This is a genomic window from Burkholderia cepacia (assembly GCF_029962485.1).
In the GTDB taxonomy this organism is placed as follows: domain Bacteria; phylum Pseudomonadota; class Gammaproteobacteria; order Burkholderiales; family Burkholderiaceae; genus Burkholderia.
Window position 1 is genome coordinate 2,621,606 of the sequence record NZ_CP073638.1, and the last position, 230,686, is coordinate 2,852,291.

The following is a 230,686-nucleotide window of genomic DNA, read 5'->3' on the forward strand; positions in this document are numbered from 1 at the left end:
CATCCGCGTGAAACGTCGCTCGAAGCGCTCGCGAAGCTGAAGGGCGTCGTGCGTCCGGACGGCTCGGTGACGGCCGGCAACGCGTCGGGCGTCAACGACGGCGCCGCCGCGCTGCTGCTTGCGAACGAGGAAACGGCGAAGCGCTTCGGCCTGACGCCGCGTGCACGCGTGCTCGGCATCGCGACGGCTGGCGTCGCACCGCGCGTGATGGGTATCGGCCCGGCACCGGCCACGCAGAAGCTGCTCGCGCGGCTCGGGATGACGATCGACCAGTTCGACGTGATCGAGCTGAACGAGGCGTTCGCATCGCAGGGTCTCGCCGTGCTGCGCATGCTCGGCGTCGCCGATGACGATCCTCGCGTGAACCCGAACGGCGGCGCGATCGCGCTCGGCCACCCGCTCGGCGCATCGGGTGCGCGCCTCGTGACGACCGCGATGTACCAGCTGCATCGCACGAACGGCCGCTTCGCGCTGTGCACGATGTGCATCGGCGTCGGCCAGGGCATTGCGATCGCGATCGAACGCGTCTGATCGGCGTGACGTGGTGAAGCGGCCGGACATGTGCCGCTTCACCGCCGTTCAGCTTCGCAACGATGGGCGGCACGAGGAGTCTCGTGCCGCCCATCGTCGTTAACCGGCTTCGGAAAGCTGCCTGAGGCGCGCGTCTAGCGCATCGATTTCGGTGTCAGCGAACACCTCGATGCCGTGCTCGCGCAGCAACGCCGCCGTCACCCCGGCACCCACGTGCCGCCGGTTCGCGAAACTTCCGTCATAGATGAACGTGCTGCCGCACGACGGGCTGCCGTCGGCGAGGATCGCGAAGCGGCAATCGTGCGCTTGCGCGAGTGCCAGCGCGGTGTGCGCGCCGGAGACGAACGGCGCCGTCACGTCGGTGCCGTTCACGTCGACGATGCGTGCGGCCCCCGACAACACCTGCTGCCCCGATTCGCCGCCGGTGATTTCGGCGGGCGGGCGCGGCACGCTGAAGCCGCCGGCCAGTTCCGGGCAGACGGGTACGAGACGCCCTTCGCGTTGCCACCGTTCGAGTGCGTCGTGCGCGGCGGTCTTGGCCGAACCGTTGTAACGGACCGGATGGCCGACCACGCACATGCTGACGAGAATTTTCGGCGTGGCGTGCGGCTGCGGGTCATTCTTCAATGTCGTGCTCCGTGATGGCTGACGGCTGACGGCTGATGGCGGCTGCGGCAGAGCGGGAAATTCTACGCTTCATCCGCGCGCCGGACCGTCAGGCCGCCGGCCCTTCCAGATGAATGTCGTCGGGTTCGAGCGCGTAAAGTTCGGGGTCGGGCCAAGCGCTGACCGTGAAGCCGAGCCGCAGGTAGAAGTCGATCGTGCGCTGCGACGGCGTGGCCGACACGTACAGGCGTTCGGCACCCATCGCGCGCGCCTGTGCCCGGGCCACGCGGTAGAGCTGCTTGCCGAGCCCGCAGCCGCGCCAGTCGTGGCTCACGTGCAGGAACTTCAGCTGCAGCATGTCGCGTTGCGGGCCGAGCGGCCGGCTGTCGATGATCACCGCCGCGACGAGCCGCGCCCCGTCGAACCTGCCGAGGAACCAGCCGCCGCGGTCGTGGCAGTCGAGCAGAATCGGCGTGTAGTGGTCGGCTTCGCCGTCAGGCCAGCCGGCAACGTCGTAGAACTCGGGCACGAGGTGCAAAGCGCCGTCGCGCAGCACATACAGGTGCTCGATGATTTCGCGCCGGTCGATGGTCCACACGAGCGGCACATCGTCGCGCTCGAGCGCGCGGGCGGACAGCGCGTCGCGCTCGGCGGCGGTGGGGCGCGTCATGCGGCCACCCGGTGCGCGGCGATCGCGTACATCAGCGGCAGGCGCGGCATGCCGTCGGGCGGCACCATCCGGTGACCGTCCAGCTCGCGCATGCCGTCGAAGCCCTTCCAGCCATTCGCGTACGGATATTCGTTCAGGCGGTCGATCGCGAGCCCGGCCGACACGAGCGCATTCACCACGTCGCCGATGCCCCACATGAACTCGTAGCTCGGATGCGGGTTCGCGAAATCGACGACGCCCGGGTGGTCGTGCTGCGCGCCGAGCCCCGTGCCGGACGCCGCGACGTAATCGCCGACGCCGGTGGGCTCCTCGGTCGCATCGCGCCTGAAGTAGTCGTAGTGCGGCTGCCAGTGTTCGTCGAAATACAGTGCGAACGGATGGAATTCGACCATCGCGAAGCGGCCGCCCGGCGCGAGCAGCGCGGCGATCCCGCGCGCCCACGCGTTCAGGTCGGACAGCCAGCAGATTGCGCCGTACGACGTGAACACGCGATCGAAGCGCTCGCCGCGCGCGGCTGCTTCCGGCATCCAGTCGAGCACGTCGGCGCGCTCGAACCGCGCGGGCAGGCGCGCGTCGGCCGATAGTTGCCGCGCGAAGCCGATCGCCTCGTCGGAGATATCGACACCGGTGGCATCCGCGCCTTCGCGCACGAGGCTCAGCGTGTCCTGTCCCGCGTTGCATTGCAGGTGCAAGAGCCGCAGGCCCGCGAGATCGCCGAGCAGTTCGCGTTCTTCCGGAAACAGCGTCGAGCCGCCATCGCGGAAAAACGCAGCCTGATCGCCTTTATGGCTGTTATGCGCGACCGTCGCCGTATTCCACGACAGCCGGTTCAGTTCGTGCAATGCCTTTTTCATCGAATTCGAATTCCGGTGGAATGGAGCAGGATAGGTCAAATCGTTTCGCCGCGTGCAACGGATACCGGCACTGGCACGCCGGACGGCGCGTCGTGACAGGCGGACAAATGCGAGCGGCGATTATCGCCGGTTTATTTGATCGAAATCATGGCAATGGCCGGGTTGCATATTTTATGCGCGGCAGGATTAAGGTTTTCCACCGAATTGCCGACAGTAGGGACGAGAGTGTCGTAAAGCGATCAACCGTTTTTCGGCTACTGAGCGTGATTTCAGCGCGGCGCGGACAACAGATCCGCCTTTCGGAGCCTTGCATGCGCAATAACCAGCCCGTTACCCAACAGGAATTCGATTTTCCCGACGACGTCACGCTGATGTCGACGACCGATGCCGACAGCTATATCACCTACGCGAACACGACGTTCTCGCAGGTGAGCGGCTTCTCGAACGAGGAGCTCGTCGGCCAGCCGCACAATGCCGTGCGCCACCCGGACATGCCGCGCGAGGCGTTCGCCGACATGTGGGCGACGCTGAAGCGCGGCGAGCCGTGGACCGCGCTCGTGAAGAACCGCCGCAAGAACGGCGACCACTACTGGGTGCGCGCGAACGCGATTCCGGTGATGCGCAACGGCGAGCCGCAGGGCTATATGTCGGTGCGCACGAAGGCCCCAGGCGACGAGACCGCGGCCGCCGAAGCGCTGTATCGCGCGTTTCGCGAAGGCAAGGCCGGCCAGCGCCGGTTCCACAAGGGGCTCGTGATCCGCACGGGGCTGCTGCGCATCGCGTCGCTGCCGCAGACCATGTCGGTGCGCGCGCGCGTGCATTCAGCGCTGTGCGTGCTGGCGCCGGCCGTCGTCGGCGCGGGCTGGGCATGCGGGCTGACCGGCGGCGGGCTCGCGGCGTTTGCCGGTGCGACGGTCGGCGCGGCGGCTGCGGCCGGCTGGTGGCTCGATGCGCAGATCGTGCAACCGTTGAAGCGGTTGCACGAGCAGGCGCTGAACGTCGCGACCGGTGAAAGCCGGCGCGGCGTGCGGATGAACCGCGTCGACGAGATCGGCATGACGCTGCGCACGATCAATCAGCTCGGGCTGATGTTCCGCTGGCTCGTCGACGATGTCAGCGAGCAGGTGCACAACGTGCAGCGCGCGAGCAACGAGATCGCGCAGGGTAACAGCGACTTGAGCGCGCGCACCGAGCAGGCCGCGTCGAGCGTGCAGGAGACGGCCGCATCGATGGCCGAGATGACGGCGACCGTGTCGAGCAACGCGGAGACGGCGCTGCAGGCGAATCAGCTGTCGGTGTCGGCGAGCGACGCGGCCGAGCGCGGTGGGCAGGCGGTCAGCGAGGTCGTCACGACGATGAGCGACATCACCGACAGCTCGCGCAGGATCGCCGACATCATCGGCGTGATCGACGGCATCGCATTCCAGACCAACATCCTCGCGTTGAATGCGGCAGTCGAAGCCGCGCGTGCGGGTGAACAGGGGCGCGGTTTCGCGGTGGTCGCCGGCGAGGTGCGTGCGCTCGCGCAGCGCAGCGCGAATGCGGCGAAGGAGATCAAGACGCTGATCGGCGCGAGCGTCGAGCGCGTCGAGTCGGGCGCACGGCGCGTGGACGAGGCCGGCAGGACGATGGAAGACATCGTCACGCAGGTGAAGCGCGTGTCCGATCTGATCGCTGAAATCAGCTCGTCGACGGCCGAACAGAGCACGGGCGTCGCGCAGGTCGACCAGGCGGTCGTGCATCTGGACAACATCACGCAGCAGAATGCGGCGCTCGTCGAACAGAGCACGGCGGCATCGGAGAGCCTGAAGCAGCAGGCGACGCGTCTCGTGGATGCGGTGAACGTGTTCAGGTGATCGCTGCAAGCGTGCGCGACGGGCTGGCCTGATGGATGAATCCCGAACGTCGCGCGCAATACGCATTCAGGTTTTTCGATTCAATCAAATCTCGTCAAACGAGAAATATTCTTATTTGTGATTTTCGTTTGTGCATTAAATCGAACCGACTGAATTGTAATCAATGGTCAGACGAATGTTCGTCAAACCGTTGTCCAGTGTGGTGTTTCGTTTCATCCATAAACAAATCATTCGGTAAAGACAAGATGATGCATCTTTAATGCATATTTTCCCGAATACACCATAATGTTTCCGGAAAATTTGCCGAAAGCGCAGGAGCCAGACCATCGCGCATGCGGATCGACCGCCATGCGCGGGTCTCGAATCAATCGACAAGCGGACGCAAGATCCGTTATCCGGAGCTCCTCACCATGCGCAACAACCAGCCCGTCACGCAACGCGAATTCGATTTTCCCGATGACGCGACGCTGATGTCGACGACCGATGCCAATAGCTACATCACGTACGCAAACGCGGCATTCATCCAGGTCAGCGGATTTTCTCCCGAGGAAATAGAAGGTCAGCCGCACAACGTCGTGCGCCACCCGGACATGCCGAAGGAGGCATTCGCCGACATGTGGGCGACGCTCAAGGGCGGCGAGCCGTGGACCGCGCTTGTGAAGAACCGCCGCAAGAACGGCGACCACTACTGGGTGCGCGCGAACGCGATTCCGGTGATGCGCAACGGCCAGCCGAAAGGCTATATGTCGGTGCGCACGAAGGCGACGCGCGACGAGATAGCGGCCGCCGAAGCGCTGTATCGCGAATTCCGCGAAGGCAAGGCCGGCAATCGCCGCTTCCACAAGGGGCTGATCGTCCGCACGGGCGTGATGCGTGTCGCGTCGCTGTTCCAGACGATGTCGGTGCGTGCGCGCGTGCATTCGACGCTGTGCGTGCTGGCGCCGGCCGTCGTCGGCGCGGGCTGGGCATGCGGGCTGACTGGCGGCGCACTGGCCGCGTTTGCCGGCGCGGCGGCCGGCGTGACGGTGGCCGCCGGGTGGTGGCTCGACGCGCAGATCGTGCAGCCGCTTCGACAGTTGCGCGACGAGGCGCTGCGCGTCGCGACCGGCGAGAGCCGCAGCAGCGTGCGCATGAATCGCGTCGACGAGATCGGCATGACGCTGCGCACGATCAACCAGCTCGGGCTGATGTTCCGCTGGCTCGTCGACGATGTCAGCGAACAGGTGCTGAACGTGCAGCGCGCGAGCAACGAGATCGCGCAGGGCAACAACGACCTGAGTGCGCGCACCGAACAGGCATCGACGAGCGTGCAGCAGACGGCCGCGTCGATGGCCGAGATGACGGCGACCGTATCGAGCAACGCGGAGACGGCGCTGCAGGCGAACCAGTTGTCCGTTTCCGCGAGTGAAGCGGCCGGGCGCGGCGGGCAGGCGGTGAACGAAGTCGTCGCGACGATGAACGACATCACCGACAGCTCGCGCAAGATATCGGACATCATCGGCGTGATCGACGGCATCGCGTTCCAGACCAACATCCTCGCGCTGAACGCGGCCGTGGAGGCGGCGCGGGCTGGCGATCAGGGGCGCGGCTTCGCGGTGGTCGCGGGCGAAGTGCGCGCGCTCGCGCAGCGCAGTGCGAACGCGGCAAAGGAGATCAAGACGCTGATCGGCGCGAGTGTCGAGCGGGTGGAGTCAGGCGCGCGGATCGTCGATGGCGCGGGCAAGACGATGGAGGACATCGTCACGCAGGTGAAGCGCGTGTCCGATCTGATCGCGGAAATCAGCTCGTCGACGGCTGAGCAAAGCACGGGCGTGGCGCAGGTCGACCAGGCGGTCGTGCATCTGGACAACATCACGCAGCAGAACGCGGCGCTCGTCGAGCAGAGCACGGCGGCGTCGGAGAGCCTGAAGCAGCAGGCGACGCGGCTGGTGGAGGCTGTGAACGTGTTTCGGTGATCGCGGGAACGTGCTAGGCAGGAGGAAGCCGGCCCGCGTTGTGCGGGCCGGTGTGGGTGCGTCGCGCGACGTCATTGCGTTCTGGGTATGGGATTCAGGTTCGGGCAACAGTGGTTGGGGCATCCCGGACCAAATGTGATCTCGACGCGCCGCCCGTTGTCGTCAAACTCGCTCGCGGGAAACGGCAATTTGTAGATTCGCGCGATCATCGAATTTCGTTCGCCCCGGATCAAAAATTGATCTAAGGCGCCTTTAACGTTCGCTGCACGTCGGTGTGCAAGCTCTTGCGCGCTTCGTTCCGTCGGTTCGGCCAATCCGACAACTGACACCACATCGACAATGGGGAAGCGATTGCGCATGTCGTTCGACCATACGGAAAGTCTCGCCAGCTCGGAGGTGGATAGGTCGCTCGAATTGTTGTCGAATCGAACATCAAAATCCCAACCGGGCATGTTCGACGGACCGTCGCATGCGAGCGCCGTATGTGCGCAGCTCAACGCGAGTGCGACGGCAGTGACGAACCTATTCAATGTCAACGACGTACCCCGCGATGCTGTCGGCGTTGTGGAGCAAGAACGTCTGCCTACGCGGATGTTCGGTGGTCAATTTCGGGCGCTCGCGCAGCACAGCGCGAACACGGCAAAGGAGATCAAGACACTGATCGGTGCGAGCGTATCGGACCCGATCGCGGAGATCAGGCCGTCGACGATCGAGCAGAGCACGGCAGCATCGGAGGTGCCTGAGGCGGCGAGCGACGCGGCCGGTTGAGATGGTGAACATGTTTCGGTGATGGTCTGAACGCCCGAGGTAGGAGGAAGGCTGTCCTCATTGCGCGCCGCCGTGGGGGGGGCGTGTACGTCATTGCGCCCTCGGTATGGGATTCAGGTTCGGGCAACAGTGGTTAGGGCATCCCGGACTGACGTTCACTTCAACGCGTCGCCCGGATTGACCGAACTCGTCCGGCTTGAAAATTTTCCCTGCCAAGGCGCTTTTCTCGCCGCGGATCGAATGCCGACCCAGAACAGCCATCACGTTCTCCGCTCGTTGCGTTGCAAGCCGTTGCGCGTCGCGTTCGGTTTGTTCGGCGAGCCCGATAAGCCATACCGTATCAATGATCGGAAAGCGCTTGTGCATGTCGCTTGACCATGCCGACAATCTCGACAGTTCCGTCGGCGAAATCGCACTCGAATCCGCATCGAAAACAATATCGATGTAATGGGCCGGCATGTTCGACGCACCGTCACAGGCGAACGCTGCGTGTGCGCAGCAAATCGCGAGCGCTGCGGCGGTTAGGAATTTAGTCGCCATCGACAACATACCCCGCAATGCTGTCGGCATTGTGGATTGCCAAGTCAGGATTTGACCGGCCCCAAGGCGCGAGAAAAGGCGTGATTGTGTATTGATCGTCTGTCGAAGACATCGTGTCGTGGAAGTGAGTTGCTTCATGGATGATAGTAGATACATGAGAATCAGCACCGTCGGTCCACGGGCGCATCGTGCAGAATCGCGCGCTGATGGCGATGGTATGTGTGGCCGTGTCTGGTGCGCACACATGCGCGGCTTCGTCAGTCGTTCCGCGCGGATGAGGCGTGCAACCCGTTGCCAAATCTCCAGCGCTGCCGCTTCGAACGACATTGTTTTCGTTGAACGCTCGAACGACGCCAAGCACTTTCGTTAAGCCGGTGAGCAGGTGCATACGCGTTCTCTCGTCGTCACGACCGAACCACTTGAGCACGCGATCTTTTTCGGACTGCGACCACCGGTGTAAAGCGATGGTGCGTACACTCAGCTTCTCGACGGCTTTAGCTTGTGCTTTCGCGAACACGGCACGGAATTCCGAATTGGTCATGTTTTCGCAGATCGGTCGCAAATCAACATCCACGAATGTCTGAGATCCCGCGATGGTGTTTGTTGTCGTCTCGGCGACGGTAGTTCGGTTTCCCATCGTTCAGTCCTCGATCACAAGCGTCAATGTCTGCGCGCGTTCGGTTTGCACGCGCGCGGTACAACCGTGCCGATCACTCATGCCGGATGCAAGCACGCTCCCGGATCGATCCTTGATCCAATAGCGCACGTTGCTTAACGGTTGCTTCGTTCTCACGTCGCGGATCACAAATTGATCGTTGTGAATGTCAGATGCTGGTGCGTATCGTGTGGGTGAAAATGTCGAATATCCAGTGAAGGGGGGCGCCGAGCCATGGCCGCCGCTCCCAATGAAAAACGTGCAGTCGTTTCCCGCGATTAAAAGATTTTGCCCGCACGGACAAAGTACAGCGTCGCCTTCCACGGCTACGGCACGTCCGTTACCGACGACGGATACCGCGCTTCCTGCTATCGGAAACATTCCCTCGCAATTTCCACATGTCGCTTTGTCACCGTCCAAGGCAATGTGCTTGTTGTTCACGAATATGCTTGCAGTGCCAGCGATGACGATTCCGCCTGTCGTCGTTGCGTCACCGTGCCTGATTGCCCGTCGGCTCATGGCCATTTCCTCAATCCAAGTTGGCAAAGACCCAATCGGCTCACTTCGGGCCATGAATCGCGTATTGATCGATCGTGACATCTTCAACTGCGATGATCGGCGGCGCGTGTGGTTGCTGCACCATCGCGCAAAGCCGGATCAACAAGTGAAGAAAGTAAGGGCAGGCGGCATGTTCTCCTTCCATGGACTCGGATGCCTTGTAAATGGACGAGCTATAGACAGTGGCCGGTAAGATTTTCCTTGTCTATAGAACGAGTACGATTTTTATTTTGGAGTCCAATGGAAGTTGATGATGTGAATCGATCATCGAGGCTACGGCGGAGGGGATCGAACAGAACGCGACCGAAAGGGTACCCGCCCGTAAGTCATGCCGGCGACTGTTAACGTGTGTCACGGCGTCACCGAATGTAGCGGCGCCTGCGTGCGCTGAGTCAACGCGCACCGGGCCGTCGGGTGACGTGTTCACGCACGGGCACCCCGGATCGAGGCGGAGCGCTCGACCTGGCGGCTTGCAGCGAAGTGGGAAGTGAGAAACGAGACTTGACCGAAATTCGCGCGCGAGATGGCGAATCGGCGGATACGGCGATCGAAATCGGCTACACAGAGCGGAACGCTCTCGTGCGTATCAAGATGACGCGGGCACGACGGAGAGGGACGTCGGCCCGCGTCGGACCGCCCGGTTCCGGCCGGGCGGTCAGGGCCTGTCGCCGAAGCGGCAGGCCCTGAACCGTCAGACGGCGAGGCAGAGGTACTTGATCACGACGTAGTCGTCGATGCCGTAGTGCGAGCCTTCGCGGCCGAGGCCCGATTGCTTCACGCCACCGAACGGCGCGACTTCGTTCGAGATCAGGCCCGTGTTCACGCCGACCATCCCGTACTCGAGCGCTTCGGCCACCTTCCACACGCGGCCGATGTCGCGGCTGTAGAAGTAGGCGGCGAGGCCGAATTCGGTGTCGTTCGCGAGTCGGATCACTTCGTCGTCGCTGCCGAACTTGAACAGCGGTGCGAGCGGCCCGAACGTCTCTTCCTTCGCGACCTTCATCGCCGGCGTGACGCCCGTCAGCACGGTCGGCTCGAAGAAGCCATGGCCGAGCGCGTGGCGCTTGCCGCCCGTCACGACGGTCGCACCCTTCGCGAGCGCGTCCTCGATGTGCGCCTCGACCTTCAGCACGGCCGCTTCGTTGATCAGCGGGCCCTGCGTGACGCCCGGCTCGGTGCCGCGGCCGACCTTCAGCTGGCCGACGGCTGCCGCGAGTTTCTGCGCGAACTGGTCATACACGGCTTCATGCACGTAGAAGCGGTTCGTGCACACGCACGTCTGGCCGCTGTTGCGGTACTTCGACGCGATCGCGCCCTGCACGGCCGCGTCGAGATCGGCATCGTCGAACACGATGAACGGCGCGTTGCCGCCAAGCTCCAGCGATACCTTCTTGACCGTTGCCGCGCATTGCGACATCAGCAGGCGGCCGACCGGCGTCGAGCCGGTGAACGACAGCTTGCGCACGATCGGGTTCGACGTCATTTCGCCGCCGATCGCCTTCGGGTCGCCCGTGACGACGCTGAACACGCCGGCCGGCACGCCCGCGCGCTCGGCCAGCACGGCCATCGCGAGTGCGGAGAACGGCGTGGCCTCGGCCGGCTTCACGACGATCGGGCAACCTGCCGCGAGTGCCGGGCCGACCTTGCGCGTGATCATCGCCGCCGGGAAATTCCACGGCGTGATCGCCGCGCACACGCCGATCGCTTCCTTCGTCACGACGATGCGCTTGTCGCTCGCCGGCGTCGGGATCGTGTCGCCGTACACACGCTTGCCTTCTTCCGCGAACCATTCGAGGAACGATGCGGCATAGCCGATCTCGCCCTTCGCTTCGGCCAGCGACTTGCCTTGCTCGGTCGTCAGGATCAGCGCGAGGTCGTCGGCGTTTTCCATCATCAGGTCGTGCCACTTGCGCAGGACGACCGCGCGTTCCTTCGCGGTCTTCTTGCGCCACGCCGGCCATGCGGCGTTCGCGGCTTCGATCGCGTGACGCGTCTCGGCCGTGCCCATCGCCGGCACGGTGCCGAGCAGGCCGCCCGTCGCCGGGTTGCGGACTTCGAACGTCTCGCCGTTCGTCGCGCCTTGCCATTCGCCGTTGACGTACGCCTGCTGGCGGAACAGCGACGGATCTTTCAGTGCCAGGGTTTCCTGAACAGTGCTCATATGAATCGCCTGCTTTGAAAAGGACGGGTAAAACGGCCGCCGCCGTCGTAAAGACGGCGGCGGCGCATTCAATTGGAGTCGACGGGAACTCAGGCCGGCACGCCGACCGTTTCCTTCAGCACTTCCTCGAGGATCACGAGCGCTTCGTTGAACACGGCCTCGGGAATCGTCAGCGGGAACAGGAAGCGCACGACGTTCGAGTACACGCCGCACACGAGCAGCAGCAGGCCGCGCTCGAGTGCACGCGTCTGCACGCGCTTCGTGAACTCGGCATCCGGCTCGCCCGAACCCGGCTTCAGGAACTCGACCGCGATCATCGCGCCCGGGCCGCGCACGTCGGCGATCTGCGGCACGTCGGCCTGCAGCGAGTTCAGCTTCGCCTTCAGTACGTCGCCGAGTTGCGTTGCGCGGTCGCACAGCTTCTCTTCGTCGATGATCTCGAGCACGGCGTGGGCCGATGCGACGGCCAGCGGGTTGCCCGCGTACGTGCCGCCGAGGCCGCCCGGCGCTGCCGCGTCCATCACGTCCGCACGGCCGACGACGCCCGACAGCGGCATGCCGCCCGCGAGGCTCTTCGCCATCGTGATCAGGTCGGCCAGCACGTCGTAGTGCTGCATCGCGAACAGCTTGCCGGTACGCGCGAAGCCCGTCTGGACTTCGTCGGCGATCAGCAGGATGCCGTGTTCGTTACAGATCTTGCGCAGTGCGCGCACGAATTCGGCCGGCGCCGCGTAGAAGCCGCCTTCGCCCTGGACCGGTTCGAAGATGATCGCGGCGACGCGCTTCGGATCGATGTCGGCCTTGAACAGCATCTCGATCGCCTTGATCGAGTCGGCCGTCGTCACGCCATGCAGCGCGTTCGGGTACGGAGCGTGGAACACGTCGCCCGGGAACGGGCCGAAGTTCAGCTTGTACGGGGCGACCTTGCCGGTCAGCGCCATGCCCATCATCGTGCGGCCGTGGAAGCCGCCCGAGAACGCGATGACGCCCGGACGGCCGGTCGCTGCACGCGCGATCTTGATCGCGTTCTCGACGGCTTCGGCGCCGGTCGTGAAGAACGCGGTCTTTTTCGGGAAGTCGCCCGGCGCGCGGTCGTTGATCTTCTCGGCCAGCTCGACGTACGACGCGTACGGGACGATCTGGTAAGCGGTGTGCGTGAAGTTGTTCAGTTGGTCCGAGATCGCCTTGACGATCTTCGGGTGGCGGTGGCCTGTGTTCAGCACCGCGATGCCGGCGGCGAAATCGATGAAGCGGCGGCCTTCGACATCCCACAGTTCCGCGTTCTCGGCGCGGGCTGCGTAGAAATCGCACATCACGCCGACGCCGCGCGGGGTGGCGGCGTTCTTGCGGGCCTGCAGGTCGGCATTCTTCACGGTCATCTCCTTGATGTTCTTTCCGGTGAGTAGAAAATCGGGCGCTTCGACAGCCCATGGAGGCGACTATAATCACATTTGGCTCTGGCAATCAGAGCCATTTCAATAAATATTCAGGAGCCAATCATGCGCGCGAGCGTGTTGTCGGACTGGCTGGCGCAGCGCCTCGTGCGCGGCGGCGAACAGCCGATCTACCGGCAGCTTCACCGGCTGCTGCAACAGGCGATCCTGTCGCGCGAACTGCCGGCCGGCACACGTGTGCCGTCGTCGCGGCTGCTGGCTGCCGAGCTCGGGATCGCGCGCAACACGGTCACGCAGGTTTACGAACAGCTTGCGCTCGAAGGTTATGTGAACTCGGCGACCGGCCGCGGCACCTTCGTCGCCGACAGTGCGCCGGACGAGATCGTCGGCGCGACGCCCGACGCGGCCGCGGGCCCGGCCATCGTGACGACGTCCGCGCGGCGGCTGTCCGCGCGCGGCACGCGGCTCGTCGAAGGGGCCGGCGTGTCGAAGCGCCAGGGCGGCGCGTTCATGCCGGGCGTGCCCGATGTGTCGCGATTTCCGGCGCGCGTGTGGACCCGGCTGCACAACAAGTATTGGCGGCGACTGCGCCCCGACTTGCTGACCTATGCGCCGGGCGGCGGGCTCGCGCTGCTGCGCGAGGCGCTGGCCGACTACCTGCGCACGTCGCGCTCGGTGCGCTGCACGCCCGAGCAGATCGTGATCACGACCGGCATCCACCAGTCGATCGACCTCGCGGTGCGGCTGCTGACCGATCCGGGCGATGCGATCTGGACCGAGGACCCGTGCTACTGGGGCGTGCGCAGCGTGCTGAACGTGTCGGGGCTGACGACGCGGCCGATTCCGGTCGACGAAGAAGGCATCGCGCCGTCGGCCGCCGATCTCGCCGAACCGCCGAAGCTGATGCTCGTCACGCCGTCGCACCAGTATCCGCTCGGGATGGTGATGAGCCTCGCACGGCGGCGGATGCTGCTCGAATACGCGCGCCAGCACGGCTGCTGGATCATCGAGGACGACTACGACAGCGAATTCCGCTACGGCAGCCGGCCGCTCGCGTCGCTGCAAGGTCTCGATACGGCCGGGCAGGTGATCTACGTCGGCAGTTTCGGCAAGACGCTGTTCCCCGGGCTGCGGGTCGGCTATCTCGTCGCGCCCGAGCCGCTCGCGGAAAGCTTCGCGACCGCGAGCGCCGAGCTGTATCGCGAAGGGCAGTTGCTGCAGCAGGCCGTGCTCGCGGAATTCATCGCGGAAGGGCACTTCGTGTCGCACATCCGCAAGATGCGCACGCTGTACGGGCAGCGCCGCGAGGTGCTGCTCGACGCGGTCGCTCGACGTTACGGCGACACGCTGCAGGCGCTCGGCAGCGACGCGGGGCTGCATCTGGTCACGCAACTGCCGGAAGGTGCCGACGATCGCGCGGTCGCGCAGGCCGCGCTCGAACGCAATATCGTCGTGCGGCCGCTGTCCGGTTACTACGCGGATCGCGAGCGCGCGGCGTCGGGGCTGCTGCTCGGTTATGCGTGCGTGCCGGAGGACGAGATCGCGACGGCGTTCGCGACGCTCGCCGAGGCGATCGACGAGCGGGCATTCGGCGGGGCGGTGGCGGTGGCTTGAACGGTGCTTCCGGTTGCGGCATTGCGTTGCGATGCCCGTCGCCACAGTCGGGCCTGGCAGGCTTCACGCGCTGCGCGCCGACGAGCGCACGCACGTTCTGCCTTGCCGGTCGCAAACCTCAATACCCGATCCACACCGCGAACGTCAGCACGACGCACGACAACGCGAGCAGCGTCAGGAACAGCGGCAGCACGAAGCGGATCCACGCGCCGAAGTCGACGCGAGCCGTTGCGAGATACGCGAGCAGCATGCCGGACGTCGGCGTGACGAGATTCGTCAGCCCGCCGCCGAGCACGAAAGCGAGCACCGACGTCTGGCCGCTCACGCCGGACAGCTGCGCGATCGGCCCGATGATCGGCATGCTCACCGCGGCCTTGCCCGACACCGACGGAATGAACACGTCGAGCACCATCTGCACGCCCATCAGCCCGTTCGCGACCCACACCGGCGACTGCCCGTCGGCGAGCCGCGTGAAGAAGTTGATCAGCGTGTCGAGCACGAGGCTGTTCTGCAGCAGCAGCTCGACGGAAGCGGCGAGCCCCATCAGCAGCGCGGCGAGCATCATGTTCTTCATCCCGTCGACGAACGCGTCGGCCGCGCTGCGCGAATCGAGCCCGCCGATGATGGCCGTCGCGATGCTCACGGCCGTGTAGAACGCCGCGAGTTCGATGTTGCCCCACTTGAGTTCGCGCGTGCCGTAGATCAGCATCGCGACGGCCGCGGCGAACACGAGCAGCGTCGCCTTGTGACGCAGCGACAGCTTCGCGGCCGTGTGCGCGGCCTGGCCCGCGGCGGTCTGCCCGGCCCGGTAGCCGGTGTTGCGCACGTAGCGCAGCAGGTACAGGATCCCGATCGTCAGGAATACGACGAATACGGCCGCGCGCAGCGCGACGCCGCTGAACAGCGGCACGCCGACGAGCGGCTGGGCGACGGCCAGCGCAAGCGGGTTCGTGACCGACGCGATGTAGCCGATTTTCGCGGCGAGCGCGACGAGTGCGACCGCGAACAGGTCGGACAGGCCGAGGCGCCGGGCGATCACGACCACCATCGGAATGATCACGAGATACTCGGAGATGAAGCCGAGCAGCGTGCTGCCGAGCCCGATCAGGATCATCAGCATCGGCGTCAGCAGGTACGCGTTGTTGCCGGTGAGCTGAAGCAGCCGGTCGATGCCCGCATCGACGACACCCGTGCGGCGCATCACGCCGAACATCCCGCCGACGAACATCACCATCACGATCAGCGGCGCGTTTTTCAGCAACCCTTGCGGTACCGCGACGAACGCGGAGACGAGGCTTGCCGGCAGCGCCTGCGCGGACGTGCTGTGGCTGACGGCCGGCGCGACGAGCGTCGTGAGTGCGGTCGCCTTCGGCACCACGTGATAGGTGCCGGGCACGACGAGCCTGCCGTTGCGTGCGAACTGGCCCGAGTCGACGAGCCACGTGAGCGCGATCGCGGCGGCGAGCACCCACAGCATCATCACGACGGGGTGCAGCATCTTGCCGTGCGGATGCGGTGCTTGAGCGGCGGGCGCCGCCGGGGCGTCGGCCGCCGGGGCGTCGGCCGCCGGAGCGTCGGCCGCGCGTGCGGCGGTATCGGCGCCGGGTGCGCCGGCCGGGTTCGGGGAAGAGGCGGACATCGGATCCTCGTCGAAGAAGGAGCGGGCCGTCAGGCCGGTTGCAGCGCGGCGCGCGCCGGGACGTAGCCGAGTTCGGCGGAAATCGCGTGGCTGCACGCCTGCAGGCGTTCGAGATAGTCGGGGATGTCGGCGTGGCTCACGCGCACCTCGGGGCCTGTCACGCTGACCGACGCAACCGTCGCGCCCGTCAGGTCGCGCACCGGCACCGCGATGCCGACCGCGCCGGGCGTCACCTCGCCGCTGCTGACCGCGTAGCCCTTGCGCGCGACCGCGTCGAGTTCGCCGGCGAGTTTCGCCGGATCGTCGGCCAGCCCGTTGCGGCGCAGTTGCGCGAGATATTCGTCGCGCACGGCATCCGGCGCGAACGCGAGCAGCACCTTGCCCGATGCGCCGAAATTGATCGGCCGGCGGTTGCCGACCGAGCCGACGGTGCGCACCGCGTGCGTGGTTTCGCAACGCGCGACGCACACCGATTCGAGCCCTTCGCGCACGCGCAGCACGATCGTTTCGTTGATCGCCTGGTTGAGCGCGAGCATGTGCCGGTGCGCGGCGCGCACGAGCGCGTTCTGCTGCGACGCGGCCACGCCGATCACGAATGCCTGCGGGCCGAGCGCATAGGTGGACGTGCGTGCGTCCTGCACGACGAAGCGGTGCAGTTCGAGCGTGCACAGCATCCGGTACGTGCGCGACTTGTTGATGCCGAGTTGCGACGCCAGCTCGGTCACGCCGAGGTTCGGGTGCTCGGCCACGTAGGTCAGCAGCTTCAGCGCGCTGTCGACGGCGTCGACGATGTAGGTCGTCATGTGGGTTCTCCCTGCGCTGCGATGCGCGCGCGGACGTAATCGGCGAGCGCGTCGAGATACGCGTCTACCGAGCGCTTCAGCGTCGCGAAGCCCGCGTGTTTCGCGAATACGGCCTCGTCCATGTACAGCGCACGGTTGAATTCGATCTGGATGCTGTGGCGCTGCCGCGCCGGATCGGCGAGCGCGGTCAGCAGGTCGCCGCCCTGGTACGGGTCGTTGACCTGCACGCGATAGCCGGCGTCGGCGAACCATTGCGCGGTCCATGCGGTGAAGGCCGGGTCGGCGGTCGTGCCGCGTCGGTCGCTGACGACGACGTCCGGCCGCAGCGCACCCGCATCGACGTTCATCGCGTTGCCGCGCGACTTCATCGAATGGCAGTCGATGTGCCACAGCGCACGATGCGCGGCATGCAGCGGCTCGGCGATGCCGGCCAGCGCGCGGCGGTACGGCAGGTAGTACGCGTCGATCCGGTGGCGTACTTCCGCGAGCGACAGCTTGCGGTCGTACAGCGGCACGCCGGGCAACGCGTCGCGCCGGATCAGCCCCATGCCGCGCTGCGTGTACGGCTGCGGCGCAAGCGGCGCGGGCCACGGCTCGGCGAGCAGTGTTTCGTCGATGTCGGTTTCCGCGCGGTTCGGATCGATGTAGGCGCGCGGGAACGTCGCGGCGAGCAGCGTGCCGCCGCGCGCGGGGGCGCCGGCCCACAGTTCATCGATGTAGGCGTCCCACGTCGTGCGGATCGCGTCGTCCGGCGCGACGGTCGCGAAGTCCGGCGGATACGTGATGCCGCTGTGCGGCGAATCGACGACGATCGGCAGCGCGGGTGCCGTCGGCTGCGCGATGAAATACGCGGGCGATGCGCCGGCGGTCGCGTTGTTGCAATTAAACGTCACCATGGGGATCAGGTTCTTTACCTAGTTTCTCGAAGCGTCTCGTTCGTTTGTTTTAATCATTAAAACAGCGTATCAATATTTCACAACGGCAGAAAATTGCGGTCAAGGGCTTTTTTCAATGCCGGCATTACGTGTTGAGATGAGCCTGTAAAGCCCGTGGATATTGGTCTTGTTTCATTCTTCGAAACACCTGTCGATCGAAGGCGTTTAAGCTCATCCGGGTGATTTTTGTCATCGCTTGACGCTTCAAATCGCCGAATTCAACAATTAATAAGACGATGTTTTATTCAATAAAACACGTCATGGGCGAAATAAATCGCTCCCCATATTCAATCGACAAAAAGGGGTCGGAGATGAAGCGGAAAGGGATGGCGGTCGCGCTGGCGGGTATCGCAATGGCGGCAGGCGCGACGCATGCGCAGGCGCAATCGAGCGTGACGCTGTACGGTGTGGTCGATTCGGGGATCACGTACACGAACAACCAGAACGGTCACGCCGCGTGGCAGGCGACCGGCGGCAACGAGCAGGGCACGCGCTTCGGGCTGCTCGGCAAGGAGGATCTCGGCGGCGGCACGCGCGCGGTGTTCCGGCTCGAGAACGGCTTCAACATCGAGAGCGGCGCCGCGAGCCAGGGCGGCCGGCTGTTCGGGCGCCGCGCGTATGTGGGGCTGGAAAACGACCGCTGGGGCACGCTGACGATGGGTCGCCAGTACAACGCGGCGCAGGAAGTGCTGGAGCCGCTGCAGATCGGTGCCACCACCGCGCTCACGCAGTACGCGCTGCATCCGTTCGACACCGACGACCTGAACAACACGTTCCGCACCAACAACTCGGTGCAGTACCAGACGCCCACGTGGTACGGGCTGCGCGCGGTTGGCCTGTACGGCTTCTCGAATTCGACGTCGTTCGCGGAAAACCGCGTGTGGAGCCTCGGCGCGAGCTACGAGAACGGGCCGCTGCAGCTCGGCGCCGCCTACGTGCGCGTCGATCATCCGGCGCTCGACACGACTGGCGCGGCGGCGTCCGACAACTATTACACGTTCATCAAGGGCGTGACGCGTCAGCAGATCTGGGGCGCGGGCGGCGCGTATGCGTGGGGGGCCGCGACGTTCGGGCTGCTGTACACGAGCTCGCTGTTCAACCTGCAGACGGGCGGCGCAATGCGCTTCAACAACTACGAGGGCAGCGTGCGCTACCTGATGACGCCCGCGCTGCAGTTCGCGCTCGGCGAAACCTATACGCAGGTGCTTGCGTCGCAGGGGCCGAAGCCTAGCTCGCATTACCTGCAGACGAGCGTCGGCGCGCAGTATTTCCTGTCGAAGCGCACCGACGTCTACGTGAATGCGTTCTACCAGCGCGCGTCGTCGAACGCGGTGGCCGCGATCGAAGGGATCTCGAACCCGTCGAGCACGCGTACGCAGATCGTCGCGGTGACGGGCATCCGCCACAAGTTCTGACGCGGCGGCAGGCCGCGGGCCGGGCGCGCCGCTTAGAGCCGGATCAGCGCCGCGCCCGCGACCACCAGCGCGCACGCGGCGAGCCGCTGCGCGCCGGGTCGCTCGCGCATCACGAACCAGCCGATCGCGACCGCGAAGATCGAGCTCGTTTCGCGCAGCGCCGACACGGTCGCGACCGGCAGGTGCCGGTACGCGAGGATCACGATCCCGTAGGCGGCGAGCGAGATCGTGCCGGCGATCGCACCTTGCGTGAGCGCGGTGCGCGAGCCGAGCACCGCGCGCGGGCCGCCGCGCAGCATACAGACGAGCACGAGCTGCGGCACGCTCCACAGCAGGTACACCCACGCGATGTAGCCGAGTGCGCTGCCGGACATGCGCGAGCCGATCCCGTCGCAGATCGAATAGGCGGCGATGAACACGCCCGTGAGCAGCGCGTACGGCACGCCTTCGCCGGAGAACCGGAAGCCGCGCCGCAAGGCGAGCGACATGATGCCGAACGACACGAGCGCGATGCCAGCGAAGCCGAACGGCGTCGGCTGTTCGTGGAGGAAGGCGAGCGCGAGCACCGACACAAGTAGCGGCGAGATTCCGCGCGCGATCGGATAGATCTGCCCGAACTCGCCGCTGCGGTACGCACGCGCCAGCGTGAAGCAGTACGCGACCTCGAGCGCGGCCGACGCGGCGATGTACGGCCACGCGGCGGGCGCCGGCGCGGGCAGCAGCGCGGCGCCGGCGACGCCGAACACGAGATACGGCAGCGACATCGTGCCGAGCTGCACGAGCCGGTCTTCGCTGACGTGGAGGAAGGCATTCCAGACGGCGTGCAGCAGCGCGGAGCACAGCACGAGGCCGATGAACAGGTGATCCATGAGCGAGGGTGTGGGCGGGAGCGGGAAGAGGGCAGCGCCGCCAATTATGTGGGTATCCGGCGCGCTCGCGCGGAATTGTCGATAATAGAACGTTGTTATTCACCGGATGCCGACGATGACCGAAGCCACCCAAGCCCAGCCTGCCGTTCCGCGCCTCACGAGCCTGTCGCACGGGGGCGGCTGCGGCTGCAAGATCGCGCCGGGCGTGCTGTCCGAGCTGCTGAAGCGCGCGACGCCGCCCGCGCTGTTCCCGGACCTGCTGGTCGGCACCGAGACGTCCGACGACGCGGCCGTCTACCGGCTCAACGACGAGCAGGCGATCGTTGCCACCACCGATTTCTTCATGCCGATCGTCGACGATCCGTTCGACTTCGGCCGCATCGCGGCGACCAACGCGCTGTCCGACGTGTATGCGATGGGCGGCAAGCCGATCCTCGCGCTCGCGCTGGTCGGCATGCCGATCAACGTGCTGCCGCACGAGACGATCGCGGCCGTGCTGCGCGGCGGCGAATCGGTGTGCGCGGACGCCGGCATTCCGGTCGCGGGCGGCCATTCGATCGATTCGGTCGAGCCGATCTACGGGCTCGCGGCGATCGGCGTCGTGCATCCGTCGCGCGTGAAGCGCAATGCGGCCGCGCGCGCCGGCGACGTGCTCGTGCTCGGCAAGCCGCTCGGCGTCGGCGTGCTGTCGGCCGCGCTGAAGAAGAACCAGCTCGACGCCGACGGTTACGCGCAGATGGTCGCGACGACCACCAAGCTGAACCGGCCGGGCGCCGAGCTGGCCGCGCTGCCGGGCGTGCATGCGTTGACCGACGTCACGGGCTTCGGGCTGCTCGGCCATACGCTCGAACTGGCGCGCGGTGCGCAGCTGACCGCGCGCGTGCACTATGCGTCGCTGCCGTGGCTCGCAGGCGTCGAGGCATTCGTCACCGACGGCGTGTTCACCGGTGCGTCGGGCCGCAACTGGGCCGCATACGGCACCGACGTGCGGCTCGCCGACGGCTTGCCGCCCGTCGCGCAGGCGCTGCTGACCGATCCGCAGACGTCGGGCGGCCTGCTGGTTGCGTGCGCACCCGAGGCCGTCGATGACGTGCTCGCGTGCTTCCGTGCCGACGGTTTCGGCCGCGCGGTCGTGATCGGCGAGATGGTGGACGGGCCCGCACGCGTCGAGGTCGCCTGACGCCCACTTCATTCACCGGATCGTTTTGACGTCGCTAGAATCGGTGCCTTCCCTCGAAGGCATCGACGACCGATGAATGACTTCCTGTTCGGGCTGATGATCGCGCTGTCGGTCGGGCCCGTCGCGCTGATGATCGCGAACTACGGCATGCGCGCCGGCACGGCGACCGGCGTGCGCGCGGCAATCGGCGTTGCCGCGGCGGACGGCTGCTATGCAGTCGTCGCGTTCACGATCGGCGCGATGCTCGCGAGCACGCTCGCGGCGCATCTGGCGCTGTTCCGTATCGTCGGTGCGCTCGTGTTGCTCGCGATGGGCGCGCGGATGCTGTGGCAGGCGCTGCGGGACCGCCGGCGCACGCTCGACGGCGACCTGCCACCGCCGGGCACTCGCCCGTTCTTTTCGATGTTCCTCGTCACGCTCGCGAACCCGCTGACCATCCTGCTGTTCTATGGCTATGCAACGGCTGCCGCCGGTGCGCACCGCCATTGGCTGATCGGTGCCGCGTGCGTGTTTGCGGGTAGCCTCACGGGGCAGCTCGTGTTCGCGTTTGGCGGCAGCGCGATCGGTCGTTTCGTGAAGTCGCCCGGGTGGCTCGCGGCGAGCCATGTGGTTGCCGCACTCGTCGTGCTCGGTTACGGCGTCGCGGGGCTGGTGCGCGTATAGCACGGCGCGAGGTGGCCGACGTCGCACGTGGCGACCAACCCGATAGTATTCCTGATGTTTGCAATGCAGTGGCGAACGCGCGAATTCCGTCACGCAACGCGCGTCCATTCGCACGAAACACCGCTAGCCGTTTCGTAGTCGGGTTCCGCATCGCGTACGCCCGTTCTATACTCCCTCGCGCAGTCTCCGACAGCCGTTCTCACCCAACATCATCGAAACAAGGAACGCCGATGCTGACTCGCTCCATTCTTTCCGCCGCTGCATTTTCGCTCGCCGCCTGTGCGACCGCGCCGTCGATCGCGCAGGACAACCAGGGCAACAACGCGGGCAACAATGCATTCGCCGAGACCGGTGCACAGGGCCGCCCGGTCAAGGTCATGATCATCACGATGTTCGGTCCGGAGGGCCAGGCGTGGCTCGACCGGCTCGGCCCGTGGCGTGACATCGCCGTGCCCGGCCTGTCGCCCGACTACCCGAACGTTCATTGCAACAAGCAGGACGTGTGCGTCGTGACGACCGGCATGGGTTATGCGAACGCGTCGGCGACGATCATGGCGCTCACGTTCTCGCAACGCTTCGATCTGCGCCGCACGTATTTCCTGATCTCCGGCATCGCGGGCGTCGACCCCGCGCAAGGCACGATCGGTTCCGCCGCATGGTCGAAATACCTCGTCGATTTCAGCCTGCAGTGGGAGCTCGATGCACGCGAGATTCCGGCCGGCTGGAACACCGGCTTTCTCGGCATCAACACGAAGAGCCCGAACGACAAGCCGCCGCTCGACTATCGCACCGAAGTGTTCCAGCTCAACCCGCAGCTGACCGACGCGGCGGTCGCACTGTCGCGCAACGTCGTGCTCGCCGACAGCGCGCAGGCGCAGGCCGCGCGCGCGAAGTTCACGTATGCGCCGGCGAACCGGCCGCCGACGGTGATCCAGTGCGACACGTCATCGGGCAACACGTGGTTCTCGGGCACGCTGATCGGCGAGCGCGCGCGTCAGTGGACGAAGATCCTGACCGACGGCAAGGGTACTTACTGCATGACCGCGCAGGAAGACAACGCGACGTATGAAGCGCTCAAGCGCGCGGCGAGCGTGAAGCGGGTCGACCTATCGCGCGTCGCGGTGCTGCGGACGGGTTCCGATTTCGACCGCCCGTATGCGGGGCAGACGAGTGCCGACAACCTGCTGAACTACGCGGACCAGGGTGGCTTCGCCCCGGCGACCGAAAACCTGTACCGCGCGGGCAATCCGCTCGTTCAGGACATCGTGACGCACTGGGGCGAATGGCGCGACGGCGTGCCGCGCCGGTGAGGGCCGGGCGACGGCTCAGCCGGTGGTCAATGCGAGTGCGGGGTCGAACGGAAAGGCGTCCAGACCGGCGTGGTGTCGTCCCAGTGATCGAGCGGCGAAGGAAGTTGGTCGTTCATGATGTTCTCCTGCAACTAACTGACTCAGCGAGTCGTCGATAGGTGTGTCACGACGCCGCGCACGGGGCAACCCGCTGCGCGGCGTTGCGCGTTTACCGGCCTCCGCCGGCGAGCTGGTTGCTTTCCGGCATCGAGCGATACGGGCCTTGCGCGAGTTCGAGCCCTTGCGGATACGAAGTCGCCTTGCGCAGGTACGCGAGCGTGCCGTCCTTGCGCGCTTGCTCGACTTCCGCGTTCACTTCGGCGCGCGTGCGCGGGCCGTAGTGCTGCGAGTACCACGACGTGTTGCCGTAGTCGCCGGCATGCGGCGTGGCCGAATCGGCGAAGGCCGGTGCGGACACGGCGAGCGTGAGGGCGAGGGCGGAGAGAACGTTGCGGCGGTTCATGGCGTAACTCCTATATTTCGGAGCTGGCGGCTGAGCGCTTACTCCGGTCCCATCAAGCGGGATCTGTTCGATGCGCAACGAGGTGCGCGACAGGGTTTACTCTAGGTATCTGTTCCGTCGCGATAAATGCGGCAGACGCGAATTGATTTGTCGTCGCAAAGGAACAATCGACATCCGCACGAACGGCAGGGTTATGCGGAATTCGCCGGCAGCCCCGTGCAGTGGGGCTCACGCGGATGCGACGGCCACGCGCGACGGTGCACGCGGGCGATTGCTGCTCGCGACACAAAGGTTTGCTGCGGAATCGGAAAGGATCGGCTGCGCCGCGCGGAATGGCGGCTTGAGGGCGGGTGAGGCGGCGGCGAGGCGGCGGGACGACGCGTGGGCCTCGCGGCCCGCGCGCGCAGTTCAGACGATTACGCGACCCACTCGTTGATGACCGGCGTGTCGAGCGCCGGCGCGCGTTCGGCTTCCTCGAACGTGCGCTTGCTGCACGTCGCGTCGAGGCTGCCCTTGCCGCTCAGCAGCGGGCAACGGTCGAACACTTCGGCCACCCAGTCGACGAACACGCGCACCTTCGGCGACAGGTGGCGGCTGTGCGGATACACGACCGAGATCGGCATCGGCAGCGGCTTGACGCCGGGCAGCACTTCCTTGAGCCGGCCTTCGCGCAGGTGCGGCAGCACCATGAACAGCGGCGGCTGGATCAGCCCGAAGCCTTCGATCCCGCAGGTCACGTACGCATCCGCATCGTTCACCGACACGATGCTGTCCATTTTCATCTCGACTTCCTGGCCGTCGGTCAGGAACGTCCAGTCGATCGTGCGGCCGGTGCGGCTCGAGAAGTAGTTGACGGCCTTGTGCTGGCTCAGGTCGTCGATCGTCTGCGGTTCGCCGTGGCGCTCGAGGTAGTCGGGCGATGCGACCGTCACGCATTCGAACAGGCCGACGCGGCGCGCGACGAGCGACGAATCCTGCAGCGCGCCGACGCGGATCACGCAGTCGACGCCTTCCTGCAGCAGGTCGACCGGCCGGTCGGACAGGCCGAGCTGCAGGTCGATGTCCGGATAGCGCGTATGAAATTCGCACAGCGACGGAATCACGAGCAGCCGCCCGATCGAACCGGGCATGTCGATACGCAACTTTCCGTGCGGCTTCCGGTTGTTGGCCTGGAAGCTTGCTTCGGTTTCCTCGACGTCCGCGAGGATCCGCACGCATCGTTCGTAGTACGCGGCGCCGTCCGGCGTGAGCGACAGCCGGCGCGTGGTCCGGTGCATCAATCGCACGCCGAGGAAGGCTTCGAGATTCTGGATGATCGTCGTGACGGACGCCCGCGGCAAGCTGAGCGTTTCTGCTGCCTTGGTGAAGCTGCTTGTATCGACGACGCGAGTAAACACCTGCATGGCCTGAAGCCGGTCCATCACAACCTCCGCAATCTAATTTGCCCCCGGAACAAGAAGGCTGCGCCACCTCGTGGGTAAGCGCAGCCTCGGATTGTTCGGGGGCGTTGAATTGTGTTGCCGGATTATAGGCATTTATCCCAATGTCTGCCGGACCCAGAATTCGTTCCATCTCGAAATGGATGCTGCATCGTCATGGACGCTTCTGAATTCAGCAAATTCCTGAAAGCCGCACTGCTCGCGCAAGCCTTGGCAGGCGCGGCGCTGACGGTCGCCGAAGTGGAAATTCCCGGCTACGCGCAGGACATCGTGCTGCGCCTCTACCGCCGCCCGGACAAGACCGGGTTGCCAGTAGTGCTTTATTTCCACGGCGGCGGCTTTGTCCGCGGTTCGCTCGAAGACGCGGATTTCGCCGCGCGTTTTTTAGCAGAACGCTTACCAGCTCTCGTAGTGTCGGTCGATTATTCGCTCGCGCCGGCTTTTCCTTTTCCGGCCGCGCCGGAGGATGCGTATCGCGCGGCCGTGTGGGCCGCGACGCGTGCCCGCGCATTCGGCGGCAACCCGAAGAAGATCGGGGTCGCGGGCCATGACGCGGGCGGTCAGCTCGCGAACTGCCTGGCATTCATCGCACGTGATCGCGGTGAAGTGTCGATCGCCGCGCAGGCGCTGTTCGGGCCGATGCTCGACCCGAGCATGACGCGCATCGGCGACGCCGAACGTCTCGCATCCGACATCACCGCGCGCGAATGCGCGGCCTGTTATCGCGCGTATCTGCCGCAGGCCGCGCAGCGCATGCACCCGTACGCGGCGCCGCTCGAATCGGTGCGCCTGGCAGGCCTGCCGCCGACGCTCGTCGTCACCGCGCAGAACGACGTGCTGCACGTCGAAGCGGAGAAATATGCGAGCTGCCTGATCTCGTCGGGCGTGCTCACGCAGGTGATCCGCTATCCGGACATCACGCACGCCGCGCTCGCGACGCACGAAGCCGCCTTCGAGGAAGCCGTGCGCTTCTTCCAGTGCCGCTTCCAGGCGCGCCAGCCGAACCGTTCCGAATAACCAAAACCAATCCACGTTTACTGGAGATCCACATGGCCATCCTACGCACCTCCCGCTCGCGAATCGCCACGGCGGCGATCGTGACGCTCGCCGTCGTCGGCCTCGGCACGTTCGGCGCGATGCGCGTCAACGCAAACGCGCCCGAGAAATCGGCCGCGCCGCTGCCTGAAGTCGACGTCGCGACCGTCGTGCCGCAGACCGTGACCGACTGGCAAAGTTATTCGGGCCGCCTCGAAGCGGTCGAGAAAGTCGACGTGCGCCCGCAGGTATCGGGCACGATCGTCGCGGTGAATTTCAAGGACGGCGCGCTCGTGAAGAAGGGCGACGTGCTGTTCGTGATCGATCCGCGCCCGTACCAGGCCGAAACCGACCGCGCGGCCGCCCAGCTTGCCGCCGCGCAGGCGCGCAACGGCTATGCTCAGACGGACTGGCAGCGCGCGCAGCGCCTGATCGGCGACAACGCGATCGCGAAGCGCGACTACGACGAGAAGCAGAACGCGGCGCGCGAGGCGGCGGCGAACCTGAAGGCCGCCGACGCCGCGCTGGAAACGGCGCGCATCAACCTCGGCTATACGCGGATCACCGCGCCCGTGTCGGGCCGCGTGTCGCGCGCGGAAATCACGCTCGGCAACGTCGTGTCGGCCGGCGCGTCGGCCGCGCCGCTCACCACGCTGGTGTCGGTGTCGCCGATCTACGCATCGTTCGACGCGGACGAACAGACCTACCTGCAATACATCAACGGCGCGCGCAGCGGCCGCAAGGTGCCGGTCGAACTCGGCCTCGCGAACGAAACCGGCTACTCGCGCAGCGGCGAGATCGATTCGGTCGACAACCGGCTCGACACGTCGTCGGGCACGATCCGCGTGCGCGCACGCTTCGACAATGCGGACGGTGCGCTCGTCCCGGGCCTGTACGCACGCGTGAAGGTGGGCGGCAGCGCGCCGCACGAGGCATTGCTGGTCGACGATGCGGCGATCAACACCGATCAGGACAAGAAGTTCGTGTTCGTCGTCGACCAGCAAGGCCGCGTGTCGTACCGCGAAGTGCAGCAGGGGATGCAGCACGGCAACCGGCGCGTGATCGTGAGCGGCCTCGCGGCAGGCGACCGCGTGGTCGTGAACGGTACGCAGCGCGTGCGCCCCGGCGAACAGGTGAAGCCGCACATGGTCCCGATGACGGGCGGCGATGCGCCGTCCGCGCCGCTCGCGAACAACGCGAAGCCGGCCGCACCGGCGAAGGCGGATTCGTAAGCGGCCCGCCGCTTCGCATCCGCGTTCAACCAGACAGAGCCACACATGAACATTTCCAAATTCTTTATCGACCGGCCGATCTTCGCAGGAGTCCTATCGGTGATCATCCTGCTCGGCGGGGTGATCGCGATGTTCCTGCTGCCGATTTCGGAATATCCGGAAGTCGTGCCGCCTTCCGTGATCGTGAAGGCGCAGTACCCGGGCGCGAACCCGAAAGTGATCGCCGAGACGGTCGCGTCGCCGCTTGAAGAGCAGATCAACGGCGTCGAGGACATGCTCTACATGCAGTCGCAGGCGAACAGCGACGGCAACATGACGATCACCGTCACGTTCAAGCTCGGCACCGATCCGGACAAGGCCACGCAGCTCGTGCAGAACCGCGTGAACCAGGCGCTGCCGCGCTTGCCGGAAGACGTGCAGCGGCTCGGCATCACGACGGTGAAGAGCTCGCCGACGCTGACGATGGTGGTCCACCTGATCTCGCCGGACAACCGCTATGACATGACCTACCTGCGCAACTACGCGCTGATCAACGTGAAGGATCGCCTGTCGCGGATCCAGGGCGTCGGCCAGGTGCAGCTGTGGGGTTCGGGCGACTACGCGATGCGCGTGTGGCTCGATCCGCAGAAGGTTGCGCAGCGCGGGCTGTCGGCCGAGGACGTCGTGCAGTCGATCCGTGAGCAGAACGTACAGGTCGCGGCCGGCGTGATCGGCGCATCGCCGTCGCTGCCCGGCACGCCGCTGCAGCTGTCGGTGAACGCGCGCGGCCGTCTGCAGACGGAAGACGAATTCGGCGACATCGTCGTGAAGACGACGCCGGACGGCGGCGTCACGCGCCTGCGCGACATCGCGCGGATCGAGCTCGATGCATCCGAATACGGGCTGCGCTCGCTGCTCGACAACAAGCCGGCCGTCGCGATGGCGATCAACCAGTCGCCGGGCGCGAACTCGCTGCAGATCTCGGACGAAGTGCGCAAGACGATGGCCGAGCTGAAGCAGGACATGCCGGCGGGCGTCGACTACAAGATCGTCTATGACCCGACGCAGTTCGTGCGCTCGTCGATCAAGGCCGTCGTGCACACGCTGCTCGAAGCGATCGCGCTGGTCGTGATCGTCGTGATCGTGTTCCTGCAGACCTGGCGCGCGTCGCTGATTCCGCTGATCGCGGTGCCGGTATCGATCATCGGCACCTTCTCGCTGCTGCTCGCGTTCGGGTATTCGATCAATGCGTTGTCATTGTTCGGGATGGTGCTCGCGATCGGGATCGTGGTCGACGATGCGATCGTCGTCGTCGAGAACGTCGAGCGGAACATCGAGAGCGGGATGAACGCGCGGCAGGCGACCTACAAGGCGATGCAGGAAGTGAGCGGGCCGATCATCGCGATCGCGCTGACGCTCGTCGCCGTGTTCGTGCCGCTGGCATTCATGTCGGGCCTGACCGGCCAGTTCTACAAGCAGTTCGCGATGACCATCGCGATCTCGACGGTGATCTCGGCGTTCAACTCGCTGACGCTGTCGCCGGCGCTGTCCGCGATCCTGCTGAAGGGGCATGGCGAGAAGGAAGACTGGCTCACGCGCGTGATGAACCGCGTGCTCGGCGGGTTCTTCCGCGGCTTCAACAAGGTGTTCCATCGCGGCGCGGAGAACTACGGCCGCGGCGTGCGCGGCGTGCTGTCGCGCAAGACGGCGATGCTCGCCGTGTACCTCGTGCTGGTGGGCGCGACCGTGCTCGTGTCGAAGGTCGTGCCGGGCGGCTTCGTGCCCGCGCAGGACAAGGAATACCTGATCGCGTTCGCGCAGTTGCCGAACGGTGCATCGCTTGACCGTACCGAAAAGGTGATCCGCGACATGGGTTCGATCGCGCTGAAGCAGCCGGGCGTCGAGAGCGCGGTGGCGTTCCCGGGGCTGTCGGTGAACGGCTTCACCAACAGCTCGAGCGCGGGCATCGTGTTCGTCACGCTGAAGCCGTTCTCGGAACGGCATGGCAAGGCGCTGTCGGCGGGCGCGATTGCGGGTGCACTGAACCAGCAGTACGGCGCGATGAAGGACTCGTTCGTCGCGGTGTTCCCGCCGCCGCCGGTGCTGGGCCTCGGTACGCTCGGCGGGTTCAAGATGCAGATCGAGGATCGCGGCGCGGTCGGCTATGCGCGGCTCGCGGATGCGACCAACGACTTCATCAAGCGTGCGCAGCAGGCGCCTGAACTCGGCCCGCTGTTCACGAGCTACCAGATCAACGTGCCGCAGCTCAACGTCGATCTCGATCGCGTGAAGGCGAAGCAACTCGGCGTGCCGGTGACCGACGTATTCAACACGATGCAGGTGTATCTCGGCTCGCTGTACGTGAACGACTTCAACCGCTTCGGGCGTGTGTACCAGGTGCGCGTGCAGGCCGATGCGCCGTTCCGCCAGCGCGCGGACGACATCCTGCAGTTGAAGACGCGCAACGACAAGGGCGAGATGGTGCCGCTGTCGTCGCTCGTCACGGTGACGCCGACGTTCGGCCCGGAAATGGTCGTGCGCTACAACGGCTACACGGCGGCCGACATCAACGGCGGCCCGGCGCCGGGCTTCTCGTCGGGTCAGGCGCAGGCCGCGATCGAGCGCATTGCGCATGAAACGCTGCCGCGCGGCGTGCGGTTCGAATGGACCGACCTCACGTACCAGCAGATTCTTGCAGGCGATTCGGCGATGTACGTGTTCCCGATCAGCGTGCTGCTCGTGTTCCTCGTGCTTGCCGCGCTGTATGAAAGCCTGACGCTGCCGCTCGCGGTGATCCTGATCGTGCCGATGAGCATTCTGTCGGCGCTGACGGGCGTGTGGCTCACGCAGGGCGACAACAACATCTTCACGCAGATCGGCTTGATGGTGCTGGTGGGGCTGTCGGCGAAGAACGCGATCCTGATCGTCGAGTTCGCACGCGAGCTCGAACACGACGGCAGGACACCGTTCGAGGCCGCGATCGAGGCGAGCCGGCTGCGGCTGCGCCCGATCCTGATGACGTCGATCGCCTTCATCATGGGTGTCGTGCCGCTCGTCACGTCGACGGGGGCCGGTTCGGAAATGCGCCATGCGATGGGTGTCGCGGTGTTCTTCGGGATGCTCGGCGTGACGCTGTTCGGGCTGATGCTGACGCCGGTGTTCTACGTCGTGCTGCGCACGCTGGCGGGCGGCAAGATCCACGTCGCCGGCAAGGATTCGGCGGGTTATGGCGTGCCGGCTCCCGATGCTTGAGGACAAGAAAATGAATGACTTGCACAACACGAACGGCCTGATGCGCTTCGCGAAGGTGGCGGCCGCGAGCACCCTGCTCGCGACACTGCTCGCCGCGTGCGCGGTGGGCCCCGACTACAAGCGTCCGGATGCCGCGGCGCCCGCCGCGTTCAAGGAAGCACCGACGCTTGCCGCCGGCGAGCAGGCCGGCACGTGGAAGACGGCCGAGCCGGCGGACGGCGAACATCGCGGCGAATGGTGGAAGGTGTTCGGCGACCCGGTGCTCGATTCGCTCGAGACCCAGGCGCTCGCCGCGAACCAGAACCTGAAGGCCGCGGCCGCGCGTGTCGAGGAAGCGCGTGCGGCGACGCGTTCGGCGCGTTCGCAATGGTTCCCGCAGGTTGGCGCCGGGTTCGGGCCAACGCGCGAAGGGCTGTCGTCGGCGTCGCAGTTCCAGCCGCAGGGCACGGGCCCGACCAACGCGACGCTGTGGCGCGCGCAGGGCACGGTGTCGTACGAGGCCGACCTGTTCGGCCGCGTCGGCCGCAACGTCGAGGCGTCGCGTGCGGACCAGGCGCAGAGCGAAGCGCTGTTCCGTTCGGTGCAGCTCGCGCTGCAGGCGGACGTCGCGCAGAACTACTTCGAACTGCGCCAACTCGATTCCGACCAGGACCTGTACCGCCGCACGGTGGAGCTGCGCGACCAGGCATTGAAGCTTGTGCAGCGCCGCTTCAACGAGGGCGATATCAGCGAACTCGACGTGTCGCGCGCGAAGAACGAGCTGGCCAGCGCGCAGGCCGATGCGGTCGGCGTCGCGCGCCGGCGTGCGGCGTCCGAGCACGCGCTCGCGATCCTGCTCGGCAAGGCGCCGGCGGATTTCGGGTTCAAGGAAACGCCGATCGTGCCGGTCGCGGTGAAGATTCCACCGGGCCTACCGTCCGCGCTGCTCGAACGCCGTCCGGACGTGTCGGCGGCCGAGCGTGCGATGGCGGCCGCGAACGCGCGGATCGGCCTCGCGAAGTCGGCGTACTTCCCGAAGCTCGATATCACGGGGGCGTTCGGTTATGAAGCGTCGACGCTCGGCAGCCTGTTCATGTGGTCGAGCCGCACGTTCCTGCTCGGGCCGTTCGCGGGCACCGCGCTGACGCTGCCGCTGTTCGACGGCGGGCGCCGTGCGGCCGGCGTGCAGCAGGCGCGTGCGCAGTACGACGAGCAGGTCGCGAACTACCGGCAGCAGGTGCTCGTCGCGTTCCGCGAAGTCGAGGACAATCTCTCGGACCTGCGCCTGCTCGACGACCAGATCCGCGCACAGGACGCGGCCGTCAACGCGTCGCGCCGTGCGGCGACGCTGTCGCGCACGCAGTACCAGGAAGGCGAAGTCGCCTATCTCGACGTGATCGACAGCGAGCGCTCGGTGCTGCAGTCGCAACTGCAGGCGAACCAGCTCACTGGCGCGCAGGCCGTGTCGACCGTCAACCTGATCCGCGCGCTCGGCGGCGGGTGGGGCGCGGCGCCGGCAGCGGTCGGCGATGCGGCGTCCGTCAAGGCGGAGGTCGCCGCGCGTTGAAGCAGCGGCCCGCCAAGGGCCGTTCAAGCAGGTAGCTGATCGAAGAGAAGAACCCCGGTCCGTGGCAACGCGGATCGGGTTTTTTTATTGGCCGCTCGGGCTCGTCATGGCTGCTCCTCGGGCTTCACGTCCGTGCGTTCGGCGATCACCACTGCATAACGGCCGACCGCATCGGCGATGCGCTGCGCCAGTTCGGGATCGCGCACCGCACGCGCGAGCGTGACGCCGCCCGACAGCAGCGCGAGAAATGCGATCGCGCGGTCGTCGTCGGGCGTGTCGCCCATCCCGGCCGACACGTCGTCGACGATCTGCCGCAGCGCCTGCTCATAGGCGTCGCGCGTGTCGTCGTCGGCGCGCATCACTTCGGGCGACAGGCTCGGCAGCGCACAGCTTTCGCCGAGTGCGCAGGTGCGCCGCGGCCCGAGGTAGAACGACACGAACGGGCGCCGCCAGCGCGCGCCATGCTCGGCCTTGAACGTCGCGACGCCTTGCCGAAGCTGGTCGAGGCCATCAAGGACGACCTGGCGGAACGCTTCGCCCTTCGTCTTGAAATGCCCGTAGAACGCGCCGTTGGTGACGCCCGCCGCCTTCGTCAGCGGACCGATGCCGGAGCCGCCATAGCCCTCCTGGCGGAACAGGCGGCTCGCGGCTTCGAGAATGCGCGCGCGGGTTTCGTGCTTGTGCTCGACGGAATAACGCATGACAGGCTCGCTTCAGAGCGATCGCTCTTTATTGCTTGCATAGAGAGCAATCAGTGTCTAATGTATAGAGAGTGACTGATATTTATATCACGTCACGAATCCGATGACCTGACCTGGAGAAAGTGCGATGCCGATTACGCTGACAGTATCCGAAGGGGTTTTCAAGGCGGACGACGAGGGGCCGGTGTTTGCCGAGTTGACCGATGCGCTGCTGGACGTCGAAGGATTGACCGGGAACGGGTTCCTGGCGCCGAACGTGGTGGGTACGCTCAACGTGCTGCCGCGCAACCGGACCTTCGTGCAGGGCCGGGCGGAGCCCGCGGCGTTCGTCGAGCTGAAGTTGCCTGCGGTGGCGCTCGCGGCGCCCGACAAGCAGCGGCAATTCGTCGAACGGGCGACCGAGATCGTGCTGCATCGAGCGGGTGGGCGGCTGACGCCGGCGCAAGTGTGGGTGAACGTCGTGCATGCCGTCGATGGCGGATGGGGCATTGCCGGGCGACGGTACGACAACGCGTCGCTCGTCGATTCGATCCAGAGTGCGGCGGCTGGTTCGCGTTAACCGCAACTAACGGTCAAGCCGTCGGGCGTTGACCGGCGGTGCGGCGATACCTCGCCGCACCGGCTACACATCGTCGCCGGCAACCCGCAGCGCGCGCACCAGTTCGCTCGCCGCCTTGCCGAGCCCCGTGTGCTTCTGGCGACGCAGATAGACGGGCAACGGCAGCCCGTTGCGGATGTTCGCGAACACGAGCGGCGCGAGTTCGCCGTCGGCGACGTAGCGGCCGATCATCGATTCCGGCAAGTTCGCCCAGCCATGCCCGGCCTTCACGAGCGCGATCGCGGTCGCCATGTCGGTCACTTTCCACGTGCGGTTGCCGATCAACGGCCGCACGTCGGTCAGCGGCCGTTCGGGATCGGCGATCACGATTTGCCGGAAACCGGACAGCCGCTCGATCGCCTCGGGTTGCGCGCATTCGGCGATGGCCGGATGGCTCGGCGCGGCGACGGCGACGAGTGTTTCGGTCCACAGCGCATGAATCTGTTCCTGCGGATGCAGGTCGAGCCCGCCGTATGCGACGCACAGATCGACGGCCGAACGATGCAGCGCGTCGACGATCGCGTCCTGCGGCGCCGTGACGATGCTGATCGCGAGCGCCGGATATTTCGCGGCCACGGCCGTCAGCGCACGGGCGACCGGCGCACCGTCGAGTTCGGCCGCGAGCCCGAGCCGCAACGGATCTTCGACGCCTTCCGACAAATGCTGCGCATGCGCACGCAGTGCATGCAGCCGTTCGGCGATCGCGCGTGCGTCGGGCAGCAGCGCGGCCATCGCGGCGGTCGGTGTCGGTTCTCGCGTGCCGCGATCGAACAGCACGAGGTCGAGTTCGGCCTCGAGGTTAGCGATCGCCATGCTGATCGCCGACGGCGTGCGGCCGAGCGCTCGGGCCGCGGCTGAGAACGAGCCTTTGTCGATGACGGTCAGCAGCATGTCGATGTGGTCGCTGGTCAGCATGCACGGGCCTCCTGTCAGAAAAATTGAAAGGACCTGACTTTTGCGGACGGGGGCCCGCTGATAGTCTCGCCACCTTGTTCGAGATGAAGGTGGATGGTCATGCAAGGGTGGAAGAGACGCATAGTGTATGTCGTGATGTTCGAGTTGCTCGGCATCCTGGTCGCATCGTCGGTGCTCGGCATGCTGAGCGGTGCGAGCGCCTCGGCAAGCGGCCTGCTGGGCGTGATGATCTCGACGACGGGCGTCACCGTCAATTTCCTGTACAACCTCGGGTTCGAGGCGTGGGAGCGGCGCAGCGCGGCAACCACGCGCACGGTCGGTCGCCGCGTGCTGCATGCGATCGGGTTCCAGGTCGCGCTCGTGACGTTCCTGATTCCGCTGATCGCGTGGTGGCTCGACGTGTCGCTGCTGCAGGCGTTCCTGTACGACGCGGTGCTGATCGTGTTCTTCCCGATCTTCACGTTCGCCTACAACTGGGCGTTCGACGCCGTGTTCGGTTTGCCGGATTCGGTCACGCGCAAGGCGCAGCCGGAGCCGGCCGTGTGGTAGGCCGCACGAGCCGGGCAGCGTGACAACGAACGGCGGACGCGCAAGCGTCCGCCGTTTTTCGTTGGTGCGTCACATGTCATCGATGTCGGGCGCATGACGAAATAAATTGTAGAGGACTTCTAATGTCGTAATCGTCTGGTTATTTGTCGCGTCTTAACAAAACTGTCCGATTTCCCTTTCTAGAATCCAACAGATCGATGACACGCGCGGCGGGCAGGAGGGGGCCGTCGACGCGCCGCGCGCCTGTTCGGAACCGCATTGCGGCCCCGAGGCCGCGCATCGCCCGCACGCGGCGGATGCCGCCTGCATGACCATCCCCGTCCGGCCAGAAAAACGAGGAGGGATTGCCGATGTCGCGTATCGATCGCCGTACGTTCCTGACCCGCTCGGCGCAGGCGGCCGGCGCTGCCGCGCTCGCGGCGGCGTTGCCCGAAAGCATTCGCCGCGCGCTTGCCGTCGAGCCGGCCCGCGTGACCGGCACGATCCGGGATGTGGAGCACATCGTCGTGCTGATGCAGGAAAACCGCGCATTCGACCATTACTTCGGCACGTTCCCGGGCGTGCGCGGTTTCAACGATCCGCGCGCGGTCGCGCGTCCCGACGGCAAGGCCGTCTGGTATCAGAACTACAAGGGGCGCGACTACGTGCCGTGGCATCTCGACACGTCGAAGACGTGGGCGCAGTGGATGATGCCCGAGAACCATGAGTGGGATGCGTTCCACAAGCTGTGGAACGAAGGGCGCAACGACCAGTGGATGGCCGTGCAGTGGCCCGACGCGATGGGCTACTTCAAGCGCACCGACCTGCCGTACTACTACCCGCTCGCGAGCGCGTTCACGATCTGCGACGCGTACCACCAGTCGATGATGGGGCCGACCAATCCGAACCGGCTCTACCTGATGACGGGACGCTCGTCGCCGAACGCCGACGGCAGCCAGGTCGCGATGTCGAACTGGATGGGCGACCGTTCGGGTACGGTGTCGTGGAAGACCTTCCCCGAGCGGCTGCAGCAGGCCGGTATCGACTGGCGCGTGTATCAGGAAGGCGGCGTCGGCTCGTTCAACGTCGCATGGAATTTCCTGTCGAGCCGCTACTGGATCGACAACACCAACAACTACGATTGCAACGCGCTCGCGTGGTTTTCGCAGTACAAGTCGGCTGCGTCGAACTCGCCGTTGAACCAGCGCGGGCTGACCGCGCGCGGCATCGCGTCGCTGCGCGACGACGTGCTCGCGAACCGGCTGCCGCAGGTGTCGTGGATCGTGCCGCCGTTCTCGTCGTCCGAGCATCCGTGGTGGGGACCGTCGTTCGGCGAGGAATTCGTGTCGCGAATTCTCGATGCGCTCACGTCGAACCCCGACGTGTGGGCGAAGACGGTATTCCTGATCTGCTACGACGAAGGCGACGGCCGTTTCGATCACGTGAGCGCACCGGTGCCGCCGTGGAAGGCCGGCAAGGGGCTGTCGACGGTCAGTGTCGAAGGCGAGATCGAGCAGGCTTCCGGGCTGCCGATCGGGCTCGGCACGCGCGTGCCGCTGCTCGCGATTTCGCCGTGGTCGAAGGGCGGCTGGACCTGCTCGGAAGTGTTCGATCACACGTCGGTGATCCGTTTCATCGAGAAGCGCTTCGGCGACGATCATCCGGACGTCTACGAATCGAACATCACGCCGTGGCGTCGCGCGGTATGCGGCGACCTCACTTCGGCCTTCGACTTCGCGGGTGATGCGGACCGCACGGTGCCGCCTGCGGTGCTCGACCTGACCGCGACGAAGGCCCAGCTCGACAACGCGTACTGGGTGCAGTACTACCTCGCGAAGCCGAGCTATCCGTCGAGCTATCCGGCCGAGAACGCGCCGCTGCCGGTGCAGGAACCAGGGCAACGCAAGCTGCGCGCGGTGCCGTACGAACTGTTCGTCGAAGCGGCGCTCGATACGCGCGCCGGCGTGCTGAACGTGAGCTTCGCGAACAACGGCAAGGCCGTGCCCGGCAACGCGGCCGGCACGTCGGCCGCGGTGTTCCACGTGCATGACGCGATCGCGCAGAACGGCCCGCGCTACTACACGATCCAGAGCGGCCGTGTGCTGAGCGACCAGTGGTGGCCGGTGCGCGACACGCAGGGGCGCTACGACCTCGCCGCATACGGGCCGAACGGCTTCTTCCGCCGCTTCAAGGGCGGTGCGACGACGAGTGCGCCGCTGTTCGACGTGACGGTCGCGTATCGCCCGGACGGCAATCTCGCCGTGCGTATGCGCAATGGCGGCCGCACGCCGCTCGTCGCGACGCTCACGGACAACGGCTACGGTGCCGCGCCGCGTTCGGGCACGGTCGCGGCGGGTGCCGCCGTCGACACGGTGTTGAACCTGTCGGCAAGCGGCGGCTGGTACGACTTCAGCGTGACGATCGATGCGGATGCGGGCTATCTGCGCACGCTGGCCGGCCATGTCGAAACCGGTGCGGCGAGCGTGACCGATCCGCTCTTCGCGCGTGTGACAGGAACCGCATGATGAACAGAACCATCATCGTCCGGGGCGCGATCGCGTTGGCGGCAGGCGCCGTCGCGTCGGCCGCCGTGTGGTGGAGCGGCCGCCCGGGCGGCGCGCCGCAAGCCGCTTCTTCCATCGTTGTCAGCCAGGAATCCGCCATGACGAATCAAGCGGCCGCGTCGCCGGTCAATTTCCGCGCGCAGCTCGACGGCTATGCGCACGAACGCGATGCGCTGAACGCGTCCGACCGTCAGGCGCGCGCCCGTTCGTTGCTCGCGCAACTGCGTGCCGATGCCGATGCGGGCAAGCTCGATCCGCGCGAGGCGTCGGGCCTCGCCGATCTGCTGTTGCAGGATGCGGAACCGGATGCCGCCGTGCGCCAGGCCGCGAGCGACGCGTTGCGCGATCACCTGCGCGATCTCGCGATGGGCGAGCGGCCGGCTTCGCCCGCACGCGAGCGGCAGGATGCCGACTATGTCGCGCAGAGCCGCAAGATCATCGACGAGGTGGTGCGCACGGTGCCGGACCGCGAGCAGCAGCGCGTGGCGCTCGATACGCGGCTGGCGGAACTGCGCAGGCAGATCTACGGGACGGACGCGCCGGTGACGCACGGCGGTTGAGGAGGACGCGATGCGGAGCGTATCCGCATCGTCGTTGAACAGCGAGGAGAACGGGCGGCGCAGAAGCCGCCCGAAAGAACTTACGCGGCGACGAACTCGTGCACGTAACGGTTGAACACGGCGGGGCTCGCGGCGTTCATTCCGTGCGACGCGCCGGCGACGGTTTGTCGTTGCGCATTGCCGATCCACTGCGTCAGCGTATCGACGTTGTTGCGGAACATCTTCGGGCTGCGCTGGCCGTCGATCAGCAGCGTGCGGCACGCGATGTCGCCGGCCGTGTGCTGCGAGTACGCGGGCAGCGGGTCGCGCAACTGCTTCGGCAGCGTGCTTGCGTTGTCGATCGCCATCGTGCGGAAACGCGACGTGCTTTTCTTCCACGCGCCCGGCAGGCTCACGGAATCGACGAACATCTCGAGGCCCGATTCGACGTCGCCTTGCCCGATCAGGTTCACGGCCTTCGTGCGCAGCGCGATCGCGGCGGCCGGCAGCGCGGCTTCGCGCACGCCCGGCTGTTGCAGCGGGCCGCCCGGATCGGCGAGCGTCAGCGATTCGACGAGGTGCGGATGCTGGCGCGCGACGTTGAACGCGACGCTGCCGCCGCGCGAGTGGCCGACCAGGTGCACGGGGCCGAGATCGAGCGCGTCGATGAATTCGGCGAGCTCGTCGACGTGGTTCTGCCAGCTGAACTCGTCCTGGATGCCCGCTTCGACGGCCGGCCAGTAATGGCTGAGGCTCGGCGCGATGCAGCGGTAGTGGGCCGACAGCGATGCGAGCTGCGGATCCCAGTAGCGGTAGTCGCACAGCGAGCCGTGCACGAACACCATCGGCGCACCGCTGCCCCGCTCGACATACGGCAGGCTGATGCCTGACGAAAGCGTCGCAAATTGCAGGTCGGGGTTCGCGAGCACGGACGGCTCGATTCGCATGTTCATGATTGAAGGACTCAAAGGTGCGTCAACACGACGCAACTATGCATCACGGCGACCTGCAAGGAAAACGCATAATTTTCATCGTGACGATCAATTTTATTGATGGCTGCGCCGGAAACCCTTGTCGCAGCGTGGTCATGTATCGAAGCCTTCAATCATCTGACGATTCATTTCGCAGATGAAAGGGCGTGCGGCGGCCTGCGCGCACGCGCCTTCGCAGTGAAAAAGGGGGAGGCCCGCGCGTCAGCGCACCGTCAGCGCGGGCGCGGTCTGAAGCGCGACGGGGAGGTCGTTGTCGGCGGCGAACTGCATCGCGAAGTCGAATGCGTCCGCGCACACGGTGCGCAATTCGTCCGACACGAACAGGCATTTGACGTTGCCGTCGACCACCGGCATCGCGAGCCGCGACAGCGCGCATGGATAACCGGGCCGCCGCTCGCCGACGAACAGCGTGATGACGCCCGCGAGGCGCTCGGGCCAGTCGCTCGGGCCAGTCGCTCGGGCGGAAGGTCTTCTGCGCGTGCGTGACGCCGCGGATCAGGTGGCCGGTGACGCGGCCGTGTTCGGTGACTTCGATGCGATCCATGCTGTTCTGCGTATCCTCGTTCGCGTCATTCGCCGCCGTCGGCCGCCGCGTCGCCGCGCGCGGGAATCCGCAGGTTGCGCAGCTTGTGATAGAGCGTTTTCTTCGGCATGCCGAGCGCGACGCTGGCATCGGCGACGTTGCCGTTGTGACGCTGCAGCATGTCCTCGATCAGCATCCGCTCGAAATACGCGAGCTGTTCCGCGAGCGTGTCGCCCACGGCCGGCGCGTCGCCGGACGACAGCAGGCTGTCGCCGGTCAGCCCGAGCACGAATCGGTCGGCCACGTTCTGCAGCTCGCGCACGTTGCCGGGCCATGCATGCGTCATCAGTTCGGACACCTGCGCAGCCGTGACGACCGGCGCCGGCTGCCCGAAGCGCCGCGCGGCCGCGAGCACGAAATGCTCGAACAGCAGCGGCACGTCCTCGCGCCGCTCGCGCAGCGGCGGCAGCTCGATCTGCGCGACGTTGAGGCGATACAAGAGATCCGCGCGAAAGCGGCCGTCGGCCGCAAGCTCGGCGAGATCGGCCTTCGATGCGGCCACCACGCGACAGTCGACCGGAATCAGCTCGTTCGCACCGAGCCGCTCGACCACACGCTCCTGAAGCACGCGCAGCATCTTGATCTGCAGCGGAATCGGCATCGTCTCGATTTCGTCGAGGAACAGTGTGCCGCCGTCCGCCCATTCGATCTTGCCGATGCGCTTCTTGATCGCGCCGGTGAACGCGCCGGCTTCATGGCCGAACAGTTCGCTCTCGAAGATCTGCTCGGGCAGGCCGCCGCAATTCAGCGCAACGAAATGCGCGTCGCGCCGGCCGCCGAAGTCGTGCAGGCTGCGCGCGATCAGTTCCTTGCCGGTGCCCGTTTCGCCGGTGATGAGCACCGACACCGACGTATCGGCGAGGCGCAGGATCTTCTTGCGCACGTCGGCCATCGCGGGCGACTTGCCGAGCACGAACGCCTCGATGCCCTGCCAGTTGTTCAGCGCCGCGCGCAGCCCCTGCACCTCGAGCGTCAGGCGGCGCTTCTCGACTGCGCGCGCCACGCGGCCGGCGATCACGTCAGACGAAAACGGCTTCTCGATGAAGTCGTATGCGCCGACCTGCATCGCGCCGACGGCCGTCGAGATGTCCGCGTGGCCGCTGATCAGCACGACCGGGATCTGCGCGTCGATGGCCATGACGCGGTCGAGCAGCTGCAGCCCGTCGATGCCGGGCATCCGCACGTCCGACACGATCACCAGCGGCGCGCCGGGTGCGACGTGGGCGAGCGCGTCGGTGGCCGACGCGAATGCGTCGACCGGGAACCCGGCGAGCTCGACGGCCTGCTCGACGCCGATCCGGACGTTTTCATCGTCCTCGACGACCAGCACGCGAATCTCATCTTCCATGCTCTATCCTCTGTTGCGGCGTCGCCGCCGCGAATTCGATACTGAACTGCGCGCCGCCTTCGTCGCGGTTCGTCGCGGCGATCTTCGCGCCGAACGCCTCGACGATGCGCGACGTGATCGCGAGGCCGAGCCCGAGGCCCTGGCCGCGCGGCTTGGTCGTGACGAACGGCTCGAACAGGTGCGGCAGCACATCGGGCGCGATGCCCGCGCCGCTGTCGGCCACCGTGAAGCGCACGTGGCCGGCGTCGTCCGGCCCGGTGGCTTCGATGACGATGCGGCGCACCGGCGCGTCGTGCACGGCGTCGAGCGCGTTGCCGAGCAGGTTCACGATCACCTGCTGCAACTGGCTCGATTCGGCCGACACCGTCGTGCCGGGCGCGATGTTCACGTCGAGCCGCACGCCTTCGTCGCGGATCCGCGCGTCGTAGATCAGCCGCGCATGCGCGACGGCCTCGTTCAGCGACACCGCGACGCGCTCGACGTCGGGCTTGCGCGCGAAGGTCTTCAGCTCGCCGGTGAGCACGGCCATGCTGTCGACCAGCTTGCCGATCCGTTCGAGGTTCGCGAGCGCCGGCGCCGGCTGGCCGCGCTCGAAGAAGGTGCGCGCGTTGTCGCACAGCGTGCGGATCGCGACCAGCGGCTGGTTCAGCTCGTGCGTGAGGCCGGCGGCCATCTGCCCGAGCACCGCGAGCTTGCCCGCGTGCACGACTTCCTGCTGCGACGCGCGCAGCCGCTGCTCGGTGCGCTCGCGCTCGACGATCTCGCGCTGCATCCGCTCGTTGGTCGCCGTCAGCGCGGCCGTGCGTTGCACGACGGTCAATTCGAGCCGGTCGTTCGCGCGGCGCAGCGCGTCCTGCGCGTTCAGCCGCGCGACGATGGCCCGGCGGCGCTGGATCGCGTAGCCGGCCAGCAGCGCGGCGATCAGGAACGCGCCGGTGACGAACACGAACGCCGTTTGCTGCTGGCGCCGCGCGCCTGCGATGTCGAGCAGCACCATCAGCGAATCGCCGGCCTGCGGCGCGGGGCGCGACATCACGAGATAGCGCGTGGTGCGGCCGGTGTGGCGCGGATCGGGGAACGTGCCGAACCACGCGGCCGAGCTGCGGTCGCCGATGCGGCGGTACGGCAGCGCATCGACGGTGCGGCCCGCATATTGGCGCGACGCCTGGATGTCGCGCTGCTGCTGTGCGGTGATCGCGCGCAGCGAGGTGAATTTCCATGCGGGCTCGGTTGAGATCACGACCACGCCGTTGCTGTCGACGACCATCGCCGCGACGCCCGGCGCGCGCCATGCCGATTCGAGCGAATCCACGCTGATCTTCACGGCGGCCACGCCGATCGGCACGCCGTCGTCGCGCACCGCGCTCGCGAAGTAGACGCCCGGCACGCCCGTGTTGGTGCCGATGCCGAAGAAGCGGCCGCTGCCGCGCGCGAGCGCATCCTTGAAGTACGGCCGGTACGACACGTTGGTGCCGACGAAGCTGATCGTCTCGTTCCAGTTGCTGGCGGCGATCACTTCGCCCTGCAGGTCGATCACGTCGACCGCACCGCTGCCCGCGTCGCGGTTGACGGCTTCGAGGTAGGTGTTCACCGAGTGCACGAGTGCGGGCGCATCGTGCGGTGCGGCCTTCAGCATCGCGCGCACGCCGTCCTGCCGTGCGACCAGGCCCGGCAGGATCTCGAAGCGGCCGAGTTCGCTCTTCAGGCTCGACGCATAGAGGTCGAGCCGGTGCGCGCCGGTTTCCTCGAGCGCGTCGATCGCGCGTTCCCACGCGAAATCGACGGCTGCGCCGGCCACGCCGACATACAGCGCGGCGGCCGATGCCCAGCCCCACCACGGGATTCCCTTGAAGCCTTTTTGCACGTTCGCCCTCATCGAAGCCCGCTACCGGTCGTCCGCCGCCGGCCGCCCGCTACCGCCTGCCGTAACGACGCGCGCCGCGCGCCGGCAAGGCCGGCGGCGGCGCGTGCGAAGCAGCCTGCGCGACGGTGCGCGCAGCCACGCATCATCCGAAGTGCGCGACCAGGATCAGCGTCACCGTGACGACGATTGCGCCGCCGATCCGCGTTGCGATCTGCGCGAACGGCATCAGCTGCATCCGGTTCGCGGCGGTCAGGATCGCGACGTCGCCGGTGCCGCCTTGCCCGCTGTGGCAGGCGTTCACGATTGCGGTGTCGATAGGGTACATCTTCAGCAGGCGGCCGACCACGAAACCGGTGCCCATCAGCGTCGCGACGGTCGACACGATCGTGACCACGTTGACGATCGTGAAGGCGGCGGTCAGCTTGTCCCACGGCGTCATCGCGACGCCGATCGCGAACAGCAGCGGATACGTGACGGCGGTCGAGAAGAACTTGTAGACGACGAACGCGCCTTCCTGCAGCGGCGGCGACACTGCGCGCGCGAGCTTCACGAGCACCGCGAGGAACAGCATCGCGACCGGCGCGGGCAGGCCGAACAGCTTGAACGCCATCAGGCCGACGAGGTACAGCGTGATCGCCGTGATGCCGGCGCCGGCGATGTGCGTGACGTCGACGTGGCCGCGGATCTCTTCGCTTGCCGGCGTCATGTCGCCGCTTTCGCCGACCTGCAGGCGGCCGTTGCCCGTCAGGTGCGGCAGGCGCTTGCCGAGCATGTCGAGCGCGCCCGACAGGATGATCGCGGTCAGGCTGCCGAGCATCACCGGCGGCAGCACCATCGCGAACATTTCACCCTGCGGCAGGTGCATCAGTTCCGAATAGCCGATCGACAGCGGAATCGCGCCTTCGCCGACGCCGCCGGCCATGATCGGCACGACGATGTACAGCAGCGTGTGGCGCGCGCCGAGGCCGAGCGCGGTGCCGACGGCCGTGCCGACGATCGCCGCGGCGACCGAGCCGGCCGCGAGCGGGATGAAGATCTTCACGAAGCCCTGGATCAGTACGCGGCGATCCATGCTCAGGATGCTGCCGACGATGATCGACGCGATGAACAGGTACAGGAAGTTGGTCGACTTCGTGAATTCGACCGTCAGGTTCAGTACCGGCTTCGGCAGCAGGTGGTAGTACGTGAGCGCCGACGGCACGAAGGTCGCGAAGATCGCGGCCGCGCCGATGTTGCGCAACAGCGGCAGGCGCTTGCCCAGTTCCGCGCAGGTGAAGCCGAAGAATGCGAGCACGGCGATCGCCATCGAGATCTCGCCGGGCACCTTGCCGGTGACCGAGAAGCCGACGATCAGCGCGAGCAGGATGAAGTAGACGGGCAGCGGAATGATGCCGATGCGGATTTCCATCAGTTTCCACCAGCCTTCCGGCCAGAAACGCTCGCGCGGGGTGGCGACGGCGTCGGAAACCGGCTCCGGATGGGACGGGGTATGGATAGAGGTCTGCAAGACGTGTCTCCTGATGTTGGAATGCCTGCATTGCTTCGCGGCATCGTGTGCCGTCTATTACGCAACCCCCGTGCCAGAAATCCGGCCTGCCGGAATATTTTCAATGCATTGATTTATAAGGGATTTGTTTCGTCAGGGGAAAGGGTTGGCCGACCGGCTGGCCGAGATTTCGGAATTCGCCCGGCGCCCAGGCCGAGATTTCGGCCAGCTGGCCGGCCAGGAGGCCGGTCCAGCCCCCGATCCAGCCCGGCCGCTCGCCATATCGCCGCGCGCGATTTTCTTCGCACAATCGCTTCGTAGACCGCCCTCGCGCCGCTCTCTATCATCGGCTGATCCTTTTCCGATGCGACGACGACTGTCCGGAGAACGCCCGCGCGTTCGCCGCGGCGTCGCTCATCCGTCGATACCTTCTTTGGACAGGAGAATGGTTTCATGCTGCATCCCGTTTTTACCGCCCGCTTTTCCGCCGGCCGTGCGGCCCGCGTGCTGATGGCCGCGTTGCTCGGCGTCGTGCTGCTCAACGGTGCGCGCGCCGACACCGCGCCGCTGAAGGTCGGCATCTCGACCAGTCCGCAGATCGAAGCGCTGAAGATCGCCGCGAAGGAGGCGAAAGAGCAGGGTCTCGACGTGAAGATCGTCGAGTTCACCGACTGGAATACGCCGAACGCGGCGCTCGCGAACAAGGACATCGACGTCAACTACTTCCAGCACATCCCGTTTCTCGAGAACGCGAAGAAGCAGGGCGGCTACAACTTCATCTCGATCGCCCCCGGCACGATCATGAAGATCGGCCTCTATTCGAAGAAGGTGAAAAGCTTCGCCGAGCTGAAGGACGGCGCGCGCGTCGCGATCGCGAACGACCCGGTGAACGGCGGGCGCGGGCTGTTGCTGCTGCAGCGCGCGGGGCTCATCACGCTCAAGCCGGGCACCGACTACCGTGCGACCACGCACGACATCGTGGCCAACCCGAAGCACCTGAAGATCATCCCGCTCGAAGCGTCGCAGCTCGCACGCTCGCTCGACGACGTCGATCTCGCGCAGGGCTACCCGAGCTTCATCAAGCTCGCCGGCACGACCGACCCGAACAGCGCGCTGCTGTTCGACGGCACCGAGAACAAGAGCTTCGCGATCCAGTGGGTCGTGCGCCCCGAAAGCGCGAACGATCCGCGCATCCGCAAGTTCATCGCGATCTACCAGCACTCGCCGGCCGTGCGCAAGGCGCTCGACAACGCGTTCGGCTCGCTGTACGCGATCGCGTGGTGACGGAGGCAGGCATGACGACGGCGAACCGCAAGAAGATCCTGCTCAACGCGTTCAACATGAACTGCGTCGGGCACATCAACCACGGGCTGTGGACGCACCCGCGCGACCGCTCCGCGCACTACACCGATCTCGACTACTGGGCCGATCTCGCGAAGACGCTCGAACGCGGCAAGTTCGACGGGATCTTTCTCGCGGACATCGTCGGCGTGTACGACGTATTCGGCGGCGGCCCCGACGCCGCGCTGCGCGAATCGGTGCAGGTGCCCGTCAACGATCCGCTGCTGCTCGTGCCCGCGATGGCGCAGGTCACGCGGCATCTCGGCTTCGGCGTGACCGCGAACCTGACCTACGAGCCGCCTTACCTGTTCGCGCGCCGCATGTCGACGCTCGATCACCTGACGAAAGGGCGCGTGGGCTGGAACATCGTCACCGGCTACCTCGACAGCGCCGCACGCGGGATGGGCCTCGCGCAGCAGATCGGCCACGACGACCGCTACGAGCGCGCGGACGACTACATGGACGTCGTCTACAAGCTGTGGGAACAGAGCTGGGACGACGACGCGGTGATCCGCGACGCGCAGGCGCGCGTGTTCGCGCAACCGGGCAAGGTGCGGCGCGTGAAGCACGACGGGCCGTTCTATTCGCTAGATGCGATCCATCTGAGCGAGCCGTCGCTGCAGCGCACGCCGGTGCTGTACCAGGCCGGTTCGTCCGCGCGCGGCGTCGAGTTCGCGGGCCGTCACGCCGAATGCGTGTTCGTGAACGGGCAAAGCAAGGCGGCCGCACGTGCGGCGGCGCTCGACATCCGTGCGGCTGCCGCACGGCAGGGGCGCGACCCGGCATCGATCAGGATCTTCGCGGGCGTGAGCGTGGTGACGGCGGAGACCGAACGTCTCGCACGAGAGAAGTTCGACGAATACCGGCGCTATGCGAGCCCGGAAGCCGGCCTCGCGCATTTCGCGAGCTCGACCGGCATCGACTTCGCGCAGTACGGCCTCGACGAGCCGATTTCGTATGTGAAGACCGATTCGATCCAGTCGGCCGTCGACGCGATCTCGCGCAAGAGCACCACCGGCACGTGGACCGTGCGCCGCATGCTCGAACAGATGTCGCTCGGTGGGCGTTATGCGCCGATCGTCGGCTCGCCGTCGCAGGTCGCGGACGAACTGCAGTCATGGATCGACGAGACGGGTATCGACGGCTTCAACCTGACGCGCACCGTGATGCCCGAGTCGTTCGAGGATTTCGTCGACTGGGTCGTGCCCGAGCTGCAGAACCGCGGCGTCTACAAGGAAGACTACGATCCCGCGCCGACGCTGCGCGAGAAGCTGTTCGGCGCCGGCCCGCGCCTGCCTGCGTGGCACACCGGCGCGCAGCACCGGCCGGCAGCCGTATCCGAACCCGCGCATCCCGCGCATGCCTGAACGTGACGGAGCGAAGCGATGACGCAATTGTTCGATACACTGGGTTTCATCGAGCCGTCGGCCGTGCTTGCCGGCGCGGGGGCAACGACACGTGAGGAAGCGGCCGTGCATTCCGGCGGCGCGGCCGTGTCGCTGGAGCAGGTCGGCAAGGTATTCGCGACGCCGCGCGGCCAGGCCGCCGCGCTGCGCGACGTGACGCTCGACGTGCGGCGCGGCGAGGTGTTCGGGATCATCGGCCGCAGCGGCGCGGGGAAATCGACGCTGCTGCGGCTCGTGAACGGCCTCGAACGGCCGAGCTCGGGCCGCGTGCGCGTACAGGGCGTCGACGTCGGCGCGCTCGACGAGGACGGGCTCGTCGCGCTGCGCCGCCGCACCGGCATGGTGTTCCAGCATTTCAACCTGCTGTCCGCGAAGACGGTGTTCGAGAACGTCGCGCTGCCGCTGAAGATCGCCGGCGTGCCGAAGGCCGAGCGCGTGCGCAAGGTCGAGGCGCTGCTCGACCTCGTCGGGCTCGCCGCGAAGCGCGACGCGTACCCGGCGAGCCTGTCGGGCGGGCAGAAGCAGCGCGTGGGCATTGCGCGCGCACTCGTTCACGATCCCGAGGTGCTGCTGTGCGACGAGGCGACGTCCGCGCTCGATCCCGAGACGACGCAATCGATTCTCGCGCTGCTCGCCGACATCAACCGTCGTCTCGGGCTGACGATCGTGCTGATCACGCACGAGATGGAAGTGATCCGGGCGGTGTGCGACACGGTCGCGGTGATCGAACAGGGTGAAGTCGTCGAAACGGGCCCCGTGTGGCGCGTGTTCGGCGATCCGCGCCACGGCGCGACGCGCGCGCTGCTCAGCACGCTGCAGCACGACCTGCCGGCCGAACTGGCTGCGCGCGTGCAGCCGTTGCCCGAGCAGGCCGCGCTGCCCGACGGCGCGCAGGTCGTGCTCGACGTTCGTTATACGGGTGAGAGTGGCGGCGAGCCGGACGTCGGCGCGCTCGCGGCGGCGCTCGGCGGTTCCGTGCGATTCCTGCACGGCGGGATCGAGCGTATTCAAGGCCATGCGCAGGGGCGGCTCGTGATCGCGGCCGCGCCCGGCGTGGACGACGGGGGCGCCCGGCATGCGCGCGATGCAGTCGCCGCGCTGCTCGAACGCGCGCGCCGCCACGCGAATCACGCCGAGGTGCTCGGCTATGTTTGAACTCTGGTGGCCCGAACTGCTCGACGCGATCCGCGACACGCTGTCGATGGTCGCCGCGTCGGCCGTGATTGCGGCGCTGATCGGCATTCCGCTCGCGGTGATCCTCGTCACGACCGCGCCCGGCGGCATCTACGCGCGCCGCGGCGTGAACGCGGTGCTCGGCGCGCTCGTCAACGTGTTCCGCTCGACGCCGTTCATCATCCTGCTCGTCGCGCTGCTGCCGTTCACGCGCGTGCTGATCGGCACGACGATCGGCGTGTGGGCGGCCGTCGTGCCGCTGTCGATCGCCGCGATCCCGTTCTTCGCGCGGATCGCCGAAGTGAGCCTGCGCGAAGTCGATCGCGGGCTGATCGAGGCCGCGCTCGCGATGGGCGCGAAGCGCCGCCATATCGTGTGGCACGTGCTGCTGCCGGAGGCGCTGCCCGGCATGCTCGGCGGCTTCACGATCACCGTCGTCGCGCTGATCGGTTCGACGGCAATGGCGGGCGCCGTCGGCGCGGGCGGGCTCGGCGATCTCGCGATCCGCTACGGCTATCAACGTTTCGACACCACCGTCATGGCGACCGTGATCGTGATCCTGATCGCGCTCGTCTCGGCCGTGCAAATCACGGGCGACCGCCTGGTCCGACGCGTGACCCGGCGTACCTGAGCGACGCCACAAGCGTCCGCTCGCTTCATTCATGATCCTGAGAGAACAAAACCCATGACCTTTCCCATCGGCGCACCGCGCGAATGGAACGGAGCATTCGAGGAAGCGCTGTTTCTCGACGTGGCGCGACGCCATCGTCCGGACTTCCCGGCCAAGCTCGCGACACCGCCGCGCGAGCCGCGCAATGACGACGAACTGGCCGCCGTCGCCGACTACTACACGAAGATGGCGTCGCACGACCTGTTCATCGTGCAGGTCGTCGCGAAGGCGATCGACACGCTGTTCCGCGACGATCCGCATTTCCAGCTGATCCTGTCGCGCCAGCTCGGCGACGACGGCGCGCACGCGGTGATCGGCCGCGAACGCGTGACCGAACTGACGGGGCGCGATCCGCTGCCGGAAATCGACCGGCTCGTCGCCGCGCACTGGGCGCGCATCGGCGACATCGCGGTGCGCGACGTCGCGGGTTTTCTCGCCTTCGAATGGCATTACGAGCTGCACATCCTCGCGAAGCTGTGGATCCAGCGCAAGACGGGCCGCATCGGCGACGGCGCGATGCGCGAGCACGGCGAGAACCGGATCCGGCCGGACGAGGAGTGGCATCGCGTGCAGATCGTCCAGTGGTGGTTCGATACGCTGAAGGCGTTGCCGGCCGCCGAACGCGACGCGCTGATCGATCGCGTGATCGCCGCGGACGAGGAAACGCAGGCGCGGCTCGACGGTTATCTGCATGACGAGTATGCGCACACCGCGCACGTGTTCGGCGCGGACATCGACGAATACCGCGCGATTTACGACGACTGGCGGCGCGAGATCCTGTCGCGGCTGACCGGGCGCCCGCTCGGCGCGCTCGTGCCGCTGTCGGGTGAAACCGTTGCACAGGAAGCCATTGCATGAACGATCCACGCGGCCCGGCGACCTTCGCGCCGGAATCCGATGCACCGGCCGTCGATCGCGAGGCGCTGGCGCACGCGATCGACGCGCTGCGCGCGACCGCCGCCGCGCGCGACCGCACGGGCGGCCACGCGGCGCAGGAGAAACAGTGGCTCGCCGACGCGGGCTTGCTGACGCTCGCGGTGCCGCGCGCGTTCGGCGGGCAGGACGCGGGGTGGCCCGCGATCTACGACGCGATCCGGCAGGTCGCGCGTGTCGACAGCGCGCTCGCGCATCTCGTCGGGTTCCAGTGCCTGCAGGTCGTGAGCGTCGACGTATGGGGCAGCGCCGCGCAGCGCGAACGTTATCTGCGCGACACCGTCGAGCACGGCTGGTGGTGGGGCAACGCGGTCAATCCGCTCGACCCGCGGCTCGTGGCCACGGCGACGCCCGACGGCGGCTACCGGCTCGACGGCGTGAAGGGTTTCTGTTCGGGCACGCGCGGGTCGCAGCGGATGACGGTGTCCGCGCACGATCCGGCAACCGGCCGCACCGTGTTCGGCGTCGTGCCGACCGATCGCGCGGGGATCACGGTCAACGAAGACTGGGATCCGATCGGCCAGCGCCAGACCGACAGCGGCAGCGTGCGCTTCGACGGCGTGACGCTCGCGCCGGACGAGGTGCTGCACCGCTCCGAGACACCGCCGACACCGCGCGCGACGCTGCGCACGCTCGTGTCGCAACTCGTGCTGACGAACCTGTTCGTCGGGCTCGCGGAAGGTGCGCTGGCCGAGGCGCGCGATTACGTGCAGCAGCGTGGCCGCCCGTGGATTCATGCGGACGTCGCGCAGGCAGAAGACGATCCGTACACGTTGCAGCGCTTCGGCGACATGCACGTGCGCGCGATTGCCGCGGCGGCGCTGGCCGATCGGGCGGCCGATGCGTTGCAGCGCGCATGGGCGCGGCATGATGCGCTGACGGCCGACGAGCGTGCCGAAGTCGCGCTCGCGGTATCGGAAGCGAAGATCGTCGCGCAGCGCGCGGCGCTCGACAACGGCGAGGCGCTGTTCGATGCCTGCGGCGCGCGCGCGACGGCCGCGTCGCTCGGCCTCGACCGCTTCTGGCGGAATGCGCGCACGCATACGCTGCACGATCCGCTCGACTACCGGCTGCGCGATGTCGGGCGGTTCGCGCTGACCGGCGAACTGCCGCCGGCGTCGCTCTATACGTAAGTGAGCGCGCGCTCAGTCTGCGTCATTGATCGCCGGGAGGCGGGCCTTCCAGCGGTGCGGAGGCGTGTGCGGGCGCGGCGGCCAACGGCGTGCCGGTGTCGGTGCCGGCGCGCTTGTACGACGCCAGTTCGTTCGAATAGCGCGCCGTCCGCACGCCGTTCGTGTCGTAGTACTCCTCGACCGACTTGACCCAGCGGCCCACCGCCGGCACGTACCAGAACGCCTTGTAGGTCTTGCCGGTCTGTTCCGCCGTGCCGTTGTTGCGGCTCTGCATCACGATCGTCGACCCGCCCGCGTTGTGGGACATGCCGGACGTGATCGACTGTCCCGGCGCGGCTTGCGCCTTCCATGTGCCTTCGGCCTCGATCTTGATCGCGTCGAACTTGCCGCCCGTCACGGTGACGGTATCGGGGCCGACGACCTTGTAATGCGTGTCGTACGCTTCCGACGCATGCTGCGGATTCGGGTGTGCTTCGCTGTACTTGATCGTCCAGGTCTTGCCGACCGTCAGCGGAAACGCCAGCGGGCGGTTCACGACGGTTTCGGTGCCGTTGACGCTGCGCGAACGGCTCCAGTCCGAGTCGACGATCAGCTCGCGCGGCGCCTGCGTCGTGCCGCTTTGCTGCGTTTCGACATAGATGTGGTCGGACGTGGTGCGCTGCACGGAAATCTGGTCGCGCGTCTGGCGCCAGCCGTTCGGGCCGATTTCGACGGTGTTGATGTAGGTCCAGGTATCGCCCGGCTTCAGCGCCGGGGCCGCGATCGATTGGGCGAGCGCGATGCCGGGCAGCACCGCGCAGAGTGACAACACAGCAAGGTTTTTCTTTTTCATGGTCGGGTGTGGGCAAGCCAGCGGTCTCGCCGCCGAGCTTAGCAAGCACACCTTTCATTCGGCATGACATGTGCGGCGCCGCGGCCGCCTTTCGTTCGCGTCGAACCGGCGCCCGACGGGATCCTGAATCGCGCACCGTACAACCGGCGTGCTGGACGCCTGAAATGATATGTTATATCGTTGCGATACAATATATCATTCGCTCCTCAACGTCCTCTACCGGAATCGCCCGATGCGTACCGCACTTCATCCGTCCACGCGGCTTCCCGTGACCGTCCTGTCCGGCTTCCTCGGCGCGGGCAAGACGACGCTGCTCAACCACATCCTCAACAATCGCGAGGGCCGGCGCGTCGCGGTCATCGTCAACGACATGTCCGAGGTCAACATCGATGCGGCGCTCGTCCGTGACGGCGGCGCCGGCTTGTCGCGCACCGACGAGAAGCTGGTCGAGATGAGCAACGGCTGCATCTGCTGCACGCTGCGCGAGGACTTGCTGATCGAGGTCGATCGGCTCGCGCGCGAAGGGCGCTTCGACCAGCTCGTGATCGAGTCGACCGGCATCTCCGAGCCGCTGCCGGTGGCCGAGACGTTCACGTTCGAAGGCGAGGACGGCCGCAGCCTCGGCGAAGTCGCGCGCCTCGACACGATGGTGACGGTGGTCGACGCATTCAATTTCCTGCGCGACTACGCGTCGCGCGACAGCTTGCAGTCACGCGGCGAATCGATGGGCGAGGAAGACGCGCGCACGGTCGTCGATCTGCTGATTGACCAGATCGAGTTCTGCGACGTGATCGTGATCAACAAGATCGACCTGATCGATGGCACCGCGCGCGAGCGGCTGGTGGCGCTGCTGCGCGGGCTGAACCCGCGTGCGCGGATCGAGATCGCCGAGTTCGGCAAGGTGCCGCTCGAGCGCGTGCTCGACACGGGCCTGTTCGATTTCGACGCGGCGTCGCGCGCGCCGGGCTGGCTGCAGGAGATGCGCGGCACGCACACGCCGGAAACCGACGAGTACGGGATCCGCAGCTTCGTCTACCGCGCGCGGCGGCCGTTCCATCCGCAGCGCTTCTTCGATCTCGTCGAAAGCGAGTGGCCGGGCGTCGTCCGCTCGAAGGGGTTTTTCTGGCTGGCCACGCATCCGACCGTCGCCGGGTCGTGGTCGCAGGCCGGCGCGGTCGCGCGGCACGGGCCGGCCGGTCACTGGTGGGCGGCCGTGCCGCCCGAGCGCTGGCCGCAGGACGCCGAAGCCGTTGCACAGATCCGCGCGCGCTGGGACGAGCGTGTCGGCGATGCGCGCCAGGAACTCGTGCTGATCGGCATGGACATGGACGAGCCCGCGCTGCGCGCGCGCTTCGACGCGTGTCTGCTGACCGACGCCGAGATGGCCACCGGCCCCGAACACTGGACCACGTGGGACAACCCGTTTCGCGACTGGTCCTGACCTGAACGCGCGCTTCCTGCATCGATCCGGATGGAGAAGGCGCTCCACCGGATTCCGAGCATGAATGCACCCCTTCCCGATGTTTCCCTGACCGATGCCGCGCCGGGCCGACACCCGCTCGAATGGGTCGGCATGCAGGGTATCGACCTGCCCGTCGTGGTGGCCGAACCCGGCTGCCGGCGCGACGTGCATGCGCGCGCCGACGTGCTGGTCGATCTGCCAGCGCCGCATGTGAAGGGCATTCACATGTCGCGTCTGTACTGGCTGCTCGACTGGCTCGCCGACGGCGAAGCGCTGTCGCCGGCCGGCCTGCGGCGCGCGCTGCGCGCGATGGTCGACAGCCATCGCGATTGCGACACGCGCAGCGCGCGCGTGCGGCTGCGCTTCGACCTGCTGGCCCGCCGCCCGGCGCTCGTCACCGAAGGGCTGGCCGGGTGGAAGGCGTATCCGGTTCGGATCGACGCGACGCTCGCCGGCGAAGCGTTCGAGCTGCGCGCACAGGTCACGGTCGCCTATTCGTCGACGTGCCCGTGCTCGGCCGCGCTGTCGCGGCACTGGGTCGAACAGGCGTTCCTGACGGCGTTCGGCCGCGAGGATCGCGTGGAGCCGGCGGCGGTTGCCGCATGGCTGAAACAGCATGGATCGGCCGCCACGCCGCACAGCCAGCGCAGCGAAGCCGTCGTGAGCGTGGCGCTGCCCGCCGATGGCGCGACGCTCGGGTTGATCGACCTGATCGATCGCGTCGAGCACGCGCTCGGCACGCCGGTGCAGACCGCGGTCAAGCGCGCGGACGAACAGGCGTTCGCGGTGCTGAACGGCGGGAACCTGATGTTCGTCGAAGATGCCGCGCGCCGCGTGCAGGCCGCGCTGGAAGATCATCACGCGAGCCCGCGCATCCGCGTGCGCCATCTGGAAAGCCTGCACCAGCACGATGCGGTTGCCTGGGCCGCGCCCGTTCGCGAAGGCGCCGACGCATGCTGATCCGCAAGCTGTTCCGGTTCGAGAACGCGCACGTCGTGCGCGGCTGCAGCACGCGGCGCTGCTCGCATTCGATCCACGGCCATTCGTACCGCGTCGAGCTGCTGCTCGAGGCACATGCGCTGGATCTTGGGCAGATGGTCTACGACTTCGGGCTGCTCAAGGGCGACGTGCGCGACCTGATCGATGCGTTCGACCATGCGGTGACGCTGTGGTCGGACGACGATCCGCGCTACGTCGAGAGCATGCGCCGCCATTCCGAACGCTGGGTGTTGCTGCCCGTGTCACCGAGCGCCGAACAGTTCTCGCGCGTGTTCTTTCGTCTTGTCGACGCGGCGTTGTCCGGCACACGCATGTCGAACGGCGAAGCCGACGTGCGGCTGCATTCGGTCATCGTGCACGAGACCGAGACCGGCTACGCGCAGTGCTTTCGCGACGATGCCTTCAACCCGCGCATGGGCCGCATCGACCTCGATGCGATCGTGTTCGCGCCGGCCATCGCCGCGCAGTGGCGCGATCCGGGCCTGTTCGAGCGGCTCAAGCGCGGCCCTCTCCTTTCCCGGAAGGAATCCTCATGATCCGAAAGAACCCGCGCGGCGACCTGCCGCAGATTCATCCGAACGCGTTCGTCGACCCGACCGCCATCCTGTGCGGGCTCGTGATCGTCGAGGAGAACGTGTTCATCGGTCCGTACGCGGTGATCCGCGCCGACGAAACGGATGCCGACGGCCAGATCGCGCCGATCGTGATCGGCGCGCATTCGAACATCCAGGACGGCGTCGTGATCCATTCGAAGTCGGGTGCGAGCGTGACGATCGGCCGGCATACGTCGATCGCGCATCGCGCGATCGTCCACGGGCCGTGCAAGGTCGGCGATGGCGTGTTCGTCGGCTTCAACAGCGTGCTGTTCAACTGCACGATCGACGACGGCTGCGTCGTGCGCTACAACGCGGTCGTCGACGGCTGCCACCTGCCGCCGGGCTTCTACGTGCGTTCGACCGAACGCATCGGGCCGGAGACCGACCTCGCCGCGTTGCCGCAGGTAACGGCCGACGCGAGCGATTTCTCCGAGGACGTCGCGCGCACGAACAATGCGCTGGTGCTCGGCTACAAACACATCCAGAACGAGTTCTGAGTCATGGGCGAGTGGATCGGGCGTGAAGCAACCGATGCGCCGAAGCGACGCCACGTCGACCTGCTCGTGCAGGGCGGCACGGTGATGACGCCCAACGGCGCAGAACGGATCGACGTCGCGTGCGCGGCGGGCCGCGTGGTCGCGCTGGGCGCGTTGCACGGTACCTGGAGCGCCGACGTCGTGCTCGATGCGCGTGGATTGCATGTGCTGCCGGGCGTGATCGACAGCCAGGTGCATTTCCGCGAACCGGGGCTGACACACAAGGAGACCATCGAGGCCGGCACACGCGGCGCGGTGCTCGGCGGTGTCACGACGATCTTCGAGATGCCCAACACGCATCCGCTGACGCTGAGCGGGCAGGATCTGCAGGCGAAGCTCGATCTCGCGCGTGGCCGCGCGTGGTGCGACTACGCGTTCTATATCGGCGGCTCGGCCGTGAACGCCGAACGGCTGCCGGCGCTCGAGTGCCTGCCCGGCTGCGCGGGCGTGAAGGTCTTCATGGGGAGTTCGTTCGGCGATCTGCTGGCCGACGACGAAACCGTGTTGCGCCGGATCCTGCGCAGCGGGCGGCGACGCATGGCCGTGCACGCGGAGGACGAGGCGCGGCTGCGCGAACGCAAGGCGATCGTGGAAGCGAGCGGCGACGTGCGCGACCATCCGCGCTGGCGCGACGAGGAAAGCGCGCTGGCCGCGACACGGCGCATCGTCGGGCTGGCTGCCGAGACAGGCCGTCGATTGCACGTGCTGCATGTCTCCACGGCGGACGAAATGGCATTTCTTCAACAGCACCGGCGGCGCGTGACGGTCGAGGTCACGCCGCATCACCTGAGCCTGCATGCGCCCGATTGCTACGAGCGGCTCGGCACGTTCGCGCAGATGAATCCGCCCGTGCGCGACCGGCATCATCGGGAGGCGCTGTGGCAGGCTGTCCGCGACGGCGTGGTCGATGTGATCGGCAGCGATCATGCGCCGCATACGCGCGACGAAAAGCGCCGCCCGTATCCGCAGTCGCCGAGCGGGATGACCGGCGTGCAGACGCTGTTGCCGCTGATGCTCGATCATGTGCATGCGGGCCGCCTGAGCCTCGAACGGCTGGTCGACCTCACCTGCGCCGGTCCGGCGCGCATTTTCGGCATCGAAGGGAAGGGGCGCATCGCGGCCGGGTACGACGCCGATTTCAGCATCGTCGACCTGCGTGCGCAGCGGGTCATTCGCGACGAGTGGATCGCCAGCGTGAGCGGCTGGACGCCTTACGACGGATGCGCGGTCACGGGGTGGCCCGTGCATACGGTCGTGCGCGGGCAGGTCGTCGTGCGCGACGGTGCGCTGAACGGGCAGCCGGCCGGGGAGGCCGTGACGTTTCTGGAGGTGACGACGTAGCGCCGCTCGTTCACTGCGCCCGATTCCGGAGGCGTACGTAGACGGTACCGGAAGGTGCCTGCACGACCGATGTGTCGTCGGCGATCGCGCCGTCGGTCTTGCTGACGGCCGCCTGGCCCGGTGCAGGCGTGAAGACCCACGCGCCGGGGTACTTTTCACGGAGTCCGCGCCGGGCGGACGAGACCTCGGTTCCGGCGGGGTAGGTGATGTTGCCGACGCTCGCCGCGCGCGCCAGGGTGGTGGAGTCGAAGGAGAGCACGCGATGTTGCCGGTCGAGATTCAGTGACGGGTGCCGCAAAGACAGTCTGTCCAACTCGAACATGGAGCCTTCCGAAACGTCGACGCGCCAATAGTCGTTGTCGTGCAGGCCGTCGCCGTAAGTGGTCGTGCTCCTCATCAAGGTCGACCCGGCCGGGATGACCGAGTCGCCTGCCCGATTGCCTTCGGCCAGACGGCACCGCCAGAGCGTTTTGATCCGCGCATCATTGCGCAGGACGATCCTCATCGGCTCGCCGCCGGTATCGCACGTCCAGCCGTCGAGTGACCGGGGGCCGGAGATGGCAAGCGCCAACGCCGTGAGCATGGTGGGGCGCTGGTTGTTCCACGGCGCCTCATCGTCAAATTCCGCCCCGACCGTCAGCGCCACGGCAGGTATTCCGTAGACGCTGACTGTGTGCGGAAATTCGGCTGCCGTAAGCGACGCCATGTTGCCCGCGGTATAGAGCGACAGTTTGGTAGCGGGTGGCATGTCGATACCCAGCAGGTGCACGGGCTTTTCGAGTACCGGATGCTTCGCGGTCTCCGCCTTTCTGGATTCCAGCTCGATCTGCAGACAGCCAATGGCCAGCGCAACAAAGAGGCTGCCCGCCCAGCACAGCACGCCGAGCAAAACGGACCAGCGGATCCAATGCGCGCGAAACGCTCGTCGTGCGCGTGGAAACACGGCCAGCGCGACGGCCCAGACCAGCACCGATACAGTCGCCAGAAACGAAATACCGAGGACGATGAAGAAGGCGCCGGAGAAAATCGGAGCGGGAATCATTGGAACGGCGAGAGCCTGGGCGGAATCATGATTGGAATTGCCCCGGCAATCCGGGGTGTGCCGGCATCGTCAACTGAAGGTTGCCGCGGACCGACCGGTCCCTTGGCAAACGACATCGCAAGATTCGACGCGAATGGCGCTCATTGTAGTGTCAATCGCCAATCGTCTGATGAGAGCGGGGCGTGCGTCATCTGCACCCTGTTGCTGCCGCGCATTGCGCCCGACGAGCAACTGGCCGTGACGTTCCTCGACGCCTAAATCGGCAGGCGAACTGTCTGCTTGATGCGCTTCAGCGGAATCTCGGTCTCGACGTTGCGGACGCCTTCGATCTGCGTGAGTGTCTCCATCTGGAAGCGTTGGTAATCGTCGAGATCCCGCGCGATCACGCGCAGCAGATAGTCGTAGCTGCCGGCCATCAGATGACATTCGAGCACTTCGGGCGCCTGCTCCATCTCGCGCGCGAAGCGTTCGACCGTCGTCTTGTCCTGGCGCTCCAGCGTGACGCGCACGAACGCGGTGAATCGCAGGTCGACGGCGGCGGGATTCAGCAGCGCGACATACGCGTCGATCACGCCCTGTTCCTCGAGCAGATGCACGCGGCGCAGGCAGGGCGTGGCCGACAGTCCGGCCTGTTGCGCGAGTTCGGCATTCGTCTGATTCGAATTTCGTTGTAACGCACGCAGAATCCGCCGGTCGATCGCGTCCAGTTTGGTTGACATTTTTGACTACCGAAATCGTGAAGACTAGAGAATAGCTCCAAGTCGACTGTCTGAAATAGCCAAATACGCATCCAATCTCCACTGAAGGACGCCGATAATCTGACGACCGGCCGGGCGATTCCCGCCCGTCGGCCATCCCGTTCAGGAGCTATCCCATGTCGCATCTATCCTGGCTACCGTTCATCGCAACGTCGCTTCTGATCATCGTCACGCCGGGCCAGGACATGGTGCTCGTGATGTCGCGCACGCTGTCCGGCGGCACGCGCGCGGGCCTCGTGACGGCCGCGGGCGTCAGCGTCGGGCTGCTCGTGCATACGATGCTCGCGACGCTCGGGCTGGGCGCACTTCTTCAGGCATCCGAATGGCTGTTTACGGCGCTGAAGGTGATCGGGGCGCTGTACTTGTTGTACCTCGGCATCACGTTGCTGCGCTCGTCGGGTGAGCTGACGCTCGCGAGCGGCAGCGACGGCGCGCAGCCGTCGCGGCTTCGCACGTTTGCGCAAGGCGCACTGTCCAACGTGTCGAATCCGAAGGTCGCGCTGTTCTATCTGGCGTTTCTGCCGCAATTCGTGCCGGCGGGCGCCGCGCATCCGATGCTGTCGCTGTTCGTGCTCGGCGCGACGTTTGCCGGCCTGACGTTTCTCGTCAAGGGGCCCGTCGCGTTGTTCGCCGGCCTGCTGTCGGCGTCGATCCGCCGCAACCCGCGCATCCTGACGCGCATGCATCGCGTCAGCGGCGTGGTCCTGCTGGGGCTTGGCGTGAAGCTGGCGCTCGAGCGCCGCTGATCGACGTCACCTCTACGCGTGCCGCCGGTGCGATGGCGCCGACCGCACGCGTTACTGCGCCGGCAATGCGTCCGCCAGTGCGCGCATCGCATCGACCGTCTCCGGATTCGCCGGAAAGAATGCCTCGATCGCGAGTTCCGACAGCGTCACGTCGACCGGCGTGCCGAACACCGTCGTCGTGCTGAAGAACGTCAGCTCGCCGGCCGCCGTGCGCAGCCGCAGCGGCACGGCGATATCCGCGAAGTCGGCGCGCGCCGGCGGGTCTTCGGGTTGCCCGGCCGGCGCCGGATATGCGGCCAGTTCGTCGCGCAGCGCATGCAGCGTGCGGTCGCCGCTTGCATCGATCTGCCGCTGCAGCCGGTGCAGGATGTGTGCGCGCCACTCATGCCAGTTGACGATCCGCGACGCGATTCCATCCGGATGCAGGCTTAGCCGCAGCACGTTGACGGGCGGTTGCAGCAGCGCCGGATCGGCCTGTGCGACCAGCGCGCCGAGCATCCGGTTCGCGGCGAGCAGCGTCCAGTGGCGATCGACCGCGAGCGCCGGGTACGGCTCGTGGCCGCGCAGCACGGCTTCCACGGCATGGCGCGCGGCATCGAGCTGAGGATCCGAAAACGGCCGTTCGCGAAACAGCGGCGCGAAGCCGGCCGCGACGAGCAGCGCGTTGCGTTCGCGCAGCGGCACGTCGAGGCGCTCCGCAAGATGCAGCACCATCTCGCGGCTGGGCTGCGCGCGGCCCGATTCGACGAAACTCAGGTGGCGCGCGGAGACTTCCGCGTCGAGTGCGAGCGCCATCTGGCTCAGGCGTCGGCGCTGGCGCCACGTGCGCAGCAGCGGGCCGATGCCGGATGCGCGGCTGGCGGACGGGGAGGGCGAATGGAGGGCGGCAGTCGAGTTCATGACGCTGATGATAGGCAATCCCGCGCAGCTTGGGCATTACCTGCCAGGTAAGCATCGCGCCGTTCCCCGGGCTTGTCGCGGCGCTGCGTTACCATAGCCCCCGTGCCAACTGAGAGACGACGCCGGACCCGCGATTGAAAGCGCATGGGCCGACGCCGTGCATATTTGCGACAAGGCATTCCAGGGGAATCCAACAATGAAAAAACTTGCCGTCCGGCTCGCCTGCGTGGCGACGCTCGCACTCGCCGCGACCAGCGGTCACGCGCAGACCGAAGCTGCGCAGGTGGAAATGAGGGCCGCTGCCGCGGCTGCCAACGAAGCGGTCGTGAAAGGGCCGACCGAGATCGACGTGAAACACGAAGCCGTGCTGAAGCTGAAGGCCGGCGAGTCGTTCGTGCCGGCTGCCGAAGCCGGCCGCTACCTGCGCTCGATGGGCAACTCGATCGACGAATCGAAGCTGGTCGGCCTCGTGCTGCCCGACGATCCCGACGCCGACTGGATTTCCGTCGTGTCGTTCGAGCCGAGCGGCTATATCCGCGACGACGACGCGAAGGACTGGAAGCCCGACGAACTGCTGAAGAGCCTGCAGTCCGGCACCGAGGAAGACAACCCCGGGCGCAAGGAGCGCGGCCTGCCGGAAACCGAGGTGGTCGGCTGGGCGAAGGCGCCCGCGTACGACGCGGCCACGCACCGGCTCGTATGGTCCGCGATCATCCGCGACAAGGGCGCGGCGCCGAACGCCGAGAATGACGGCGTGAACTACCGGACGCTCGTGCTGGGCCGCGACGGCTACCTGTCGCTGACGATGGCGTCGACGCTCGCCGACCTGCCGAAATACAAGGCATCGGCCGACGACCTGCTGTCGAACATCAGTTTCAACGACGGCAAGCGCTATGCCGATTTCAACAAGTCGACCGACCACGTCGCCGAGTACGGCCTCGCGGCGCTGATCGTCGGCGTCGGCGCGAAGAAGCTCGGCCTGCTCGCGCTGATCGGCGCGTTCGCGGTGAAGTTCTTCAAGATCGGCGCGGTCGCGCTGCTGGCCGGCGGTGCGGCGCTGAAGCGCTTCTTCGGGCGCAAGCCGAAGGCGGCTGCGGTGCCGGTCGTCGCCGACGCATCCGACGCGGAGCGCAAGGAATGACGAAGCTGTTGCTGCTGATCTTCGGCGGCCTCAAGCTCGGCAAGGTGCTCGTGTCGGCGGGCACCATGCTCGCGTCGATCGCGGTTTACGCGGTGTTCTACGGCTGGCGGTTCGCGGCCGGGTTCGTCGCGCTGCTGCTGGTGCACGAAGCGGGTCACTACCTCGCCGCGCAGCGGCGCGGGCTCGACGTCGGGCTGCCGACCTTCATCCCGTTCGTCGGCGCATGGATCCAGCTGAAGGAGATGCCGCACGACGCGGAAACCGAGGCGTATGTCGGTCTCGCCGGGCCGTTCGTCGGCACGCTCGGCGCGCTGGCCTGCTATGCGGCCGCGCGCCACTACGACAGCAACCTGCTGCTCGCGCTGTCGTACACGGGCTTCTTCCTGAACCTGTTCAACATGATTCCGCTGTCGCCGTTCGATGGCGGGCGGATCACCGCGGTGCTGTCGCCGCGAATCTGGTTCGCGGGCGTGCCCGTGCTGATCGCGCTGTTCGTGTATCGCCCGAGCCCGTTGCTGATTGTGATGGCGATCCTCGCGCTGCCGCAGCTGCGGCGCGCGTGGCGCTACGATCCCGATGCGCCCGAAAACCGCGTGTATTACGCGACGTCGATCGAGACGAAGACGACTTACGCGCTCTGCTACGTCGGCCTGCTCGCGTTCCTCGCGCTGATGACGTCCGGCGTGCACGACATGCTGCAGGTTGCGCATTCCACGTCCTGATGCAAAAGACGGCGGCCGTTTTCGCGGCCGCCGTCGTTTTTCTTTTCCTTCCTTTTCGTCGAACCTCAGGCGTCGCGATGGCGCAATTCGACGCGCTTGATGTCCTTCACGATCACGAGATAGCTGAACACGGTGACGAGCGCGTTCAGCCCGACGAACACGAGTGCGCCGTTGAACGAGCCGCTCGCGCCGACGAGGTAGCCGATCGCGATCGGCGCGACGATGCCGGCCGTGTTGCCGAACATGTTGAACAGGCTGCCCGACAGGCCGATCGCTTCCTTCGGCGCGGTATCCGCGACAACGGCCCAGCCGAGCGAGCCGATGCCCTTGCCGAAGAACGACACGGCCATCAGCACGATCACGAGCGCTTCGCTGTCGACGTAGTTGCAGCCGATGATGACCATCGACAGCGCCATCCCGCCGACGATCGGAATCTTGCGCGCGAGCGTCAGCGACACGCCGCGCCGGATCAGCGCGTCCGACAGCATCCCGCCGAGCACGCCGCCGAGGAACCCGCAGATCGCGGGCAACGACGTCATGAAACCGGCCTTCAGCAGCGACATCCCGCGCGCCTGCACGAGGTAGATCGGAAACCACGTGAGGAAGAAGTAGGTGAGCACGTTCACGCAGTACTGGCCGAGGTACACGCCGATCAGCATCCGGTTCGACAGCAGCTGGCGCACGTAGTACCAGCCGGCGACGCGGCTGCTTTCCGAGCGCAGGCCGTCGGTGCCGCGCACGGTCGTGCGCACGAGGCCGCCGCCCTGTTCGATATGGTCGAGTTCCGCGCGGTTCACGGCCGGATGGTCGGCCGGATCCTTCATGACGCGCAGCCACAGGAACGCGAGCGCGATGCCGGCCAGGCCGAGCCACAGGTACACCTGGTGCCAGCCGTACGCATGCGTGAGCCACGCCATCAGCGGCGAGAACACGACGGCTGCGAAGTACTGCGCGGCGTTGAAGATCGCCGACGCGGTGCCGCGCTCGGCCGTCGGGAACCAGCTCGCGACGACTTTCGCATTGGCGGGGAACGCGGGCGCCTCGGCGATGCCGACCGCGAAGCGCATCGCGAACAGCGCGGCGACCGCGAACGCGGCGCTGCCGCCGAGGCCGATCGTGCTCTGCAGCAGCGTGAATGCCGACCACAGGAAGATGCTCGCCGCATACACGCGCCGTGCGCCGAAGCGGTCGAGCAGCCAGCCGCTCGGCAGTTGCGCGAGCACGTACGCCCAGCTGAACGCCGAGAAGATGTAGCCCATCGTCACCGGATCGATGCCGAACGCCTTGCGGATCGGCGTGCCGGTGATCGACAGCGTCGCGCGGTCCGCATAGTTGAGCGTCGTGACGACGAACAGCATCGCCAGGATCCAGTAGCGCACGACGGTCCGGCGCGCGGTGCGCGCGAGATCGAGCGGAAGATCGCGAGGGGTGGTCTGATTAGGCACTTTAATGTACGTCGTCGTATGACATGGGCCGAAGTTTATGAGTAATATCCGCACGCAGAAACCTCGGGTTTTCCCTCTGGAGGATGACGCGAGACGGTCAGAATTTCGCGGTTAGACTGGCGGAATAAGGATCTTTGGCCTGTCGGCAGTTGCCCGGCCGGCGGTCCAAAACATGAAATGATGTCGGCAGACATCGTATCTGTTGGGCTACAATGAGCAATCCATTCCCGAACCACGGAGCACACCCCATGCAACTGACAGGAGAGATGCTGATCGGCGCCGACGCGGTGGCCGGCTCGGCCGGAACCTTGCGCGCGTTCGACCCGACGAAGGGCGCGCCGATCGACGCGCCGGTGTTCGGTGTCGCGACGCAGGCCGACGTCGACCGCGCGTGCGAACTCGCGCGCGACGCGTTCGATGCGTACCGCGCGCAGCCGCTCGCGGCCCGCGCGGCGTTTCTCGACGCGATCGCCGATGAAATCGTCGCACTCGGCGACGCGCTGATCGAGCGCGCACACGCCGAAACGGGCCTGCCCGTCGCGCGGCTGCAGGGCGAGCGCGGCCGCACCGTCGGCCAGCTCCGGCTGTTCGCGCGCGTCGTGCGCGACGGGCGCTTCCTCGCCGCGTCGATCGATCCCGCCCAGCCCGCGCGCACGCCGCTGCCGCGTTCGGACCTCCGTCTGCAGAAAGTCGCGCTCGGGCCCGTCGTCGTGTTCGGCGCGAGCAACTTCCCGTTGGCGTTCTCGGTGGCCGGCGGCGATACGGCGTCGGCGCTCGCGGCCGGCTGCCCGGTGATCGTGAAGGCGCACGAGGCGCACCTCGGCACGTCCGAGCTGGTCGGCCGCGCGATCCGCGCCGCCGTCGCGAAAACCGGCATGCCGGCCGGCGTGTTCTCGCTGCTGGTCGGCCCCGGCCGCGTGATCGGCGCGGCGCTCGTCAGCCATCCGGCGGTCCAGGCCGTCGGCTTTACCGGTTCGCGGCAAGGCGGCATGGCGCTCGTGCAGCTCGCGAACGCGCGCCCGCAGCCGATTCCCGTCTACGCGGAAATGAGCAGCATCAATCCGGTCGTGCTGTTCCCGGCCGCGCTCGCCGCGCGTGGCGACGCGATCGCGACGGGCTTCGTCGATTCGCTGACGCTCGGCGTCGGCCAGTTCTGTACGAATCCGGGCCTGGTGCTGGCGATCGACGGCCCCGATCTCGACCGCTTCGAAACCGTCGCCGCGCAGGCGCTCGCGAAGAAGCCGGCCGGCGTGATGCTCACGCGCGGCATTGCCGATGCGTACCGCAATGGCCGCGGCAAGCTGGCCGAACTGCCGGGCGTGCGCGAAATCGGCACGGGCGAGCCGGCGCGGACCGAATGCCAGGCGGGCGGCGCGCTGTACGAAGTCGGCGCGCAAGCTTTCCTGGCCGAGCCGGCGTTCAGCCACGAGATGTTCGGGCCGGCGTCGCTGATCGTGCGCTGCCGCGATCTCGACGAAGTCGCGCGCGTGCTGGAAGCGCTCGAAGGCCAGCTGACGGCAACGCTCCAGATGGACGCCGACGACAAGCCGCACGCGCGCCGGCTGCTGCCGATCCTCGAACGCAAGGCCGGGCGCCTGCTCGTCAACGGCTACCCGACTGGCGTCGAGGTGTGCGATGCGATGGTGCACGGCGGGCCGTTCCCCGCGACGTCGAACCCGGCCGTCACGTCGGTCGGCGCGACGGCGATCGAGCGTTTCCTGCGGCCCGTGTGCTATCAGGACTTCCCTGACGACCTGCTGCCGCAAGGGTTGCAGGAAGGCAATCCGCTCGCGATTCCGAGGCTGCGGGACGGGAAGGCGGAGTGACGGACGGGGACGACTGAGCGCGCGATTTCCGGCGGCCGGTGCGTCGGGGGCGGTGCCAGCACGCAGACACCAAAAGGCGGAAGTGGCCGGTGGGCCGCTTCCGCCTTTTTTGCATGACGGGTTTCGGTGCTGCGGGGTTGGTTCGGTCAGTGAGCGGGGTGGGCGGCGAGTTGCAGGCGTTCGGCCGCAGCCAGCAGACGGCGGTCGCGTGTCCACAGCTTGCTGCCGCTGGTCAGTCGAACCGACGCGAGCAGGTGGGCATCGACGTAACCGATGCCGAGCCCGTAAAGCGGTGCGACGTCGATCATGCGTTGAACTTCGTCATCGGTTGCTGCCGCGGCGGCGGGGAGGTCGCGTAGCGCATCCAGCACGGTTTCGCGATCACGCAAGCTGCCGAGCGCAAGTTCGCCGACGACGAACGGATGGATCAATACCCGTTCGGCTTCCAGCAGCGTGGTGAGCGTTGCATCGCCAGCTCTCAGGTGATCGATCCAGACCGAAGTGTCGACAAGAATCATGCTGGCTCCGATGGGCGGCGCGGAACGGATTCGAGATCGGGTTCGGTGCCGCCGAGGCGAGCCAGCCGTCGTGCGCTTTCACGGGCAATCAGCGCGCGCAGCGCTTCTCTGACCAGCGCCGATTTTTCGGTGACGCCGGTCAATTGCTGCGCTTTCGCAAGCAGGGCGTCGTCCAGCGATAAGGTGGTGCGCATGATCGGCTCCGAAAAGATCGAGGCATCAATTATGTCACCGATTGATGTCGATTGTGATGCGGTGCGCCAATAAGATGGCGAGCAGGCGTGGTGTCGGATCGGGGGGCGGCGTGGCGGTACCGAGTGCAAAACGGTCGCAAATGGCGCCTTCCCCGTCTCCCGAATTTCTCCTACAGTAGCGATGCCTCGGGCCGCCCGGCCCGCAGGCGAGCCTGAGAGACCGACAAAAGACAACGAGGAGCCCCTCCAATGAACATCAACAAGCGTGGCGATCACCTGTTCGCGGCCGGATTGTGGAAAGCGATCGGCGACGTCGCGAAATCCGTGCGCACCCAGGTCGGCCAGTACAGCGAAGGACGCGTGCTCGCGAACGCGCTGCAGGAATTCCAGCGCGACCTTGGCGGCAGCGAATTCGACGTGACGATCAACCAGGGGCGGCTCGTCACCGGCGCCGACGCACATTCGCTCGTGTTCGGGCAGGCCGTCCGCCGTTTCCGGCAGGACATGGAGGCGCTGGTGTTCGCGCTCCAGTACCGGCGCGGCATCGACGAACGCGACCCGAATCTGCGCACCGAAGCGCTGATGCAGGCGAACAGCCAGCTCGCGACCGCGAAGCAGTCGGCGACGATCACGGTCGGCCGGTTCTTCGATGCGGTCGTCGACCGCGACGTGCTCGGGCAGATCCTCGACGGCGAATCGAATGCGCGTGCCCGCACGGGTGCGCAGGGCCAGATCGAGGCGACGCGCGTGAAGCTGGGGAACGTGCGCTACCGGATCGTCGGGATCATCGCGCAGATGTGACGGCGACGGCATGCATCGCGGCGGATGCGTGCGTCATGGCGCAAAGGAAAGGCAAGGGAAGGCGAAAACGATCGCGGCCGGCGCGTACCGGCCGCGATGCAGGACTGCCGGCGGCGGCGCCGATGAAAGCGCGCGCCGCCGGCGATACCCGCTTACTGCGGGCCCATCTTCTTGATCAGCACGTCGAGCTCGGCCGCTTCGGCTTCGGTGAGGTCGATGAGCGGCGCACGCACCGGGCCCGCGTCGTGGCCGACGAGCTTCGCGCCCGCCTTCACGATGCTGACCGCATAACCCGCGCGGCGGTTGCGGATCTTCAGGTACGGCAGGAAGAAGTCGTCGATCAGGCGGCCGACCGTCGCGTGGTCGTCCTTCGCGATCGCTTCGTAGAAGTCCATCGCCGTCTTCGGGATGAAGTTGAACACGGCCGACGAGTACACCGGCACGCCGAGCGCCTTGTACGCGGCCGCATAGACTTCCGCCGTCGGCAGGCCGCCGAGGTACGCGAAGCGGTCGCCGAGGCGGCGGCGGATCGTGACCATGCTCTCGATTTCGCCGACACCGTCCTTGAAGCCGATCAGGTTCGGGCAACGGTCGGCGAGGCGCTCGAGCATGTCGGCGTTCAGCTTCGAATTCGCGCGGTTGTACACCACGACGCCGATCTTCAGCGCGCGGCATACCTGCTCGACGTGATCGGCGATCCCTTCCTGGCTCGCTTCGGTCAGGTAGTGCGGCATCAGCAGCACGCCGCTCGCGCCGAGGCGCTCGGCTTCCTGCGCATACTCGATTGCGACGCGCGTCGCGCCGCCCGCGCCTGCTAGGATCGGCACCTTGCCCTTGCAGGTTTCCGTCGCGACGCGGATCACGTCCGAATACTCGCGCTGCGTGAGCGAGAAGAATTCGCCAGTGCCGCCCGCCGCGAACAGCGCGCTCGCGCCGTACGGCGCGAGCCATTCCAGGCGCTCGGCGTAGGTGCTCGGGCGGAAGCTGCCGTCGGCGTCGAAATCCGTCAGCGGAAACGACAGCAGGCCGTGGGAGATGATCTGTTTGAGTTCTTGCGGTGAAGTCATGGTTGGGGTCGTCCGTCTAGCGCGAGTGCTGGGTTCGTCGGGAACGGCATACGAGCCGAATTGGCGATGTCGTTGTATGTCATCGTACAACGAGGGAAGGGGTGGCGCAAGCGGTTTGCTGGTCGTTCAAGGGTAGGGTCTTTCCGGATAAGGGTTTACGCAGCATCGCCGGTTGAGGTTGAATGTCGTATGATGACTAACGATATGGCCGATAGCCCCCAGGAATTGCAATGACTGCTTCCCCTCTCTACATCCGCGTGCACCCGGACGACAACGTCGCGATCGTCGTCAACGACGGCGGCCTGCCCGAAGGTGCGACGTTCGCCGACGGGCTGACGCTGTGCGAAGGCGTGCCGCAGGGGCACAAGGTCGCGCTCGTCGATCTCGCGGCCGGCGACCCGGTCGTCCGCTACAACGTGGTGATCGGCTACGCGCTGACCGACCTGCGGCGCGGCAGCTGGGTCAACGAGCGCACGATGCGCATGCCGGAGCCGCCGGGGCTCGACGACCTGCCGCTCGCGACGCGCGCCGCGCCACCGCTCGAGCCGCTCGAAGGCTATACGTTCGAAGGCTTCCGCAATGCCGACGGCTCGGTCGGCACGCGCAACATCCTCGCGATCACGACGACCGTGCAGTGCGTGTCGGGCGTCGTCGAGCATGCGGTGAAGCGGATCAAGGACGAACTGCTGCCGCGCTACCCGAACGTCGACGACGTGGTCGGACTCGAGCACACGTATGGCTGCGGCGTCGCGATCGACGCGCCCGATGCCGACATCCCGATCCGCACGCTGCGCAACATCAGCCTGAATCCGAACTTTGGCGGCGAAGTGATGACCGTGAGCCTCGGCTGCGAGAAGCTGCAGCCCGAGCGCCTGCTGCCGCCGGGCGCGATTCCGGTGACCGCCGACGGCGCGGCCGGCAACGGCGGCGTCGTATGCCTGCAGGACGCCGCGCACGTCGGTTTCAACTCGATGATCGACTCGATCATGAAGATGGCCGAATCGCATCTCGAGCGGCTGAACCGCCGCCGCCGCGAGACGTGCCCGGCGTCGGATCTCGTCGTCGGCGTGCAGTGCGGCGGCAGCGACGCGTTCTCGGGGCTGACTGCCAATCCGGCCGTCGGCTTCGCGGCCGACCTGCTGGTGCGGGCAGGCGCGACGATCATGTTCTCGGAAGTGACCGAAGTGCGCGACGGCGTCGCGCAGCTCACGTCGCGTGCGGCGAACGAGGACGTTGCACGCGAGATCATCCGCGAGATGGACTGGTACGACCGCTACCTGGAGCGCGGCCGCGTCGACCGCAGCGCGAACACGACGCCCGGCAACAAGAAGGGCGGCCTGTCGAACATCGTCGAGAAGGCGATGGGGTCGATCGTGAAGTCGGGCAGCGCGCCGATCGCCGGCGTCGTGCGTCCCGGCGATCGTGCGCGGCAGAAGGGGCTGCTGTACGCGGCGACGCCCGCGAGCGATTTCATCTGCGGCACGCTGCAGCTCGCGGCCGGGATGAACCTGCACATCTTCACGACCGGCCGCGGTACGCCGTACGGCCTCGCGCAGGTGCCGGTGATCAAGGTCGCGACGCGCAGCGATCTCGCGCGCCGCTGGCACGACCTGATGGATCTCGACGCGGGGCAGATCGCGACCGGCGCGGCGACGATCGAGGACACGGGCTGGGAACTGTTCCGGCTGATGCTCGACGTCGCGAGCGGCAAGCGCCGCACGTGGGCCGAACAATGGAAGCTCGCGAACGCGCTGACGCTGTTCAATCCGGCGCCGGTGACCTGACCCGCGCGGGCGTGGCTGGCAAGACGATGCGGGCGCCTTCGGGCGCCCGTTTTCATTGCGGCGGCGCAGGCCGGTGCGATTTCCTTACCTCGTACGTAATCGACCGCCCACGCGAGACCGGCGACGATGACTGCACGCGAATACGAAACACGCAACGTTCGCGATCTCGTCCTCTCATCGACACAAGGAGCCTCGCCATGAACACCGCCCAGTCCGCTTCGTCCGTTCACGCCGACCTGATCGACCGCTACTTCGACGCATGGAACGAATCCGACGTCGCGCGCCGCCGCGCGCTGATCGATGCGACCTACGCGAGCGACGCGGCGTATCGCGATCCGCTGATGGCCGGCGATGGCCACGCGGGCATCGACACGATGATCGCGGCCGTGCAGGAACGCTTCCCTGCATACCGTTTTCACCGTACGACCGACGTCGACGCATTCGGCCAGCACCTGCGGTTCTCGTGGGCGCTCGTGTCGCCCGACGGCGCGGCGATCGTGAAGGGTTCGGACTTCGGCACCGTCGACGCATCGGGCCGCCTCGCGACGGTCACGGGTTTCATCGACGAAATGCCGGCCGCGGCGTCGTGACGCGAGCGGTGCATGCACAACTGCCGCCGGGATCGGGTAACGTTATGCGGTTTGTTCCTGACCCCGGAGACTAGCCGACATGCTGAAGAATCTCGACCCGCTGCTGCACGCCGACATCCTGCACACGCTGCGCGCGATGGGCCACGGCGACGACATTGCGATCTGCGACGCGAATTTCCCGGCGGAATCCGTCGCGGAGCACACGGTGGTCGGCCGCGCGCTGCGGATCGACGGCGCCGATTCGGCGCGCGTCGCGCGCGCGGTGCTGTCCGTGCTGCCGCTCGATACGTTCGTCGACACGCCGGCATGGCGGATGGAAGTCGTCGGCGACGCGGCCGTGGTGCCGCCCGTGCAGCGCGAGGTGCAGGCCGAGATCGATCGCGCGGAAGGGCGTGCGGTGCCGCTCGCGGGCATCGACCGATTCGCGTTCTACGAGCGCGCGCAGCAGGCCTACGCGGTGATCGTCACCGGCGAGCTGCGCGGCTACGGCTGCTTCATCTTCAAGAAAGGCGTGTTGTTGAGCGACGCGGGCTAAACGCGGCTTTTGCCGCTTTTTCGTGCCGCTGCCGGCGGGCCGTGCCGCCGCCGCCGTGTAAAGATTTGCTACAACCTTTTTCTTGGACACGGCCGAAAGACCCTCTATGCTGGCCCATTTGCCGCGGGCCCCGCAGGGCCGTGCGGCGCCGAGCCGGATGGGCGCGCCCCGTGCGGCCGGCCGAATTGCATACGAGGAGAGAGGCATGACGCGTTCCGTCGATTCCGGCGTCATTTTTTTCGCGCGCCTGGCGCTGGCGGCGTTGTTCCTGTGGGGCGGCGTGATGAAGCTGCTCGGCTACAGCGATTTCGTTGGCTACCTGCACGGGCTGAACGTGCCGTATCCGCAGGTGATCGGGCCGATCGTCGTCACGATCGAGGCGCTCGGCGGGCTGCTGCTGATCGTCGGCTACAAGGTGAAGCCGCTGGCGCTGCTGATGGCGTTCTACACGGTCGCGACCGCCATGGTTGGACACAATTTCTGGGACGCGACCGACGCTGCGGTCCAGCACGACATGGTGATCCATTTCTGGAAGAACATCGCGATCGCCGGCGGGTTCCTGCTGCTGTACGTGACCGGCGCCGGCGGCGCGAGTATCGATGGCCTGCGCCGGCCGAGTTCGTCGTACGGCGGCCTGCGCTGATCGCACGCGCACCGTTACGCTGAAGCAAAAAGAAAAGGGCAGAATCCCGCGGGATTCGGCCCTTTGTTCATGGAACGGGCGCCGGCGCCGGCGTTCCGCTTAGTGTGCGTCCTTCACGTCCTTCGCATCCTTCGAGAACTGCACGGCGATCGCGCCGAGCACGCAGATCGCCGCGACGTACACGACCGGCGCGAGCGGATTCGACTTCATCATCAGCGACACGATCACCGGCGTGAGACCGCCGAAGATCGCGTAGGCGACGTTGTACGAGAACGAGATGCCCGAGAAGCGCACGACGGCCGGGAAGCTCTTGACCATTACGAACGGCACCGCGCCGATCGTGCCGACCATGAAGCCCGCGATCCCGTAGTAGAGCGGCAGCGTCGATGCGTCGGCCGCGACCTGCACGAACAGCAGGTAGTAGCACGCGGCGAGCCCGAGGCCGCCGATGGCGAGCACGCGCTTCGCGCCGATCCAGCCCGCGAGCGAACCCGCGGTGATGCAGCCGACCGTCAGGCACAGCGTCGCGACGCTGTTCGCGAACAGCGTCGTCGCGGGCGTCAGGTGGAACTGCTTCTGCAGCAGCGCGGGCGTCATCAGGATCACGACGACGATCGCGGCCGACAGCATCCACGTGAGCAGCATCGACACGATCACCGCGCGGCCGTGGTCGCGCAGCACGGCCTTCAGCGGAATCTCGGCCGCGAGCGCCTTCTTCGCCTTCATCTCGGCGAACACCGGCGTTTCGTGCAGCCAGCGGCGCAGGTACACGGAGAACAGCCCGAACACACCGCCCAGCAGGAACGGGATGCGCCACGCGAACGCGCCGACTTCGGCGGCCGAGTAGCGGCTGTTGATGCCGGCGGCGACGAGCGAGCCGAGCAGGATGCCGGCCGTGAGGCCCGCCGTCAGCGTGCCGCACGCATAGCCGATGTGGCGCGACGGCACGTGCTCGGACACGAACACCCACGCGCCCGGCACTTCGCCGCCGACGGCCGCGCCCTGCAGTACGCGGAACAGCAGCAGCAACACCGGTGCGAGGATGCCGATCGAGTCGTAGGTCGGCAGCAGGCCCATCAGCAGCGTCGGCACCGACATCATCAGCACGCTCAGCGTGAACATCCGCTTGCGGCCGAACAGGTCGCCGAAGTGCGCCATGATCACGCCGCCGAGCGGGCGCGCGAGATAGCCGGCCGCGAAGATGCCGAACGTCTGCAACTGGCGCAGCCAGTCGGGAATGTCGTGCGGGAAGAACAGTTGCCCAATCGCCGGCGCGAAGAACACGAAGATGATGAAGTCGTAGAACTCGAGGGCGCCGCCGAGTGCGGCAAGGCCAAGGGTCTTGTAGTCGCTGCGCGTGAGCGCGCGTTCGGCGGCGCGAGGCACGCCGCTCAATTCGGAAGCTTGCATGGTCAGGACGATCGGTTTTCGAATGTTGTTGTCGGTGCTGCGTCTCCAGGGCCCGCTATCGGCATGGACTGACAAGGCGCGGCTTGCATCGTCGAAGCGTGCCGCGTGCCGGGTGAGGCACGAAACACGCGCCGCCGCACCGGGATGGGGCGCGGCGGAGACGAAGCGTCAAAGCGGGTTGGGGGATTCTACAGGAGCGCGAAATGCCTGCGCGCGAGTGCGTGCCGAGGCGGGCTTCGAACCACGCAGCCGAAGCGTGTGCGGCGGGGCGGCCGGTGAGCCGCCCGCGCGCCGTGCGAGAGGGAGGTTGCGGATCAGCCGGCTCAGTTGCCGGCGATCGTATCGACCGGCTTGAACGCGCCGTGTTCAACCTTATAGATTGTCACCGGCGCATCCCTGAGGTCGCCCTTCGGGTCGTACGCGATGCTCGGGGCCGACACGCCCTTGACCGACACCTTGCCGAGATACGGCGTGTACACCTTCGGATCGGTCGAGTTCGCGTCCTTCATCGCGGTGAGCAGCGCGATCGTGCCGTCATACGAGTACGGCGAGTAGGTGATCACGTCTTCGTTGAAGCGCGCCTTGTAGCGTGCCGCGTAGCCGGAGAAGCCCGGCATCTTTTCCTTTGGCAGCCCGCCCATGTAGACGATCGCGCCTTCGGCCGCTTCGCCGCCCACCTTCAGGAACGTCGGCGAGCGCGACATCTCGCCCGTCACGAATGCCGACTTCATCCCGAGCTGGCGCATCTTGCGGATCATCGGCGACGATTGCGCGTCGCCGCCGCCGTAGAAGATCGCGTCCGGGTTCATCCCCTTGAGGTTGGTCAGGATCGCGGAGAAATCGAGCGCCTTGTCGTTCGTGAAGTCGCGCTTGATGATCGTGCCGCCCGCGGCCTCGACGGCCTTCGCGAATTCGTCGGCGATGCCCTGGCCGTAGGCCGTGCGGTCGTCGATGATCGCGATGCGCTTGAAACGCAGCGTCTTCACCGCGTACGTGCCGACGATGCGGCCGGCCTGCGCGTCGCTCGTCAGCAGCCGGTAGGTCGTCTTGTAGCCGCGCGCCGTGTATTGCGGCGACGTCGCCATCGAGATCTGCGGCAGCCCGGCGCGATCGTACAGGTCGGATGCCGGAATGCTGGTGCCCGAGTTGAAGTGGCCGATGATCCCGCGGACGTTGTCGTCGATCAGCCGCTGCGCGACGGTCGTGCCGGTGCGCGGGTCGGCCTGGTCGTCCTGCGAGTCGAGCTGGAACGTGACGGGCTTGCCGCCGATCGTCGGATGCGTCGCGTTGAAATCGGCGATCGCGAGCTGCACGCCCTTCTGCATGTCCGTGCCGTAATTCGACTGCGGGCCGGTCAGCGGTGCGGCGAAACCGATCTTGACGACGTCGGCGGCGATGGCGTGCGCGCCCGACAGTGCGCCGGCAACGGCCAGCGCGACGTGCGATACCTTCAGCTTCACTTTCACTTCCCCTTGATGGCGTGGTTGGGCCGCCGCCGGCATGCGGGCCGGCGCCGGTAAACCGGGCGAGACGTATCGGTCGGCAGACCGATGCGATGGCGGTGCAGGTTCGCAGCGTGCCGCCCGTGCTGTGCCGGAATCGGCGTGCGCGACGGCGGGTGCGGCGGGCCGTGCGTGCCGATTGCTGCAGCGGCGGGATGTCGTCTCGTGACCGTGAAGCAAAGTCTAGGTAGCGAAAATGCGGGCGTCTTGCGCGTTCGGTGCGCAGCCGGCGACGATATCGGCATATCGTCGATAACCCTGATATATGCCGAAATCGTCACGCCGAATGCGCAATCGCGCCAAGACGCGAGGCGTCCGCATTTTTAGGATGGCGGATTCGGCGGCGTGTTGCCTGAACGTCGGCGCGGCACGCCGGCAGCAAGCGAAGGCGTAACCGTGGCCGATCGCTCACGCGTGTCGCAGTGGTTGCGCGCGCAACCTGTATCGCGAACCGATGCTTGCCGATCATGATGTGCGATGCGACTGTCCGTCTGCCTGACCGTCCCGCATCCGGCGCGCCGCGATCGAAGGGGCGCTTCTATAATCGACGTCATCTGCCACTCGCTTCGCGGTTGCCGGGATGACGACCTTGCTTGCCGTACCGCCCATGAGCCTGTCCGAACCGTTGCGCTACCAGCCCGACAACGCCGATCTCGGCGCGATGCTCGCGCACTTCCGCATGCTCGAACCGGTGTTCGATGCGCTGCCGGACGTCGCGTTCTTCGTGAAGGATGCGAGCGGCCGCTACGCGATCGTCAACCGCACGCTGGCGATGCGCTGCGGCTACAAGGACAAGCGCGACCTGCTCGGCAAGACCGCCGACGAAGTATTTCCGCGCCGCTTCGGCCGCAGCTATTTCGAGCAGGACATGGCGACGATCAACGCTGGCCAGCAACTGACGGATCAGCTCGAGCTGCACCTGTATCCCGGCCGCCAGCCGGGCTGGTGCCTGACCTGCAAGGAGCCGCTGCGCGACGCCGCGGGCAGGGTGGTCGGCCTCGCGGGCATCTCGCGCGACCTGAAGGCGCACGAGGGATCGCACCCGGCGTACAGCCGGCTCGCCGACGTGGTCCAGCACATCCAGGATCACTACGTGCAGCCGCTGAACCTCAAGCATCTCGCGCAGATGGCCGGGATGTCGGTCGCGCAGCTCGAACGCTACTTCCACAAGGTGTTCCACCTGACGCCGCGCCAGGTGCTGCTGAAGACGCGGCTCGATGCGGCCACCGCGCTGCTCGTTACGCACGACAAGGTCACTGACGTCGCGGCGCTATGCGGCTATACGGATCACAGCGCGTTCACGCGCCAGTTCAAGGCAACGGTCGGCGTGACGCCGACGGAATACCGGTTGATGTTGCAGGAGCGGGCAGGGTGACGCGATTCGCCGGCCGGGCCGGCGCATCGCAGGGATCGGGGTACTGCGAGGTACTGCGGGGTACTGCAGGAAACGGGGATGCCGTGAAAACGGCGGCTCAGCGGTAGCCGAGCCCTTTCAGGACGGCCGTGCCGTCTTCGGTCAGCCGGAAGCTCGGGGCCGTATCGGGGTCGAGCTTGACCATCTCGACGAGACCGGCTTCCTGCAGCGCAGGCAGTTCGGGTTTGGCGTTTGCGCCGATCGGTGCATGCAGCAGCACGAGCAGCGTCGCGATTTCATGATGACTGAGCAGGCGGCGCAGCATCGTCTTCTTTGCAGGGGGCGCGGCCGGGCGGCCCGCGGGTGCTTCTACGGCGCTCATCGCTTTCCTCCTTTTCGAGATAACCATCGGGTACTGGTTGCGGATGGTGCCGTCGAAGACTTAAGCGATTCTTAAAACCGTGGCGGGCGGCAGGATGCTGCGCTGCGGTACGGGTTACGGGATGTAACGCCATGCGCGGCGCGGCTCCCGGCCCGATCGCGGTCAGCCGCGCGGGCTGGTCCGCGGCCGTCCAATTCACCACGATGGTGCGCGCGGGATGCGGCCCTTTGAATCAACCGCGGATCCCGTCCACGGTTCGGCCCGCGATGCCCGATTCGCTTCCTTCCCTTATTTCTTGCGCTGTGCCTGCGCGGCGAGCCGCACGGCCGCGTTCGTCGCGCCGTAGCCGTCGTATCCGCCGCGCCGCTCGACGATTTCGAGCGAGAAGCGGTTGTCGACCAGTTCCGTGTACGCGTGCAGGAATTCGCCGCCGTGCTCGTCGCGGTCATACAGCAGGTGGTGCGCACTCAGCGTGTCGATCAGCTCGTCCGGCAGCGCGTAACGCGCGGCAAGATCGTCGTAGTAATTGGGCGGAATGCGCAGGAACGGTACGCCGTCGGCCGCGAACGCGGCAACCGTCTTCACGATGTCGTCCGTGCGGAACGCGACGTGGTTCAGCCCCGTGCCGTGGTACCGGTCGAGCGATTCGGCGACGGCCGTATGACGGTCGACCGACGCGTTCAGCGCGATCCGCACCGAGCCGTCGGCGCTGCGCACCGCGCGGCTGCGCATCAGCCCGTACGGGTCGGGCACGAGCCAGCTGCGCTCGGCCTCGAAGCCGAATGCCGTCTTGAAGAACAGGATCCACGTGTCGAGCGCGTCGGCCGGCAGCGCGAGGCACACATGGTCGATGCCCGTCAGCGGACCGACTTCGCTCGGGCCGTCGATGTCGGTCAGCACGAAGTCCGATTCGTACAGCGTCGGCGCGTTCGGCGCTTCGTCGACGAAATACTCGAGGCTGCCGTCCGGCGCCTTTACGCTCGGCAGCACGCGTTCGCTCGGCCCGACGCGGCCGGAGAACGGCGCATAACCGAAGCCGGCCGCGCGCTCGAACGCCACTTCCGCGTCGTCGACGCGGAATGCCGATGCACACAGCGACAGCCCGTGCTGCTGGAAGAACGCGTCGGCGAACGAGTCGCGCTCTGCGTTCAGCACGATCGACGCGGCACCGTGCTGGAACAGCGTCACGTCCTTCGAGCGATGCCGGCCGGCGAGCCGGAAGCGCATCCGGCCGAGCCATTCGCCGACGGTTGCCGCCGCCTGCGCGTCCACCGCGAATTCGATGAACTGGAACCCGACGTGCGCGGGCGGCGCCGGCGGCGCGAACAGCGGCTGGCCGGCGGCCGGCGCGCGGCCGTCCTGCGCGAGCCGCTCGCGCGTCAGTTCTTCCAGATAGAGCAGCGAGCGATGGCCGTCGGCGGCGGTGGCCGTGGTCGGCGCGGCGCGGAAGCCGTCGTTGAAGATCTCCAGCGACAGCGGCCCCGTGTAGCCCGACTCGATCACCCGCGCGGTGAAGCGCGCGAGGTCGAAATCGCCCTGGCCCGGAAACGAGCGGTAGTGGCGGCTCCATTCGAGCACGTCCATCGCGAGCTTCGGCGCGTCGGCGATCTGCACGAACGCGATCCGGTCGCCGGGGATGTCGGCGATCGCGTCCGGCGAATCGTCGAGCGACAGCGTATGGAAGCTGTCGAGCGCAAGGCCGAGGTGCGGACTGTTCACGGCATTCACGAGTTTCCACGCATGGCCGTACCGCTTCACGACGCGGCCCCAGGCGAGCGCTTCGTACGCGGCGACCACGCCGGCCTGCCGCGCCGCTTCGGCGAGTGCGCCGAGCTGGTCGACGAGCAGCCCGTCGTCCGCGATCGTGTCGGCCGACACATTGCTGCAGACGAGGATGCGGTCGGTGCCGAGCGCGTGCATCACGTCGAACTTGCGCTTGATCCGGTCGAGGTTGCGCGCGAGCTGGGCCGCGCTGACGCCCTCGAAGTCGCGAAACGGCTGGAACAGCACGATGTCGAGGCCGAGGTCGGCGGCCATGCGTCGGACGTCCGCCGGCGATCCGTCGAAGTAGACGAGGTCGTTTTCGAAGATTTCGACGCCGTCGAAGCCCGCGGCCTGGATGGCGGCGAGTTTCTCGGCGAGCGTGCCGGACAGTGACACGGTTGCGATCGAGCGCTGCATGGCGATTCCTGCGGGTGAGCGGGGCATGGCGTCGGCCGAACCGGCCCTGAATGAACCAGTCGTTGAGTCCAGGGCGAACGCCATACCCCGAATTTACTGGGGTAGTGGCGTGTATTGTACAAACTAACTAGGTGGTACAAATTAGCGAAAACCCGAAAAGACAGCGCGCTTTCACGGGCGCACACTAGCGCCAAATTCCGATGTTTTCGGGGCGATGCCGGTCACGGTCCGCCCCTGTTTTAGGAGCAGAATCACCATGAGCAAGCACAAGGTGCTGGTGCTGAACGGCCCGAACCTGAACCTCCTGGGGACGCGCGAGCCCCATATCTACGGCGCGGAAACGCTCGCCGACGTCGAGCAGCGCTGCCGTACGGCGGCCGAAGCGCTCGGGCTGGAAATCGAGTTCCGCCAGTCGAACGCCGAGCATCAGCTGATCGACTGGCTGCATGCCGCGCGCCTCGATACGGACGGCATCGTGATCAACCCGGCTGCCTATACGCATACGTCGGTCGCGCTGGCCGACGCGCTTTCCGCGATCGCGAAGCCCGTGATCGAAGTCCATATCTCGAACGTGCATCGCCGCGAGGCGTTCCGCCACCATTCCTATGTGTCGGCGGTTGCCGAAGCCGTGATCTGCGGCTGCGGCACCGAAGGCTACGTGTTCGCGCTGCAGCGTCTGGCGACGCTGTTTGCGCAGGGAGCCGCACGATGAGCCGCCCGTCGTTTCTGATCGGCCTGATCGGCCAGGGCATCGGCGGTTCGCTGTCGCCCGCGATGCACGAGGAAGAAGGTTTCCGCCAGGGGTTCGGCTACGTGTACCGGCGCATCGATCTCGACGCGCTCGGCCTGACCGTCGACGCACTGCCGCAACTGCTCGATGCCGCCCAGCGGATGGGCTACAACGGGCTGAACATCACGCACCCGTGCAAGCAGCGCGTGATCGAACACCTCGACGCGCTGTCGGACGACGCGCGTGCGCTCGGCGCGGTGAACACCGTGCTGTTCAAGGACGGCAAGCGGATCGGGCACAACACCGACTGGTCGGGTTTTGCGAAATCGTTTCGCCGTGGGTTGCCCGACGCCAGGCTCGACAGCATCGTCCAGCTCGGCGCGGGCGGCGCCGGTGCGGCCGTGGCGCACGCGGCGCTGCAGATGGGCGCGGCCGAACTGACGATTTTCGATGTCGACGGCGCGCGTGCCGCCGCGCTCGCGGCCGAACTGCAGCAGCGCTTCCCCGCCGCGCGGGTCGTGCCGGGCGGCGATCTCGCGGCCGCGATGCGCGCCGCGACGGGCCTGATCCACGCCACGCCGACCGGCATGGCCAAGCATCCGGGTCTGCCGCTGCCGGCCGAGCTGCTCCACGCGGGCATGTGGGTGGCCGACATCGTGTATTTCCCGCTCGAAACCGAACTGATCCACGCCGCGCGCGCGGCCGGCTGCGCCACGCTGCCGGGCGGCGGGATGGCCGTCTACCAGGCCGTCGACGCGTTCGAGATCTTCACCGGACGCACGCCCGACGCCGAGCGGATGTTCGATCACTTTCAGTCGCTCGTCGCGCGCTGACCCCTTACAGAAAGAGACCAGGAGACGACCATGCAGCACACCACCCACACGAGCGCCGCGCCGGCGCAGGCCGGCACGGTCCGGCGCACCTCGGCGCGCTACAAGATTCTCGCGCTGCTCGCGATCGGCACGATGATCAACTATCTCGACCGCACCGTGCTGGGGGTGGCTGCGCCGCAGCTCACCAAGGAGCTCGGCATCAACGCGGCCGTGATGGGCATCATGTTCTCCGCGTTTTCGTGGACGTACGTGGCGGCGCAGGTGCCCGGCGGCCTGTTTCTCGACCGCTTCGGCAGCAAGGTTACCTATTACTGGTCGATGACGCTGTGGTCGCTGTGCACGTTCCTGCAGGGTTTCGTGCCGGGCATCGCGACGCTGCTTGCGTGCCGCCTCGGGCTCGGCGTCGCTGAAGCGCCGTGCTTCCCGACCAATAGCCGCGTCGTCGCGACGTGGTTCCCGCAGAACGAACGCGCGATGGCGACGGGCACCTATACCGTCGGCGAATACATCGGTCTTGCGTTCTTCAGCCCGGTGCTGTTCGCGCTGATGGGTGCGTTCGGCTGGCGCTCGCTGTTCTGGGTCGTCGGTGCGGTCGGCATCGTGTTCGGCCTGGTCTGGTGGAAGTTCTATCACGAGCCGCGCAACCATCCGGGCGCGAACTCGGAGGAGCTTGCGTATATCGAGGCGGGCGGCGGTCTCGTGCACGGCGCGCGCAAGGACGGCGAAAAAGGCGGCAAGGGCGAGCAGAAGTCGTTCAGCTGGGCGATGGCCGGCAAACTGCTGAAGAAGCGCCAGCTCGCGGGCATCTGCCTCGGCCAGTTCGCCGGCAATTCGACGCTCGTGTTCTTCCTGACCTGGTTCCCGACCTACCTCGCCACCGAGCGCCACATGGGCTGGCTGAAGATTGGCTTCTTCGCGGTGATGCCGTTCATCGCCGCGTCGGTCGGCGTGATGTTCGGCGGGATCTTCTCCGACTGGCTGCTGCGCCGCGGCAAGTCCGCGAACCTCGCGCGCAAGCTGCCGATCATCGCGGGCCTGCTGCTCGCGTCGACGATCATTCTTGCGAACTACGTGAAGAGCAACGAAGCCGTGATCGCGATCATGTCGGTCGCCTTCTTTGCGCAGGGGATGGCCGCGCTCGGCTGGACGCTCGTGTCGGACATCGCGCCGGACGGCCTGCTCGGCGTGACGGGCGGCATCTTCAACTTCGCGGCGAACCTCGCGGGCATCGTCACGCCGCTGGTCGTCGGTTTCATCGTCGCGTCGACCGGCTCGTTCGTCGGTGCGCTGGTGTTCATCGGCGTGATCGCGCTGATCGGTGCGCTGTCGTACATCTTCGTCGTCGGCGATATCAAGCGGATCGAGCTGTAAGCACCGCCTCCACGCACATCCAGTGCGTTAGCCCGGCGGCCAATCGGCCGCCGGGCTTTTTTGTGTGCACGCGCCGGCCAGCATTGCGGTCGGCGCACGGCGCTTACGCGCGCTGCACGGCGATGCCGAGCGATTCGACGGCTTGCGCGATCGCCGCGACCGCGCGCCGGATATCGCCCGAATCGATCGCGCCGATGCAGCCGACGCGGAACGTCTCGAGCTGCGTGAGCTTGCCCGGATACAGGATGAAGCCCGCGTCGCGCACCGCGTCGTAGAAGCGGCGGAAATCGTAGGCCGGATGGTCGGGCGCATGGAACGTGACGATCACCGGCGCCTGCACGCTCGCGTCGAGGAACGGCACGAAGCCGAGCGCGCGCATCGATTCGACCAGTGTCCGGCAGTTGTCCACGTAGCGCGCACCACGCGCCGGCTGCCCGCCTTCGGCGAGGTACTGGTCGAGCGCGGCGCGCAGCGCGGCGATCACGTGCGTCGGCGGCGTGAAGCGCCACTGGCCCGTCTTGCGCAGGTACGCGTACTGGTCGTGGAGGTCGAGCGCGAGCGACGGCGAGTTGCCTTCGCTCGCGTCGAGCGCGTCGCGCCGCACGATCGCGAACCCCATCCCCGGCACGCCTTCGAGGCATTTGCCGCTCGCCGAGACCAGCGCATCGATGCCGCTGTCCGCGAGCGCGATCGGCAATGCGCCGAACGAGCTCATCGCGTCGACGATCAGCCGCTTGCCGTGGCGCCGGCACGCGGCTGCGATCGCATCGAGCGGATTCAGGATCCCGGCGCTCGTTTCCAGATGCACGAGTGCGACGTGCGTGATGCGCGGCTCGCGCGCGAATGCGGCCTCGACCGCCGCCGCGTCGACGGCCGCGTCCTCGCCGAACGGCAACGCGATCGCGTCGATGCCGAGCCGGCCGAGGATCTTCAGGATGCGGGCGCAATACGCGCCGTTGTCGGGCACCAGCACGACGCCGTCGCGCGGCACCAGCGTGCCGAGCGCGGCTTCGACCGAGAACGTGCCGCTGCCCTGCATCGGTACGCACACGTACTCGTCGCCACCTTTCGCGATCGCGACGAGGTCGGCGCAAACACTGGCCGTCAGTTGATTGAAAGCGGCATCCCACGAGCCCCAGTCATGTTGCATTGCGTGGCGGGTTGTGGCGGACGTGGTGAGCGGGCCGGGCGTGAGCAGAATCGGGTCGGACATGGTTTTTCTCCAGCAGAGGTCGAACGAAACGCCGGGCGGCATTTCTGAATGACTTGCATGATATTGGCAAAATGTGTCATTTTTTGGAAATTGTGGCATTCGTCACGGGTTTGTCATCGAACGCTGTGATCCTTCGGTTGCCGCGCGAAACCAACCGCAGCGCGGCGGCGAGGCGGGCCGTCGATCGGCCTGCCCGGAGATAACAGGAGAGCCGGATCGTGCCCCGGCCGTTTGGTGTTCCGCCTACGGAGAAGTGAGATGACACTGCAGAATTCCTCGCGCGCCGCTGCCGGCGCGTTCCGCAAGCTTGCGCTGGCCGCCAGCGTCGCCGGCCTGATGGGCGCCGCGTTGCCCGCGCATGCGGCGAGCGCGGTCGTGCTGTATACGGCGGACGGTCTCGAGAACCTCTATCGCGATGTGCTGCCGGCCTTCGAGAAGAAGGAAGGCGTCAAGGTCAACATCGTGACGGCAGGTAGCGGCGAGGTCGTGAACCGCGCGAACATCGAGAAGAATTCGCCGAAGGCCGACGTGATCGTCACGCTGCCGCCGTTCATCCAGCAAGCCGGCCAGATGGGCCTGCTGCAGCCGTACCAGAGCGTGAACTACAAGAACGTGCCGGCCATCGCGAAGGCGGAAGACGGCACGTGGGCGACCTTCGTGAACAACTACTTCTCGTTCGCGATCAACCCGGACGTCGTGAAGAACCAGCCGAAGACGTTCGCCGACCTGCTGTCGCCGGCCTACGCCGGCAAGGTCGCGTACTCGAACCCGGCCACGGCCGGCGACGGGATGGCCGTGCTGATCCTGACGACGTCGCTGATGGGCGAGGACAAGGCGTTCGACTACCTCGCGAAGCTGTCGCAGAGCGTGAAGTTCCACACCAAGGGCACGGGCTACCTGAACGTGCTGCTCTCGCGTAACGAAATCAGCGTCGCGAACGGCGACCTGCAGATGGACCTCGACGACGCCGAACACGGCGCGCTGTCCGTCAAGCCGATCTTCCTGGCGGCGAAGGATGGCGACCAGCCGACCACGTTCCAGCTCCCGTACGGCATCGGCCTGATCAAGAGCGGCCCGAACCAGGACGCCGGCAAGAAGCTGATCGACTACCTGATGTCGACGGACGTGCAGTCGAAGGTGCCGGACATGTACGGCATCCCGGGCCGCACGGACGTGCCGCTGGCCGGCAAGAACGGCGAAGCGGTCAAGAAGGCGATCGCGGGCGTGAAGCTGATCCCGGTCGACTGGACCCAGGTGATGGCGAAGAAGCCGGTGTGGATCGAGCGCTGGAAGAAGGACGTGATCGGCAGCTCGGGCAAGCAGCTCGACGTCGTCAAGCCGAAGTGATCGGCGCACGCCGCCTGTATTAGTGAGCAAGAGGATGAACCCGGTGGAAACCACCCTGACCCATCCCGGCGCATTCGGCGCCGCCGAACCGCACGCGACGCTGCGGTCCGGCGCGCCGGGCGGCGTGCAGATCGAACACCTGAGCGTGCGCTACGGCGCACGCACGGTGCTGGAAGATCTGTCGCTGTCGATCGGTGCCGGTGAATTTCTGACCGTGCTCGGCAAGAGCGGCTGCGGCAAGACCACGCTGCTGCGCTTCATCGCCGGGTTCGTGAAGGCCGACGGCCTGACCGGCACGCTGACCGTTGCCGGACGTGACCTGACCTATGCGCCGCCGCACAAGCGCAACCTCGGTCTGCTGTTCCAGAATTACGCGCTGTTCCCGCACCTGTCGGTGTTCGAGAACGTCGCATTCGGGCTGCGCGCACGCGGCATGGCGTCGTCGGAAGTGACGCGCCGCGTCGCCGACGCGCTGAAGCTCGTGCAGCTCGGCGATGCGGGCCATCATCTGCCCGCGCAGCTGTCGGGCGGGATGCAGCAGCGCGTCGCGCTGGCGCGCGCGCTCGTGATCGAGCCGGACGTGCTGCTCCTCGACGAGCCGCTGTCGGCGCTCGACGCCAACCTGCGCGCCTCGGTGCGCAGCGAACTGAAGGCGCTGCACGAGCGCCTGCCGAACCTGACCGTCGTCTGCGTGACGCACGACCGCGACGACGCCCTCGTGCTGTCCGACCGCGCGCTGCTGATGCGCGACGGCCACATCGCGCAGCTCGGCACGCCGCAGCAGCTGTACGACGCGCCGCAGGACGGCTACGTCGCACGCTATCTCGGCCCGGCGAACCTGCTGCCGCCGCATGTGATCTTCCCGCTCGGCGATCCGCGCCACGACGTGCGCGGCAAGGTCGCGTGCGTGCGCCCCGAGCGCCTGACCGTGATGCCGCCGGCGGCCGGCGGCCTGCACGGCACGGTGGCGTCCGTCGAATGGCAGGGCGCGGACCTGTCGATCGCGGTCGTGATCGACGCGGCGCCCGACGAACCCGTGCGCGTCACGATGCAACGCGGCCGCGGCGCGGCCCCCGAGCGCGGTGCGCGCGTGTCCCTGCAATGCGAGGCAGACGATGTCGTCCTTATCGAGCCCTGAAGCCGGCCTGCCGCCGCACGTGCTCGCGTCGGCCGCCGCGCACGCTGCCGCCGCGCGGCGGCGCAAGCGCATGGGCGACCTGCACCTGGCCGCGCTCGCGATCGTCGTGCTCGGCCCGCTCGTCGTCTATCCGCTGGTGCGGCTCGTGCTGCTGAGCGTGTCGGGCGATCACGGGCTGAGTTTCGCCGCGTACCGTACCTTCTTCGGCAACCCCGATACGCGCAGCGTGCTGATGACGACGCTCGGCGTACTGTTCGCGAGCGCCGGCACCGCGTCGGTGCTCGGCGTGCTGCTGGCCGCGCTGCTGTTCTTCAGGCCGTTCCCGGGCGCCTCGCTCGTCACGCGCTTCCTGGAGCTGTACGTCGCGTTCCCGTCGTTCCTCGTCGCGTTCACGCTGATCTTCCTGTACGGCTCGCAAGGGTCGATCAGCATCGCGCTGCAGCACCTGTTCCATCTCGAGAACCCGCCGCTCGATTTCCTGTTCGGCATCGGCGGCGTGATTCTCGCGCAGACCGTGTTCTATACGCCGTTCGTCGTGCGGCCGACGCTCGCGTCGTTCGCGACGCTCGACCTGCGTCTGATCGAAGCCGCGCGCAGCCTCGGCGCGCCCGGCTGGATGCTCGCGCGTCGCGTCGTGCTGCCGATCGCGTGGCCGGGTATCGCCGCCGGCACCGTGCTGTGCTTTCTGCTGACGCTGAACGAGTTCGGGATTCTGCTCGTGCTCGGCAGCGCGCGGCTCGTCACGCTGCCGGTCGCGATCTACAGCAGCGCGACCGTCGATCTCGATTTGCCGACCGCGTCGGCCGGCGCGGTCGTGATGCTGGCGTTGTCGCTGGCACTGTATGCGGTTTATCGCCGGGTGAACCGGCGTGCGACGGGAGGGAACGATGTCCGCTGAATTTCGAATCGGGCAAGCCGTGCCGCGCCACCAGATCGGCTGGAGCGACGCGCTGCTCAAGCATGCGTCGCGTGCCGCGCTCGCGCTGGCCGCATTCGCATGCTTCTGGTTGTTCGTGCTGCCGGTCGTCGTCGTCGCGCTGTCGAGCGTGTCGACCCAGTGGTCGGGCACGATCTTGCCGGCCGGCTACAGCCTGCGCTGGTTCGAACGGCTCGGGTCGCCGGAGTACGACGCGCTGCTGACGAGCCTCGAAATCGGCTTCGGCGTATCGGCGATCGGCACGATCCTCGGGCTGTGGCTCGCGCTGGCGCTCGAAGGGCGCGACCGGCGTGGCCTCGGCGCAGTGGTCGACGCGCTCGTGATGGTGCCGAACGGTGTGCCGAGCGTCGTGCTCGGGCTCGCGGTGCTGATCGCGTATCACCAGAAGCCGCTCGACCTGTCGAGCTCGGCGGCGATCGTCGTGCTCGTGCAGCTCGCGCTGATCCTGCCGTTCTGCTATCGCTGCGCGGCCGCCGCGTTGCGTCCGGAACTGACCGTGCTGCGCGAAGCCGCGGCGAGCCTCGGTGCGCCGCCCGCGATGGTGCTGCGCCGCGTGCTGCTGCCGCAGCTCGTGCCGGCGCTGCGCGCGAGCCTCGCACTCGGCTTCGCGTTGTCGCTCGGCGAGCTCGGCGCGACGCTGACGGTGTATCCGCCGGGCTTCGCGACGGTGCCGATCGTCGTGATCGGCCAGGTGGAGCGCGGTTACTACCTTCCGGCATCGGCGCTGTCGCTGCTGATGCTCGGCGCGTCGCTCGCGGCGCTGCTGCTGATCGCTGCGCGCGTGCCGCGCGGCAAGCGGGCGGCATCATGAACGCCGCGTTCGCATTGCGCCAACCCGGTGACGCGTCGGCGGCCGGCACCTCGACGGGGCTTGCGGGTCGCTCGGTCGACGTCAACGGCCGGCGCTACCGGCTGCCGGTCGAGCCGACCGTCGTCGTCTGCGTCGACGGCTGCGAGTACGACTATCTCGAACGGGCAGTGGAAGCGGGCGTCGCGCCGTTCATCGGCCGGATGATCGCGGAAGGCACGGCGTGGCGCGGCGATTGCGTCGTGCCGACCTTCACCAACCCGAACAACCTGTCGATCGTCTGTGGCGTGCCGCCGTCGGTCCACGGGATCTGCGGCAACTATTTCTGGGATCCGGCCGCCGACGGCGGGCGCGGCGCCGAAGTGATGATGAACGACCCGGCCTACCTGCGGGCCGGCACGCTGCTTGCGGCGGCGTCCGACGCCGGCGCGCGGGTGGCCGTCGTGACCGCGAAGGACAAGCTGCGCCGGCTGCTCGGCTGGCAACTGAACGGCATCTGCTTTTCGGCCGAGAAGGCCGCGCAGGCGAATCTCGCGGAAAACGGGATCGTCGACGTGCTCGACTGGGTCGGCCTGCCGTCGCCGGACGTCTACAGCGCGGCGCTGTCCGAGTTCGTGTTCGCGGCCGGCGTGCGGCTCGCGCAGACGCGCCAGGTCGACCTGATGTACCTGTCGACCACCGACTACGTACAGCACAAGTGCGAGCCGGGCAGTGCGGGCGCGAACGCGTTCTACGCGATGATGGACGGCTACCTTGCGCAGCTCGACGCGCTCGGCTGGGCGATCGGCCTCACGGCCGACCACGGGATGAACGCGAAGCACGATCCTGCGACGGGCCGTCCGAACGTGATCTATCTGCAGGACGCATTCGACGGCTGGTACGGCGCGCAGGCTGCGCGCGTGATCCTGCCGATCACCGACCCGTACGTCGTGCACCACGGCGCGCTCGGCTCGTTTGCGACGATCTACCTGGCGCCAGGTGTCGACCGGGCCGAAGCGATGTGGCGCGTCGGCGGCCTCGACGGTGTCGAGCTCGTGCTGGACAACGCGGAAGCCGCCGCACGTTTCGAACTCCCGGCCGACCGGATCGGCGATCTCGTCGTGATCGGCCGTCGCGACATGACGCTCGGCACGCGCGAGCGCGAACACGACCTGTCGGGCCTTACGGTGCCGCTGCGTTCGCACGGCGGCGTGTCGGAGCAGGAAGTGCCGCTGCTGTTCAACCGGCGTATCGAGCGGGACGATCCTGCGCGTCGCCCGCGCAACTTCGACGTGTTCGATTTCGTGCTGAACCGGGTCACGACATGATGGCGCATCCCCGGCAAGATCATCCGGCGTTTCGCGCGGAGGCATTGCGCTGGTGCGGTACACGCGCGACGCGCGAACGTACGCTCGACGTCACGGACCCGTACACGGGCACGCGCGTCGGGACGGTGCCACTTGCGAGCGTCGACGACGTGCGCGCGGCGTTCGACTACGCGATGGCCTACCGGCCGAAGCTCACGCGCTACGAGCGGTCGCAGATCCTCGAACGCGCGGCCGCGCTGCTGCGCGAACGCACCGAGGAAGCGTCCGACCTGATCACGCTCGAATCCGGGTTGTCGAAGCAGGACTCCCGTTACGAGATCGGTCGTGTCGCCGACGTGCTGAAGTTCGCGGCGATCGAGGCATTGCGTGACGACGCGCAGAGTTTCTCGTGCGACCTGACGCCTCACGGCAAGGCGCGGCGCGTGTTTTCGCAGCGGCAGCCGCTCGACGGCGTGATCGTCGCGATCACGCCGTTCAATCATCCGATGAACCAGGTGGCGCACAAGATCGCGCCGGCGATCGCGACCAACAACCGCGTGATCGTGAAGCCGTCGGAGAAGGTGCCGCTGTCGGCGTTCTATCTGGCCGACCTGCTGGTCGAAGCCGGGCTGCCCGAGCCGATGCTGCAGGTGCTGACCGGCGATCCGGCCGAGATCGCGGACGAACTCGTCACGCATCCCCATGCGTCGCTGATCACGTTCACGGGCGGTGTGGCGATCGGCAAGGCGATTGCCGCACGGGCCGGCTACCGCCGCATCGTGCTGGAGCTGGGCGGCAACGATCCGCTGATCGTCCTCGACGACGCCGATCTCGAACGCGCGGCGTCGCTGGCGGTGCTCGGCTCGTACCGGAATTCGGGCCAGCGCTGTACGGCCGTCAAGCGGATGCTGGTGCAGCGTTCGATCGCACCCGCATTCACCGAATTGCTCGTCGAGAAGACCCGTGCATGGAAGTACGGCGATCCGTTCGACTCCGCAAATGAAATGGGCACGGTGATCGACGAGGCGGCGGCGCGGCTGTTCGAGGCGCGTGTCGAAGAGGCGGTTGCGCAGGGCGCGCGCCTGCTGACCGGCAACGTGCGGCGCGGCGCACTCTATTCGCCGACCGTGCTCGACAACGTCGATCCGTCGATGACGATCGTGCGCGAGGAGACCTTCGGGCCGGTATCGCCGGTGATCGCGTTCGATACGATCGACGATGCGATCCGGATCAGCAACGGAACGGCGTTCGGGCTGTCGTCGGGGGTGTGTACCGACAGCACGGCGGCGGTCGTGCGGTTCGTGAACGAACTGAACGTCGGCACGGTGAATGTATGGGAAGTGCCCGGATACCGGATCGAACTGTCGCCGTTCGGCGGGATCAAGGATTCGGGGCTCGGTTACAAGGAAGGCGTTCAGGAGGCGATGAAGAGCTTCACGAACCTGAAGACGTTTTCGCTGCCTTGGGAGTAAGCAGATGGCATTGACAGTGGACGAGATCCACGGGCTGTATCGCGAGCATGGCCATGTGGCCTATAGCGGTGAACCGGTTACGCAGCTCGAGCATGCGTTGCAGAGCGCCTTGCTGGCGGAAGAGGCGGGCGCGGATGAAGCGTTGGTCGCGGCGGCGTTCCTGCACGACCTCGGCCATCTGCTGAATCGCCAGGGCGAGACGCCGAGCGCGCGCGGGATCGACGATCTGCATCAGTATTACGTGCTGCCGTTCCTGCGGCCGCTGTTTTCCGACGCGGTGCTGGAGCCGATCCGGCTGCACGTCGACGCGAAGCGCTGCCTGTGCCGCACGGACGCCGGCTACTTGGAAAGCCTGTCGCCGGACTCGGTGCGCAGCCTCGCGTTGCAGGGCGGCATCTTCAGTGAAGAGGAGACGGCGGCGTTCCTGCAGCGCCCGTTCGCGGAGGACGCCCTGCGTCTGCGCCGCTGGGACGACACGGCGAAGGGAGGAAGGAAAAGTAACGCCGGATCTCGATCACTATATGGAGATCGTCGCGCGCCAGGTGCGCACGGCCTGACGGTTAAACGGCTTCTATATAAGGCCCCGCACGCGGCAGCGTGCGGGGCCTTATATTTTTTGAGAAACCCCTTGCGCGATTGCCGATGGATGCATAGAATCACGCCTCTTTCGCGCTAACGGAAACACGGCGCGGGAGGAAGGGAAGCGGTGCTGTTGAGGCAGGTGGTACGGGCCTCGGCGGTACAGGAAGTTGAGCCCCGCAGTCGCAACGATGTAGTAAAAAAGTTGTTGACGAACTGCGAAACACGGTTCATAATCTCGCTTCTCTGCTGCTGAAAACGCAGCACTGCCGGGAAACACGAAGTTCCTCGCAGATTGCTCTTTAAAAATTAACAGCCGATAAGTGTGGGCGCTTGATGGAAGCGAGCTGATCTTCGGATCAGATAGCGAAAGTATCAAGAGTCTCACACTAAAGTAAGTCAGGTTTATGAAGTGATTCATATTCCTGTCAGCTTTGAGTGAGCGACCGGTTCTTAACTGAACCGAAAACAGTAACAGGTTTAAACTGAAGAGTTTGATCCTGGCTCAGATTGAACGCTGGCGGCATGCCTTACACATGCAAGTCGAACGGCAGCACGGGTGCTTGCACCTGGTGGCGAGTGGCGAACGGGTGAGTAATACATCGGAACATGTCCTGTAGTGGGGGATAGCCCGGCGAAAGCCGGATTAATACCGCATACGATCTACGGATGAAAGCGGGGGACCTTCGGGCCTCGCGCTATAGGGTTGGCCGATGGCTGATTAGCTAGTTGGTGGGGTAAAGGCCTACCAAGGCGACGATCAGTAGCTGGTCTGAGAGGACGACCAGCCACACTGGGACTGAGACACGGCCCAGACTCCTACGGGAGGCAGCAGTGGGGAATTTTGGACAATGGGCGAAAGCCTGATCCAGCAATGCCGCGTGTGTGAAGAAGGCCTTCGGGTTGTAAAGCACTTTTGTCCGGAAAGAAATCCTTGGCCCTAATACGGTCGGGGGATGACGGTACCGGAAGAATAAGCACCGGCTAACTACGTGCCAGCAGCCGCGGTAATACGTAGGGTGCGAGCGTTAATCGGAATTACTGGGCGTAAAGCGTGCGCAGGCGGTTTGCTAAGACCGATGTGAAATCCCCGGGCTCAACCTGGGAACTGCATTGGTGACTGGCAGGCTAGAGTATGGCAGAGAGGGGGGTAGAATTCCACGTGTAGCAGTGAAATGCGTAGAGATGTGGAGGAATACCGATGGCGAAGGCAGCCCCCTGGGCCAATACTGACGCTCATGCACGAAAGCGTGGGGAGCAAACAGGATTAGATACCCTGGTAGTCCACGCCCTAAACGATGTCAACTAGTTGTTGGGGATTCATTTCCTTAGTAACGTAGCTAACGCGTGAAGTTGACCGCCTGGGGAGTACGGTCGCAAGATTAAAACTCAAAGGAATTGACGGGGACCCGCACAAGCGGTGGATGATGTGGATTAATTCGATGCAACGCGAAAAACCTTACCTACCCTTGACATGGTCGGAATCCCGCTGAGAGGTGGGAGTGCTCGAAAGAGAACCGGCGCACAGGTGCTGCATGGCTGTCGTCAGCTCGTGTCGTGAGATGTTGGGTTAAGTCCCGCAACGAGCGCAACCCTTGTCCTTAGTTGCTACGCAAGAGCACTCTAAGGAGACTGCCGGTGACAAACCGGAGGAAGGTGGGGATGACGTCAAGTCCTCATGGCCCTTATGGGTAGGGCTTCACACGTCATACAATGGTCGGAACAGAGGGTTGCCAACCCGCGAGGGGGAGCTAATCCCAGAAAACCGATCGTAGTCCGGATTGCACTCTGCAACTCGAGTGCATGAAGCTGGAATCGCTAGTAATCGCGGATCAGCATGCCGCGGTGAATACGTTCCCGGGTCTTGTACACACCGCCCGTCACACCATGGGAGTGGGTTTTACCAGAAGTGGCTAGTCTAACCGCAAGGAGGACGGTCACCACGGTAGGATTCATGACTGGGGTGAAGTCGTAACAAGGTAGCCGTATCGGAAGGTGCGGCTGGATCACCTCCTTTCCAGAGCTATCTCGCAAAGTTGAGCGCTCACGCTTATCGGCTGTAAATTAAAGACAGACTCAGGGGTCTGTAGCTCAGTCGGTTAGAGCACCGTCTTGATAAGGCGGGGGTCGTTGGTTCGAATCCAACCAGACCCACCATTGTCTGGCGGTAACACACCTGAGGTCATCTGTACTCAATGGGGGCATAGCTCAGCTGGGAGAGCACCTGCTTTGCAAGCAGGGGGTCGTCGGTTCGATCCCGTCTGCCTCCACCAATCACCAACGCTAAGGGCTTGGTTCATGCGATGAACCGAGAATTTTGCATTGGCGATTGAGCCAGTCAGAGTGATACGTAGTACGTATCGGCTGTCGTTCTTTAACAATCTGGAAGAAGTAAGTAATTTGGATAGCGGAAGCGTCTTGAGATGGACGTGAAAGCTATCCGGGTTGTGATTGTATCGATGTATCTCAAGATGATTCGAACTCTATGTTTGACTCAATTGGAATACGGCACAACGCGAGAACTCAACCTGTAACGAGACAGACTCGTTATAGGGTCAAGCGAACAAGTGCATGTGGTGGATGCCTTGGCGATCACAGGCGATGAAGGACGCGGTAGCCTGCGAAAAGCTACGGGGAGCTGGCAAACAAGCTTTGATCCGTAGATGTCCGAATGGGGAAACCCACTCCTTTTGGAGTATCCATGGCTGAATACATAGGCCATGTGAAGCGAACGCGGTGAACTGAAACATCTAAGTAACCGCAGGAAAAGAAATCAACCGAGATTCCCAAAGTAGTGGCGAGCGAAATGGGATGAGCCTTGTACTCTTTATTTGTATTGTTAGCGAACGCTCTGGAAAGTGCGGCCATAGCGGGTGATAGCCCCGTAGCGAAAACAGTATGAAAGAACTAAGTGTACGACAAGTAGGGCGGGACACGTGAAATCCTGTCTGAAGATGGGGGGACCATCCTCCAAGGCTAAATACTCGTGATCGACCGATAGTGAACCAGTACCGTGAGGGAAAGGCGAAAAGAACCCCGGGAGGGGAGTGAAATAGATCCTGAAACCGCATGCATACAAACAGTCGGAGCCTCGTAAGGGGTGACGGCGTACCTTTTGTATAATGGGTCAGCGACTTACGTTCAGTAGCAAGCTTAACCGTATAGGGCAGGCGTAGCGAAAGCGAGTCCGAATAGGGCGTTCAGTTGCTGGGCGTAGACCCGAAACCAAGTGATCTATCCATGGCCAGGATGAAGGTGCGGTAACACGTACTGGAGGTCCGAACCCACTAACGTTGAAAAGTTAGGGGATGAGCTGTGGATAGGGGTGAAAGGCTAAACAAACTTGGAAATAGCTGGTTCTCTCCGAAAACTATTTAGGTAGTGCCTCGTGTCTCACCTTCGGGGGTAGAGCACTGTCATGGTTGGGGGGTCTATTGCAGATTACCCCGCCATAGCAAACTCCGAATACCGAAGAGTGCAATCACGGGAGACAGACATCGGGTGCTAACGTCCGGTGTCAAGAGGGAAACAACCCAGACCGCCAGCTAAGGTCCCCAAATATAGCTAAGTGGGAAACGAAGTGGGAAGGCTAAAACAGTCAGGAGGTTGGCTTAGAAGCAGCCACCCTTTAAAGAAAGCGTAATAGCTCACTGATCGAGTCGTCCTGCGCGGAAGATGTAACGGGGCTAAGCTATATACCGAAGCTGCGGATGCGTGCTTTGCACGCATGGTAGGAGAGCGTTCCGTAAGCCTGCGAAGGTGCGTTGAAAAGCGTGCTGGAGGTATCGGAAGTGCGAATGCTGACATGAGTAGCGATAAAGGGGGTGAAAGGCCCCCTCGCCGTAAGCCCAAGGTTTCCTACGCAACGTTCATCGGCGTAGGGTGAGTCGGCCCCTAAGGCGAGGCAGAAATGCGTAGCTGATGGGAAGCAGGTCAATATTCCTGCACCATTGTTAGATGCGATGGGGGGACGGATCGCGGAAGGTTGTCCGGGTGTTGGAAGTCCCGGTCGCTGCATTGGAGAAGGCGCTTAGGCAAATCCGGGCGCAGGATTCAAGGGTGTGGCGCGAGCTCCTTAGGGAGCGAAGCAATTGGAAGTGGTTCCAAGAAAAGCCTCTAAGCTTCAGTCTAACGATGACCGTACCGCAAACCGACACAGGTGGGCGAGATGAGTATTCTAAGGCGCTTGAGAGAACTCGGGAGAAGGAACTCGGCAAATTGGTACCGTAACTTCGGGATAAGGTACGCCCTTGTAGCTTGATGCCCCTGCGGGCAGAGGGTGAAGGGGTTGCAATAAACTGGTGGCTGCGACTGTTTAATAAAAACACAGCACTCTGCAAACACGAAAGTGGACGTATAGGGTGTGACGCCTGCCCGGTGCCGGAAGATTAAATGATGGGGTGCAAGCTCTTGATTGAAGTCCCGGTAAACGGCGGCCGTAACTATAACGGTCCTAAGGTAGCGAAATTCCTTGTCGGGTAAGTTCCGACCTGCACGAATGGCGTAACGATGGCCACACTGTCTCCTCCCGAGACTCAGCGAAGTTGAAGTGTTTGTGATGATGCAATCTACCCGCGGCTAGACGGAAAGACCCCATGAACCTTTACTGTAGCTTTGCATTGGACTTTGAACCGATCTGTGTAGGATAGGTGGGAGGCTATGAAACCGGAACGCTAGTTTCGGTGGAGCCGTCCTTGAAATACCACCCTGGTTTGTTTGAGGTTCTAACCTTGGCCCGTGATCCGGGTCGGGGACAGTGCATGGTAGGCAGTTTGACTGGGGCGGTCTCCTCCCAAAGCGTAACGGAGGAGTACGAAGGTACGCTAGGTACGGTCGGAAATCGTGCTGATAGTGCAATGGCATAAGCGTGCTTAACTGCGAGACCGACAAGTCGAGCAGGTGCGAAAGCAGGTCATAGTGATCCGGTGGTTCTGTATGGAAGGGCCATCGCTCAACGGATAAAAGGTACTCTGGGGATAACAGGCTGATACCGCCCAAGAGTTCATATCGACGGCGGTGTTTGGCACCTCGATGTCGGCTCATCTCATCCTGGGGCTGTAGCCGGTCCCAAGGGTATGGCTGTTCGCCATTTAAAGAGGTACGTGAGCTGGGTTTAAAACGTCGTGAGACAGTTTGGTCCCTATCTGCCGTGGGCGTTGGATATTTGAAGGGGGCTGCTCCTAGTACGAGAGGACCGGAGTGGACGAACCTCTGGTGTACCGGTTGTCACGCCAGTGGCATCGCCGGGTAGCTATGTTCGGAAGAGATAACCGCTGAAAGCATCTAAGCGGGAAACTCGCCTTAAGATGAGATATCCCTGGGGACTAGATCCCCTTGAAGGGTCGTTCGAGACCAGGACGTTGATAGGTCAGGTGTGTAAGCGCAGTAATGCGTTCAGCTAACTGATACTAATTGCCCGTAAGGCTTGATCCTATAACAAGTCTGCCTTGTAGATCGGCGCCGTGCGCAAGCACTGGCTGCAGGATCCAGAGCGACAAGTTGGATTCTCGTGTGTGATACACACAACTCAAAATTACTGCTTCTTCCAAGATTGGTTGTGCTGCGAAGCCAGCACAACAACCCTCTTTGCCTGATGACCATAGCGAGTCGGTCCCACCCCTTCCCATCCCGAACAGGACCGTGAAACGACTCTACGCCGATGATAGTGCGGATTCCCGTGTGAAAGTAGGTAATCGTCAGGCTCCCTAAGCCAGAAACCCCCGCCCGAAAGGCGGGGGTTTTTGCATTGGTGCGGCGGAAATGCGCGCGAGCTGGCCAGGCGCAATGCGGCCGGAACTGAGGCGGCAGACGGCAGACGGCAGACGGCAGACGGCAGACGGCAGACGGCAGACGGCAGACGGCAGACGGCAGACGGCAGACGGCAGACGGCAGACGGCAGACGGCAGACGGCAGACGGCAGACGGCAGACGGCAGACGGCAGACGGTCGCGGATCAGGCATCTGCCATCCTCGAGCAATCCGCCGCCAAGCACCTCCGATTTCCCCGGTACGTTCTTCTACGGATCACGCCAATCCACCTGCAGTCAGTCTCCGGTCGATGTCGACACATCGAGAGACGAAGTCTTGATGGCCGAAAATGAGCGACGTTCGTCGACGATGATCGACAAATACCATCTTCTGGCGAACATTCCCTGCTTCATCCACCGGTCTTTCGACGCACCCTGCAGACCTGACCGTGTGCGCCCTTCGGCGAACGCAGCACGAAATTGTCATAAAAATCTATGCGCATAAAGTCCGCTCGCGCGACATGCGCTGCGGAGCGGAGAGCGACCCCTTCAGGGTAATATCGCCATTCGTCCCGATTCGCGGCGCTTGTCCACACCTGCTGGCGATCGGTGTCTTTCGCATTCCCTCTCCTGCATCGTTCATGACTGACAGCCCTGCCCAAGGTGGTCGGACGACCGACTTCTTGCCGTATCTCGTCGCCGCAACGTTCTTCATGGAGTATCTCGACACGACCGTGATCGCGACCGCGCTGCCGCAAATGGCGCATTCGTTCGGTGTCGGTCCGAACGCGCTGAGCCTCGGGATGACGGCCTACATGCTTGCGCTGGCGGTGTTCATTCCGATCAGCGGCTGGATCGCGGATCGCTATGGGTCGCGCACGGTATTCGCGAGCGCGATCGTCGTCTTCACCGGCGCGTCGGTGCTGTGCGGGCTGTCCGAGGGTGTCGTGACGTTCACGGCTGCACGGCTGCTGCAGGGTGTCGGCGGGGCAATGATGGTGCCGGTCGGACGGATGATCGTCGTGCGTAGCACCGAGAAGGCCAAGCTGATGCGAGCGATCGCGACGATCACGTGGCCGGGCATCGTCGCGCCTGTCGTCGGGCCGCCGATCGGTGGCTTCATCACGACCTATGCGTCATGGCGCTGGATCTTCCTGCTGAACGTCCCGTTCGGTATTGCCGCGCTCGTCTGTACCTGGCTGATCGTCCGGAACACGCGGGCCGACGAGCAACGGCCGCTCGACTGGGTTGGATTCGTGCTGGCCGGTGGCGCATTGACTTGTCTGTTGATCGGCACCGAAGCGGCCGGCCAGCAGGATGTCGACTTCACGCGCGCGGGTGTCCTGGTGGGCGCGAGCGTGCTGTTCGGCGTGGCCGCGTGGTTGCATGCGCGACGCTGCGCGCATCCGCTGCTCGACTTCACCACGCTGAAGGTGCCGACCTTCTCGGTGACGGTGATCACCGGTTCGATCACGCGGATGGCGATCAACGCCGTGCCGTACCTGCTGCCGCTGTTGTTCCAGATCGGCTTCGGGCTGTCGCCGTTCCAGTCCGGCCTGTTGTTGCTCGCGAGTGCGCTCGGCAATCTGGGGATGAAGGCGGGAACATCGTGGATTCTCGACCGATATGGCTTCCGGCGCGTTGCACTCGTCGACGTGACCATTGTCGGCATCTTCACGATTGCGTGCGGCTGGCTGACCGCGTCGACGCCGCTGACGATCACGTTGCTCGTCGTATTCGTCTACGGACTCACGCGGTCGATGCAGTTCACGACACTCGCGACACTCGCCTATGCGGATATCCCGGCTCATCAGACGAGTGCGGCCAGCACGCTGTGGAGTGCTGCACAGCAGATGACGATCGGGATGGGAATCGCGTTCGGTGCGTTGTCGCTGCGGCTCGCGGCGTTGGCGCGCGGCGATGCGGCCGGCATGCATTACGTGCTCGACGATTTCCGCTGGGCCTTCGTCGCGGCAGGCGTGCTCGCGCTGCTGACGCTGCCGGGCTATGCACGGCTGGCCTCCAATGCGGGCGACCGGCTGCGGGCTGGTGTGGCGCGAGGGTAGGTCGAGCGGAGAACCGAATTCGCACTGCGACAGGTGAGTGCGCCTGTTTTTCGTCGCTCACCTGAATCGTCGATCCGTTGTGGTTACGTTGGCCCGACGGTCAGCGCAATCGGCCATTTGTCACTACTGCGGGTGCCTGATCAGCCGCGCGGTGCTTTAGCGCAAACCGGAAATCATCCGCGTGACGAACGTCGAGACGGCGCCACGCTCGTCCTCGCTGCCGTCACTGCGCGTCATGGAAAATGATGCCGACCGTGTGGCGGTGGCCGCTGCGGATCCGGCTCACGCCGTGGCGCAGGTTGACGCGATAGACGCCTCGCGTCCCCTGCACGGGTCTGCCGTGCACGGCGAAGATCACCGCGTCGCCTTGCATCAGCGGCACCACTTCCGCCCGTGATTGCATGCGTGGCCGCTGTTCCGTCAACACGAATTCCCCGCCCCTGAAATCGCGGCCCGGCGCCGACAGCAGGATCGCAACCTGCAGCGGAAACACGTGCTCGCCATAGAGATCCTGATGGAGGCAGTTGTAGTCGTCGGGACCGTATTGCAGGATCAGCGGCGTCGGTCGCGTTTGCCCTGCCGCATGGCAGCGATCGAGGAATGTCGTGTGGTCTTTCGGATAGCGTACGTCGATTCCGAGCGCCTGGTTCCAGCGATTCGCGATGGGTGCGAGATGCGGGTAGATCGCCGTGCGCAGTTCGGCAATGACCGCGGGCAGCGGGTACGCGAAATACTTGTATTCGCCGCGGCCGAATCCGTGTCGCGCCATCACGACGCGTGAACGATAAAGCGCATCCCGCGGATAGAGCGACGCCAGCGCATCGCATTCGTTCGTCGAAATCAGGCCCGGCACGCGCGCGCATCCATGGCGATCGAGTTCGGCGCCGACAGTCGGCCAGTCGATGGCGTCGATGCGTTGTGTGATGTCCGGCGATTCGACGGCAGGTTGCAGATCGGCGATGTTCACGGGCATCCCTCGGTTCGTCAGCGATGTGGCGCCGATCCGTGCGTAATGCTCGGAAGCATTGCGAGCACGATTGGCGCCACGAAGAAAGTTGATGAACCCAGTCTAGCGACGTTCGTGTGCGGGTGCGCTCCAGATCTTGCGCTTCAATTCGGAAGCGAGAGGGGGCACGGGGCGCGCACGGACGCATCGAAGGCTGCGACGTATCAGTGCGGAGAGGCGGAGAAGCGGAGAAGCAGAGAGGCGGAGAGGCGGAGAGGCGGAGAGGCGGAGAGGCGGAGAGGCGGAGAGGCGGAGAGGCGGAGAGGCGGAGAGGCGGAGAGGCGGAGAGGCGGAGAGGCGGAGAAGCGGAGAGGCGGAGAGGCGGAGAGGCGCAGAGGCGGAGAAGCGAGCAGCGAATCTTCCACGACAGGCGGCCGGCGCATACCGGCCACCCGTCGCGACGCGCATCAAGCCATCGACCGGAACAACCAGTAGAGCCCGCCGGCAAGCACGATCGACGCCGGCAGCGTCAGCACCCACGCGAGCACGAGGCTGCGCACCGTGCCCCATTGCAGCCCCGACCCGTTCGCCGCCATCGTGCCCGCGACACCCGACGACAGCACGTGTGTCGTCGACACCGGCAGCCCGTACACGTCGGCGGCGCCGATCGTCAGCATCGCGACGAGTTCGGCCGATGCGCCCTGTCCATATGTCAGATGCTGCTTGCCGATCTTCTCGCCGACGGTCACGACGATCCGCTTCCAGCCGACCATCGTGCCGAGGCCCAGCGCGATCGCGACGGCAACCTTCACCCACGTCGGAATGAATTTGGTCGCGTGGTCGAGCTGCTTGCGATAGTTGTCGATCGCGAGCTTGTCGTCGGCGGCGAACGCGGGCTGGCCCGACTTCTCGATCAGGCGGATTGCTTCGGACACCAGATACATCGTGTTGCGCACGTTGTCGACGTCACGCTGCGGCACGGCTGCCATCGAGCCCGACGCGCCGACCGCGGTCGCGAGCGACGTCGACAGCTGCTGCACGGCAGGCAGCACGGCGGGCGTCAGTTCACGACGCTGCACGTAGTGTTCGACGTCGGCGCGCGGGTTCGCGGACGGCGCGACGCCGTTCGTATACTTCCCGAATGTCGCGGCGGCCTGGGTCGCGACCGCCACGAACGTTTGCGATTCGGCCGGCGTGACGGCCTTGTTCAGTGCATACGCAGTCGGTACCGTGCCGATCAGGATCAGCATGATGAGCCCCATCCCTTTCTGCCCGTCGTTTGACCCGTGCGCGAACGACACGCCCGTGCAGGTCAGGATCAGCAGGCAGCGAATCCAGAACGGCGGCGGCTGATCCTTCGGCGGCTCCTTGTACAGCTCCGGGATCCGCACGAGCGTCTTCAGCACGAGCAGCAGCAGCGCTGCGCACAGAAAGCCGACGATCGGCGAGAACAGCAGCGACTTGCCGACACCGAGCGCCTGGCCCCAGTCGACGCCGCTCGTACCCGACGGCCCGTGCATCAGCTGGTTCATCAGCCCGACGCCGATGATCGACCCGATCAGCGTATGCGAACTCGACGACGGCAACCCGAAATACCAGGTCGCGAGGTTCCACACGATTGCGGCGATCAGCAGTGCGAACACCATCGCGAAGCCCGCGCCGCTGCCGACCTGCAGGATCAGCTCGACCGGCAACAACTGCAGGATGCCGAACGCGACGGCGCCGCTCGAGACCATTACGCCCAGGAAGTTCCACATGCCGGACCAGATCACCGCGACGTTGGGCGTCAGCGAGTGCGTGTAGATCACGGTGGCGACCGCGTTCGCGGTGTCATGGAAGCCGTTGACGAATTCGAAGCCGAGCGCGATCAGCAGCGCGGCGCCGAGCAGAAGGTACGGGAACAGCTTCCCTTCGCGGACCGGCGACAGATCGTCGATCAGGTGCGTGGCGATATAGATCGCACCGAGCGCGAGCACCAGCAGGAAGACGGCATAGCCGACCTGTCTGGTGCGTTCGACGGAGCCCGAGTTGTTCGGTGCGGACGAAGCAGGTTGATTCATGACGGCATCTCGTAAGGGAACCGCGTCCGATCCTATCTGCGGCCAGCAGTCAGTTTGATGACAGTCGGGACCACGAACGGTGTGTCTTACAGCGATGTAAGGTGTACTTGCGGCGAGACGCGTCGACTCGTATCGCGATTCACATCGTGACCGCGACGCGGAAGGGGCTCACGCGAGAGTGTCGCGCCGATCGTCGTCCCCGATCAACGTCCAGCCATGTGGCGACGCAACGAACGTCGTGCAGGACAGCGGCGGGACGTCGATGCGGGTTGCTGCCTTCGAATCCATCCGCAGCACGTGTGCGATGGCCGCGCGGACGATTGGCGCATGCGTGATTGCGACGATGTCGCGGTCGTGCTGCAGCGCGTTCAACCATGTGCCGACGCGGCGCATGGTTGCTTCGAACGATTCACCGCCGTGCGGCGACGCCGACGGATCTCCGATCCACGCACCCAGTTCGTCCGGCAAGTCGCGAGCGAGGTCGTGCAAGCGCTGGCCTCGCCAGTTGCCGTAATCGATGTCGCGCAGTGCGTCGTCAACGTCGACATGAAGGCCGAGCGCATCGGCGGTCTGCCGCGCGCAGCAAGCAGGGCTGCACAGCACGAGCGCGCCGGCGGTACCTGCCCACCGGGCGCGTAGCGAAGCAGCTGCGGCGAGCCCGTGTGTATCGAGCGGATCGTCGTCGGGAAACGTGCCGGTACGCATCGCCCGGGTCGATGCGTGTGCGATCAGGCGTAGCGAGGCATGCAGGGTCATGTCGGTTTTCGGGGGCTCCGGAGCGGGACGCGATCGCCATTGCGCGATCACTTCAATACACGAACGTTCGCGCGTACAATTCGCCCGATACGAAACGCGGAAGCCGGTGCAATTCCGGCGCGGTCGCGCCACTGTAACCGGGGAATCCATGATCCCGGAAGCCAGACCTGCCTTCGTACCCATCCAACATTTGTCGGGGCGCGATTCCCCTGAGGTGCATCCATGAACGAAGCAGTGCTGAAGCCGGCAGTCGTGCCGGCACCCATCCCCGTCCGTGAACTGTTGCCGTGGGCCGTATTCGTTGGCCTGATCCTGTTGCTCGCCCTCTATTTCGTCGGCGCGGAACAAGGCGCGACGTCGCTCGTGCCGGGCATGTACGTCCACGAATTCGTCCACGACGGCCGCCATCTGCTCGGCTTTCCCTGCCACTGACGCGGAGGTCATGATGGTCGGAAAGCTGCTCATGCGCGGGATGCTCGCAGGCATCGCCGCAGGCCTCCTCACGTTCGGTTTCGCCCGAGTCGTCGGTGAACCGCAAGTCGATCAGGCGATCTCCTTCGAAGAAAAAACCGACGCCGCCAAAGGCGACGCACCGGAGCCCGAACTGGTCAGCCGCCACACGCAGGCCGGCCTCGGGCTGCTGACGGGCGTCGTGACCTACGGCGCGGCATTCGGCGGGCTGTTCTCGCTGGTCTTCGCGTTTGCCTACGGGCGGGGCAGCCGCCTCCCGGCCCGTCCGCTGGCCGCGTGGCTCGCGCTGGCGGCGTTCGTCGCGCTCGTCATCGTGCCGAACCTCAAGTACCCGGCCAATCCGCCGTCGGTCGGCGATCCCGACACGATCGGCTATCGCACGGGCCTGTTTTTCCTGATGATCGCGATCTCGGTCGCGACGATGGTGTTCTCGGTCAGCGTGCGCCGCCATTTGCTGGCGAAGCTCGGCCAGTGGAACGCGTCGATCGTCGCCGGGCTCGTGTTTGTCGCGATCATCGCGGCCGTGCAGATCGGGCTGCCGTCGGTCAGCGAGTTGCCTGCCGATTTCCCGGCGGCCCTGCTGTGGAAGTTCCGCGTCGCGGCAATCGGCATGCAGGTGATCATGTGGACGACGATCGGCCTGCTGTTCGGCGCGTGGGTCGAGCGCAGCGAACGCGTCGGCGTGCGCGCCGCGTAACGCACAGCGCAACGGAGCGGAGCGTGCCTAGCGCAGGATGCGCGGCGCGCTCCACGTCGATTCGCGCGCGAGCGCGACGAACGCGGCCAGATAGTCGATCGATGCCTCCGCTTCGCGGATGCCGAGGAAGATCTGCTTCGAGATGCCCTTCTTGCCGAGCTTGACCGGCACGACCGGCATCCGGTCCGCGTACTCGTCGGCCAGCCATCTCGGCAGCGCGGCCACGCCGCGTTCGCTCGCCACCATCTGCAGCATGATGTCGGTGGTCTCGATCGATTTGTGCCGCCTCGGCACGATGCCGGCCGGCGTCAGGAACTGGTTGTAGATGTCGAGCCGGTCGGTCTCGACCGGGTACGTGATCAGGATCTCGTCGGTCAGTTGCTCGGGCGTCACGTAGTCGGCGTTCGCGAACCGGTGCGAGTCGGCGACCACCAGCACCTGCTCGTAGTCGAACACGGGATCGAAGCGCAGGCCCGGCTTGTTCAGCGGATCGGGCGTCACGAGTACGTCGATGTCATGGCCGAACAGCGCGCCGATACCGCCGAACTGGAAGCGCTGCTTCACGTCCACGTCGACGTCGGGCCAGCGTGACAGGTACGGCGACACGACCTTCAGCAGCCACTGGTAGCACGGGTGGCACTCCATCCCGATACGCAGCGTGCCGCGCTCGCCCTTCGCGTACTGCTTCATCCGCTCCTCGGCAAGCTCGAACTGCGGCAGCAGCCGGTTCGCCAGTTTCAGCAGATATTGCCCGCCCTGCGTGAGCCGCAGGCCGCGGCCTTCGCGGTCCCAGATCGGCGTGCCGAGCTGCTGCTCGATTTTCCGGACGGTATGGCTGAGCGCCGATTGCGTGAGGTGCAGCGCGTTGGCGGCCGCGGTCAGCGAGCCCTGACGCTCGACTTCACGAATGACGACGAGATGGAATCGTTCCAGCATGGATTTCGCTCGCGCAACAGACACATGAACAACGTTAATGGATGAATGAAATAATGCCATTTTATTTCATGGTTTGAAATCCCTATGATGGCTGCCGGATCTTCAATTTTTCTCTGGACGGCAGCTTCATGGTTACGACACACAACCTCGGTTTTCCGCGCATCGGCGCGAAGCGCGAACTCAAGTTCGGTCTCGAACGCTACTGGAAGGAAGAGTCGTCGCGTGACGCGCTGAAGGCGCTCGGCGCCGAGCTGCGCCGGCGCCACTGGCACGACCAGCGCGACCTGGACCTGGCGCCGATCGGCGATTTCGCGTTCTACGACCAGGTGCTCGACATGAGCTTCACGCTCGGCAACCTGCCGAAGCGCGTGCAGGATTTCCATGGCGACGCGCTCGACAACTATTTCCGCGTCGCGCGCGGCCGTTCGGCGCAGTCGGCGGAAGAACACGCGGCATGCTGCGGCGGTGTCGCGGCCGGTGAAATGACGAAGTGGTTCGACACGAACTACCACTACATCGTGCCGGAGTTTCACGCGGACACGAACTTCTCGCTCGATCCGTCGCGCCTGCTGCAGCAACTCGCCGAGGCGAATGCGCAGGGCGTGAACGCGAAGCCGGTGATCCTCGGCCCCGTCACGTACCTGTGGCTCGGCAAGGCGAAGGACGATTCCGATCGCCTCGCGCTGCTGCCCAAGCTGCTGCCCGTGTACGGCGCGCTGCTCGACACGCTGACCGCGCAGGGTGTCGAATGGGTGCAGATCGACGAACCGATCCTCGTGACGGAGCTCGATGCCGAATGGCGTCAGGCATTCCGCACCGCGTATGCGGCGCTGGAAACGCGTCGCATCAAGCTGCTGCTCGCCACGTACTTCGGCCAGCTTCAGGACAACCTGACGCTCGCGGCTTCGCTGCCGGTCGACGGCCTGCATGTCGATGCGATCAACGCACGCGACGAAATCGACGCACTGGTGCGTGAACTGCCGGCCGAGCGCGTGCTGTCGGTGGGCGCGATCAACGGCCGCAACATCTGGAAGACGGATCTGAACGCGACGCTCGACTGGCTCGAACCGCTCGCGAAGCAACTGGGTGATCGCTTGTGGCTCGCGCCGTCGTGCTCGCTGCTGCACGTGCCGGTCGATCTCGCGAGCGAGGAGAAGCTCGATGCGGAAATCCGCTCGTGGCTCGCGTTCGCGCTACAGAAGCTCGACGAGCTGAAGGTGCTCGCGACCGCGCTGAACGAAGGCCGCGACAAGGTGGCCGAGGCGCTCGCTGCGAACGCTGCCGCGATCGACTCGCGCCGTCGCTCGCCGCGCGTGAACAACCCGGCGGTGAAGGCCGCGATCGCGCGCATCGACGCGCAGCTCGGCAATCGCGTGAGCGCCTACGCGGAGCGTGCGTCGAAGCAGTCGGCGCGACTGAAGCTGCCGGCTTTCCCGACGACAACGATCGGCTCGTTCCCGCAGACCGCCGAAATCCGCCAGGCGCGCAGCCAGTTCAAGGCCGGCGCGCTGGACGAGGGCGGCTACCGCGCGGCGATGCAGGCCGAAATCGAGCGCAGCGTGCGCGAACAGGAATCGCTCGAACTCGACGTGCTCGTGCACGGCGAAGCCGAGCGCAACGACATGGTCGAATACTTCGGCGAGCAGCTCGACGGCTACGCATTCAGCCAGTTCGGCTGGGTGCAGTCGTACGGTTCGCGCTGCGTGAAGCCGCCGATCCTGTTCGGCGACATCAGCCGCCCGAAGGCGATGACGGTCGAATGGATCACCTACGCGCAGTCGCTGACGAACAAGCCGATGAAGGGCATGCTGACCGGCCCCGTGACGATCCTGAACTGGTCGTTCGTGCGCGACGACCAGCCGCGCTCGGTGTCGTGCTACCAGCTCGCGCTGGCGATCCGCGAGGAGGTGCTCGATCTCGAGAAGGCCGGTGTGCGCGTGATCCAGATCGACGAGGCCGCGCTGCGCGAAGGGCTGCCGCTGCGCCGCGCGCAATGGGGCGAGTACCTGAAGTGGGCGGTCGAATCGTTCCGCATCACCGCGAACGGCGTGCAAGACGACACGCAGATCCATACGCACATGTGCTATTCGGAGTTCAACGACATCATCGCGTCGATCGCCGACATGGACGCGGACGTGATCACGATCGAGACGTCGCGCTCGGACATGGAGCTGCTCGACGCGTTCGACAGCTTCAGGTATCCGAACGAGATCGGGCCGGGCGTGTACGACATCCATTCGCCGAACATCCCGACGCAGGATCACATCGTCGGCCTGATGAGGAAGGCGGCGGAACGGATTCCGGCCGAGCGCTTGTGGGTGAATCCGGACTGTGGCCTGAAGACGCGCCAGTGGGCGGAGGTGATCCCGGCGTTGACGAACATGGTTGCTGCAGCGAAGACGCTGCGCAACCAGGTGCATTGACGCGGGCAACGCGGGCCGGTCGTATTGCGCGCACCGCGGCTCGCGCAACGCGATGCCTGCCTTGGCGCTCGGACTTCCGTACGGGCAAATGAAAAAGGGCAGCGCGGTGCGCTGCCCTTGCTTGCGATGACCGGGCAGGCGGGTGAAGCTGCCTGCGCCGGTGCACGGGTGTTACACGGTGCGTGCGCCGCGCGGCAGCGCGTCGTCCTGCTTGCGGGGCGCACCGGCATCGTCGATGCTGACGCGGCGCGAGATCAGCCACACACACAGCGACGACACCACGGCGGCACTCGTGTACTGGATCGCGAGCGGCCACCATTGCGGCGCAGTGTTCTGCGCGATGATGGTCGCCACCAGCGGCGTGAGGCCACCGGCGAGCGCACCGCACACCTGGTACGCGATCGAGATCGCCGTATAGCGGATGCGTGCGACGAAGATGCCGCTGACGAAGCCCGCGACGACCGAGTAGTAGCCCGATTCCGCGAGCGTCGCGAGGCCGACGCCGACCGTGATCGACAGCGGCGTGCCCATGTGCACGAGCGGCAGCATCAGGAACGGGACGATCGCGGCCCATGCGCCGGTAATCAGCAGCACGCGCGTGGTGCCGAAGCGCTGCGCGAGGAACGCGGCCGCGAGCTGCACGACGAACTGCAGCACCGCGACGATCGTCATGCAATGCAGCACCATCGACCGGTCGAGCGACAGGAATTGCGTCGCATAACTGATCATGAAGATGTTGCTGAAATACACGCCGGCGATGCCGTACACGTTCGCACCGATCGCGAGCAGCAGCAGCGGCCAATACTTGAGCGCTTCACGCAACGGTTTTTGCGCGATGTTGCCGCTCTTCTTGACTTCCTCGAACTCGGGCGACTCGGACACGCTCGCGCGGATCACGAAGCCGACGATCAGCAGTACGGAACTGGCGAGGAACGGCACGCGCCAGCCCCAGCTCATCATGTCGTCCTTCGACAGCGTGCTGATCGCGCCGAACGCGAGCATCGACAGGATCAGGCCGCTTGCGCTGCCAAGCTGCGCGAACGACGCGAAGAACGTGCGCTTGCCTTCGGGCGCATGCTCGCCGGCGAGCAGCACCGCGCCGCCCCATTCACCGCCGACCGCGATACCTTGCAGCACGCGCATCAGCACCAGCAGGATCGGTGCGATCACGCCGGCTTGCGCATGGGTTGGCAGCAGGCCGATCGCGACGGTCGACACGGCCATCAGCATCAGCGTCGCGAGCAGCGAGCGCTTGCGGCCGAAGCGGTCACCGAGATAGCCGAACATCACGCCGCCGAGCGGCCGCGCGAAGAAGCCGACCGCGAACGAGCCGAACGACGCGAGCAGGCTGATGAAGCGGTTTTCGCCGGGAAAGAACAGCGGCCCGAACACGATGGCGGCGGCGGTCGCGTAGCTATAGAAGTCGTACCACTCGATCGTGGTGCCGACGAACGAAGCGAGCGCCGCCCGCTTCGGTTGCTTGACGGAAGTCCCCATCTTTATGTGTGCTCCTCTGGAATCCTTTGATTTGGAATAGTGGTGGTGCCGGGATCAGTCGCGGTACGCGACGCCCGGCAGCACGCACAGCAGCTCGTACGCGAGGTTCGCGCCGAGCAGCGCGGTGGTGCCGAACGGGTCGTACGGCGGCGCGACTTCGACGAGATCGCAGCCGACGATGTTCAACCCCTTCGCGCCGCGGATGATCTCGAGCGCCTGCGGCACCGTGAGGCCCGCGATTTCCGGCGTGCCGGTGCCCGGTGCGTAGGCCGGGTCGATGCCGTCGATGTCGAAGCTGATGTAGACGGGCGTATCGCCGACGCGTGCGCGCACTTCTTCCATCAGAGGCGCAAGCGACTTGTTCCAGCATTCCTCGGCCTGGACGACGCGGAAGCCCTGCTCGCGGCACCAGTCGAAATCCTCGGCCGCGTAGCCGGTGCCGCGCAGGCCGATCTGCGTGACCTTGTCGCCGTGCAGCAGGCCTTCCTCGACCGCGCGGCGGAACGGCGTGCCGTGCGCGATCTTTTCACCCATCATCGTGTCGTTCACGTCGGCGTGTGCATCGACGTGGATCAATGCAACCTTGCCGTGCTTGCGGTGGATCGCGCGCAGGATCGGCAGCGCGATCGTATGGTCGCCGCCGAGCGTGATCGGCTTGCAATCGTGTTCGAGGATCGCGTCGTACGCGGCTTCGATGCGCGCGATCGAATCGTGCAGGTTGTACGGGTTGATCGCGACATCGCCGATATCGGCGATCTGCAGCGAATCGAAGGGCGCTGCGCGCGTGGCCATGTTGTACGGACGCAGCAGCACGGATTCGGTGCGGATCTGGCGCGGGCCGAAGCGTGCGCCGGTGCGGTTGGACGTGCCGAGATCGAACGGCACGCCGACGAAACAGGCGTCGAGGCCTTCGGCGCTCGCCACGTGCGGCAGGCGCATCATGGTGGCGATGCCGCCGCAGCGCGGCATTTCATTGCCGCCGAGCGGCTGGAAATGGGTGTGGTCGTTCATGGGCTGTCTCTTCCGATGTGGGGTTGCCGTATCATGCGACGCGGCTTGGCGCACAGTTTTACGCGCTCCGCCGGGAAAGAAGAATGCGAAGATATCGACGTAAACATCGATTTTCATCGATGTATGGAAGGGGATGAACGTGCTGGGGAATCTGTCGACCCTCGATCTGCGGCTGATCCGCGTGTTTCTCGCGGTCACGGACGCGGGCGGTGTATCGGCCGCGCAGGCCGTGCTGAACGTCGGGCAGTCGACAATCAGCGCGCAACTGTCGTCGCTCGAGACGCGGCTCGGCTACCGGCTCTGCGAGCGCGGCCGCAGCGGCTTCCGGCTTACGCCGAAGGGCGAACGGTTCCACGCGATGAGCCGCAAGCTGCTCGCGGCGCTCGACGAATTCGGGATGGCCGCGCGGCACATGGACCGCCAGCTGGTCGGCACGCTGAACATCGGCCTGATCGGCCATACGCCGGTGAGCCAGAACGCGCGGATCGCCGAGGCGATCGCCGCGTTCCGCACGCGCGACGAAGCCGTACGTTTCTCGATTTCAGTGCGCGCGCCCGGCGATCTCGAGGAGAAACTGCTGAGCGACGAGATCCAGATCGCGGTTGGCTACTTCTGGCACCGCGTGCCGTCGCTGCACTACACGCCGCTGTTCATCGAGCGTCAGGTCGCGTATTGCGGCCGCGGCCATCCGCTGTTCGACGGCGCCGGCATGCTGACGCCGGCCGACGTCGCGGGTTTCGAATGGGCGTGGCGCTCGTATCCGCTACCGGAGGCGCAACTGTCGACGACGCCCGACCGCGTGACCGCGACCGCCGACAACATGGAGGCCGTCGCGCTGCTGATCTTGTCCGGCCACCATCTCGGCTACCTGCCGCAGCACTTCGCGGCGCCGTACGTCGCGCAGGGATTGCTCGCGCCGCTCAATCCCGATGAACTGCGCTACGACGTGACGTTCCACATGGTCGTCGCGCGCAACGGACGCGGGAATCCGCTCGTGGAAGCGTTTCTCGAGGATCTGGAGCGCGCGCACCAGTCACCCGACGTCGCATGAGGGCGGCGTTGCCGCCAATGTGAACAAGCGTTACACCGGAGCAGGTCGTCGCCCCGGTGCGTATCACGGCACCGGCAAGCCCGCGTCGTGCTTCACCTCGCGCAGCGACAGCGCCGATTCGATCGACGTCACACCCGGCAGCATCCGCAGCGAGTCGCGCAGGAACGTGCCGTAGTCGTCGAGGTCGCGCGCGACCACCTGCAGCAGGTAGTCGGCGGTGCCCGCGACGTTGTGGCACGCGAGGATCCGCTCGATGCCGAGCACTTCCCGTTCGAACCGGTCGGCGACCTTGCGGTCGTGCGTGGCGAACCGCACGAGCACGAACGCGACGACGCCGAAGCCGAGCGCCTGCCGTGACAGCTGCGCGCGGTAGCGCTCGATGTAGCCGTCGCTTTCGAGCCGTTTGAGGCGCCGCGCACAGGGCGTCTCGGACAAGCCGACAGATTCGGCGAGACGCGCGATCGGCAGGCGGCCGTCGCGCTGCACCGCAGCGAGGATCGCGCGGTCGGTTTTGTCGAGCTCGGTCATGTTGGCGGAATCCTTGTGTCGATTCCGTGATTGTGGCGGATTCCCCTATGGATCGCCAATTCCGAGCCAAAGATGGCCAATAATCCCTCGTCTTTCAGCGGCAACATATCGTCATTGAAGGACGGGGGCAGACCATGATTTCCACGCATTTGCTGTTGATTTATCTCGCCGCGCTGGCGGCCATCTATGCGGTGCCGGGGCCTGATATGGCGCTCGTGCTGCAGACCAGCATCGGCCGTGGCGTGCGGCCGGGCATGGCGGCGGCGGCCGGCCTGTCGCTCGCACGCACCGCGCACGTGACGCTGTCGGCGTGTGGCGTCGCGGCGCTGATCCGCAGCGCGCCGTGGCTGTACGAGGTGATCCGCTACGGCGGCGCGCTGTATCTCGCCTATGTCGCGATCCAGGTGTTCCGCTCGCCGGTGTTCGCGCTCGGCGACGGCGACACGGCGGCGACGGCCGGCGAACTGCGTCAGTCGTTCGTGAAGGGGCTGCTGACGAACCTGCTGAACCCGAAGGCACTGCTGTTCTGCTCGGTGCTGCTGCCGCAGTTCGTGCGTCCCGAGGCCGGGCCGGTCGTCTGGCAGATGTTCGAGCTGGGCGCGCTGCTGGTCGCGGCCGGCGTGTGCTTCGACCTCGCGTGCGTGTTCGGTGCGTCGCGCATCGCGGCGTGGATGCGTGCGCATCCGCTCGCGCAGACCGTGCAGCGCTGGACGTTTTCGGCGGCGCTGATCGGTTTCGCGCTGCGCCTGTCGATGGACTGAACGGGGTTCTTGCACCGTTGGCGCGTCGGTCGACAGCCGCGCGGCAACGATGCGCCGATCGCCGCAGGCCGTGCGCCATGCCGGCCGTCACGCGCATGCCTTGCTGCAGAAGGGCGTGCGCGCAAATCGTCTGACTGTTCTAAACTTCCTTCACCTTCGCGCGATCGCGAACCGACTGACCGAACGGAACCGACTTCCGCCGGCTATGTCCGATTTCCTGGCTGTTCCGTGCAACGCGGTACCAAGGAGGGTCTGAACATGGCAAGGCATCTTCACGCCGACCGTGAACCCCGAATCGTCGCCGAGTCCAAGTGCCTCGGCCCGTGCGATCCGGCAGAACGCATCCACGTCACGATCATGTTGCGGCGGCAGGAAGAAGGGCAACTTGATACGTTGGTCCACCAGCTCGCCACCGGCGACACACAGGCGAAACCGCTGTCACGCGAAGCATTCGCGCAGCGTTTTTCCGCCAATCCCGACGACATCCGCAAGACCGAGGACTTCGCGCGTCATCACCAGCTCACGGTCGATCGCGTCGATCCGGTCGAGAGTGTCGTCGTGCTGTCGGGCACGATCAAGCAGTTCGAAGCCGCATTCGGCGTCACGCTCGAGCGTTTCGAGCATCGGTCGATCGGCCAGTATCGCGGCCGCTCGGGCCCGATCGCGCTACCCGACGATCTCGGCGATGCCGTCACGGCCGTGCTCGGCCTCGACAGCCGCCCGCAGGCGCGGCCGCATTTCCGGCTGCGTCCGCCGTTCCGGCCCGCGCGTGGCGGCGCGGCGGGCGTCACATTCACGCCGGTCCAGCTGGCGTCGCTGTACGGCTTTCCGGCCGGCGACGGCGCCGGCCAATGCATCGCGATCGTCGAACTCGGCGGCGGCTATCGCGCGGCCGATATCCAGCAGTACTTCCGCGGGCTCGGGATCACGACGCCGCCGACGCTCGTCGACGTGAACGTCGGGACCGGCCGCAACACGCCGACTGGCGACCCTAACGGCCCGGACGGCGAAGTCGCGCTCGACATCGAGATCGCCGGTGCGATCGCGCCGGCCGCGAAGATCGCCGTCTACTTCGCATCGAACAGCGACGCGGGCTTCATCCAGGCCGTCAACGCGGCCGTCAGCGACACGACCAACAAGCCGTCGGTGATCTCGATCAGTTGGGGCGGTGCGGAAGCGACCTGGCAGGCGCAGTCGGCGCAGGCGTTCAACCGCGTGCTGCAGGCGGCCGCCGCGCAGGGCGTTACCGTGTGCGCGGCGTCCGGCGACAGCGGTTCGGGCGACGGGCTGCAGGACGGCGCCGATCACGTCGACTTCCCCGCATCGAGCCCGTACGTGCTCGGCTGCGGCGGCACGCAGCTCGACGCGCTGCCGGGGCAGGGCATCCGCAGCGAGGTCACGTGGAACGACGAGGCTGCTGGCGGTGGCGCGGGCGGCGGCGGTGTCAGCACGCTGTTCGACGTGCCGGCGTGGCAGCAGGGGCTCGCCGTCACGCTTGCCGACGGCAGCCGCACGCCGCTCGCGAAACGCGGCGTGCCCGACGTGGCCGGCGATGCGTCGCCGCAGACGGGTTACGAGGTATCGGTCGCCGGCACGGCTACCGTGATGGGCGGCACGAGCGCGGTCGCACCGCTGTGGGCCGCGCTGATCGCACGGATCAATGCGGCGGCCGGCGCATCGGCCGGCTGGATCAATCCGGTGCTGTACAAGAATCCGGGCGCACTGCGCGACATCACGAAAGGATCGAACGGCACCTATGCGGCCGCTTCGGGCTGGGATGCGTGCACCGGCCTCGGCAGCCCGAACGGCACGCAACTCGCCGCGATCCTCGCGCGCAAGCCGTCGAGCTGACGCGCGGGCACACGCCTTTCCGTTCGACGCGGGTGTCCTGCCCGCGTCTTTTTTCACCTCCAGGAGCAGCACGATGGGCATCGATTCCGCATCTTCCGGCGGCGTGTATCCGCTGCATCACGGCGACCACAATTCACACGGCGTGCCGCCGACCATCAACCCGGTCGCGCTGAGCCACGGCCGCGACCAGCCGTTCTTCGACCCGGTCGCGTACGGCAACGGCCCCGACGACTCGGTGACCGATACGACCGAGGCGGCCGCGATCACGCATCACACGATCCTGATCGACGACAAGCGCATCGCGTACACGGCGACGGCCGGCCACCTCGTGACGGTCGACCCGAGCAGTTCGCAGCCGGCCGCGAAGATCTTCTATGTCGCTTTCACGGCCGACGGCGCGACCGAGGAAACGCGCCCGGTGACGTTCTTCTATAACGGCGGGCCCGGCTCGTCGTCGGTATTCGTGCTGTTGGGCTCGTTCGCGCCGAAGCGCATCAAGACGTCGATGCCGGGTTTCACGCCGCCCGCGCCGTACCAGATGGAAGACAACCCGGACAGCATGATCGACCACAGCGATCTCGTGTTCATCAACCCCGTGGGCACCGGTTATTCGGCGGCCGTCGCGCCGAACAAGAACCGCAACTTCTGGGGCGTCGACCAGGATGCGGATTCGCTGAAGCAGTTCATCAAGCGCTACCTGACGAAGAACAACCGCTGGAACTCGCCGAAATACCTGTTCGGCGAATCGTACGGCACCGCGCGCAGCTGCGTGCTCGCGTACAAGCTGCACGAGGACGGTGTCGACCTGAACGGGGTCACGCTGCAATCGTCGATCCTCGATTACCGGCAGGCCGGCAACCCGGTCGGTGCGTTGCCGACCGCCGCGGCCGACGCGTGGTATCACAAGAAGCTCGGCATCACGCCGGCGCCGACCGATCTCGGCGCATTCGTCGAGGAAGTCGCGCAGTTCTCGCGCACCGATTACCTGAACGCGCTGCGCACGGTGCCGCATGCGGACCCGGCCGCCGTGCAGAAACTGTCGCAATACACGGGCATCGACACGGCGACGCTGCAATCGTGGAGTCTCAACATCGCGGGTTACGACACGCGCGGCAATTCGCTGTTCCTGACGACGCTGCTGCATGCGCAAGGGCTCGCGCTCGGCTCGTACGACGGCCGCGTGACCGGGATCTCGTCGGGCATCGCCGGCAAGATCGACCCGAACTCGGGCGGCAACGATCCGACGATGACGGCCGTGACGGGCGTCTATACGGCGATGTGGAACAGCTACCTGAACGAGCAGCTGAAGTTCACGTCGAACTCCGCGTTCACCGACCTGAACGACCAGGCGTTCCAGAACTGGGATTTCAGCCACATCGACCCGACTGGCGCGCAGCAGGGCATCGATGCGCAGGGGAACGTGATTCTCTACACGGCCGGCGATCTCGCGGCGGTGATGGCGTTGAACGTCGATCTGAAGGTGTTGTCGGCGAACGGTTTCTACGATTTCGTCACGCCGTTCTACCAGACCGTGATCGACCTGCAGCAGATGCCGCTCGAGGATCAGCAGGTGCGGCAGAACCTGTCCGCGCGCTTCTATCCGTCGGGGCACATGGTGTATCTCGACGGCGGCTCGCGCACCGCGCTCAAGCGCGATCTCGCGACGATGTACGACGCGACGGTCAGCAATACGGGTGCGCGGATGCGGATTCGCGCGCTGCAGGCGAAGAAGACGGGCGGGCACGCATAGCGGTGCCGGTCGATGATGTGCCGCGCGCAGCCTTTGCGGCTCGCGCGGCAGCGTCCGGGCCCGGGTGGCCGGCTTACGCGGCCGGCCAGTCGAACATCGTGTACGGCAGCGCGCGCTTGTGGCGCGAACCTTCGTGGAAGCGCAGCACGGTATCGTACACGTGGTCGCTGACCGCCTTGCCTTCGAGGAAATCGTCGATCTCGTCGTAGCTCACGCCGTATGCGTGCTCGTCGGGGCGCAGCGGGCGCAGTTCCTCGAGGTCGGCCGTCGGCACCTTCATCACGATCAGCTCCTCGCCGCCGAGCGCACGCGCGACCGCGCGTACGCGGCGCTTGTTCAGGCCCGCGAGCGGCAGGATGTCCGCGCCGCCGTCGCCGAACTTCGTGAAGAAACCCATCAGCGATTCGGCGGCGTGATCGGTGCCGATCACGATGCCGCGCTGCGCGCCGGCCACCGCGTACTGCGCGATCATGCGCTCGCGCGCCTTGATGTTGCCGTGCACGAAATCCTGCTGCGCGGGTGTTTCGAATACGTGGCCGGCTGCGGCCAGCGAGCCGAGCATCGCATCGGCGGCCGGCTTCACGTCGACCGTCAGCACCTCGTCCGCGCGGACGAACGCGAGCGCGCGCTGCGCATCGGCTTCGTCGTTCTGCACGCCGTTCGGCAAGCGCATGGCGATGAAGCGCGCATCGTAGCCGTCGGCGCGCAGGCGCTCGACCGACAGTTGCGCGAGCCGGCCGGCCGTCGACGAATCGACGCCGCCGCTGATGCCGAGCACGTAGGTCCGCAGGCCGGTTGAACGAAGGTACTGCGCGAGGAACTCGACGCGGCGGGCGATCTCGGCCTCGGCGTCGAAGTGCGGGGCGACGTTCAGTTCGGCAATGATCGCGCGTTGGCGGCTGGCGTAATCGGCGGATGTCATGAAGGAAGTTCCGGAACGAAATGCAAGGCGCCCATCATAAGCGCAATCGCGGCGCGCCGCCGCGCCGGGCGTGCGTTCCGGCGATTTCGCGTTGCTTCGGCGAGACGCGCTGCATCGCCGTGGTGCACGGTGCGCCGGGCGGGTGCAGGATGCCTCGCGACGGGCATCCGTGCGCAGGGTGTCGATGCGAACGAAGACCCGATGACCGCCGTCAGCGCCGCGCGAGCACGACGCCCACCAGCGCGAGCGCGAAGCCGGCGAGCTGGATCGCCGCGAGCGTTTCGCCGAACAGCCAGTAGCCCTGCAGCGCGGCCAGCGGCGGCGCGAGGAACAGCAGCGACGTCGCGCGCGCTGCATTGCCGCGGCGCAGCATCCACATCAGCATCGTGACCGCGCCGCCGGACAGGAACACGACGCCCCACACGAGCGACACCCACAGTGCCGGCGCGCCGATCCAGCGTGTTTCATGAAGCAGCGCGACGAAGACGGCCGCGACGATCGCCGCGCCGAAGTTCTGCACGGCAACCGCCGTGCGCAGGTCGCTCTGCGCGAGCTTGCCTTTCTGGTACAGCGAGCCGGCCGTGATCGATCCGACCGCCAGCACCGACACGGCGACGACGAGCCAGGCGGGCGCCGCGCCCGGCGGCGGCGCGACGCCGCCCGTGACCTTCGGCGCCAGCACGAGCGCGACGCCGGCGAGCCCGAGCGCCATCCCGAACCAGCCGCGCCTGGGCAGGCGCTCGTTGAACAGCGGGACGGCCAGCACGGCGGTGGCGAGCGGCTGCAGCGCGCCGAGCAGCGCCATGACACCGGCATTCAAGCCTTGCGCGACGGCCCAGTAGCTCGCGCCGAGATAAACGCCTTGCAGCAGTGCGCCCGCGATCAGGTGGCGCGGCCATTCGCGGCGGGCCGGCCACGGTGCGCGCACGACGAGCGCCACGACGCCGAACAGCGCGGCCGTGCCCGCGAAACGCGCGAGCAGGAACAGGTTGGGATCGGCGTAGGGCTTGATTGCCCGCGCAACGATGAAGCCGGTGGACCACAGCGCGACGAACGCGGCGGCGACGATCGAGGTAAGCATGCGTGACGGGCCGCGAGGCGGCCGGACAGAAACGGGAAGTCGGCCAGTATCGGGGGAAGCGGCGCCGGCGTCTTGTCGAATCCTGCACTCATGCGGGACGATGCGCGGCAGTGCCGGTCGTCACGGTGCTTGGGGGGGGCGGCGCGGAAGGGAGGGGTGCCGCGCCGCACGAGGCAGCGCGGGCGGGCGCGAAGCCGTGACGGTCCGCCGAATCAGTCGATCGAGAACGTGTCGAGCGGCTGGTTCGCGCGCGCGTCGGTCGCGAAGCGCGCGGCGAGCTGTTCGTAGAGCCGGCGCGCCTCGTCGAGCGTCAGGTCGATCCAGTACGGATCGCCGGCCGCATCGTTGAGGCGTTCGGGCGGAAACTGGATTTCGATCACACTGCCTTTGCGATACATGGCGCGAGCCCCTTTGCTTGATCTGTCGTTCGGCGAAACGCAAAGTGTAGCAACCGGCATCGCGCCGATTCGCGCGCGTGAGGCAATACAGAATTTCGTTTTCGGGAAACGCGGCCGGCTCCGTTTCGCGCCGTCGTCAAATGCCGGTCAAACGGCCGTAATACAATGGCCGGCTTACCCATTACAGTCGCCTCGGGCGCACACGCGATGCTGGCGGAACAACGTCATCAATACATCCTGTCGGAGCTCGGTCGGTCGGGCGCGCTGTCGGTCGCGGAACTCGTCCGTTCGCTCGACGTGTCGCGCGAAACGGTCAGGCGGGACCTGAACGCGCTGGCCGCGCGCGGCCTGCTCGTGATGACGCACGGCGGCGCGCTGGCCGCGGATCGCCGTGAGCCGAGTTTGTCCGAGCGCGAAGCCGCGAACGCCGAAGCGAAACGCACGATCGGGCGGCGCGCGGCCGAATTCGTGCCCGACGATGCATCGGTGCTGATCGATTCGGGCAGCACGCCGCATGCGGTCGCGCTGGCGCTCGCCGACCGGCACCGGCTGTCGATCTACACGAACGACTGGCGTACCGCGTTCGTGCTCGCGCGGCGCAACGGCAACCGCGTGACGTTGCTCGGCGGCGAGCTGTCCGACGACGAGGACGCAACCTTCGGGCTCGACACGATCCACCAGCTCGCGCAATACCACGTCGATTTCGCGTTCGTCGGCGCCGGCGGCATCACGCCCGACGGCGAATGCACCGACTACTCGCGGCTCGCGGCCGAAGTGCGCAGCCGGATGATCGCGGCGGCCGGCACGGCGATCATCGTTGCCGACCATTCGAAATTCGGCCGCGTGACGCCGGTGCGGATCAACGGCACGGCCGCCGCCCGCTATCTCGTGACCGAGCGCGCGCCCGACAAGGCCGTGCGCCGTGCGCTGACCGCGCGCGGGATCGAACTGCTCGTGTGCGACTGACGCGCGTCCGACATACAAGGTTCACCGAACCGTCATCCCGCGGGAAGAACCGCCGTCAACACTGACCCATTCACCTCGACCGGCCGCCAGGCCAGGGAGCAACGAATGACCGTCAGCGTGCGCAGCTATCTTTCCCCCACCTTGGTCCTGCTGGCCTTCGACTGGCCCGATGCGGCGTCGCGGTCCGATTTCCTCGGCTTCGCGATCCGGCGCACGCCGGGCTTCTGGTCGATCGACGGCAAGACGCGTGCGCCGGACAGCTGGCTGCCGAACCGCCTGACGTTCGACGGCCCGGCCGCCGACACGCAGGGCGACGCACCGACCGACCAGGCGCCGATCCAGAAATTCATGTGGTGGGATGCGCGCATCGATCCTCAGGACCGCGATGCGTCGTTCCGCTACGACGTCTATCCGGTCGTCGGCACGCCGGCGAACCTGCAGGTGCTCGACGCGCAAGCTGGCGTGTGCGATGTCGTGCTGCCCGCGCACATCGAGGACGGCATCGGCACGTGGTTCAACCGCGCGGTGGTCAGCTCGCAGGCGTTCGCGAAGCAGGTTGCGGCGCTGGGCCTCGCGCCGAACGAGGCGCCGAGCGACGCGCAGGCGCTGAAGCTGCGCACGTGGCTCGCGAACGACATGGAGCAGGTGTTCGCGGAGATGCTCGACCCGGCGTCGCGTGCGGCGTCGGCCGTTTATCACCTGACCGACACGCTGTGGGCGCTGCCCGCATTCGAAGCATTCGGGCGCAAGCACGGCGAAGCGTCGCTCGCGATCGTCTACGACGCGCACACGACGGCGCGCAAGGGCAAGCCGCCGCTGCCGTCGCCGAACCAGCCGGCCGTCGACGCGCTGCAGGGTCTCGCGACGCTCGCGCCGCGCGACAAGACGCACATCATGCACGACAAGTTCGTCGTGACCGATGTGCCGTCGAGCCCGACGCCCGCGCGCGTGCTGACCGGTTCCGCGAACTTCACGACCGAGGGGCTGACCGAGCAGGCCAATGTGCTGCACGCGTTCGACTCGCCCGTGCTGGCCGCGCTGTACAACGACCGCGCGCATGCGCTGGCCGGGAATCCGTCGATCGCGGAGACGGCGAAGCTGACGTCGGGCTGGTCGGCGCCGATGACGATCGGCAGCGCGCAGGTACGCGTCGCGTTTTCTCCGGAGCCGGCGGGGCAGCGCACGGAGATCGACACGATCGTCGCCGCGATCGCGGCGGCGAAGCATTCGGTGTCGTTCTGCCTGTTCATGCCGACCGACGCGGCGCTGCGCGACGCCTGTTTCGCGGCCGGCGACCGCGGGCTGATGATGTTCGGGCTGGTGAACAAGATCAACGTCGGCAGCGCGACGAAGGCCGATACCGCGCAGCAGGCTGGCCAGACGCTCGATGCGGCGACGCTCGCGAATCTCGAGCTGTACCACCGCAGCCGCGACAACCACGACGTGATCGATGCCGCGTATTTCTCGCCGGCCACCGTGCCGCAAGGCTTCACGCCGGAACTGCGGCTCTTTCCCGGCGAGCCGGCGCCGGCCTTTCCACCCGTCGTGATCCATCACAAGTTCATCGTGATCGATGCCGAAGGCGCGAATCCGGTCGTCTATACGGGCTCGGCGAACATGAGCCGCAACTCCGAGCAGTACAACGACGAGAACCTGCTCGAGATCCGCGACAAGCGGATCGCGGCGATCTATCTCGCGGAATTCCTGCGGCTCTACGAGCACTATCGCGCACGGGCTCTGGCGATCAATGCGAAGCAGCACGGCACGGACGCGGGGACGGGCGCGCATGCGCGGCTCGCGCTCGCGCCCGATTCGAGCTGGGCGAAGAAGTATTACGTGGCGGGAAGCCCGGAAGAGAAGGCGCGGATCGCGCTGGCGTCGACCGCGCCGACGGACTGACGCGCTGAAGTGTGAAGGGCGCGGATGGTGCGCGCCCCGGCTGGCGGTTGCCGCCGCTTACGCGGCGACGTAGCGCAGCACGGCGTCGGCGATCGTGTCGCGATGCCGCGCGCGCAGGCGCGGCGCCGACGGGTCGCGGCCGAACGCGGCGCCGAACGTGTAGCGGTTCGACACGCGGTGGAAGCAGAACGAACTGATCAGCAGGTGCAGGTCGAACGCGTCGATGTCCTGGCGGAACGCGCCACTGGCCGCGCCACGCTCGACCAGTTCCTCGAGCGTCTTGATGATGCTGACATTGCGGTTCTTGAACGACTTCAGCTGTTCGAGATACTTCGCGCCGTGGATGTTTTCGATCGACACGAGGCGGACGAAGTCGCGATGCTTGTCGTGATAGTCGAACGTGAATTCGACGAGGCGGCGCATGCCTTCGCGCGGCTCCATGTCGCCGACGTGCAGTTCCTGCTCGAGCGCGCGGATGTCGCCGTACACCTTCTCCAGCACGGCCTCGTACAGGCCTTCCTTGCTTTCGAAGTAGTAGTAAAGCATGCGCTTCGTCGTGTTCGTGCGCTCGGCGATCGCGTCGACGCGTGCACCGGCGAGGCCCATCGCAGAGAATTCCTGCGTGGCGACATCGAGGATGTTGCGCTTGGTTTGCTCGGGATCGTATTTACGCCGCGCTTCGGACGCAAGCGCGCGGGTGTCGGACGTGGCGGCCTTGCTTCCTGCTTTCATGTGACTTTATTGTGGGTTCGCGGCGGCTTGGAAAAAGCATTCTAGCATGTGGGAAACCCCCGCCCGGCCGACCTTCCGCTCTAATCGGCCAGGCCATCCGGCCCGGCCGTTTCAGCCCCCGCGGCCGCTCAGCGGCGGCAGGATGCGAGCGCGTCGCGGGCCTGGTACGCGGTGTACGTGAGCTGCGCGGCAGCGAGGCCGGCCAGCCCGAACGTGCGCGTGAGCCCGAACGCGTTGAAGCCTTCCGGCACCGGCCGGCCTTCGGCCAGCGCGGCGGCGAGCGCTTCGCCGGCCACCGTGGTCGGCGCCATCCCGTGACCGCCGAACGCGATCGCGTGCCATACACCGTCCGCGTCGCGGCCGATCTGCGGCATCTTGTGCCGCGCGTAGCTCATCAGCCCGCCCCACGCGTAGTCGACCTTCACGCCTTCCAGTTGCGGATACACGCGCAGCAGGTCGCGCCGCAGCAGGCGCGCGATCGCGTCGGGGCCGCGGTCGAGCACCGAGATCCGGCCGCCCCACAGGATGCGCGTGTCCTTCAGCGGGCGGTAGTAGTCGAACGCGAAACGGGTGTCGTAGATCGCATACGGCGCATCGATCGCGTCGGGCAGCCGCGTGCCGAGCGGTTCGGTCGCGATCACGTAGGTCGCGATCGGCAGCACCGCGCGCTCGATGCGCGGCGACACGCCGCGTGCGTAACCGCCGCCGGCGAATACGACGTCCTTGGCGCGCACCGTGCCCTGCGCCGTGCGCACGACGTACCCGGCGCCTTCGCGCGCGATGCCGAGTGCCGCCGAGCGTTCATACACGCGTGCGCCGCCGCGCGATGCGGCCGCCGCGACGCCGAGCACGTACTTGAGCGGATGGAAGTGGAACGCGTTCGGCTCGAACAGGCCGCCGTAATAACGCTGCGTCTTCAGTCGCTCGCGCAGTGCGCCGGTCGGGACGGGTTCCCAGTCGACGCCGAGTTCCTTCTTCATCAGCGTACGCACGCTGTCGAGCCGCGACGGATCGTCGAACCAGTTCGCGAGCATCACGCCCTGGTCGACGATGTCGCAGTCGATCCCGTAGCGCGCAATGCGCGCGCGGATCAGGTCGACCGCGTCGACGGTGAGCCGGTACAGCCGGCGCCCTTCTTCAGGGCCGAGCGTGCGCAGCAGGTCGGCGTTGTCGAGGCTGTAGCCGCCGAACACGAAGCCGCCGTTGCGGCCCGACGCGCCGAAGCCGACCCGTTCGCTGTCGAGCACGACGACGTCGTGCACGCCGCGCTCGACGAGGCCGAGCGCCGTGCACAGGCCGGCGAGGCCGCCGCCGACGATGCAGACCTGCGTGTCGATCGTGCCGGTCAGTTGCGGGTAGGGCTGGCGGGTAACGGTGGCTTCGTAGAAGTTCTGCATGCGATTTCGATGATTCGTAACGGCGGAAAAACGGACGGCGCGCGTCGATCTTGCCTGAACGCGCGCGCCGCGTCGAATGGGGGTTGTCTGGGCGCCGGCTGCCGCGCGAGGGCGGCGGCTGGTGCGATGCGGGTCGATCCGGGTGGTCAGGCGCCCGGCGCCGGGTTGGCCGGACGCGCGACGTAGCCCGCGTAGCCGGCGTCGGCCTGCGGCGCGGTTTCAGGCGTCGCGTTGCGTTCGATCCACGGTGCGATCTCCATGTCCTCGTAGCGTACAAGGCGGCACTTGCGCACCAGCGCATAGCCGAGCCAGATCGCGAGGAAGAACGGCAGGCCGATATAGGTCGCGGCGACGCCGACCCAGTCGATCTTGTCGGAGAGGAACGCCTGGTAATCCTGGCCGAGCGCGACGACCGCGCACAGCGCGAACGCGAACAGCGGGCCGAACGGGAACCATTTCGCCCGGTACGGCAGCTGGTCGAGCCGGTAGCCCTGCTTCAGGAAACCCTTGCGGAAGCGGTAGTGGCTGACCGCGATACCGAGCCACGTGATGAAGCCGGCCATGCCCGACGTGTTCAGCAGCCACAGGTACACGGTCTTGTTGCCGTATAGCGACGTGAGGAAGCACAGTGCGCCGACGGCCGTCGTCGCATACAGCGCGTTGCGCGGCACGCCGCCCCGCGACAGCTTCGCGAAGATCTTAGGCGCACGGCCTTCGACCGCGAGGTTGTAGAGCATCCGCGTCGACGCGTACATGCCCGAGTTGCCGGCCGACAGCACGGCCGTGAGGATCACCGCGTTCATCACGCCGGCCGCGAATGCGAGGCCCGCGTGGCGGAACACGAGCGTGAACGGGCTCACGCCGATGTCGGTCACGTCGCTCTTCAGCAGGCTCGGGTCGGTGTAGGGAATCAGCACGCCGATCACGAAGATCGCGAGCACGTAGAACAGCAGGATCCGCCAGAAGATCTGGCTCACGGCGCGCGGGATCGTCGTGCGCGGGTTTTCCGATTCGCCGGCCGCGACGCCGATCATTTCGGTGCCCTGGAACGAGAAGCCCGCGATCATCGCGACGCCGAGCATCGTCGCCCAGCCGCCCGCGAACGGCGCATCGCCAATCGTGAAGTTGCTCCAGCCGGCGCTCGGGCCGCCGCGCATGATCCCGAAGATCATCAGCAGGCCGACGCCGACGAACGCGAGCACCGTCAGCACCTTGATCAGCGCGAACCAGTATTCGGCTTCACCAAAGCCGCGCACCGACAGCGCGTTGAGCGCGAAGATCAACGTGAGGAACAGCGCGCTCCACCAGACGCCAGGTACATGCGGGAACCAGTAATTCATCACGAGTTGCCCGGCGACGAGCTCCACCGCCAGGGTTACGGCCCAGCTGTACCAGTAGTTCCAGCCGAGCGCGAAACCGAAGCCTTCGTCGACGAACTTCGCGCCGTAGGTCGCGAACGAACCCGACACCGGCATGAACGCGGCCATCTCGCCGAGGCTCGTCATCAGGAAGTACACCATCAGGCCGATCACCATGTACGCGAGCATCGCGCCGCCGGGGCCGGCCTGCGAGATCGACGCGCCGGACGCGACGAACAGGCCCGTGCCGATCGAGCCGCCGATCGCGATCATCCGCAGATGGCGGGCTTGCAGCGCACGGTGAAGGGACGGCTTCGCGGGCGGCGAGCCGGACGGACGGGGCGAATCGGGGCGGGCATCTGAATGCATGGCGGGCGCTGGGCGCTGTCTCCGGGATTGTTTTTTCGGCGACGAAGCGCGACGCGTTGCCGGCCGCGGGGCGGGCAGCGGTGATGCGGTGCGGAAGCGGGCTCGACGAGCCGGGCCGCGAGGCGTGTCGCGTTCGTCTGGCGTCCGGCTGCCGTAGTGGCGGCCGGCGGCGCGCCGGGTGCGCTGCACCTCGACGTCGCCCCGATTGTGTGTGCCCGATGCACGGCCGGCAAACGATATTTCCGAACAGGGTGATGCAGGTTTGTCATCAACTTGAGTCGCGCCACGGTGTGTCTGACAGCATGGCTACGGGCTTTGGATACGTCCCGTATCAGGACGGGAACGTACGGGCTGGACCGCCGAGTTGTTGCGTTTTGAGAATGAAGTCGTGAGTTAATATCAATAGCGGCCCGACTTGTGGCCACCGACAATGTGTTTCATGGATCGTGCCTTGCGAGGCGGGTGTGCGCCGTCCGGCCGGGCTTCCGGCGGTGGCGCAGCGCGATGCGCCGTACGGCGCATCGGGCCCGCCGCGCGGCGCATCCGCTTGCACAGGGCGCGCGAACGCGCTCCAATCGAATCACGCGGGCGGCGCTGCCGCCGCACCGATCAATCTGTCCCTGAAGAGGAAGTGATGCAATTCAACGACATTCTTGCCGCGCTCGATATCGATCTCGCCCAGTGGAAAGGCAATGCGCTGACCGCGCGTTCGCCGCTCGACGGCGCGACGCTCGCGACGCTGGCTGTCGACACGCCGGCCGACGCGGAACGCAAGATCGACGCCGCGCACGACGCATTCCTCAAGTGGCGCACGGTGCCGGCGCCGGTGCGCGGCGAACTCGTGCGCGTGTTCGGCAACGTCCTGCGCGAGCACAAGGCCGAGCTTGGCCGCCTCGTCACGCTCGAGGCCGGCAAGATCACGTCGGAAGGCCTCGGCGAAGTGCAGGAAATGATCGACATCTGCGATTTCGCGGTTGGTCTGTCGCGCCAGCTTTACGGCCTGACGATCGCATCCGAGCGCCCGGGCCACCGGATGATGGAAACGTGGCACCCGATCGGCGTGTGCGGCGTGATTTCGGCGTTCAACTTCCCGGTTGCGGTGTGGGCGTGGAACGCGGCGCTGGCGTTCGTGTGCGGCGATTCGGTCGTGTGGAAGCCGTCCGAGAAGACGCCGCTCACGGCGATCGCGTGCCACGTGCTGCTCCAGAAGGCGATCCGCGAGTTCGACAAGACGCATCCGGGCGTCGCGCCGGAGGAGCTGAGCCAGCTGGTGCTCGGTATGCGCGATGTCGGCGAGGTGCTGACGGCGTCGAAGAAGGTGCCGGTCGTCAGCGCGACGGGCAGCGTGCGGATGGGCCAGGAAGTCGCGAAGGTGCTGAGCCAGCGTCTCGCGCGTGGCATCCTCGAACTCGGCGGCAACAACGGGATGATCGTCGCGCCGAGCGCGGATCTCGACCTCGTGGTGCGCGCGGTCACGTTCGCGGCGGTCGGCACGGCCGGCCAGCGCTGCACGACGCTGCGCCGCCTGATCGTGCATCGCAGCCTGGTCGAGCAACTGCTGCCGCGTATCGAGAAGGCTTACGTGTCGGTGAAGGTCGGCAACCCGCTTGAAGACGGCACGCTGGTCGGCCCGCTGGTCGATCGCGCGTCGTTCGACGCGATGCAGAAGGCGCTGGGCGATGCACGCGAGCAGGGCGGCGAGGTGAAGGGCGGCGAGCGCGTCGACATCGGTCATGCGGATGCGTACTACGTGCGTCCGGCCATCGTGCGGATGCCGAAGCAATCGGCCGTGGTCGAGCGCGAGACGTTCGCGCCGATCCTGTACGTGATGGTCTACGACAACTTCGACGACGCGATCGAACTGCACAACGCGGTGCCGCAAGGCCTGTCGTCGGCGATCTTCACGAACGACATGCGCGAGGCCGAGCAGTTCATGTCGGCAGCGGGCAGCGATTGCGGGATCGTCAACGTGAACATCGGCACGAGCGGCGCGGAGATCGGCGGCGCGTTCGGCGGCGAGAAGGAAACGGGCGGCGGCCGCGAGTCGGGTTCGGATGCGTGGAAGGCGTATATGCGCCGCGCGACGAATACGATCAACTACAGCCGGCAGCTGCCGCTGGCGCAGGGCGTGAAGTTCGACGTGTGATGTCGCGAGGGATTGAAGTGTTACGGGCGCTGATGCATCAGGTGACTGATGTAACGTAGTTGTCGTTTCAAGCGAAAAAGCCGGCCATGGGCCGGCTTTTTTGTTTTCTGGTGCGGTAATTGATTGGGCGAGGGTCGGGATGTTTTCGCGTGAGTGGATTCGTTGATGGCGTGTCGGGGCTAATTAATCGTACAAGTACGGGAATATGGAATTATTTTTTAGTGTTTCGTATGTGTATGAAAATAAGGCAATTTCTTGTCTTCTTTCAATTATTTCTATATCTTCGTGGTATTGAATTGGATCGGTGGGTGGTGTAATTTCAGGATTCGACTTTTTAACGTTTTGGAAAATTGATTGGGTATACATATGAAATGGTGGATGGAATCAAGAAGCCATAGATGCGCTGGCGGGCGCGAAGAGGAAACACGCCGCCGGCCGCTATTGATTGCGAAAGAAGGAGGCAAAGGGCCTCGAAATATTCTTTCCTTCTTGATTGAGTTCTATCGTCGAAGTCCCGCACTAATGGTTTTGCATCTCGCGGGCGCGCTGATCGCGTGGTTTGCACCTGACGACGCGCTGAATCGTTGGCCTGTGCTGAAACCAGTGGTGACCGCTGTCGGAGAAGTATTTCCATTGTTACCTAAGACGATCGAGAAATCTCTGTTCCCGGATGTCACTGCGCTCTATTTCGCGCTGATGTTGGCCGCGATACCTCTCAGAATTTTTGAAGCTTTCCGCCTTTGTTATGCGGAGAGGGATGAGATAGCTGCTGGGTACTTCGACTACTCACGGAAAAGAAAGATTATCGCATTTCTGGTTTCGCTACTTTTTGTATCCGGAAGTGTGTTTCTGCTGATTTTCTATGGTCAATATTTCGATTGGAATTTCATGTCTATCGGAAAATAGAAATTCTGGCTTGGAATTATTGGGCCATTATTTGCTGGCGGATATTTGGTTATTTGTTTTGTTGTAGGGGTTGTTGCGATTATTTCTTTGTTGTGCTGCATGTTTTATAATAAATTGAGGTGAAATATGGCTTGGTATGAGATCGATGAGTGGGATGCGCTGGGTGCGTCTGGAGAAGGGATGATATTGACCTTGCAAAATATTGCCGCCCAATCTTGCGCTGTTCGATGACGGACGGCTACGACTGCTATCAAAATGCGCTGGCCGAGCGGGTCAACGGCATCCTCAAGGGTGAGTTCTTGCCGAAGCGTCCTGCTGACCTCGAGCAGGCCGCCAAGATGGCCGAACAGTCCGTACGCATCTACAACCATGAGCGGCCACACGCCGCCTTGGGATACAAAACGCCCGATGCGGTGCATCGGGCGTTCTAGCGCCTGGATACTGTCAACCTATTCCAGGGCTCGACACTGATGCGGTGATTGACGGCAGGTTTAAGGATGTTTCCGCGTGCGTGGATTCGTCCATAGTGTATCGAGGATAAGTATTCGTACAAGTACGGAATTATTATTAATGTTTCGTATGTGTATGAAAATAAGTGGATTTCTTGTTTTATTTCAATTCTTTCTATATCTTGTTGGCGCGGGGTGGCGCGGTTTTGTGGTGTGACGAAGATTATTTTACATGAAATTTATGTTATTAGTTAGGCATGCATATCAAATTTAATTGAAAATTGTTTTGCAGAAATTTATCCGGATTTGGGGGGGTATGGTGCTGTGATCCGGTGTTGAGCGAGAGGGATGTTGTGATGAGGTTATTTGTTTTGTCGTTGATTTCGTTTCGATGTGGGAGTTGGGTATAAGTGAGAGGCGAGGGTGGAATGAGGATGATTGCGTTTATAGAATTTTATTGGGTATCCATATGGAAGGACGTCGGGGGCCAAGGTGGTGTGCTCGTTCTAAAGGACGAGAGGAGAGCGCGGACAACGGATCGGTGAGGGACGCTGAGCCTGCGAACATCTTTAGCCTGATGATCAGGCTCTATCGCATGAGTCCAGCGCTCCTGGCGTTGCATTTGTGTGGTGTGGTGATCGCTTGGTTTGCGCCGGATGATGCGTTGACGCGCTGGCCGCTCATAAAGATAGCCGTGGCTAGTGTTGGAGGGGTATTTCCTTTGCTACCAGCGGCAGTGGAGGCGTCCAAGTTCCCTGATGTAACAGCGCTGTATTTTTTGCTGATGTTGATTGCGGTGCCGATGAGGCTCTTTGTAGCGATTCGTTTTTGTTATTTGTATCGATCTAGGATCGAGAGTGGATATTCGAAAATTTCTCGTGTGAGAAAAATTTACTCGATTGTTGCTGTTTTGGTGTTTATGTATTTGGGATTTGATTCAATTTTGGTTGATGGATATTTCTTTGAATGGAATTTTGTGGCGATAAGCCGATCGCGCATGTGGCTGGGGTTAATCGGGCCATTTTTTGCGGGTGGGGCGGAGGTTGTCGCTATCGCAGCTGGCGCGGTCGTGATTTTCATTTCATTGCGCCGCGCCTTTACTTGTAAAGAGGAATAGGTCATGGCTAGTTATGAGCTTGACAAATGGGATGTGCTTGGTTCGGCGGGGGAAGGAATCAAAATAGCGCTACAGAAAACTGCTGCGCAGATGGAACTCATTGCGAACAATGCAGTGCGTCTTTCTACAGATGCGGCTATCCGTGCTCAATATGCACAGGCAATGTGGCGGAATCTGGATGAATTGAGTAACGCGGCGATCAGAGCGCTGGATAGTATCGATCGGAGCCGGCTCGATGCTCAGCTTGTTGCGCGCGTTGATGCTATGCGCACGGAGCTTGGGAAAATGGAGTCATTTTCCAAGATTGCGCATGAAGCTGATTCTATCGGCAAATTGGCGTCGGGGTTAGGGCAGCGACTGGGTAGTATTATTTCGGTTGCTCAATTGGTATGGGTCATCAAGGACCCGAACGCGTCGTCCTATGACGTTGGAGGTGCTGCCATTGGGGTAATGGCAGGAATCTTGGGGGGAGCTATAGCAGGAGCAGCCGCAACAGCGGTGTTGCCGGGGGCAACAGTAGTCGCTGGCGTTGCATCTGTTGTGGGTGGGTTCTTTTTTGCTAAAAAAGCAGAATCCGCATGGAAGGAGTATATCGCCCCCAATCTCTTCGATTTGACTGCCGCCGACAGTCCACGTTTCCGTGAGGACGTATCGCGTACCATTGATTTGTTGATGGGAGTGTCGTCGTCCGGCATTACCGTGACTAGCCATCGCACCGATGGGGACTGGAGTATCACGACGTACAGCAATGGCGCCGAGATAAAAATGTCTACCCTGTCGTTGGAAGATTATCGTCCGGGATTCGAGCCAGGATACGTTGCGGTCGGGGGGAGTGGATAGGGTACTCAATCCAGATTACTACGCCCAATGGAAAGGACGGTCATACCATCCAGTACATCGGGCAATCCGGTATGGTCACGAAAATCGACACGAACGGCGATGGCGTATTCGACCGTGTCAAAACAGAAACCCGCATCGGCGACGGCGCCAGCGTAATCCGCGAAGACACGAACGGCGATGGCGTTGCCGATCACAATTTCGTCGTGAACGGAGGCCAGCGCTACGATCTGTCCAACGTCCGCGATGCCGCCTTTGCCGACAGCCTGATGTCGCGTTATCGCACGACAGGGCTGCTGAGCGGAACGAGTTTCCTTGACCTGAGCCAGATCATTTCCCGAACGCTTACCTACGGTGGCCGGAACGATTACGGATTCACGATGCCGCCCGGCTGGTACAACCCGATCGGTGCATTCTACGAAGCCAAAAGCGCTGCATTCGACAAAGCCGCTTCCATCGCCGACAAGACGCCCGTCCTGCTCGACGCGAACCGGTGGGGAGTGGGCGTGGATGCGCTGCAGTCGCGCGACGCGAACCGCGATGGCAAGTTGTCCGGCGCGGAACTGAACGGACTGCAAGTCTGGATCGATGCGAACGAGGACGGTATTGGCGATGCCGGCGAATTCAGGTCGCTGGCGCAAGCCGGGATCACCGAGATTCGGTCGGTCGACTATGACGTCATCACACGCGGTAACAGCCGCTACGCATCGGCACCGGCTGCTGCGCCGTGGAAACCCTTGGAAGTATCGCAGCCCGGCCGAATGTATCTGGCCCCGGCCGTTCCGCTTTCGAACTATCGATGGCTGCGCGACAACGAGAAAGTCTATTGGATCAATAACAATGACTTTATTTTTTTCGGCCCCAATCAGATCAAGGTCAGTCCTTCTAATCGAAGCTACCTCCTCGGTACCGACGGGGACGACACCTTCGATGCGAATTACTACGGGGCTTACGGCCACTGGATCGACAGCAAACTGCTCGTCAATTTTCTCGCAGGCGACGGCAACGACATGATGGGTGGCAGCAGCCGCAACGACAATCTGTGGGGCGGCACCGGTAACGACACACTGTTCGGCTATGACGGTGACGACAGGCTGTACGGCGAGGAAGGCGACGATGAACTCAATGGTGGCGCAGGCAACGACGTGCTCGACGGCGGTATCGGCAACGACAAGCTCTTCGGCCAGGTCGGTAACGACATCATAAACGGTGGCGACGGCGACGACATCATGATGGGTTTCACCGCATCGAACGACAGCAAACAAACACTGGCGTGGGGCGAAACGGATGACGACATCATGTACGGCGGCGCAGGCAACGACCGGATGTGGGGCGGCGTCGGTAACGACTACATGGATGGTGGCGACGGCGCGGACTTCGTGAGTGGCGGGGACGGAAACGATACGGTCTTCGGTGGCGCCGGGAACGACGAATTGCACGGCGATGCAGGCAACGACCGGCTTGTTGGTGACGCCGGTAACGATCGCATCTTCGGCGAAGCCGGCGACGATGTGCTCTGGGGCGGTGATGGCGATGATGTGCTGGTCGGCTTCACTGCCAGTAACGATGTCAAGCAAACGTTGTCGTGGGGTGAATCCGACGACGATACGCTGTATGGCGGCAACGGCAACGATGCGCTGTACGGAGGTCTTGGCAACGACTACCTCGATGGCGGCAACGACAACGATTTCCTCGACGGGGGCGATGGCGACGACCGTCTCTTTGGCGGTGCGGGCGACGACGAACTGAATGGCGGCAACGGGAACGACGCGCTTTCCGGTGAAACCGGTAACGACAAGATTTTCGGGGGTGCGGGTAACGACACCATCTGGGGTGGTGACGGCAACGACATTCTTGTCGGCTTTACGGCCAGCAATGACGCGAAGCAGTCGCTGGCTGCGTGGGAAACCGATGACGATACGATCTACGGCGGAGCCGGAAACGATCTGATCCTGGGCGGTCTCGGCAACGATCTGCTCTACGGCGACGTCGGTGACGATGAAATTCAGGGCGGAGACGGCCATGACCGGCTTTATGGCGGCGATGGCAACGATCGACTGTTCGGTCAAGTCGGGAACGACATTCTGTATGGTGGTGCAGGCGACGACTTGCTGGTGGGCTTCACCGGTGACAACGAAGCGAAGAGGACGCTGGGCCCCGGCGAGACTGACGATGATTTTCTCTATGGTGGAGAAGGCAACGATACGCTGCTCGGCGGTTTGGGCGACGACTATCTCGACGGCGGTGCCGGTGCGGATCACATGGAAGGTGGCCAGGGTAACGACACCTATATCGTGAACAGCGTCAACGACGTGATTCTCGAATACGCAAACGAGGGTTACGACACGGTAATCAGCAGCGCAAATTACATTCTCAACGCCAATCTTGAAGAGTTGCGGCTCGTCGAAGGATTCAACATCAATGGCACGGGAAACGCGCTCGACAACCGGATCATCGGCAACAGCGCGGACAACATCCTCGATGGCGTTACCGGTGCCGACACGATGATTGGCGGAAAGGGCAACGATACCTACTACGTCGACAATGTCGGCGACCGCGTTGTCGAGCTCGCAGGTGAGGGCATCGACACGGTGCAGAGCAAGATCAGCTATACGTTGGGCGAACACGTCGAGAACCTGAACCTGCTGGATTTCGGCAAGCCGGAAAAAGGGCTCGTCGATGGCGTGGCTGTTTACGTGTACGGGTATCCGAAAGCCAACGAGCTCGATTACATGCAGGGCGATGCGGTTCCAAAGTTCCAGGGGACGTGCGCGCTGACGTCGATCGCGAATCTGCTCACCCAGACCGGAACACCGACTACCGAGGCAGACGTCGTCAGGCGTGCGATCGACAACCAATGGGCTGTTACCAGCCCGGCTGCAACGGACTACCAGCGAGGCGGATCGAATTACGTTCAGCAACAGGCACTACTCACGAGTTTCGGCATTACGAACAATCTGCTTGCTGGATATGACGCGCAAGCGGTTGCGAATCTTATCCGCAGCGGCCGCGGCGTGATCCTCGCTCTGAACTCGGGCCGGTTGTGGGGAGACAGCGCTTATCTCGACGGCGGCGGCGTGAATCACGTGGTGACCGTGACGGGGGCTGTCTATGGAGAGGCCAATGGCGATCTCATAGGCTTCTATATCGCCGATTCGGGTCGCCGGCGCGTCAGTGACATGACGCGCTACATCAGTCTTCAGGAATTCCGGTCGGCTGCCAATGTACCGAACGCGTACGCGATCTACACGGCTGAAGCACTGAAGCTGTGGAACGAAGACATCGACGGCACGGGTAATGCACTCGACAACACGATCGTCGGCAACCGAGGCAATAATGTTCTCGATGGCGGTGCCGGCAATGACATCCTGGTTGGCGGCCTGGGCAACGACACGTATCGATTCGGTCGCGGGTCCGGGCGCGACACGATCAGGGACGACGACGAGACGCTCGGCAACAGCGATGTGATCAGTATCGGAGCTGGCGTATCTGCCGATCAATTGTGGTTCCGTCATGTCGGCAACGATCTCGAAATCAGCATCCTCGGCACCAGCGACACCGCCACGGTCCGGGACTGGTACCTGGGTTCCCGGTATCAGATCGAGCAGATTCGCGTAGAGGACGGCCGCACACTGGTCAATACCGATGTCGAGAAGCTGGTACAGGCCATGGCCGTCTGGTCTCCGCCGGCTGCCGGGGCCGTGACGCTTTCCCCGGAACGCCAGGCCGCGCTTGCGCCGACGCTGGCGACGAGCTGGCGCTAATCCCGTTCCTGGAGCTCACTCCGTCCGGTCGCGTATCACGTCGGACCGGACGGCCTGCTGCCCGGCCGTATCGCATTTCCTTCCTTGCGTCGTTTTCCCTTCATGGACACCTTCATTCTCCGGCCTCCTGCGTCGTCTTCGACGCGGGATGTCGACACCGGTCTCGCCATCGTTCTGACGATGGCGAGCCTGCACGGTATCGCCGCCGACGAAGCTGCGTTGCGGCATGAATTCGGCTTCGACCGCTTTGATACTCAAATGATCCTGCGGGGTGCGCGTTCGCTCGGCATGACGGCCCGGGTCGTGCAACAGAAACCCGAACGGCTGGATCGAGCGCCGTTGCCTGCGGTCGCGCAGGCAAAAAGCGACGGTCGCTATTTCGTGGTCGGACAGTATCAGGCCGGGGAAGGTACGCGCGCGCCTCGGGTGCTTGTCCAGTTTCCGGGTGAGGCGCCGACCGTGCTGACGCGAGAGCGTTTGCTGGAGTCCTGGACCGGCGAGCTCATCTATTTCACAAGCAAGAGCAGCATCGCCGGTACGCTGGCGCGCTTCGATTTCAGCTGGTTCATTCCGGCAATCGTCACGTACCGGAAGCTGCTCGGCGAAGTTCTTGCGATTTCCCTGGTCTTGCAATTGATAGCTCTCGCTACGCCGCTGTTCTTCCAGGTGGTGATGGACAAGGTACTGGTCAACCACGCGATGAAGACGTTGAACGTGATCGCCGTGGGGCTGGTTTGCGCGACGCTGTTCGAAGCCGCGCTTTCGGGGATACGAGCGTGGGTCTTCGCGCATACCAGCAGCAAGATCGACGTCGAACTCGGCGCGCGGCTCTTCCGTCATCTGCTGGCGTTGCCGCTGGCCTGGTTTCAGGCGCGCCGCGTCGGCGACTCTGTCGCCCGCATTCGCGAGCTGGAGAACATTCGCGCGTTCCTCACCGGCAATGCCGTCACGCTGGTAATGGATCTCGCGTTCTCGTTTGTCTTCCTCGGCGTGATGCTCTGGTACAGCGCATGGCTTACGTTGATTGTCGTTGTTTCAATTCCGCTGTACGTGCTTTTGTCAGTCGCGTTTACGCCGATCATTCGGCGACGTCTGAACGATAAGTTCAACAAGGGGGCCGAGAACCAATCGTTCCTTGTGGAGACCATCAGCGGGATCGACACGGTCAAGGCAATGGCACTCGAACCACGCTGGACGGATCGATGGGACCGTCAACTGGCTGCATATGTGCATGCTGGCCTGTCGGCGACTAACGTTGCCACAATTGCAGGCGGTGGCGTGACGTTGGTCAGCAAGCTGGTGACGGCGGCGATCATGTGGTTGGGTGCGACGCTGGTGATCGACGGCAAATTGACCGTAGGCGAACTCATCGCGTTCAACATGCTGGCCGGGCAGGTGTCCAGCCCGATACTGCGCCTCGCGCAGCTATGGAACGACTTTCAACAGGTGGGGATTTCGGTGGGGCGTCTCGGGGACATCCTGAACACCGCACCCGAAACAGCCGCCAGAAAGACGCGCGTACCGCGTCTCGACGGTGCCATTGAATTCGACCAGGTATCGTTTCGCTACCGGCCGGATGCGAGCGATGTCATCCGGCAGGTCTCCATCGGGATCGCAGCGGGGGAAGTCATTGGCATCGTGGGCCGCTCCGGGTCGGGCAAAAGCACGCTGACCAAGCTGGCGCAACGGCTATACGTGCCGGATCGCGGGCGAGTGCTGATAGACGGGCAGGATATTGCCGTGATCGATACGGCAAGTCTCCGGCAGCAGATTGGCGTTGTTCTGCAGGAAAATACGCTGTTCAACCGTTCAATACGGGACAACATCGCGTTGGCCCGACCGACTGCGTCGATCGACTCGGTGATCGATGCAGCAAAGCTTGCCGGTGCGCACGAATTCATCTGCGAGCTTCCGGAAGGCTACGACACGCTCGTCGGCGAGCATGGCACCGGGCTCTCGGGCGGACAGCGGCAGCGCATCGCCATTGCTCGGGCATTGATGACCGATCCACGCATCCTGATATTCGACGAGGCGACCAGCGCGCTCGACTACGAATCCGAGGCCGTCATACAGGCCAACATGCGCGACATCTGCGCACGGCGCACGGTGCTGATCATTGCACATCGGCTCTCGGCAGTGCGCGACGCCAATCGGATTCTCGTGATGGATCGCGGACAGGTAGTGGAAAGCGGTACGCACGACACGCTGCTGCGCAAGCAGGATGGCATCTACGCACGCTTGTACTCACTGCAACAGGGCGGTCGCGGCGCAGCGGAGGCACGAACATGAGCGTGCGACAGCAGGCTGGGGCCTGGCGCGAATTGTTCAGGCGTTATCGCGATGTCTGGCGTCACTGCTGGACGCGCCGCCGCCGGATGACGCTGCCGGCATTCAATGCTAACGAGGCCGAATTCCTGCCGGCTGCGCTGTCTGTCCAGGCGGCACCTGTCTCGCCGACGGGAAGGTGGACCGCACGCATGCTCATCCTGCTCGTGACGACAACAATCGTCTGGTCGTATTTCGGGAAAATCGACATTGTCGTCGACGGTGGAGGCAAGATCATTCCATCCTCCCGAACCAAGACACTGGCGGCGGTCGAGGTCGCCAGCGTACGGGCGCTGCATGTGCGCGACGGACAGGTCGTGAAGGCCGGTGATGCGCTGATCGATCTCGACACGCGCGTGATCGATGCCGAACGTCAACGGGCGGACGGAGACCGGCTGAATGCGGTACTGCAAGCCGAGCGTGCACGGGCGTTGATCGATGCGATCGACACGGGGCGACAACCTCGACTGGCTGATGTGGAGGGCGTGTCGCCCGAGCGCCGGCGCGAGGTCGAGCGGCACCTGCTGGATCAATGGCGCGATTTTGTTGCACGACGAGATCGTCTCGACAGCGAAATTCACCGGTACAGTCAGGCCGCTCCGCTTGCGGCGCGTCGTGCGGACGATTACGCCAAGTTGATGAAGACACGTGATGTTGCGGAGCACGCGTGGATCGAGGCTGAGCAGCAACGCATCGATGCGGCGGGGCAGCTTGCGGATGCTCGTCACCAACGCGCGGCTCTGGTGGCCGAGACGCGCAGGAACACACAGGATGCACTGAACGATGCGCAGCGTATCTCGGACGCGTCCGCGGGAGACGTGCGGCGGGCGGAGGCGCACGGGGAGCTGCTGCGCCTGGTCGCCCCGATCGACGGTACCGTCCAGCAGCTTGCCGTCCATACCATCGGGACAGCGGTACCAGCCGCACAGCCGCTGATGCAGATTGTGCCGCGAGAGGGCGCGGTGGAAATGGAAGCGTTCGTTGACAACCGGGATATCGGCTTCGTCAAGGAAGGGCAGGCGGCAAGTGTGAAGATCGATGCATTCGAATACACGAAGTACGGCACTTTGTCGGCGACCGTGAGTCATGTCTCGCGCGATGCAATCGAAGACGACAAGAAGGGGCTCGTTTACTCGGTAAGAGTCGTGCTTGATCGCCCGGTGCTCGTGGTTGACGGCCGGGATATCGCGCTGTCGCCAGGTATGTCAGGCAGTGCCGAGATCAGAACCGGGACACGGCGGGTGATCGAGTATGTGCTTTCACCCTTGCTGCAGCATGCGCGGGAGAGTTTGCGTGAGCGCTAGGAACTTGAATGAGGCCGGGTTGCGTCGGTGGATCTGCAGCCTGATGTTCATCTCGATTGCATGCAACGCTGAAACGCGTGGTATTCCGGATGGCTTGGTCGATCCGCTGCTGTCTCGTCCGTCCGTACTGGATGTCGGGCCGCGATTGCCGGGTGACGACATGCCGGTTGCGTGCCCTTCGTCGTTCGATCTGACGAAGCCGCTGACGGTCGGTGATGCGATTGACATCGCACTTTGCCTGAATCCGCGAATTCGGGGCACATGGGCATCGATCAGGATCCAGGCGGCCGTGCTGGGCGAAGCCAGAGCCGCATGGCTTCCGACCGTCAACGGGTCGATCAGCCAACTGACGACCTATAACCGATATCCGGACGCACCATCGATGAATACACGAGGCGCCGGCAGGACGTCGAATGCAAGCCTGAACTGGCGGCTGCTCGATTTTGGCGGGCGGACTGCGAACCGTGCCGCGGCGCAACAGCTGCTGACAGCCGCATTGGCTGGCCACGATGCAGCGATGCAAAGGGTGGTTGTCGATGTCATAGGAAGCTATTTCGATGTCCAGAATGCACAAGCGGCGTTTGCGGCGCGTACCAAATCCGCTGTATTGGCAGAATCGACATTGAGAGCATCGCGTCAGCGGCTGGCCCGGGGTGTTGCGTCCCGAGCGGATGCACTGCAGGCTGAGACAGCATTGGCCAAGGCGACGCTGGCTGCACGACGAGCCGGTGGAGACGTGGCTCGCGCACGTGCGGAACTGGTCTTTGCGACAGGACTGCCTGTGGGCACGCGGATCGAGGTCGAGGAGGCGGTCGTGCCGGTTGCAATGGATGCGGAGCGCCAGCTAAGCGACTGGCTTCGCGCAGCGGAAGGTTCTCACCCGGAGATCCTGGCAGCGCGAGCCAAATGGAAGGCTGCGGAAGCGAAAGTGACGACCGCAAGGTCCGACGGCATGCCGACTCTGGATCTGAGTGGAACATTGTCGCGGAACGGCTACCCGAATCAGGGATTGCAGTCCGTGCGGGCGACGCAGACAAGCATCGGCCTGACTCTGACGATTCCGTTCTTTGAGGGCTTTTCTCGCACGTACCGGATACGCGGAGCGCAGGCCCACGCCGAGCAGGCGCAGGCACAGCTTCTCGATACGCAGCAGCAGATTCTGCGGGATGTCCTGAAGGCCCATGCCGATGCGGAGACGACCGCTAGCAACCTGGACGCGTCCGCACGCTTGCTGGCTGCCGCGAAAGCAGCACTGACATCGGCACGCAATCGTTATGCTTTGGGCGCAGGGGATATTCTGGAACTGCTGTCGGCACAAGCGGCGCTTTCCGATGCCCGCCAGGAACGAGTGCGAACGCTGGCCGAGTGGGAAGCGGCGCGGCTTCGCCTGTTTGCCAGCGCAGGCCTCATGGGGCGATGGGCGCTACGGTAGCGCGGGAGGCGACCGTAGCGATGGCCACAGTGCGCGACCGGTCGCCGCGCTCACTGCTCCGCCGCCGGCATGTTCTGCACGACCAGCATCTGCGGGCTCGACAGCGTGATCCCTGCCGCGCGCAACTGCTTCAGGATCTCGAACAGCAGATCGCTCTTCGTCGAACTCGCGATCCGCGGGCTCGACACGTAGCCCGTCACGCTCAGCGTGATCCCGTCCGGCGTGAGCTGGCTGAACGTCACCGACGGCGCCGGCTTCTCGAGGATCGCCTGATGCTCGCGATACGCGTCGAGCAGCAGGTCGCGCACCTGCTCGGGATCGGTGTTCAGCGGGAATGTCAGCACCAGCGTCGCGACGCCCTGCGTGCTGTTGCCCATCGTCACGTTGCGCACGTTCTGCGAGATCAGCTGCGAGTTCGGCACGATCACGGTCGAGCGGTCGCTGAGCTGGATCTCGGTCGCGCGGACGTTGATGCGGCGGATGTCGCCTTCGACACCCGCGATGCTGACCATGTCGCCAACCTTCACCGGACGCTCGGTTAGCAGGATCAGCCCCGACACGAAGTTCTTCACGATCTCCTGCAGGCCGAAGCCGATACCCACCGACAACGCGCTGACGATCCACGCGAGGTTGTTCCAGCGGACGCCGAGCAGCCCGAGCGTCATCAGCACGAGCAGCACGTAGCCGACGTTGGTGAACAGCGTGATCAGCGATACGCGCATCCCCGTATCCATGCCGAGCGCAGGCATGAACTCGCTGTCGAGCCAGCGTCGCAGCGAGCGCAACAGGTAGAAGCCGATCGCGAACCCGATCACGGCGTTCAGGATCCGGTCGGGCATGATGTTCAGGCTCTGCAGCCGCTGGCTGCCGATCATCGCGAGAGCGCTGTCGAGCAGGTCGCCCGGCGTCGTGCCGAAACCACCCGTCAGCAGCGCGATGGCCGCGATCAGCATCAGCAGGCTCGTGCCGAAACCGGACAGGACCGTGCGCGCCTGGTCGAGGTGGCGGTCTTCGAGCGCGAACAGGTGCTTGATCTGCTGGCCCGTCGACAGGCTCGACGAGAACAGGCTTTCGCTCGCGTCGCGCGTCAACTGGATCAGGATGTAGGTCGCGCACAGCACGATCTCGAACCACACGAGCTCGTACGTAATGAAGCGCGCGACCGTGATGTAACCGATCAGGAGTGCGATCAGCGATGCGACGATCGCCAGCGTGACGCCGGCATGGATCAACCCCGCGAGCGTCGAGCGCTGCTCGGGCGCTTCGCCTGCCGCCGCGAGCGCGCTGCGCGCCCGGTTCGCGCGCAACAGCGACGCGCCGACCGTCAGCGCGACGACGAGCGACACGATGCCGCGACCGAACAGCGTGACCGACAGGCTGGTGTCGACGATCCGGTTGATCGATTCAAGCGTGCCGGACACCAGCAGCAGCCCGGCCAGGACGGCGGGGAACGGCTTCATCGCCAGCGCGACGGGGTCGGCGAGCGCGGGCAGGCGCCACGAAGGATGCCTGGTGCAGAGCAGTGCGCGGCCGAGCCCGGCGATCAGTGCGCACGTTGCGGCGAGCTTCGCGAACTGGTCCCACAGATCGGTCAGCGATGGCGTGAGCTCGTAGTGGCGCGCGACGGCGAGGTAGAGGATCTGAATCGCAATGGCGGTGGCGAGGAAGGTCGACAGCACAGTCGACAGCGCCAGCGCGCTGCGGCGCAGGCGGGTGTGCGGCAGCCGGTTCAGCGCGATCCAAGCGAGCCCGCGTTCGATCAGCCGGCGGCCGCCAAGCCACGCCGCGAACGCGGCGATCAGCAGCACCGTCGTGATCGCGCGCTGCCCGGGCACCCACGACGAACGCAACATGTCGAACAGCTCGTCGTTGAAATCCTCGAGTCGCTGGCGGTCGTCCGGCGACAGGTGGAACAGCGGCAGCCAGAACTGCGCGCTGAAGATGCTGCCCGAACGGAACGCGAGCTGGTTCTTCAGCAAGCCGCGATGGAGCTTCGCGAACTGCTCGGTCAGGTTCGTGAGGCTGGTTTTCTGGTCGGCGGCCTGCTTCAGCGCCGCATCGATCTGCGTCTTGCGCGCGTCGAGCGTGGCCCGTTGTTTCGCGACGGCCGCCGTTTCCGGCGCGGCGCCCTCGGCAGGCGGTGGGCCGAGCACGTCGAGTTGCGCCTGGATCTGCGCGCGTTGCGGCGTGAGGTCGCTTTGCAGTTTCGCGACGTCGCTGCTCAGTTCCTGCGCCGAGTCGTCGAGCGCATCGAGTTCCTTGCTGTTGGTCGACGTCGAGGTCTGCTGCTTGATACGGTCGAGCTCGACCTGCATCTGCTTGAGCTGCGCGACGGCGTCGTTCAGCGAGATGGCCGGCACGGGCGCGCCGACGCCGCTTGCGCCCGGGGCGGAAGCGGGCGTCGGAAACGCCGACGCGGTTGCGATCGCCGCGAACTGCAGCAACACGATCAGCGCGACCCGGCGGGCGTACGTGGATAGTCGTTGTATGAACATGGAATGCTTACGATTTGCCGACAATGCCGGGTGCCGAAAGGCAGCCGGAAGCCGGTGGTTGGCCCGGTAGCATGTTACCGGGGTGCGGGCCATCGATTTCCGAATATGCATTGCCGACGTTTCGGCGTCCGGCACGTGCGGCCGACCGCGGGAAATCCGGCTCGCCCCTGTTTTATTAAGGGTGTGCCGATCGAATCGCATCCGATTACGCGCGATGTCGCCGTTCAGCCGCGGCGGGCGGCGGGACAGATGGTTACGAAATTTACATGAAGTCGGCCCGAGGGCGGCTCGTGCTAATTGGGGCGCGAGTCATTGCTGGATGCGCCGCCGACGCGGGCCTTTCATTTTGCCGTCGTTCAATCGTCGGTACAATGCCGCGAGTCGTTGGCAGGCCGTCCGGGACATGAGAAGAGGGGGGCGCCTGCCGCGTGCCGAAAAACGAACAACGAGAAGAATCCTGAGAGCATGGCTGATCAAAAACTCCCTCCGGGCGCGGAGCACGAACAGGCCACCCCGTGGCTGACCGATGTTCATCCGGAAGACGTCGTCGCGTCCGGTGAAGGTTTCAACGCGTGGCTTATCGACGTGACGCATGGCTACGTGAACGTCGATCGACTGGCGACGGTGGCCAGCATGATCCCGATCCTGAACAACCTCATGGCGTTGGCCGACGCGCTCACCGACATCGTTTCGATCATCCGCAAACGCGGCGGCGAACTGCTCGATTATCTCGGACTCGCAATCAACCTGATCGGCGTGATTCCGTTTCCGCCGGTACTGGCGCCCATGCGCCTCACGGCGAGGCCGCTGCTGGCGCTGATTCGCAACGAACTCCTGATTCACAAGCGCGACATCGGGGCAGCGATCGTGTCGATCGTCGTCACGCACATACAGGCTTCGTGCTCGACCGAAATCGAGAACTTCCTGACGAAGCTGCAGAGCGTGGTCGACGAGCTGATCGACAACTGTGCGGCGAAGGCGCGGGAAATCTTCACGGGCCTGGCCGACGGTATCGACGCAGCGGTGGCCGGCAAGCTGTTCGATCCGGCGGAGAACAAGCGGAGGGCTGCCGAATACCGGCAGCAGATGAAGAAGAGCGGATGGTTCAGCACGGATCTGGTGACGGGGGCCTGGGGGTATTTGTCCGAGTCCGGGGTGGCACTCGGCAAGAGCAATGTCAATTCCGCGGGCAGCACGATGGCGGGGCTCGTTCCCGAGAAGTACGTTGCGCCGATTCGCCAGTTGGCCGCGTCGTTGCGGACGTTGGCCCCGGTGGTGGTCGGCAAGATCAACGAGCTGAAGGGGAGCGATGAAGGCAAGCTGATGTGGCTGCTGCTGAAGCTGATCAATGCGCTGCGGCACAAGCGCGAAGCGATGCGGGCCGGATCGGTCAAATCGCAGGGCACGACGGAAGTCGAGGCCCGGCGGCAGCAGGTACCGCTCGCAGCGACAAAGAAGGAGGCGAAAGCGAAGGGTTCCGGCGTTGACCACTGCGAAGAGTGCGGGGTCGGCGCGTCGGGCGGTTCGATCAGCTACTCGTTCGGCGACGAGACGTTCTCTCATGCCGATTTCGAATTGCCGGGTGCGATGCCCGTCGTCTGGATGCGCGTCTATCGGTCCCGGCTGGCCGGATACGATGCCGGCGAACTGGGCGCACGCTGGCTCTCGCCGTACATGACACGCATCGATGTTCGGGACGGTAAATGGATCTACAGCGATTCGACCGGCCGCAACATCGAATATCCGGCACTCGCGGCAGGCGCCGTTCACGACGACCGTGTGGAAGGCGTGACGTTGAGCCGGCTCGACGATACGTGGACGACTGTCGCGTACGGTCACGATTTGCTGCACGTCTACGAGAAGCGCGGCGATTCGTTCCGCCTCGCGTTGCAGAAGGATCGCGCGGGAAATACGATCGCGCTCGATTACGATGATGCGAATCGTCTGGCGCGACTGGTGAGTTCGGCCGGTCATACGCTCGCGTTTCGTCACGACAGCCGCGGACGTATCGCCACGATCGAGCAGATCGTCGATGCGAACACGCGCACCACGCTTGCCCAATACCAGTACGACGAGAATGGCGACCTGGTGCGTGCAGCGGATCGTTACGGCAACGTGCGCCAGTATGCGTACGACCGTCATTTGATCACTCGCTACACGGACCGCACCGGCCGCGGCATGAATCTCGAGTGGGAAGGGGCGGACCGCGACGACAACACGAATGCACAGTGTGTGCGTGAATATGCCGACGACGGCAGCCACGACATTCGCCTGATGTGGCATCCGAACATTCGCTTGACCTATGTGACCGACGCGCTGGGCAACGTCACGCGGTACTACTACAACATCCGCGGGTACATGTACCGGATCGCGTATCCGGATGGAACCGAGGAGTGGATGCGGCGTGACCAGGACAACAACCTGGTAATGCATGTTCATCGTGACGGTGGCATCGAGGAGATGGACTACGATGCACGCGGGAACATGACGAAGCATTATCGCGTCGACGGGGCAATGGTCGAGATGGGTTACGACGACCGAGATCATCTCGTTCGTTTCAAGGATCCCGAAGGATACGTGTGGGAACGCTCGTACGATGATGCGGGTAATCTGGTCGCGCAGAAGGACCCGCTCGGGCACGAGACCAAGTATGCATACGACGCCGCCGGGATGCCCGTCAAGATGGTCGACGCGAAGGGCGGTGCGAAGGTACTCGTCTACGATAACGCCGGGCAATTGCTTCAGTACACCGATTGTTCCGGCAAGGTGACGAAGTGGCGCTACGATCGCGACGGGCGACTCGCGCAATCGACCGATGCGGCGGGCAATGCCACGGCCTACCAGTATGGCAAGAATGGGGCGGTCAGCGAGATCTCGTCTGCAGCAGGCACTTATCGATACACGCATGACGCCGAAGGCCGTCTGCTGTCCCATACCGATCCGCTGGAGCGTGTGACGCGTTTTTCATACGACGTCGCGGGGCGCGTGGCAAGCCGCGTCGACGCGCTCGGATACACGCTCGCTTACCGTTACGACCGCCTCGGTCGCTTGACTGCGTTGACCGATGCGAATCGCGCAACCTATCAATTTCACTATGATCCCGCAGGGCGATTGCTGGAAGAGATCGGTTTCGACGGCAAGCGGACGACATACGGATACAACGAAGGCACGCTGCAGCCGGTGAAGATCGACGAGGGCGGACAGGTGACCGAACTCGAATTCGATCAGGCGGGCCGCATCGTATGCCGGACATCGGGCGCGAGCAAAGAGCGATTCGCGTACGACGCCAGTGGGCGACTCATCGAGGCGCGTAACAGTCACAGCCAGATGCAGATGTTCTTCGATCCGGTCGGCAATCAGGTGCGCGAACATCATGCTTATCGGCTGTTCGGTGAGTCGCGCAGCTACCTGTGGCATCACGAGTTCGATGAAATCGGCACGCGGATCAAGACCGTCCGCCCCGATGGTCATGCACTGGACTGGTTGATCTACGGTTCCGGTCACGTGCACGGGCTCATGCTTGACGGCGAGGAGCGAATTCAGTTCGAGCGCGACGATCTGCACCGCGAAACCGGGCGGATGCTGTCAAGCAAGGTGGCGCAGCAGACGCAATACGATCCGGCGGGCCGAATCACCCGACAGGCCGTTCGGCGATCGAATGCGCCGGCCGCGATGGCCGAGCGCCGGTATCGGTACGATGCCGTGGGGCAACTCGAGCATATCGAGGACAGCCGCAAGGGGCTGGTCAACTATCGTTATGACCCTGTTGGTCGCCTCATCGCGGCGATCGGGCCGCTCGGTACGGAGACATTCGCCTTCGACCCGGCAAGCAACATCATCGATCACGGCAGTCCCCGGCACGCGCGTACTTCGGGACCGGTGAAAGCAAGTCCCGTGGTGCCGGACAGCGTGGACAGTACGCTGCCGGCGGAAGTGCCGCGAGTGCTCGGGAATCTGTTGAAGGAATATGCGGGTACCCACTTCGAATACGACGCGCGCGGGAATCTGATCGGGAAACGTTCGCCGACAGGCCGGCAGGAATACGAGTGGGACGGATTCAACCGGTTGAGAGTGGCGCGTGTCGCGGAGACTGCGCGGCACCATGAGGCCCGGTATTTTTACGATCCTTTCGGCCGCCGGATCGGTAAGGACGTGGATGGCGTGCGGACGGTGTTCGGCTGGGATGGCGATCAGCTTGCTTACGAAAGCAGCGAAGCCGGTGCGACGCAGTACGTGTACGAGCCGGAGTCGTTCGTGCCGCTTGCGCAATATGTGACGGCGCAACCGGTTGCCGGGATTCAGACGCCGGTGTGGCATGAGGGCGAGCCTTATGTGCCGGAGAAGGATCCGCTGCAACGTGTGCCCGAAAGACAGTCGGACGCGCATTTGTTCTACTACCACTGTGACCAGATCGGTACGCCGTTGCTGATGACGGACGAAGTGGGAGAGGTGGTATGGGAGGCGTCGTATCGAGCTTGGGGAGAGGCGCGGGAGGTGATTGCGCGGGCGTCGAAGGCAGCGGGCGTGGAGCCGAGGAACCCGATACGGTTTCAGGGGCAGCAGGAGGATGCGGAGACGGGGCTGAGGTATAACCGCAACCGATACTATGATCAGGAGACGGGGCGGTTCATATCAAAGGATCCAATTGGACTACTGGGGGGGGGCAATCCTTACCAGTATGCGCCGAATCCGACAGCATGGATTGATCCCCTCGGTTTGGCCAGAGACCTATCAGGCTGCGATCGTTCAGGGCGCCCGCTCGCGAGTAGCCAATACTCCGTGCTTTATGAGATGCAACTCGACGCAGAGCATGTCAAGGGTTCGGACACGCTGCATTTCAGGGAGGCAAACAAAAATCTGAACACTGCTCTTCAGGGAGATTCATCGTTCAAAAACATGATGGATAATCATTTCCCCGGAATCTCTGATCACGTAACCGCAGGTCCACGTGGCGGATACAGTGCGGATGCTCCGAAGGGGTATAGTTGGCACCATCATCCGTGCCGAAAAGGTGTGTTGCAGTTGGTCCCTATGTCACAACACCGAGCGCCTGGACCGGTTCAAGCAGTGTTGCATCCAGGTGGGAAGGGAGGGAAGGAGAACTGGGGAGGAGGGAGAACGCGATGAAAGACAAGTTGACGGTATTGCGTGAAGTTTTAGTCGGTATTGATCAGGTGCCATGGAATTATGCATTGTTTATGCCGCATGGTGTTGATTGGAATGAAAATACTAAATGTGCGGTTCTAAATCCGAATGATTTTGAAAATGAGCCTGATCCTGATCGCCCACGATTTGCGGTAGATAATGATTTGCACTATGCTCTCGGCATTCAAATTGTTGAGAGTATTGTCGATAACGCCAGGGATCAACGAGATAATGCGAGCGTGTCGGATTTGGTTGATGCCTTTGTCTATTACTACGACAACGATGCATATATCGATTGGAAGTAATTGGTTGATAATTAATGTTGATTTATGATGTTTATTGGGACTGAGGTCGGCAAAATTGGACGTGTGAAATGGTTTGCACGATGGGTCTTCTGATTTCAGGTTGGACGGGGTTCCGGTAATAGTTGGTTTTGCCGAAAATACGGAAGATGACCTGGGCGAGCCCGTGCAGAACTAAGATTTATTAGGCGAGTATCCAAAGTTTTTTTAGTATAGGGCCGCGTGAGCGGCCCTTGTTCTTTTGGGGCTTGAGCTGGTTAGGTGATTTGGTTTCGGTGGGCGAGGCGAATACGGCGCTCGCGGGAGCCTGATCGGGAAGCATCCACTGTTGGGTCGCCAGGAATACGAGTGTGATGGCGATCAGCATGCCTACGATAGCAGTGAACCCGGCGCTACGCAGTACGTGTACGAGCCGGAATCGTTCGTGCCGCTTGCGCAATATGTGACGGCGCAACCGGTTGCCGGGATTCAGACACCGGTGTGGCATGAGGGCGAGCCGTATGTGCCGGAGAAGGATCCGTTGCAACGTGTGCCCGAAAGACAGTCGGACGCGCATTTGTTCTACTACCACTGTGACCAGATCGGTACGCCGTTGCTGATGACGGACGAGGTGGGAGAGGTGGTATGGGAGGCGTCGTACCGGGCCTGGGGAGAGGCGCGGGAGGTGATTGCGCGGGTGTCGAAGGCGGCGGGTGTGGAGCCGAGGAGCTCGATACGGTTTCAGGGGTAGCAGGAGGATGCCGAGACGGGGCTGAGGTACAACCGGCATCGGTACTATGATCCGGGCAGTGGTAGATTCATCGGCAAGGACCCGATTGGGCTCGCTGGTGGGCTCGACGTCTATCAATATGCAGCTAACCCTATCGAATGGATCGATCTACTCGGATTGAGCAAGTACATTCCCGCGCCAGCGAGTTTGCCCGGCTTCCCGGATGCCGTGCGCGTAAAACCGAAGACGCCGGTGCAAGGTGGCGGCGGACTACGAAAGCGCTGGAAGCGAGCAAACGGATGCATTTGCGAGTGGGACTCTCAGCTTGCCGAAGTTGAAATGTACAACAAGCGAGGAAAGCACATGGGCGCATTTGATCCCGAGACGGGCGAAGCTATATCTGGCAAGGGAGCTGACCCAGCAAGGACGATTGAGCCATGAGTGAAGAAAACATATATCGCTATATTTCTGTTTTTGAAAAGGATGGCGATGCGCATGTGAGGGATATTTCTTTTTCAAGCGCACCCACTCTTCATTTGCTTCAGAATATATTTCTGGATGGTGCCGATGATTCAATGTACGATGAGTATTCTATAGATGCTAATAAGGCAATACAACTCGCGCCATTCGTGAAAGAGGAGTTTGATCTGAAGAGGTTTGAATATTTTCTTTCTTGCGATAGTTGGGCGTAGAAGTCGATCCAGCAAGGGCCGGTGAAGTGGTCTTTGCTGTATAACTGCAACCGATACTATGATCAGGAGACGGGGCGGTTCATCAGCGAGGATCCAATTGGCCTTGCAGGTGGCGTCAATCCCTTCCAATATGCACCGAATCCTATTCAGTGGGCCGACCCCCGAGAACTATGTAGTTCTACATTGAATCGCAATCTGGGTGGGGTGACCGGTGATCACATGCAGGCGCATCATTTGATTCCGGATGAAATATGGGGGAAGCATCAGACATTTTTCGATGACATTGGAATGAAGGGGAGGCGTGGCGCCAAAGAGAACGGTTTGCTCATACCTGGCAGTGAGGAAAAAGTAAAGTCGGCAAAGCGAAAATTTTATCGCTGTGGTCCGCGCGCAATATATTCAACCGGAGCCAACTTGCAGGTTGATCGTATTGAATCTGCATTCAAGTGTGGTGCTATTGATGCGGCACAGGCGCGCGATAAAATTTCTCAGTTACAAAATGCGAGCCGGATTCTTTTGATGTCGCCGGGTGCGAACCCGATTCGCCTAACCTGAGGTCGATATGTCAAGCTATTACGCTTTGCTCGAAAAGAAAGAGCGCGGTTGTCCGGTCGGTGCGATGCACGGAGTCGTTTACGACAAGTTCGTTGAAAATGTGCGTGACGTAAATTACGGAGAGAAGCCATGGTACAACTATCGAGATTTGCCGGGGGATATGTTCTCGGATGAGATGTTTTTGATATCCCTTGATAAGCTCATTTCTTACGATATCAGATCAAGCGGGGCTGATTCGAAGTTTCATATTGTTAGTCAGGACTTTTTTCAGATATTGATTGATTTCTCCGTCCCCATTCAGGATAGTCAGAATATAGCTATCGTAGATTCGAAGGGGAGGGGTGTTTCAGAAAAAGAATATAAAATAATATCATTTGGATCTGACATCTATAAAGAGGGGGCGCTGGAGGAATCTTCGATCGTTGGGTTAAACGAATTCGGGGATCATTTTGTGGTTGAGGCTGTTGGTTTTAAAAGTGGGTTTAAATCAGATTTTTTTAAGATAAAAAATTTGGATTTGACGCAAAGTGCAATCTTCTGTTCCGAGGAGTTTGCCAGGGAGGCGGTAAAGCGAAAGGTTGCTGCAGGTGTTGAATTCAGAAGAATCGATGAGGTCGATTGGGCGTCAGCGGCTCCGAATAATTTTATGGGGTTCTTGACGGGCGATAGCGAACCTTTGCTTTTCATTCACTAATTCTTGTCCCAAGGATTTGCGGGCGTGATTCCGTGCGCTTGTTCCTTGCCAGCGGTTGACTGAGGTGCGCAAGATCATTGCGCGATGCATGTCCTCGAGTTGGAAGCAGGAGCATTTCGCTTCGCGAGGTCGACATCTGTAACCAATTTGCTTCAGTGGATAGTACTGTGCTCCAGTGGTCCCTCATACGTGCCTGCACATCAGATCAGGCCCTTTGATCAAATAAGTTTCTGGATGGTCTGTGCTGTTGCGACGGAATTAAGGGGCATCTTATGATCAAGAAAATACTTTTCTCTTCCGACTCTGCGAGTCTCGACCAAGCCCATGCGGGCGGGGGGTGCTTATTACCAAGTAGCTATCCTTGGCCGAAGGATGCAAAGGGCGAAAATCTGCTTCATCTCTTATCGATTCCCGCGAGCTGGATAAATGAATCTGTCGAAGGCTGGGTGTCAATATTTACACCATTTTCCATGGATGACCCGTTTCTGCATTGGGAGGAGTTGACGTCGGACGGCGACAACTATTCCATTGTAATTTCCCATGATAACAATGGGGTGGCGAGAAATGAGTATTCCGGAATGATCTCTCAGGCAAAGCAAGTTTGCCTGAGTGTTGTTAATGAGGGTGATTCGGATAAGAATTTTGAGTCGAAAATTTACGGAATTCCCGCGTGGTTGCAAGACAAAGAGGATGTTGCGAATCGTGAGTGTCTGTTTGCGGTGAATGGGGATGATTTTGATATCGTTTTTGATGAGGAGCCGGGAATTTTTTCTGATGGTGTGGTTTATGTGTTTTTGAATAATGATTTTGGTGAGGGAGGTAGGCCGAGCGCTCAGGGGTTTATTACTTTTCAGTTCACGTAACCTGGGCGATGTTGGGTGTGGTTCGGTTGCTCTCGGCAGCATCCGAGAAATTGCTGGCTAAAAGGTCCCAGTGGAGTCGCCTGTGCATCTGCCGATCAGAGTAAGTTGATTGCTGCCGCGCACCCGGTGAAGCTGAGATGATGCGTGTCGGTGGCGCAACTGGAATGGTGGTGCTAAGCAAAGAATGGCTTGGAATAAATTTTGTTTTGAATTCGCGATGCTGCGATGGAACAGGTTGATCTGGCTCAGTTATCATCGAGCATGATTTTTTCCATGGGCTACGTGAACTTTATTTTGATTTCGGCCGAATGAGGCTAGAACCGCAAAAAGGTTGCGAGTGCTGCCGCCGACACCAAAGAATGGCGATGATTGGATTTGCCGGGCGAGGAGCTATCTGCCGTGAAGTATTACGTTCTATCTCAAAGAGCGGCTCCAGGCTGCCCGGTCGGTATGCTGAATGGCGCGCTATACGACAAGTACTATCAGGACCCAACGAGTGTAGAAGTTGGATACTTCCCGTGGTACGCGAATCCGTCACGCGGGAAGGCGCACATAAAATTTCCTGACGGAGTCGTCTTCATCACCAAAGACGACAGGTACGATTTTGATGTCCGTGGAGACTTGGGTTTTTATTACCTGCTGAGCGAAAGATTTTGCACCGTCGTCTCTGAGTTGAACGTCGCAATGATCGACATCGCTCCCGTCGAGATCTTGTCTTTGGCAGGAACGCCCGCTTCGCGCGCAGGCTATTGCGTTGCGATCTTCCCTAGCTTTCAACCCGAAGAGGTGGATGGCGGCGAGTCGAAGTTTGTAAACGGGAAATTTGGCGGAATCGCAAGAATAACGAAGCTGGTTGTATCCGACGATTTCGCATGCCATGTCTTCAAGCTAAGCGGCATGGAGGGGAGCAGCAACTCGCTGATCTGCTCCGAGCACTTTCGCGACGAAGCCATCAGGCGTGGCATCAAGGGGGTCGAATTTCTAGATGTGGAGAGCGTCGACTGGCCAGCGGTGAAGCCTGTTTGACGTCGCGCTCAGTTCGACAGCGATAGTGGACCAGCTTGATCCCATCCGCTCCTGTGGTCCTTCACCCGCCCCCGCGCATCAACCGATTGATGTGCTCAGGCCCTCGCCTCGCTAAAATGCGCGAAGCCGCTCGCCAGCCCCCTCCGCTGGCGCCAAGGACAATCAAGAATCCGGAGACTCGCCACCATGGCATCCACCCAGCCCGACCCACTCGCTGCAGCAGGCGCCGCTCGCCCTGCGGCAATCGACCCCGGTTCCATCTCGGCCCGCCTCGACCGCCTGCCGCCGACCCGCAGCGTCTGGAAACTCGTCGTCCTGCTGAGCCTCGGTTTCTTCTTCGAACTCTACGACCTGCTCTACAGCGGTTACGTCGCGCCCGGCCTCGTGAAAAGCGGCATCCTGTCGGCGACGACGCATGGCCTGTTCGGCACCACGGGCGTTGCGAGCTTTATCGCCGCGCTGTTCTCCGGGCTCTTCATCGGCACAATCGCGTGCGGCTTTCTCGCCGACCGCTTCGGCCGCCGCGCGATCTTCACGTGGTCGCTGCTGTGGTACACGGCCGCCAACGTCGTGATGGCGTTCCAGGACACCGCGGCCGGGCTGAACTTCTGGCGCTTCGTCGTCGGTCTCGGCCTTGGCGTCGAGATGGTGACGATCGGCACGTACATCTCCGAGCTCGTACCGAAGCAGATCCGCGGCCGCGCGTTCGCGTGCGAGCAGGCGGTCGGGTTCGTTGCGGTGCCGGTGGTCGCGTTCCTCGCCTACCTGCTCGTGCCGCATGCGCCGCTCGGTCTCGACGGTTGGCGCTGGGTTGTACTGATCGGCGCGCACGGTGCGCTGTTCGTGTGGTGGATCCGCCGCGAACTGCCGGAGAGCCCGCGCTGGCTCGCGCAGCAGGGGCGCGTCGATGAAGCCGACCGCATCATGCGCGCGCTCGAGGTGAAAGTCGAAGCCGAGTACGGCCGGCCGTTGCCGCCGCCCGCACCGGCCGAGCCCGTGCCGCCGCGCGGCCGCTTCCGCGACATGTGGGTGCCGCCGTATCGCAGCCGCACGATCATGATGACGATCTTCAACGTGTTCCAGACGGTCGGTTTCTACGGTTTCGCGAACTGGGTCCCGACGCTGCTGATCAAGCAGGGCATCACGATCACATCGAGCCTGATGTACTCGAGCGTGATCGCGCTCGCGGCGCCGATCGGCCCGCTGATCGGCCTCGTGATCGCCGATCGATTCGAGCGAAAGTCGGTGATCGTCGCGATGGCGGCGGCGATCGTCGTCTGCGGGCTGCTGTTCAGCCAGACGACGGTGGGCGCATTCCTGATCGTGCTCGGTATCGGCCTCACGCTCGCGAGCAACATCATGTCGTACAGCTTCCACGCGTATCAGGCCGAGCTGTTCCCGACGTCGATCCGCGCACGGGCCGTCGGGTTCGTCTATTCGTGGAGCCGCTTCTCCGCGATCTTCTCGTCGTTCGTGATCGCGGCGGTGCTGCGCGGCTTCGGCACGTTCGGCGTGTTCGCGTTCATCGCAGGCGCGATGGTGATCGTGATGGCCGCGATCGGGTTCATGGGCCCGCGCACGAAGGGCATCGCGCTCGAAGCCATTTCGAAGTAGCCGGCAGTCGCGCACGCGTGTCGCATCGTTCGTGCGGCATGCGTGCGATGCGGTTTCAATGGAGACATCGCATCGCCATAATGATTTGGCATACGAATCAATAACACCGGGAAATCGGTTCGTATCGAACGCACGGGCTACCCGTGCCCATGCAACGAACCGTCCAATTCACAAGCGTGACACGCAACGAAGCCGCAAACGGCAACGAGTTGAAACAAAGCGTGACGAAGCGCAAATCTGGCGAAAACCATGCCTTTTGCCTCTGCCGATTCCTGCGCCGACGCGTAAAATGAAGGGCCTGACGACTCATTAGCCGCCATCGGACCGCACGCGTTGCATCAGCGAACGGCTCCGCCGCGAAGAGGCGTCGGCGCCGGGCGCACGCGATGCGCCGGACGTGTCGATGGCTCGCGCGGAAGATGCGCCGCCCGCAATAGCACCATGCGGCGGCCGGATCGGCCGATGGCTTCGAACGTATGATGCTTTCCAGCCCGAAGCGGCCATTGGCGAAGCCGCACCGTCTTGCCCGCGCCGCTGCCGTGTACGTGTGGCTCGCGGCCGCGTTGCCGATTTCCGTTCTTGCCGGGCGGCCTGCCTTTGCCGCGTCGGACGTACCGCCGCCAGTTGATACGTCATCCTCATCAGTGGCGTCGCCCGCGTCGGCGGCTTCTCATGTGCATCCGGCTCCGTCCGCGCATGCGTCGTCAGGCGCATCGGCCGCACAGTCCGCGTCCGCCGCGAATCATGCAAATCATGCGGCGCCCGCCAGCGCAGCATCGGGCGCATCGGCTGCGTCCGCCGTGGAACCTGCGTCGGCCGCATCCGCCAGCGCAGCCAGCGAGGCCGAAGCGCCTGCGCCGACCCCGCCACGCCGGCATCCGCCGCTATCGGCCGACGAAGCGAAGAACGCGACGGCGCGTGCGGTCGACATGCGCAAGCGCTTCACGCAGGAAGTCACCCGTCGCCTGAACGTGCCCGCGGGCGAACAGCGCGCCTACGGCGAGCGGCTCCAGAAGGCGCTTGCCGATGCGGATCTCGGCGACCTCGCTGGCGAGTACGTCGCGATGGTCGATCGCGCGCCGAACGTACAGGCGCTCTTCATCTACTTTCGCGCAACGCCGGCCAACGCATGGCTGATGATCGGCGCGTCACCAGTCGGCACCGGGCTGCCCGGCAAGTACGACCATTTTCTGACGCCGCTCGGCGTGTTCCATCACTCGCCCGACAACATGGATTTCCGCGCGGAAGGCACGACGAACGAGAATGGCATTCGCGGCTACGGCCGCCGCGACATGCGCATCTACGACTTCGGCTGGGTGGACGGCGAACGCGGCTGGGGCAAGGGCGGCGTGTCGCCGATGCGCTTCCAGATGCACGCGACCGACCCCGACCGGCTCGAATCGCTGCTCGGCATCCGGCACTCGAAGGGCTGCGTGCGCATTCCCGCGTCGCTGAACGTGTTCTTCGACCGCCACGGCCTGCTCGACGACGACTATCAGGCGCGCGTCGAGGCCGGCAAGTCGCTGTGGGTGCTGCGGCGCGACCGCGACATCACGCCGATCGCGGGCCGCTACCTGGTCGTGATCGACAGCGCACGCAAGACCCGCCCGGCCTGGACGCCGATGCCGGGACGCAAGGCGTGGTCGAAAGTGCCGAAGAGCGGCGACACGGCGGACTGACCGCCGCTCCGTCGAGGGTAGGAGGCGCAAGAATGAGAATAAATCCGTTTTATTGATACATAAGAAAAGCAAACTTTTATTATCCGAGCCGGGTTCGTATAGTCGAGTCCAGTTTCGCGGAACCCTGCCGCGCCTGGACCACCACCGATCACACGACCCGCATGAAAACTCTCTACAAGCTCGCTCCGCTCGCGATGCTCGGCGCCTTCGCGACCCATGCCTGTGCGCAAAGCAGCATCACGCTGTACGGTCTCATCTCGGCCGGCGTCGGGTTCGCGACCAACCAGGGCGGCAAGAACGCCTGGCAGGCGCTGTCCGGCACGAACCAGAACCCGCGCTGGGGCCTGAAGGGCAAGGAGGATCTCGGGCAGGGGCTGTCCGCGATCTTCCAGCTCGAGAACGGCTTCAACGTGATGACGGGCACGGCCGCGCAGAACGGCCGTGAATTCGGGCGCATGGCCTACGTGGGCCTTGCCGACCGCACCTACGGCTCGCTGACGTTCGGCCGCCAGTACGATGCGATCCACGACTACATCGGGCCCGTGATCATCGCGAGCAACGGCGTGAACATCGGCGACAACGACAACGGCTACAACGACATCCGCGTGCAGAACTCGGTGAAGTACGTGAGCCCCGTCTACTACGGCCTGAAATTCACCGCGCTGTACGGCTTCAGCAATGCGACGGGCTTCGCGAACAACAGCGCGTACAGCTTCGGGCTCGGCTACGAGCAGGGCCCGCTGCGCTGGAGCGCGGTCTACGCGCAGTACAACCATCCGTACAGCGCGACGAACCAGGACGGCGCGATCGCGAACGACTATGCGTCGCCGCTGCTGATCTTCAGCAAGAGCGCGATGACGCCGGCCGCGTATGCAAGCCGGCAGCGGATCGCGGGCACGGGCGGCTTCTACACGATCGGTCGCGCGCAGTTCGCCGCGATGTTCACCGACGTGCGCTACGATTACCTCGACAATTCGCACCTGCACCTGCAGAACCTCGGCGTGAACGTCGTCTACACGATGACGCCGCAGCTCTTCCTCGGCGCCGCGTATGCGTTCACGAACGGCAAGTACGACGTGATCGACAAGCGTCCGAAATGGCACCAGGTGAACCTGCAGGCCGATTACTTCCTGTCGAAACGCACCGACGTCGCGCTGACGGTGATCGCGCAGCAGGCGGCCGGCGACGCGGACCATGCGCAGATCTTCGCGTACGCACGCTCGACCAGCACGCGCCAGATGATGGCGACGCTCGGCGTCCGGCATGTTTTCTGACGGCCCGACCATGACCCATCCGATCGCATCCCGCCGCACCTTCCTGAAGCTGTCCGCCGCGCTGGCCGGCACCACGCTGCTGCCCGAAGCGGGCGCGTTCGCGGCCGGCGGCGACGCCGCCGCGCGCCGCACGGTGATCATCGATACCGACCCAGGGCAGGACGACGCCATCGCGATCCTGCTCGCGCTGGGCGCGCAGGACCGGCTCGACGTGCGCGCGCTGACGGCCGTCGCGGGCAACGTGCCGCTCGACCTGACCGAACGCAATGCGCGCATCATCCGCGACTGGGCCGGCCGCACGAAGACGCTGCCGGTCTATGCAGGCTGCCCGCGCCCGCTCGTGCGCGATCTCGTGACGGCCGCGAACGTGCATGGCAAGACGGGGCTCGAAGGCGTCGAGCTGCACGAGCCGCGCGCGCCGCTCGCGGCAGGCCACGCGGTGTCGTACCTTGTCGATACGCTGAGCCGCGCGGCGCCGAATAGCGTGACGCTGTGCGCGCTCGGTCCATTGACGAACATCGCGACCGCGCTGGTGGAAGCGCCGCAAATTCGCGGCGCGCTCCGTGAAATCGTGCTGATGGGCGGTGCGTTCTTCGAGCGCGGCAACATCACGCCGGCCGCCGAGTTCAACATCTATGTCGATCCGCAGGCAGCCGAAGTCGTGTTCGGCAGCGGCGTGCCGATCGTCGTGCTGCCGCGCGACGTCGCGGTGAAGGCGCCGATCACGCCGGCGCGCGTCGCGCCGTTGCGCGCGCTCGGCAACCGCTGCGGTGCGATCGTCGCGGACATCATGGATGCCGAGCTCGCCTACAACAAGAAGCGGCGCGGCGTCGAAGACGCGCCGATGTACGACCCGACGGCCGTCGGTTATCTCGTCGATCCGACGTTGTTCAGCGGGCGCAAGGTGAACGTGGTGGTCGAGACGACCGGGCAGTGGACGCTCGGCGAGACGATCGTCGACTGGAACGGGCGCAGCGGCCGTGCGGCGAACGCGACGTGGATCAACGAGGTCGACGCGGACCGCTTCTACGCGATGCTCGTCGAGCGGATCGCGAAGCTGCCCTGAGCACGGGCAGTCACGCGGAGAACGGCGAACGGCATCAGATGTGCTTCGCAATCCACTCGCGGCACGCGCGCACGTGCGGGCCGCGATCGTCTGCGGCGAGCGAGATCAGCGAGATCGCGCGCGTGACGCGCGGTTTGTCGACGCGCAGCGCGACGAGTTCGGGATCGTGCAGATGCATCGTGTAGAGGCTCGGCAGCACCGCGGTCGCGAGGCCGTTGCGCGCGAGCGCGTAGAGCGGCTCGGTGTATTCCATCCGGTACGTGACGTTCAGGCGCAGCTTCTCGGCGCCGCCGGTGCGATGCAGCGATTCGCTGACGCTGCCGCGCACGAACACGGCGAGCTCGCGATCGACGAGCTTCGCCCACGTGACGCTCTTCGCGCGGGCGAGCGGGTCGTCGTGCCGCACGACGATCACGATCTCGTCCTCGAACAGCTGCTGGTAGCGCAGCGTGCCGTCGTCGCTGTCCGGCTCGCGCACGCCGATGCCGAGATCCGCGACGCTGTCGCGCACGGCTTCGACGAGCGCGCTGTTCGGCAGGTCGGTGAGCGTGAAGCGCAGCGTCGGGTGCGTGCCGCGCAGTGCGTTGAGCGCGGGCAGCAGGCGGCCCGCGACCGACGGGATGAACGCGATGCGCACGGTCTGGATGCGTTCGCCAATGAGCCGCGTCATGTCGTCGAAGGTGCCGCGCGCCTGGTTGAGCAGGCGTTCGGCGAGCGGCAGCACGGCTTCGCCCGCGGTGGTGAGCGTGAGCCGGTGCGCGGAACGCGCGAACAGGCGCCCGCCGAGCAGGAACTCGATCTGGCGGATCGACGCGGTGAGCGCGGGCTGCGTGAGCGACAGCGCCTGCGCGGCCTGCGTGAAGCTGCGTGCGTGGGCGAGTACGACGAAGTGCTGGACCTGCCGCAGCGTGAGCGCGGGCAGCAGCGACGAGCGATCGGACGACATCGGGCAATAACGGTCGGGATGTGGTACGCGGCAGTATAAGACCGCGCTGCAGGAATCGACACACGACAATATTCGGAATCACAGGAGAACCACCATGTCAGCGACTGACACGATCCCGGCGCGAGCGCCGGCCAACTGGCTCGAACGCCGCTTCGCGCTTGCCGCGCGCGGCACGAGCGTGCGCACTGAGACGATCGCGGGCGTCACGTCTTTCCTCGCGGCCGCGTACCTGCTCGTCGTGATCCCGTCGCTGCTCGCGACGGGCGGCATGGAGCGCGGCGCGGCGACGACCGCGACGATCATCGTGTTCGTGCTGTTCACGACGCTGATGGGGCTCTACGCGAACCTGCCGTTCCTCGTCGGCCCCGGCATCGGCGGCTCGGTGATCATCGGCGTGACACTCGCGACGACGGAGCATGTGGGCTGGCAGACCGGCCTCGGCATCGCATGCGTGTCGGGCGTTCTGTTCTTCTTGCTGACGATCCTCGGTGCACGCGGCGTCGTGATGAAGCTGATTCCGGTGCAGATCAAGCTCGGGCTCGGTGCGTCGATCGGCCTGTTCGTCACGATGCTCGGGCTGCGTAATGCGGGAATGGTCGTCGCGAACGCGAAGACCAACGCGTTCGCGCTCGGCGATTTCTCGCGGCCGGGCGCGCTCGTCGCGCTGATCGGCCTCGCGGTCGCGATCCTGCTGCAGGCACGCAAGGTGCCCGGCGCGATCCTGATTGCGATCCTCGTCGCGGCCGCGGCCGGCGTGCCGCTCGGCGTCACGCATTTGCCCGCGTCGTTCGTGTCGCTGCCGCACAGCATCGCGCCGATCGCGTTCAAGCTCGACATCGGCAGCGCGCTGAGCCTCGCGGCCGCGCCGTACCTGTTTGCGTTCTTCGCGGCGGAATTCTTCTCGACGCTCGGCACCGCGCTCGCGGTCGGCGCGAAGGCGAACCTGCTCGACGAACAGGGCAACCTGCCGAACATCAACCGGCCGTTCCTCGTCGATTCGCTCGCTGCGACGATCGGGCCCGTGTTCGGCATCCCCGCGCTGACCGCGCTGATCGAATCGGCGGCAGGCGTCGAGGCCGGCGGCCGCAGCGGGCTGTCGTCGCTGGCCGCGGCCGTGCTGTTCGCCGCGATGCTGCTGTTCGTGCCGGTCGCGCTCGCGATCCCGAAGGAGGCGACCGCACCGGCGCTGATCCTGATCGGGCTGTCGATGTTCGCGACGATCCGCCATACGCATTTCGACGACTTCACCGATGCGCTGCCTGTGATGTCGATGGTGCTGCTCACACTGATGTCGAACAGCTTCGGCACCGGCATCGCTGGCGGGCTGCTGTGCTACGTGCTCGTCAAGCTGCTGGCCGGCCGCTGGCGCGACGTGTCGTGGGGGCTCGTCGTGCTCGCGATTCCGCTCGGCTATTACTTCTGGACCGTCGTGAAGCCGCACTGAGAGACGGCTTTCGCGACGCAATGGCACCACCGAAAAAGAGACTGAAATGAAGGGAACACCAGGTAACGTCCCGGCCGCGCGCACGGGCATCGAGATCACGCCGGCCCATCGGGCCTTCTTCCACGCGCTGCCGAAGGTCGAGCTGCATTGCCACCTGCTAGGCGCAGTGCGGCACGACACGTTTATCGCACTCGCGGAGCGCAGCGGCGCGCCGATCGAGCGCGCGGAGATCGACGCGTTCTACGCGCGCGGCGAGAAACCGGTCGGCGTGCTGCACGTGCTGCGCGCGCTTGACAAATACCTGCTCACGCAGCCCGACGACCTGCGGCGGATCGCATACGAGTATCTGGAAGATGCGGCCGCACACAACGTTCGGCATGCAGAATTCTTCTGGAATCCGACCGGTACGGTTCATGTATCGGGCATCGCGTATGCCGATGCGCAGGCCGCGATCGTGACGGCGATTCGCGATGCCGCGCGCGATTTCGGGATCGGTGCGCGCCTGGTTCCGAGCATCGACCGTGAGCAGGATCCGGACGAAGCGGTTGCGATCGTCGAATGGATGAAGGCGAATCGTGCGGACGAAGTGGCGGGGCTCGGCATCGACTATCGCGAGAACGACCGGCCGCCGGAACTGTTCTGGAAGGCGTACCGCAATGCGCGTGCGGCAGGCTTTCGCACGACCGCGCACGCGGGCGAGTTCGGGATGCCGTGGCGCAACGTCGAGACGGCCGTCGACCTGCTGCAGGTCGATCGCGTCGATCACGGCTATACGATCGTCGACAACCCCGAGCTGTGCGCACGCTATGCGGAGCGCGGGATCGTCTTTACCGTCGTGCCGACGAATTCCTACTACCTGCGCACGCTGCCGCCGGAGCAATGGGCGGAGCTGCATCCGATGCGCAAGATGCCGGGCCTCGGGCTGAAGATCCATCCGAACACTGACGATCCGACGCTGCACAAGGTCAATCCGAGCGAAGCGTGGGAGCTGATGTTCAGCCATTTCGGCTTCACCGTGGCCGACCTGAAGCAGTTCATGCTGAACGGGATCGACGGTGCGTGGGTCGACGATTCAACGAAGGCTGCGTGGCGTGCGGCATGGGCGCCGGAGTTCGATGCGCTGGCTGCCACGCTCGCGACAGGCTGAGCGCGACCGTGTTGGCCGCCGGCCGGTGCTTCAACCGGCCGGCGGTTCGTTCGGGTTCAGGTGGTAGCGCAGGTCGCCCGCGAAATCGAACAGCGTGTAGTCGCGGAACGAAAAACGCCAGACGCCGTCGACACGCTCGAATGCATCGTGATAGCGGCCTGCCGCGACCGGTTGAAGCGGGAATCCCGCGACGGCCTGCAGCACCGTGTAGTACGAGCGCACCGTCGCGCGATGCGCGGGCTCGTCGATCTCGATGATCGGATTCGTGACGACATGCTTCGTGCGCGGTGTGCCGCACGGGTAGCGCTTCACGCTCGCGCTGAACAGCGCGAGCAATTCATCCGCGCCGATCGTCGGCGCACCTTCCTTCGTCTTGATGCGGGCGTGCCGGAACAGCTCGGCGACGCCCGGCAGGTCGCCGCCATCGAGCAATTCCGCGTAGCGGTACAGCAGGTTCGCGATTGCGACAGCGCTTGCGGTCATGCGGCCTCCGGTATCGATGGACGATGACGGCGATGGTGCGCGGTGCGTGGCCGGGCCGCTTCGTCCAGGTGGACTAAGGCGGCGCATCGTCCAGGCACGATGCCGCGCACGCGTTGCGTCATCGCGGCGCACCGCGTTGCGCGACATGCCGCCTTGCAGGCTGGCATACATCGGTCGCGTTCGCTATATTGGCGTCCGGCGGCGCCCGGTCGTGCCGCTGCCGCCGTGCGCGCCCGCGCCGGCATTCCGATAACAATTCGAATCCTGAGAGGCCCGCCGTGCGCATTCCTGTTTTCTGTCTGATGTTGTTCGTCTCGTTGTCCGCGCGAGCCGGCAGTGCCTGCAATGCGCTGCTCGGCGATTACGCGCCGGCCGCCGGCAAGCCCGCGACCCTGCGCGTCGAGAAAGTGGGCGGCGAGATCGTGCTGCGCGGGCGCGACGCCGGCCGATGGAGTGTCGAAACGGCACCGACGCACGAGGCCGAGCTGGAAACCGACGGCCCTGACAAGGCGCCGCCGGGCGCCTGTGTGCTCGACGTGCCGGGCGGGGAGTTGATCAAGATGCCGATCGGCGCGCCGTATCAGGTCACGTCGATCACGGGCAGCAACTTCACGACGAAACATTCGACCACGGGCGTCCTGCTGCGCATGGTGCAGGGCTTCCAGGTCGACGGCATCGAGCTGTATCCGGTCGTGCGCAGCGGCGATTCGCCGCCGGCCGCGGTGAAGGCGGTGCGGGGCCGCGAGGTCGCCGGCGCGGGGCCATGCCCCGGCTACCATGCGCCCGACATGAGCCAGGCCGACTTCGACGGACTGTCGGACCGCGTGCGTACCTACTTTGCCGGTCTCGACCCGGTGCAGCAGCGCGCGTTCGTGTGCGGGCAGACGCTCGACGAAATCGTCGGCGACGGGCTGTCGTCGAGCGACGCGAAGACGGTCGATGCGATGTGGCGCTGGCTCGACGTGATGCTGCACGCACACCAGGTGCCGCGCGACGAGCATGGCAGCGACGATCGCTGGCGTGTGGCCGGCCAGTTGCTGCGGCACAACCGTTCGGACGACGGTGCCAAGGCGTCACCGGACCGAGCACGCCGGCAGGCGCTCGTGCTGGATCTGCTGGTGCCGAACCTGCCGCCGCCCGACACGTTGCGCGACGGCCGCGAGGAGCAGGCGAGCGACCTCGTCACCGAGCTCGTGAAGTTGCCGGAAGCGGACGCGCTTGCCGCGCTCGGCAAGCTGCACGCGAGCGGCGCACTGAGCTGGCAGATCCACGACAACAATCCGTACCATCTCGCCGACGCTGCGTTGTCCGACGCGTTGAACCCGCCGGTGTCGGCGGCGGTGTTCGCGTTGCTCGTGAAGGATACGAACCCGGTGGTGCTGCAGAGCGACACGCTGCTTCACGGCGAGGTGATCGAGCATCATGTCGAGGGCGTGCGGCGGCTGTTGGGTGTCGGCGTAAAGCCGACCGCGAAGGTGCTGGCCGATGCGGGCGACGATCCGGAGATCCTGCGGCTGCTGAAGGCGGCTGCGGCGCGCTGACGGCGCTCGCCCCGGCTTACCGCGACGCACGACGACACGACCACGAGGGCGACCCTTCCGATGGGCATCGATCCTGGCGCTATCTCCAGGACGGTGACGGCGGCGACGCGCGAACGATCGAGCTCGCGGAATCCAACAATCACTTTCCGCTGCGGTGGCGCTGAGCGGCACCCCGCGCGTTACACGCGAATCGGAGGCGATGCGTTGTTCGACGGCAATGCGGCGCGCACGCCGCTTATGCCGTGGTTCGTGCGCCGCGTCGCGATCGCGCGGAACTGGAGCAGCGGCGAACCGGTTGCGGCATTGCGCGACGACGGCGTGCCCGTCCGGCTGTACGCGGACGGACGCGCATCGACGTCGCGTCGATGACACGTGCGGCCGGCGTGATCCGCCGGCCGCACGCTCAGCGGAACATTCTCAGCCAGTCGAACAGGCCGGGGTGGGGACGCCGCTTCGGCGCCGGCGCCGGTGCCGGTGCGCTGCGCGGACGGAAGTCGGGCGAGAACTGCGCACGCGGATCGATCGCGCGCGTACGCAGCGCCGCATCGTAGAACGACCCGACGATCGGCAACGCGCTGTGCGCGCCCGCGCCCCAGTAGTCGCTGCGCAGCGTCACGCTGCCGTCGTCGAAGCCGACCCACGCGCCGGCCACCAGTTGCGGATGCATCAGGATGAACCAGCCGTCCGTGTTGTCCTGCGTCGTGCCGGTCTTGCCCGCGACGTCGGTGCGGATCCCGTAGCGCCAGCGGATGTCGGCGCCGGTCCCGTAATCGACGACGCCGCGCATCACGTCGACCAGCGTCTGGGCGGCGGCCACCGGCAACGCGCGTTCGGGCGGGGCGCTGTTGAATGCGGCGAGCACCTTGCCGTCGCGATCCTCGATGCGCGTGATCATCTGCGGCGCGACATACACGCCACGATTCGCGATCGTCCCGTACGCGGACACCATTTCCTTCAGCGTGACGGGGCTCGTGCCGAGCGCGAGCGACGGTACCGCGTCGAGCGGGCTTTCGCGCACGCCCATCGCGCGCGCGAGCTGCGCGACCCTGGCCGCGCCTTCGCGCTGCATCACCTGCGCGGTGATGCGGTTACGCGACAGCGCGAGCGCGTCGCGCAACGTCATCGGCGCACCGGTGGGCGCCTCGGCATCGGTCGGGCGCCACACGGCGTGCGTGCCGATCGGGATCGCGACGGGGCGATCGACGAACGTATCGCCCGGCTGCATGCCGTCCGCGAACGCGGCGCCATAGACGAACGGCTTGAACGTCGAACCTGGCTGACGCCGCGCCTGTGCGACGTGATCGAACGGCTCGCTGCCGAAGTCGGGGCTGCCGACCCATGCGCGGATCGCGCCGTTGCGCGGATCGATCGCGACGAAGCCGGCCTGCACCTGCGTCTTGCGCTCGCACAGCGCGCGCATGAACTCGCGGTTCGCACCGAGCTGCTTCAGCGCCGGCACATCGGCGAGCCCCGCGTCGCGGGCCTGGCGATAGTCGGGCGTCTGGCGGATGAAGCCGCGGAACAGGTCGTTGCGCAGCCCGCAGCCGGACGGGCCGCGCCATGCGCTGTCGGCGACCGCCTGCAGGCGGTCGGTTTGCTGCGTCAGCGCCTGGGTCGCCATGTCCTGCAGTTGCGCATCGAGCGTCGTGCGCACGACGAGGCCGTCGGAGTAGAGGTCGTAGTTGTTGCGGTCGGCCCAGGCGATCAGCCACTTGCGCAACTGCACCGCGAAGTGCGGAGCCGGGCCCTGCTGCGCGGTCTGCGGTTCGAAGTCGACGCGCAGCGGCTGGCGTTGCAGTTTCGCGAGCTGCTTCGGCGTGAGCATGCCCATCTGCGCCATCCGGTCGAGCACGATGTTGCGCCGCTGGACCGCGCGCTCCGGATTGAGCACCGGGTTGTAGTAGCTGTTGCCCTTCAGCATCCCGACGAGCGTTGCGCTTTCGACGATGTCGAGCTGGTCGGCCGACTTGCCGAAGTAGGTACGCGCGGCCATTTCGACGCCGTACGCGTTGTACAGGAACGGGACGGTGTTCAGGTAGGTCTCGAGAATCTCGTTCTTGCTGTACACCGACTCGATCTTGAAGGCGGTGATCAGCTCCTTCACCTTGCGCGTGAGCGTCAGCGAACGGCCGACTTCGTCCGGATACAGGTTGCGTGCGAGCTGCTGCGTGATCGTCGAGCCGCCCTGGCGGTTGCCCGAGAACGTGTGCAGGCCGGCCGCGAGCGTGCGGCGCCAGTCGATGCCGTGATGCGAGTAGAAGCGGTGGTCCTCGGTCGCGATCAGCGCGTCGACCATGTGCGGCGAGATCTGCTTGAGCGGCACCCATTCGCGATTGACGGGCCGGAATTCGGCGATCAGCTGGCCGTCGGCGGACAGCACGCGTGCGGGGCGGTCGATACGCGCCTTGCGGATGTCGCCGATGCTCGGCGTGAACGGGACGAACGCGATCAGCACCAGCAGGCCCAGCGCCGGGATCGCGGCAAGCGTCAGCGCGACGCCGCGGCGCGTCGGATGGCGCAGGCGGTGCAGCACGCCGGCGCACAGCGCGCGGATGCGCGCGCCGCAGGCGGCGGCGAACGGTGCGACGCGGGCGCGGCAACGGAGCCACGCGTCTCGGAGAAACGGCACGAAGCGGTTCAAGGCGGCAGGAGCGCGGATGGAAGAGGCGCGATCCTAGCAAACGACACAGGTGCGGCGCCGGCTAAAACGGCCGTTTGCTTGCAGGATTTACAGACGATTACGTTTGTTGCCTGCCGACAACCTTTTGCGACGCGCGCGGCCACGATTCCACTGACGAAACCACGTCCGCGAGCCGCTGCGCGGCCGCCTCCATCTGCGCGCGGCCGAACCCGCCGAAGCCGAGCACCAGACCCGGGCGGGCCGTGCCGGGCGCGAACATCGGCGACACCGCGCGCACCGCGACGCCGGCCTGCGCCGCGCGCGCGACCACGTCGAGATCGTCGATGCCTGCCGCGAGCCACAGCACGACGTGCATCCCCTGGTCGCCCGGCTGTACCCACGCGCGTTCGCGCGGCAGCCGTGCGCCGAGCGTGTCGATCAGCAGCGCGCGCTGTTCCGCATACACGCCGCGCACGCGGCGGATGTGGCGGTCGAGATGGCCTTCCGCGATGAATGCGGCCAGCACGTGCTGATCGGCGGTTGGCGCATGGCGATCCATCAGCACGCGCGCGCCGCAGAACGCGCGCACGAGATCGTCGGGTGCGATCACGTAGCCAAGCCGCAGCGACGGAAACAGGATCTTGCTGAACGTGCCGAGGTAGATCACGCGATCGGGGTCGAGCCCCTGCAGCGACGGGAACGGATAACCTTCGTAGCGCAGCTCGCTGTCGTAGTCGTCCTCGACCACCCACGCGCGATGCGTACGCGCCCACGCGAGCAGCGCGTTGCGCCGGGCCATGCTCAGCGGCATGCCGAGCGGGTACTGGTGCGACGGCGTGACGAACGCGGCGCGCGCGTCCGGCGCGAGCCGCATGCCGGCGTCGACGTCGAGGCCGTCGGCGTCGACCGGCACGCGCACCATTGCATCGCGTCGCCCGGTGCTTTCGAGCAGTGCGGTGATGCCGCGATAGGCGGGATTCTCGACCCATGCGCGGTCGTTGTCGCCGAGCAGTATCTGACTCGAGAGATGCAGCCCCTGCTGCGTGCCGCTCGTGATCACGACCTGACCGGCATCGCAGCGCACCGAGCGTGACCGGCGCACATAGTCGGCGATCGCTTCGCGCAGCGGCAGTGCGCCTTGCGGATCGGCATAGCCGGACGGCGCGCCGGCGCCGCGGGCGCGCAGGCGGTTGCCGAGCCGGCGCCAGATGTCGTCGGGCGCGGTGAGGCCGACCGGCACGGAGATCGCGAACGGCATGGCCGGTAACGGGCTGAATTCGCGGGCGATCCGCGCGAAGGTGGCGGCGGGCTCGGGCAGGCCGGCGTGTGCCGGGCGCTGGCGCGGTGTTGGCGCGGCCGGTTCGTTGCCGGGCGGCGGTTCGGCGAGCGCGTTCGCGACCCGCGTGCCCGCGCCGCCGCGCGATTCGAGAAAGCCTTCGGCGATGAGCTGCGCATACGCGTCGACGACGGTACCGCGTGCAACCTGCAGCGAGGTTGCGAGCAGCCGGGTGGACGGCAGCGTGTCGCCCGGCCGGACGTCGCCGCGGCGCACGGCGTCGCGCAGCGCCTGCGCGAGCTGGCGGCTCAGGTCGCCGGCCGCGCGATCGAGCGCGCCGAGCGACGGGATTTCGACGATCCGGGCCGTTCTTGCCATGATTCTGGTCTGCTGAGAATGTTTCAAACCGGTTCTACAGCATAAACCAGTTTGGGATCACAATCGCCGCATGACGGGCTCGCGCCCGCGCCATTTCCAACCCCGTACGACCGTGGAGCCGACATGTACGTCCCCGCCGATTTCAACGAGCCCAATCCCGACGCGCTGCGCGAGCTGATCGTGCAGCATCCGTTCGGCAGCCTGATCACGCACGGCAAGAGCGGGCTCGACGCGAACCACATTCCGTTCGAATTGCTGCCCGACGACGGCGGGCTCGGCGAACTGCATGCGCACGTCGCGCGCGCGAATCCGGTCTGGCAGGACGTCGCGAACGGTGACGAGGTGCTCGTGATCTTCCGCGCCGGCGACGCGTACATCTCGCCGACCTGGTATCCGAGCAAACACGTCGCGCATCGGCAGGTGCCGACGTGGAACTACGTGGTCGTGCATGCGCACGGCCGCATCACGGTGCGTGACGACGAGAAGTTCGTGCGCGGCGTGGTTGCGCGGCTGACGCGCACGCACGAGGCGTCGCAGCCGGTGCCGTGGAAGATGGGCGACGCGCCGAAGGACTACATCGACACGATGCTGCAGTCGATCGTCGGGCTGCAGATCGAGATCACGCGGCTCGTCGGCAAGCGCAAGCTCGGGCAGAACAAGGCCGAGGCCGATATCCGGGGCGCGGGCGAAGCGTTGGTCGCGGACGGCAACCTCGCGATCGGCGAAGCGATGCTCGCGGCGGCCGACGCGAAGCGCGAGTGAGCGAGTGAGGGCACGATGTGCGAGCAGGCGCGTGCCGCGCCCGCACGTCGCACGGATCACTGCGTGCGCGTCGCGTCCTTCGCCGGTGTGCCCGCCTGCGCGAGCGCGCCGCGAATCGCGGCCTCGGTCTTGTCGTACTCGCCTTCGCCATAGCGCGTATAGACGACCTTGCCGTTCGCATCGATCAGGTACAGCGCGGGCCAGTACTGGTTCCCGTACGCGCGCCACGTGTCGTAACGGTTGTCCTGCGCGACCGGATACTGAATGCCGAAGCGCTTGATCGCATCGGCGACGTTGCCCGCGTCACGCTCGAACGGATATTCGGGCGTATGCACGCCGACCACGACGAGCCCCTGGTCGCGATACTTGCGGTCCCATTCCTTCACGTACGGAATCGTATGAATGCAGTTGATGCACGAGTACGTCCAGAAATCGACGAGCACGACCTTGCCGTGCAACTGGCCGAGCGTCAGCGGCGCGCTGTTGTGCCAGCGGTCGATGCCGGTGAAATCGGGCGCCGGCGTGCCGGCCAGCGACGTCGGCATGCCCGCGTCGTCGCGGGTGCCGGCGAAGGCGGCGAGCCCGGCCGTGGCGGCGAGGGCGATGACGATGGCGGCGGTCTTGAGTCGGGGCAGCATGGCGTTCTCCTGATCGGTGGGGCCGCTGCTCGGGGGCGCGGCCGGACGGGTTTCGACAGGCCCCATTAGGCGGCGCCGACGTATCTGCGATGTGTCCGGCCAGCCGCGCGTGTGCAATGTTGTGTGTCGTCACGGCGGCGCGATACATTGGGATACAAACGCGTGCCTGCCTTGCGGTATAACAGCGGACATCGCCTGCCCGAACCACGACACCGACAACGATTCATGGACAAGATCGACCACGTGCTGATCGTCGACGACGATCGCGCGATTCGCGAACTGATCGCGGACTACCTGGAAAAGAACGGCATGCGCGTGTCGCTGGCCGCGAACGGCCGCGAGATGCGCAACGTGCTGGACGACGGCGCGCTCGACCTGATCGTGCTCGACCTGATGATGCCGGGCGAGGACGGCCTCACGCTGTGCCGCGACCTGCGCGCCGGCAAGTTCCGCACGGTGCCCGTGCTGATGTTGACCGCCCGCGGCGAGGAAACCGACCGCATCATCGGCCTCGAGATGGGGGCCGACGACTACCTGGCCAAGCCGTTCGCGGTGCGCGAGCTGCTCGCGCGGATCCGCTCGGTGCTGCGCCGTGCGCGCATGCTGCCGCCCGGCATGCAGGTGACGGAATCGGCCGAGATGCTCGCGTTCGGCGAATGGCGGCTCGACACGACCGGGCGCCACCTGCTCGACGCCGAAGGCACGCTGGTCGCGCTGAGCGGTGCCGAATACCGGCTGCTGCGCGTGTTCCTCGACAACCCGCAACGCGTGCTGACGCGCGACCAGTTGCTCAACCTCACGCAGGGGCGGCAGTCCGATCCGTTCGACCGATCGATCGACCTGCTCGTGAGCCGGCTGCGCCAGCGCCTGCGCGACGGTGCGCGTGAGCCGCGCTACATCAAGACGCTGCGCAACGAGGGCTACGTGTTCTCGTCGGCCGTGACCGCCGTCGACGGTACGTCATGAGCGCGCGCCTGCCGTGGCACTGGCCGCGCTCGCTGTTCGCGCGGCTCGCGCTGATCCTGTGCGTGGGCCTCGCGCTCGCGCAGACGCTGTCGTTCTGGCTCACCGTGACCGAGCGCGACCAGGCGACCACCAACCTGATGATGGGCTACATCGAGCGCGAGGTCGCGAGCTCGGTCGCGCTGCTCGATCACCTGCCGCCGGCCGAGCGCGCCGCGTGGCTGCCGCGTCTCGCGCGGCGCAGCTATGCGTTCATCCTCGGGCCCGGCGAGACCGGCACGCCGCCGGAAGCACGGCTGTCGGCGCGCGTCGAGCGCTCGATCTCGGACGGCATCGGCGGCGACTACCCGCTGACCGCGAACGCGATCCCCGGCGACCGCGAACATCTGCAGGTGCATCTGCGGCTGACCGACGGGTCGCCGCTGACGATCGACATCCATCCGATGTCGACGGTGCCGCTGTCGGGCTGGCTGCCGGTCGTGCTCGCGCTGCAGCTCGCAGTGCTGGCCGCGTGCTGCTGGCTCGCGGTGCGGCTCGCGACGCGGCCGCTCAAGCAGCTCGCGCAGGCCGCCGACGCGCTCGGCCCCGACCTGAAGGGCGAGCGGCTGAACGAAGGCGGGCCGTCGGAAGTCGCGCGCGCCGCACGGGCGTTCAACGCGATGCAGGACCGCATCGCGCAGTACATGGCCGAACGCATGCAGATCCTCGCGTCGATCTCGCACGACCTGCAGACGCCGATCACGCGGATGCGGCTGCGCGTCGACGTGATGGACGACGACACGCAGGGTGCGAAGCTGCGCCAGGACCTGATCGAGATGGAACATCTGGTGAAGGAGGGCGTCGCGTACGCGCGGACGCTGCACGGCACCGAGGAAGCCGCGCGCCGCATCGATCTCGACGCGCTGCTCGACAGCATCGTGTGCGACTACACGGATGCGGGGCAGGATGTCGCGCTGCACAGCCGCGCACCGCTCGCGCTCGTCACGCGGCCGAAGGCGCTGCGCCGCATCGTCGGCAACCTCGTCGACAACGCGCTGAAGTTCGCGGGCGCGGCCGAGATCGACGTGCAGGCCGTGCCGGACGGCGGCGCGGTGATTGCCGTGCTCGACCGCGGGCCCGGCATTCCGGCCGATCAGCTCGACGCGGTGTTCGAGCCGTTCCGGCGTGTGGAGACGTCGCGCAACCGCGACACGGGCGGCACCGGGCTCGGCCTGGCGATCGCGCGGCAACTCGCGCTCGCGATGGGCGGCACGCTGACGCTGACCAACCGGCCCGATGGCGGCGGGCTCGAAGCGAGGCTCACGCTGAGGAATGCGGGGTGAGGCGACGCGGCGCGTGAGCGTCGCGATATCGGGTGCGTGCCGAAGCCAACGCCAAGACTGACGGCGACGCCGGCGCGCGTGACGTCACACGCGCTGCAGATGCGCGTCGACGAGCGGGGCGAGCGCTTGCGCATGCACGGCCGCGAGATCGTGCCGGCCACCCGGCACGACATGCAGCTGCGCATCGGGCAGCTGTTCGAGCAGGCGTCGGCCGGCCGCGACGGGGCTGATCGGATCGTCGTCGCCCCACAGCAGCAGCGTCGGCTGTGCAACGCGGCCGATTTCTTGCGCGAGGTCCGCGCGGAACGTCAGGAACCAGTCGGGCAACTGCGGGTTTGCCTCGGCGAAACCGGCCCGCCAGTCCTGCGCACCGAGCCCTGCCATGTCGAGCCCGCCGGACGTGACCGTCAGCACGAGGTGCGTGACGAGCCCCGGCTTGTCGAGCGCCGCGCGCATCGCGATCACGCCGCCCATCGATTGGGCGATCACGGCGGTCGGCCGGTCGATCTGCTCGAGGACATCGCGCACGAGGCTGTCGAAATCGTCGACGGCCGGATTGCGCGGCGTGTCGCCGAAGCCCGGATAGGCGACGATCCGCCGCTCGGCCGGATGCGTCAGCAGGCCGGCCAGCGGCTGCCAGAAAGCAGTGCTGCCCGATGCACCGGGCAGGAAGAGCAGTTGCGACGGAACGGGCATGGCGCTCGATTTTCCTTCGAAAGAAGCGAAGCGGGGTGATCGGGCGGCGCGCGTGTCAGCAGCGGCCGGTGCGCAGCGCGACGGTCCAGTCGTCGCGCCCGCGCGAGGCCGCGGTGACGGCGGCCGTGTGCCAGTCGTATTCGACCGCATGGAATTCGACGTTCCAGCCGGCCGCCGTGCGCGACACCATCGCGTAGCGCGCATGCGGCGAGCCTGTCTCGACGCGGTGCGGATGCGGCAGGTCGTCCTCGTATGCCTGCAGCCCGACGCTGCCCGGATTGACGATCAGCCGGCCGTCGTCGAGCTTCGCGGTGCGCGGCACGTGCGTGTGGCCGCACAGGATCAGCGAGGCTGTTTCGCTGCCCGCGCGCTGCGCGATTTCATCAGGCGTGGCCGCGCGGCAGCCGTCGGGCGTGACCGTTTCGAGGAAGTAGACGAGATCGCTGGCCGGCGTGCCGTGCACCATCAGTACGTCGTCGTCGAGCGTCATGCGTTCGGGCAGCGCGGCGATCCAGTCGCGCTGGTCGTCGCGCAGCGTGTCGTGTGCCCAGCGATCGGACAGCCGCATCGCTTCGCGATCGTAGGTCAGCAACTGCCGCTCGTGATTGCCCTTGACGGTCGGCAAATCGAGCGCGATCAGGCGGTCGGCCGTTTCGGCCGGATGAAGCGCGCCCGATACGATGTCGCCGAGATTGACGATCACGTCGGCGCCGCGGCGGCGGACGTCGTCGAGCACCGCGTCGAGCGCGGCGAGGTTGCCGTGGATGTCGGAAAGCGCGGCGATTTTCATGGCGGAGCGTCGATGAGGGGAACGGCGATTGTCGCCAATTCGGCACGGGTCGTCCAATCGCTTCACGGCATCGGCGCACGATGCCGCATGCTGCGCGTCAGTCGGTCGCGAGGCGCGCGTACATCGCGAAATCGCCCGGCGTGCCGCGCACCATCTTGTAGGCGCGCAACAGTCCTTCGTAGCGGTAGCCGCACTTCTGCAGCACGCGCGCGGAGCCCGCGTTGCTGGTCAGCACGACGGCCTGCATGCGCATGAAGCCGCCATGCGTGAACGCCCACGCGGTGACGGCTTCGCACACGGCGCTTGCGACGCCGCGCCCCCAGTACGGCGGCGCGAGGTCGTACGCAATCTCCGCCGAGCGGTTCACGGTGGACACCGTGTGCAGTCCGATCGTCCCCGCGAGCATGCCCGATGCGGTATCGACGATCGCGAGACGCCGGATCGAATCCGGATCGGCCGATTCGATGTTGTCGAACAGCGGCAGCAGATCGTCGGGTGTGCGCAGGTTCCAGCTCGTGTGGTGGAAGACGTCGGGGTTCGACAGGTACGCGTACCACGCGTCGAGGTCAGCGCGGTCGAGTTGCCTGAGCGACAGGCCGGGAAAGCCGGAGCGGGGCGGTGCGGCAATTTTCATCGGAACGGGCTCCTACGCCGCATGGCGCCGGTACAGCGCCAGCGAACCGGCGAGCGCGAGCAGCATCGCGCCGCAGGTGCGTTCGAGCCACAGCGCGCCGGAGCGTTTCAGCAGCCGCACCGCGCGCGCGCCGAGCAGCGCGTAACCAAACATCACCGCGCCGTCGAGCAGCGCGAACGTGACCGCGAGCGCGACGTACTGCGGCGCGAGCGGCGCGGACGGATCGAGGAACTGCGGCAGGAACGCGGAGAAGAACAGATAGCCCTTCGGGTTCGTGACCGCGGTCAGGAAGCTCTTCGCGAAGATCGACCCATTGCGTTCGGCTGCCGTGCCGTTTTGCGCGGTGGCGACATCGAGCGCCCCCTTCGACATCAGCAGCCGGATGCCGACATACGCGAGGTAGGCGGCGCCGAGCCACTTCACCACCGAGAACCAGAACGCCGACGCCATCAGCAGCGCGCCGAGGCCGAGCGCGACCGCGACGATCAGCACGAAGTCGGACAGCATCGCGCCCGCGAAACCGTAGGCCGCGCGGCGCACGCCGTAGCGCGAGCCGTTGGTCAGCGCGAGCAGCACGGTCGGGCCGGGTGTCGCGATGCCGACGAACGCGACGGCGGCGAAGATCAGCAAGGTCGTTTCATGCATGACGGAACTCCCGAGGGAAGGGGCGCGCTCGATTATCGGGTGCGCCAGCCCATGCTGTACAGGCGCGGCAGCCGTCAACGACGGCCGCGCCCCGACTATCTCGATTTTGGCAAAAAACTGTTGCCATTATTCCGCTTTGGAACGGAACCGGTTCCATCTACCATGGCGGCCGCAGCGGGCATGCCCGCCGCGTCGTCGCGCGCGGACGCTGCCGGCCTCGGACTGCCGGCGGTTCTCGGCGCCCGCGCGCGCTACTCGCAACAGCACGCCAGAACAACGGGTTCACCGCCCGGAGACATAAAACCATGAACAAGCAACTGATCGCAGCCCCGCTGCTGCTCTCGCTCGCGGGTATCGCCGCCGCGCAAAGCTCCGTCACGCTGTACGGCATCGTCGACGCGGGCGTGACCTACCGTAGCAACGAGCGGGTCGGCTCGGCGGGCGCCTACACCGGGCATTCGAACGTCGCGCTCACGACCGGCAACCTGTCGGGCAGCCGCTGGGGCATCAAGGGTTCCGAGGATCTCGGCGGCGGGATGCGCGCGCTGTTCGTTCTCGAGAACGGCTTCGACATCACGAACGGCACGTCGGGCCAGGGCGGCCGCCAGTTCGGCCGCCAGGCGTTCGTCGGCGTCGGCAGCGACCGCTACGGCACGGTCACGCTCGGCCGCCAGTACACGTCGCTCGACGACTTCGTGAGCCCGGTCGGCCCGTCGTCGTTCATCGGCGGTTTCGGCGCACACCCGGGCGACATCGACGATCTCGACCAGACCGCCCGTGTCGACAGCTCGATCAAGTACACGAGCGCGAATTACTCGGGCTTCACGTTCGGCGCGCTGTATGGCTTCGGCAGCCAGCCGGGCAGCATGAAGCAGCGCAACACGTGGAGCGTCGGCGCGGCGTACGCGGCGGGCCCGTTGCGCGTCGGCGTCGGCTACGAGCGTTCGGACAACAGCAAGACGGGCGCGACCGACCCGACGGCCGGCAAGTGGCAGAGCACCGATGACGGCCTCTTCAACTCGTCGATCAACGAAGGCTATGCGAGCGCGCAATCGCAGCAGGTGATCGCGACGGGTGCGACGTACGACTTCGGCCCGGCCGTCGTTGGCGTGAACTACAGCAACGTGCAGTACCGCAGCGGCGGCCAGTCGCTGTTCACCGGTCACGCGACGTTCAACGTCGCGGGCGTGTTCACGCGCTGGAACGTGCAGCCGCAGACGCAACTGTTCGCGGGCTACAGCTACACGCGCGGCAGCGATGTCGATGGCGTCGACGATCGCGCGCAGTATCACAACGTCACGCTCGGCGCCGTGTACGACCTGTCGAAGCGCACCAGCGTGTACCTGCTCGGTGCGTACCAGCATGCCTCGGGCATGACGCTCGACGCGCTCGGCCGTCCGGTGGCCGCGACCGCGTCGGTGTCCGACAAGGCGAACGGCCACTCGTCCGACTCGCGGTCGCAGGCGATCGTGAGCCTCGGGCTTCGCCAGAAGTTCTGACGCAGCAGTCGTTGCGCGCGCAACGGGGCCTGCGGTCGACGCGGGCCTCGATGCATGCTCCTATACTGTCGCCTCCCTTTCAGAGGAGACGACATGACCCGAACGCTTTCCGCGCGCTGCCTGTGCGGTGCCGTGACCGTCACGCTGCGTGGCGAACCGGCGGCGCGCGCGAACTGCCATTGCACGACGTGCCGCGACTTTTACGGCACGCCGATGCTGTCCGCAACCGCCTGGCCACCGGAGCAGGTGAGCATCGACGGCAGCCACGCGACGTTCCCGCATCCGGAGAAGTCGATGTCGCGCACGTGGTGCGCGTCGTGCGGCGAGATCGTGTTCGGGACGAACCGGCTCGACATGCGCGTCGTGCCGAACAGCCTGGCCGCGCGTGCGCACGGCGGGCAACTGCCCGGCGACCTGCGGCCGACGATGCACCTGTTCTACCGGCAACGCGTGATCGACGTCGTCGATGCGCTGCCGAAATACCTCGACGGCTGGGACGGCCCGACACTCGACCCGGCGTCCTGATCGATCGCTGCGCGTGCCGGCATCGCCGGTGCGCGGTTTCCCTGCCGCATTCCTCTTCCCCTCCCGCTTTCCCCGGTGCGCCAGATCGCGAAAAATCGATCGGGCCGAATATTATTTTTTCTCTTTCATTTCAATTTCGATTTGTAATCATTGAAACGATTTCCGGGGAATGAAAAAGCAATGCGGACATGTCAGAAAAAATGACGTATTCGCATTGATCGACCCGGAAGAAAATGCCGGGGAAAAGCACCGAAATCGTGCGGCCGGCAAGCCGTTGCGGCGTGGTTTCGCGGGTTTTACCTTCGTTGACGAAAAAGCGCCCGACGGCAAAAGGCGCGGAGTGAATAATTCGGGATAACGGCGAATGCGCTTTTGCCGAAATCACCAATATTTCATGCGCCGCGATTTACAGTGTCGACCATTGATCGTCTGGGAGCATTATTCATGTCAATGAAACAAATTCGCGCGGCGTTGCTGGGAATGTGCGTGGCGATGCTGGCGCCGGCGAGTCACGCGCAGGTGCAGTATTCGACGGACTGGCTCGCGAACACGTACGGCACGCTGGTTTCGCACGTCGGCAACGGCGCGCGCTCGATGTGGGTCGCGCCCGAAGGCGTGATCTACACGGCGTCGCGCTGGGACGAGAACGCGGGCGGCGTCGCGATCTACCAGAACGGTCAGCCGCTCGGCACGATCGGTATCCACGACGAATTCCAGGGCGGGGCGATCACCGGCAATTCGACGTCGCTGTTCGTCGCGCTCGGCTACAACCGCACGTTCGGCAGCGGCTCGGTGGGCCGCTACAACCGAAGTTCGAACCAGCGCGACCTGCGCATCCCGGTCAGCACGTGGACGGGCATCCAGTACGCGGACGTGATCACGGGCCTCGCGACGGGCGGCAATCTGCTGTACGTGAGCGACTTCTACGGCAATCGCGTGCGCGTCTATACGACCGACGGCGTATGGCAGCGCGACATCGGCGTATCGGGACCGGGCGCGCTGGCGCTCGATGCGGCCGGCAACCTGTGGGTCGCGCGCAAGAGTGCGGGCGTCGTCGCGCAGTTCAGCGCGACCGGTACCGCGATGAGCACGATCCAGATGGCGGCCGGCGCGCGGCCGGCGTCGCTCTTCTTCGATGCTTCGCTGGGCCGGTTGATGGTGGGCGACGAAGGGCCCGACATGAACATCAAGGTCTACACCGGGCTGCTCGGCTTGCCCGTGCAGGTCGGCACGTTCGGCGTGCAGGGCGGCTATCTCGACACGACGACGGGCATCAAGGGGCAGGTCGGCGACAAGCGCTTCACGCGCGTCGCCGCGCTCGGCAAGGATTCGGCCGGCAACCTGTACGTGCTGAACAATGCCTGGGGCGGCGGCTGGGATCTCGGCCGCAACGGCAGCACCGACCTCCATTCGTACAGCCCGACGGGCGCGCTGCAGTGGAAGCTGCAGGCGCTGAACTTCGAGGGGATCGCCGCGCCCGATCCGGTGACGGACGGCACGTTGTTCTACAGCGGCAACAACGTGTATACGGGCTCGGCGGGCGGTACGTTCGTCGCGAACACGGTCGACCCGTTCACCTATCCGAAGGACCCGCGCCTCGACATGAACGACTACCAGCGCGGCCAGCACTTCGGCCAGGTCGTGAACGTCGGCGGCAACCGGATCCTCGTCGCGTCGGGCCAGAACCCCGGCAACTTCAACTTCTATTACTTCAACACCGCGAGCGGCTATATCGCGATTCCGGCCGGTTCGCTGCCGGGCAAGCCGTTCAACACGACGCTGCAGGTGACGGCCGGTTTCGACATCGACGGCAACGGCGACGTGTGGGCCGGGTTGAACGGATCGAACGTGATTGCGCGCTACCCGATGACGGGCTTCGACGCGACCGGCAAGCCGTCGTGGGGCAAGGCGACTACGACGCCCGTGCCGACCAGCGTCGCGCCGGTCACGCGCATCATCTACCAGGCCGACAGCGACACGATGATCCTCGCGCAGGGTCTGGCGGGCAACTGGGACTGGACCGCGATGAACGGGCACATCGAGGTCTATCACGGCTGGAAGAACGGCAACACGAGTGCGCCGAACCCGGTGATCAACCTGACGAGCGCGAACCCGAAGTCGATCGCGGCGGCCGGCCACTACCTGTTCGTCGGCTATGTGCACACGGTGCCGAACATCGATGTGTTCGACCTGAACACCGGTGCGCTCGTCACGACGCTGACGAATTCGAACACGTCGGCGATGGATGTCGGCAACGACGTCGACTCGATGTACGGCGTGCGCGCGTACCTGCGCTCGACCGGCGAGTACGTGATCACGAAGGACAACTACAACGGGTCGAGCATCGTCGTGTATCGCTGGCATCCGTGACCGAGTCGGCCGCGCCGGCCGCGCTGGCCGACTCGACCGGTGCGGCCGATCGTCAGGGCGCGCCGAGCACGCGGCCGTTCACGCTGCGCCCGTACATCGAGTCGGGCGAATCGTGGAACTTCGCGCGTGTGTCCTGCACGGAGCCCGTGAAGCGCGGGTCCTGCGGGCGTTCGTGGCTGTCCATGAAGGTGGCGACGTCCCACGCTTCCTGATCGGTCAACGTGCCGCCGAGCCCGAGCGGCATGTTCGCCTTGATGAAGCCGGCTGCGTTGCGGATGTCGCCCATCCCCGCGCCCCAGTTGAACGAGCGCGCGCCCCACAGTGCCGGGAACGCCGGCTTGCCACCGCTCGACTGACCCTGACCGTCCGCGCCGTGACACAGCGCGCAGTGCTGCGTGTAGACGGCTGCGCCGCGTGCGTAGTCGGCTTTCTGCGCGGGCGGCGGCAATTTCGGGAATCCCTGGCCCGGCAGCTTCGTGCCGACCGGCGCGCCCTTCGCAAGCCAGTACGAATACGTCTCGAGCGCGACGAGGATCGGGTCGCCGGCCGGCGGCGCCTTGCCGTTCATGCTGTAGCGGAAGCACCCCTGCAGGCGTTCGGAGAACGTGTTCACGTGGCCGTTCTTGCTGCGGTACGCCGGATACAGCAGGTATGCGGCCCACATCGGGCTCGAATCGGGCCGGCGCCCGGCGTCGAGGTGACAGCTCGCACAGGTCAGCTTGTTGCCGACGTACTTGCCCGCGAACTCGGGCGTGTGCAGGAAGATCTGTTCGCCGAGCTTCACGGTCTTGCCGAAGTCGTCGGCAGGGATCGCCGATTCGGGCGGCGGCGTGAACGGCCTGGGCGCCGGCGCGGCGGCGGGGGCGGTCGCGGGTGAGGACGCGGCGGCCGGTGCGTCCTGCGGGGTCGCCGCGAACGCGAGCGCGGGCAACGAGGCCATGCCGAGCAACGCCGCGCGGGCGTGGCGGATCAGCGTCGTGCGGTCGATCATCGCTTGTCTCCTTGTGCGGCGCCGCCGCGCGCATAGTAGGCGGCCACCGCGTCGATGTCGGCGTCGGACAGCTTGCCGGCGATCATCGGCATCAATCCCATTGGCCCGGGCGGACGCGTGCCGTGTTTCCAGCCGTTCAACTGGCCGGCGACATAAGCGGCCGGCTGGCCCGAGAGCGGCGGAAACGCGGTGCCGACGCCAAGGCCGCCGGGGCCGTGACATTGGGCGCACGCGGGCAGGCCCTGCGACCAGCGCCCGCGCGTGGCGAGCCACGCGCCGGTGTTCGCCGGATCGATCGAGGCGTCGTCGGGCGTGAAGGCGCCGGCCGGCGCGGGCAGGCTCGCGAAGTACGCGGAGACGGCGTCGCGCTCGTGCGGCGACAGCAGCTTCGAGAGCGGCTGCATGATCGGGTTCTGACGGCTGCCGTCCGCGAACGCTGCAAGCTGCGCGGACAGATACGCGGCGTTCGTGCCCGCGAGGCGCGGGAAGCCGGCCGCCGCGTTGCCTTCGCCCTGGCTGCCGTGGCAGCCGATGCAGGCGGCCACGCCCGTCGCCGTGCCCTGCGTCGCGATCGTCTTGCCGGACGTTGCGTCCTCCGCATGCGCGTGGCCGGCCAGCAGCGCGGCCGCGGCGAGCAGCAGCGGCGCGAACCGGCGTCGCGAAGGCGCTCGCGGTGTATCGACCGTATCGTTCACGTGTCCCCCTCCTTGTTGTCTGTGGTGTGCGCCCCGTGCGGCGGCGCGACCGGCGGTCAGCCGGCGGCGGGCCCGTCCTGCTGCGGCGCGAGGTGCTGCGTCGGCCGCGTCGCATCGTATCGGCCGAAACCGTAGCGCTCGAAGATCCGGAACGCTTCCGGCGACCGGATGAACGCGAGCCACGCGCGCGCGGCTTCCGGATGCGGCGCGTCCTTCACCATCGCGCCGGCATAGATCGCCGTCGTATTCTGCGCGGCCGGAATGTCGATGTGCATCAGCGGATGCCCGACCTGTTCCTGGAACGCCGCTTCGGATTGCCACAGCACGCCCGCGTCCGCGCGCCCCTGCATCAGGAACAGCGCGGTTTCCCGATGATGGATGTGCGTGAGTTCGGTCGTGCCGGCGCGCACCTTGTCGTCGTAGACGGCGTGTGCGAGCGTATCGCCGCCGGCCTTCACGAGCGACGCGCGGATCTGCCGCGCGACGCCTTCGAATGCCGGGTTCGGCATCGCGAGCTTCACGTCGGCGCGCGCGAGATCGTTCAGCGACGCGATGCGCTTCGGATTGCCGGCGCGCACCATGATCGTCAGCTGGTTCGTCACGTACGGCACGGCCGGGCCCGCGAGCGTGCCGTCCGCGATCAGGCCGTTGATCTTGCCGAGCCCCGCGAAATACGCGTCGGGCTTGACCGTCCACGTCATGTTGCCGACGGTGATCGTGCCGCCCGCCTGGATCTGCTTCACGAGCAGCCCGGGCGGGATCGTTTCCCAGTAGATGCGGCCGCGGTACTCGGGATGGTCCTCCTCGAACTTCGCGACGAGCGGCGCCATCGCGAAGAAGTAGTTGCCGCCGACGTACAGCACGAGCTTCGGTGCGGTGAGGTCGCCGTGGAAATCGGCGAGCACGTCGACCTGTGGCACGGTGAATTCGAGGCCGCGATGGATCGCATCGTTGTTGCGGCCGTCCTGCCAGGGCGGAAAGACGGTCGCGTCGGTGGCGGCGGGTGCGGCGAGCGCAAGCACCGACACACCGCACAGCCAGGCGGCCAGCGCGGCCCGCAGCGTGCGCCGGCGGCGGCGCGAAGGCGATTGCAACGGCGGTTTCGTCTGGATCGATGTCATCGCGGCGCTCATTTCGCGTACGTGAAACCGGCCTGCTGCAGCTCGGGCAGCGTGCCGACCGCGCCCGGCGTGACGATTGCCGACGGGATCACGTGGTTGGTCAGGTCGGCCGCGAGCGCATCGAGCGGCAGCTTGTCGGGGTTCGTGTTCGCGCCGTCGAGCCGTTCCGCGAGTTCCCAGATCGCGTTGTGGCACGACAGGAACACGACGCCGCGCTGATGTAGCGCGGCGAGGCTGTTGTCATGCGACGAGAATGCGCCGTCGGGCGCTTCATGGTCCTGCACGCCTTTCGATTGCGCGGGCTTTGCGTCGAGCAGCGTGTTGGCCGGGAACGCGGCGCCGGCGAATTTCGCGAGGCCGTATTTGTCCCACGCGGCCTGGTCGAACAGCGCGAGATGCGCGCTGCCGTGCGTGGCCGACACGACGAGGAAATCCGGATGACGGTATGGCCAGATCTGCGCGTTCAGTGAATTGCGCATCAGGTTCAGCCACGGGCCGCCGAGTTCGGTGTTGTCCCACACCTGCTTCGGGCCGCCGCGATAGCCGATCACTTCGGCGAGCGCCGCGTGATCCCACTGGTCGGGGTGCTCGAGGATCATCGGTACCGTCTTGAAGTCGCGCCGTCTCGGTGCGGCCGCGAGGCGGCGCGTGAGGTCGGCGAGGCGCGCGGCGCCGCCAGGCAGCAGCGTGGCGGTGTCAGGCGCCGCGGCGTGAGCCTGGCGCGTGGCGGCGAGCAGCGCGGTGCCAGCCGCGAGGCCGAGTGTCTTGAGCGCGCCTCGGCGCGCGTGCCGGTCGGACATGGGGTATCTCCCGGAATCGTTTTTGTGGGGGCGCGTTGCCGTGCGGCGGCGCGGCGTCGCGATCGCGTAGCCAGTCTAGAGGCGCGCGATCGATCCCGGAAATCGCGATATCGGATGGGAGATATTCGAAGGTCTGATGATTGACCCGGAGGCAGGCGCCGCCGCGTGGCGCGGCGGTATGGAGGGGCAGGGGGATGCGCGGCCGACGGACGCCGTTCTGCGTCGGCCGCGCGGGTGCGTCAGAACGACACCGTCGTCGTCAGCGTAACGAGCCGCGGCTCGCCGACCGCGACGATCAGGTTGTTGTTGCTCGACGGGTAGTAGGTCTTGTCGAGCAGGTTCTTCACGTTGAGCTGAAAGCGCGTCGGGAACTTGCCGATCGTCGTTTCGTACGCCGCGAACGCGTCAACGGTCACGTAGCCGGGCAGCGTGAAGCTGTTCGCGGTGTCGCCGGAGCGTGCACCGACCAGGCGCGCACCGCCGCCGAAGCGCCAGCGGCCGGGCAGGTTTGCGATGGCCGTGTCGTACACGGCGAACAGGCTGCCCGTATGGCGCGCGACGTTGACGAGCGGCGTGTTGCTGTCGCGATCGGTCGCATTCGTATATGCATAGCTGCCGATCACGCTCAGGTGGCGGGTGATTTGCCCGGCCACGTCGAGCTCGATCCCGCGCGAGCGCGCGGTGCCGATGGTCGACGTGATGTCGCCGACCGTGACCGCGACGTTGCGCTTGTCGATCTGGTAGACCGCGAGCGTGCCGGTGATCGCGGGCTTCAGGCTGAACTTCAGCCCGGCCTCGAGCACGCGGCCGTATTCCGGCGCGAGCGGCGCGGCGACGTTCGTTGCGACGTTCGGCTTGAACGAGCGGCTCACGTTCGCGTAGGCGGTCAGCGCCGGCGTCAGCGCATACGCGAGCCCGAACTGCGGCAGCCAGACGCTGCCGCGCGAACGGTCGGCGAACACGAACGGCCGCCCCATTCCCGATTCCTGCTGCCAGTTTTCCCAGCGCAGCCCGCCCACCGCGGTGAGGCGGTCGGTGATCTTCACCGAGTCCTGCACGATCGTCGAATAGGCACGCACGACCGAGCGCGAATCGCTTTGTTTCGCGTTGGGCGTGCCGCCCGCCGCGAGCAGGCCGTACACGGGATCGTAGAGATTGAAGCCGGTCGTCGCCTTGCCGCGGATCGTGTCGCCGCGAAAGCTGCGCTGCCGCTCGTATTCGCCGCCGATGTAGATCGCGTGGTTCATCCCCGCGAGCGTCACGTTGCCGAGCAGGCCGAGCGTCGCGATCTGGTCGGAATCGTTGCGTCCGAGGTTCGCATCGGACGAGCGCGTCATCGCGCCGGTCTTGCTGTTGAACGCGGTGGCGCGCGTGATGGTCTGGTCGTAGCGGTCGCGGCCCCAGCCGTAGGTCGCGCGCACGCGCCATGCATCGGAGAAGCGGTGCTCGATGCGCGTACGCAGCGTTTCCTGGATGCCGCTGCTTTGCGACCACGCTTCCTCGTAGCGTCGATAGCGTAATGCGTCGTCGAGCTGGCCGTTCACGAGCACGGTGCCGCGATCGAACGGCATCGTGTAGTCGACGTACTGGTAGCTGACGTCGATCGACGTGTTCGCGTCGTGCCACGACAGCGCGGGCGCGATCAGCGCGTTGCGTTCGCGGCCGAAGCTGCGCCAGTAGCGGCTCGTGTCGTATTCGCCGGTCAGCCGGAACGCGAGCGTGCCGCCCGCGACCTGGCCCGGCTTGCCGAGCGGGCCCGTGAGATCGAACTGCGCACTGCTGCCGCTGTGGCTCGTGCGCGATGCGGAAATCGAGCCGCCGAACGTGTCTTCCGGCTTGCGCGTGACGAGGTTGATCACGCCGCCCGGATCCTGCATCCCGTACAGCAGCGAGGCGGGGCCCTTCAGCACCTCGACGCGGTCGATCGTCGCGAGATAGCTGTGCAGCACCGGCGTGCGCACGCCGTCGACGAGCACCGAGCCGTCGTTGTTCGACCCGAAGCCGCGCTTGATGAACGCGTCACGCGTGCCGCCGAGCGTGTTCGTCTGCGTGACGCCGCTGATGTTGCCGAGCACGTCGTCGAGCGAGCGCGCCTGCTGATCCTGCATCACGCTGCTGCTGACCACCGCGACCGATTGCGGAATCTCCTTCAGCGAACGGTCGTCGCCGCCCGCGATGCTGGTGGTGCGCGGCTGGTAGCCGACCGTCGGGTCGACGGCCGACGATGCGTTGACGCTGATCGCCGGGAGTTCTTGCCCGGCGGGCGTCGCGGGAGTCGATGCGGGCGTGACGGGTTCGGCGCTGGCCGCATGCGCGCCGCTCGCGGCGCACAGGGTGATCAGGACAGGCAGGCTTGCGCGCCACGGACGCAGGGTCCGGGCGCGGCGGGGCGTTCGACGGGATGGCATGAATCGAGGCAGGATGGAGTACTAAGGATCGTGTCGCGGGCCGCGGCGTTTTGTTACGGCCAGGTTGCGCATAATATATGTAATGAGAATCATTTGCAATTGTAAAGAGATATCCGACAGCGTACGGGCCTCGGTTGCCGGGCCGCCGGCCGTCTGCTACCGTAACGGCCAAAATCAGACGCAGTGAAATTCAATGAGAGAACCGGGGGCCGCACCATGTCATCTTCCTGTCACGTCGCGTTCCGCGCGGCGCCAAGCACCGCGCATGACCATGCGGGTGACGAAGTGATCGCAGCCGTATTCCGCCATTCGAACGATTAAAGCAACGGAAGCGAATTCATCCGGCGATGCGCCGGGCTTCAATCACTTCAACCACCACGCTGGACGGGAGACCAACCCATGAAAAAGATTTCCGCGCCGTTCGCGGCGGCCGCGCTTGCGGCATGCACGCTGCTGGCGGGCGTTCACCAGGCTGCTTGCGCGGCTTCGGACGCCGAACCCGCGATCGCCGCGCATTACGGCGCCGTGATCGAGGCCTATACGCAGGACATGGCCGCCGCGAAGGCGAAATACGATGGCAAGCGCCTCGCGTTCGTCGGCGCCGTGATCCGGATGGGCGGCGACCCGGGCGGCACCTACTTCGGCGCTCTGACGGCCGACGGCGAGCAGTTCGACACGCATTTCGACGTGGCCGACCAGGATGCGCTGAAGCCGAAATTCCCCGGCGGCGAGATCAAGCCATTCGTCACGTCGGCGGCGTTCCGCTTCAGCTGCGTGAACGAGGGCTATATCGACGCGCCGGTGCTGCCGGGGTTGAAGCTCTCGCATTGCCGGCTCGCCGATTGAGGATGCGCCGGTGCGGTGTCCGGCGTTCAGAACTTCTGCTGGATGCCGGCCATCACGCCGAGCTGGTTCATCCCCGTGCCGACCGTCCCGCCCGCGGCGACCGCGTTCGCGGCCAGCTTGCTGTTGAACATGTAGCCCGCCGACGTATAGACGGTCGTCCGCTTGGACAGGAAATAGTTCGCGCGTCCGACGAGCAGCGTGGCATTCGTGCCGCCTTCGCTGTTCTCGCGGCGTTGCAGGTAGCGGACGCCCTGGAGATCGAGCGCGAGGTAGGGCGTCGCGTAGTACGTGCCCCCGGCGAACACGATATCGGCCTGCAGGTGTTCGGCCGCCGCGAGGTTGCGGCGGATCCATCCGGCGCCCAGTTTCGCGGGGCCGATCTTCACGTAGCCGGCGACGATGTCGCGCGTGTCGGTGTACGCCGGATTGTTCAGCGGCGCGAGTGCGCCACCACCGCCGCGCATCACGTCGTGCGACGCAGCAAGCCCGAAATTGCTCGCGTCGTACGCGAGCATCGCCGTGTATTGGCGGCAAGCGACGATGTCGCCGGGCACCTGTCCGGCGCAGCCCGTCGCTGACGGCCCCGCCGGCCCGGCCGCGTCGCGGCCGAAGCTGTAGGTGGCGCCGAGCGTCACGCCGTGGAACGTACCCTTGTAGCCGATCGCGTTGTCGCTGCGCGCGTTCGGCAGATAGGAGTCGAAATCCGCCATGGAGTGAATCGACGGGCCGATCACGTCGGCATTGGTCAGCACGATCATCGACATGTTCATCTGGCGGCCGAGGGTCAGCGCGCCGAACGGACTGTTCACGCCGACGTTCGCCTGTCGCCCGAACAGGCGCCCGCCGTAGTTCAGCGCGCCGGTGCCGGGCTGGAAGCCGTTCTCGAGCACGAAGAAGGCCTGGTAGCCGCCGCCGAGATCCTCGGTGCCTCTCAGCCCCCACCGTGACGGCACCTCGCCGGTCAGCGTCGGCACGCCCGTGAACGATCCGCCGTGCGCGGCGTTGTTGTAGTAGGACACGCCGGTATCGATGATCCCGTACAGCGTGACGCTGCTTTGTGCGCAGGCCGGTCCGGCCAGCGCCATCGCCGTCGCGAGTGCGACGCCCAGTTTCGTTTTCATGGCTGTCTCCAAACAGTATGTAGATGTACTTATTGATTTTTCAATGACCCGGGCGTATCCGGGATGCCGACGGGTATCGGCAAGACTTCGGGCGTTGCGTGTTACGACATCGCCGGGTCGCGTTGCCGGCGTGGCAACGCGGCACGCGTGCCCGCCACGGCGACGGCGATCGCCGCGCCGGCCATCGGCACGAGGAACGCGAGGTAGAGGTGGGAAACGGACCAGCCGTCGTCCAGCAGCGCACCGACCGTCATCGGCGACAGGATTGCGCCGAGGCGGCCGATGCCGACCGCGAGGCCGATGCCGGTCGTGCGGATTTCGGCGGGGTACGGCGTCGGCGACAGCGCATACATGCCGGCCACGCACGCATTGATCACGGCGCCGAGGAACACCCCGACCGTCATCCCGATGCCGAGCGAGCCCGTGTTCGCGCCGAACACGACCATCAGTACGCCGCCGAGCAGCAGTGTTGCGCCGAGCAGGTTGCGCAGGCCGAACCGCGTCGACAGCAGGCTGAAGAGCGACGCGCCCGCAATGCCGCCGAGGTTGAGCAGCACGCCGCCGGTGACGCCCTGCGATGCCGACAGCCCGGCCTGGACCAGCAGCTTCGGCGTCCAGCTCACGACGAAGTAGAAGCTGCCCATCACGAGGAAGAACGCGATCCACAACGCGATCGTGCGGCGCGCAAGCGGTGCGCGCAGCACGGCTGTCCAGCTGGACGAGGGGCTCGCCGTGTCGAGGGACGAGGTCGGCAGCGTGTCGATCGGCGCGCGCTTCATTCTCGCGAGGATGCGGTTGATTTTCTGCAGCGCGTTGTCCGGACGCCTCGCCAGCAGGAAGTCGAGCGATTCCGGCAGGAGCGCGAGCACCATCGGGATCGACAGCAAGGTCAGGATGCCGCCGAACGCAAATACGCTGCGCCATCCCCACGTCGACAGCAGGTAGCCGGCGATCACGCCGCCGGCGGTGGCGCCGATCGCGTAGCCGGTCGACTGCATGCCGATCGCGGCGCTGCGCCATTTGTTCGACGCGTACTCGCCGCTGATGACAGTCAGGCTCGCCAGCATGCCGCCGATGCCGAGCCCCGTGTACGCACGCGCGATGGCGAGTTGCAGCGTGCTGTGCGTGGCCGCGCAGGCGAGCATCCCGGTCGAGATCACGGCGAGGCAGAGCAGGATGATGCGGCGGCGGCCGACGCGGTCGGCCAGCGGCGCGATCAGCACCGAGCCGATACCCATGCCGGCCAGCCCGGCACTCAGCAGCAGGCCGATTTCCTTGCCGCTCAGTTTCCATTCGGCCGCCAGATGCGGCGCGGCAAACGCGATGGCCAGCACGTCGAAGCCATCGAGCATGTTCAGCACGACGCAGGCCGTGACCGCCATCGTCTGGAACACGCTCATCGGGGATTCGTCGATCGTATTGCGGATACTTGCGCTCACGTCAAAGATCCTTGAAAAATAGTATGACTAATCAAATTGGATGGAATCGAAGCCGCGGTAAAGAATGGGACGAAAGCGAATACGAATGCGTGGGCTGGCGGGCATCCTGGGGCCCGCCAGCCCGCGCGGTGCTTACGCGGGTTCGGGTTGCAGCAGCAGCCGCTCGATCACGCGCCGCGCGCGATTGGGGCCCGCGTCGACGTGAATGTCGATCTGGCGGCGGTCCGGAAAGCGCAGATGATTCCGGTATTGCGCTTCGATCACGGTCTTGTCCTCGTCGAACGTCGCGGCGGATTGCTCGATGACCGTTTGCGCGACGCGCTCCACGTCATGTTGCGGATTGGTCGCGACGGTCCAGAAGTAGTGCGTCGTCGTTTCCGTCTCGGGCGTGATGCCGTGGAAGCCGCGCATGTGAAAGCCGCCGCGCGCCGAATCGTGCAGGTCGCCGGTGCCGGCGTCCATTGCGCCGGTCCAGATCCGGATGTGCGACACGTGAAACTCGATTTCCTGCCAGCGATCGACGCGGCCCGCGAACGGCCAGGCGGCGGTGTAGGTCGGCGGCGGATCGGAATCCGGCATCAGGCGAACCAGTTTCACCGTGTCGCCGTCGCTGCCGACGCGGGTTTCCGCGCCCATGTGCAGCTGCGCGTTGCCGCCGATCGTTTTCAGATGGACATAGCCGAGGTGGCTGAGGTCCATCAGGTTGTCGTGGATCAGTTGATACGGCGCGTCGTAATGGTAGTTGCCGCCGCCGAACCGGTACTGCGGATCCGCGTGGAACGCGTAGCGTGGCGGCGCGCAAGTCGGTCGAGCGTGCGCATCGGCGCCGATCCAGATCCACACGATCGCGTCCTGCTCGTACACCGGATACGACGACACGCACGCTTTCGCCGGAATCCGCTCCTGGCCGGGAATCTCCACGCATGCGCCGCCGCGGTCGAACAGCAGGCCGTGATAGCCGCAGCGCAGGCCGCGCGCTTCGAGCGAGCCGCACGACAGCGGCAGCGACTTGTGGCAGCAGCGATCCTCCAGCGCGCCGACTTCTCCGGACGGCAACCGGAACAGCACGACCGGACGGCCGAGCAGCGTGCGGGCGACGGGTTTGTCCGTCAGTTCGGACGACAGCGCGGCGACCCACCAGCGGTCCATCGGGAAATTAGTCGTATTGATTGGTGGTCGGGTATGTTGCTCCATTGATCGTCTCCAGTATTGTGGTTGGCCGCCGCGGGTCGGGCGGTCCGTCTGCAGATCTACAGATCGAGTACCAGCAGGTCGCTTCGCGATCGCGAACAGCACGGCATGAACTGGTCGCCGGCCGCCTGTTCCGCCTCGGTGAGATACGAATCGCGATGATCGGGCTCGCCTTCGAGCACGCGTGTCACGCAGGTGCCGCATACGCCTTGCTCGCACGACGTCAGCACGTCGACGCCGTTCGCCGCCAGCGCCGCGATGACCGTGCATTCGGCCGGCACGTCGATGACCTTGCCGCTGCTCGCGATCCGGACCTGGAACGCACGGTCCGCGCCGGACGACGCGACTGCGCCGCCGAAGAACTCGTAGTGCAGCCGCGCTTCTGCCCAGTTGCGCTCGCGTGCGGCGTTCAGCACGGCGTCCATGAAGCCGCGCGGGCCGCATACGTACAGGTGCGTGCCTTCCGGCGCGGCGGCGAGCACGGCGGCCAGGTCGAAGCGTTGCTCGGGAGCACCGTCGTCGACATGGAAGCGGGTGCGATCGTGAAACCCGGCCGTGTTGATGCGCTCGACGAACGCCATGCGCTCGGTCGAGCGCGCGCAGTAGTGCAGGTCGAACGGTATGCCCGACGAGAACAACCGTTCCGCCATGCTGAGGATCGGCGTGACGCCGATCCCGCCCGCGAGCAACAGGTGGTGCGGGGCGTCGGGGGCGAGCGGAAATTGATTGCGCGGCACGCCGATCCGCACGGTATCGCCTTGCCGGACTTCGTCGTGAATGGTGCGCGACCCGCCGCGGCCGTCGGCATCGCGCAGCACGGCGATCTGATAACGATCGCCGTGCTCCGGGTGGTTGCACAGCGAATACTGGCGCACGAAGCCACCGGGGAGATGCACGTCGATATGGGCGCCGGCGTCGAAGCGCGGCAACGGCGAGCCGTCATCGCTGACGAATTCGAAGCCGCAGATGTCGCGCGCTTCCTGCCATTTGCGGGCCACCCGCACGGTAAGGGTTGCGGCGCTCATGACGCCTCCCTGACAGGCGCAACCGGGATCACGGGCCGCTGCGGACGCGACGCGTTCTCGTCGGCGAGCAGTCGCTCGATCACCTTGCGCGACAGCACGCCGCCGGCGTCGATGTTGAGCTTGAGGAGCTTGCGATCGGGCCACTTTTCCAGGTTGAGCTGCTGGCGTTCGAGCATCTCGAGATCCTCGGCGAAGATCTTGCCCTGGCCTTCGCGGATCTCGGCGGTCAGCGCGTGATCGTCGGACCGGAAGTTGCGCGCCATGCCCCAGAAGTACCAGATCGAGGTATCCGTCTCGGGAGTGATGAAATCGACCACGATCGACGATGCCTTCAGGTCGGCCGGCGCGTCGTAGCCGCCGTGGCCCGCATGCGCGACGCCGACCTCGATCATCACGTGGCTCGGCGGCGTGAAGCGGCAGATCTGCCAGCGATCGACCGGCACGTCGTCGGCCAGGCCGTTGCCGCGCAACCCCATCTGCCAGAACGGCGGCGGCATCACGTTCTCCATGAAGCGGCTCGTGACGACTTCGTCGCCATGGCTGGTCGTCTTCGGCGGTGCTTCGTCGATTTCCTTCTGGCCGATGCTCGTCGCATGCACGTAGGTTTCGTGCGTGAGGTCCATCAGGTTGTCGATCATCAGCCGGTAGTCGCAACGGATGTGATACAGGCCACCGCCGTGCGCCCAGGCCGGATCCTCGGCCCACGTCAGCGCGGGCAGCTTGGCCGGATCGGCTTCGGACGCCTCGCCCGGCCAGACCCAGACGAATCCGTACCGCTCGACCACCGGAAAGCTGCGAATCGACGGGAAGCCGCCGACGCGCTGGCCCGGCATGCCGGCCGCCTTGCCGTTGCAGCCCATTTCCAGCCCGTGATAGCCGCACACCAGTACGCCGTCGCGCACGAATCCCAGCGACAGCGGCGCGCCACGGTGCGGGCAGAAATCCTCGAGCGCGGCGACCTGGCCGTCCGCCGCGCGGTAGAACACCATCGATTCGTTGCAGATCTTGCGGCCCAGCGGCTTGCCGTCGATTTCATCGGGCGTGCACGCCACGTACCAAGCATTCTTGAGAAACACGTTCGTCGTCTCCTTCAGGTCGATGCCGCCGGTACGCGGCATCTCTACATTCCGTGTACTGAATGAGATTCAGTGTACTCATTGAGGTTGGCTGGAGCAAGGCGGGCGGTATACTGGTTTTCCCGGGAAATGGCGCGAGGCAGCGCCATGCCGTTGGCGCGCGCAACCGGCGCGCGTCGCCTATGTCATCGACTCATTCATGGAAAAAACGAATCCCGCCGACGCGCCGGCTTTCCCGCTCGATCTGTACGACGAACCCGGGCACCTGATCCGGCGCGCACACCAGATCGCGGTTGCGATGTTCTACGAGAAGCTGGGCCGGGACGTGACGCCGGTGCAGTACGCGGTCCTGCGGATGCTTTACGAGTGTCCGGGGCTCGATCAGGTGACGCTCGCGCAGCGGGTGGCGCTCGACACGTCGACGACCGCGGATCTCGCGGTCCGGCTCGAAGCGAAGGGATTGATCGTGCGCGAAGTGCTGCCGCGACGTCAGCGCCGCTTGTTGCTGACGCCGGCTGGCGTCGAACTGCTCACGCACCTGATTCCGTCGGTGAAGGAGTTGCGAGCCGGCCTGTTCGACGGGATGGGAGAGGACGATTCGCAGGAACTGGTGCGCCTGTTGCGCAAGTTCGTCCATTTGAACAACGAGCAGAGCCGCGCGCCGCTGCGCGTCGGCGACGAGTCGTAGCAGCCCCGAACCCCGCGACGGCGGGGATGCGGCGACGGGGCGTGCTGCCTGCCGCGCGTCACGCGCGCGTGCTTTCGCCTTCCAGCCGCCGCACGGCTTCCGCCACTTCGTTCCTGAAGCGCACGAGCGCCGCCTGTTCCGGCGCCGGCGGCTGCACGGCGGCCCACAGCATGTCGACCAGTTGCGCGGCCGTCGTTTCCGTATCGAGCTTGCGGTGCCCGAGGATCGCATCCCACAGCACGTGCTCGATCGGCCCGAACACCATCGAGCGCAGCAGGCTCAGCGGCAGGTCCGCGCGCACCTGCCCGGCCGCCTGGCCACGCGCGAGCACGTCCATCAGCGGCGCGGTGTAGCGGCGCTGCAGCGCGGTGAGCTCGTCGCTCAGCGCATGCTGCTTCGCGCGGCCTTCCGACAGCACCAGCGCGCACAGCCCCGTGCCGTTCACCAGCATCAGCCGCAGATGGGTGCGCACGATGAACGCGAACTGCTGCTGCACCGACGCATCCTGCGGCATGCCATGCTCGAACGCGGCGATGATTTCGTCGTACCAGTCGGCGATCACGCGTGCGCACAGCTCGCGCTTGCCGCGGAAGTAGCTGAACACCGTCGCCTCCGACACGCCCACGCGCTGCGCGATCTCGGCGGCCGTCGCATGCTCGTAACCTTTTTCAGCGAACACTTCACGACCGGCGCGCAGAATGTCCTGCACGCGCTGCTGGGATTTGCGCCCGGCGGGCGCGCGCGGCGCGTCGGCGCGGTCGGCTTTGACGGTGTCGGTCATGGTGTCGGCGGTAGCGGCTGTCATGTACGCATGATATCTGAGTGTCACTCAAAAAACTATTGACGCCGCCCCCAGCGAGGCGCGAAACTGTGCAAAATTTCCGCTGTATTGGTCAATGAATCGGTGCATTCATTCGATTTGAGCGAAACTCAGAAAATCGGTGAGTGCGACACACTTTCTGGAGACGGAGGAGACATGATCAACCTGCCCGGCGTGCAATTCATGCTCGGTGAAGACATCGAGATGCTGCGCGACGCCGTCGCGACGTTTGCGGCGAAGGAAATCACGCCGCGCGCGGCGGAGGTCGACCGCACCGACCAGTTTCCGATGGATCTGTGGAAGAAGTTCGGCGATCTCGGCGTGCTCGGCATGACGGTGGCCGAGGAGTACGGCGGCGCGAACATGGGCTACACCGCGCACATGGTCGCGATGGAAGAGATCTCGCGTGCATCGGCGTCGATCGGCCTGTCGTACGGCGCGCACTCGAACCTGTGCGTGAACCAGATCCACCGCAACGGCACCGAAGCGCAGAAACAGAAATACCTGCCGAAGCTCGTGTCGGGTGAACACATCGGCGCGCTCGCGATGAGCGAGCCGAACGCCGGTTCCGACGTCGTCAGCATGAAGCTGCGCGCCGACAAGCGTGGCGACCGCTACGTGCTGAACGGCACGAAGATGTGGATCACCAACGGCCCCGATTGCGACACGCTCGTCGTCTACGCGAAGACGGACATCGAAGCCAACTCGCGCGGCATCACCGCGTTCATCGTCGAGAAGGGGATGAAGGGCTTCTCGGTCGCGCAGAAGCTCGACAAGCTCGGCATGCGCGGCTCGCACACGGGCGAGCTGGTGTTCCAGGACGTCGAAGTGCCGGAAGAGAACATCCTCGGCCAGTTGAACGGCGGCGTGAAGGTCCTGATGAGCGGCCTCGACTATGAGCGCGCGGTGCTGTCGGGCGGCCCGACCGGCATCATGGCCGCGTGCCTCGACGCCGTGGTGCCGTATATCCACGACCGCAAGCAGTTCGGCCAGTCGATCGGCGAGTTCCAGCTGATCCAGGGCAAGGTCGCCGACATGTACACCACGTTCCAGGCATGCCGCGCCTACCTGTACGCGGTCGGCCGCCATCTCGACTCGGCGGGCAGCGATCACATCCGCCAGGTGCGCAAGGATTGCGCGGGCGTGATCCTCTACACGGCCGAGAAGGCGACGTGGATGGCCGGCGAGGCGATCCAGATCCTCGGCGGCAACGGCTACATCAACGAATACCCGGTCGGGCGCCTGTGGCGCGATGCGAAGCTGTACGAGATCGGCGCCGGCACGAGTGAAATCCGCCGGATGCTGATCGGCCGCGAGCTGTTCGCGGAAACGATGTAACGCCCCACGTCACGCGAACGGAGCCCCGTCGATGCCGATCATCGAATCGAAACTGAACCCGCGTTCGGAAGATTTCCGCACGAATGCCGCCGCGCTCGAGGCGGTCGTCGCCGACCTGCGCGCGAAGGTCGAACAGCTTGCGCAGGGTGGCGGCCAGGCCGCGCGCGACAAGCACCTGTCGCGCGGCAAGCTGCTGCCGCGCGACCGCATCGCGCAACTGCTCGATCCGGGCGCGCCGTTCCTCGAGTTCTCGCAGCTCGCGGCGAACGGCATGTACAACGACGACGCGCCGGGCGCGGGCGTCATCACCGGGATCGGCCGCATCGCCGGCCGCGAATGCGTGATCGTGTGCAACGACGCGACGGTCAAGGGCGGCACCTACTACCCGGTCACCGTGAAGAAGCACGTGCGCGCGCAGGAGATTGCCGCGGAAAACCGGCTGCCGTGCGTGTACCTCGTCGATTCGGGCGGTGCGAACCTGCCGAACCAGGACGACGTGTTTCCCGATCGCGACCACTTCGGCCGCATCTTCTTCAACCAGGCGACGATGTCGGCGGCGGGGATCGCGCAGATCGCCGTCGTGATGGGCTCGTGCACGGCGGGCGGCGCGTACGTGCCGGCGATGAGCGACGAGTCGATCATCGTGAAAGAGCAGGGCACGATTTTCCTGGGTGGGCCGCCGCTCGTGAAGGCCGCGACCGGCGAGGAAGTCAGCGCCGAGGATCTCGGCGGCGGCGACGTGCACACGCGCCTGTCGGGCGTGGCCGACCATCTCGCGCAGAACGACGCGCATGCGTTGTCGATCGCGCGCAACATCGTCGATCATCTCGCGCCGAAGATCGCGTCGCCGGTGGCGCTGCGCGAGCCGAAGCCGCCGCGCTACGACGCGAAAAGCCTGTACGGCGTGATTCCGGTCGATACGCGCAAGCCGTTCGACGTGCGCGAGGTGATCGCGCGCATCGTCGACGATTCCGAATTCGACGAATTCAAGGCGCGCTACGGCACGACGCTCGTCACGGGCTTCGCGCACATCTGGGGCCATCCGGTCGGGATCGTCGCGAACAACGGCATCCTGTTTTCCGAATCGGCCGTGAAGGGCGCGCATTTCATCGAGCTGTGCTGCCAGCGCAAGATTCCGCTCGTGTTCCTGCAGAACATCACGGGCTTCATGGTCGGGCGCAAGTACGAGAACGAAGGCATCGCACGGCATGGCGCGAAGATGGTGACGGCCGTGTCGAATGCGAAGGTGCCGAAGTTCACGGTGATCATCGGCGGCTCGTTCGGCGCCGGCAACTACGGGATGTGCGGTCGCGCGTTCGGCCCGCGTTTCCTGTGGATGTGGCCGAACGCGCGCATCTCGGTGATGGGCGGCGAGCAGGCCGCGTCGGTGCTCGCGACGGTGCGTCGCGACGGCATCGAGGCGAAGGGTGGTTCGTGGTCGACCGATGAGGAGGAAGCGTTCAAGCAGCCGATCCGCGACCAGTACGAGCGCCAGGGCCATCCGTATTACGCGAGCGCTCGGCTGTGGGACGACGGCGTGATCGATCCCGCGCAGACGCGCGACGTGCTCGGCCTCGGCCTGGCCGCATCGATGAACGCACCGATCGACGACACGCGCTTCGGCGTGTTCCGCATGTAACGCCCGGGAGGACTGACCGATGCGATACGAAACGATCAAGGTAAGCGAAGCCGGCCGCGTGGCGACCGTCACGCTCGCACGCCCCGACGTGCGCAACGCGTTCAACGAGACGACGATCGCCGAGCTGACCACGGCGTTCGAATGGCTCGATGCGCACGAAGGCGTGCGCGCGATCGTGCTCGCCGCGGAAGGCGCCGCGTTCTGCGCGGGCGCGGACCTGAACTGGATGAAGAAGATGGCCGGTTACTCGGACGACGAGAACCGTGCCGATGCGCGCAAGCTCGCACGGATGCTCGAGGCGATCCATCGCTGCGGCAAGCCGGTGATCGCCCGCGTGCATGGCGATGCCTACGCGGGCGGGGTGGGCCTGGTGGCCGCGGCCGATATCGCGATTGCCGCCGACGGCGTGAAGTTCTGCCTGTCGGAAGCGCGGCTCGGGCTGATCCCCGCGACGATCGCACCGTACGTCGTGCGTGCGATGGGCGAGCGCGCGGCGCGCCGTTACTTCACGACGGCCGAGGTGTTCGACAGCGCGCGTGCAGCATCGCTCGGCTTCATCCACGAAGCAGTGCCGGCCGATGCGCTCGACGAAACGGTCGCGAAGCTGGCCGCGACGCTTGTCGCGAACGGCCCCGACGCGGTGAAGGCGTGCAAGCGGCTCGTCGCCGACGTGGCCGGCCGCCCGCTCGACGCGACGCTGATCGAGCAGACCGCCGACTGGATCGCGCGGACCCGCGCCGGCGCGGAAGCGCGCGAAGGGATCGCGTCCTTCCTCGAAAAGCGCACGCCGTCGTGGCGTGAATGATCGTGTGACCCTCACTCTCCGGACGACATCGAAGCCATGTTCGACAAGATTCTGATCGCCAACCGCGGCGAAATCGCGTGCCGAGTCGCCGCGACGTGCAAACGTCTCGGGATCGCGAGCGTCGCCGTCTATTCCGACGCGGACGCGAACGCGAAACACGTGGCCGCATGCGACGAAGCCGTGCACATCGGCGGTTCGGCCGCCGCGGACAGCTACCTGCGCATCGAGCGCATCATCGAAGCCGCGCGCGCGACCGGCGCGCAGGCAATCCACCCGGGCTACGGCTTCCTGTCGGAGAACGAGGATTTCGCGCATGCGTGCGAAGCGGCTGGCATCGTCTTCATCGGGCCGCCGGTCGACGCGATCGCGGCGATGGGGTCGAAGGCCGCCGCGAAGGCGCTGATGCATGCGGCTGCCGTGCCGCTCGTGCCGGGCTACCACGGCGACGACCAGGATGCCGGCAACCTGCATCGCGAAGCCGACGAAATCGGCTATCCGGTGCTGCTGAAGGCGAGTGCGGGCGGTGGCGGCAAGGGGATGCGCGTGGTCGAGCGCTCCGACGATTTCCCGGCGGCGCTCGCGTCGTGCCAGCGCGAAGCCGCGAGCAGCTTCGGCAACGACCGTGTGCTGATCGAGAAATACCTGACGCGCCCGCGCCACGTCGAAGTGCAGGTATTCGGCGACACGCTTGGCAATACCGTGTACCTGTTCGACCGCGACTGCTCGGTGCAGCGCCGTCACCAGAAGGTGCTCGAGGAAGCGCCCGCGCCGGGTCTGCCCGACGACCTGCGCCGCGCGATGGGCGAGGCGGCCGTCGCGGCGGCGCGCGCGGTCAGCTATGTCGGCGCGGGCACGGTCGAATTCATCATGACGGGCGACGCGTTCTACTTCATGGAAATGAACACGCGCCTGCAGGTCGAGCATCCGGTCACCGAAATGGTCACCGGGCTCGATCTCGTCGAATGGCAACTGCGCGTCGCGTCCGGCGAGCCGCTGCCGCTGAAGCAGGACGAGCTGCGCGTGCAGGGCCATGCGCTCGAGGCGCGTCTCTATGCGGAGAACCCGGCGCGCGGCTTCCTGCCGTCGACGGGCACGCTGAAACACTTGCGGCTGCCGGCTGGCGTCGAGTTCTCGATCGGCGCAGCGGTGCGCGTCGACAGCGGCGTGCGCGAGGGCGATGCGATCACGCCGTTTTACGATCCGATGATCGCGAAGCTGATCGTTCACGGCGCGGACCGCGCGGAAGCGCTGAGCCTGATGCTGCGGGCGCTGCGTGCATGTGAAGTGGTCGGCCTGCACACGAACGCGGCATTCCTGCAGCGCATCGTTGCGTGCGAACCGTTCGCGTCGGCCGATCTCGACACGGGCCTGATCGAGCGCAACCACGATGCGCTGTTCGCGCCGCAACAGCCGCCGCGCGCGATGCTCGCGCTCGCCTGCGCGGCGCTGCTCGCGCGTGAGCGCGGCGCGGCCGCGCAGGGTTCGTCGCCGTGGGGCACGTTGCCGGACTGGCGGCTGAACGGCGGCTATCGCCGCACGCTCGAATGGCATGCAGCCGAGCGCGAAGCGGACGTGACGGTCACGTACGAGGACGATGGCGCCGGCGCACGTATCGCGACCGGCGACGAAGCCGCGCAAGCGTTCGCATGGACGCGCGGCGCGACGCCGCTCGATTTCGACGTGACGCTCGGCGGCGTGCGCAGCAGCGGCCGCGTGTATGCGGACGGCGACACGTTCCATGTGTTCACGCAGGGCACGTCGGAAACGTTCGAATGGCGCAACCTGCTCGCGCATGCGGGCGATACGGAGCAGGGCGGCGGGCGCCTGACCGCGCCGATGCCCGGCAAGGTGATCGCGGTGCTGGTCGAACCGGGCCAGAAGGTCGAAGCGGGCACGCCGCTGATCGTGATGGAAGCGATGAAGATGGAGCACACGATTGGCGCGCCGAGCGCGGGCGTCGTCGCTGAAGTGCTGTACGGCGTCGGCGACCAGGTCGCGGATGGCGCGCAGTTGCTGATGATGGCGGAAGGCTGAGCAGCGCCTTCTCGCTGTGAACGGGCCGGCTGCCTTGGCTGCCGGCCCGAAGAAACCGCGTCGCGCTTCCCCGCGCGACCACTGTCGAATCGAACCGGCTTCGATCGCATCGATATCGACATGCCGAAGTAGTGCGAATCTTTCGATCGCATTACGCTCCAGCCACATCCACTCACGTCACCGCTCGCGCGCACATCGCGCTACGCTTTCACGCGACACCGTCGTGTAACAAGTCCAACTTAGCATCTCGCCGTCGATATGACCGGTGCGCACCCGTGCCCGCGTCACGTCATCACCCCCACGGAGAACCGTTATGCGAAAGTCGGCCCTGCGGCCTTTCGCGGTCGTTTGCCTGATCGCGCTGACAGCACTCCTCGGCGCCTGCAACGACGACCTGACTGCACCCGCCGCGCCCGTCGCGCAGCAGAAGGCCGCATGCGGCGGCGGCGTGGTCGCCACCGCGCAGATGCACTGCCCGCCGGGTTTCACTGCACCGGCATCCTCGCCCGCTTCCTGATATCGGCCGTTTCCACCAGAAATCCAATCAAGAGCAACCAGCATGGCCACCCATTCGCGACGCGATTTTCTGAAGTTCTCCGCCGGCCTCGCCGGCGCGACCGCCGCCACCGCACTGCTTCCCGAGTCGATCCGCAAGGCGCTGGCGATCGAGCCGAATTCCGTGACGGGCACGATCCAGGATGTGCAGCACATCGTCGTGTTCATGCAGGAGAACCGCTCGTTCGACCACTACCTCGGTCACCTGAGCGGTGTGCGCGGCTATAACGACCGCTTCCCGGTCACGCTGCCGAACGGCAAGCCGGTATGGTTCCAGCCGCGGCAGGAGGACAAGACGAGCGTGATCGCGCCGTTCCGCTACGACACGACCAACCCGGGCGTCAACGCGCAATGTATCGGCGGCCTGCCGCATACGTGGGCGACGACGCACGGCGCGATCGACAACGGCCGCGCGGACCAGTGGGCCGTGCAGAAGTCGAACATGACGATGGGCTATCACGTTCGCGACGACATCCCGTTCCATTACGCGCTCGCGGATGCGTTCACGGTGTGCGACAACTACTTCTGCTCGATTCCGGGCAACACGCACCCGAACCGCATGTACCTGATGACGGGCATGGTCGATCCGCTCGGCACGGGCGGCGGCCCGCTGCTCGACAACACCGACTACATCGACAACCAGTTCGACAAGATCCAGTTGCCGCCCTTCAGCTGGACGACGTATCCGGAACGGCTCGAAAAGGCCGGCATCTCGTGGCAGGTCTACCAGCAGGGCACCGGGTTCGACAACTTCACCGGCAACTACGGCACGAACATGCTGGCGTGCTTCAACAACTTCGTGAATGCGCCGGCCGGTTCGTCGCTGCAGACGCGCGGGATGAGCACGCGCCCGATCACGCAGTTGAAGGCCGACGTGCAGGCGAACGCGCTGCCGCAGGTCTCGTGGCTGCTGCCGCCCGCCGCGTATTCGGAGCATCCGAAGTTCACGCCGCTGTACGGCGCGTACTACCTGTCGACGATCCTCGATGCGCTGACGTCGAATCCGGAGGTGTGGAGCAAGACCGTCCTGCTGATCATGTACGACGAGAACGACGGCTTCTTCGACCACGTCGTGCCGCCGTCGGCCCCGACGCTGCCGGGCTCGGGCATGAGCACCGTGGATGTGTCGCTCGAGCGGCACAACGTCGTGACGTCGACGCAGACCGGCACGTATACGGCCGACAACCTGCCGTACGGCCTCGGCCCGCGCGTGCCGATGTTCGTCGTGTCGCCGTGGTCGAAGGGCGGTTTCGTCTGCTCGCAGGTGTTCGATCACACGTCGGTGTTGCAATTCATCGAGAAGCGCTTCGGCGTGGTGGAAACCAACATCTCTCCGTGGCGCCGGGCGATCTGCGGCGACCTGACGTCGGCGCTCGACTTTTCGAAATCGGATGTCTCGCTGCCGTCGCTGCCGAGCACGCAGGCGTACGTCGCGCAGGCGGACCTGCAATGCTCGCGCGCGTCGTCGCAGACCGCACCGGCCAGCACCGCGCAGCAGGTCGTGACGGCGCAGGAATCCGGCACGCGGCCGGCTCGCGCGCTGCCGTACGAACTGCACGTGACGGGCCAGCTCCAGGCGCAAGGTTATGCGGTGACGTTTGCCAATTCGGGTACGCAGGGCGCGCACTTCTGGGTCTATACGGGCGATCCGACGGCGATGCCGCGCCGTTATACGGTCGAGGCCGGCAAGCAGTTGACCGATACGTGGGCGCTCGATGCGAACGGCAACTACCTGGTGAGCGTGTGGGGGCCGAACGGCTATTTCCGGCGCTTTGCGGGTTCGGCCGCCGCGGATGCCGCCGCGAAGCCGGAAATCACGCCGTGTTACGACGTGGCGAACGGCGACGTCTACGTGACGATCGCCAATGCGGGCAGCGGCACGCTCACGGTCACGGCGACCGATGTCGCGTACGGCACGGCGGCGCGCACGCTGACGATTCCGCCGGGCAAGAGCGTCGAGGCACACTGGGATCTGTCGTGCAGCAGCCAGTGGTACGACCTGCAGTTCGCGGTGGCGGGCAATGCCGGCTGGACGCGCCGCATCGCGGGGCACGTCGAAACCGGCAAGGCCAGCGTCACCGACCCGGCGGCCGTGGCGCCGACGATCACGCCGATCTGACGGCAGCCGGTACGGCGACGCGCCGGCCGGTTGAATCCGGCCGGCGCGTCGTCTTCGAGGTCTCGATGCTGAAGCGGTGGCGTCAGCGCAGCAGGCCGTCGTCGTGCGCCATCATCAGCGCGCGCATCGCGGACCACATGCCGAAGTAATGCACGATGTAGCTGTCCGCACGGCGGAACAGCCAGGGCGTGTTGAAGCTGACGAGATCGGTCACGCCTTCGCCGTGCAACTGCCCGTCGTGCGCCATCGCGCGAATGAAATGCAGCTGGTCGCCGTCGCTCGCATAGACGCTCGAGCGGTCGTGCAGCGCGGCGATCGTCGTCATCAGGTCGCGCAGCATCGCGTCGTTGCGTTCGGTGCGGCGGAATGCCATCACGCCGGAGTTGAACGCCCACTGGCCGATATCCTGCGCGAGCAGCCAGTCGCGCCCTTCGAGCAGCGGCTCGAGCGGTTGGTGCTGGTTCGCGATCAGCACGTCGGCATCGAGCCACACGACCCAGTCATGATGCTGCAGGTACGCATGCAGCAGCCACGGCTTGAACCAGTTGCCCGTCGCGTTCAACCCGATCTCGGCGGGAATGTCGCGATGCACGTAGAGCGTGTAGCCGTGCGCATCGCAGTAGCGCCGGAAATTGCGCTCGGCGACGCGTGCGTAGCTGCCGATATTCGGCGTGTACAGCATCATCAGCGCGATCGGGCGGCCGGGGTTGTACGTGCAGCGCTCGGCGGCTTCGTCCGGTGCGGCGACGTCGTGATCGAACGAGAACATCGGCTGGCCGGCGGCGCGGCGCCGATTGATGTACGCGACGAGCATGTCGCGGAAACGCGGCGTCGCGCCCTTGCGTTCGGGATCGTGAGGCGTGTCGTCGATGCTGATCGCGAACGTCGGTTCGCGGCTCCACATCGGATCGAGGTGGGGGCCGCACGGCATGACGGCGTACAGCCCGTCGATCAATGTCATGTAGGGATGCGTGTCGAGCCCGGCGAACAGCGCGGCCTCCGACGTCGGCCTCGGCTCGCTGCCGAGCTTGCAGCGCTGCACGAGCTGCATCACGATCGCGCGCACGTCCGCGGTGTTGCGCCAGATCTGCACGTCGACCTGCGGCAGCGGCGACGCGAACGCGTCGACCAGCAGCATGTCGCGCCCGGCCATCAGGCGCTCGAGCGCGACGGGCTCGATGATTGCCGCATCTTCGCCGAGCAGCAGCACGAGTTGGTCGGGCTGCGCGTGGCGCAGCACCTGGAGCAACGATTCGTAGCGGTACAGTGGCCGCAACGGCATGGTTTGCGGCATCGCGGACGCGTCGACGATCTCGTGGCGATAGCCGTGCAACTGCGCGTACCAGCGGTGATTCTCGAGGCTGGCGGATGCGGGCTGGCTGAAATGGCTGAGGACGATCATCGCGCGCTCCGCAGGCGGGAAAGCGGCCTGCGCCGCAAGCGTTCGCCGAAGCGGCGCAGCAATCCCGGCAGCTCGCGAATGACCTGCGCGGTATTGTTCAGCTGCGGACCCCACCCGGACACGCTTTCCTGCGAGTGCCACCGCCGTTCGTCGTGGATCTTCCGGAAGACTTGCGCGGCATCGTGGTCCATTCTGTCAGCCTTTCTTGTAATCGTGGTGTGGCGTGGTCGTGCGTTGTCCGTTCGAGCCCCCCGGAAAAGCCGGCCGACTGGCGGCGCAGCGGGTGGCACGAGTATCGCATAACGATCCGGCGGATTTGCACGGCCGGGGCGGGCGCTGACCATCCCTGACAGTGTGCGGCCGGTACTCCGCTAGAATGCCGGGTTGGTCGCCGCCGCTTGACGCGGGCGACGCTTCGCGCGCTACACTGCGCCATGCCACTCCCATCCAACCTTCCATCCTGCCGACGATGACGTCTCCTGTCCTGAACGGCCTGCGCATCGGTATCACGATCGGACTGCGTGCCCCCGACGAAAGCCTGTGGATCAACGGCATCAAGCAGAACGCGCTGTTTCTCGCGAAGCTGCTGATGGCGTCGCCGCACGGCTACCGCGTGACGCTGGTCAACACCACCGATGTGCCGCTCACCGATGCGCTGCCCTGGGATCGCAGCGTCTTCGACACGCGCACGTTCGACGACATGAAGGATTCGCTCGACGTGGTGATCGAACTCGGCGGCCAGGTCAACGGGGAGCAGACGGCCTACCTGAAGGCGCGCGGCGCGAAGCTCGTCAGCTACTGCTGCGGCGTCGAGTACATCAACGTGATGGAATCGATGCTGTTCGGCCGCCGGCTGTGGGATTCGCTGTTCATCAACCGCGGCTACGACGAGGTGTGGGCGATTCCGCAGATCGCGCCCTCGTCGTTGCCGTTCCTGCAGTCGCTGCGCCGCTGCCCGGGGCGCGTCGTGCCGTTCGTGTGGGATCCGATGTTCCTGAGCGCGCGTGCCGCGTCGCTGCCCGAGCACGGTGAATACCGGCCACGCAGCGAGCCCGGCAAACGGCTGACGGTGATGGAGCCGAACCACGACGTGGTGAAGTTCTGCGTGTATCCGATGCTGATCATCGACGAAGCGTATCGGCGAGACCCCGACGCGATCTGCTTCACGCACGTGACGAATGCCCTCCATCTCGCACACGACAGCCCCGAGTTCGCGATGCTGATGAATTACCTGGACATCGTGCGTGCGGGCAAGGCGAGCTTCGTCGGCCGCTTCGACACGCCGCTGTTCCTGGCCGACCTGACCGACATCGTCGTGTCGCACCAATGGTCGAACCCGCTGAACTACTTCTATTTCGACGTGTGCTGGCAGGGCTATCCGCTCGTGCACAACGCGAGCCTCGCGCCCGATCTCGGCTACTACTATCCGGACAACGACGTGCAGCAGGGCGCCGACGCGCTGCTGCGTGCGCTGCATACGCACGACGACGACTGGGAAGCGTATACGCGGCGCCAGCGCGAGATCCTCGGCCGCTATACGTCGGCGAATCCGGCGCTCGTCGCCGAATACGACGGGCTGCTCGCGAACCTGATCGGCGCGCCGGCCGTATAAGGCCGATTTTCCACGGCGCGCATTCATTACGCTGCCGGCTGCCATCGGGGTTGTCCCGCCCTAATGTCTGACGAAATAATGCCGTTAAAAAAGAAACCGTCGAACCCGATCGGTTCGACGGTTTTGAAGGCACGAAATTGACGGCTCCGAGGGAAGTCCGTCAGAAATAATTTTATAGGTTAACAAGTCTTGAAGATTGTTAAACATGTTTCAATCCATAATCATCATATAAATAAAACTTGATATTATTGATTCAACGCAGTCGATTCTGTTTTGAGATTTAGTAATATCGTTTGAAACGTGAAAATTGAATGCTGCGATGATCGAATGATGTGCGGCAGCCGGTTTTAGCTGGATGGCGGCCCGAGCTGGAAGCCGTTGCTGCAAGCCCGTTCATCAAGGGCCGGCGGCATTTCTCGGGTCTGTATTTGTCTGATCAATTAATGATTTTTCGATTTGCGGTGCTGCAATATCGTGAAAGAAATGGATTCGGATAAAGTTGTCTGGTAGCGAAAATAAACGATCTGGATTCGGGGTTTCGTACTTTGTGTTGTGTAACCTGTCGCACTGTCGACATGGTTCGTGCATGGTGTATTGGCAGTCACTGAATATCGTTGAAAATATCGAATTTGACGGCGCGCCGAAGCGAACAGTACGCTCCCGGAAAAAATCGACATAACAGGATGGGCCGGGTAGGCGGCGGAGCGCGTCAGGGTCGGTTTGCTCCGCATGTTTGTTGAGGTCGAGCCGCGATCGGCGGCTCGCCATTTGCCGGAGCGCCGGATGAATGCGGTCGAAGCTCGCCTTGAGGCGAATCGGGAAGCGAATCGAGACGAAATCGATCTCGTGTTCGGCGCCCCCGACCATCATGCCGACCTCGCGTCGGTACGCAGTTTCGTGGAAAGCCGGCTCGGGTTCGCACATGAGCCGGTGTGCCGGGCCGACCTGTCGGGCGGTGTGCTGTACCAGGAGCGCCTGGCTCGGCTGCGGTGGGGCGAGCGCGATGCGTTGCCGCCGCTCGCGTTCCTGCCGCGCCTCGAGGCGCTCGGGCTGATGCGCTGGTTCGACCGGCTCGTGGTCGGCCGGACGATCGACGCGCTGCGCGCTGATCCGGCCGCGGTGTACGGGTGCAACGTCGCGGCGGTGAGCGCGGTCGTCGACGACGCGTGGCTGGCGATCTTCAGACGGCTCGAGCGCGAGCCGTCGGTGGCGGCGCGGCTGGTGGTCGAGATCACGGAGACAGGGCCGCTGAACCCCGTCGCGGGCCGGTCGTTCGTGAACCGCTTCCGGCAGGCCGGTTGCCGGATCGCGATCGACGATTTTGGCGTCGGTTTCAGCGCATTGAACAATCTGGTGGTCGGCAATCCCGACATCGTGAAGCTCGACCGGTCGATCCTGTCGATGATCAAACGCAACGCGATCGGGCGCTACCAGTTCCGCAGGTTGATCGCGTTCGCGCACGAAGGGGCGCGGCACGTCGTCGTCGAAGGCGTGGAGAGCGAGATCGACCGGCAGATCATCTTGGATGCCGGTGTCGCATGGGCGCAGGGCATCCGCTTTTCATGGCGGTCGCCGGCCGCCGCGTGACGGCGCGAGAGCAGGTGCAGCGGGACGAATCGCAAAGGGGTGTGGCATGGCGGGGACGAAGGCCGGAGTCGGAACGGGCACGCAGGCAACCGATGCGCGCGATCTGGTCGCGATCGCCGAGCTGGCCGACATGCTGTGGCAACTGGGCGCCGAGTCGACCGATGTGCCGATCGACGTCGCGCCGTATCTCGACGGCCTGAAGGCCATTGCGCGTCGCATTCAGCGGATGAAGCCGCTCGATGCCAACGGCCGCGAACTGGCGGCGCGGCACTATTACGCGGGTGTCATTGCCGGCGCGTGCGGCAACGATTCGGCGATCGCACGCGGCGTGTCCGATAGTCTCGTCAAGCCATCCGGCGGCGTCAGCCGGCCGGCGGCGCGTTGCTTCGCCGTGCTCGCGCGGATGGGCCGGCGGCATGGCCGTACGTTCGCCGCGCAGAGCGGCGATCGGGTGCTGGTCTAGCGCCTGTTCACGCCCGTCACGGGCTCCGGCGCGGCGCGAGACGCGCGGCCGGCGCCGGCATCATCCGCACACAGCGGCCGCGATTCGCATCCCGTCGCTCAATCCTTCCCGAATCCGCCGAGCACCAGCGCCATCGCGCGATCGACCGCGTCGTCCCATTGCCCGACGTGCGTGGCGCGCACGATCCGGATGCCGGGATAGAGCGCGGTGCGCGAGCCGGTTTCCCAGCGGGCATCGGCCTTCGGGCTGAGCAGCAGCACGGCCGGCACGCCGAGTGCGCCGGCGAGGTGGATGTGCGCGGTGCAGGTGGTCACCACGGCATCCTGCGCCAGCATCAGCGCCGCCAGGTCGCTGAAATCGCTGATCGCGTGATGCGGGAACGTCACCGGCAGGTCCGATTGCTCGGACTGTGCGGAAAGGTCTCGGTTAATGCAGTACGCGGCGTGGCCGTGCATCCGCGTCAGCGGCGCGAGGTCGCGCAGGCTGGCCGCGCGATGGAAGCGCGCGTCGCTTTCGTCGCGACCGCGCCAGTTGAGCCCGATGCGGCGCGTGCCGGCGGCATGGCCGTCGCGCTGCACACGCTCGCGCCACTCGGCGGCGTGCGCGGGCGGGCACGACAGGTACGCGGCCGCCGATCCATTGGGCGCCGGTGCGTAGCCGAATTGCGCGGCGAGCACCAGGAACGAACACCAGTAGTCGTGCGCGATCCGCGACGTGTCGACCCACGCGCCGTGCGCACCGATGAATTCGATGTGCGGGAACGTGTGACGCAGCAGGCCCGTCAGCGCGTCCGGAACGACGACGGTCACGCTCGTGCAGCCGAGCGTGTCGAGCGCGCCCAGGTAGCGCGCGTACTGGAGCTGGTCGCCGACGCCGCCGTAGCTGAGCACCAGCAGCCGCTTGCCGTGCAGCGGCTGGCCCTGGTAGAGCCGCTCCGTCGGCAGCCCGAATTGCGCGGCCGTGAGCACATTTTCGCTGGCAATCGTGGCGCGGGCCGCCTCGTCGCGCCGGCCGGCGCGCAGCAGCAGCTCGGAACGTGCCAGCTCGATGCGACCGCGCGTCGCGTCGGGGAGCGCGGCCGGATCGCCAAAGCGTTCGAGCGCCGCCAGCCCGGCATCGGGCGCACCGGCGAAGCCGTAGCACGACGCGAGTTGCAGCGCGATCGCATCGTCATCGAGCCCGTGTCCGCGCGCGCGTTGCCAGCGCGCAATTGCATGGCCCCACTCGCAGCGCGACTCGTGGTCGAGCGCGCGGTTCCAGTTCGTTTCGGGCGCGTCGGTGTCGGCGGCGGGCGCTGCCGGGTGGCGCGCATCGGTTTCGGCCGTCGTTTCGATCGTGACCTGCTCGACCGAGATGGCCAGCCGCTGCGGGTCCCAGCGCGTATTCGGCACGCAAAGCAGGTTCAGTTGGTCGACCCGGTAGAACGAGTAGTCGAGGCCGGCAAAGGTGGCGATGATCGGCGCCTCGCCGACTTTCCGGTATTCGACCCAGCACCAGGGCAGATGCGTCTCGATCAGCCGGCGCGCGCCGCGCAGCGCGTCGAGCTCCATGCCTTCGATGTCGAGCTTCAGGAAATCCAGCCGCGGCAGGCCGAGCGAGTCGAGCCTGACGACCGGTGTCGGCGTGCCGCCTTCCGCGTGCGCGTCGACGAGCGAGACCTGGCCGAAGTCGGCGTCCTGCCCGTAATCGACGTCGGGGACTTTCATCGTGCCGTTGGCGCCGGCCAGCCCCATGTTCAGCAGGTGGACGTTGTCGAGCTGGTTGAGCGCGACGGTGCCGCCGAGCGCATGGAACAGCGTGCGCTGCGGTTCGAACGCGTACACGCGGCCGCCGCGCGCACGCAACCGATGGGCGATCGGCACGCATACGAGCCCCGCATTCGCGCCGCCGTCCACAGCGATTGCATCGTTCGGCAACTGGTCGATCACGTGCATGATCGCGTCGAGCTCGGCCTGGATGTGCGGCCGCCCCGTCTTGATCAGTGCCTCGGCCTGATGCGCGCAGTGCCGGTTGATGACGAACGGGCCATGAATCGAATCGATCACGACGAAATTGCGGACGGTCTGATTCATGGGCGGTAGCGGGGACGATTGAGGTCAGCCGAGCGCGCGACCGGCGAACAACTGCTGGATTTGCTCGGAGTAAGCGCGAACGTTGTGCTCGGCGAGCGTGTCGACCTGGTGCAGGCAGCGGCGGGCCGCGGCCGCGTAGTCGTCGAGCCGCGTGTCGTGTGTCTGCGCGGCGGTCGCGATCGCACGCGCCGCTTCGAAGATCTCGAAGTCCGGGTAGTAGTAGCCGACGTCACGCAGGAACGGCGAGTTGTGTACGAGCGGATAGTTGCCGTACAGCGCGTCGTACAGCAGGTAGTTGAGGCCGTTTTCCCAGTGGTGGGACACGACGATGTCGGTGTGATGCGCGGCCCACGCGACGAACGGCGCGCGCACGTCGGCGGTCGCCTTGCCGTCGCGCACCATCTCGAGCCCGAGGGCGAGATGCTTGAAGGCAACGTTTTCCTTCTTGTCGAACGTGTTGGTCATGTACACGTGCTCGACGAGCTCCGGGTGCTCGACGTAGCACGCGTTCGCGGCGAGCATCGGCACGATCGAGCTTTTCACGACGTTCAGGTTCGGCTCGAAGAACGCGATGCGCTTGGCCGGGCCGTGGTTGCGGTAGCCGAAGCGCGCCTTCAGTTCGGGATCGGCGTCGAGGCTGCGCTCGATGAAATACGGCGACCAGATATGCGGCAGCTCGATCACCGGCGCCCGATACACGGCCTGGAAATAGGCCGCGCACGTGTGCATGTGCTGCGGGTTGGTCCAGATCTCGTCGAACTGCACGCGGTGCGGGTTCGGCCGCCAGTCGTTCTTCTCGAAGTTGATCGTCTCGACCGCGATCACGTAGTCGTTGCCGAAGCGATACGACACGCACTTGCCGCCGCGCTGGCGCACGACGTCCGTGTGCGACGGATCGACGAACGCATTCATCTCGATCAGCAGGTCGGTCTGGTGGACGACGGCCGACAGCGGCCGCAGCGCGTCGCCGAACGCGTCCATCATCAGCGCCTGCGGATACTCGGTGATGCCGTTGTCGTGCGCGAGCCAGACTTCGCCGATCAGCGGCGACTGCTTCAGCAGCATGTACAGGTACACGCAGTGCTGGTTCGCGCCGTTGTACCAGATCGACTGCGTCGCGTCGCGCTGCACGTTCATCGTTATCGCGACATTGAGTTTCATGATGTCTCCGAGTCGTCGGCGCAGCGCTTATTTGGTGATGTCGCGAGTCATGCGCGGCGCATAGCCGGTCAAATGCCAGTGACCGTCACCTTCGAGGCGAAAGCTCACTTTTTCGTACACTGTCGATCCGGTGGTCAATGTCGTCACATAGTCGACGTTCGCGTAGAGGCCGTCGGGTACCGTCGCATTCGTGTAGCGGTCGCGTGTGATCTGCTCCCACTCGCGGTGGCGGACCAGGGCGACCGTTTGCCAAGCGCGCCGGATGTCGCTTACGAAATGGTCCTGCTTGAATCGGGTCTTGATGAAGTCGGCGGAACCGAGCCAGATCTCGTTGAACTGGCCGGCTTCGAGTTGCCTGAATACCGTGTCGGCGTCCTGCAGCAATTCATCCGCCGACCCTCCCGATGACTGTGCATGCGCGCCGATCGCGATCGAAGCGGCGGCGCAGCCGATCAGCCATTTGGCGCGGGTGAGGGGCGTGCGTGCGTTCATGTCGGAATCCTGAAAGGGCAGCGCGTCACGCGTCGCGATAGAGGGTGGCGATCGCGTCCGTATAGGCGGCGACGTTCTCGGGGTTGTAGATACTCACGGAGCTGAGCACGTGCTTCGACTGCTCTCGGTACGCCTCCAGATTCGCGTCGTGCTCGGTGAACGCCTGCAGCAGCGCGCGGCCGCCGGCCTGGCAGTCGAAGTCCGGATAGAAATACCCGGCCTTACCGAGGAACGGCGAGTTGTGGATCAGCGGATAGTCGCCGTACAGCAACTCGTAGTACAGGTAGTTCTGTGCGTTTTCCCACGTGTGCGACACCACCGCATCGCCGTACGCAGCCATGAACTCGTACACCGCGTAGCGGCTCTCGAACGTCGTGACCCCGTGGTTCACGATGTCGAGGCTCTTCGCGAAGTGGACGAACGTCGCATGCTCCTTCAGGTGGATCGTGTTGCACACGCGCACGAATTCGAGGAATTTCGGATTGGCGCGGTACGCCTCTTCCGTGACCAGCATCGGGATGATGCTCGTCTTCACCATGCAGATGTTCGGCTCGAACATCGTCACGCGCCAGCGCGGCTTGCCGGGCTGATAGCCGAAGGTCAGGCCCGCGCCGAGCGTCGCGCGTGCCTTGTCGAACAGCATGGGATGCCAGATGTGCGGGACGATCGTGACCGGCGCGCGCAGGCCGGTCTGGTAATAGTGCAGGCACGAGCGCTCGAACTCGGGAATCGTCCACACGGCGTCGTACGGCGCGCCCGAGAACAGGAAGCCCGACGGCTTGTTGAACATCGCGCGTTCGATGTCGATCACGTAGTCGTTGCCGACCCGCATCGTGACGACCTTGCCGCCGCGGTCGCGGAACGCGCGCAGGTAGTCCGCGCCGAACTGCGCACTCATTTCGATCAGCACGTCGCAGCGTTCCAGCGCTTCGTCCATCGACAGCAGCGGCACGTCCCACTCGCCGAGCATCATCTGCGGATCGGCGACCTGTTCGCCGCCGTTCACCATCACGGCTTCCGCGACGAGCGGCGACTGGCGCAGCAGCAGGATCAGCAGCAGGCAGTTCTGGAAAATGCCGTTTTCCCACAGCGACTGGCCGGCGCCGCGCACGAACAGCGACACGCCGACGACGAGACGCTTGCCCTCGCCGGGCGCTTGACGGGCATTGGAGTCCGACATGCGTATGCTCCGGTTCAGGCGACCAGACGCGAGACAAACGCGTCGAGGTTCGCGGGGTTGTCGATCGAGACCGACTGCAGCAGCCGGCCGGCTTTCGCGCGGTAATCGTCGAGGCGTTCGTCGTGATGCAGCCAAGCGTCGAGCAGTGCGCGGCCGCCCGCGGCGGAGTCGAAGTCCGGGTAGTAATAGCCGGCGTCGCCGATCAGCGTCGAGTTGTGGATCAGCGGATAGCCGCCGTACAGCACGTCGTAATACAGATAGTTCTGCCCGTTTTCCCAGTGGTGCGACACGACGGCATCCGCGTGGCGCGCCATGAAGCCCGGCAGGTCGAGTCGCGGTTCGAAGGTCGCCTTGTGGTGGCGGACGAGATCGAGGCTGTTCGCGAAGTGCACGAAGGTCGAATGCTCCTTCATGTGCATCGCGTTGACGACGAACATGTGCTGCACCGCGTCCGGCCGCGCGCGGTAGAACTCGTCGCATGCCAGCATTGGGTAGTGGCAGGACTTGGCGACCGAGATGTTCGGTTCGAGCATCGCGAGGCTCCACGGACGCTGGCCTGGCCGATAGCCGAACGTCGCGCCTTCGCCTGCGAGCGCAGCCACGCGGCGCTCGAGGAAGTACGGCGACCAGATGTGCGGCATCAGGTGGACGGGCGCGCGCAGGATGGTCTGCAGCATCGGCGCCGCGGTCTTGTCGTATTGCGGCAGCAGCCACACTTCGTCGAACGGCGCGCCGTTGAACACGTGTCCGGACGGTTTCCCGAAGATCGGCGTTTCGCACAGGCCCGCATAGACGTGTCCGCAGAAGAACGCGGCGATCTTCTTGCCGAGCGCCTTCATGTGCCGGAGCCATTCGACGGGCAGCTGCGCGCCCATTTCGATCACGACGTCGAGTTCGTGCGTGACGTCGGAGGGTTTCACCAGCGGGATGTCGAGGCCGTCGAGTTCGAGGCCGGCCGGCAGTGCGTTCGCATCGCCGCCGTTCAGGAAATAGACGGGGCCGACGCGATCCGAGCGCTTGAGCATCATCGCGAGGAACGCGATGTTCTGGTGAATGCCGTTTTCCCAGATCGCCTGGCCGTCGCGCGCAAACAGCGAGATGCCGACCGCCGGCCGTTGCTTGCGGGTGCCGCCCGCGGCGGCTTCATTGATGTCCGTCACCGGTTGGTTTCCTCTGCGGCGTCGTGCGTCCGGGCATCGCGTCGAGCGTCTGGCCTGGAAGCGGCGCGCCGTGGGTTGTCATGGTTGGATTCGCGCCGGTGCGTTGCGGCAAGCGAATCGGGCGACGTGGTTCGCGAGGGCGGCAGCCGGATTCCGGCGTGTCGTCGGGCGCGCCTGGCACGGCGCGCGATTCGGGCAGGCTGCCCCGGCGACTGTCTGCGGCGATTGTGGCATGGAAACCGCCGTTTTTGGCAGGACGTGACGAACTTTGACATACCCGCCGGCCCACGGGAGCGGGGCGCCGGCGATGCGGCGCCCGCGTTGTCCGGCGCGGCGCTGGCGGCTTGCCGGAGCGGCCGCCGCACCTGCGGCGGCCGGCTGCTCAGTGCTGCAGCCGGATTTCGACGCGGCGGTTGCTCGCGCGGCCTTCGGGCGTCGCGTTCGATGCGACCGGATCGGCTTTGCCGCGGCCCGACACCGTCAGCGCGTCGGTTTTCAGGCCGTGTGCTTTCAGATAGGCGGCGACCGATTCGGCGCGGCGCTTCGACAGCGCGAGGTTGTAGTCGTCGCTGCCCACTGAATCGGTAAAGCCGGTGACGCTCACCTGCGAGTACGTGTGGTCCTTGCGCTCGCTCAGCAGGCGGTCGAGCGATTCGCGCGCGGTCGGCGCGAGCGTCGCGTGGTCGGTCGCGAACAGCGCGTCGCCCGACAGGTTGACCTGTTCGACGACGGCGGTCGCCGGTTCGGCGGCCGAGGCCGCTTCGGCCGGCGCGGCGCCGCACTGGAAGACCAGCGTGGCCGGATCGGATTTGTCGCGCAGCGCGCGGGCCGAGTCGACGGCGCGCACGGGCTGATCGCCGCAGATCTTTCGGGCAGCCTTCATGCATGTCTGCGGGCCCGACAGCAGGCCGTGGCAGTCCACCTGGAACGTGCGCACGCCGTCGCGCGGCTGCAGTTCGGAGGCGCTGAAGGTCGGGCCGGATGCGGTCGAGCACGCGGCGAGGGCCGTTGCGGAAAGTGCGAGCGCAAGAGCGAGTTTGTTCACGGTTACATCCTCAATGCTTGGGTTGACTGAAGCCCGCCACGGGTTGCGCGGCGGGCTCGTCCGGCCGTCGGGGCCGCCGCCGGCCGTCCGGCTGGCGAGCCGGGCGGCCTGGCGAGCCGGGCGGCCTGGCGGCGCGACGCGTTACTTCCACTGATACAGCATGCCGGCGCCGATCACCTTCTGACCGCCGCTGAAGCCGCCGTTGATCGACGCCTTCAGGTTCTCCGTGATGCGGGCCTGCATGTTGACCGCCATCGCCTTCTGGCCGAGGAAGGTCGACGTACCCACGCCCATCCCGAAGTTGGCGTCGCGATCGAGCTGCGGGATCGATGCCATCGCGCCGACGGCCGCGATACCCTGCTTCGCCATCTGGTCGGTCTGCTGCAGTTGCGAACCCAGCGAGTTGATCTGCGTCTGCTGGCCCGACAGCGCCGTCGACAGCGTCGTCTGCACCTGCGTCAGCTGGTTCACGTTCACCGCGTCGGTGCCTTGCGTACCCGGCGCGACGTTCGTGATCTGGCGCTGCTGCGTGTCGCTACCGACCGACACCACGTTCGAACGGCCGCCGTCGTTCGAATTCGCGCCGATCGCCACCGAGTTCGAGCCGGCGGTGACGGTCGGGAGGTCGGTGCCCTTGCCGTTCATGTCGGCGGCGATCCCGTTGCTGTTGTTGGCGCGAATCGTGTTGTTGTTGATCGTCGTCGACAGCGAGTTCAACGAGTTGTTGATGTTCGTCACACCGGTCGACAGCGAGGCCACGTTGCTGTTTGTCGTGCTCAGGCCGGTGGACAGCGAACCGATGCCCGTCGAGGTCGACGTCGACAGCGAGTTGACGTTGCTGTTCGTCGAACTCAGGCCGGTCGACAGCGAGTTGATCGCGGTCGAGGTCGACGTGGACAGCGAAGCCACGTTGCTGTTGGTCGCACTCAGGCCCGTGGACAGCGAGTTGATGCCGGTCGACAGCGACGCGACATTCGACGCAGTGGACGTCGACAGTGCATTGACCGCGTTGTTCGTCGCGTTCAGCTGGCTGCCGTTGATCGCGTCCGTGCTCGTGGCCGAGATCCGGCCCGCGGCGACGTTCGTGATCTGGCGTTCCTGGCCCTGTGCACCGACGCTGACCACGCCAACCGGCGAGTTGCCCGCGAAGAAGTACGTGACGCCGCCGATCGTGGCGCTCGAGGTGCCGACGGCCGCAGCCGTGACCGAGTTCGCGCCGAGTGCGACCGAGTTGGCGACGTTCGCTTGCGCGTTCGTGCCGAAGGCGAGCGCGTCGGCGGCGGTGGCCTTGGCGGCCGAGCCGTAGGCCTGTGCGCCGGTGGCGCTGGCCGTGGCCTGGCTGCCCAGCGCGATCGTGTTGTCCGCGGTGGCCTGGTTCGAGCTGCCGAGGGCGAGCGCGCTGGCGCCGGTTGCCGTGTTCGCGTTGCCGAGCGCCACTGCGCCGTCGCCGGTCGCCGTGTCGTTCGCGCCCATCGCCACCGCGCCGGTGCCCGTTGCGATGCTCGGGTCGCCGATCGCGACCGCGCCGTCGCCGGACGCCGTGTTGCCGGAGCCGATCGACACCGCCTTGCCGCCCGTTGCCGATGCGTTCTGGCCGATGGCGACCGCACCTGCCGACTGTGCGTTCGAGCCGTCGCCGACCGCCACGCTGCTGGCGCCTGCCGCGCTGGCGTTCACGCCGGCGGCGAGGGCATTGGTGCCCGTTGCGCCCGTGTTGTCGTAGTTGGCTTGCTGCGTGCCGTTGTCGTTGACGCTGTAGTAGTGCGTCTTCGCGGCGTTGATCGCGGTCGAGGTCGAGGTGGACAGCGACGTCACCGAGCTGTTTGTCGTGCTCAGGCCGGTGGACAGCGAGCCGATGCCGGTCGACGTCGAGGTCGACAGCGACAGGATCGTGCTGTCCGTGCTGCTCAGGCCGGTGGACAGCGAGCTGATGCCGGTCGAGGTCGAGGTCGACAAGGACGTGATCGAGCTGGCGGCCGACGACAGGCCCGTCGAGGTCGAGGTCGACAGGGACGAGATCGAGCTGGTGGCCGAGGACAGGCCGGTCGATGTGGAGGTCGACAGCGACGTGACCGTGCTGTTGGTCGTGCTCAGACCGGTCGACAGCGAGTTGATGCCAGTCGAGGTCGAGGTGGACAGGGATGTGATCGAGCTGTTTGCGGACGACAGGCCGGTCGACGTTGAGGTCGACAGCGAGGTGACCGTACTGTTGGTCGTGCTCAGACCAGTCGACAACGAGTTGATGCCAGTCGAAGTCGACGTCGACAGGGACGTGATCGAGCTGTTCGCGGACGACAGGCCCGTCGAGGTCGAGGTCGACAGCGAATCGATCGAGCTGTTCGCGGACGACAAGCCCGTCGAGGTCGAGGTCGACAGCGAGGTGATCGAGCTATTCGCCGACGACAGACCGGTCGAGGTCGACGTGGACAGCGAGGTGATCGAGCTGTTCGCCGACGAGAGGCCCGTCGAGGTCGAGGTCGACAGCGAAGTGATCGAGCTATTTGCCGACGAGAGGCCCGTCGAGGTCGAGGTCGACAGCGAGGTGATCGAGCTGTTGGCCGACGACAGACCGGTCGAGGTCGACGTGGACAGCGAATCGATCGAGCTATTCGCCGACGAGAGGCCGGTCGATGTGGAAGTCGACAGCGACGTGATGGAGCTGTTGGCCGACGACAGACCCGTCGAGGTCGACGTGGACAGCGAGTCGATCGAGCTGTTAGCCGACGAGAGGCCCGTCGACGTGGAAGTCGACAGCGAGGTGATCGAGCTGTTGGCCGACGAGAGGCCCGTCGAGGTCGAGGTCGACAGCGAGGTGATCGAGCTATTCGCCGAAGACAGGCCGGTCGACGTCGAAGTTGACAGCGACGTGATGGAGCTGTTGGCCGACGACAGACCGGTCGACGTGGAAGTCGACAGCGACGTGATGGAGCTGTTGGCCGACGACAGACCGGTCGAGGTCGACGTGGACAGCGAGTCGATCGAGCTGTTAGCCGACGACAGGCCGGTCGACGTCGAAGTCGACAGCGAGGTGATCGAGCTGTTAGCCGACGAGAGGCCGGTCGACGTGGAAGTCGACAGTGAGGTGATCGAGCTGTTAGCCGAAGACAGGCCGGTCGACGTTGAAGTCGACAGCGAGGTGATCGAGCTGTTGGCCGACGAGAGGCCCGTCGAGGTCGAGGTCGACAGCGAGGTGATCGAGCTGTTCGCCGACGACAGACCCGTCGACGTCGAAGTCGACAGGGACGTGATCGAGCTGTTAGCCGAAGACAGGCCGGTCGAAGTCGAGGTCGACAGCGAATCGATCGAGCTGTTGGCCGACGAGAGGCCGGTCGAGGTCGAGGTCGAAAGCGAAGTGATCGAGCTGTTCGCCGACGACAGACCCGTCGAGGTCGAAGTCGAAAGCGAATCGATCGAGCTGTTGGCGGACGACAAGCCCGTCGAGGTCGAAGTCGAAAGCGAAGTGATCGAGCTGTTGGCGGACGACAAGCCCGTCGAGGTCGAAGTCGACAGCGAAGTGATCGAGCTGTTGGCCGACGACAGACCCGTCGATGTGGAAGTCGAAAGCGAATCGATCGAGCTATTCGCCGACGACAGGCCCGTCGACGTGGAAGTCGACAGCGAGGTGATCGAGCTGTTGGCCGACGACAGGCCGGTCGAGGTCGAGGTCGAAAGCGAGGTGATCGAGCTGTTAGCCGACGACAGACCCGTCGAGGTCGAAGTCGACAGGGAGGTGATCGAGCTATTGGCCGACGACAGACCCGTCGACGTCGAGGTCGACAGGGACGTGATCGAGCTGTTCGCCGACGACAAGCCAGTCGAGGTCGAGGTCGACAGCGAATCGATCGAGCTGTTGGCCGACGACAGACCGGTCGAGGTCGAGGTCGACAGGGACGTGATCGAGCTGTTCGCCGACGACAAGCCGGTCGAAGTCGAAGTGGACAGCGAAGTGATCGAGCTGTTAGCCGACGACAAGCCCGTCGAGGTCGACGTGGACAGCGAATCGATCGAGCTATTCGCCGACGAGAGGCCGGTCGAGGTCGAGGTGGACAGCGAGGTGATCGAGCTGTTGGCCGACGACAGGCCGGTCGACGTGGAGGTCGACAGCGAATCGATCGAGCTGTTCGCGGACGACAAGCCGGTCGACGTCGAAGTCGACAGCGAAGTGATCGAGCTGTTGGCGGACGAGAGGCCGGTCGAGGTCGAAGTCGACAGCGAGGTGATCGAGCTGTTGGCCGACGACAGGCCGGTCGACGTGGAGGTCGACAGGGACGTGATCGAGCTGTTCGCCGACGACAGGCCGGTCGACGTGGAGGTCGACAGCGAATCGATCGAGCTGTTCGCGGACGACAAGCCGGTCGACGTCGAAGTCGACAGCGAAGTGATCGAGCTGTTGGCGGACGAGAGGCCGGTCGAGGTCGAAGTCGACAGCGAGGTGATCGAGCTGTTGGCCGACGACAGGCCGGTCGACGTGGAGGTCGACAGGGACGTGATCGAGCTGTTCGCCGACGAGAGACCGGTCGAGGTCGAGGTCGACAGGGACGTGATCGAGCTATTGGCCGACGACAGGCCGGTCGACGTCGAAGTCGACAGCGACGTGATCGAGCTGTTAGCCGACGACAGACCCGTCGACGTCGAAGTCGACAGAGACGTGATCGAGCTGTTAGCCGACGACAGGCCGGTCGAGGTCGAAGTCGACAGGGACGTGATCGAGCTGTTAGCCGACGACAGGCCGGTTGAGGTCGAGGTCGACAGGGACGTGATCGAGCTGTTGGCCGACGACAAGCCAGTCGAGGTCGAGGTCGACAGCGAAGTGATCGAGCTGTTGGCCGACGACAGGCCGGTCGAGGTCGAAGTCGACAGGGACGTGATTGAGCTATTCGCCGACGACAGACCGGTCGAGGTCGAAGTCGACAGGGACGTGATCGAGCTATTCGCCGACGACAGGCCGGTTGAGGTCGAGGTCGACAGCGAATCGATTGAGCTGTTAGCCGACGACAGGCCCGTCGACGTGGAAGTCGACAGCGAGGTGATCGAGCTGTTGGCCGACGACAGGCCGGTCGAGGTCGAAGTCGACAGGGACGTGATCGAGCTGTTGGCCGACGAGAGGCCCGTCGAGGTGGACGTGGACAGCGAAGTGATCGAGCTATTCGCCGACGACAGGCCGGTCGAGGTCGAGGTGGACAGCGAGGTGATCGAGCTGTTAGCCGACGACAGGCCGGTCGACGTCGAAGTCGACAGGGACGTGATCGAGCTGTTAGCCGACGACAGGCCGGTTGAGGTCGAGGTCGACAGCGAAGTGATCGAGCTATTGGCCGACGACAGGCCGGTCGACGTGGAGGTCGACAGCGAATCGATCGAGCTATTAGCCGACGACAGACCCGTCGACGTGGAAGTCGACAGCGAAGTGATCGAGCTGTTAGCCGACGACAAGCCAGTCGAGGTCGAGGTCGACAGCGAAGTGATCGAGCTATTGGCCGACGACAGGCCGGTCGACGTGGAGGTCGACAGCGAATCGATCGAGCTATTAGCCGACGACAGACCCGTCGACGTGGAAGTCGACAGCGAAGTGATCGAGCTGTTAGCCGACGACAAGCCAGTCGAGGTCGAGGTCGACAGCGAAGTGATCGAGCTGTTGGCCGACGACAGACCGGTCGAGGTCGAAGTCGACAGGGACGTGATCGAGCTGTTAGCCGACGACAAGCCCGTCGAGGTCGACGTGGACAGCGAATCGATCGAGCTATTCGCCGACGACAGGCCGGTCGAGGTCGAGGTCGACAGCGAAGTGATCGAGCTGTTCGCCGACGACAGACCGGTCGAGGTCGAGGAAGACAGCGATGTCACCGAGCTGTTGGTCGAGCTGAGGCCCGTGGACAGCGACGTGATGCCGGTCGAAAGCGAGGCGATAGCGCTGCCGGACGTCGACACCGTGGTCGACAGCGAGTCGACGATCGAATTGGTTGCGAACAGCTGCGAGCCATTGATCGCGTCGGTGCTGGTCGCGGTGATTTGGCCGGCTGCAACGTTGGTGACCTGACGCTCGGCGCCAGGCTTGCCGACGCTGACCACACTGGTCGGATTGCCGCCCTCGAACGTTGCGGTTACACCGCCGATGGTGCCGGTCGGCGTCTTGACCGGCGCCGCCGTAACAGAGCCGCTGCCAAGCGCGACGTCGCCGGCATTGTTGGCGACCGCGCTCGGGCCGATCGCGACCGAATCGGTGCCGAGCGCCTGACTGTCGGCGCCGGACGAGTTCGCGTGGAAGTACTTGATGCCCTGGCTGTTGATGCTGTCGATTGCCGAGCCGACGCTGTTGGCGGTCGACTGCGTGCCGTTCGCGTTGTAGGTCGTATATGCCGGAGCGGAGACGGTCCCGGTCGTCGGGTCGTACGTGGAACCGCCGCCGAGCGCCGATGCCGTGCTCGTGCCGAGGTTGTTCGTCTTCGTCGTGACCGAGCTCAGGCCGGTCGACAGCGAGTTGATGCCGGTCGAGGCCGAGGTGGACAGCGACGAGATCGAGCTGGTGGCCGACGACAGACCCGTCGACGTGGAGGTCGACAGCGAAGTGACCGAGCTATTGGTCGACGAGAGGCCGGTCGACAGCGAGCCGATCGAGCTGGTGGCCGACGACAGACCCGTCGACGTGGAAGTCGACAGCGAAGTGACCGAGCTGTTGGTCGACGAGAGGCCGGTCGAGAGCGAGCCGATCGAGCTGGTGGCGGACGACAGGCCGGTCGACGTGGAGGTCGACAGCGAAGTGACCGAGCTATTGGTCGACGAGAGGCCGGTCGACAGCGAACCGATCGAGCTGGTGGCCGACGACAGGCCGGTCGACGTGGAAGTCGAGAGCGACGTGACCGAGCTATTGGTCGACGAGAGGCCGGTCGACAGCGAACCGATCGAGCTGGTGGCCGACGACAGACCCGTCGACGTGGAAGTCGACAGCGAAGTGACCGAGCTATTGGTCGACGAGAGGCCGGTCGAGAGCGAGCCGATCGAGCTGGTGGCGGACGACAGGCCGGTCGACGTGGAGGTCGACAGCGAAGTGACCGAGCTATTGGTCGACGAGAGGCCGGTCGACAGCGAACCGATCGAGCTGGTGGCCGACGACAGGCCGGTCGACGTGGAAGTCGAGAGCGACGTGACCGAGCTATTGGTCGACGAGAGGCCGGTCGAGAGCGAGCCGATCGAGCTGGTGGCCGACGACAGACCGGTCGACGTGGAAGTCGACAGCGAGGCGACCGAGCTGTTGGTCGACGAGAGGCCGGTCGACAGCGAGCCGATCGAACTGGTGGCGGACGACAGACCCGTCGACGTGGAAGTCGAGAGCGAAGTGACCGAGCTGTTGGTCGACGAGAGGCCGGTCGAGAGCGAGCCGATTGAGCTGGTGGCCGACGACAGGCCGGTCGACGTGGAGGTCGAGAGCGACGTGACCGAGCTATTGGTCGACGAGAGGCCAGTCGACAGCGAACCGATCGAGCTGGTGGCCGACGACAGGCCCGTCGACGTGGAGGTCGACAGCGAAGTGACTGAGCTGTTCGTCGACGAGAGGCCGGTCGACAGCGAGCCGATCGAGCTGGTGGCCGACGACAGACCGGTCGACGTGGAAGTCGAGAGCGAAGTGACCGAGCTGTTGGTCGACGAGAGGCCGGTCGAGAGCGAGCCGATCGAGCTGGTGGCCGACGACAGACCGGTCGACGTGGAGGTCGACAGCGAAGTGACCGAGCTATTGGTCGACGAGAGGCCGGTCGACAGCGAACCGATCGAGCTGGTGGCGGACGACAGGCCGGTCGACGTGGAGGTCGACAGCGAAGTGACCGAGCTGTTGGTCGACGAGAGGCCGGTCGAGAGCGAGCCGATTGAGCTGGTGGCCGACGACAGACCGGTCGACGTGGACGTCGAGAGCGAAGTGACCGAGCTATTGGTCGACGAGAGGCCGGTCGAGAGCGAGCCGATCGAGCTGGTGGCGGACGAGAGGCCGGTCGACGTGGACGTCGACAGCGACCTGACCGAGCTATTGGTCGACGAGAGGCCGGTCGACAGCGAGCCGATTGAGCTGGTGGCCGACGACAGACCGGTCGACGTGGACGTCGACAGCGAAGTGACCGAGCTGTTGGTCGACGAGAGGCCGGTCGAGAGCGAGCCGATTGAGCTGGTGGCCGACGACAGACCCGTCGACGTGGAGGTCGAGAGCGAAGTGACCGAGCTGTTGGTCGACGAGAGGCCGGTCGACAGCGAATAAAGCTGGCTGCCGTTGATTGCATCGGTGCTGGTCGACGACACGTTGCCCGGGGCGACGTTGATGATCCGACGCTGCGTCGTACTATTCCCTACGCTGAAGACGTTCGATTGCCCGCCATCCGTACTGCCGTTACCCAGCGCGACACTCCCGCTGCCCGTCGAGGTTGCGCTTGCGCCGATAGCGGTGCTTTGGGAGTTCGACGCCGTTGCGCCATACCCGATAGACATAGCGCCGCTGCCCGACGCGGTCGCCCCGTTGCCGATGGCCGTAGCCTGGCTATTGGTCGCCTTCGCGCTGTTCCCTACGGCCGCGCTTTGCGCACCCGATGCGGTGGACATGTTCCCGAGAGCAGTTGACCCGACGCCACTCGCAGTTGTGGTGTCCCCAATAGCCGTACTCCCGAAGCCGCCGGCGGTTGCCACCGTGCCGATGGCGATGTTGGCGTTCGTGCCATCGGCGCCAGCCGAAGCGTTGTAGCCATTGTTGGTCGGAGAGTTGGCCGCACCGGTTGAGATGTTCGACACACCCGAACCGATCGCCAGGTTGTTCGCCATTGCCGATTCGCCAGGGGCTAATCCCAGAGCGAGCGCGAGCGTGATTCCAGCGCCGAACTGACCGACCAGACCGGCCTTCACGACGGCCGACTTGTTCGGCTTGCCCCGTGCCGAATCGTGTTCCGATGCCGCGACCCAGGCGCCAAGAGCTTCGTTCCAGATCGAGCGGTATGTGCGGTTCATGTCCTGCTACCTCCAAATATGCACGCCACACACCGGTCTCTTTCGTTAGAGGAATATTCCGTGCGCTCGCGCGAATCTCAAAATTGATGGGCGGATTTTATTGGAGGTGATTTTTGTAGATTGACAAACAGTGATAAATGAGAGGTTTTGAAAGTTAAAAAATGGTCAATGCATCGCGTTTTGATGTATTGGGATAGAATGATTTTGAAAGATGTAAGAATGTGTCGTGTAGGGTTCGAATTTTCTGGGTTGGTGTCGTGTTTTTGTATAAAAATCAGTCTGTTACGGTGGTTTTGTGGGATGGATTACACAGCGGCGAGCTCGATGCGTAAGACAAATGAAATAGCAAACGTTTGCGCTCCAATAAATTCTTTCAGTAATGTAATGTCAATTCGCGGGCCGGAGGATAATGCGGGTGAAATCTTGTTAATCTGTTAATTCGAGATTTATTGCGAATTTGTTTTTATTTTAAGTTGTTGTCTTTAAATCAATTTAAATGGAAGTTGTGAATATCCGGCTGTGCTGATTTGCGCATCTCGTCCGGCGCGGGTGCCCGTGTGGCGGGCGTTCCCGGCAGGCGGGCTCGTCGAATTTGTAAAAAATTGCTACAAAGGGGAGGATTGTGTCGTCAGCATTCAACTATCGGAATTTTCCTATTGACGATATCGGTCAAATCGGTACTCGAGCGGAATTGGGGCGCGTGCCGGGCAGCCAAAGGAGCCGGCCCCACGGCGGCTTCCCGCACGGCGTCGACAGGATGTAAAAGACCACCGATGAGTGCCGGGGACGACGTCCCGAATGTCAGATTCCGGGTGCGGCAATGTGTCCGGTCCGCTGGTGGACCGACGCGTCGCAGGAAAAACGGGGATGGAGTGAGTGTATCGGGCGCGCAACACCCGATCGACGAACGCGGGCCGAACCGGTCGCTCGCCGACGGCAACGAAGGCGCGGCGGCCTCCATGACCTTCGGCAACCGGCCCGACGCTACTTCTTGAGAAACCGCAGCGCGAAGCGCGCCATGCGCGGCACGAACATCGGGCGCAGCAGGCGCCTGTCGTAACCGGCCATGCGCCGGTCGTTCTCGGCCAGACACAGTTCGATCAGCTCCCGCGGGTTCAGCGCGTCGCCGATGTCGGCCGTGCCGGTGGCCGGAAAGTTCGCGTCACGCGCGGCGCCATCGGCATCGATGCCGCGCGCGATGCCGATCCGGTCGCGAATCAGTTGCACCCACACGGCCGCGACACGCGCGAAGAACCACGGCCGGCGCCACCACGGCATCGTGCGCCAGTACCACGCGTACCAGTTCGCGAAGAACAGGATGTGGCGGCCTTCTTCCTGGATCACGGGCTCGAAGGTGTCGACGAGTTCGGGCGGGAAATAACCGGAGCGCTGCGCCGAGCGGAACAGGCCGAATGCGAAGAAGCTGTCGATGCATTCGCTGAAGCCCGTCATCATCCACGACCATTCGGGATCCTTCGGCGCCGGGTAGGCCGGCTCGGGCGCGAGCCGGATGCCGTATGCCTCGACGAGCTTCGACAGCACGACCTTGTGGCGCGCTTCCTCGCCACCGTCCATCTCGAGCGCGCGGCGCAGCAGCGGATCGTCGACCGTCGCCGCGTAGGTCGCCACGCGGATCGACGCGCGGCCTTCGGTCTGCACCGCGATGTCCCAGATCGGCAGCGACGTGAGCCGCCTGAGTTCGTCCGGTTTGAGCGCCGGCCAGTCGATCACGGCCGGCTTGTACGGGTTGTGTGTGTCGAGCAGCATGCGGCAGAACATCTGCATGTGCGCATCGGAACCGATCCGTACCGGACCTTGCCTCTCGAAGGTCCAGTTGCGCATTGCGTGATCTGCTGCTGCATGCTCTTCCTGCAGCGTGTCACTCATGGCTGTTGTTATGCGATTACGGGTCGAAAGATTCTTGCATAGCTTTCGTAATCGCGTATTTTCGAGCGGCCATGCGGGCGCCGGCCAGGCGCGCGTCACGCGTTCGTGTCGACCCAGAGGCGGCCCCAGCGCGACGCGTAGGCGAGCGCGTGCTCTTCCTCGAAGAAGAAATCGATCGCGTCGAACGACACGGAGCGCGGCGACGGGCCGCTGCTCGCCTTCTCGATCGTCAGGTTGGCGGCGAACAGCCCGTTCGGCAACCGGGCGGCTGCGGGGGCGACTTCATAGCCCTTGTAGCGGATCGTACGGTTCATGGCGTGCGCGGAAAAAGTTCGGACTTTCAGCGTACGAAAACCTGTCTGCGCCGTGAACCAATCTTTCGGCCAATGCTAATCACGCGGCAGGCCGAATCGTTATCGGGGCGGTACGCAGGGGAAGGGCAACGCGGGGAGGTGACAGCTTGCATGGCGCGTCGTCGCGCATCAGAAGACGGAAGACGCGCTGCGCGCGCCTGTCGAGCTTCGTCGACCGGGCGCGCGCGGCGCAATGCGGCGGAGATTACTGGTTGGCGATCTTCAGCACGGGTGCGAGCGCATCCACCGATGCCGCATGCGACGCCGCACGATGCGATGCGAAGGCGAGCGCGAACTCGGCCGCTTGCGCGCCGACCGTCTCGAGCTGGGCGGCGACCTTCGGATCCGAGCAGCTGTCGGCGCTGTCGAAGCGCGTTTCGAGCGTGTTCACGGTCGCGCCGAACGGTGTCGGCCAGCCGCGCAGTGCATGGACGATCGAACGCACCGACGTCAGCACGGTGCCGGCCGCCTGCCAGCCGTACGCGGTGACGATCAGGCCGACCGCACGGCCGTCGAGATAGGGGCGCTCGTCGGCGCGCAGTTCCTCGAGGGTATCGAGCGCGTTCTTCACGAGACCGGAGACGCCGCCGTGATAGCCGGGCGTCGCGATGATGATCGCGTCGGCCTGGCGCACGGCGTCGATCAGTTCGCGCTGCGCGTCGGTCAGCGTTTTGTGTTCGGGAGCGTAATGCGGCAGCGTATGCAGGAACGGGCCGTCGAACAGGCGCGTACGTGCGCCGGCGGCTTGCGCGCCGCGCAACGCGAACGACAGCGCGCGTTCGGTCGACGACGCCGCCCGGGTGGTACCGCCAATGCCGACGACGAACGGGCGGCGGTGTTGATCGAATGCAGTCAAGGGGCGCTCCTTGGGGATGGCTTGCCCGGCTAAGCACAGGCTTAAAACCAGATGGTAACGACCCCGTCGCCACTCTGAAAACGACTTTTCGTTCTATCGATATGCCGCAAGGCAGGGGCAATCGTGTGCGCGGCCACCCAGATCGATATCAGAAATGCTTGGTTGGGACGACGGGCCGCGGTCGATAAGATGGGCCCGTCTCCTCCATGATGTCTCTACTGACATGGGTTGGCCCCGCCGCGCGGATGCAGGCGGGGCTTTTTTTCGTCCCGGTCAGAAAAAGGGGAGCGATGCGCGGGCCCGTTGCCCGTTACTCGAATACCGGCCGGAAGAAGTTGCGCTCGTAGCTCATGATGCAGCGCGTTTCCTCGGCGTAGCGGAACGCGGCCTGGCAGGCCGGATCTTCCTTCGAGCGTTCGCGGTAGCGCTCGTATTCGGCGAGGTTCGGGAACGAGAACATTGCAAGCGCGATGTTGTTCGCGCCTTCGGACGGCAGGAAGTAGCCATGATGCGTGCCGCCGAATTTTTCGACGAGCGGAATCCACATCTTGCCGTAGGTTTCGAACTCGTCGAGCTTGTACGGATCGATGACGTAGCGAAGGAAGCAGGTGACCATGAGTGCGCCCGGAGCGGTGAGGATCCGGCGAGTCTGGATGGCGCGGCCGCCTGTGTCAACGGCGCACGCCGACGCGTGATCCGGCCGCGGGATGCATTGCTTGCGCAAACAACGATCGGTGCACTTTCATGCGTTTGCAACGACCCGCGCAGCGCCGCGGCGCGCACCGTTTCAACCGTCTCTCCCGCACGCATTTCCCCAAACTTTTACGACATTTTTTCTTGCGACAGCGGCTGGCGCGCTCATAGACTTCGGGCATCCCAACCACGGAGCATGGCAATGTCGATACCCTGGAACGCGATCGCCGAACGTCCCTCCGCCGCGCCGCCTTCCGTGAGCGCCGACCGGGTGGTCGTACGGCGTTTCGATCCGGCATTCGACAGCTATGCACAACTCACGCCGATGCTGCATCGCGCCTTCGCGCGGCTCGGCGCGATGGGGCTCAACTGCACGTGCGTCGATCAGGACGAAGACGTCACGCGCCGCCGTGCGGAAGCCGGCGAGTGCTACGTCGCCGTTTGTGGCGGGCGTGTCGTCGGTACGGCCACGCTGTATGCGACCGATCCGTCGTCGGCGTGCTCGCTGTACCGGCGCGAAGGCGTCGCAAGCGTGCGGCAGGTGGCCGTGGACCCCGATTGCCAGAGCCGCGGGATCGGCGCGCTGTTGCTGTCGTTCGCCGAGCAGTGGGCCGCGTTGCGCGGCTATACGCTGCTCGCGCTCGATACGCCGCATCCTGCTTCGCACCTGCTGGCGTTCTACGGCACGCAGGGCTTCGAGGTCGTCGACGTGATGCGTTTCGCCGGCAAGCGCTATGACAGCGCGATCCTCTGCAAGCGGCCCGTTGCGCACGTCGCGCGCCGTGTGTCGCCGGCGTCGCGGATGGCGGCACGTGTCGCGGCCGTGAGGCGTGTTGCGTATGCGTTGCCGTCGCGCGTGGCCGCGGTGGCCCGGCGCGACCCGCACGTGCGCCGCGCCGCTGGTTGGGCCGCGCGTCGTGCGGCCGGCGCTGCTAGCTGCCGCTCGTCGCCGTGGCGGCCGCGCCAGCACGGGCGCTACACGTTCGGCTGAGTGCCGCGCGCCGGTTCGTTTTCCTGCTTTGCCGCGTAAACGTCGTAAGAGCGGAGTGTGGCGCTCCCGCTCGTGTACGGCCCTTGAGACACCCCCGCCGCGCCGCGGCGAAACGGATGTTTACGCGCCTTTTATTCCCTGACGCGATCCTTTGCCGCGATCTTCACGCGAACCTTCATAAGATGGTTGCGTGGAAATGGAAGCCGCATGCGCGACGACGCGCTTCGCGTCACTCGTTGCGGCCGCGCGTGTCGCCGCCGCCCTTCGCGAGCCGCCACGCGATCGTGCCGAGCACACCGACCGCGACGACCAGCGCGCCCCACAGCACGTAGCGGCGTGTCGCGTCGGTATCGGCGGCCGGCACCGGCGCGACCGCCGATACCGGCAGTGCAGCGCCGACTCGTGCGGGCCGAACTTCGGGCACCATGCCGACCAGCAGCGCATCGCGGCTCACTGCCGACGACACTAGCGAAGCGTCGCCGACGCCGAGCGTAAACGGCGGTGTGCCGCGTGCCACGAAGGTCAGCGCGGCAGGATGCCAGCCGATCGCGACGGCCGGCTGGCCGCCGCCGAACCCGCCGTTGCGCATGTCGACGACGATCCGCCATGCGCGATCCGTGTCCGCCGCGAATTCGAGCGGCGGATTGCGCTGCTCGCCGGCCTTGCCCTGCAACCGGAACAGCACAGCGCCCGCGACGTCGCGCCACGGCGCTTGCGCGTCGGTGCGGCTCTGCAGCGTCGCGCGCGCGACGGTGTTCGGCTGCGGCAGGTCGATGCGCACGCGATCGACCGGATACGCGCCGTCGGTGTCGAACAGATACTCACCCGGCGTACTGCCGGCGCGCACGCGTACCGCGTCGCGCCACTGGCGCGGCACGGACGCGGTGTCGGTTCCGCGAGCGTCGCGCGGATGCGTTTCGACGTCGATCGACGCGATCGCGGGCGCGCCGTCGAGCCAGTCCAGCCGCAGGTAGCGAGGTGCCGCGCCTTCGAGCGCGATGCGTTCCTGCACCAGCATGTCGTCGCCGTGGCCGACCTTCAGCAACTGCGTGCTGCCGAGCGGCCGCCAGTTGCGCAGGTCGTCGCTCGCTTCGATCGCGACACGCCCCTGATAGCTGTCGTCGCCCACATGCACGAGCAGCGCGTCGATGGTGCCGTCCGTATGCGACAGGTCGACGAGGTCGACGCCATGCTTCGTGCGTGCCGGTGCGGCGGTCGCCGCGCGCAGCGCACCGTCCGGGCCGACCGTCACGCCGAGCGGCGCGCTGCCGTTGTCGGCGCGGGCCGGCGGCAGCGGAAACCAGTGCACCGGCGTGCGCGTCGGCGGCACCGCGGGTGCGGCCGCGACGGGTGCGTCGAGCGAATACGGCACCGGTTCGCCCGCGCCGTTGAAGATGCGCACGTCGCCGAGATCGTCGCGCCGGCTCGTCGCATACACGGGCTGCGGCACGGTGAGCTGGTAATACGCGGCGCTGCCGTCGAGGTCGAGCGCGAAGCGTTGCGTGACGCGTCCGGCGTCAGGTGCGCCGTCGGCCGCCGCGAACGACGCGAGCAGGCTCAGTCCGAGCAGGGCGGCGAGTCGCTTCATGGCTGGTCGTCCTGTTGCGCGGCGGCCTTCGGCGGCAGCGGCGAGAAATACCCGATCAACAGCAGCAGCACGCCGATCCCGATGAACGACACGATGCGCTCGATACCGGTCACGTGCGACAGGTCGAACAGGAACAGCTTGACGACCGTCAGCGCGAGCAGCGCGGCGCCGACAAACCACAGCGGACGCAGCCCGCGGCGCGTGGCCCAGATCGTGATCGCGAGCGCGCAGAGCGTCCAGTACACGGACACCGATGCCTGCACGAGCGTCGATTCGGCCATCGCGCCGAATTCGTACGGCACGCCGGCCCAGTGATGCAGCGTGCGCAGCAGGATCGCGTTCAGCCACAGGAACGCGGTGGCGCCGGCCGCGCTCAACAGCTCGACGCGATACTTGCCGAACGACCAGCCGAGCTTGCGTGCGCGGATGAACCACGATGCAGCGAGCGCATAGACGACCGCGAGCACGAGATCGAGCGGGTTGAAGAGCGGCACGCGCGCCCAGCTTCCGCCGTCCTGCGTGAAGTTCGCGTAGAAGGTCCACACCCACATCACGACGATCAGCGGCAACGACGCGAACGCGCATACACGTGCGATGCCGTCGCGGCGCGTCAGCCACATCCCGGCGAACGCGAACAGGCTCCAGCCGACCATGAACACCTGCTGGATGCCGAACGACGACAACACGGTGTCGATGTCGTAACCCATGTGGAAACGGTGATGCAATGTGCGCAGCATCAGTGCGTTGAACCACAGGAATACGGTTGCGACCGCAACGTAATCGACGGCGCGCGGATGCCATGCGATGCCGAGCGTTTTCAGGCGGCGCGGCCACACGGCGAACGCGACGAAGATCAGGAACTGCGCGATGTCGAGTGGATTGAGCAGCGGCAGCCAGAACAGCGGTGCGGCGTCGCCGTCGCTGATCGTGCTGGCGAGGCTCCACAGCCACAGCAGCGCGGCGAGCGGCGCGGCGCCCCATACCTGGTACGCACGCGGGAACGCCGCGACGGGCCAGCGCAGGCGCGAGCCGGGGCCCGACACGAGCAGGAGCAGCGCGCCGAAGCCGTATGCCCACGCGCTCCAGCTCCATGCGCCTTCGGGGACGAACGCGCGCAGGCGCCAGAAGCCTTCGAGCGACAGCAGCCCGCACAGGGTCCAGAACGTCAGCGTATGGAGCGGCGCGATGATGCCGGCGGCGATCGATGGCACCGTGCCGTTCGCGGCATCGGTGCCGGCCGTGCCGCGCGACTGGCGCCACAGCAGGGCAAGGCCCGCGCCGACGGCGATGGGCCACGCGAACGCGCCCATCCCCGACAGCGGCGCTTCGTGTGCGTCGAACGCGCGCAGCGCGAGCAGCGCCAGCACCGGCGTCAGCGCAAGCGCGGGCCATTCGGCGAGCGGCCATGTGAGCCGACGGCGTGCCACATGCGCGAGCGACGCGGTGCCGGCCGCGAACAGCGCGGTCGCATCGACGACGAAGCGATCGACATGCAGGTCGACGTGACGGCTCGCATAGACGAGGATCTCGTGCAGCCCGCCGCTGACCCACCACAGCAGCCCCCACGCAGCGGCCGCGGCGCCGATCTCGGGCATCCACGCATGCCACGCGCGCGCTTCGTCGCGCCCGTGCAGCCACCAGCCGGTGAACAGGCCGGCAAGTGCGATCAGCAGCATCGCGATGTACGGGCTGTTGAGCACGGGCAGCGCGGTGGCGTCGGCCGGCCCGAGCAGGCTCGTGAAGAACGCGCCGGCCGCGGCGACCTGCATCAGCAGCCCGAAGCCGAACGGCAGCAGGCGCTTCTGGCGCACGCCGAGCCACACGATGGCCGCGCCTTCGATCGCCCACGCGGCGCTGGTCGTCGGGCCCGAAAACGCGAGCGGCACGGCCAGCGTCGCGAAGATGACCGCGAGCGCGAGCATCGATTCGAACAGCAGCCCGAGGCGATCGCGGCGCCGCGCGAGCCACGCAGCGACGGCGACATAGAACGCTGATAGCGCGACGGCACTCCACGCGAGCCCGAATGGCATGCCCTTCACGAGCGATGCCTGCAGCGCGGTCGCGATGATCGGCGTGCCGAACACGAGCGTGCCGTCCACGTAGTGCCGCAGCGCGAGTTCGCGTTTCACCGCATACAGCAGAGCGATACCGACGTACATCAGGAAGAACAGGATCAGGAACGGCTCGGTGCTCGCGAACAGCGCGGGACGATAGGCCGTCACGCCCCACGCCGAGCCGATCGTGAACGTGAATACGAAGCCGAGCAGGTTCAGCGGGCGCCACGCCTTGAACCACGCGATCGCGAAGATGCCCGCGTTCAGCAGCGCGTAGTAGCTGAACAGCGCAACGTGGTTGCCCTGGCCGGTCGACAGCAGCACTGGCGCGAGGAAGCCGCCCGCGCTGCCCATGAACGCAAGCGGCAGCGCGTTCTGCCGCACCGCGAGGAACGCGCTCAGCGCGCAGACCGCGACCATCAGCGGGAACGCCGCGCCGACGGGCAGCAGCGCGTAAAGCTTGGTGGCGGCGAAAATCGTCAGGTACAGGATGCCGATGCCGCCGCCCTGCAGCACCAGGCCGTAGGCTTCGCGACGCGCCCGCACGCGCCAGCCGATCGCGAGCAGCGCGGCGGCGGCGAGCGCCGTGCCAGCGAGGCGGAATTCGATCGGCAGCATGTTGTTGTCGGCCGCGTACTTGAGCAGGAACGCAACGCCGAAGAACAGCACGATGATCCCGACGCGCACGACCGTATTGCCGCCGAGCAGCCAGTCGCGCGCGGCGCCGAACGCACGGTCGACGATGCCGGGTTCGCGCGGCGCGGGCGGGGCAGGGCGGGCCGGTGCAGCGGGTGGGCTTGCCGTGGTGCTGACGGGAGCCGGCGCGGGTGCTGCCGGGCGCGCTGCGGTTGCGGGCGCGGGCGTCGGTGCCGGTATCGAGTTGGAGGCCGGCGTGCCGGTTCGTGCGGCGGCAGGTTGTGCGGGGTGTACGGGCGGTGTCGGGAGGGGCGCCGACGGCGCGGATGCCGCACCGGCCGACGCCGTTTGCGCGACGCTGCCGGCTGTCGCTGCACCGGCCTTCGCGCCGGCCAGCTGAGCGCGCAGCGAGTCGAGTTCGCGCGTGAGCGTGTCGACGGTCGCTTCGAGGCGCGCGACGCGATCGGCGAGCGGCAACGGCGTGGAAGGTGTTGTCGCGGACATCGCGAACGCATCGGGCGCGGCGCGCTTGCTCTTGAGCTTGTGTTGCTGCAGCGCGTGACCGATACAGAACCCGACGGCGGCCCCGAGCAGCGAGCCGTTCGCGGCCGAGAAATCCCCGATCAGGGCGGCGATGCCGCCCACGACGAAACCGATTACGGCGAATGCCCAGTTCAACGCCTTGCTCCCTCTCACTATCGTTATCGTCCATCGATCGCGGATCGCACCGGATCGAGGCGGTTTCAGCACGGCCGGCAGGCGAACCGGCATGCGCGTGCCGCGTGGGTGGACCCTCGTGCGAAAGGCCCGCGGCAACGTCGCGATCAGCGTGTTTGCGGGGAATGTATCACAGCGGCCCGTCGCGGATTTCCGGGGTTGGCGCGGTATCGCGGCGTGCGCCGTCCGGTGTCGTCGAACGGCTTTTTGCACGGTCATGCTTTTTACCGGTGAATGCGCTGGGTGTTTTCGTCTGAACAGACGGCCGCCGGATCGGACGTGAATTTGTCGCAAAGCGACGTGCCGCCGATGCACATTGGCGCAAAACCTCATGCGATGCGCGCCGCGCTGCTGCGCACAAGTCCGACGGGCGATGCCCGCCGTTGTTGGGTGTGCGCGTATTGCACTGCCGCAATACGGTGCCGTCGCGCGGCGCGGCCCGCCAGGCGGGGCTGGAGGGCGTGTCGTATTTGCGCAAGCGTTTGTCGTAATTCGTCGGCAGGTCGGGGTTTTTTCTGGCAACTATGTAGGCACGCTATGACAAGCGCG

184 protein-coding genes, 2 tRNA genes, 3 rRNA genes, 6 pseudogenes and 1 riboswitch (2 of these 196 cut by a window edge) are annotated in these 230,686 nt (G+C 65.5%); of the genes and pseudogenes, 108 read left to right on the top strand and 87 right to left on the bottom strand.

Annotation, left to right across the window (positions count from 1 at the left end):
• Nucleotides 1-531: the 3' end of a 3-oxoadipyl-CoA thiolase gene (gene pcaF, locus KEC55_RS28280; protein ID WP_282508402.1), read on the top strand. 672 nt of this gene lie to the left of the window's left edge; the window shows 531 of its 1,203 coding nt (coding positions 673-1,203); the start codon falls outside the window, past its left edge; the stop codon is at nt 529-531.
• Between the two features lie 99 nt (nt 532-630).
• Here the strand turns inward: pcaF and KEC55_RS28285 are convergent, their stop codons facing one another.
• The 3 genes from KEC55_RS28285 to KEC55_RS28295 form a co-directional block, all read right to left on the bottom strand.
• Entirely contained in the window at nt 631-1,110 is a 480-nt protein-coding gene (locus tag KEC55_RS28285) for a DUF523 domain-containing protein (protein WP_432626318.1), read from the bottom strand.
• Between the two features lie 136 nt (nt 1,111-1,246).
• Nucleotides 1,247-1,807: a GNAT family N-acetyltransferase gene (locus KEC55_RS28290; RefSeq protein WP_282508406.1), complete on the bottom strand. Its 561-nt coding sequence runs from the start codon at nt 1,805-1,807 to the stop codon at nt 1,247-1,249.
• Complete coding sequence (locus KEC55_RS28295) at nt 1,804-2,661, bottom strand: class I SAM-dependent methyltransferase (RefSeq protein ID WP_282508408.1); 858 nt, start codon at nt 2,659-2,661, stop codon at nt 1,804-1,806. Before KEC55_RS28295 ends, KEC55_RS28290 begins: the two co-directional genes overlap by 4 nt.
• 311 nt (nt 2,662-2,972) lie before the next feature.
• Between KEC55_RS28295 and KEC55_RS28300 the strand changes: the two genes are divergently transcribed.
• The 3 genes from KEC55_RS28300 to KEC55_RS28310 all read left to right on the top strand — a co-directional run bounded on the left by KEC55_RS28300 (nt 2,973) and on the right by KEC55_RS28310 (nt 7,240).
• Nucleotides 2,973-4,517, top strand: coding sequence for a methyl-accepting chemotaxis protein (locus KEC55_RS28300; RefSeq protein WP_282508410.1), 1,545 nt, complete (start codon nt 2,973-2,975; stop codon nt 4,515-4,517).
• Nucleotides 4,518-4,927: 410 nt separating this feature from the next.
• Nucleotides 4,928-6,472 (top strand): methyl-accepting chemotaxis protein, encoded by a 1,545-nt coding sequence (locus tag KEC55_RS28305; protein WP_282508412.1) that lies wholly within the window; start codon nt 4,928-4,930, stop codon nt 6,470-6,472.
• A gap of 357 nt (nt 6,473-6,829) precedes the next feature.
• Nucleotides 6,830-7,240, top strand: coding sequence for a hypothetical protein (locus tag KEC55_RS28310; RefSeq protein ID WP_282508414.1), 411 nt, complete (start codon nt 6,830-6,832; stop codon nt 7,238-7,240).
• 90 nt (nt 7,241-7,330) lie between these two features.
• On the opposite strand, the gene KEC55_RS28315 is transcribed toward KEC55_RS28310, so the two are convergent.
• From KEC55_RS28315 to KEC55_RS28340, 6 genes are all read right to left on the bottom strand, one after another.
• On the bottom strand, nt 7,331-7,780 hold the full coding sequence (locus KEC55_RS28315) for a hypothetical protein (RefSeq protein WP_282508415.1): 450 nt from the start codon (nt 7,778-7,780) through the stop codon (nt 7,331-7,333).
• A complete protein-coding gene (locus KEC55_RS28320; protein ID WP_282508417.1) occupies nt 7,770-8,417 on the bottom strand; it encodes a M35 family metallo-endopeptidase in 648 nt (215 codons plus the stop codon). The genes KEC55_RS28315 and KEC55_RS28320 overlap by 11 nt, the downstream gene beginning before the upstream one ends.
• 3 nt (nt 8,418-8,420) lie before the next feature.
• Nucleotides 8,421-8,954 carry a PAAR domain-containing protein gene (locus tag KEC55_RS28325; protein ID WP_282508419.1) on the bottom strand — a complete coding sequence of 178 codons (534 nt, stop codon included), beginning with the start codon at nt 8,952-8,954 and terminating at the stop codon, nt 8,421-8,423.
• Between the two features lie 40 nt (nt 8,955-8,994).
• Nucleotides 8,995-9,138: a hypothetical protein gene (locus KEC55_RS28330; protein WP_282508421.1), complete on the bottom strand. Its 144-nt coding sequence runs from the start codon at nt 9,136-9,138 to the stop codon at nt 8,995-8,997.
• A 546-nt stretch (nt 9,139-9,684) separates the two neighbouring features.
• A complete protein-coding gene (gene gabD, locus KEC55_RS28335) occupies nt 9,685-11,154 on the bottom strand; it encodes an NADP-dependent succinate-semialdehyde dehydrogenase (protein WP_174933328.1) in 1,470 nt (489 codons plus the stop codon).
• 89 nt (nt 11,155-11,243) lie between these two features.
• Complete coding sequence (locus tag KEC55_RS28340) at nt 11,244-12,533, bottom strand: 4-aminobutyrate--2-oxoglutarate transaminase (protein ID WP_282508425.1); 1,290 nt, start codon at nt 12,531-12,533, stop codon at nt 11,244-11,246.
• 120 nt (nt 12,534-12,653) lie between these two features.
• On the opposite strand from KEC55_RS28340, the gene KEC55_RS28345 reads away from it, so the two are divergent.
• Nucleotides 12,654-14,162 (top strand): PLP-dependent aminotransferase family protein, encoded by a 1,509-nt coding sequence (locus KEC55_RS28345; RefSeq protein WP_282508426.1) that lies wholly within the window; start codon nt 12,654-12,656, stop codon nt 14,160-14,162.
• Nucleotides 14,163-14,280: 118 nt separating this feature from the next.
• On the opposite strand, the gene KEC55_RS28350 is transcribed toward KEC55_RS28345, so the two are convergent.
• Genes KEC55_RS28350 through KEC55_RS28360 form a run of 3 tightly spaced genes read right to left on the bottom strand, consistent with a single transcriptional unit; the run spans nt 14,281 to nt 17,500 of the window.
• Nucleotides 14,281-15,801 (bottom strand): YfcC family protein, encoded by a 1,521-nt coding sequence (locus KEC55_RS28350; protein WP_282508427.1) that lies wholly within the window; start codon nt 15,799-15,801, stop codon nt 14,281-14,283.
• Between the two features lie 29 nt (nt 15,802-15,830).
• On the bottom strand, nt 15,831-16,604 hold the full coding sequence (locus KEC55_RS28355; RefSeq protein ID WP_282508428.1) for an IclR family transcriptional regulator: 774 nt from the start codon (nt 16,602-16,604) through the stop codon (nt 15,831-15,833).
• Complete coding sequence (locus KEC55_RS28360; protein ID WP_282508429.1) at nt 16,601-17,500, bottom strand: N-formylglutamate amidohydrolase; 900 nt, start codon at nt 17,498-17,500, stop codon at nt 16,601-16,603. The genes KEC55_RS28355 and KEC55_RS28360 overlap by 4 nt, the downstream gene beginning before the upstream one ends.
• Before the next feature lie 350 nt (nt 17,501-17,850).
• On the opposite strand from KEC55_RS28360, the gene KEC55_RS28365 reads away from it, so the two are divergent.
• The gene (locus KEC55_RS28365) at nt 17,851-18,954 is read left to right on the top strand and encodes a porin (protein WP_282508430.1); all 1,104 of its coding nucleotides are present in this window, start codon (nt 17,851-17,853) and stop codon (nt 18,952-18,954) included.
• A 32-nt stretch (nt 18,955-18,986) separates the two neighbouring features.
• On the opposite strand, the gene KEC55_RS28370 is transcribed toward KEC55_RS28365, so the two are convergent.
• Nucleotides 18,987-19,823 carry a DMT family transporter gene (locus KEC55_RS28370; protein WP_282508431.1) on the bottom strand — a complete coding sequence of 279 codons (837 nt, stop codon included), beginning with the start codon at nt 19,821-19,823 and terminating at the stop codon, nt 18,987-18,989.
• Nucleotides 19,824-19,938: 115 nt separating this feature from the next.
• Between KEC55_RS28370 and selD the strand changes: the two genes are divergently transcribed.
• The 3 genes from selD to KEC55_RS28385 all read left to right on the top strand — a co-directional run bounded on the left by selD (nt 19,939) and on the right by KEC55_RS28385 (nt 22,976).
• On the top strand, nt 19,939-21,003 hold the full coding sequence (gene selD / locus KEC55_RS28375; RefSeq protein ID WP_282508432.1) for a selenide, water dikinase SelD: 1,065 nt from the start codon (nt 19,939-19,941) through the stop codon (nt 21,001-21,003).
• 72 nt (nt 21,004-21,075) lie between these two features.
• Nucleotides 21,076-21,666 (top strand): LysE family translocator, encoded by a 591-nt coding sequence (locus KEC55_RS28380; RefSeq protein WP_282508433.1) that lies wholly within the window; start codon nt 21,076-21,078, stop codon nt 21,664-21,666.
• A 230-nt stretch (nt 21,667-21,896) separates the two neighbouring features.
• Nucleotides 21,897-22,976, top strand: coding sequence for a purine-nucleoside phosphorylase (locus tag KEC55_RS28385; protein ID WP_282508434.1), 1,080 nt, complete (start codon nt 21,897-21,899; stop codon nt 22,974-22,976).
• Nucleotides 22,977-23,184: 208 nt separating this feature from the next.
• Here the strand turns inward: KEC55_RS28385 and KEC55_RS28390 are convergent, their stop codons facing one another.
• Together KEC55_RS28390 and ceoR are read right to left on the bottom strand one after the other, a co-directional pair.
• Nucleotides 23,185-23,478: a DUF4148 domain-containing protein gene (locus KEC55_RS28390; protein ID WP_282508435.1), complete on the bottom strand. Its 294-nt coding sequence runs from the start codon at nt 23,476-23,478 to the stop codon at nt 23,185-23,187.
• Between the two features lie 416 nt (nt 23,479-23,894).
• Nucleotides 23,895-24,899 (bottom strand): putative multidrug efflux transcriptional regulator CeoR, encoded by a 1,005-nt coding sequence (gene ceoR, locus KEC55_RS28395; RefSeq protein ID WP_282508436.1) that lies wholly within the window; start codon nt 24,897-24,899, stop codon nt 23,895-23,897.
• Between the two features lie 174 nt (nt 24,900-25,073).
• On the opposite strand from ceoR, the gene KEC55_RS28400 reads away from it, so the two are divergent.
• Genes KEC55_RS28400 through opcM form a run of 4 tightly spaced genes read left to right on the top strand, consistent with a single transcriptional unit; the run spans nt 25,074 to nt 31,961 of the window.
• Nucleotides 25,074-25,934: an alpha/beta hydrolase gene (locus KEC55_RS28400; RefSeq protein WP_282508437.1), complete on the top strand. Its 861-nt coding sequence runs from the start codon at nt 25,074-25,076 to the stop codon at nt 25,932-25,934.
• A 32-nt stretch (nt 25,935-25,966) separates the two neighbouring features.
• Complete coding sequence (gene ceoA, locus KEC55_RS28405) at nt 25,967-27,184, top strand: multidrug efflux RND transporter periplasmic adaptor subunit CeoA (protein WP_282508438.1); 1,218 nt, start codon at nt 25,967-25,969, stop codon at nt 27,182-27,184.
• Between the two features lie 45 nt (nt 27,185-27,229).
• Nucleotides 27,230-30,415 carry a multidrug efflux RND transporter permease subunit CeoB gene (gene ceoB, locus KEC55_RS28410; protein ID WP_176047566.1) on the top strand — a complete coding sequence of 1,062 codons (3,186 nt, stop codon included), beginning with the start codon at nt 27,230-27,232 and terminating at the stop codon, nt 30,413-30,415.
• 10 nt (nt 30,416-30,425) lie between these two features.
• Nucleotides 30,426-31,961, top strand: a complete 1,536-nt coding sequence (gene opcM / locus KEC55_RS28415; protein ID WP_282508439.1) for a multidrug efflux transporter outer membrane subunit OpcM — start codon at nt 30,426-30,428, stop codon at nt 31,959-31,961.
• A gap of 104 nt (nt 31,962-32,065) precedes the next feature.
• Here the strand turns inward: opcM and KEC55_RS28420 are convergent, their stop codons facing one another.
• Nucleotides 32,066-32,662, bottom strand: coding sequence for a TetR/AcrR family transcriptional regulator (locus KEC55_RS28420; protein WP_282508440.1), 597 nt, complete (start codon nt 32,660-32,662; stop codon nt 32,066-32,068).
• Nucleotides 32,663-32,789: 127 nt separating this feature from the next.
• Between KEC55_RS28420 and KEC55_RS28425 the strand changes: the two genes are divergently transcribed.
• Entirely contained in the window at nt 32,790-33,221 is a 432-nt protein-coding gene (locus KEC55_RS28425) for a Tautomerase enzyme (protein ID WP_282508441.1), read from the top strand.
• A gap of 63 nt (nt 33,222-33,284) precedes the next feature.
• Here the strand turns inward: KEC55_RS28425 and KEC55_RS28430 are convergent, their stop codons facing one another.
• A complete protein-coding gene (locus KEC55_RS28430; RefSeq protein WP_282508442.1) occupies nt 33,285-34,175 on the bottom strand; it encodes a LysR family transcriptional regulator in 891 nt (296 codons plus the stop codon).
• Between the two features lie 99 nt (nt 34,176-34,274).
• Here KEC55_RS28430 and KEC55_RS28435 point away from each other — a divergent pair, with 99 nt between their 5' ends.
• The 3 genes from KEC55_RS28435 (at nt 34,275) to plcR (ending at nt 37,827) form a co-directional block, all read left to right on the top strand.
• A complete protein-coding gene (locus KEC55_RS28435) occupies nt 34,275-34,724 on the top strand; it encodes a PACE efflux transporter (protein ID WP_282508443.1) in 450 nt (149 codons plus the stop codon).
• A gap of 350 nt (nt 34,725-35,074) precedes the next feature.
• The gene (locus KEC55_RS28440; protein ID WP_282508444.1) at nt 35,075-37,228 is read left to right on the top strand and encodes a phosphocholine-specific phospholipase C; all 2,154 of its coding nucleotides are present in this window, start codon (nt 35,075-35,077) and stop codon (nt 37,226-37,228) included.
• On the top strand, nt 37,228-37,827 hold the full coding sequence (gene plcR, locus KEC55_RS28445) for a phospholipase C accessory protein PlcR (protein ID WP_282508445.1): 600 nt from the start codon (nt 37,228-37,230) through the stop codon (nt 37,825-37,827). The genes KEC55_RS28440 and plcR overlap by 1 nt, the downstream gene beginning before the upstream one ends.
• 80 nt (nt 37,828-37,907) lie before the next feature.
• Here plcR and KEC55_RS28450 read toward each other — a convergent pair whose 3' ends face one another.
• The 5 genes and pseudogenes from KEC55_RS28450 to KEC55_RS28470 all read right to left on the bottom strand — a co-directional run bounded on the left by KEC55_RS28450 (nt 37,908) and on the right by KEC55_RS28470 (nt 44,100).
• The gene (locus KEC55_RS28450) at nt 37,908-38,759 is read right to left on the bottom strand and encodes an alpha/beta fold hydrolase (RefSeq protein WP_282508446.1); all 852 of its coding nucleotides are present in this window, start codon (nt 38,757-38,759) and stop codon (nt 37,908-37,910) included.
• A gap of 240 nt (nt 38,760-38,999) precedes the next feature.
• Nucleotides 39,000-39,342, bottom strand: a pseudogene (locus KEC55_RS28455) (DUF3579 domain-containing protein).
• Nucleotides 39,343-39,367: 25 nt separating this feature from the next.
• Nucleotides 39,368-40,729, bottom strand: coding sequence for a sigma-54-dependent transcriptional regulator (locus KEC55_RS28460; RefSeq protein WP_282508447.1), 1,362 nt, complete (start codon nt 40,727-40,729; stop codon nt 39,368-39,370).
• Nucleotides 40,719-42,605: a sensor histidine kinase gene (locus KEC55_RS28465; RefSeq protein WP_282508448.1), complete on the bottom strand. Its 1,887-nt coding sequence runs from the start codon at nt 42,603-42,605 to the stop codon at nt 40,719-40,721. Before KEC55_RS28465 ends, KEC55_RS28460 begins: the two co-directional genes overlap by 11 nt.
• Before the next feature lie 130 nt (nt 42,606-42,735).
• A complete protein-coding gene (locus tag KEC55_RS28470) occupies nt 42,736-44,100 on the bottom strand; it encodes a 2-hydroxycarboxylate transporter family protein (protein WP_176047550.1) in 1,365 nt (454 codons plus the stop codon).
• 432 nt (nt 44,101-44,532) lie between these two features.
• Between KEC55_RS28470 and KEC55_RS28475 the strand changes: the two genes are divergently transcribed.
• From KEC55_RS28475 to KEC55_RS28500, 6 genes are read left to right on the top strand one after another with little or no spacing between them, the layout of a single operon-like run.
• Nucleotides 44,533-45,363 carry a MetQ/NlpA family ABC transporter substrate-binding protein gene (locus tag KEC55_RS28475; protein ID WP_415877971.1) on the top strand — a complete coding sequence of 277 codons (831 nt, stop codon included), beginning with the start codon at nt 44,533-44,535 and terminating at the stop codon, nt 45,361-45,363.
• 11 nt (nt 45,364-45,374) lie between these two features.
• On the top strand, nt 45,375-46,787 hold the full coding sequence (locus KEC55_RS28480; RefSeq protein WP_282508449.1) for an LLM class flavin-dependent oxidoreductase: 1,413 nt from the start codon (nt 45,375-45,377) through the stop codon (nt 46,785-46,787).
• Between the two features lie 18 nt (nt 46,788-46,805).
• Complete coding sequence (locus KEC55_RS28485) at nt 46,806-47,981, top strand: methionine ABC transporter ATP-binding protein (RefSeq protein WP_282508450.1); 1,176 nt, start codon at nt 46,806-46,808, stop codon at nt 47,979-47,981.
• Nucleotides 47,974-48,630: a methionine ABC transporter permease gene (locus tag KEC55_RS28490; protein WP_152849614.1), complete on the top strand. Its 657-nt coding sequence runs from the start codon at nt 47,974-47,976 to the stop codon at nt 48,628-48,630. The genes KEC55_RS28485 and KEC55_RS28490 overlap by 8 nt, the downstream gene beginning before the upstream one ends.
• A gap of 54 nt (nt 48,631-48,684) precedes the next feature.
• Nucleotides 48,685-49,527, top strand: coding sequence for a hypothetical protein (locus tag KEC55_RS28495; RefSeq protein ID WP_282508451.1), 843 nt, complete (start codon nt 48,685-48,687; stop codon nt 49,525-49,527).
• On the top strand, nt 49,524-50,735 hold the full coding sequence (locus tag KEC55_RS28500) for an acyl-CoA dehydrogenase family protein (RefSeq protein WP_282508452.1): 1,212 nt from the start codon (nt 49,524-49,526) through the stop codon (nt 50,733-50,735). Before KEC55_RS28495 ends, KEC55_RS28500 begins: the two co-directional genes overlap by 4 nt.
• Nucleotides 50,736-50,757: 22 nt before the next feature.
• On the opposite strand, the gene KEC55_RS28505 is transcribed toward KEC55_RS28500, so the two are convergent.
• The gene (locus KEC55_RS28505) at nt 50,758-51,567 is read right to left on the bottom strand and encodes a hypothetical protein (RefSeq protein ID WP_282508453.1); all 810 of its coding nucleotides are present in this window, start codon (nt 51,565-51,567) and stop codon (nt 50,758-50,760) included.
• Nucleotides 51,568-51,799: 232 nt separating this feature from the next.
• Between KEC55_RS28505 and zigA the strand changes: the two genes are divergently transcribed.
• The 5 genes from zigA to KEC55_RS28530 are packed head-to-tail and all read left to right on the top strand — an operon-like array spanning nt 51,800 to nt 56,501.
• Nucleotides 51,800-53,008 carry a zinc metallochaperone GTPase ZigA gene (gene zigA / locus KEC55_RS28510; protein ID WP_282508454.1) on the top strand — a complete coding sequence of 403 codons (1,209 nt, stop codon included), beginning with the start codon at nt 51,800-51,802 and terminating at the stop codon, nt 53,006-53,008.
• Nucleotides 53,009-53,068: 60 nt separating this feature from the next.
• The gene (folE2, locus tag KEC55_RS28515) at nt 53,069-53,989 is read left to right on the top strand and encodes a GTP cyclohydrolase FolE2 (RefSeq protein ID WP_282508455.1); all 921 of its coding nucleotides are present in this window, start codon (nt 53,069-53,071) and stop codon (nt 53,987-53,989) included.
• Nucleotides 53,983-54,564, top strand: coding sequence for a 6-pyruvoyl trahydropterin synthase family protein (locus tag KEC55_RS28520; RefSeq protein WP_282508456.1), 582 nt, complete (start codon nt 53,983-53,985; stop codon nt 54,562-54,564). Before folE2 ends, KEC55_RS28520 begins: the two co-directional genes overlap by 7 nt.
• Complete coding sequence (locus KEC55_RS28525) at nt 54,561-55,121, top strand: carbonate dehydratase (protein ID WP_059238830.1); 561 nt, start codon at nt 54,561-54,563, stop codon at nt 55,119-55,121. Before KEC55_RS28520 ends, KEC55_RS28525 begins: the two co-directional genes overlap by 4 nt.
• A 3-nt stretch (nt 55,122-55,124) precedes the next feature.
• Nucleotides 55,125-56,501 (top strand): dihydroorotase, encoded by a 1,377-nt coding sequence (locus KEC55_RS28530; RefSeq protein WP_282508457.1) that lies wholly within the window; start codon nt 55,125-55,127, stop codon nt 56,499-56,501.
• A 10-nt stretch (nt 56,502-56,511) separates the two neighbouring features.
• Here the strand turns inward: KEC55_RS28530 and KEC55_RS28535 are convergent, their stop codons facing one another.
• Both KEC55_RS28535 and KEC55_RS28540 read right to left on the bottom strand, forming a co-directional pair.
• A complete protein-coding gene (locus KEC55_RS28535) occupies nt 56,512-57,543 on the bottom strand; it encodes a hypothetical protein (protein ID WP_282508458.1) in 1,032 nt (343 codons plus the stop codon).
• Nucleotides 57,544-57,797: 254 nt separating this feature from the next.
• Nucleotides 57,798-58,262 (bottom strand): Lrp/AsnC family transcriptional regulator, encoded by a 465-nt coding sequence (locus tag KEC55_RS28540; RefSeq protein WP_282508459.1) that lies wholly within the window; start codon nt 58,260-58,262, stop codon nt 57,798-57,800.
• A 155-nt stretch (nt 58,263-58,417) separates the two neighbouring features.
• Between KEC55_RS28540 and KEC55_RS28545 the strand changes: the two genes are divergently transcribed.
• Nucleotides 58,418-59,047, top strand: a complete 630-nt coding sequence (locus tag KEC55_RS28545; protein ID WP_282508460.1) for a LysE family translocator — start codon at nt 58,418-58,420, stop codon at nt 59,045-59,047.
• 51 nt (nt 59,048-59,098) lie between these two features.
• Here the strand turns inward: KEC55_RS28545 and KEC55_RS28550 are convergent, their stop codons facing one another.
• Nucleotides 59,099-59,947: a helix-turn-helix domain-containing protein gene (locus KEC55_RS28550; protein ID WP_282508461.1), complete on the bottom strand. Its 849-nt coding sequence runs from the start codon at nt 59,945-59,947 to the stop codon at nt 59,099-59,101.
• A gap of 196 nt (nt 59,948-60,143) precedes the next feature.
• Between KEC55_RS28550 and KEC55_RS28555 the strand changes: the two genes are divergently transcribed.
• Both KEC55_RS28555 and KEC55_RS28560 read left to right on the top strand, forming a co-directional pair.
• Entirely contained in the window at nt 60,144-61,088 is a 945-nt protein-coding gene (locus tag KEC55_RS28555; RefSeq protein ID WP_282508462.1) for a DUF2167 domain-containing protein, read from the top strand.
• Nucleotides 61,085-61,810: a site-2 protease family protein gene (locus KEC55_RS28560; RefSeq protein ID WP_282508463.1), complete on the top strand. Its 726-nt coding sequence runs from the start codon at nt 61,085-61,087 to the stop codon at nt 61,808-61,810. The genes KEC55_RS28555 and KEC55_RS28560 overlap by 4 nt, the downstream gene beginning before the upstream one ends.
• 65 nt (nt 61,811-61,875) lie before the next feature.
• On the opposite strand, the gene KEC55_RS28565 is transcribed toward KEC55_RS28560, so the two are convergent.
• The gene (locus KEC55_RS28565) at nt 61,876-63,255 is read right to left on the bottom strand and encodes an MFS transporter (RefSeq protein ID WP_282508464.1); all 1,380 of its coding nucleotides are present in this window, start codon (nt 63,253-63,255) and stop codon (nt 61,876-61,878) included.
• 248 nt (nt 63,256-63,503) lie between these two features.
• Between KEC55_RS28565 and KEC55_RS28570 the strand changes: the two genes are divergently transcribed.
• On the top strand, nt 63,504-65,081 hold the full coding sequence (locus KEC55_RS28570) for an aldehyde dehydrogenase (NADP(+)) (RefSeq protein WP_282508465.1): 1,578 nt from the start codon (nt 63,504-63,506) through the stop codon (nt 65,079-65,081).
• A gap of 146 nt (nt 65,082-65,227) precedes the next feature.
• On the opposite strand, the gene KEC55_RS28575 is transcribed toward KEC55_RS28570, so the two are convergent.
• Nucleotides 65,228-65,599, bottom strand: coding sequence for a type II toxin-antitoxin system VapC family toxin (locus tag KEC55_RS28575; protein ID WP_060343311.1), 372 nt, complete (start codon nt 65,597-65,599; stop codon nt 65,228-65,230).
• Nucleotides 65,596-65,793: a type II toxin-antitoxin system VapB family antitoxin gene (locus tag KEC55_RS28580; protein ID WP_006752328.1), complete on the bottom strand. Its 198-nt coding sequence runs from the start codon at nt 65,791-65,793 to the stop codon at nt 65,596-65,598. The genes KEC55_RS28575 and KEC55_RS28580 overlap by 4 nt, the downstream gene beginning before the upstream one ends.
• 249 nt (nt 65,794-66,042) lie before the next feature.
• Between KEC55_RS28580 and KEC55_RS28585 the strand changes: the two genes are divergently transcribed.
• On the top strand, nt 66,043-66,594 hold the full coding sequence (locus KEC55_RS28585; RefSeq protein WP_282508466.1) for a hypothetical protein: 552 nt from the start codon (nt 66,043-66,045) through the stop codon (nt 66,592-66,594).
• A 152-nt stretch (nt 66,595-66,746) separates the two neighbouring features.
• Here the strand turns inward: KEC55_RS28585 and kdgD are convergent, their stop codons facing one another.
• On the bottom strand, nt 66,747-67,661 hold the full coding sequence (gene kdgD, locus KEC55_RS28590) for a 5-dehydro-4-deoxyglucarate dehydratase (protein ID WP_282508467.1): 915 nt from the start codon (nt 67,659-67,661) through the stop codon (nt 66,747-66,749).
• Between the two features lie 230 nt (nt 67,662-67,891).
• On the opposite strand from kdgD, the gene garD reads away from it, so the two are divergent.
• From garD to KEC55_RS28610, 4 genes are all read left to right on the top strand, one after another.
• Nucleotides 67,892-69,445 carry a galactarate dehydratase gene (gene garD / locus KEC55_RS28595; RefSeq protein WP_282508468.1) on the top strand — a complete coding sequence of 518 codons (1,554 nt, stop codon included), beginning with the start codon at nt 67,892-67,894 and terminating at the stop codon, nt 69,443-69,445.
• Nucleotides 69,446-69,642: 197 nt separating this feature from the next.
• Nucleotides 69,643-70,035, top strand: a complete 393-nt coding sequence (locus tag KEC55_RS28600) for a nuclear transport factor 2 family protein (protein WP_282508469.1) — start codon at nt 69,643-69,645, stop codon at nt 70,033-70,035.
• 79 nt (nt 70,036-70,114) lie between these two features.
• A complete protein-coding gene (locus KEC55_RS28605) occupies nt 70,115-70,570 on the top strand; it encodes an RbsD/FucU family protein (RefSeq protein WP_282508470.1) in 456 nt (151 codons plus the stop codon).
• 205 nt (nt 70,571-70,775) lie between these two features.
• Nucleotides 70,776-71,213 carry a DoxX family protein gene (locus tag KEC55_RS28610; protein WP_282508471.1) on the top strand — a complete coding sequence of 146 codons (438 nt, stop codon included), beginning with the start codon at nt 70,776-70,778 and terminating at the stop codon, nt 71,211-71,213.
• Nucleotides 71,214-71,312: 99 nt separating this feature from the next.
• On the opposite strand, the gene KEC55_RS28615 is transcribed toward KEC55_RS28610, so the two are convergent.
• Both KEC55_RS28615 and KEC55_RS28620 read right to left on the bottom strand, forming a co-directional pair.
• Nucleotides 71,313-72,623, bottom strand: coding sequence for an MFS transporter (locus KEC55_RS28615; protein WP_282508472.1), 1,311 nt, complete (start codon nt 72,621-72,623; stop codon nt 71,313-71,315).
• 323 nt (nt 72,624-72,946) lie between these two features.
• Entirely contained in the window at nt 72,947-74,125 is a 1,179-nt protein-coding gene (locus KEC55_RS28620; protein ID WP_415877970.1) for a branched-chain amino acid ABC transporter substrate-binding protein, read from the bottom strand.
• 580 nt (nt 74,126-74,705) lie between these two features.
• Here KEC55_RS28620 and KEC55_RS28625 point away from each other — a divergent pair.
• Nucleotides 74,706-75,500, top strand: a complete 795-nt coding sequence (locus KEC55_RS28625; protein WP_282508474.1) for an AraC family transcriptional regulator — start codon at nt 74,706-74,708, stop codon at nt 75,498-75,500.
• A 97-nt stretch (nt 75,501-75,597) separates the two neighbouring features.
• Here KEC55_RS28625 and KEC55_RS28630 read toward each other — a convergent pair whose 3' ends face one another.
• Both KEC55_RS28630 and KEC55_RS28635 read right to left on the bottom strand, forming a co-directional pair.
• Nucleotides 75,598-75,861 carry a hypothetical protein gene (locus KEC55_RS28630; protein ID WP_006489463.1) on the bottom strand — a complete coding sequence of 88 codons (264 nt, stop codon included), beginning with the start codon at nt 75,859-75,861 and terminating at the stop codon, nt 75,598-75,600.
• A 288-nt stretch (nt 75,862-76,149) separates the two neighbouring features.
• Nucleotides 76,150-78,042 carry a bifunctional sugar phosphate isomerase/epimerase/4-hydroxyphenylpyruvate dioxygenase family protein gene (locus tag KEC55_RS28635; protein WP_282508475.1) on the bottom strand — a complete coding sequence of 631 codons (1,893 nt, stop codon included), beginning with the start codon at nt 78,040-78,042 and terminating at the stop codon, nt 76,150-76,152.
• Between the two features lie 256 nt (nt 78,043-78,298).
• On the opposite strand from KEC55_RS28635, the gene aroQ reads away from it, so the two are divergent.
• From aroQ to KEC55_RS28650, 3 genes are read left to right on the top strand one after another with little or no spacing between them, the layout of a single operon-like run.
• Complete coding sequence (aroQ, locus tag KEC55_RS28640; protein ID WP_176047522.1) at nt 78,299-78,754, top strand: type II 3-dehydroquinate dehydratase; 456 nt, start codon at nt 78,299-78,301, stop codon at nt 78,752-78,754.
• Nucleotides 78,751-79,605: a shikimate dehydrogenase gene (locus tag KEC55_RS28645; protein ID WP_282508476.1), complete on the top strand. Its 855-nt coding sequence runs from the start codon at nt 78,751-78,753 to the stop codon at nt 79,603-79,605. Before aroQ ends, KEC55_RS28645 begins: the two co-directional genes overlap by 4 nt.
• 30 nt (nt 79,606-79,635) lie before the next feature.
• Nucleotides 79,636-80,976, top strand: coding sequence for an MFS transporter (locus KEC55_RS28650; RefSeq protein WP_282508477.1), 1,341 nt, complete (start codon nt 79,636-79,638; stop codon nt 80,974-80,976).
• A 103-nt stretch (nt 80,977-81,079) separates the two neighbouring features.
• On the opposite strand, the gene KEC55_RS28655 is transcribed toward KEC55_RS28650, so the two are convergent.
• Complete coding sequence (locus KEC55_RS28655) at nt 81,080-82,189, bottom strand: 2-aminoethylphosphonate--pyruvate transaminase (protein WP_282508478.1); 1,110 nt, start codon at nt 82,187-82,189, stop codon at nt 81,080-81,082.
• Between the two features lie 258 nt (nt 82,190-82,447).
• Here KEC55_RS28655 and phnS point away from each other — a divergent pair, with 258 nt between their 5' ends.
• From phnS to KEC55_RS28720, 13 genes and pseudogenes are all read left to right on the top strand, one after another.
• Entirely contained in the window at nt 82,448-83,536 is a 1,089-nt protein-coding gene (phnS, locus tag KEC55_RS28660; protein ID WP_176047518.1) for a 2-aminoethylphosphonate ABC transporter substrate-binding protein, read from the top strand.
• Between the two features lie 34 nt (nt 83,537-83,570).
• The gene (gene phnT / locus KEC55_RS28665) at nt 83,571-84,674 is read left to right on the top strand and encodes a 2-aminoethylphosphonate ABC transport system ATP-binding subunit PhnT (protein WP_176047517.1); all 1,104 of its coding nucleotides are present in this window, start codon (nt 83,571-83,573) and stop codon (nt 84,672-84,674) included.
• Nucleotides 84,652-85,572, top strand: coding sequence for a 2-aminoethylphosphonate ABC transporter permease subunit (phnU, locus tag KEC55_RS28670; RefSeq protein WP_282508479.1), 921 nt, complete (start codon nt 84,652-84,654; stop codon nt 85,570-85,572). Before phnT ends, phnU begins: the two co-directional genes overlap by 23 nt.
• A complete protein-coding gene (phnV, locus tag KEC55_RS28675) occupies nt 85,562-86,422 on the top strand; it encodes a 2-aminoethylphosphonate ABC transport system, membrane component PhnV (protein WP_282508480.1) in 861 nt (286 codons plus the stop codon). Before phnU ends, phnV begins: the two co-directional genes overlap by 11 nt.
• Nucleotides 86,419-87,726, top strand: coding sequence for a phosphonoacetate hydrolase (gene phnA / locus KEC55_RS28680; protein WP_282508481.1), 1,308 nt, complete (start codon nt 86,419-86,421; stop codon nt 87,724-87,726). Before phnV ends, phnA begins: the two co-directional genes overlap by 4 nt.
• Nucleotides 87,723-89,177, top strand: coding sequence for a phosphonoacetaldehyde dehydrogenase (phnY, locus tag KEC55_RS28685; protein WP_282508482.1), 1,455 nt, complete (start codon nt 87,723-87,725; stop codon nt 89,175-89,177). The genes phnA and phnY overlap by 4 nt, the downstream gene beginning before the upstream one ends.
• Nucleotides 89,178-89,181: 4 nt before the next feature.
• Nucleotides 89,182-89,734 (top strand): annotated as a pseudogene (locus KEC55_RS28690) (phosphonate degradation HD-domain oxygenase).
• 504 nt (nt 89,735-90,238) lie between these two features.
• Nucleotides 90,239-91,773, top strand: a 16S ribosomal RNA gene (locus KEC55_RS28695).
• 63 nt (nt 91,774-91,836) lie between these two features.
• A tRNA-Ile gene (locus KEC55_RS28700) sits at nt 91,837-91,913 on the top strand.
• Between the two features lie 40 nt (nt 91,914-91,953).
• Nucleotides 91,954-92,029: transfer RNA gene (locus tag KEC55_RS28705), tRNA-Ala, on the top strand.
• A gap of 280 nt (nt 92,030-92,309) precedes the next feature.
• Nucleotides 92,310-95,189, top strand: a 23S ribosomal RNA gene (locus tag KEC55_RS28710).
• Nucleotides 95,190-95,345: 156 nt separating this feature from the next.
• Nucleotides 95,346-95,458: ribosomal RNA gene (rrf, locus tag KEC55_RS28715) — 5S ribosomal RNA — on the top strand.
• The 16S, 23S and 5S rRNA genes sit together here with 2 tRNA genes alongside, the layout of an rRNA operon.
• 685 nt (nt 95,459-96,143) lie before the next feature.
• The gene (locus tag KEC55_RS28720; protein ID WP_282508483.1) at nt 96,144-97,568 is read left to right on the top strand and encodes a DHA2 family efflux MFS transporter permease subunit; all 1,425 of its coding nucleotides are present in this window, start codon (nt 96,144-96,146) and stop codon (nt 97,566-97,568) included.
• 223 nt (nt 97,569-97,791) lie between these two features.
• Here KEC55_RS28720 and KEC55_RS28725 read toward each other — a convergent pair whose 3' ends face one another.
• From KEC55_RS28725 to KEC55_RS28735, 3 genes are all read right to left on the bottom strand, one after another.
• Entirely contained in the window at nt 97,792-98,535 is a 744-nt protein-coding gene (locus KEC55_RS28725; protein WP_282511450.1) for a 2OG-Fe(II) oxygenase, read from the bottom strand.
• 446 nt (nt 98,536-98,981) lie between these two features.
• Nucleotides 98,982-100,574, bottom strand: a complete 1,593-nt coding sequence (locus tag KEC55_RS28730; protein WP_282508484.1) for an inorganic phosphate transporter — start codon at nt 100,572-100,574, stop codon at nt 98,982-98,984.
• A gap of 168 nt (nt 100,575-100,742) precedes the next feature.
• Entirely contained in the window at nt 100,743-101,330 is a 588-nt protein-coding gene (locus KEC55_RS28735) for a histidine phosphatase family protein (RefSeq protein WP_282511452.1), read from the bottom strand.
• A gap of 46 nt (nt 101,331-101,376) precedes the next feature.
• Nucleotides 101,377-101,519: riboswitch (cobalamin riboswitch) on the top strand.
• Nucleotides 101,520-101,552: 33 nt separating this feature from the next.
• Here KEC55_RS28735 and KEC55_RS28740 point away from each other — a divergent pair.
• Together KEC55_RS28740 and KEC55_RS28745 are read left to right on the top strand one after the other, a co-directional pair.
• Complete coding sequence (locus KEC55_RS28740; RefSeq protein ID WP_282508485.1) at nt 101,553-101,762, top strand: CbtB domain-containing protein; 210 nt, start codon at nt 101,553-101,555, stop codon at nt 101,760-101,762.
• Between the two features lie 13 nt (nt 101,763-101,775).
• Nucleotides 101,776-102,498 carry a CbtA family protein gene (locus tag KEC55_RS28745; RefSeq protein ID WP_282511454.1) on the top strand — a complete coding sequence of 241 codons (723 nt, stop codon included), beginning with the start codon at nt 101,776-101,778 and terminating at the stop codon, nt 102,496-102,498.
• 27 nt (nt 102,499-102,525) lie between these two features.
• Here the strand turns inward: KEC55_RS28745 and KEC55_RS28750 are convergent, their stop codons facing one another.
• Nucleotides 102,526-103,434 carry a LysR family transcriptional regulator gene (locus KEC55_RS28750; RefSeq protein ID WP_282508486.1) on the bottom strand — a complete coding sequence of 303 codons (909 nt, stop codon included), beginning with the start codon at nt 103,432-103,434 and terminating at the stop codon, nt 102,526-102,528.
• A 128-nt stretch (nt 103,435-103,562) separates the two neighbouring features.
• Between KEC55_RS28750 and metE the strand changes: the two genes are divergently transcribed.
• The gene (gene metE / locus KEC55_RS28755; RefSeq protein WP_282508487.1) at nt 103,563-105,857 is read left to right on the top strand and encodes a 5-methyltetrahydropteroyltriglutamate--homocysteine S-methyltransferase; all 2,295 of its coding nucleotides are present in this window, start codon (nt 103,563-103,565) and stop codon (nt 105,855-105,857) included.
• A gap of 171 nt (nt 105,858-106,028) precedes the next feature.
• On the opposite strand, the gene KEC55_RS28760 is transcribed toward metE, so the two are convergent.
• A complete protein-coding gene (locus tag KEC55_RS28760; RefSeq protein WP_282508488.1) occupies nt 106,029-107,354 on the bottom strand; it encodes an MFS transporter in 1,326 nt (441 codons plus the stop codon).
• A gap of 54 nt (nt 107,355-107,408) precedes the next feature.
• On the bottom strand, nt 107,409-108,365 hold the full coding sequence (gene speB, locus KEC55_RS28765) for an agmatinase (RefSeq protein ID WP_011353980.1): 957 nt from the start codon (nt 108,363-108,365) through the stop codon (nt 107,409-107,411).
• Nucleotides 108,366-108,498: 133 nt separating this feature from the next.
• Between speB and KEC55_RS28770 the strand changes: the two genes are divergently transcribed.
• Complete coding sequence (locus KEC55_RS28770; RefSeq protein WP_262389975.1) at nt 108,499-109,416, top strand: LysR family transcriptional regulator; 918 nt, start codon at nt 108,499-108,501, stop codon at nt 109,414-109,416.
• Nucleotides 109,417-109,479: 63 nt separating this feature from the next.
• Here KEC55_RS28770 and KEC55_RS28775 read toward each other — a convergent pair whose 3' ends face one another.
• Nucleotides 109,480-109,944 carry an Lrp/AsnC family transcriptional regulator gene (locus tag KEC55_RS28775; RefSeq protein ID WP_059238912.1) on the bottom strand — a complete coding sequence of 155 codons (465 nt, stop codon included), beginning with the start codon at nt 109,942-109,944 and terminating at the stop codon, nt 109,480-109,482.
• Nucleotides 109,945-110,078: 134 nt separating this feature from the next.
• Between KEC55_RS28775 and KEC55_RS28780 the strand changes: the two genes are divergently transcribed.
• From KEC55_RS28780 to KEC55_RS28790, 3 genes are all read left to right on the top strand, one after another.
• Complete coding sequence (locus tag KEC55_RS28780; protein WP_282508489.1) at nt 110,079-110,705, top strand: LysE family translocator; 627 nt, start codon at nt 110,079-110,081, stop codon at nt 110,703-110,705.
• A gap of 258 nt (nt 110,706-110,963) precedes the next feature.
• A complete protein-coding gene (locus tag KEC55_RS28785) occupies nt 110,964-112,556 on the top strand; it encodes a S53 family peptidase (protein ID WP_282508490.1) in 1,593 nt (530 codons plus the stop codon).
• Between the two features lie 73 nt (nt 112,557-112,629).
• Nucleotides 112,630-114,306 (top strand): S10 family peptidase, encoded by a 1,677-nt coding sequence (locus KEC55_RS28790; protein WP_282508491.1) that lies wholly within the window; start codon nt 112,630-112,632, stop codon nt 114,304-114,306.
• 73 nt (nt 114,307-114,379) lie between these two features.
• Here the strand turns inward: KEC55_RS28790 and nadE are convergent, their stop codons facing one another.
• The 3 genes from nadE to KEC55_RS28805 all read right to left on the bottom strand — a co-directional run bounded on the left by nadE (nt 114,380) and on the right by KEC55_RS28805 (nt 116,707).
• Nucleotides 114,380-115,228 (bottom strand): ammonia-dependent NAD(+) synthetase, encoded by an 849-nt coding sequence (gene nadE / locus KEC55_RS28795; RefSeq protein ID WP_282508492.1) that lies wholly within the window; start codon nt 115,226-115,228, stop codon nt 114,380-114,382.
• A gap of 211 nt (nt 115,229-115,439) precedes the next feature.
• Complete coding sequence (locus KEC55_RS28800) at nt 115,440-116,309, bottom strand: DMT family transporter (protein WP_282508493.1); 870 nt, start codon at nt 116,307-116,309, stop codon at nt 115,440-115,442.
• 212 nt (nt 116,310-116,521) lie between these two features.
• Nucleotides 116,522-116,707: a hypothetical protein gene (locus KEC55_RS28805; RefSeq protein ID WP_006480515.1), complete on the bottom strand. Its 186-nt coding sequence runs from the start codon at nt 116,705-116,707 to the stop codon at nt 116,522-116,524.
• Nucleotides 116,708-116,914: 207 nt separating this feature from the next.
• Between KEC55_RS28805 and KEC55_RS28810 the strand changes: the two genes are divergently transcribed.
• Together KEC55_RS28810 and KEC55_RS28815 are read left to right on the top strand one after the other, a co-directional pair.
• On the top strand, nt 116,915-117,673 hold the full coding sequence (locus KEC55_RS28810; RefSeq protein ID WP_059238924.1) for a DeoR/GlpR family DNA-binding transcription regulator: 759 nt from the start codon (nt 116,915-116,917) through the stop codon (nt 117,671-117,673).
• A 105-nt stretch (nt 117,674-117,778) separates the two neighbouring features.
• On the top strand, nt 117,779-119,572 hold the full coding sequence (locus KEC55_RS28815; protein ID WP_282508494.1) for a phospholipase D-like domain-containing protein: 1,794 nt from the start codon (nt 117,779-117,781) through the stop codon (nt 119,570-119,572).
• 57 nt (nt 119,573-119,629) lie between these two features.
• Here KEC55_RS28815 and KEC55_RS28820 read toward each other — a convergent pair whose 3' ends face one another.
• The 3 genes from KEC55_RS28820 to KEC55_RS28830 all read right to left on the bottom strand — a co-directional run bounded on the left by KEC55_RS28820 (nt 119,630) and on the right by KEC55_RS28830 (nt 123,428).
• The gene (locus KEC55_RS28820; RefSeq protein WP_176048528.1) at nt 119,630-120,304 is read right to left on the bottom strand and encodes a TetR family transcriptional regulator; all 675 of its coding nucleotides are present in this window, start codon (nt 120,302-120,304) and stop codon (nt 119,630-119,632) included.
• A gap of 128 nt (nt 120,305-120,432) precedes the next feature.
• Nucleotides 120,433-121,701, bottom strand: a complete 1,269-nt coding sequence (locus tag KEC55_RS28825) for an NAD(P)/FAD-dependent oxidoreductase (protein WP_282508495.1) — start codon at nt 121,699-121,701, stop codon at nt 120,433-120,435.
• Between the two features lie 146 nt (nt 121,702-121,847).
• Nucleotides 121,848-123,428: an amino acid permease gene (locus KEC55_RS28830; protein ID WP_282508496.1), complete on the bottom strand. Its 1,581-nt coding sequence runs from the start codon at nt 123,426-123,428 to the stop codon at nt 121,848-121,850.
• 634 nt (nt 123,429-124,062) lie between these two features.
• On the opposite strand from KEC55_RS28830, the gene amaB reads away from it, so the two are divergent.
• From amaB to KEC55_RS28875, 9 genes and pseudogenes are all read left to right on the top strand, one after another.
• Nucleotides 124,063-125,574, top strand: a complete 1,512-nt coding sequence (gene amaB / locus KEC55_RS28835) for an L-piperidine-6-carboxylate dehydrogenase (protein WP_282508497.1) — start codon at nt 124,063-124,065, stop codon at nt 125,572-125,574.
• 378 nt (nt 125,575-125,952) lie between these two features.
• Complete coding sequence (locus tag KEC55_RS28840) at nt 125,953-126,480, top strand: hypothetical protein (protein ID WP_282508498.1); 528 nt, start codon at nt 125,953-125,955, stop codon at nt 126,478-126,480.
• 215 nt (nt 126,481-126,695) lie between these two features.
• Nucleotides 126,696-126,911: pseudogene (locus KEC55_RS28845) on the top strand (integrase core domain-containing protein); the annotation flags it as partial.
• A 613-nt stretch (nt 126,912-127,524) separates the two neighbouring features.
• Complete coding sequence (locus KEC55_RS28850) at nt 127,525-128,046, top strand: hypothetical protein (RefSeq protein ID WP_282508499.1); 522 nt, start codon at nt 127,525-127,527, stop codon at nt 128,044-128,046.
• Nucleotides 128,047-128,049: 3 nt separating this feature from the next.
• Nucleotides 128,050-128,886, top strand: a complete 837-nt coding sequence (locus tag KEC55_RS28855; protein WP_282508500.1) for a hypothetical protein — start codon at nt 128,050-128,052, stop codon at nt 128,884-128,886.
• Between the two features lie 71 nt (nt 128,887-128,957).
• A complete protein-coding gene (locus tag KEC55_RS28860; protein WP_282508501.1) occupies nt 128,958-132,647 on the top strand; it encodes a calcium-binding protein in 3,690 nt (1,229 codons plus the stop codon).
• Between the two features lie 102 nt (nt 132,648-132,749).
• Nucleotides 132,750-134,936 carry a type I secretion system permease/ATPase gene (locus KEC55_RS28865; RefSeq protein WP_282508502.1) on the top strand — a complete coding sequence of 729 codons (2,187 nt, stop codon included), beginning with the start codon at nt 132,750-132,752 and terminating at the stop codon, nt 134,934-134,936.
• Complete coding sequence (locus KEC55_RS28870) at nt 134,933-136,276, top strand: HlyD family type I secretion periplasmic adaptor subunit (RefSeq protein ID WP_282508503.1); 1,344 nt, start codon at nt 134,933-134,935, stop codon at nt 136,274-136,276. Before KEC55_RS28865 ends, KEC55_RS28870 begins: the two co-directional genes overlap by 4 nt.
• 43 nt (nt 136,277-136,319) lie before the next feature.
• Nucleotides 136,320-137,708, top strand: a complete 1,389-nt coding sequence (locus KEC55_RS28875; protein ID WP_282508504.1) for a TolC family protein — start codon at nt 136,320-136,322, stop codon at nt 137,706-137,708.
• A gap of 50 nt (nt 137,709-137,758) precedes the next feature.
• Here KEC55_RS28875 and KEC55_RS28880 read toward each other — a convergent pair whose 3' ends face one another.
• Nucleotides 137,759-140,203 (bottom strand): DUF3772 domain-containing protein, encoded by a 2,445-nt coding sequence (locus tag KEC55_RS28880; RefSeq protein ID WP_282508505.1) that lies wholly within the window; start codon nt 140,201-140,203, stop codon nt 137,759-137,761.
• A 465-nt stretch (nt 140,204-140,668) separates the two neighbouring features.
• On the opposite strand from KEC55_RS28880, the gene KEC55_RS28885 reads away from it, so the two are divergent.
• From KEC55_RS28885 to KEC55_RS28945, 13 genes and pseudogenes are all read left to right on the top strand, one after another.
• Nucleotides 140,669-145,330 (top strand): RHS repeat-associated core domain-containing protein, encoded by a 4,662-nt coding sequence (locus KEC55_RS28885; RefSeq protein WP_282508506.1) that lies wholly within the window; start codon nt 140,669-140,671, stop codon nt 145,328-145,330.
• Complete coding sequence (locus KEC55_RS28890) at nt 145,327-145,653, top strand: DUF7716 domain-containing protein (protein ID WP_282508507.1); 327 nt, start codon at nt 145,327-145,329, stop codon at nt 145,651-145,653. The genes KEC55_RS28885 and KEC55_RS28890 overlap by 4 nt, the downstream gene beginning before the upstream one ends.
• 286 nt (nt 145,654-145,939) lie before the next feature.
• Nucleotides 145,940-146,800 (top strand): annotated as a pseudogene (locus KEC55_RS28895) (colicin E3/pyocin S6 family cytotoxin); the annotation flags it as partial.
• Nucleotides 146,797-147,051 (top strand): DUF7683 domain-containing protein, encoded by a 255-nt coding sequence (locus KEC55_RS28900; RefSeq protein ID WP_282508508.1) that lies wholly within the window; start codon nt 146,797-146,799, stop codon nt 147,049-147,051. The pseudogene KEC55_RS28895 and the gene KEC55_RS28900, both read left to right, overlap by 4 nt.
• Before the next feature lie 21 nt (nt 147,052-147,072).
• Nucleotides 147,073-147,153 (top strand): annotated as a pseudogene (locus tag KEC55_RS28905) (hypothetical protein); the annotation flags it as partial.
• 81 nt (nt 147,154-147,234) lie between these two features.
• On the top strand, nt 147,235-147,606 hold the full coding sequence (locus KEC55_RS28910) for an AHH domain-containing protein (protein WP_282511507.1): 372 nt from the start codon (nt 147,235-147,237) through the stop codon (nt 147,604-147,606).
• Nucleotides 147,607-147,613: 7 nt separating this feature from the next.
• Nucleotides 147,614-148,300, top strand: coding sequence for an Imm43 family immunity protein (locus tag KEC55_RS28915; RefSeq protein WP_282508509.1), 687 nt, complete (start codon nt 147,614-147,616; stop codon nt 148,298-148,300).
• Between the two features lie 272 nt (nt 148,301-148,572).
• Entirely contained in the window at nt 148,573-149,163 is a 591-nt protein-coding gene (locus tag KEC55_RS28920; protein WP_282508510.1) for a hypothetical protein, read from the top strand.
• 399 nt (nt 149,164-149,562) lie between these two features.
• Nucleotides 149,563-150,189, top strand: a complete 627-nt coding sequence (locus KEC55_RS28925; RefSeq protein ID WP_282508511.1) for a hypothetical protein — start codon at nt 149,563-149,565, stop codon at nt 150,187-150,189.
• 186 nt (nt 150,190-150,375) lie between these two features.
• Nucleotides 150,376-151,803, top strand: coding sequence for an MFS transporter (locus tag KEC55_RS28930; protein WP_282508512.1), 1,428 nt, complete (start codon nt 150,376-150,378; stop codon nt 151,801-151,803).
• A 476-nt stretch (nt 151,804-152,279) separates the two neighbouring features.
• On the top strand, nt 152,280-153,482 hold the full coding sequence (locus tag KEC55_RS28935; protein WP_282508513.1) for a hypothetical protein: 1,203 nt from the start codon (nt 152,280-152,282) through the stop codon (nt 153,480-153,482).
• 161 nt (nt 153,483-153,643) lie between these two features.
• A complete protein-coding gene (locus KEC55_RS28940; RefSeq protein ID WP_282508514.1) occupies nt 153,644-154,756 on the top strand; it encodes a porin in 1,113 nt (370 codons plus the stop codon).
• Between the two features lie 10 nt (nt 154,757-154,766).
• Nucleotides 154,767-155,822 (top strand): nucleoside hydrolase, encoded by a 1,056-nt coding sequence (locus KEC55_RS28945; protein WP_282508515.1) that lies wholly within the window; start codon nt 154,767-154,769, stop codon nt 155,820-155,822.
• Between the two features lie 34 nt (nt 155,823-155,856).
• Here the strand turns inward: KEC55_RS28945 and KEC55_RS28950 are convergent, their stop codons facing one another.
• Nucleotides 155,857-156,768: a LysR family transcriptional regulator gene (locus tag KEC55_RS28950; protein WP_282508516.1), complete on the bottom strand. Its 912-nt coding sequence runs from the start codon at nt 156,766-156,768 to the stop codon at nt 155,857-155,859.
• A 94-nt stretch (nt 156,769-156,862) separates the two neighbouring features.
• Between KEC55_RS28950 and KEC55_RS28955 the strand changes: the two genes are divergently transcribed.
• Both KEC55_RS28955 and add read left to right on the top strand, forming a co-directional pair.
• The gene (locus tag KEC55_RS28955) at nt 156,863-158,212 is read left to right on the top strand and encodes an NCS2 family permease (protein WP_282508517.1); all 1,350 of its coding nucleotides are present in this window, start codon (nt 156,863-156,865) and stop codon (nt 158,210-158,212) included.
• A gap of 46 nt (nt 158,213-158,258) precedes the next feature.
• The gene (add, locus tag KEC55_RS28960; RefSeq protein ID WP_282508518.1) at nt 158,259-159,359 is read left to right on the top strand and encodes an adenosine deaminase; all 1,101 of its coding nucleotides are present in this window, start codon (nt 158,259-158,261) and stop codon (nt 159,357-159,359) included.
• Between the two features lie 30 nt (nt 159,360-159,389).
• Here the strand turns inward: add and KEC55_RS28965 are convergent, their stop codons facing one another.
• Nucleotides 159,390-159,842 (bottom strand): nuclear transport factor 2 family protein, encoded by a 453-nt coding sequence (locus KEC55_RS28965; protein ID WP_282508519.1) that lies wholly within the window; start codon nt 159,840-159,842, stop codon nt 159,390-159,392.
• Nucleotides 159,843-160,120: 278 nt separating this feature from the next.
• Here KEC55_RS28965 and KEC55_RS28970 point away from each other — a divergent pair, with 278 nt between their 5' ends.
• Together KEC55_RS28970 and KEC55_RS28975 are read left to right on the top strand one after the other, a co-directional pair.
• Nucleotides 160,121-161,383 carry a hypothetical protein gene (locus KEC55_RS28970; RefSeq protein ID WP_282508520.1) on the top strand — a complete coding sequence of 421 codons (1,263 nt, stop codon included), beginning with the start codon at nt 160,121-160,123 and terminating at the stop codon, nt 161,381-161,383.
• A 204-nt stretch (nt 161,384-161,587) separates the two neighbouring features.
• Complete coding sequence (locus KEC55_RS28975) at nt 161,588-161,752, top strand: hypothetical protein (RefSeq protein WP_282508521.1); 165 nt, start codon at nt 161,588-161,590, stop codon at nt 161,750-161,752.
• A gap of 34 nt (nt 161,753-161,786) precedes the next feature.
• On the opposite strand, the gene KEC55_RS28980 is transcribed toward KEC55_RS28975, so the two are convergent.
• Both KEC55_RS28980 and KEC55_RS28985 read right to left on the bottom strand, forming a co-directional pair.
• Entirely contained in the window at nt 161,787-164,024 is a 2,238-nt protein-coding gene (locus tag KEC55_RS28980) for a penicillin-binding protein 1A (RefSeq protein ID WP_282508522.1), read from the bottom strand.
• 97 nt (nt 164,025-164,121) lie between these two features.
• A complete protein-coding gene (locus KEC55_RS28985; protein ID WP_282508523.1) occupies nt 164,122-165,657 on the bottom strand; it encodes a PLP-dependent aminotransferase family protein in 1,536 nt (511 codons plus the stop codon).
• Between the two features lie 123 nt (nt 165,658-165,780).
• Between KEC55_RS28985 and KEC55_RS28990 the strand changes: the two genes are divergently transcribed.
• The gene (locus tag KEC55_RS28990) at nt 165,781-166,419 is read left to right on the top strand and encodes an FMN-binding negative transcriptional regulator (protein ID WP_282508524.1); all 639 of its coding nucleotides are present in this window, start codon (nt 165,781-165,783) and stop codon (nt 166,417-166,419) included.
• Nucleotides 166,420-166,475: 56 nt separating this feature from the next.
• Here the strand turns inward: KEC55_RS28990 and KEC55_RS28995 are convergent, their stop codons facing one another.
• The gene (locus KEC55_RS28995; RefSeq protein WP_282508525.1) at nt 166,476-167,057 is read right to left on the bottom strand and encodes a thioredoxin family protein; all 582 of its coding nucleotides are present in this window, start codon (nt 167,055-167,057) and stop codon (nt 166,476-166,478) included.
• A 225-nt stretch (nt 167,058-167,282) separates the two neighbouring features.
• Between KEC55_RS28995 and KEC55_RS29000 the strand changes: the two genes are divergently transcribed.
• Together KEC55_RS29000 and KEC55_RS29005 are read left to right on the top strand one after the other, a co-directional pair.
• Nucleotides 167,283-168,023: a response regulator gene (locus KEC55_RS29000; RefSeq protein ID WP_282508526.1), complete on the top strand. Its 741-nt coding sequence runs from the start codon at nt 167,283-167,285 to the stop codon at nt 168,021-168,023.
• Nucleotides 168,020-169,342 (top strand): ATP-binding protein, encoded by a 1,323-nt coding sequence (locus KEC55_RS29005; protein ID WP_282508527.1) that lies wholly within the window; start codon nt 168,020-168,022, stop codon nt 169,340-169,342. Before KEC55_RS29000 ends, KEC55_RS29005 begins: the two co-directional genes overlap by 4 nt.
• 84 nt (nt 169,343-169,426) lie before the next feature.
• Here KEC55_RS29005 and KEC55_RS29010 read toward each other — a convergent pair whose 3' ends face one another.
• The 4 genes from KEC55_RS29010 to KEC55_RS29025 form a co-directional block, all read right to left on the bottom strand.
• Nucleotides 169,427-170,038, bottom strand: a complete 612-nt coding sequence (locus KEC55_RS29010) for an alpha/beta fold hydrolase (protein ID WP_282508528.1) — start codon at nt 170,036-170,038, stop codon at nt 169,427-169,429.
• 55 nt (nt 170,039-170,093) lie between these two features.
• Nucleotides 170,094-170,828 (bottom strand): metallophosphoesterase family protein, encoded by a 735-nt coding sequence (locus tag KEC55_RS29015; RefSeq protein WP_282508529.1) that lies wholly within the window; start codon nt 170,826-170,828, stop codon nt 170,094-170,096.
• A gap of 97 nt (nt 170,829-170,925) precedes the next feature.
• Complete coding sequence (locus KEC55_RS29020; protein ID WP_282508530.1) at nt 170,926-171,462, bottom strand: GNAT family N-acetyltransferase; 537 nt, start codon at nt 171,460-171,462, stop codon at nt 170,926-170,928.
• A 12-nt stretch (nt 171,463-171,474) separates the two neighbouring features.
• Nucleotides 171,475-172,107, bottom strand: coding sequence for a LysE family translocator (locus KEC55_RS29025; RefSeq protein ID WP_282508531.1), 633 nt, complete (start codon nt 172,105-172,107; stop codon nt 171,475-171,477).
• A gap of 305 nt (nt 172,108-172,412) precedes the next feature.
• On the opposite strand from KEC55_RS29025, the gene KEC55_RS29030 reads away from it, so the two are divergent.
• Both KEC55_RS29030 and KEC55_RS29035 read left to right on the top strand, forming a co-directional pair.
• Nucleotides 172,413-173,606, top strand: a complete 1,194-nt coding sequence (locus KEC55_RS29030) for a porin (RefSeq protein WP_282508532.1) — start codon at nt 172,413-172,415, stop codon at nt 173,604-173,606.
• A 93-nt stretch (nt 173,607-173,699) separates the two neighbouring features.
• The gene (locus KEC55_RS29035) at nt 173,700-174,131 is read left to right on the top strand and encodes a GFA family protein (protein WP_282508533.1); all 432 of its coding nucleotides are present in this window, start codon (nt 173,700-173,702) and stop codon (nt 174,129-174,131) included.
• 130 nt (nt 174,132-174,261) lie between these two features.
• Here KEC55_RS29035 and KEC55_RS29040 read toward each other — a convergent pair whose 3' ends face one another.
• Nucleotides 174,262-174,516, bottom strand: a complete 255-nt coding sequence (locus KEC55_RS29040) for a hypothetical protein (protein WP_282508534.1) — start codon at nt 174,514-174,516, stop codon at nt 174,262-174,264.
• Between the two features lie 59 nt (nt 174,517-174,575).
• Between KEC55_RS29040 and KEC55_RS29045 the strand changes: the two genes are divergently transcribed.
• Nucleotides 174,576-176,501: an SMP-30/gluconolaconase/LRE-like region family protein gene (locus tag KEC55_RS29045; protein WP_282508535.1), complete on the top strand. Its 1,926-nt coding sequence runs from the start codon at nt 174,576-174,578 to the stop codon at nt 176,499-176,501.
• A 52-nt stretch (nt 176,502-176,553) separates the two neighbouring features.
• Here the strand turns inward: KEC55_RS29045 and KEC55_RS29050 are convergent, their stop codons facing one another.
• From KEC55_RS29050 to KEC55_RS29070, 5 genes are all read right to left on the bottom strand, one after another.
• The gene (locus KEC55_RS29050; protein WP_282508536.1) at nt 176,554-177,492 is read right to left on the bottom strand and encodes a c-type cytochrome; all 939 of its coding nucleotides are present in this window, start codon (nt 177,490-177,492) and stop codon (nt 176,554-176,556) included.
• Entirely contained in the window at nt 177,489-178,187 is a 699-nt protein-coding gene (locus tag KEC55_RS29055; RefSeq protein ID WP_282508537.1) for a c-type cytochrome, read from the bottom strand. The genes KEC55_RS29050 and KEC55_RS29055 overlap by 4 nt, the downstream gene beginning before the upstream one ends.
• Before the next feature lie 56 nt (nt 178,188-178,243).
• Nucleotides 178,244-179,308, bottom strand: a complete 1,065-nt coding sequence (locus KEC55_RS29060; RefSeq protein ID WP_282508538.1) for a molybdate ABC transporter substrate-binding protein — start codon at nt 179,306-179,308, stop codon at nt 178,244-178,246.
• A gap of 8 nt (nt 179,309-179,316) precedes the next feature.
• Complete coding sequence (locus tag KEC55_RS29065; RefSeq protein ID WP_282508539.1) at nt 179,317-180,108, bottom strand: transcriptional initiation protein Tat; 792 nt, start codon at nt 180,106-180,108, stop codon at nt 179,317-179,319.
• Nucleotides 180,109-180,347: 239 nt separating this feature from the next.
• Complete coding sequence (locus KEC55_RS29070; protein WP_282508540.1) at nt 180,348-182,516, bottom strand: TonB-dependent siderophore receptor; 2,169 nt, start codon at nt 182,514-182,516, stop codon at nt 180,348-180,350.
• Between the two features lie 399 nt (nt 182,517-182,915).
• Between KEC55_RS29070 and KEC55_RS29075 the strand changes: the two genes are divergently transcribed.
• Entirely contained in the window at nt 182,916-183,362 is a 447-nt protein-coding gene (locus KEC55_RS29075) for a hypothetical protein (RefSeq protein ID WP_176048484.1), read from the top strand.
• A gap of 26 nt (nt 183,363-183,388) precedes the next feature.
• On the opposite strand, the gene KEC55_RS29080 is transcribed toward KEC55_RS29075, so the two are convergent.
• The 5 genes from KEC55_RS29080 to KEC55_RS29100 all read right to left on the bottom strand — a co-directional run bounded on the left by KEC55_RS29080 (nt 183,389) and on the right by KEC55_RS29100 (nt 189,214).
• Entirely contained in the window at nt 183,389-184,483 is a 1,095-nt protein-coding gene (locus KEC55_RS29080) for a porin (RefSeq protein WP_282508541.1), read from the bottom strand.
• A 101-nt stretch (nt 184,484-184,584) separates the two neighbouring features.
• A complete protein-coding gene (locus KEC55_RS29085) occupies nt 184,585-185,922 on the bottom strand; it encodes an MFS transporter (RefSeq protein WP_282508542.1) in 1,338 nt (445 codons plus the stop codon).
• Nucleotides 185,923-186,054: 132 nt separating this feature from the next.
• The gene (locus tag KEC55_RS29090; protein ID WP_282508543.1) at nt 186,055-187,116 is read right to left on the bottom strand and encodes a Rieske 2Fe-2S domain-containing protein; all 1,062 of its coding nucleotides are present in this window, start codon (nt 187,114-187,116) and stop codon (nt 186,055-186,057) included.
• A 56-nt stretch (nt 187,117-187,172) separates the two neighbouring features.
• Nucleotides 187,173-188,138 carry a PDR/VanB family oxidoreductase gene (locus tag KEC55_RS29095; RefSeq protein ID WP_282508544.1) on the bottom strand — a complete coding sequence of 322 codons (966 nt, stop codon included), beginning with the start codon at nt 188,136-188,138 and terminating at the stop codon, nt 187,173-187,175.
• Nucleotides 188,135-189,214: an aromatic ring-hydroxylating oxygenase subunit alpha gene (locus KEC55_RS29100; protein ID WP_282511456.1), complete on the bottom strand. Its 1,080-nt coding sequence runs from the start codon at nt 189,212-189,214 to the stop codon at nt 188,135-188,137. The genes KEC55_RS29095 and KEC55_RS29100 overlap by 4 nt, the downstream gene beginning before the upstream one ends.
• Before the next feature lie 199 nt (nt 189,215-189,413).
• Between KEC55_RS29100 and KEC55_RS29105 the strand changes: the two genes are divergently transcribed.
• Nucleotides 189,414-189,902 (top strand): MarR family winged helix-turn-helix transcriptional regulator, encoded by a 489-nt coding sequence (locus KEC55_RS29105; protein ID WP_011354034.1) that lies wholly within the window; start codon nt 189,414-189,416, stop codon nt 189,900-189,902.
• Nucleotides 189,903-189,960: 58 nt separating this feature from the next.
• Here the strand turns inward: KEC55_RS29105 and KEC55_RS29110 are convergent, their stop codons facing one another.
• Nucleotides 189,961-190,707, bottom strand: a complete 747-nt coding sequence (locus KEC55_RS29110) for a TetR/AcrR family transcriptional regulator (RefSeq protein WP_176048478.1) — start codon at nt 190,705-190,707, stop codon at nt 189,961-189,963.
• Nucleotides 190,708-190,878: 171 nt separating this feature from the next.
• Between KEC55_RS29110 and KEC55_RS29115 the strand changes: the two genes are divergently transcribed.
• The 6 genes from KEC55_RS29115 (at nt 190,879) to KEC55_RS29140 (ending at nt 199,212) form a co-directional block, all read left to right on the top strand.
• Nucleotides 190,879-192,060, top strand: a complete 1,182-nt coding sequence (locus tag KEC55_RS29115; protein WP_069749126.1) for an isovaleryl-CoA dehydrogenase — start codon at nt 190,879-190,881, stop codon at nt 192,058-192,060.
• Between the two features lie 31 nt (nt 192,061-192,091).
• The gene (locus KEC55_RS29120) at nt 192,092-193,699 is read left to right on the top strand and encodes a carboxyl transferase domain-containing protein (RefSeq protein WP_282508545.1); all 1,608 of its coding nucleotides are present in this window, start codon (nt 192,092-192,094) and stop codon (nt 193,697-193,699) included.
• A 19-nt stretch (nt 193,700-193,718) separates the two neighbouring features.
• Nucleotides 193,719-194,504, top strand: a complete 786-nt coding sequence (locus KEC55_RS29125) for an enoyl-CoA hydratase/isomerase family protein (protein ID WP_282508546.1) — start codon at nt 193,719-193,721, stop codon at nt 194,502-194,504.
• Nucleotides 194,505-194,540: 36 nt separating this feature from the next.
• Nucleotides 194,541-196,538 (top strand): acetyl-CoA carboxylase biotin carboxylase subunit, encoded by a 1,998-nt coding sequence (locus tag KEC55_RS29130; protein ID WP_282508547.1) that lies wholly within the window; start codon nt 194,541-194,543, stop codon nt 196,536-196,538.
• A gap of 313 nt (nt 196,539-196,851) precedes the next feature.
• A complete protein-coding gene (locus KEC55_RS29135) occupies nt 196,852-197,055 on the top strand; it encodes a hypothetical protein (RefSeq protein ID WP_282508548.1) in 204 nt (67 codons plus the stop codon).
• Between the two features lie 42 nt (nt 197,056-197,097).
• Nucleotides 197,098-199,212: a phosphocholine-specific phospholipase C gene (locus KEC55_RS29140; RefSeq protein WP_282508549.1), complete on the top strand. Its 2,115-nt coding sequence runs from the start codon at nt 197,098-197,100 to the stop codon at nt 199,210-199,212.
• Nucleotides 199,213-199,294: 82 nt separating this feature from the next.
• Here KEC55_RS29140 and KEC55_RS29145 read toward each other — a convergent pair whose 3' ends face one another.
• Nucleotides 199,295-200,614, bottom strand: a complete 1,320-nt coding sequence (locus KEC55_RS29145; RefSeq protein ID WP_282508550.1) for a galactosyl transferase GMA12/MNN10 domain protein — start codon at nt 200,612-200,614, stop codon at nt 199,295-199,297.
• A complete protein-coding gene (locus tag KEC55_RS29150) occupies nt 200,611-200,805 on the bottom strand; it encodes a hypothetical protein (protein WP_282508551.1) in 195 nt (64 codons plus the stop codon). Before KEC55_RS29150 ends, KEC55_RS29145 begins: the two co-directional genes overlap by 4 nt.
• A 278-nt stretch (nt 200,806-201,083) precedes the next feature.
• Here KEC55_RS29150 and KEC55_RS29155 point away from each other — a divergent pair, with 278 nt between their 5' ends.
• Nucleotides 201,084-202,226, top strand: a complete 1,143-nt coding sequence (locus tag KEC55_RS29155) for a DUF2827 domain-containing protein (protein WP_282508552.1) — start codon at nt 201,084-201,086, stop codon at nt 202,224-202,226.
• Between the two features lie 396 nt (nt 202,227-202,622).
• Here the strand turns inward: KEC55_RS29155 and KEC55_RS29160 are convergent, their stop codons facing one another.
• The gene (locus tag KEC55_RS29160) at nt 202,623-203,096 is read right to left on the bottom strand and encodes a hypothetical protein (protein WP_282511508.1); all 474 of its coding nucleotides are present in this window, start codon (nt 203,094-203,096) and stop codon (nt 202,623-202,625) included.
• Between KEC55_RS29160 and KEC55_RS29165 the strand changes: the two genes are divergently transcribed.
• Complete coding sequence (locus KEC55_RS29165; protein ID WP_176048470.1) at nt 203,010-203,813, top strand: EAL domain-containing protein; 804 nt, start codon at nt 203,010-203,012, stop codon at nt 203,811-203,813. The two genes, KEC55_RS29160 and KEC55_RS29165, sit on opposite strands and share 87 nt — an antisense overlap.
• Before the next feature lie 46 nt (nt 203,814-203,859).
• Nucleotides 203,860-204,276 (top strand): hypothetical protein, encoded by a 417-nt coding sequence (locus KEC55_RS29170; protein WP_282508553.1) that lies wholly within the window; start codon nt 203,860-203,862, stop codon nt 204,274-204,276.
• A 98-nt stretch (nt 204,277-204,374) separates the two neighbouring features.
• Here the strand turns inward: KEC55_RS29170 and KEC55_RS29175 are convergent, their stop codons facing one another.
• From KEC55_RS29175 to KEC55_RS29225, 11 genes are all read right to left on the bottom strand, one after another.
• A complete protein-coding gene (locus tag KEC55_RS29175; protein WP_282508554.1) occupies nt 204,375-206,348 on the bottom strand; it encodes an FkbM family methyltransferase in 1,974 nt (657 codons plus the stop codon).
• Nucleotides 206,349-206,372: 24 nt separating this feature from the next.
• The gene (locus tag KEC55_RS29180) at nt 206,373-207,509 is read right to left on the bottom strand and encodes a DUF2827 family protein (protein ID WP_282508555.1); all 1,137 of its coding nucleotides are present in this window, start codon (nt 207,507-207,509) and stop codon (nt 206,373-206,375) included.
• 27 nt (nt 207,510-207,536) lie between these two features.
• Nucleotides 207,537-208,001 carry a DUF4019 domain-containing protein gene (locus tag KEC55_RS29185; RefSeq protein WP_282508556.1) on the bottom strand — a complete coding sequence of 155 codons (465 nt, stop codon included), beginning with the start codon at nt 207,999-208,001 and terminating at the stop codon, nt 207,537-207,539.
• Between the two features lie 25 nt (nt 208,002-208,026).
• A complete protein-coding gene (locus tag KEC55_RS29190) occupies nt 208,027-209,181 on the bottom strand; it encodes a DUF2827 domain-containing protein (RefSeq protein ID WP_282508557.1) in 1,155 nt (384 codons plus the stop codon).
• 14 nt (nt 209,182-209,195) lie between these two features.
• Nucleotides 209,196-210,341 (bottom strand): DUF2827 domain-containing protein, encoded by a 1,146-nt coding sequence (locus KEC55_RS29195; protein WP_282508558.1) that lies wholly within the window; start codon nt 210,339-210,341, stop codon nt 209,196-209,198.
• A gap of 382 nt (nt 210,342-210,723) precedes the next feature.
• On the bottom strand, nt 210,724-211,386 hold the full coding sequence (locus tag KEC55_RS29200; RefSeq protein WP_282508559.1) for an OmpA family protein: 663 nt from the start codon (nt 211,384-211,386) through the stop codon (nt 210,724-210,726).
• Nucleotides 211,387-211,527: 141 nt separating this feature from the next.
• Nucleotides 211,528-220,362 (bottom strand): ESPR-type extended signal peptide-containing protein, encoded by an 8,835-nt coding sequence (locus tag KEC55_RS29205; RefSeq protein ID WP_282511458.1) that lies wholly within the window; start codon nt 220,360-220,362, stop codon nt 211,528-211,530.
• A 984-nt stretch (nt 220,363-221,346) separates the two neighbouring features.
• The gene (locus KEC55_RS29210) at nt 221,347-222,249 is read right to left on the bottom strand and encodes a ferritin-like domain-containing protein (RefSeq protein WP_176048463.1); all 903 of its coding nucleotides are present in this window, start codon (nt 222,247-222,249) and stop codon (nt 221,347-221,349) included.
• A gap of 95 nt (nt 222,250-222,344) precedes the next feature.
• Nucleotides 222,345-222,563: a transcriptional regulator gene (locus KEC55_RS29215; protein WP_124457124.1), complete on the bottom strand. Its 219-nt coding sequence runs from the start codon at nt 222,561-222,563 to the stop codon at nt 222,345-222,347.
• A 244-nt stretch (nt 222,564-222,807) separates the two neighbouring features.
• Nucleotides 222,808-223,458, bottom strand: coding sequence for an NADPH-dependent FMN reductase (locus tag KEC55_RS29220; protein WP_176048462.1), 651 nt, complete (start codon nt 223,456-223,458; stop codon nt 222,808-222,810).
• A gap of 310 nt (nt 223,459-223,768) precedes the next feature.
• Entirely contained in the window at nt 223,769-224,074 is a 306-nt protein-coding gene (locus tag KEC55_RS29225) for an NIPSNAP family protein (protein WP_282508560.1), read from the bottom strand.
• A gap of 279 nt (nt 224,075-224,353) precedes the next feature.
• Here KEC55_RS29225 and KEC55_RS29230 point away from each other — a divergent pair, with 279 nt between their 5' ends.
• The gene (locus KEC55_RS29230) at nt 224,354-225,142 is read left to right on the top strand and encodes a GNAT family N-acetyltransferase (RefSeq protein ID WP_282508561.1); all 789 of its coding nucleotides are present in this window, start codon (nt 224,354-224,356) and stop codon (nt 225,140-225,142) included.
• A 229-nt stretch (nt 225,143-225,371) separates the two neighbouring features.
• On the opposite strand, the gene KEC55_RS29235 is transcribed toward KEC55_RS29230, so the two are convergent.
• From KEC55_RS29235 to KEC55_RS35150, 3 genes are all read right to left on the bottom strand, one after another.
• Complete coding sequence (locus tag KEC55_RS29235) at nt 225,372-226,730, bottom strand: DUF3999 domain-containing protein (RefSeq protein ID WP_282508562.1); 1,359 nt, start codon at nt 226,728-226,730, stop codon at nt 225,372-225,374.
• Nucleotides 226,727-230,098 carry a DUF2339 domain-containing protein gene (locus KEC55_RS29240; RefSeq protein WP_282508563.1) on the bottom strand — a complete coding sequence of 1,124 codons (3,372 nt, stop codon included), beginning with the start codon at nt 230,096-230,098 and terminating at the stop codon, nt 226,727-226,729. Before KEC55_RS29240 ends, KEC55_RS29235 begins: the two co-directional genes overlap by 4 nt.
• A gap of 169 nt (nt 230,099-230,267) precedes the next feature.
• Nucleotides 230,268-230,615: a hypothetical protein gene (locus KEC55_RS35150; protein WP_432626322.1), complete on the bottom strand. Its 348-nt coding sequence runs from the start codon at nt 230,613-230,615 to the stop codon at nt 230,268-230,270.
• Between KEC55_RS35150 and KEC55_RS29245 the strand changes: the two are divergent.
• Nucleotides 230,594-230,686: pseudogene (locus KEC55_RS29245) on the top strand (quaternary amine ABC transporter ATP-binding protein) (its annotated part continues 1,199 nt past the right edge of the window); the annotation flags it as partial. The gene KEC55_RS35150 and the pseudogene KEC55_RS29245 sit on opposite strands and share 22 nt — an antisense overlap.

What these genes read in the sequence shown, in the direction of transcription:
- KEC55_RS28465 (WP_282508448.1), bottom strand. Translation starts at nt 42,605, where the DNA reads ATGAGGGCGAACGTGCAAAAAGGCTTCAAGGGAATCCCGTGGTGGGGC.
- KEC55_RS28890 (WP_282508507.1), top strand. Translation starts at nt 145,327, where the DNA reads ATGAAAGACAAGTTGACGGTATTGCGTGAAGTTTTAGTCGGTATTGAT.
- speB (WP_011353980.1), bottom strand. Translation starts at nt 108,365, where the DNA reads ATGAACGACCACACCCATTTCCAGCCGCTCGGCGGCAATGAAATGCCG.
- kdgD (WP_282508467.1), bottom strand. Translation starts at nt 67,661, where the DNA reads ATGACTTCACCGCAAGAACTCAAACAGATCATCTCCCACGGCCTGCTG.
- KEC55_RS28330 (WP_282508421.1), bottom strand. Translation starts at nt 9,138, where the DNA reads ATGGAAGGAGAACATGCCGCCTGCCCTTACTTTCTTCACTTGTTGATC.
- KEC55_RS28570 (WP_282508465.1), top strand. Translation starts at nt 63,504, where the DNA reads ATGCAACTGACAGGAGAGATGCTGATCGGCGCCGACGCGGTGGCCGGC.
- KEC55_RS28800 (WP_282508493.1), bottom strand. Translation starts at nt 116,309, where the DNA reads ATGCTTACCTCGATCGTCGCCGCCGCGTTCGTCGCGCTGTGGTCCACC.
- KEC55_RS28650 (WP_282508477.1), top strand. Translation starts at nt 79,636, where the DNA reads ATGCAGCACACCACCCACACGAGCGCCGCGCCGGCGCAGGCCGGCACG.
- KEC55_RS28940 (WP_282508514.1), top strand. Translation starts at nt 153,644, where the DNA reads ATGAAAACTCTCTACAAGCTCGCTCCGCTCGCGATGCTCGGCGCCTTC.
- KEC55_RS28500 (WP_282508452.1), top strand. Translation starts at nt 49,524, where the DNA reads ATGAACGATCCACGCGGCCCGGCGACCTTCGCGCCGGAATCCGATGCA.
- KEC55_RS28935 (WP_282508513.1), top strand. Translation starts at nt 152,280, where the DNA reads ATGATGCTTTCCAGCCCGAAGCGGCCATTGGCGAAGCCGCACCGTCTT.
- KEC55_RS29025 (WP_282508531.1), bottom strand. Translation starts at nt 172,107, where the DNA reads ATGCATGAAACGACCTTGCTGATCTTCGCCGCCGTCGCGTTCGTCGGC.
- KEC55_RS28490 (WP_152849614.1), top strand. Translation starts at nt 47,974, where the DNA reads ATGTTTGAACTCTGGTGGCCCGAACTGCTCGACGCGATCCGCGACACG.
- KEC55_RS28770 (WP_262389975.1), top strand. Translation starts at nt 108,499, where the DNA reads ATGAACGTGCTGGGGAATCTGTCGACCCTCGATCTGCGGCTGATCCGC.
- KEC55_RS28545 (WP_282508460.1), top strand. Translation starts at nt 58,418, where the DNA reads ATGTCGCATCTATCCTGGCTACCGTTCATCGCAACGTCGCTTCTGATC.
- KEC55_RS28400 (WP_282508437.1), top strand. Translation starts at nt 25,074, where the DNA reads ATGGACGCTTCTGAATTCAGCAAATTCCTGAAAGCCGCACTGCTCGCG.
- KEC55_RS28385 (WP_282508434.1), top strand. Translation starts at nt 21,897, where the DNA reads ATGCTGACTCGCTCCATTCTTTCCGCCGCTGCATTTTCGCTCGCCGCC.
- KEC55_RS28540 (WP_282508459.1), bottom strand. Translation starts at nt 58,262, where the DNA reads ATGTCAACCAAACTGGACGCGATCGACCGGCGGATTCTGCGTGCGTTA.
- KEC55_RS29015 (WP_282508529.1), bottom strand. Translation starts at nt 170,828, where the DNA reads ATGAAAATCGCCGCGCTTTCCGACATCCACGGCAACCTCGCCGCGCTC.
- KEC55_RS29000 (WP_282508526.1), top strand. Translation starts at nt 167,283, where the DNA reads ATGGACAAGATCGACCACGTGCTGATCGTCGACGACGATCGCGCGATT.
- KEC55_RS28475 (WP_415877971.1), top strand. Translation starts at nt 44,533, where the DNA reads ATGCTGCATCCCGTTTTTACCGCCCGCTTTTCCGCCGGCCGTGCGGCC.
- KEC55_RS28950 (WP_282508516.1), bottom strand. Translation starts at nt 156,768, where the DNA reads ATGTCGTCCGATCGCTCGTCGCTGCTGCCCGCGCTCACGCTGCGGCAG.
- KEC55_RS28420 (WP_282508440.1), bottom strand. Translation starts at nt 32,662, where the DNA reads ATGCGTTATTCCGTCGAGCACAAGCACGAAACCCGCGCGCGCATTCTC.
- KEC55_RS28735 (WP_282511452.1), bottom strand. Translation starts at nt 101,330, where the DNA reads ATGACCCTGCATGCCTCGCTACGCCTGATCGCACACGCATCGACCCGG.
- KEC55_RS28810 (WP_059238924.1), top strand. Translation starts at nt 116,915, where the DNA reads ATGCTGGCGGAACAACGTCATCAATACATCCTGTCGGAGCTCGGTCGG.
- KEC55_RS28830 (WP_282508496.1), bottom strand. Translation starts at nt 123,428, where the DNA reads ATGCATTCAGATGCCCGCCCCGATTCGCCCCGTCCGTCCGGCTCGCCG.
- KEC55_RS29060 (WP_282508538.1), bottom strand. Translation starts at nt 179,308, where the DNA reads ATGACATCGATCCAGACGAAACCGCCGTTGCAATCGCCTTCGCGCCGC.
- KEC55_RS28885 (WP_282508506.1), top strand. Translation starts at nt 140,669, where the DNA reads ATGGCTGATCAAAAACTCCCTCCGGGCGCGGAGCACGAACAGGCCACC.
- ceoA (WP_282508438.1), top strand. Translation starts at nt 25,967, where the DNA reads ATGGCCATCCTACGCACCTCCCGCTCGCGAATCGCCACGGCGGCGATC.
- KEC55_RS28440 (WP_282508444.1), top strand. Translation starts at nt 35,075, where the DNA reads ATGTCGCGTATCGATCGCCGTACGTTCCTGACCCGCTCGGCGCAGGCG.
- KEC55_RS28860 (WP_282508501.1), top strand. Translation starts at nt 128,958, where the DNA reads ATGGTCACGAAAATCGACACGAACGGCGATGGCGTATTCGACCGTGTC.
- KEC55_RS28585 (WP_282508466.1), top strand. Translation starts at nt 66,043, where the DNA reads ATGAACATCAACAAGCGTGGCGATCACCTGTTCGCGGCCGGATTGTGG.
- KEC55_RS28530 (WP_282508457.1), top strand. Translation starts at nt 55,125, where the DNA reads ATGGGCGAGTGGATCGGGCGTGAAGCAACCGATGCGCCGAAGCGACGC.
- gabD (WP_174933328.1), bottom strand. Translation starts at nt 11,154, where the DNA reads ATGAGCACTGTTCAGGAAACCCTGGCACTGAAAGATCCGTCGCTGTTC.
- KEC55_RS29050 (WP_282508536.1), bottom strand. Translation starts at nt 177,492, where the DNA reads ATGATCGACCGCACGACGCTGATCCGCCACGCCCGCGCGGCGTTGCTC.
- KEC55_RS29110 (WP_176048478.1), bottom strand. Translation starts at nt 190,707, where the DNA reads ATGACAGCCGCTACCGCCGACACCATGACCGACACCGTCAAAGCCGAC.
- KEC55_RS28985 (WP_282508523.1), bottom strand. Translation starts at nt 165,657, where the DNA reads ATGGCAAGAACGGCCCGGATCGTCGAAATCCCGTCGCTCGGCGCGCTC.
- KEC55_RS29215 (WP_124457124.1), bottom strand. Translation starts at nt 222,563, where the DNA reads ATGAACCGTACGATCCGCTACAAGGGCTATGAAGTCGCCCCCGCAGCC.
- KEC55_RS29190 (WP_282508557.1), bottom strand. Translation starts at nt 209,181, where the DNA reads ATGTCGGACTCCAATGCCCGTCAAGCGCCCGGCGAGGGCAAGCGTCTC.
- KEC55_RS28360 (WP_282508429.1), bottom strand. Translation starts at nt 17,500, where the DNA reads ATGGTGACGTTTAATTGCAACAACGCGACCGCCGGCGCATCGCCCGCG.
- KEC55_RS29125 (WP_282508546.1), top strand. Translation starts at nt 193,719, where the DNA reads ATGCGATACGAAACGATCAAGGTAAGCGAAGCCGGCCGCGTGGCGACC.
- KEC55_RS29180 (WP_282508555.1), bottom strand. Translation starts at nt 207,509, where the DNA reads ATGAAACTCAATGTCGCGATAACGATGAACGTGCAGCGCGACGCGACG.
- KEC55_RS28780 (WP_282508489.1), top strand. Translation starts at nt 110,079, where the DNA reads ATGATTTCCACGCATTTGCTGTTGATTTATCTCGCCGCGCTGGCGGCC.
- KEC55_RS29095 (WP_282508544.1), bottom strand. Translation starts at nt 188,138, where the DNA reads ATGAGCGCCGCAACCCTTACCGTGCGGGTGGCCCGCAAATGGCAGGAA.
- KEC55_RS29170 (WP_282508553.1), top strand. Translation starts at nt 203,860, where the DNA reads ATGGCGGGGACGAAGGCCGGAGTCGGAACGGGCACGCAGGCAACCGAT.
- KEC55_RS28615 (WP_282508472.1), bottom strand. Translation starts at nt 72,623, where the DNA reads ATGCAAGCTTCCGAATTGAGCGGCGTGCCTCGCGCCGCCGAACGCGCG.
- KEC55_RS28390 (WP_282508435.1), bottom strand. Translation starts at nt 23,478, where the DNA reads ATGAACCGCCGCAACGTTCTCTCCGCCCTCGCCCTCACGCTCGCCGTG.
- KEC55_RS29235 (WP_282508562.1), bottom strand. Translation starts at nt 226,730, where the DNA reads ATGAAGCGACTCGCCGCCCTGCTCGGACTGAGCCTGCTCGCGTCGTTC.
- metE (WP_282508487.1), top strand. Translation starts at nt 103,563, where the DNA reads ATGGTTACGACACACAACCTCGGTTTTCCGCGCATCGGCGCGAAGCGC.
- KEC55_RS28655 (WP_282508478.1), bottom strand. Translation starts at nt 82,189, where the DNA reads ATGTCCGACCCGATTCTGCTCACGCCCGGCCCGCTCACCACGTCCGCC.
- KEC55_RS28850 (WP_282508499.1), top strand. Translation starts at nt 127,525, where the DNA reads ATGAGTCCAGCGCTCCTGGCGTTGCATTTGTGTGGTGTGGTGATCGCT.
- KEC55_RS28495 (WP_282508451.1), top strand. Translation starts at nt 48,685, where the DNA reads ATGACCTTTCCCATCGGCGCACCGCGCGAATGGAACGGAGCATTCGAG.
- KEC55_RS28920 (WP_282508510.1), top strand. Translation starts at nt 148,573, where the DNA reads ATGATCAAGAAAATACTTTTCTCTTCCGACTCTGCGAGTCTCGACCAA.
- nadE (WP_282508492.1), bottom strand. Translation starts at nt 115,228, where the DNA reads ATGACATCCGCCGATTACGCCAGCCGCCAACGCGCGATCATTGCCGAA.
- KEC55_RS28760 (WP_282508488.1), bottom strand. Translation starts at nt 107,354, where the DNA reads ATGGGGACTTCCGTCAAGCAACCGAAGCGGGCGGCGCTCGCTTCGTTC.
- KEC55_RS28785 (WP_282508490.1), top strand. Translation starts at nt 110,964, where the DNA reads ATGGCAAGGCATCTTCACGCCGACCGTGAACCCCGAATCGTCGCCGAG.
- KEC55_RS28870 (WP_282508503.1), top strand. Translation starts at nt 134,933, where the DNA reads ATGAGCGTGCGACAGCAGGCTGGGGCCTGGCGCGAATTGTTCAGGCGT.
- KEC55_RS29175 (WP_282508554.1), bottom strand. Translation starts at nt 206,348, where the DNA reads ATGAATCAGACCGTCCGCAATTTCGTCGTGATCGATTCGATTCATGGC.
- garD (WP_282508468.1), top strand. Translation starts at nt 67,892, where the DNA reads ATGACTGCTTCCCCTCTCTACATCCGCGTGCACCCGGACGACAACGTC.
- KEC55_RS29065 (WP_282508539.1), bottom strand. Translation starts at nt 180,108, where the DNA reads ATGTCCGACCGGCACGCGCGCCGAGGCGCGCTCAAGACACTCGGCCTC.
- KEC55_RS29105 (WP_011354034.1), top strand. Translation starts at nt 189,414, where the DNA reads ATGGAAAAAACGAATCCCGCCGACGCGCCGGCTTTCCCGCTCGATCTG.
- KEC55_RS28610 (WP_282508471.1), top strand. Translation starts at nt 70,776, where the DNA reads ATGACGCGTTCCGTCGATTCCGGCGTCATTTTTTTCGCGCGCCTGGCG.
- KEC55_RS28750 (WP_282508486.1), bottom strand. Translation starts at nt 103,434, where the DNA reads ATGCTGGAACGATTCCATCTCGTCGTCATTCGTGAAGTCGAGCGTCAG.
- KEC55_RS28605 (WP_282508470.1), top strand. Translation starts at nt 70,115, where the DNA reads ATGCTGAAGAATCTCGACCCGCTGCTGCACGCCGACATCCTGCACACG.
- phnA (WP_282508481.1), top strand. Translation starts at nt 86,419, where the DNA reads ATGAACGCCGCGTTCGCATTGCGCCAACCCGGTGACGCGTCGGCGGCC.
- phnT (WP_176047517.1), top strand. Translation starts at nt 83,571, where the DNA reads ATGAACCCGGTGGAAACCACCCTGACCCATCCCGGCGCATTCGGCGCC.
- KEC55_RS28720 (WP_282508483.1), top strand. Translation starts at nt 96,144, where the DNA reads ATGACTGACAGCCCTGCCCAAGGTGGTCGGACGACCGACTTCTTGCCG.
- KEC55_RS28425 (WP_282508441.1), top strand. Translation starts at nt 32,790, where the DNA reads ATGCCGATTACGCTGACAGTATCCGAAGGGGTTTTCAAGGCGGACGAC.
- phnU (WP_282508479.1), top strand. Translation starts at nt 84,652, where the DNA reads ATGTCGTCCTTATCGAGCCCTGAAGCCGGCCTGCCGCCGCACGTGCTC.
- KEC55_RS28880 (WP_282508505.1), bottom strand. Translation starts at nt 140,203, where the DNA reads ATGTTCATACAACGACTATCCACGTACGCCCGCCGGGTCGCGCTGATC.
- KEC55_RS28875 (WP_282508504.1), top strand. Translation starts at nt 136,320, where the DNA reads ATGTTCATCTCGATTGCATGCAACGCTGAAACGCGTGGTATTCCGGAT.
- KEC55_RS28310 (WP_282508414.1), top strand. Translation starts at nt 6,830, where the DNA reads ATGTCGTTCGACCATACGGAAAGTCTCGCCAGCTCGGAGGTGGATAGG.
- KEC55_RS29045 (WP_282508535.1), top strand. Translation starts at nt 174,576, where the DNA reads ATGTCAATGAAACAAATTCGCGCGGCGTTGCTGGGAATGTGCGTGGCG.
- KEC55_RS28435 (WP_282508443.1), top strand. Translation starts at nt 34,275, where the DNA reads ATGCAAGGGTGGAAGAGACGCATAGTGTATGTCGTGATGTTCGAGTTG.
- KEC55_RS28805 (WP_006480515.1), bottom strand. Translation starts at nt 116,707, where the DNA reads ATGTATCGCAAAGGCAGTGTGATCGAAATCCAGTTTCCGCCCGAACGC.
- KEC55_RS28820 (WP_176048528.1), bottom strand. Translation starts at nt 120,304, where the DNA reads ATGAAAGCAGGAAGCAAGGCCGCCACGTCCGACACCCGCGCGCTTGCG.
- KEC55_RS28955 (WP_282508517.1), top strand. Translation starts at nt 156,863, where the DNA reads ATGTCAGCGACTGACACGATCCCGGCGCGAGCGCCGGCCAACTGGCTC.
- KEC55_RS28630 (WP_006489463.1), bottom strand. Translation starts at nt 75,861, where the DNA reads ATGAGCGCCGTAGAAGCACCCGCGGGCCGCCCGGCCGCGCCCCCTGCA.
- KEC55_RS29030 (WP_282508532.1), top strand. Translation starts at nt 172,413, where the DNA reads ATGAACAAGCAACTGATCGCAGCCCCGCTGCTGCTCTCGCTCGCGGGT.
- ceoR (WP_282508436.1), bottom strand. Translation starts at nt 24,899, where the DNA reads ATGGACCGGCTTCAGGCCATGCAGGTGTTTACTCGCGTCGTCGATACA.
- KEC55_RS29210 (WP_176048463.1), bottom strand. Translation starts at nt 222,249, where the DNA reads ATGAGTGACACGCTGCAGGAAGAGCATGCAGCAGCAGATCACGCAATG.
- KEC55_RS28450 (WP_282508446.1), bottom strand. Translation starts at nt 38,759, where the DNA reads ATGAACATGCGAATCGAGCCGTCCGTGCTCGCGAACCCCGACCTGCAA.
- KEC55_RS28900 (WP_282508508.1), top strand. Translation starts at nt 146,797, where the DNA reads ATGAGTGAAGAAAACATATATCGCTATATTTCTGTTTTTGAAAAGGAT.
- KEC55_RS28990 (WP_282508524.1), top strand. Translation starts at nt 165,781, where the DNA reads ATGTACGTCCCCGCCGATTTCAACGAGCCCAATCCCGACGCGCTGCGC.
- KEC55_RS28965 (WP_282508519.1), bottom strand. Translation starts at nt 159,842, where the DNA reads ATGACCGCAAGCGCTGTCGCAATCGCGAACCTGCTGTACCGCTACGCG.
- KEC55_RS28995 (WP_282508525.1), bottom strand. Translation starts at nt 167,057, where the DNA reads ATGCTGCCCCGACTCAAGACCGCCGCCATCGTCATCGCCCTCGCCGCC.
- KEC55_RS29140 (WP_282508549.1), top strand. Translation starts at nt 197,098, where the DNA reads ATGGCCACCCATTCGCGACGCGATTTTCTGAAGTTCTCCGCCGGCCTC.
- KEC55_RS28305 (WP_282508412.1), top strand. Translation starts at nt 4,928, where the DNA reads ATGCGCAACAACCAGCCCGTCACGCAACGCGAATTCGATTTTCCCGAT.
- KEC55_RS29035 (WP_282508533.1), top strand. Translation starts at nt 173,700, where the DNA reads ATGACCCGAACGCTTTCCGCGCGCTGCCTGTGCGGTGCCGTGACCGTC.
- KEC55_RS28365 (WP_282508430.1), top strand. Translation starts at nt 17,851, where the DNA reads ATGAAGCGGAAAGGGATGGCGGTCGCGCTGGCGGGTATCGCAATGGCG.
- folE2 (WP_282508455.1), top strand. Translation starts at nt 53,069, where the DNA reads ATGAATGCACCCCTTCCCGATGTTTCCCTGACCGATGCCGCGCCGGGC.
- KEC55_RS28625 (WP_282508474.1), top strand. Translation starts at nt 74,706, where the DNA reads ATGACGACCTTGCTTGCCGTACCGCCCATGAGCCTGTCCGAACCGTTG.
- KEC55_RS29150 (WP_282508551.1), bottom strand. Translation starts at nt 200,805, where the DNA reads ATGGACCACGATGCCGCGCAAGTCTTCCGGAAGATCCACGACGAACGG.
- KEC55_RS28485 (WP_282508450.1), top strand. Translation starts at nt 46,806, where the DNA reads ATGACGCAATTGTTCGATACACTGGGTTTCATCGAGCCGTCGGCCGTG.
- KEC55_RS29225 (WP_282508560.1), bottom strand. Translation starts at nt 224,074, where the DNA reads ATGGTCACCTGCTTCCTTCGCTACGTCATCGATCCGTACAAGCTCGAC.
- KEC55_RS29135 (WP_282508548.1), top strand. Translation starts at nt 196,852, where the DNA reads ATGCGAAAGTCGGCCCTGCGGCCTTTCGCGGTCGTTTGCCTGATCGCG.
- KEC55_RS29070 (WP_282508540.1), bottom strand. Translation starts at nt 182,516, where the DNA reads ATGCCATCCCGTCGAACGCCCCGCCGCGCCCGGACCCTGCGTCCGTGG.
- KEC55_RS28345 (WP_282508426.1), top strand. Translation starts at nt 12,654, where the DNA reads ATGCGCGCGAGCGTGTTGTCGGACTGGCTGGCGCAGCGCCTCGTGCGC.
- KEC55_RS28815 (WP_282508494.1), top strand. Translation starts at nt 117,779, where the DNA reads ATGACCGTCAGCGTGCGCAGCTATCTTTCCCCCACCTTGGTCCTGCTG.
- KEC55_RS29080 (WP_282508541.1), bottom strand. Translation starts at nt 184,483, where the DNA reads ATGAAAACGAAACTGGGCGTCGCACTCGCGACGGCGATGGCGCTGGCC.
- phnS (WP_176047518.1), top strand. Translation starts at nt 82,448, where the DNA reads ATGACACTGCAGAATTCCTCGCGCGCCGCTGCCGGCGCGTTCCGCAAG.
- KEC55_RS28525 (WP_059238830.1), top strand. Translation starts at nt 54,561, where the DNA reads ATGATCCGAAAGAACCCGCGCGGCGACCTGCCGCAGATTCATCCGAAC.
- KEC55_RS28430 (WP_282508442.1), bottom strand. Translation starts at nt 34,175, where the DNA reads ATGCTGACCAGCGACCACATCGACATGCTGCTGACCGTCATCGACAAA.
- KEC55_RS28740 (WP_282508485.1), top strand. Translation starts at nt 101,553, where the DNA reads ATGAACGAAGCAGTGCTGAAGCCGGCAGTCGTGCCGGCACCCATCCCC.
- KEC55_RS28285 (WP_432626318.1), bottom strand. Translation starts at nt 1,110, where the DNA reads ATGTGCGTGGTCGGCCATCCGGTCCGTTACAACGGTTCGGCCAAGACC.
- KEC55_RS29005 (WP_282508527.1), top strand. Translation starts at nt 168,020, where the DNA reads ATGAGCGCGCGCCTGCCGTGGCACTGGCCGCGCTCGCTGTTCGCGCGG.
- KEC55_RS28560 (WP_282508463.1), top strand. Translation starts at nt 61,085, where the DNA reads ATGACGAAGCTGTTGCTGCTGATCTTCGGCGGCCTCAAGCTCGGCAAG.
- KEC55_RS28380 (WP_282508433.1), top strand. Translation starts at nt 21,076, where the DNA reads ATGAATGACTTCCTGTTCGGGCTGATGATCGCGCTGTCGGTCGGGCCC.
- phnY (WP_282508482.1), top strand. Translation starts at nt 87,723, where the DNA reads ATGATGGCGCATCCCCGGCAAGATCATCCGGCGTTTCGCGCGGAGGCA.
- KEC55_RS28315 (WP_282508415.1), bottom strand. Translation starts at nt 7,780, where the DNA reads ATGGCGACTAAATTCCTAACCGCCGCAGCGCTCGCGATTTGCTGCGCA.
- KEC55_RS28320 (WP_282508417.1), bottom strand. Translation starts at nt 8,417, where the DNA reads ATGGGAAACCGAACTACCGTCGCCGAGACGACAACAAACACCATCGCG.
- KEC55_RS28370 (WP_282508431.1), bottom strand. Translation starts at nt 19,823, where the DNA reads ATGGATCACCTGTTCATCGGCCTCGTGCTGTGCTCCGCGCTGCTGCAC.
- KEC55_RS28600 (WP_282508469.1), top strand. Translation starts at nt 69,643, where the DNA reads ATGAACACCGCCCAGTCCGCTTCGTCCGTTCACGCCGACCTGATCGAC.
- KEC55_RS28300 (WP_282508410.1), top strand. Translation starts at nt 2,973, where the DNA reads ATGCGCAATAACCAGCCCGTTACCCAACAGGAATTCGATTTTCCCGAC.
- KEC55_RS28945 (WP_282508515.1), top strand. Translation starts at nt 154,767, where the DNA reads ATGACCCATCCGATCGCATCCCGCCGCACCTTCCTGAAGCTGTCCGCC.
- KEC55_RS29130 (WP_282508547.1), top strand. Translation starts at nt 194,541, where the DNA reads ATGTTCGACAAGATTCTGATCGCCAACCGCGGCGAAATCGCGTGCCGA.
- KEC55_RS28325 (WP_282508419.1), bottom strand. Translation starts at nt 8,954, where the DNA reads ATGAGCCGACGGGCAATCAGGCACGGTGACGCAACGACGACAGGCGGA.
- amaB (WP_282508497.1), top strand. Translation starts at nt 124,063, where the DNA reads ATGCAATTCAACGACATTCTTGCCGCGCTCGATATCGATCTCGCCCAG.
- KEC55_RS28620 (WP_415877970.1), bottom strand. Translation starts at nt 74,125, where the DNA reads ATGCCGGCGGCGGCCCAACCACGCCATCAAGGGGAAGTGAAAGTGAAG.
- KEC55_RS28355 (WP_282508428.1), bottom strand. Translation starts at nt 16,604, where the DNA reads ATGACGACCTACATCGTCGACGCCGTCGACAGCGCGCTGAAGCTGCTG.
- KEC55_RS28855 (WP_282508500.1), top strand. Translation starts at nt 128,050, where the DNA reads ATGGCTAGTTATGAGCTTGACAAATGGGATGTGCTTGGTTCGGCGGGG.
- KEC55_RS28520 (WP_282508456.1), top strand. Translation starts at nt 53,983, where the DNA reads ATGCTGATCCGCAAGCTGTTCCGGTTCGAGAACGCGCACGTCGTGCGC.
- KEC55_RS29010 (WP_282508528.1), bottom strand. Translation starts at nt 170,038, where the DNA reads ATGCCCGTTCCGTCGCAACTGCTCTTCCTGCCCGGTGCATCGGGCAGC.
- KEC55_RS29165 (WP_176048470.1), top strand. Translation starts at nt 203,010, where the DNA reads ATGAATGCGGTCGAAGCTCGCCTTGAGGCGAATCGGGAAGCGAATCGA.
- KEC55_RS28580 (WP_006752328.1), bottom strand. Translation starts at nt 65,793, where the DNA reads ATGCGCACCACCTTATCGCTGGACGACGCCCTGCTTGCGAAAGCGCAG.
- KEC55_RS28915 (WP_282508509.1), top strand. Translation starts at nt 147,614, where the DNA reads ATGTCAAGCTATTACGCTTTGCTCGAAAAGAAAGAGCGCGGTTGTCCG.
- KEC55_RS28745 (WP_282511454.1), top strand. Translation starts at nt 101,776, where the DNA reads ATGGTCGGAAAGCTGCTCATGCGCGGGATGCTCGCAGGCATCGCCGCA.
- KEC55_RS29230 (WP_282508561.1), top strand. Translation starts at nt 224,354, where the DNA reads ATGTCGATACCCTGGAACGCGATCGCCGAACGTCCCTCCGCCGCGCCG.
- aroQ (WP_176047522.1), top strand. Translation starts at nt 78,299, where the DNA reads ATGAGCAAGCACAAGGTGCTGGTGCTGAACGGCCCGAACCTGAACCTC.
- KEC55_RS28555 (WP_282508462.1), top strand. Translation starts at nt 60,144, where the DNA reads ATGAAAAAACTTGCCGTCCGGCTCGCCTGCGTGGCGACGCTCGCACTC.
- ceoB (WP_176047566.1), top strand. Translation starts at nt 27,230, where the DNA reads ATGAACATTTCCAAATTCTTTATCGACCGGCCGATCTTCGCAGGAGTC.
- KEC55_RS28290 (WP_282508406.1), bottom strand. Translation starts at nt 1,807, where the DNA reads ATGACGCGCCCCACCGCCGCCGAGCGCGACGCGCTGTCCGCCCGCGCG.
- KEC55_RS29185 (WP_282508556.1), bottom strand. Translation starts at nt 208,001, where the DNA reads ATGAACGCACGCACGCCCCTCACCCGCGCCAAATGGCTGATCGGCTGC.
- KEC55_RS28865 (WP_282508502.1), top strand. Translation starts at nt 132,750, where the DNA reads ATGGACACCTTCATTCTCCGGCCTCCTGCGTCGTCTTCGACGCGGGAT.
- KEC55_RS28635 (WP_282508475.1), bottom strand. Translation starts at nt 78,042, where the DNA reads ATGCAGCGCTCGATCGCAACCGTGTCACTGTCCGGCACGCTCGCCGAG.
- KEC55_RS28930 (WP_282508512.1), top strand. Translation starts at nt 150,376, where the DNA reads ATGGCATCCACCCAGCCCGACCCACTCGCTGCAGCAGGCGCCGCTCGC.
- KEC55_RS29205 (WP_282511458.1), bottom strand. Translation starts at nt 220,362, where the DNA reads ATGAACCGCACATACCGCTCGATCTGGAACGAAGCTCTTGGCGCCTGG.
- KEC55_RS28460 (WP_282508447.1), bottom strand. Translation starts at nt 40,729, where the DNA reads ATGGAAGATGAGATTCGCGTGCTGGTCGTCGAGGACGATGAAAACGTC.
- KEC55_RS28575 (WP_060343311.1), bottom strand. Translation starts at nt 65,599, where the DNA reads ATGATTCTTGTCGACACTTCGGTCTGGATCGATCACCTGAGAGCTGGC.
- KEC55_RS29155 (WP_282508552.1), top strand. Translation starts at nt 201,084, where the DNA reads ATGACGTCTCCTGTCCTGAACGGCCTGCGCATCGGTATCACGATCGGA.
- KEC55_RS29160 (WP_282511508.1), bottom strand. Translation starts at nt 203,096, where the DNA reads ATGATGGTCGGGGGCGCCGAACACGAGATCGATTTCGTCTCGATTCGC.
- KEC55_RS28480 (WP_282508449.1), top strand. Translation starts at nt 45,375, where the DNA reads ATGACGACGGCGAACCGCAAGAAGATCCTGCTCAACGCGTTCAACATG.
- KEC55_RS28790 (WP_282508491.1), top strand. Translation starts at nt 112,630, where the DNA reads ATGGGCATCGATTCCGCATCTTCCGGCGGCGTGTATCCGCTGCATCAC.
- KEC55_RS28295 (WP_282508408.1), bottom strand. Translation starts at nt 2,661, where the DNA reads ATGAAAAAGGCATTGCACGAACTGAACCGGCTGTCGTGGAATACGGCG.
- KEC55_RS28505 (WP_282508453.1), bottom strand. Translation starts at nt 51,567, where the DNA reads ATGAAAAAGAAAAACCTTGCTGTGTTGTCACTCTGCGCGGTGCTGCCC.
- KEC55_RS28840 (WP_282508498.1), top strand. Translation starts at nt 125,953, where the DNA reads ATGGAATCAAGAAGCCATAGATGCGCTGGCGGGCGCGAAGAGGAAACA.
- KEC55_RS29020 (WP_282508530.1), bottom strand. Translation starts at nt 171,462, where the DNA reads ATGAAAATTGCCGCACCGCCCCGCTCCGGCTTTCCCGGCCTGTCGCTC.
- KEC55_RS28730 (WP_282508484.1), bottom strand. Translation starts at nt 100,574, where the DNA reads ATGAATCAACCTGCTTCGTCCGCACCGAACAACTCGGGCTCCGTCGAA.
- KEC55_RS29115 (WP_069749126.1), top strand. Translation starts at nt 190,879, where the DNA reads ATGATCAACCTGCCCGGCGTGCAATTCATGCTCGGTGAAGACATCGAG.
- KEC55_RS28535 (WP_282508458.1), bottom strand. Translation starts at nt 57,543, where the DNA reads ATGATTCCCGCTCCGATTTTCTCCGGCGCCTTCTTCATCGTCCTCGGT.
- phnV (WP_282508480.1), top strand. Translation starts at nt 85,562, where the DNA reads ATGTCCGCTGAATTTCGAATCGGGCAAGCCGTGCCGCGCCACCAGATC.
- KEC55_RS29090 (WP_282508543.1), bottom strand. Translation starts at nt 187,116, where the DNA reads ATGGAGCAACATACCCGACCACCAATCAATACGACTAATTTCCCGATG.
- KEC55_RS29075 (WP_176048484.1), top strand. Translation starts at nt 182,916, where the DNA reads ATGAAAAAGATTTCCGCGCCGTTCGCGGCGGCCGCGCTTGCGGCATGC.
- KEC55_RS28350 (WP_282508427.1), bottom strand. Translation starts at nt 15,801, where the DNA reads ATGTCCGCCTCTTCCCCGAACCCGGCCGGCGCACCCGGCGCCGATACC.
- KEC55_RS28775 (WP_059238912.1), bottom strand. Translation starts at nt 109,944, where the DNA reads ATGACCGAGCTCGACAAAACCGACCGCGCGATCCTCGCTGCGGTGCAG.
- KEC55_RS28825 (WP_282508495.1), bottom strand. Translation starts at nt 121,701, where the DNA reads ATGCAGAACTTCTACGAAGCCACCGTTACCCGCCAGCCCTACCCGCAA.
- zigA (WP_282508454.1), top strand. Translation starts at nt 51,800, where the DNA reads ATGCGTACCGCACTTCATCCGTCCACGCGGCTTCCCGTGACCGTCCTG.
- selD (WP_282508432.1), top strand. Translation starts at nt 19,939, where the DNA reads ATGACCGAAGCCACCCAAGCCCAGCCTGCCGTTCCGCGCCTCACGAGC.
- KEC55_RS29145 (WP_282508550.1), bottom strand. Translation starts at nt 200,614, where the DNA reads ATGATCGTCCTCAGCCATTTCAGCCAGCCCGCATCCGCCAGCCTCGAG.
- opcM (WP_282508439.1), top strand. Translation starts at nt 30,426, where the DNA reads ATGAATGACTTGCACAACACGAACGGCCTGATGCGCTTCGCGAAGGTG.
- KEC55_RS28645 (WP_282508476.1), top strand. Translation starts at nt 78,751, where the DNA reads ATGAGCCGCCCGTCGTTTCTGATCGGCCTGATCGGCCAGGGCATCGGC.
- KEC55_RS29120 (WP_282508545.1), top strand. Translation starts at nt 192,092, where the DNA reads ATGCCGATCATCGAATCGAAACTGAACCCGCGTTCGGAAGATTTCCGC.
- plcR (WP_282508445.1), top strand. Translation starts at nt 37,228, where the DNA reads ATGAACAGAACCATCATCGTCCGGGGCGCGATCGCGTTGGCGGCAGGC.
- KEC55_RS28550 (WP_282508461.1), bottom strand. Translation starts at nt 59,947, where the DNA reads ATGAACTCGACTGCCGCCCTCCATTCGCCCTCCCCGTCCGCCAGCCGC.
- add (WP_282508518.1), top strand. Translation starts at nt 158,259, where the DNA reads ATGAAGGGAACACCAGGTAACGTCCCGGCCGCGCGCACGGGCATCGAG.
- KEC55_RS28340 (WP_282508425.1), bottom strand. Translation starts at nt 12,533, where the DNA reads ATGACCGTGAAGAATGCCGACCTGCAGGCCCGCAAGAACGCCGCCACC.